A 222497-nucleotide genomic window follows, 5' to 3' on the forward strand; every position below is an offset into this window, starting at 1 on the left:
GCGCAGCCCCAGGGGTGCGAGCCACGAACCGGCGTGATCGAGGTTCAGGTGCAGGCCGTTCAGGGCTTTCGAGAAAGAGGCGTACATGGTTGATCTCCTCGGCTCAGGCCGCACGTTGCAGGGATTGACGCTTGTTGGCCTGGGCCAGCTTGCCCACCAGGCGGACCGCCGTGGCGGCGCATATCAGGCCGAAGGGCAGCACGTACCAGGCGCTCATCGGAATGCGCTTGAAATTGGAATAGGCAAAGATCGCCGCCAGTACCCACATGCCGGTGGTATGCAGGCGCTTCCAGGCGGTGGCGCCGATCAGCCGCGTGGTGCTTTTGAACGAAGTCAGGGCCAGCAGCAGGATAAACACGTAGCCCACGGTGCCGGGCACGTTGCCAAGGGTGGTCCGGCCGGGCCAGAACTCGGTGTTGAGCTGGCCGTACCAGTAGATCAATGCGGCGTGGACCAAATGGGAAAAGGCAAAGGCCAGCCCGATGAAGCGCCGTTCGCGCACCAGGGATTTGCTCAGGGGCGAGGGCACCAGCACGGCGAACGCCGACGCTGTAAAGGCCAGCAGGAACAGGACGAAGGACGAACGGGCGGTCGCGCGAATGGCACTGCGCACGCCTTCTGTGAGGTCTGGATTGATGATCAGGACCAGCACGGTCATCAGCAATACCAGGGCGGCAAGCAGGCTGAACAGCGACCAGCCCTGGTAACGGAAAGCAGGCGGCGTTGCGGTGGCGGTAGGCATGGGGAAGCTCCTTGGATGGCCCGGCATCGTGGTGGCCGGGAATAGAAGGAGTCTTTCAAGTGGGGGTAAGCGGGGTGTGTCGGGAAGGGGGCCGGTGTGCAAGTTTGTGTATGCGGCGTGGTGGTTGACACACTGATATACAAACCCCGATACCGAACCTTGCACATGACCTTGTGGGAGCGAGCCTGCTCGCGAAAGCGGTGTGTCGGCTACATCAGCGTTGGATGTGCCGCCGTCTTCGCGAGCAGGCTCGCTCCCACAAGGGATATCCACAAGGGATTCAGTAGTCTTCAGACCTGGGTATCGCAACCCAACCGCAGCTCAGCGCACAGCCCACCGCCCTCGCGGTTGCTCAAGGTCAGCGAACCGCCCATGGCATTCGCCAGTTGCTGGGCTATGGCCAAACCCAGGCCGGTGCCGCCGGTTTCCCGGTTGCGCGAGCTTTCCACCCGGTAGAACGGCTTGAGCACTTCGGCCAGTTCCTGCTCGCTGATGCCGGGGCCACGGTCCAAAACCCGGATCGCCAGCTGCCCGTTGGCGGCGGGCTGGACCTGGATCTGGGCCGCGCCGCCGAACTTCAACGCATTATCCACGAGGTTGACCAGCACCCGGCGCAATGCGTGGGGACGGGTATCGATGATCGCGGCGTTCTTGCCGGACAGCTGCACGTCCTGCCCGGTGTCCTGGTAGTCGAACACCAGGCTGTCGAGAAACGCGTCCAGGCTGATCCGGCAACTGGCCTCGGTGGCGCCATGGATGCTGCGGGCGTAGGCCACGCCTTCACGCACCAGGTGCTCCATTTCCCCCAGGTCGCTGTAAAGTTTGTCTTTTTCGATGCCGTCATCCATGAATTCGGCCCGCAGCTTCATGCGGGTGATGGGTGTCTGCAGATCATGGGAGATCGCAGCCAACAGATGCATGCGCTCCTTCAGATAGGCGGCGATGCGGTCCTGCATGGCATTGAAGGCCTTGGCCGCATGTACCACCTCGGTCGGGCCTTTTTCGTCCAGGCGCACGCCGTGGGCGTTGGGGTCCAGGGTTTCGACGGCCTGGGCCAGCCGGGTGAGGGGGCTGATGGCGATGCGCACGGCAAGCCACGTGCAGCCGATCAGCAGCGCCAGTTGCCCCAGCAAGACCACCGGCAGCCAGGGCGAAAGCGGTGCCATCGCCGGACGTACGTCGATGGTCAGCGGATTGCCGTCCTTGAGGCGCAGGTGCGCCTGATAGTGCATCTTCGGTCCCGGGATCTGGTTGTAGGTCAGGGCATAGGCTTCGCCCAAGGCTTCCTGGATCGAGCTGACCGATATCGGCGCGTTGTCCGGGAGCATTGGCATGCCAGGCTGGCCCTCATCAAGCACATAGCCGTAGTTGCGTCGCGCAAGCTTTGGCAGCCACGCGGGGCGTTCGGCGGCAGGCAGGCGATCGAGGATCGCCACGGACGTCGAGACGTCAGTCTCCAGGTTGCCGAGCATGGTGTTCTTGGCGCTCTCGTAGCGTTCGTAGTATTGGACGCCGAACGACAAACCCTGGGCCAGGACCAGACCGATCAGGAAAATCAACGACAAGCGCGAGGCGAGGGTACGCGGCCACCGCAGAGACAGGGTCATACCGAGACCTCGAGGATCTCCACCGGCAGCGAGAACACGTAACCTTCACTGCGTACCGTCTTGATGTACGCCGGCTCGCGGGCGTCGTCCAACAGGCGTTGGCGCAGGCGACTGACCAACAAATCGATGGAGCGGTCGAACAGGTCCGCGTCACGGCCCTGGGTCAGGTTCAACAACTGGTCGCGGTTGAGTACCCGCTGTGGATGGTCGAGGAATACCCGGAGCAAGCGGTATTCGGCGCCGCTCAGGGCCACCATGGTGCCGTCGCTGTCCAGCAGGTGGCGAGCGGTGGTATCCAGCCGCCAACGGCCAAACGCCAGCAGGCGCCCGCTCTCGGTGACCACCAGGTTAGGCGGCAACATGCGCGTGCGGCGCAGCACGGCGTTGATCCGCGCCAACAGCTCCCGGGCGGCGAAAGGCTTGACCAGGTAATCGTCCGCGCCCATTTCCAGGCCGATGATGCGGTCGGTCTCGTCGTTGCGAGCGGTGAGCATCAGGACAGGCGTGGCCTTGTGCTTGCCGGCCCGCAGCTCCCGGCACAACACCAGGCCATCGTCGCCGGGCATCATGATATCCAGCACGATCAGGTCCACCGGAGTGGTCTCCAGAAAGGCGCGCATTTGCCGGCCATCCGCGACCACGGTGGTGCGCAAACCGTTCTTTTTCAGGTAGTTGCCTACCAGCTCCCTGATCTCGCGATCGTCATCCACGATCAGCACATGATCGACATGATCCATGGTGTTCTGCCCCTTGGCGTTTTGGTGTGGGTCAGTCTACAGCCAGCAGCCGGCCTGGCTCGCGACGGTTTGTATTGCAGTGTATCTGGCGCGTGGCGGATACACAGCGATGCAAAAAGCCATCTGCTCGATACAGGCTCGATACGTGGGGGGCATTCAATGGCATCCATCGAGGCGACACAACCGGCCTCTGCGACAAACACCCATTGAATCGAGGACCGCACCATGAACACCAAAGCCATCTGCGCCGCCTGCCTGTTCGCCGCGCTGAACATCTGCACCCTGTCGGCCCGGGCCGAAAGCACCGCGCCGGCGCACACCTACACCTACGGCACACACCTGGATGTTCGCAAAGTGCTGTCCCTGAGCGAAGACCCGCAGCCAGCCTGTGGCGTGGTCAACGCCCACATGACCTACCTGGACTCGGCGGGCCGTGAGCAGGCGCTGGATTACCGCAAGCTCTCCGATAACTGCACCAACCAGAACTGACCTTCGCCAGCCTTTATATTGAGGTGTTGCCATGCTTCTGATCGCATTTCTCGGCGGGATCCTGACGATCCTCAGCCCTTGTATCCTCCCGGTGGTGCCGTTCCTGTTCGCCCGGGCCAATCAATCGCGCCGTTCGGTGTTGCTGACGCTCGCCGGCATGGTGCTGACCTTTGCCTTGGTGTCCAGCCTGGCGGTGGCCAGCAGCGAATGGGTGATACGCGCCAGTAGCGTCGGCCGGCAGGTCGCCTTGGTGGTGATGGTGCTGTTTGCGCTGTCGCTGATGTTCAGCCGGGTGGGCACTTGGTTGGCGCGGCCGCTGGTCAGCCTGGGCAACCGTCTTGACTCCGGTGCCGGGCGGATGGGCGGGCCTCTGGCGTCAGTGTCGGTCGGTGTCGCCACCGGGTTGCTCTGGGCGCCGTGTGCCGGGCCGATCCTCGGCGTGATCCTGACCGGGGCCATGCTGCAAGGCGCCAGCGCCCAGACCAGCCTGTTGCTGCTCGCCTACGGCCTGGGCAGCGCCTTGTCGCTGGGTACCCTGATCCTCACCGGTCGAGGCCTGATCGGTCGGTTGAAACTCTCGCTGCCGATCACCGCCTGGCTGCGCCGCGCCACTGGGGCACTGGTGTTGCTGGCCGCCGTGGCGATCGGCACTGGGGCGGATGACCGGTTATTGGCTGCGACGTCGTCGCAACAGTCGGCCAGCCTGGAAAAAAGCCTGTTGGAGAGCGTGCCCAAAGCCATCGACTATGTGGTGAGCAAGGCCAGCGCGAGCGCCATGCCGGACCTCGAAGCCCAAGGCACCATGCCTTCGTTGGACGGCGCGGTGCAATGGCTCAACTCGCCGCCGCTGAGCAGCGAGTCGTTGCGGGGCAAAGTGGTGCTGGTGGATTTCTGGACCTACGACTGCATCAACTGCCAGCACACGCTGCCGTATGTGAACGAGTGGGCGAAGAAATACGAAAAGGACGGGCTGGTGGTCATCGGCGTTCATACCCCGGAATACGGCTACGAAAAGATCATCGACAACGTACGCGCACAGGTGCGCAAGCTGGACATCCAGTACCCCGTGGCCATCGATAACCGCTATGCGATCTGGCGTGCCTTCAACAACCAGTACTGGCCGGCCCATTACTTCATCGATGCCAAGGGGCAGGTGCGCTATAGCCACTTCGGCGAAGGGCGGTATGGCGAGCAGGAACAGGTGATCCAGCGATTGCTACAAGAGGCGAAGGCTGAATAAAGATACTATTTATCAAGAGGTTATAGTGTCTATATAAAGTTGTTTGTACGAATAGACATAGGCTTGAGAGCGGCGCGCCAATGCTGGCCCCTTGCTCCATAAGTTGAGGTCAAACTCCTTTTATTTCAGAAAGTTGGACGACAAACCTATGCGTGTTTCTATCTGGATCGCGGCGGCCATGCTCATGGCCGCCGTTTCGCATGAAGCCCAAGCCAGGGCGCTGACGGCAAACCAGCAATCGGTGTGTCGCTGGGGTTCGGACATTGCCGCCGGAGCGCAGGCGTCCAAGCTGTCCGGAGTGAGCCTGTATGGGGCGCGCAAGAAGCTGCAGGTGCGCAAGTTTCCCCGGCCCTGGATGCGCATGACCGCCCTGGGCATCACCGAACAGACCTACAACAGCACCTCGCGGCTCAAACCTGCCGCGGTCAAGCAGACCTACTACGAACAATGCGTGCGCCATGAGCTGGCGCGACGATAAGCCATCAGCCCGGGTTCCTGCCGTAATACCGTTCACTTGAGAAAAAAACGATCCCGTGGCGAGGGAGCTTGCTCCCGCTGGGCCGCTAAGCGGCCCCATACCTGCCGAATTCAGAGCTTCAGATACATCGCATTCTTCGGTTTTACGACTGCTTCGCAGCCGAGCGGGAGCAAGCTCCCTCGCCACAGCTGTTTGGCGACCTTTAGTGAACAGCGTCAGGACGCCTGCCGGGCATCTCGATACCGTGCTGATGCACCCGTCGATACAGGGTCGCTCGGGAAATGCCCAGCGCCCGGGCCGTCGGGGTGGGTTTCCAGCGATGACGCACCAGGGCGTCCAGCAACGCCTGGCGTTCAGGGCTGGCGCTGGGCTCCGGCCCATGATCGGCGGCGTCCGTGGTGTGCAATGACTCGGGCAAGTGGCTAAGCTGAATCACGCTCGCCTCGCAGACCGCGCAGGCATAGCGCAGCACATGCCGCAACTGGCGGACATTGCCCGGCCAGTGATAACCCAGCAGGCATTCCAGCGCGGCGCCGCTCAGTTGCACCGCACCGCCGCACAGCGCCGACTCTTCTTCAAGGATTCGATTGATCAACGCCAGCCGGTCGGTGCGTTCGCGCAGCGGCGGCAGCTGGAAGCGGGCGCCGCCGAGACGGAAATACAGATCCTCGCGAAACTCGCCGGCCGCCACTAGCGCCTCCAGGTCGCGGTGGGTGGCGCAGATCACCTGGATGTCCACGGCCTTGCGCCTTGAAGCCCCCAGTGGCGCTACTTCGCCTTCGGCCAGCACCCGCAACAGGCGGGTTTGCAAGGCGAGCGGCATGTCCCCGATCTCATCGAGGAACAGCGTGCCGCCATCGGCCTGCTGCAACAGGCCCTGCATGCCCTTGGCCGAGGCCCCGGTGAAGGCGCCGGCGACGTAGCCGAACAGCTCACTCTCGATCAGGCTTTCCGGTATGGCCGCGCAGTTCAAGGCCACGAAGGGCCGATCGCGGCGCTGGCTGGCCTGGTGCAACTGGCGGGCGAAGACCTCCTTGCCGGAACCGGTTTCGCCCTGGATCAGCACCGGCAGGTTGCGATCCTTGACCCGCACCGCCAGGTTCAGGCTGTCGGCCAGGCGTGGGTCGAGTTCGGTGGGAGTCATCGCGACGCGCTGGCGAGGCTTGGCCCGGCGCCGTGGCGCGCTCAGGCGGCCATGCAAATCGACATCGAGTGGGTAGAGGCTTTCATCCCGGGCCCGGTGCAGCAATTGCGGGTCGAAAACCTGGCTGATGTGGCGAGGCAACTGGCCGTAGCGTTGCATCAAGTATTGGCGCGCCGCCGGGTTCAGGGCTTGCAGGCAGCCATCGTCGTCCCAGGCAAGCAGCAGATCCGGCTGGCTGTCGACGTACCCCGCGTTGCGATGGGCCCGCAACACCCAGTAACCCTGGGCGCTGCTCATGAAAAACGCCTGTTCGATCTCCCGGGCGCTCTGCACCACCATTTGCCGGATCAGGTGCTGGGAACGTCGATCATCCGGCGAGCGCACCGCCGAGACGTCCAGCACGCCGAGCAGCTCGCCCTGCGGATCGAAGACCGGCGCGGCGGAGCAGGTCAGGCCAATGAATGCCGCGCGAAAGTGATCACGCTTGTGCACCGTCACCGCAGTCTTGGCCGTGAGCACCGCCGCCACGCCACATGTGCCTTCTTCGCCTTCCGACCAGCACGTACCCAGGTAGAGCCCGGCCTTGCGGCAGTCGTTGCGAAGGGTGGTTTCCACCCGGTAATCGATGGTCTGGCCCTGGGCATCGGTTAGCAGCACGCAATAGTCGGCATCGCGCACCCGGCCGTGCAGGCGCGCCACTTCGTCGCTGGCGATATTAAGGAACAGCTCCGAGCGCTCGCGGCATTGCTTGAGCACGTCGTGGGACAGGATCCGTGGGCCCTGCAGCGAGCCGGGGTCCAGGTGATGTTGCTCCATGGAGCGGCGCCAGGAGTCGAGGATCAGGTCCGGCACGGGCAGTTGCGGCAGTTGGGCGGCGTTCTTCAGCACGCGGCTGATGCAATCCACGTGCGCCCTGGAGTGAGCGGAAAGCATAGGGGCCTCCGGTTCAGCTTCTTGTCATTGTCGGCACATTAAGCGCTGATCGCCGGGCGCAGACAAGCCCGACGGAGCGCAGGCAACCCGGTGAGACGCCACGTCTCAACGTCTCGCGGTTAGGTCGTGCAGGCTGGCATGTGGCGTCTCACCGGGCCTATGGCCAATGCTTGCAGCGGAGCGCCGCAAGCGCTCTGGCTCGGGCGTTAGCGTCCAGTTTCCGGCTATTGGCACCGCCCTTGCTCTAGGCCTTGGACCCACCCGTTGGGCTTCCAATAATAAAAAGAGGTGCCTATGACTTGCACGCCAAGCCCGTTGACTGTTCCCGCCACGGTGGCGCCATGAGCCGCCGTCCGCTCACCGTCGGCATCATCGCCAACCCCGCGTCGGGCCGTGACGTGCGGCGGTTGACCGCCAATGCCGGATTGTTCTCCAGCACCGACAAGGTCTCGGTGATCCAGCGCTTGCTGGCGGCGTTTGGCGCCACCGGCATCGAGCAGGTGTTGATGCCCACCGACATGATCGGCATGGCCGCCGCCGTGCTGAAGAACAGCCACAGCCGCCAGGCCCGCAGTAGCCATTGGCCGGCCCTGGAGTTTCTCGACCTGACCCTGCGCCAGACCGTCGAAGACACCCGCCGCGCCGCGCGCCTGATGGCCGAGCGCGAGGTGGCGCTAATCGCCGTGCTCGGCGGCGACGGCACCCACAAGGCTGTCGCCGCCGAAGTGGGCGACATTCCTCTGTTGACCCTGTCCACCGGCACCAACAATGCCTTCCCCGAATTGCGCGAGGCCACCAGCGCCGGGCTGGCCGGCGGGTTGTACGCCAGCGGGCGAATTCCAGACGAGGTCGGTCTGCGTCGCAACAAGCGCCTGCTGGTTTGCGACGCCGGGCGTGGTTTGCGGGAAGTCGCTCTGGTGGACGTTGCCGTGTCGCCGCTGCGCTTTGTCGGCGCGAGGGCGATCAGCCGCGCGCAAGACCTGGCCGAAGTGTTCGTGACCTTCGCCGAACCGCAATCCATCGGCCTGTCGGCGCTGTGCGGGTTGTGGTTTCCGGTGTCTCGCCAGGCGCCGGGCGGTGCCTGGATGCGCCTGGACCCGCAATCCCCCGAGGCGCTGCTGGTGCCGCTCGCGCCGGGCTTGCTGCAAGGTTGCGGCGTGCTGGCCGCCGGGCCTCTGGAGCCCGGCGTCGCCCATGGCTTGTCGCTGTCCGCCGGCACCTTGGCCCTGGATGGCGAGCGGGAAATCGAATTCAACGTCCATGACCGGCCCACGGTCACCCTCGATGCCGGCGGCCCGCTGAGCATCGACGTTAACGCGGTGCTCACCTACGCCGCGCAACAGCGCTTGTTGGCCATTGGTCGCGAGCACCCGCAACACCCCTCGAACCTTCAAGAAGACACGCCTGGAGAATAAAAATGTCGACATCGCTCAACCATGATCAATTGCTGCACGCCTATCAGGTCATGCGCACCATCCGCGCCTTCGAAGAGCGCCTGCACGTGGAATTCGCCACGGGGGAGATCCCCGGGTTCGTCCACTTGTATGCCGGCGAAGAAGCCTCGGCCGCGGGCGTCATGGCCCATCTCGGGGACGACGATTGTATTGCCTCGAACCACCGTGGCCACGGCCATTGCATCGCCAAGGGCGTGGATGTGTACGGGATGATGGCCGAGATCTACGGCAAGAAAACCGGCGTCTGCCAAGGCAAGGGCGGCTCGATGCACATCGCCGATTTCGAAAAAGGCATGCTCGGCGCCAACGGCATCGTCGGCGCCGGTGCGCCACTGGTCGTCGGCGCTGCCCTGGCGGCTCGGCTCAAGGGCACCGACAGCGTCGCCGTGGTGTTTTTCGGCGACGGCGGTTCCAACGAAGGCGCAGTGTTCGAAGCCATGAACATGGCCTCGGTGTGGAACCTGCCATGCCTGTTCATCGCGGAAAACAATGGCTACGCCGAAGCCACCGCCTCCAATTGGTCGGTGGCCTGCGACCACATCGCCGACCGCGCCGCCGGCTTCGGCATGCCCGGCGTGACCGTCGATGGCTTCGACTTCTTCGCCGTCCATGAAGCCGCCGGGGCCGCCGTCGAGCGCGCCCGTGCCGGGGAAGGGCCGTCGCTGATCGAGGTCAAGCTGACCCGCTACTACGGCCACTTCGAAGGCGACGCCCAGACCTATCGCGCACCCGACGAGGTCAAGCATTTCCGCGAAAACCAGGACTGCCTGATGCAGTTCCGCGAGCGCACCACACGGGCCGGGCTGCTCACCGTCGAGCAGTTGGAGCAGATCGACAAAGAGGTGCAAATGCTGATCGAAAATGCCGTGTACAAGGCCAAGTCCGATCCCAAGCCGGCGGCGTCCGACCTGCTGACCGACGTCTACGTCAGCTACCCCTGAACGCCCCTGAAAACAACAAGAGAGAATCCCATCATGGCGAGAAAAATCAGCTATCAGCAGGCAATCAACGAAGCCCTGGCCCAGGAAATGCGTCGCGACTCCAGCGTGTTCATCATGGGTGAAGACGTGGCCGGCGGCGCTGGCGCACCCGGTGAAAACGATGCCTGGGGCGGCGTGCTCGGCGTCACCAAGGGGCTTTACGACCAATTCCCCGGGCGGGTGCTGGACACGCCGCTGTCGGAAATCGGCTATGTCGGCGCGGCGGTCGGCGCCGCCACCTGCGGCGTGCGCCCGGTGTGCGAACTGATGTTCGTCGATTTTGCCGGGTGCTGCCTGGACCAGATCCTCAACCAGGCGGCGAAATTCCGCTACATGTTCGGCGGCAAGGCGTCCACGCCCCTGGTCATTCGCACCATGGTCGGCGCCGGCCTGCGCGCCGCGGCCCAGCACTCGCAGATGCTCACTTCGTTGTGGACACACATTCCGGGACTGAAAGTGGTGTGTCCGTCATCGCCCTATGACGCCAAGGGTCTGCTGATCCAGGCCATTCGCGATAACGACCCGGTGATCTTCTGCGAGCACAAGTTGCTTTACAGCATGCAGGGCGAGGTGCCGGAAGAGCTCTACACCGTGCCGTTCGGCGAGGCCAACTTCCTGCGCGACGGCAAGGACGTGACTCTGGTGTCCTACGGGCGGTTGGTCAACACCGCGATGGATGCGGCACGCAACCTGGCCGGACGTGGCATCGACTGCGAAGTCATCGACCCGCGCACCACCAGCCCGCTGGACGAGGACAGCATCCTTGAAAGCGTCGAGAAAACCGGACGCCTGGTGGTGATCGACGAGGCCAACCCGCGCTGCTCCATGGCCACCGACATCTCGGCGCTGGTGGCGCAAAAGGCCTTTGGCGCGCTCAAGGCACCGATCGAGATGGTCACCGCGCCGCACACGCCGGTGCCGTTTTCCGACTCCCTGGAAGACCTGTACATCCCCGACGCGGCAAAAATCGAGCAAGCCGTGCTCAACGTGATCGAGTGGAGCAAGCACTGATGAGCCAGATTTTTACCCTGACCATGCCCAAGTGGGGCCTGTCGATGACCGAGGGCCGGGTCGATGCCTGGCTCAAGGAAGAAGGCCAGGCCATCACCAAAGGCGATGAAGTGATGGACGTCGAGACCGACAAGATCTCCAGCAGCGTCGAGGCGCCATTTTCCGGCGTATTGCGCCGCCAGGTGGCGCGCCAGGATGAAACCCTGCCGGTCGGCGCCTTGCTCGGCATCGTCGTCGAAGGCGAAGCCAGCGACGCCGACATCGACGCGGTCATCGAGCAGTTCCAATCCAATTTCGTGCCTGGCGACGCGGCTGACGAGGACAGCGGCCCGAAACCGCAGAAAGTCGAGGTGGACGGTCGGCTGATCCGCTATTTCGAGCGCGGCGAGGGCGGTACGCCGCTGGTGCTGGTGCACGGTTTTGGTGGTGACCTCAACAACTGGCTGTTCAACCATGAAGCCTTGGCCGCTGGGCGCCGGGTGATTGCCCTGGACCTGCCAGGGCATGGCGAATCGGCGAAAACCCTGGAGCGCGGTGACCTCGACGAGCTGAGCGGTGTGGTGCTGGCCTTGCTCGATCATCTGGACATCAACGCGGCCCATCTGGTCGGGCATTCCATGGGCGGGGCCGTTTCGCTGAATGCCGCGCGCTTGATGCCGCAGCGCTTGCGCTCACTGACCCTGATCGGCAGCGCCGGCCTCGGCGCCCAGATCAACGGCAGTTACTTGCAAGGCTTCGTCGACGCCGCCAACCGCAACGCCCTCAAGCCACAGCTGGTGCAACTGTTCTCCAATGCCGAGCTGGTCAACCGGCAGATGCTCGACGACATGCTCAAGTACAAGCGCCTGGAAGGTGTGGACGTGGCCCTGCGCCAATTGGCAGAGAACTTGTTCAAGGACGGCCGCCAGCAAGTGGAGCTACGCGAGGTGGTGCAGGCCGGCCATGTCCCGACCCTGGTGATCTGGGGCAGTGATGACGCCATCATCCCGGCGGTCCACGCCGAAGGGTTGGGTGCCCAGGTCGAAGTGCTGCCGGGCCAGGGCCACATGGTGCAGATGGAGGCGGCCGAGCAGGTCAATCGATTGATTATCGAGTTCATCGGACAGCACTGAACCAGCGGGCGGCGGTTGAGTCGTCGCCCTATGAAAAATCCTGGAGGTAACGCTATGAACGTTTCAATCAAGCCGACCCGCAGCATGCGCGCCGCCGTTTGGCATGGCCGTAATGACATCCGCGTCGAAGACGTGCCGCTGCCGGTTTCACCGCCCGCCGGTTGGGTGCAGATCCGCGTGCAGTGGTGCGGCATCTGCGGTTCGGACCTGCACGAGTACGTGGCGGGGCCGGTGTTCATCCCGGTGGACGCGCCACACCCCCTGACCGGGATCAAGGGCCAGTGCATCCTCGGCCATGAGTTCTGCGGCGAGATCGTCGAGCTGGGCGAGGGCGTCGAAGGTTTCAACGTCGGCGAACCAGTGGCCGCCGATGCCTGCCAGCATTGCGGCACTTGCTATTACTGCACCCATGGGCTCTACAACATCTGCGAGAACCTGGCTTTTACCGGGCTGATGAATAACGGTGCGTTTGCGGAGTTGGTCAATGTCCCGGCCAACCTGCTGTACAAACTGCCGGCCAACTTTCCTGCCGAGGCTGGCGCGTTGATCGAACCGCTGGCGGTGGGCATGCACGCGGTGAAGAAGGCTGGCAGTTTGCTTGGCCAGAACGTCGTGGTGGTCGGCGCCGGGACCATCGGCCTGTGCACGATCATGTGCGCCAAGGCGGCCGGCGCGGCCCAGGTCATCGCCCTGGAAATGTCCGGCGCGCGCAAGGCCAAGGCCCTGGAAGTCGGGGCCAGCCATGTGATCGATCCCAATGACTGCGACGCCCTGGCCGAAGTACGGCGCCTGACCGGCGGCCTGGGCGCCGATGTCAGCTTCGAGTGCATCGGCAACAAGCACACCGCCAAGTTCGCCATCGACCTGATCCGCAAGGCGGGCAAATGCGTGTTGGTGGGGATTTTCGAAGAACCGAGCGAGTTCAACTTCTTCGAACTGGTTTCAACCGAGAAGCAGGTGCTGGGCGCATTGGCCTACAACGGTGAGTTCGCCGACGTGATTGCCTTCATCGCCGACGGACGCCTGGACATCTCGCCGCTGGTGACCGGGCGCATCCAGTTGGAAGAAATCGTCGGCCAGGGCTTCGAGGAGTTGGTAAACAACAAGGAACACAACGTGAAAATCATCGTGTCACCCGCACGGATCTGACGGCGTCTGAAGTGGGCGATTTGGCGATGGCCGGAAGCGGCCATCGCCTTTTTTTCAATGCTCGTTCAGGTGTAGGCCAGCAAGCGCCCGCAGCCGATCACCGCGATCCACAACGCCACGGACAGCAACGCCTGGAGCTTGGCCAGGCTCGGCGCCGTGACGTGGGTATTCCATTGCTGGACGGAGCGGTAGGGCACCAGATGGAACAGCAGGGCATTGACGCCTGCCGCCGCGATCAGGCACAGCTTGAGAATGAACACGTTGTTGCTGGCGAAATCATGAGGGTGCGCACTGAACATCATCAAGCCGGCAGGCACGATCAACAGCAGGGCCCCGACGGCCCATCGCAGCAGATGGCGAGCCAGTGCGGTCACGGCGATGTCCCTGGACAGCCCGAGGACGCGCAGGTCGAACATCACCACCGCGCCCACCAGTATCGAGAACCCGATGATGTGTAGCACTTCCACCAGCGGATAGAGCCATAGCTCGCTGCGCATGGCCGAGGCCAGGGGCGAGTCGCCCAATCGGTCCATCCAGCCTTGCGCGACCGGGCCAGTGACCTGCATCAGCGCAGCTCGGTGGTTCTATCGTCGATGGTGATGCGTTCGGCGCGAAGCTCGTCAGGCTTGTTTTTATTGGCGTAGCCGACCACGGTGGCCCGGTTACCGGCTTTGAGCATGTCTTTGGTCAGCCCCCGATTTTCCATGCGAGAAGGCGGCGCGAGCACGACGAACCACGTCTTTTCCGTGGTTTGCAGGCGTACGGTCCCGTGGGGGTGGGAGTAACCGGACTCCTTGATCGTACCTTCGAGCGTCAGTGGCTTGCTGGCGTCGTATTCGCTCCAGCCATGGTGGGCAAGGGCGGCGGTGGCGACCAGCATCGTGGACAAGCCGATGCAACGAAAGATCAGGTTCATGGCAAGGTCTCCTGGGTTATCGATTCAATCGGGCTGGTACTCTCGCCAGACCCGCTGCTCGTCGAGTTGCAGCAACTGTTCCTCCTCTTCGCGGAAGCGGCGGTCGCAGTCGAGGAAAAACTCGTCGAGCTGCGGCGGTTCGACGTGGGTGGCGCTGAGCATGGTGTGGACCTGGCCGCGGTGATGGATCTGGTGCTCGAACAGGTGCAGCAGCAAGCGGTCGATCCGTTCGAAAGCGTTGCCGTCGGAACGCACCAGGTCGACGGTGCGAGACAGGTCTGTGTGTTTCAGGTTGCTGCACAATGCCGCCAGTTGCCGGTCGCTCCGGTCCTGGCTTTCCCTGAGCTGGTTGAACGCCAGCATCTCGGAAAAATCCCGCTCCTGGCCCATGACATCGCCTTTGAGGGCGGTGAGGTAATAGCGATCTACTTCCAGTATGTGGCACAGCGTGGCTTGGATGGAGGGGAAGAAACTGGTGCGGTAGGCCTCGTATTCCACGGTGTTCAGCTGTGCGCAGGCGTCCAGCAGCCTGTGATTGGCCCATTGGTTGTTCAGGGCCTGGGCCAGGAAATAATTCATGGGACGCCTCCCGTGCGTCATTGCGCCGGGGAGAAAGCGTAGCAAAGACTGGCGATAACGCCGTGTTGCTGGTCGGTTGGTCCCGTGTTTGCACCACGACGGCCTGTGGGAGCGAGCTTGCTCGCGATAGCGTCGGCACATCCAATAGAGATGCAAGCTGGACAACCGCTATCGCGAGCAAGCTCGCTCCCACAGGTTTCTCACATGCCTGAGCCTGCGCCCCGGCTTAAAGCCCCACCTCCGGCAACACCGGCCGATTGGCCAGGGCCGTGGCCATGATCTGCTCCACGTACACCCGGTCTGCTTCCGGCAGCGCCAGGCGCGGTGGGCGGGTGAGAGCGCTGCCTCGGCCGGCAATGGCTTCGCAGAGCTTGATGCACTGGACCAGGTCGGCGCGGGCGTCGAGGTGCAGGATCGGCATCAGCCATTCGTAGATCGGCATGGCTTCGGCGAACCGTCCGGCGCGCGCCAGCCGGAAGATCGTTTCACCTTCCTTGGGGAACACGTTGGACATGCCCGAGACCCAACCTTCCGCGCCTACGGCGAGGCTTTCGAGCACCACATCATCGAGACCGGCGAACAGCACGAAGCGATCGCCCACTTCATTGCGCACGTCGATGAAACGCCGGGTGTCGCCGGAGGAGTCCTTGAAACACACCACGTTGTCGCAATCGGCCAGGGAAATCAGGATATCCGGGGTGACGTCGTTCTTGTAGATAGGCGGGTTGTTGTAGACCATCAGCGGCACGTCGGCATGCCGGGCGACATAGCGGAAATGTTCGGCGGTTTCGAACGGCTTGGAGCCGTAGACCAACGCGGGCATCAGCATCACCCCGTCGACACCGACCTTGCGCACCGCATTGGCGACTTTGGCGGCCTGCACGCTGGTGAACTCGGCCACGCCGCAGATCACCGGCACTCGGCCCCCGGAAGCGTCCACCGCCACTTCGGTCACGGCAATCTTTTCCTCCGCGCTCAGGGAAGTGTTTTCCCCCACCGACCCGCAGACCACGAGGCCGGATACGCCATCGCGAATGACGTTGGAAATGACCTGATGGGTTTTTTCCAGGTTGATGGAAAAGTCATCGTTGAATTGGGTGGTAACGGCGGGGAATACGCCGCTCCAGTTGATGCGTTGGCTCATGGGTGTCTCCTTTTGGTGTGTCTCTGTGGCGAGGGAGCTTGCTCCCTTGCCACAAGGGTTATGGGTGGGTATGAAAGTCATGCGCCGGGCCAGGTGTCTGAGAGCCGGTAGCCCTGCGGCCACGGATCGGCCGGGTCCAGCAGCAATTGGTGGGTTCCGGTGATCCACGCCCGCCCGGCGATGCACGGGTAGATCGCCGGGCGACCGGCAACGTCGGTCAGAGAGTCGATGCGGCAATGGAATTCGGAGCCGATGATCGAGCGGCCGATAAACCGTTCACCCACCTGCATCAGGCCTTTGGCGTGCAGCACCGCCATGCGGGCCGAGCAACCGGTGCCGGTGGGCGAGCGGTCGATCTTGCCGGGCTGGATGACGACGGCGTTGGCGCCGGTGGCGATGCCGTTTTCCATGACGACGGGCGCGGCGACCTGGCAGAACGAAATGTGCGACCAATCGGGATTCAAGGGGTGTACGAAGCCCAACTGCTCGTTGGCGGCCCGGGTGATCTTCAGCCCCACGGTCACGAGATCGGCGGCCTCGTCGGGGCGAATGGCGAAGCCTAGGCGCTGGGCGTCGACGATGACGAAGCTGTCGCCGCCATAGGCGGTGTCCACCTGCAATGTTCCCAGGCCCTCGACTTCGATCCAGGCATCGAGGCGGTCAGCGAAGGAGGGCACGTTCTTGATCTCGACCCGTTGCACCTTGCCGTCGCGGCAGTCGGCCACGGCCTCGATCAAGCCGCCCGGTGCCTCCAGGACCAAGCGCGTCTGGGGTTCGGTCATCGGCAGGATGCCGCTGTCCAGCAGCACGGTGGCGACGCACAACGAATTGGAGCCGGACATGGGTGGGGTGTCGGCCGGTTCCATGATGATCCAGGCCATCTGCGCCCGCGGGTCCTTGGCCGGCACCAGCAGGTTGACGTGGCGGAACACCCCGCCACGAGGCTCGTTGAGGACGAAGTTGCGCAGGGTCTGGTCCTGGGCGATCCAGCGTGATTGTTCCCAGACCGTGGCGCCGGGTGGCGGCGCGACACCGCCGACGATCACATCGCCGACTTCGCCTTCGGCGTGGCAGCTGACTATGTGGATGATTCTGGATGAGCGCATGGGTCAGATCCTTGTGTTGTCTGGTCGGGCCTCATCGTCGGATCGCCGCCCGGCGCAAGCTCGCTCCCACAGTGTTCTGTGGTGGTTAGCAGGTCATTGCGGCCTACACAAAACCCGTGTGGGAGCGAGCCTGCTTGCGATAGGCCATCCGCTATTTCACCGACTTGAGGAATGCCGCCGTCTCCGGCTGCACCGGATTGCCGATCACCTGCTCCGGCGGGCCGATCTCATGGACTCGCCCATTGCAGAAGAACGCCACGCGGTCGGATACGTCCCGGGCGAAGCGGATCTCGTGGGTCACCAGCACCATGGTCATGCCGTCTTCGGCCAGCATGCGCATGGTGTCCAGCACCTCACCGACCAGTTGCGGGTCGAGGGCCGAGGTGGCTTCGTCGAACAGCATGTAGTCCGGCGACATCGCCAAGGCACGGGCGATTGCCATGCGCTGCTGCTGGCCGCCGGAGAGCTTTCCGGGAAAGGCCTTGAGCTTGTCCCCCAGGCCCACGTGCTCAAGCTGTTTGACCGCCAGCGCCTCGGCGTCCTGCTTGGTCTTGCCCAGCACCTTGCGCGGCGCGAGCATCACGTTTTCCAGCACGGTCAGGTGGGGAAAGGCGTTCCACTGCTGGAAAACGATGCCGATCTTCTGCCGGAGGCGGTTGAGGTCGGTGGCGCTGTCGTGTACCGAGACGCCGTCCACGCGGATGCTGCCTTTCTGGATCGGCTCCAGGCCGTTGATGCACATCAGCAGGGTCGATTTACCGGAACCGGAGCCACCGATGATCGACACGACTTCGCCCTTGTCTACCGTCAGGCTGACACCCTTGACGACTTCCAGGTTGCCGAAGGATTTATGCACGTTTTCGATCTCAATCATTTTCTTGCCACCTTCTTTCCAGGCGAGCGCCGAGGCGGGCGACCACCAGGCTCATGAGGTAATAAATGAGGCCCGCGATGCACAGCACCAGCAGGGGTTCCTGAATACGCGTGACGATGGTTTGCGAAGCCCGCAGCAGTTCGACGATGCCGATCCACATCACCAGCGCGGTGTCTTTCATCACCCCCAGCACCAGGTTCAACCAGCCGGGAAACGCAACCCGCGTGGCAATCGGCAGGACGATGAAGCGCAGGTCCTGCCAGTACGTGAGCCCCAGGGATCGGCTGGCCCGCCGGGTGCTCGTCGGTACCGCCAGCACGCCACCGCGGACAATCTCGGTGAAGTACGCGGCGGCATAGACCCCCAGCACGATGCAACCGACGGCGAAGGCGCTGAGGTCCAGGCCGACGATGCTCTTGAGGGAATTGAACAGCACGAACTGGATCAGCAGTGGCACGCTGCGAAACGCATCGAGTACCCAGGCCAATGGCAGGCTGACCCTGGGCAACAGCGCCCGCAACAGGCCGAACAACAACCCGGCCACGGTGCCCAGCAGGATCGACCAGACGGTCAATTGCACCGTGACCCAGGCACCTTCGAGCAGATACAACACGTCGTTGACGGTAAGGCTTGTAGAGAACATGTCCCGCCCTCAATAACGAAACAGGCGCCAGGACAACAGCCGGGCCACCCCGACGATCAACTTGGCGATCAGGTAATAGAGCACCGCCGCGAGGGCGAAATATTCGAAGGTGCGGAACGTCTTGACGTTGTATTCCTGGGTCACCCCCGTGAGGTCGTTATTCAAACCGACCACCACACCCAGGGACGTCATCAACACCGCCCAGACCATCTGATTGGTCAGCGGGTAGAAAACGATGCGCAACAGTTGCGGGACGATGATCATCCGGTAGGCCTGGAACGCGCTCATGCCCAGGGAACGGGCGGCGCGCATCTGCGTGCCCGGTACGGCCTTGAGGCCGCCGCGAAAATTTTCCGCCAGGTAGCCGGCGTTGTTGAAGGTGATACCCGCCAGCAACGCAAACCACGAACTGACGTGCAGCCCGAGGGAGCCGAGGCCAAAGTAGAGGATGTATATCTGGAACAAGGAGGGTGTGTTGCGGGCGATCGACACCCAACCATTGCCGACACCGCGCAACAGCGGATGGCGTGCCTGGCGCATCACCGTCAGGACGAGGGCGATCAGTACGCCGAAAATCATCGACAACGCGGCGGTCTCGAAGGTCACCCAGGCGCCGGCAAGCATATCGGGCAGGGCGCGCAAGGCGGGGCGCCACTGGAAGCTGTAGTCAAACATGGCTCGGAGTCCCCTTGGGTGCGGAAGGTTGCAACCACTGTGGCGGCTGATCGCTGGCGGTGGCGGTGCAGGCCGCCTCGATGCAATCGGCCAGACCGGCAAAATGCACGCCGCGCCCCACCAGGCCCGGCGCGTAGTGCGCGTATTTTCCGGAATTGGTCATCAGGGTGGTGGCGGTCGGCGGGATCACCGGCTCGCCCAACATGCACCAACAGGTGTCAGTGACCAGCGTCGCCCCGAAGGCCCGGATCGCGTCCAGGTAACCTGCCTGGCGGGCCTGTTCCAGTACGGCACGGCCACAGGTGATTGCCAGCACCACGCCGGGGTGTTTGTTCCGGCCCGAACACAGGTGTGCCAGGGCGGCGAATTCGCTGAGGGAGAAATGTGGATTGCCCAGGGAAATCACATCCACGTGGCGATGCCGGGCACTGTTGAGCTCGCGCCAACTGACAAGCAGCCCGGCAGCGTTGACGGTTTCCACCGGTAACACAGCGTCGCAGTCCAGCACATTGGTTGCGTCCATGGCCTCGGGCGTTATCCCGGCGATGTGGAACAGTGGCGCGGCGCTGGTGGTCGCGAACGCGGCGCCAAACGCCTTCAAATCATCCCGGGTGGGCGCGGCGTCTTCCAGGCCCCGTATCAGCGGGACACGTCGTCCCGTCAGGCCGCCGATGTGATAGCCCAGCAGCGGATAAAAACTGTCGTCCATCGGGTCGGGCCTTGTCACTTCGACGATCAGCCCGGCCTTTCGCGGCCCATCGAGATGACATCCGGCCAGCGGCGCGCGACCGCACAGCGCGATGCAGATGTCGAGAAAGTCCGGGTACTTCTGCGTGCGGGCGCCGAGCACGCTGTTGGCGTAGACCACCGCGTTGGACTCGGCCCAGACAATCTGTTCGCCGGCCACGGGCGCGGTATCCAGCAAGTAGGGCGCACAGGTGAAGCTCAATTGCGCGCCCATGACCATGTAAGCATCACCCAAGGCGCTGGCCGGTTCGCCCAGCGCAGGGTCGACGCCCAGTTCCCGCCAGCGGCGCTGGTCCACGGATATCGAATTGAGGGTCGTGGGCACACTCACTTTCGCCCCCCACCGCACCAGTTGTTCGGCAAAGCGCAGGCTGGCCGGGCCGGTATAGATACAGCCGTCGATGTGCGCCTGGGTGATGTCCAGCAGTTGGTCGGAGCCCTGGATCTCGGCCATCCGCAGGACGATTTGCATCGCTACTTGGGCTGCCTTGCCGTGCGCGCCGTCGAGCATTGCCCGATCCCGCTCGTTCAACCGGACGGTGAACGGCATGGACGGCTGCGGGGCCATATCCGTCCCATGCCATTGATCGTTGGGCCGTCTGCCGGACAACGTCAGGCGGTTGCCCTCGACGCGCACGAATCCTTGGCCGCGCAAGCCAGCGAACGCCTCGTGGCCGATGCACAACACCGGCAGCGAGCGCTGGAAAATCACCTCGGCCACGAGTACTCCAAGGGCCAGGATCTCGTCGACTTCGGCCAGTACCAGTGCGGCCGGTGCGTGGCGGTTGCTGATGAGCTCCATCAACACGCTGCTGCCGGTGCAGGAACCCCGCCCGCTGGGAATCGCCAGCACGCGGCCGCCCAGGCGTTCGCCACTCAGAGGATGATGCCGGTCGATGATTTCGCCCGTAATGGGATCGACCCCGCCCCAGAAGCTCAGGCCAACGTCGGCGAACAACAGGGTGCCCTGGGCGGCACCCTCCACCAGGCTGCGGCCGTGCAAGCGGATAGGCGTGCTTGGCATGCCGCGATCCTCAGTAATACACCTGGGGCACGGTCAGGTTGGCCGGCGGGATCTCGGTGCCGACCCATTTGACGAACAGTTCCTTGTAGCGGCCCGTGCGCACTTGCTGGTTGACGAACAGGTTGAGGTAGTTGAGCAAGCCGTACTCGCTGCGCTTGGCGCCGAGGGACACGTAGTCGATGACATAGGGAGCATCGCCAGCGATCTTCAGGCCCTTGTACTTGCCCGACTTGATGGTCGCGGCGGCCACGGTGTTGGTCACGACGGTGGCGTCGATGTGCCCCTGGGCGACGGCCAGCAATGTGTCGTTCTGCGACTGGTAGGCGCGGAAACTGCCGCTGCCCCAACTCTTCTGGTCTTTCTCCAGGGCGATGGCTTCGTAAGTGCTGCTGGTGTTTCCGAGTTTCTTGCCCTTGAGGTCGGCGTAGCTGTTGATACCGGTGTCGTCGCGGGTCAGCACCACCATCTGGAAGGCAAAGTAGGGCACGGTCAGGCCAACGGTCTTGGCCCGCTCCAGGGTGTCGGAAGTAGAAGCAACAATGACATCGGCGCGGCCCGAAAGCAGCGCGGGGATGCGGTCGGAGAACGGCGTTTCCACCACTTCGGCGTCGACGCCGAGGACCTTCGCCAGGTCGTGGCAGTAATCCACGTCGAAGCCCGCCGGTTTGTTACTTTCATCGCGAAAACCCATGGGTGGGAAGTCCAGTGTCACCGCGCAACGCAGCTTGCCCGAGCCGATGATGTCGTCGAGCTTGTCGGCATGGGCGGGTAGGGCAAGCAGGGGAAAGAGGACAACGCCAAGGGCTACGGCCAATGCAGGGTTTTTCATAAATGCCTCGCTGTCGAATAAATGCGGTGAAATATCGTATTGAGGATTTCGTATACGATATTAGATAAGCAATCGACGTGCCTGATCGGGTCTTATTCCTGTGTTTTTAGTAATGCTTTGATAACCAACAGATTATGGTGGTCCGGCTGGCCAGGCACCGGGCGCGCAGGTGAAAGTGAAGTGTTACAGATGGGAGCAGTGGGGTGGGTTTACGCCCCCTAAAGGAACAGGCTCAACGCTGGTTGTCCCGGTACTGGCTGGGTGAAAGGCTCGTCAGCGCGCGGAACTGGCGGCTGAAGGCACTGTGATCGGTGTAACCACAGCGCAGGGCGATCTCGGTAATGGGCAGATCGTGCTCCATTAACAATCGCGAGGCCTCTCCCAGGCGCGCCTTGTGGATCATCTGCCGAGGCGTGAGCTGGAAGATGCGCTTGCAGTGTCGTTCCAGCTGCGCCACCGACAACCCGGCGATGGCAGTGAGTTCCGCCAGGCTGATGGGGCGGGCGAAGTGCTGCTTGATGTGCGCGTCCACGGCCGCCAGTTGCTGGTACGCCGGATGGCTCGATTGCGGCGACTGCAAGTCACGGGAAATCCCGGCCAGGCCGACGATCCCGCCCTCAGGTTCGCGCAAGGCAAGCTTGTGGGTCAGGCACCACACCGGTTGGTTGCCGTAATAGAGGTGCAATTCGAGCTGGTCGGCCAGCTCCCGTCCGCTGGCCAGCACCCGTCGATCCTGTTCGGTGTACAGCGGGCCGAAGCGCTCCGGGAACACTTGCTCGGCAGTCAGACCGAGCAGGTCGTTGCATTGCTTGAAGCCGCAACGCCGGGCCAGGGTCTGGTTGACGAATGCGTAGCGGGCTTGGGTGTCCTTGATGAAAAACACCGTGTCCGAGAGGGTATCGAGCAACGGCGCGATGGGCAGCAGACTGCGCAGCAGGGTGTCGAAGTCGCAGGGAGTGAAGGTCGTCAGCGAGGGGTACATGGGGCGGCTTCGTCGTTTTGTCAGACGTGGAGTTTTGATCGAAATGAGGTGCTTGTCACGCCGTACGCGTGGCTCACTCATCTGCCAGATTAAGCAACGTCTCAACCCGTGCCGGACTGAACGGTGGACGAGGAGCCGGCGGCGCCCAGCCAAACAGATGCTCCAGCGCCGCGCCGCAAACCCTACCCTGGCAGGCGCCCATCCCGCAGCGGCTGGCAAGTTTTGCTTCGCGCCAGTCGGCATGGCTGCTCAGTTCCGCATAGGCCACGTCTTCGCAGCGACACACCAAGGTGTCGCCCCGGGCCAGGCCTTTCAAACGAGCATCTAGGGCGAAAGCCTTGTTCAACGCGAGGGCAAAGCCCTGCCACCGCGCCCGGCGAGGCCAGAGGCGTTCGGCTGCCGAGGTGTCGTCGGCGGCGACGTGACCGGCGATGGCGCCTTCCACCAGGGCCAGTTCGCTGCCACCGAAACCGGTGCACTCACCAGCGGCGTAATGATCACGGCGCGTGGTGGCCTGCCAGGCGTCGACCGCCAGGGCTTGTCCAGCCAGCTCGCAGCCCAACGCCTGACCCAGCTGGGTATTGGGAATCAGGCCGAATCCGCAGGCCAACCGGTCGCACGTCAATTCCACAGTCTTGCCCCGCTGTTGCAGGCGCACGCCTTCGAGCTTGTCCCGTCCCAGGGCTTCGAGCACATGCGTGCCGACGCGGTAGTGGGAATCGAACAGGCTGAACGCCTGCGTCAACTTGCCCGGCCAGCGCGGCAACTGCATGGCAAAACCTGTAACGGCGGCACCGCTGGCTTGTTCGGCGATGCGCAATATTTGCGCCCCGTGGTGCCTGGCCGTCGCCGCGCTGGCCAACAACAACGGGCCGCTGCCGGCAATCACCAGGCGTTCGCCGCGCACCGGCAGGCCGCCCTTGATCAGTGCCTGCAAGCCACCGGCACCGGTGACGCCGGGCAGTGTCCAGCCAGGGAAGGGCAGCAGCAGTTCCCGCGCGCCCGTGCAAAGAATCAGCCGCTCGTAGCGGATCAGCCATCCCTGCTCGGCGTTTTCCACCAACAGCGTCTTCTCGCCCGCGCAGGCAATGACCCGGGTGCCGGCGTGGCAGTACACATTAGTGCAGGCGTTCAGACGATCACGCATCCGACCCGCCTGGGCAGGCAGGCTGGCCTGGGGACCGTCGCGCCAGATCTGTCCGCCAGGGCTCGGGTTGTCGTCCAGCAGCACGATGCGCGCCCCGCTGCGGGCCGCGGCCAGCGCAGCGGCCATGCCGGCGGGGCCGGCGCCGATGATGAGGATGTCGGCGAGTTCGGTCATGGTCGGGTGTCCACGCGCATGCCGTCGCGGCACAGCGTCTGGCACGCCAGGCGCCGGCGGCCGTCGATCATCACCCGGCATTCCTGGCAGATGCCCATGCCACACAAGGGGGCCCGGCGTTGGCCGCTGACCGAAGTGCGACTGCAACCGTCAGCACCCAACGCCAATGCCGCCGCGACGCTGGTGCCATCGGCCACCGAGAGCGGGCGGCCATCGAGGAATAACTCAGGCATGGACCGCTTCTCCCAGGAAACGTTGCGGCAGGTAAGGTTGCGCGGCCAGCGGCGCGGTTTCGTTGAATAGCTGGGCGACCAGCAAGTCAGCCGTCGCCGGTGCGGTCGTAACGCCGAGCCCTTCATGACCCACCGCCAGCCATAGGTCCTTGCGCTGCGGATGTTGGCCCACCAGTGGCAAGCCGTCGGGGGTCGCCGCGCGAAAGCCCGTCCAGGCGCGGATACCGTTGAGGTGCGCCAGGCCAGGCATGTAGTCCACGGCACGCTTGAGCATTTTCGCCAGCATCCAGCCTTCCACCTCTGGGTCGACATTGCCGAACTGCCGCGAAGCGCCGATGAACAGTTGTCCCGTCGGGCGCGGTTGGATGTTGCACGCCACCGACGGTCCGCTGGCGTTGTGAGCGCTGGTGACGTAACCCAGCTCAACCAAGGTGTGGCTGACAGTGGCGGGGTAGCGGTCGGTGATCAACAGGTGCCCCTTCTTGGGTTCGATCGGCAGCTCCGGGCACAGCTCGGTGGCCTGGATGCCGTTGGCGAGGACGACTGCGTCGGCGCTGAGCCAACCGCCCCCTGCGAGGCGCACGCGGTGACCGTCCACTTCGCTGACTTGCGCCCGTTGACGGCGAATGTTGGCGTGATCGAGCATCCAGCGGGCGGCCGCGGGTGCGTAGAGAATGCCGTCGCCCTTGATCAGCAGCCCACCTTCCAGGCCGGGCCGCAGTTCCGGTTCGCGCTGGAGCAGTGCGGCTCGGCCGATCAGTTCACAGGCTTCGTCATGGGCCATCAGGTTCATGTATTTGCTGTGGGCCACGGCCATCTCTTCGGCGTTGGCCGCCAGCCACAACGTGCCGTTGTTGCGCCAGGCGCAGCGTTCTGGAAGATCGGGGGCCATCTGGCGCCAGCGTCGCAGGGAGTATTGGCTCAGGGCCAGCTCCGCCGGGTTGTCATCGAGTACCAGCAAGTGGCCCATGCCGGCCGCCGTGGCGCCGTGCCAACCGGCGTCCAGCACCAGCACCTTCAAACCACGCTGGGCCAAGGCTTGCGCGCAGGCGGCGCCAATGATGCCCGCGCCGACGATGATCACGTCTGCGACATGGCCTTGGCTCACGGACGAATGCCCCAAGCGAACGGATCGTCCGGCTCGAGGAACAAGGTGCTTTCAGCACTGATATAGGCCCGGCCGCGAATGGTCGGCACGATGCGCTCGCCTGAACGTTCATACGACCCTGCGAATTCACTGCCGATGACGCTGGCCTGGCGCCAGATCTGCCCGGGTTGCAGTTTGCCGTCGGCCGCCAGGCACGCCAGTTTGGCGCTGGTGCCGGTGCCGCAGGGAGAGCGGTCATAGGCTTTGCCGGGGCACAGCACGAAATTGCGACTGTCGGCCTGGGGATCGTCGGCGAACAGCTCGATATGATCGATCAGCCCGCCGTCCTCGCCGCGAAACCCCTGTTGCTCCAGGGCTTGTTGCACGGCGAAGGTGTAGGCGGTCAGTGCTTCCAGGTTGTCGCCCGCCACGCGTTGCCCGTGGTCGGCGATCAGGAAAAACCAATTCCCGCCCCACGCCACATCGCCAGACACCGGCCCGATGCCCGGCACCTCCAGGCGCAGCCCTTGGCGGTAACGGTAGGCCGGCACGTTGCGCACGCTGACCGAGCGATCCTCGTGCAACGTCGCCTGCACTGTGCCCACCGGTGTCTCGATGCTGTGCACGCCCGGGCCGATCCGGCCCAGATGAGCCAATGACGCCACCAGGCCGATGGTGCCGTGGCCGCACATGCCCAGGTAGCCGCTGTTATTGAAAAAGATCACCCCGGCACAGGCGGTCGGGTCCACCGGTTCGCACAGCAACGCGCCCACCAGCACATCGCTGCCGCGCGGTTCCAGGACGCACGCGGTGCGCCAGGCGTCGTGCTGCTCGGCCAGGCGCTGCCTGCGTTCGGCCATGCTGCCCTGGCCCAGGTCGGGGAAGCCATCGGTCACCAGTCGGGTCGGTTCGCCGCCGGTGTGGGAGTCGATCACGGTGATGCGTTTCATGGCGCCACGTCCGTTCAGATGAGTGGACACAAGCGTGGCGCGCGCCGGGGGGTGGCGGCTTGATGGTTTTAGTTGTCGGTGATGACGAAATCGGCATAGTGTGCCAGACGAGGCCGAACCGTCATCAACTGCGTGCGTTTGTCCATCGCCATTCGGTATGGCTTGTATCGATATTGATAGACTCGAACTTCTCCGCCACATAGCGCAAGCAGGCTCCTCCGTCGGGTTTGTAGTGTCCGGAGGCATCGTTGACCATCGCTAGGACATTTTGCATACGGTGTTCCTTGACCCTGAACTCTCCCGCGCAAATGACCGGTCTGCCGCTTCCAAGTTGACTGTGTCTTAAATACTCCGATGGTTTGGCATGTTCCCAGCGCTTATAAATTATCGATCCCTCAGGCGTATATACCCATGTATAGCTGTTGGATTCGCTGTTTGGGGCAAGAAGTTCGCTTGTTTGACCTTTCAGTTGATTACCGATCAACTTGCCGTTCCAGACGCCGAGCAGTTGACCCACCCCTTCTAGTTGTGCCGGGTTGTAACAGCGCCAGCGGGTCAAGTCACTGATATACGGCATCCAGCGTATTGGATACGTCTGAGCGCTCAGATCTAAGGGGCGACGATCCGAGTTCGTCCAGTTGGAGAAATCCACGATGCCTGACCATACCGGGCGAAGATGCGGTGAATTGTTAAAAATCCACGTATCTATTTTATTCATTGCGTTGGTGTAGATATCGTTGGCGGTAATCAGTAGCGACTCGAGTTCCCAGGCATCCGAGATGATCGGGTGCGGCACAGGTGCTTGATAGAACGTCAGGCCGCGAATGTCCGATAGCGAAATGTTCGACCTGCCAAACATCCTTTGGATATCAATCGAAATGTGAATCGTCTGACCGACTCTCGGGGCTTCGATGTAAGTCTGTAACTCGTTGTACGGTCCCATTGATATCAATAGTGTGTCGTCGGTTCCCGCGTAGTAAGTATTCTTTATCTGCGCCGTGACAGTCAGCGTGTCGATGATGGGCTGATTGAACGCTGAGACGATTGTATCTGGGGTGATGTTTGACGCTGCGACGGACGAAGCTGCGTCGCTTTGATTGAATGAGCTCATGCTCATCCGGTGCTGATTAGACATATGCCGTCCCTGGCAAAAGTAGGTGCGCGAGAGCCTAACAAATCAGGCGCAAGTTGCAACGGGCGCTTTGTTTCTATGTTTTTGGAATAGGCAATGCGGGAAATAAGGCAATCGTGATCAATGACCGGAAGGCAAGAACTCGAACAGCGTCCTGCAGACCCCGGCGATATGTTCGTCCAGCAGTTTCACCGCGCGCTCCACGTCACCGGCGCGGCAGGCGTCGAGGATTTCGCGGTGCTCATGGTCGGCGCGATCCTTGCCGGCCGACAGGCTCATCTGCATGCGCAGGTAACGTTCGAGTTTGTCGTGGACCGAGCGGATCAGGCTCACCATAAAGGGCCGTTGCGCCGGTTCATAGAGGCAGGCGTGCAACTGCCAGTTCAGCTCGGCCCAGCGGCCGACGTCGTCCTCGCCGATGAACTCCCGGCAGATGCTTTCGGCACGGGCGAAAGTCGCGTCGGTCATGTTGGGGATCGCCAGGCGCAGCACCTTGTCCTCCAGCAACATCCGCACCTCGAACATCTGCGCCAGTTCCGCCTCGGAGATCCGCGTGACCATCGCCCCGCGATTGCGCTGGAACATCACCAGGCCCTCGGCCTCCAGGCGCTTGAGCGCTTCGCGCACGGGGATCTTGCTGACGTTGAATTGCCGGGCGATGTCGTCCTGGCGAATCGGCTCGTCCTCGGCGAAAAGCCCGGCCACGATAGCGTCGCGCAAGTGGCGGGTAATGATTTCCGAAGTGGACGGGGCGTTGCCCAGGTCGGGCAGGTTGAATTTGGATAAAGTCACGGCGAGGGTCGTTTGGCTGAGGTGGGGATATGGTATACGACCTGCCTGCCGTGATGTCGAGCGACGTCGGTCATTGTGGCGAGGGGGTTGTTCAGCCGTGGGAGGGTTGGGTGATGAAAGCCTGCGTCCGGACGATGCGCAACCCGGTGATCGTTGCGCCTGCCAGCAACGCCAGGCCAAACACCGTCAACGCGACATCAGCGCCGAAATGGTCAGCCATCCAACCGGTCACCACGACCGGAATGCTGAACCCGACATAGGCGAAGAGGAAGAAACCGGCGCTGACTCGGGCTTTTTGCGTACCGGCCATGGCCGTGATCGCCGACAATCCGCCGAGGTAAAGAAAGCCATAGCACGCACTGCTGGCCCCCAGCGCGCCGAGCAGCACGGCGGCCAGCGAACCCTGGCTCGCGCCCCAGGCGAGCAGCGCATAGCTCAAAGGCAAGACGAGCAGCCCCAATCCCGTGGCCCTGGCCGGCTGCATGCGTTTCACCCAAGGCTGGAAGATCAGCCCGCAACTGATCACGGTGAAGGTCGACAGGCCGGACCAGCGCTGCAAGTCATGGGCCGCGAGCACCGAAGGCAGGATGGCGATCACCAGCCCGGAAGTCGCCCAGGCCAGCAGCATGGAGAAGCTGTAGGGCAGGCTGCCAGCAGGGAACAACGGCAGGCGCAACAGCGGCGCGTGCCTGATTTTCGGGGCTGGGTCTGGCAGTCGCGCGACCACGACGATCGCCAGGGCGGCCAACGCCAACTGCACCCAGAAACTGCCTGGCGTAACGCTGTGATGGACGAACAGGAAAAGGCTGGTCAACGCCGCGCCCAATCCAAAACCCAGGGAGGTGCTGGCGGTGACCCGGTTGGCCGGCGACCGGGCATCGCCGGTCGGCATCAATTCCACCATATAGGCCGTGGAAGTCGCCGAGGCCAACCCGGTGCCGACGCCCATCATCAGGCGCGCCACGCCCAGCGCCGTCAGGTTGGGCCAGATCGAGGTGATGACCGTTGCCAGCATCGACAGGCCAAGCGCCACCAGGATCAACGGTTTGCGGCCCATCCGGTCGGCCAGTCCGCCGAACGCCAGCAGCACGGGCAACACGCCGAGCACATAACCGGAAAACGCCACCGCCGTGGCGCCTGCGCCATAACCCGAAAGCTGCGCATAGGTGGTGTACAGCGGCGCCTGCAGGTTGACCGCCAGGGTGATCAGGCACAGACCAAAGGCCAGGCCCCATGAATGTCGTTGCTGTGCGTCCAAGAGAGTTCCTGCAAAAGTGTGAGCCTGGGCGGACTATCACCGCCGGACAGCAGGCAAACAAGGAACAGACGGGGGGCTTTTATGTTTAACTGTTTGCTCGAAATTCAAGAACACTTAGCCGAGACGCCGCGCCATGGACCTGAACATCGATCGCAACGCCAGGGGAAGCGTGGTCCGGCAACTGGTTGCCAGCCTAACCGCGTGGATCGATACCCATGGCATCCGCCCCGGTGCGCGAATGCCTTCGATCCGCCAGTTGGCGACGGAAAACGGCTTGAGCCTGTCGAGCGTGATCAAGGCATATGACCAACTGGTCGCCAGCGGCGTATTGGAATCGCGGCATGGTTCGGGTTTTTTCGTGGCCCAGCAGTTACCCCAGGCGCTGGCGGCGCAGATCGAGGATGAGGCGATATCCTGGCCGCTGTTCGACAACGAATCGACCCAGCTCAAGCTGGGTTGCGGCTGGCTGCCGGACGCGTGGCGCGATGACACCGACCTGGGCCAGGCGATCCGGCAGGTGGTGCGCGGTGACAATAAGGCGCTGTTCAATTACAGCACGCCGTTGGGCTCGGCTGATCTGCGCCTGCAAATCCAGAAGCGCCTGGGCCTGATCGACATTCACGTCGATCCTCGCCAGATCATCACCACCCAAGGCGCCAGCCATGGCTTGGACCTGTTGGTGCGCACGCTGCTCAAGCCCGGTGACCTGGTGTTGGTGGAGAGCCCTGGCTATTACAACCTGTTCAACCTGCTGAAGCTGCATGGAGTCAGGACCCTGGCGGTGCCGAGAACCGCCCATGGTCCGGATATCGCCCGGCTGGAGCAGTTGCTCAAAGCGCACAAGCCCACGTATTTCTTCATCAACAGCATGTACCAGAACCCCACCGGCACCAGCCTTGCGCCGAGCGTGGCCTATCGCCTGTTGCAACTGGCGACGCTGCACGACTTTCGGCTCATCGAGGATGATATCTACGCCGATTTCCAGAACGGCCCGACGTCGCGCCTGGCCTCCCTCGATGCCCTGGACCGGGTGATCTACCTGGCGAGTTTTTCCAAGACCTTGTCCAGCTCGTTGCGCATCGGCTACGTCGTCGCCCAGCCTGAAATCATCCAGCGCCTGGCGCAGGTCAAGATGGTGACCGGTATTGGTTGTTCATTGCTGACGGAAAACGTCGTGGCGACGCTGTTGGCGAACGGGGCGTATCGCAAGCTGATCCAGCGCCTTCGCGGGCGCCTGAACAAGCAGATGGCGAGCACGTTGCGTCAGCTTGACCCGACGCATTGGGAAGTGTTTGCCGAGCCCAGTGGCGGGCTGTTCGTGTGGGCGCGGCCTCGTCTTGTGCCGGCCGAGCGGGTGCGACAGATCGCCAAGCAGCTGCAGGTCCAGTTGTCCCAAGGGTCGTCGTTCCTGCCAGAGGGGGGTGCCTGCGACTGGTTGCGGCTGAACGTTGCGTTCACCCAGGATGCCCGGGCCCAGGCGTTTCTCAGGCAAATTCGACAAGTTTCTACAGCTGGAACGGGGGTACTAATGGGAATAGATGTCAAATAGGAATGAGTTGCTGTATCTTTCGCGACACATTCTTGTCGCCCTTGCGGCGGCGTCTTTCATTAGGATTGTGTGTCGATGCGTCGGATACTCGTTTCACTGTGTGTGCTCCAAGCTTATTCCATCTCCTCCTGGGCAGAAGAGCCCGTTTCCACGGACAAGGCGCCGCTGGAGTTGCAAGCCACCGACATTGTCGGCACCTCGGACTTCGAGACTGCACAAGGCCCGGTAAAGGGCTACCACGCCACCCGTTCCGCCAGCGCCACGCGTACCGACACCGCCATCCACGAAACCCCGCAGTCGATTTCTGTCGTGTCCCGCGATGTGGTCGAAGACCTCAGCGCCACGCGCCTGCAAGATGCCCTCGATTACGCTGGCGGCGTCGGCAGGGGGAACAATTTCGGCGGCCAGGGCCTGACCACGTTTACCGTGCGTGGCTTTACCACGGGCGAGTTCTACCGCAACGGCTTCCCGATCAATCGGGGTTACCCGAACATGCCCGATGCCAACACCATCGAGCGTCTGGAAGTGCTGCGTGGCCCGGCGTCCATGCTATATGGGCGTGGCGATCCCGGCGGCACCTTCAACGTAGTGTCCAAGCAACCATTGGCCGAGCGCACGGTGACCCTGGGCAGTCAGATCAGCGATCAGGGAATGCGTCGCGGCACCTTGGATGCGTCCGGCCCGTTGGATGACGAAGGCCGCCTGGCTTATCGCTTGAATGTGGTGGGCGAGGGCGGCGATACGTTCCGCGATCATGTCGAGACCGAACGTTATGGCATCGCCCCTGTGGTCACTTGGCAGGTCAACGACACCACGCGCCTGACCTTCGAAGGCGACTTCATGCGCAACAATGCGCCGCTGGACCGTGGCCTGACGCACTACGCAGGCCAGCGTGGCACCGCGTCCCGCGATACTTTCTTCGGCGAAAAAGACGTCGGCAAGTTGCACAACGACAACAACATGCTGCAGGTGCGTTTCGAGCACATGCTCAACGACGACTGGACCCTGGCCGGTGGCACCCAGTGGCTCGACGGCACGTTGCAGGGCAACGCTGTCGAAGGCAACGGCATCGCCGCCGATGGGCGCACCCTGGGGCGCAACTTCAACTACCGCAAGCTGGAATGGACCGACCGCGATACCCAGCTCAACCTCACCGGGCACTTCTCCACGGGAGGGTTCGAACATACGCTGCTGACGGGTGTTGAATACGAAGACTACAGCTACGAATCCATCATCCAGCGTTCCGCCGGCGGTTCTGGCGCGTACCCGATCGACATCTTCGATCCGGTCTATGGCCAGCCGCGCCCGGCCTTGACCCGCACCCCAACCGACGATCAGGAAAATCTCAAGACCTTCGGCGTGTTTGTCCAGGACCAGGTGGCGCTGACCGAGCGGCTGAAGGTGCTGGCGGGGGCGCGTTTCGAGCGGTTTGAGCATGAGTATGAAAGCTTTGTGCCCCAAGCACGCCCCGGCAGCCGCAACTGGGAGGTTACCGACAATGCAGTCACCCCACGCCTAGGCGTGATCTATGACCTGACCGACACGGTGGCGGTTTATGCCAACACCGCGCGCTCGTTCAAACCCAACAACGGCGCGAGCCGCGAGGGTGGCGGGTTCAAGCCGGAAGAGGGTAAGTCCTATGAAATGGGCGTTAAGTGGGAAGCGCTGGATCGCCAGTTGAGCGTCGATGCGGCGGTCTATCAGATCGAAAAACGCAACGTGCAGACGCCCGATCCGCTGGATTCGACCTTCAACGTCGCCGCTGGCGAAGTGCGCAGCCGTGGTTTCGACTTGAACGTGGCGGGCAACCTGACACCGGAGTGGCGCGTCATCGGCGGCTACGCCTATGTGGACGCCGAAGTGACCAAGGACGAGAACATCCCCACCGGTACTCGCCTGCTCAACGTACCGAAAAACACCGTCAGCCTGTTGAACGTCTATGAATTCCAGGACGGTGGCTTGAAGGGGCTAGGCCTGGGCCTGGGCGCCAGGTATGTGGATGAGCGGGCCGGCAATACCGCCGCCACCACCTTCACCATGGACGACTACACGGTGGTCGACCTGCTCGGCTACTACAAGGTCAACGAGCGCATTCGCCTCAACCTGGACCTGAAGAACCTGTTCGACGCCGATTACGAAGAGGGCGCGTTTGGTGGCGTCTACGCCTATCCGGGCGCACCGCGGACGGTGCAGGCGGGCATCTCCTACACGCTGTAGGTTCGAGCTAAAGAAAAACCCCGAAGGTTTCTGCCTTCGGGGTTTTTGTGTTTCACCATTTGCCGGTGCTCATGCCGCCGTCCACCGGCAGGACCGCGCCAGTCGTGAAGTCGGCACCCGCCAGGTACAACACGGCTTCGGCGATCTCTTCGATGGTGCCCACCCGACCGGCCGGCGCCAGGTTGTTGAGGAAGTCGCGGTGCGCCGGGTCATGCATCGGCGTGTCGATGATACCGGGCGCCACGGCGTTGACCTTGATGTTGAAAGGCGACAACTCCAGGGCCAGGGCGCGGGTCATCTGGTTGACGCCGCCCTTGATCAACACTGGCAGTGCTGCCGGCACCTGGATGTTCGGTTGCAAGGCCACCGAGGCGGAAATATTGATGATGAAACCCTGCTGGCGACCGATCATGTGCGCGGCTGCGGCCTGGCTGGCGTAGACGAGCCCTTTGAGATTGGTGTCCAGCAGCGATTCCAGGTCCTGCGGGCTGTATTCGACAAAGGGTTTGGGCAGGAAAAAACCGGCGTTGTTGACCAGCCCATCAACCGCGCCAAACGCCGCGATGGCTTTGCCGACCAGGGCGGTAGAGGTCGCCGGATCGGCAATGTCTCCGGCCACGCCGATGAAGCTCGCTGGATGGCCCAACTGGCCGGCCGCATCGTCCAGGCCCGACTGGGAACGGGCATTGCCCACTACGTTATAGCCGCGAGCCAGGAACGCCTTGACCAAGCCAAGGCCAATGCCGCTGGACGCGCCGGTGATGATGACGGTTTTCTGATTGCTCATGATGTTGACTCCTGATCACGTTGAGTAGGAACCGCTGCGCCTGTCTGGGCGTTGGTTGTGATCAGGGTATTGATGCGCTTGGGTTTGATAAATGGGGGTTCTGGTACTTGAGTTGATACTTGGTGTAATCAATCAATCGAACCTACGCTCCCACAGGGTTATCAAGGGCAGAAAAAAGCCCGGTCATTCGGACCGGGCTCGGTAGGGCGAAGCCTTACTCCTTGGGTTTACTTCGATACTCCGTCGTCGTCATGCCGGCATAACCCCAGTTATCGGTGTCGACTTCCTCGATCACGATATGGGTCAGGTGCGGGTCCTTGCCCAACACACGCTGCAGGGTTTCGGTGATTTCGCTAATCACCTGGGCTTTCTGTTCGCGGGTAACGCCGTCGCGGGTGATACGTACATTGACGAAAGGCATGCTGCACTCCAGTAGACGAGAATAGGCGCGGGAAGATCCAGCGCAATCGAGGGACCACTGTATTTATACGCCACGGCCTGATAAACAGGCATCGGGAATCTTCAGTTGATACGCGGTGTAATGAATCATGAAGCGGCACTTCGAAGACTTGCAGTTGGGCAGCATCGAGCTTTTCTGCCTGGCGGCGGAGGCGGGCAGTTTCACGGCGGCGGCGCAGGTGGCGGGCGTGACCCCAGCGGCGGTGAGCCGCTCGATTTTTCGGTTGGAAGAGCGTCTGGGTTCGCGCCTGTTTGTGCGCACCACCCGCAGCATCCGCCTGACCGACGCCGGCAGGACTTTTTTCGAGCAATGCCGTCAGGCATTGACGCAATTGGTCGAGGCGCAACAGGAAGTCATGGGGGCGCAATCCGTGCCATCCGGGCAACTGCGCATCAGCGTGCCGACGACTTACGGCCATCACCGCATCCTGCCACTGCTGCCGGCGTTTCGCGCGCAATACCCGCAAGTCACCGTTGATGTCCACTTGAGCAACCGCAACATCGATTTTGTCGCCGAAGGTTATGACCTCGCCATCCGTGTTCGGGCCCAGCCGGACTCCTCGATGATCGCCCGGTTGCTGGAAGACGCGAAACTGGCGGTGGTCGCGTCCCCGGATTACTTGCGCAGGGTAGGCACGCCGCAAACGCTGGAAGACCTGGAATTGCACGAGTGCATCCAATTCGAGCTGCCCAGCAGTGGTCGTCGTATCTCTTGGTTGTTCAACGTCGAGGGCAAGGAGAAGGAAGTGTTCGGGCAGGGTGGGTATTGCTGTTCCGACGACGTGTTGGGCGGGGTGACGCTGGCCAAGCATGGCGCCGGGCTGTTCCAGACCTATCGATTCATCGTTGAAACAGAGTTGGCGGACGGGCAATTGGTGGAAGTGCTGACACCGTTCGCGGGGCGTTCGCGCCCGTTCACGTTGCTGTATCCCCATGGCCGGTACGTGCCGCAGCGGGTACAGGCGTTTGTGGATTTTCTGTTGCAGTACCGGGAGCAGTGGGCCGCGACTTGAGGTGATTGTGATCTGTGGCGAGGGGATTTATCCCCGCTGGTCTGCGCAGCAGTCCTCGCTCAGACTGCTCGGTGTGCCAGATTGAACACCCGCCGCTGTTGGGGCTGCCGCGCAGCCCAGCGGGGATAAATCCCCTCGCCACAATGGATCACCATAAGCTCAAATGATGCGTTTGCCGCAGAGATTCCCGGCCCAGCCTTTTATCAGAACCGGAATGCCTGACGACCAATCAGCAGCCATTTGCCGTTCTGTTTTTGCCAAATCTGGAAGTTTTCGATTTCGGTCGGGACCACTTCGGTGCCCTTGAGCGCCTGGGCGGAGAAGTGGTTGCGTACCAGGGCCACGTCGCCAGAAAGGGTGATTTTCTGATTTTTCATTTCCAGGGTCTTGAATGCGCTCTTGCCGGTTTCGATGTCGGCGATGAAGGCTTTTTTGTCCTGGATATTGCCGCTGGAGTGACCGTAGGTCAGGTTCTCGGCGGCAAGGGCCTGGAGTTGGGGAATGTCTTTGTGAAGCATGGCCTGGGTCAGGTGGTCGACAGCTTCGGCCACCTCTTTTTCGGCCGGTGCGGCGGCTGCGACATAGCCGCTGAAGAGGCAAACGAAACCGATCAGCAATGATGCTTTTTTCATGGGTTTTTTCCTTGTTTTTGTAAGTATCGGGAATTCGAGCGTCTAGTGCTCGTCGGTCATCGTACAACTTGTCACGGTAGACTGGAATAGGGCACGGTCAACGTGGGGAGGGAGCAAGCGTCCTCGCCACAAGGGCAAACGGTATTGATCCGCGATTTGCCTACAGTCCCTCCCGAACCGCCCCCCGAATCCCCTCCAGCAACATCGTAAACGCCGGATTGTCGTTATCCTCCCGCCACACCAGATGCAGCTCACTCTGCACCCCTTCACCCAGATCGATCTCGCGAAACACCACTTGCCTGAACGCCACGCTGGTCGCGCAACGCGGCACCAGTGCCAGGCCCATGCCGGCGTTGACCAGCGCCAGGATGGTCAGCGAAGACCCCAGCCATTGCACGAACTGCGGGGCGACACGGGCCGAGCGCAGCATGCCGGTGAGCAGTTCGTTGAAGGGCGGGTAGGCGGAGTGGGCGTACATCAGGAACGGCTGTCCATCCAGGTCCTGCACGCTGACAGACTCGGCGTTGGCCAGCGGGTGGCCCGCAGGCACGGCCAGGACAAACGGCTCGCGCACCAGGCACTCAGTGGCGTAGCCGGTTTCCAGCAGCGGCGAGCGGACGATGCCCAGGTCGATGCGCCGGGCGCGCAGGGCTTCGTGTTGTTGGTAGGTGTTCATCTCCGACAGGACGATCTTCACCTGCGGTTGCTTGAGCCGCGCTTCGGCGATCACCTTTGGCAGGAATTCATACACCGCGCTGCCGACGAAGCTGATGGTGACCGAACCGATATGGCCCTGGGCAAAGCGCTTGGCGGCCACTGCGGCCTGCTGCGCCTGTTGCAACAGGTTCTGCGCCTCGATGAAGAACGCCCGGCCGGCGGCGGTGAGGGCGACGCTGCGGGTGCTGCGGGTGAACAGTTCGACGCCCAGGTGATGCTCCAGCAATTGGATCTGCCGGCTCAAGGGTGGTTGGGTCATGTTCAGGCGTTCGGCGGCGCGACGGAAGTTGAGTTCGGTCGCCACGGTGGTGAAGCAGCGCAGTTGGGCCAGCTCAAACATTGATTCAATCCCGGTATCAATCAAGTGCCAGGTTAGATTAGACGGGAACAATCAGCGGCGTCCATCATCGACGCGCACACCTTCCGGAGCCGCTGCATGAAAATCAAACGCGTCACCGTCACCCCCATCGCTTTCCGCGACCCACCGCTGCTTAACGCCAGCGGCATCCATGAGCCCTTCGCGCTGCGCTCGATCATCGAGATCGAAAGCGACAACGGCTACATCGGCCTCGGCGAGAGCTACGGCGATGCGCCGGCCCTGGCGATCCAGCAACAGGTCCAGGACCAACTGGTCGGCATGGACCCGTTCAATCTCAACCAGTTGCGGGCCATCGTTCAGGCCACCGTGGCGGCCCACAAGCCGGCCAGCGTTGCCGGGGCGGAACTGGCGCCGGGCTCCCATGCGAGCAAAGCGGTGAGCAATGCCTATTCGGCCTTCGAGGTGGCCTGCCTGGACTTGCAGGCGCATTACCTGAACGTGCCGCTGGTGGACCTGTTGGGCGGTGCGATTCGCGATGAAGTGCCGTTCAGCGCATACCTGTTTTTCAAATATGCCGAGCACATCGACTCGCCATATCCTGCGGACAACTGGGGCGAAGCGCTGAACGAGCAGCAGATCGTCGCCCAGGCACGGCGGATGATCGAGGAATACGGGTTCAAAAGCATCAAGCTCAAGGCCGGCGCCCTGGAGCCGGAGCATGAAGTGGCCTGCATCAAGGCGTTGAAAAAAGCGTTTCCCGGCTTGCCGCTGCGCATCGATCCCAACGGCAACTGGTCGCTGGAAACCTCGATCCGCATGGCTGAGCTGCTAGGGGACGACCTTCAGTATTACGAAGACCCGACGCCTGGCCTGGAGGGCATGGCCGAGCTGCACAAGCGCACTGGCCTGCCGCTGGCGACCAACATGGTGGTCACCGATTTTGACGAGTTCCGCCGAAGCGTGGCCCAGGACAGCGTGCAGATCGTCCTGGCCGACCACCATTATTGGGGCGGGCTGCGGGACACCCAGGTACTGGCGAAAATGTGCGACACCTTTGGCCTGGGGGTTTCCATGCATTCCAATTCGCACTTGGGCATCAGCCTCATGGCCATGGCCCACGTGGCGGCTTCGGTGCCGAACCTGGATTACGCCTGCGACACGCATTACCCATGGCAGGAACCGGATGAAGAAGTGATCAAGGGTGGCAAGCTTCCGTTTGTCGACGGCTGCGTGAAGATCACCCGGGCGCCGGGCCTGGGGTTGGAGCTTGACCGCGATCAACTGGGCAAGCTGCACGAGCAGTTCCTGAGCTGCGGCATTCGCCAGCGCGATGACGTGCGGCAGATGCGCCGTTATCGGCCGGATTGGAAGACGGTCAAGCCGAGGTTCTGAGCTGAAGGCGAGGGGGCCGTTGTGGCGAGGGGATTTATCCCCGCTGGGCTGCGCAGCAGCCCCTTGGATTGTCCTGATGTACCGAGTTGTCAGGTTTTAGGGCCGCTTCGCACCCCAGCGGGGCGGTGCGACGTTTCGCTAAATCCCCTCGCCACAAGTTGATCATACTCAGCACCATCCCCAACCCACCCACCGGCCCACACCCAAAGTACCGCGCCCGGCGGCATCCGGGTCTTACACACAAACTGCCGCGCCGGGCCTGCGCTGCCAAAGCAGCCGCCAATCACTTCCAAGGCAGCGTATGACGCGCCCGGGTGCCTTTCGATAATCGCCTCCGACATCCCGTCCCCTGTTGCGGAGCGCGCCATGCACAACAATAAAAATACCTGCCTGCGTTTTTTGCCTGCGGTCATCGCAGGCCTCTCGACCCTCGCCCCGATGCCTTGGGCCCACGCTGAAATCATGCTGTACGACAAGGACCAGACGACCTTTTCCACCGACGGCTACATCAACGCTTTCTACGTCAACAGCGACGTGGACCGTGCCGGCGAACAGTTCGACCGCCGCCAGTCGCGGGTCAAGATGGGCTTCTTGCCCAACTACCTGGGCTTCAACATGGGCAAGCAGGTCGATGACCTCAAGCTCGGCGCCCGGGCGTCGTTCTGGGTGACCATCAACGACAGCGAAACCAACGGCACCGACACTGCCATCGACGTGCGCCAGTTCTACGGCACCGTCGCCAACCCGGAGTGGGGCGAAGTGCTGATCGGCAAGGACTTCGGCCTGTTCGCCCGTTCCAACATCCTGCTCGATGAGCTGCTGGCCGGTTATGGCCAGGTCAGCGACACCTTGGGGCTGGTGGACGGCGGCGGCGTCTCGTTCGGCAATATCGGCAGCGGTTATCCGTACCCGTTCCCGACGTCGCAAATCACCTATCGCACCCCCGTGATGGACGGGTTGCGCGTGGCGGTGGGCATCATGGACCCGGTGGACACCAACGACAACAGCGCCACCGGCAAGGCCTACCAGGAGAACCCTCGCACAGAGAGCGAGGTTACTTATCAGTTCGACCTGGGCGCAGCGAAGATCTACAGCTGGCTGAACGGCAGCTACCAGACCTCCGACAACACCGATTCCAGCGTCGAGTCGGTCACGTCCAAAGGTTTGGGTTATGGGGTGCAGGCGAAGATGGGTGGGCTGTCGCTCACCGGCTCGGGGTTTCAGGCCAAGGGTATCAACCCGTTCTTCACAAACAATGCCGGCGAGGCCACGTTGCGCAATGTCGACAGCAAGGGCTACCTCTTGCAGGGCTCCTACAAGCTGGGCAAGAACCGCCTGGCGCTGTCCTATGGCAAGACCGAGGACGACGGAAATGGCGTGGTCGGCAGCGGCGCCGACTATGAGACTCGCGGTGTCGCGCTGTTCCACGACATCAACGATAACCTCAAGCTCGTCGCCGAATACAACCAGTTCGAAATCAACGGCCATGACACCAGCGCGCAGAACGAAGACACCGATACCTTCGCGGTGGGGGCGGTGTTGACCTGGTAAGGACTACTCAACCCCGGGCGAGGGGGCAAGCTCCCTCGCCACAGAAGCGATCCACGTGAACAAGGTTTTCTTGGCGGCCCCAACCGTGCGCATCGCGGCTGGGGCCGCCACGGTTCTCATCCCATGGAAGCGTCCATCCGCTACCCAAGTAGCATTCGTGGGCCGGGCGTCGATTCGTACACTCAAGGCTCTATCACGCACCGTCGGAGGCGCAGATGCAGCAGGCCCAGAGCGAGGGCGTGGTCAGCGCCATGTCCCAGGCAACGGACGTCGAGCAAGTGGCCCAGGAGCTGGCGCGACAGTTGTTGCACCCGTACCTGGGGTTCGTGCTGTTTTTCTGTTCCGCCGAATACAATCTGCCGGCCTTGGGCCACGCGCTTTCGCGCAGCTTTGGCGGGATCCGGCTGGTGGGATGCACCAGCGCGGGGGAAATCACGCCACAAGGTTACGGGCGCAACTGCGTGACGGCGGTGGGTTTCGACCACCGGCATTTTTCCATCGCTGCCGAACTGATCGGCGAAATGGAGCACTTCAGCCTGATCGATGCCCAGCAGATGGTCGAGCGCCTTGCCAGTGGTTGCCGCAGCAACGCCTTGGCGCCGATCAAGGGCCACAGCTTCGCCTTGACCTTGCTCGACGGTTTGTCCAGCCGCGAGGAGATGGTGCTGGCAGCCTTGAGCGCCGCCCTGGGGGACATCCCGCATTTCGGCGGCTCGGCCGGGGATGACAATTACCTGACCCACACCCACGTCTACTTTGAAGGTCAATTCCACAGCGGCGCGGCCGTGGTGGTGTTGATCAATACTTGGCTGGAGTTCGAAGTGTTTACCACCCACCACATCCTGCCCCGGCAGGAAAAACTGGTGGTGACCGGCGCCGACAGCGCCACGCGCAGGGTCTACGAGCTAAACGCCGAGCCTGCGGCCGAAGAATACGCACGGCACATTGGCGTGCCGGTAAACGCGCTGGATTACCGGGTCTTCGCTGCCCATCCATTGGCCGTGCGCATCAACGACCAGTACTACGTGCGAGCGATCCAGCAGGTCCATTCGGACCTGAGCCTGAGTTTCTATTGCGCGGTGGAGAACGGCATCGTCCTCACCGCCATGAGCCCGGGGCCGTTGCTGCACAACCTGCAAGATCTGTTCGATGGTTTGCAGGCGCGCCTCGGGGACTTGCTGCTGACCCTGGGCTGCGACTGTTTCCTTCGACGCCTGGAGCTGGAAGATCGCGACGGCCTGGAACAGATCGGCCAGTTCCTGCGTGAACATCGGGTGATGGGGTTCAACACCTATGGAGAGCAATTCAATGGCATGCACATCAACCAGACGTTCACCGGAGTTGCCATTGCCCGCCATCGCGTCCCCGACCATCGCTGAACTGCAGGCGCAGCTCGCCGCTCTGGAGCATGAGAACCGCAAGCTGCGGCGCATCAATGAAGCGCTGATCGAGCGGGTGGAATCCGGCGTGACGCGCGGCAGCGACCCATACGCAGCCTTCCAGCATTCGGTGGTGCTGGCCGAACAGGTGCGTGAGCGTACCGACGCCTTGAACCAAGCCATGGCCGAGTTGAAGGCCGGCAACCATTTGCTCGGCGAAGCGCGGTTGCGGGCGGAAACGGCCCATCGGCATTTGATCGACGCGATAGAGAGTATTTCCGATGCCTTCGTGCTGTTCGACGCGCAACAGCGCATCGTCCTGTTCAACAGCCGTTTCAAGGCGTTCTGGGCCCACAGCCGGGTGAGGATCATCGCGGGGATGCGCCTTGCCGAGGTCAAGCGTTTGATGACCGCCAACGGCTTGTTCAGCGAAGAAACCCGCGGCCAGCCCGACGAACCGGTGCTGTACCGATTGCAGAACGGGCGCTGGCTGCAAGTCAGTGAACGGCCGACCCAGGAAGGCGGCCGGGTGATTCTCTTCACCGATATCACCGACGTCAAACTCAGTGAAACCGTGCGCCGGGAACAGGCCATCGCGCAGAAATCCCATCTGTTGCAGCGCGCCGTGGACAACCTGTCCCAGGGCGTGGCGATGGTCAACGCTCAAGGCGTGCTGGAACTGTGGAACCGGCGCTTCCTGGAGCTCAGTGGCCTGGCACCGGTAGCGGCCCATCGGCTATTCAACGAGGTCATCGCCGACAGCGAGCTGCAACTGCTCACACCGACCAGTCGCGATGGCAATGGCCGGCTGATCCAGGAGTGTGAGCAACGGCTGTCCGATGGCCGAGTCCTGGAGATCCGCACCCATCCACTGCCCACCGGTGGCTACGTCAACACCTTCACCGACATCACCGAGCGCTACCAGCACGCCGAGGCGTTGAGCGAGAGCGAGCGCTGGATCCGCCTGATCACCGACCACGTTCCGGCGCTGATCGCCTATCTCAACGCCGATCTGGTCTATGAGTTCACCAACAAGGTCTACGAGCAATGGTATTGCTGGCCCCGTGGCGTGATGCTCGGCCAGAGCCTGCGAGAAGCCCACAGCGAGCAGCACTATCAGCGCTTGGAAGCCTACGTGGCCCGGGCGCTGGCGGGCGAGAGCGTGACGTTCGAATTCGCCGAGACCAACATCAACAACCAGGAGCGCTACATGCTGCGCTCCTATGTGCCCAATGTGCTGGCCAACGGCGAGGTGGTGGGGATCTTCGTGCTGATCCGCGACATCACCGAGCGCCGTCGCACCGCCGAGGCGTTGCACCAGGCCTATCAAAACCTGGAGCAGCGCGTGCAGGAGCGCACCGCTGAACTGACCAGCCTCAACGACCAGTTGCTGCGCGAGATCGATGAGCGCAGCCGGGTGGAACTGCGCTTGCGTGAAGCCAAGCGCGAGGCCGAGCGGGCCAACCTGTCAAAAACCAAATTCCTCGCGGCGGTCAGCCATGACCTGCTGCAACCGTTGAACGCCGCGCGGCTGTTCACCAGCGCCTTGCTGGAGCGCCGCGAGCCGGTGGCGAACGCGCACCTCGTGCGCAACGTGAGCAATTCGCTGCAGGACGTGGAAAACCTGTTGGGCACCCTGGTGGATATCTCCAAGCTCGATGCCGGCGTGATCAAGGCCGACGTGGCGCCGTTCGCCTTGAGTGAGTTACTCGACAACCTGGCGGCCGAATATCGCCAAGTGGCGCGCAGCGAGGGTCTTGAATTGTGTTTCGTACCTTGTTCGGTGCTGGTGCGCAGTGACATCCAACTGTTGGCGCGGATCCTGCGGAACCTGCTGAGCAATGCGCTGCGCTACACCCCGAACGGGCGGGTTCTGCTGGGATGCCGACGCCTTGGCAATCGTGTTTCGATCGAGGTCTGGGATTCTGGCATCGGCATCGCCCAGGATCGCCTGGAGGAGATTTTCCAGGAGTTCAAGCGCGGTGATGTCCAGCGTCCGGACCAGGATCGAGGCTTGGGCCTGGGGCTGGCGATTGTCGAGAAGATCGCCAGGATACTTGGGCACCGGATCCGGGTGCGCTCATGGCCGGGCAAAGGCTCGGTATTCGCCATTGAGGTGCCCCTCAGCGCCACCGCGCCCAAGCCGCTGCCGTGCCTGGACATGAGCGAGCCCATGCTTGAACGCCTGCGCGGGGCGCGGGTCTGGGTGCTGGACAATGATGGAGCGATCTGCGCCGGCATGCGTACCTTGCTCGAAGGTTGGGGCTGCCTCGTGGTGACTGCGCTGTCGGAACAGGACCTGGCGCGGCAAGTGGACGGCTACCGTGCCGAAGCCGACCTGCTGATCGCCGATTACCACCTGGATCACGACCAGAACGGCGTGGACGCCGTGGCCCGGATCAACGCCTGCCGTGCCTCACCGATCCCGGCCATGATGATCACCGCCAATTACAGCAATGAACTCAAACAGCAGATCCGCGAGCTTGGGCACACACTGATGCACAAGCCGGTGCGGCCGATGAAACTGAAGATTGCGATGAGTCACTTGTTGGGCCAGGCCCCGGTCTCTTGAGCCGAACGCTGTTGTGGCGAGGGGATTCATCCCCGTTGGGGCGCGAAGCGGCCCCGTGACTCTTCCTGATGTACCGAGTTGTCAGGTTTTGGGGCCGCTTCGCAGCCCAGCGGGGATGAATCCCCTCGCCACAGTAATCTCACGCCACTGACCTAGCGGCGTAGGTACGCCCCGAAATCAATATCCCCCGCGCTGAGAATCGCCTGCACCCGGTTATGCACGTTGAGCTTGCGCAGGATCGCCGAGACGTGGGCCTTGACCGTGGTTTCGGCGATGTCCAGCGTGTAGGCGATCTGCTTGTTCGACTCGCCCTTGGTCATGCGTTCGAGTACCAGCAGTTGCTTGCGCGTCAGGGCCTGGAGCAGTTCGGGCGGGAACGCCGGGGTTTCGTTCAACCGTCGGCCCGTGGGGCTCTTCTGGGTGCGGATGATGTCCGGCGGCAAGTACACGTTGCCATTGAGGATCTGCTCGATGGCGTCGGTCATTTGCGAGCGAGGTGAAGACTTGGTGATGAAACCCACCGCGCCATAGGTGATGGCCTGCAGAACGATTTGCTTGTCCTGTTCGGCGGACACGATCACCACGGGGATGGTCGGCGCTTCGTTGCGCAGGTTGATCAGGCCGTTGAGGCCGTGCATGCCGGGCATGTTCAGGTCCAGCAGGATCAGGTCCAGGTCGTCGTGTTCGCGGGTCAGCGCCAGGGCGCTGTCCAGGTCGGCGGTTTCCATCACCTCGCTACCGGCGAACCCGTCGCTGATGACGTTGTGGATGGCTTCGCGAAACAGTGGGTGATCGTCGGCTATCAGGATTTTATACATGGCCATTCACCTCGTTATTGTCGTGTTGGGGCAATTGCACGCAGGGCGCTGCGTCAGGGAAAAGGTTCGGGGCGGGCCGCTTGCAAGGGCAGGTTGGCCGCCTCCCAGGCGTCGACGCCGTCGCGGTACCAATACAAATGTTTATAGCCCATGGACGCGGCGCGTTTTACCGCGTTCCAGCTCAACCAGCAATCGGAGCGACAGTAAAAGACCAAGGGTTGGTCCAGGCGCCCGTCGGTGGCCTTGCGCAGGTGGGATGTGAAGTAATCCTGCCAGTTCGCCTCCAGCTCACCATCGCCCGTATTGGCCAGCCATAGGCTGCCGGGGAGGTTGGCGTGGGGCTCGGTGTCGATGAAGCGCCCCTGGACCCATGGACGACGGTACACGTCGATCAACACCGGGGCGGGCGTTTGCCCAAGCAGGCGCTGCAAGCCTTCGGTGTCGACGGTTTGCGCGCCCTGGGCGGAGGCGGGCGTGGGGCTGCGGTATTGGGTAATGCGATAGCCCTGCGCCGAAAACAACGCAGTGTCGGCCTGGGCGACATTCAGCGACAGGCCCAGCAAGACGATGGCCAGCAAACGGGGCATGGGATTTATCCTTTTTGTTATGCGCCCATTACATGCCAGGGTCGAGGTCTTGTGAATGCGACCATAGACAGGAAAACCGGTACTAAAGTAGTAAATTCCTATTTCTGTGGGTATTTAAGGGTCAGCTGGCCCTGCGCAACGCCGCATGCTGCGGATTGAATGTCCACACCGCCAGCGCTGCGAACACCAGCGTCAACGCCACGCACACCGCCATCGCCACCAGGTTGAATTGCCCATACAACGCGAACCGCACCAGCTCCACGCCATGGGTGAAGGGGTTCACCGCGCACAGCCAGTACAACCAGGGGCTGGCTTCGAGCATTTTCCACAACGGGTACAGCGCCGAAGACAGGAAAAACATCGGGAAGATGACGAAGTTCATCACCCCGGCGAAGTTCTCCAGCTGGCGGATCGCGTTGGACAACAACAGGCCCAGGGCACTGAGCATCAGCGCCACCAAAAGCAAGGCCGGCAATGCCAGCAGCACGCCCATGGCTGGCGGCTGGACACCGTAGAGCCAGGCGATGGCGAGGAAGGCGTAGACCTGCAAGAGCGAGATCAGCGAGGTTGCGAGCAATTTGCTCGCCAGCAAAAAGGCCCGGGGCAGGGGGCTGGTCAGCAGGACGCGCATGCTGCCCATTTCGCGGTCATAGACCATCGACAGCGAGCCTTGCATGCCATTGAACAACAGGATCATGCAGGCCAGCCCCGGCACGATGTACACCTCATAGGGGATGTAAGTGTCGTAGGGCGCGATGATGGCGATGCCCAGCGCCGCCCGGAAGCCGGCGGCGAACACCAGCAGCCACAACAACGGTCGCACCAGTGCGCTGAGCAATCGCGTGCGTTGCAAGACGAAGCGCAGCCATTCGCGCATCACGACGCCAAGGAAACATTGCCAATACGCGTTCATGCGGCAACTCCCGAGGCGGTCAATCGATGAAAGGCCGAGCCGAGACTGCCGCCGTGTTCCTCGCTCACGTCCTCGGCCCGTCCGCTGGCGACCAGCCGGCCCTGATGCACGATCAGCAGGTCATCACTGGGCTGCACTTCGTCCAGCAGGTGCGTGGCCCAGAGCACACTGATGTCCTGTTCGCGACACAGTTGGCGAATGTGTTGCCCCAAAGCCTGGCGGCTGGCCGGATCGAGCCCGACGCTCGGCTCGTCCAGCAGCAGCAAGCGCGGTTCGTGGAGCAGGGCCCGGGCGATTTCCACCCGGCGCCGGTGTCCGCCATTGAGGTGGCGCACCCGCTCGTGACGTCGTTCGGTCAACTGCTGGCGGGCCAGTTCGGCTTCAATCCGGGCATCGGCCTGGCGCCGGCAAAAGCCATGCAGCGCGAGGTGATAACGCAGGTTCTGCTCGACGCTCAGGTCCAGGTCGAGCGTGCTTTGCTGGAACACCACGCCCAACTGGCGCAACGCCTGGTGCGGTGACGTGCGCAATGAATGACCGCCGACGCGGATCTCGCCGCGCTGAACATCGTACAGGCGCGTCAGCAGCGCAATCAGCGTCGACTTCCCAGCGCCGTTCGGTCCGAGGAGGGCGGCGAAGCGTCCGGCCGGTACGCTGAAGCTGATCTGGCGCAGGGCTTGCCGCGCACCATAGGCGAAACTCAGGTCGCTGACCTCCAAGGCGTTCATGGCGTCACCACCACGCCCCAGGGATAGCGGCCGACTTTCACCGACTTGAGCACCTTGCGGCTCTGCACGTCGATCACCGAGACGTCGCCGCTGACTCCATTGGTTGCCAGCAGTTGCTTCTGGTCCGGGGTGAACGCCAGCTGCCAGACGCGTCGGCCCACCAGCAGGTAATCCAGCACTTCGAAAGTCTTGGCATCGATCACTGCCACATGGTTAGCCGGGCCCAGGGCGACGAATGCCAGCTTGCCGTCGGCGCTGAGCTTGATGCCCACTGGCTGCACCTTGTCCGGGTGCACGCCCTTGATCTGGAAGGTCAGAGTCTTGAGCACCTGGCGCGAGGCAACGTCGAGGATGGTCAGCGTCCCGCCGATCTCCGCCGAGGCCCAGAGTTGCGTGCCGTCGCGATTGAATTCGACGAAACGCGGCCGTTGGTCCACCAAGGTGTTGTCGGCCAGGGTCTGGGTGCTGGTGTCGATCCAGTGCAGCATGTTGGTGGTTTCGCTGGTGTTGACCGCCCACTTGCCGTCGGGGCTGACGGCCATGCCTTCGGGCTCGACGCCGACGCCGATCTGGCCCAGCACTTCGGAGGTCTGGGTGTCGATCACTGTGACCAGCGCATCGTCCTCGTTGGAAACGTAGAGCCAGCGGTCGTTGGGGTGCAGGGCGAATTGCTCCGGGTCCTTGCCGGAAGGCAGCTCCTTGATGATCTTGCGAGTGGCGACGTCCATCACCTGGACGCGGTCCGAATCGCTGGCGCAGATGTACAGCAGGCGGTTGTCATGGGACAACAACAAGCCTCGCGGGCGCTGGCCTACCGGCAAGGTATCGACGACTTCCAGGCTCTGCAGGTCGATCAGGCTGAGGCTGTTGTCTTTTTCGTTGGAGACCCAGGCGATACTGGCGGCAGCGGGACCGGCAAGGAGCAGCGAGGCGCCCAGGGCGAGGGCTTGGCAAAGCAGAGCCGGGTTGAGCAGGGGGCGGCGCATGGCGTTTTCCTTATTGTTGTGATCGATCAGGGGTAGCGACAGCTCACTTCGGGCCGGTCGAAGCCCAGGCTGTCCATTTCGTTGGACGGGTGGAGAAAACCGTCCTGGGGCGACGTGCTGACCAAGGCGCGAGGCTGAACCAGGGGAATCGGTTGGCGCAGTTGACCATTCCAGGGCCGGTAGCTGAGCTTGCGGCCCTTGAATCCATCCAGCGGCAGCGCGTCGCCGAGGGCCAGTTGGCGAATGGCGAATGGCTCGTCCTGGCGCAGCTTGCTCACGGCGGCGGCGATACTGCGCACGGCGATCCAGGCGGCGAAGTCGCGGTCGTTCATCCAGCGGCCGGCCAAGGCTTCGAAGCGCTTTTGCAACTGCGCCGCGCCGTATGTCTCGACGGTCTTGTGCCAACCGGTGGGCGTCAGTCCCTGGGTCCCTGCGACCGGGCGCGGGAGCCAGGTCTGATAGGGCACGTATTCGCCGAAGTCGCCGCGCTCATCGGCTACCAGCACCACGTCGTACTCGGCGGCCTGGGTGAACAGCGGCATATCGGCCTGGGCGCTGCGGCGCTGGTCGTTATCGAACTGCCAAGGTTTCTCGGCGACGATCTTCATGCCGAAGCGTTTCATGGCCCGGCGCAATGCAGCGGCGTAGGCCTGGTCTTCGGGTGTCTGGCCGACGATCAGCAAGGCCCGCTGCCATTTGCGCACGACGCTGAACTGGATCAAGGCGTCGGCCAGTGTTGCGCGGTCGGGCAGGGTGTGCAGCACGTTGCTCAGGCAGCCGCTGGTGCGCAGGCTGTCGTCGGGGCTGCCGGCGTTGAAGAGCAGGCTGTCGGGCAGGGCGGCGCTGAGCTGGCGTAGGCTTTCGCCTGGCGCATTCACCACGAACAAACGCAGGCCCTGTTCATGCTGGGCACGGGCGGCCTCCAGCAGTGCTTGGGAATTGTCGACGTTAGCGCTTTCTAGACGGTAGTCGTGCTTGAGAAATCGCCCGGTGCTGTTGCTGTCGATGATCGCCAGTTCGGCGCCGCGCAATCCGGCATCGGTGGGTTCAGCGATGACGTTGGACAGCAGCGGCCCGGGGTCGGGACGGTAACCCAGGTAGCCGATGCGCACCTGCAACGGCGCGGCATCGCTGGCCTGAGCGGTCGATGCGGCCAACAGGTAGATCAGGGCGTAACTGACAAGCCAGCGCATGACGTCCTCCATTGCAGGTAGCGCCAGCATAGGAAGGCCGTGATGCCGGGGAAATATGCAGAAAGTACCGCTGGGCCAGTACCAAGGTAGTAGCTCGGTCCGCGCGCCGGGGTCTTAGGATGCTTCCAATTGTCATTCATCAGGGGAGCGGACAGGTCATGCGGGTACTCAAGACGCTGCTGTTGCCGTTGTTACTGATCCTGAGCTTGATCGGCGTGGATCGACGCGCCACGGCCCCTGTGGGAGCGAGCCTGCTCGCGATGGCGGCGGCACGTCCAATCTTGAGGCTGGCTGAACCACCGCTATCGCGAGCAGGCGCGCTCCCACCGGGGATCGGTGCGAGACAGGGGGCGGAGCACTGACCATGTCTGCCCTCTGGCGCATCAACCTCTGGGTCACGGCGTTCTTCGCCCTGGTCACCCTGGCCTGCGCAACGCTGCTGTTACACCAGGCCACGGTGGATGTGCGACGCGAACTGCAATCGGCCGAGTCGGTGGTGCATTACCTGCGCGAGACTGCCCAGCGCGACCCGGCCAGCCTCCAGTTGCGGCTCACCGGCAGCCTGCGTCACGTTCGGGTGCGCTGGTTGGCGCCCGGCGAAAACGTGCCGGCACAGGAGCCTGGCTTGAACGCCTGGTTGGGGCGTCGACTCCTGGCCCAAGGGCCTGCCGCCCAAATCGTCGAGTTGCAGGACGGTCGTCGGGCCTGGATTGCCGTCGACCCCGGTGACGAAGTCGATGAAATCTTTGACTCCCTGGTGCAGTTGCTTGGCGTTTGCGCGACGGCGTTGCTGCTCAGCCTGCTGGCGATCCGCTGGGCGGTGCGCCGGGGCATGCGCCTGCTGGACGAATTGCTACAGGCGTTGCACCAGGTGTCCAGCGGCGACCTGCAAGTGCATCTGCGGCCCGAGGGCCTATCGGAAGCCCAGCAATTGGCGGCGCATTTCAACCGCATGACCGCCGCCCTGGGCCAGACTCGGGCCGACAATGCGCGGCTGACCCAGGCGTTGCTGGCCGTCCAGGAGCAGGAGCGCAGGTCCCTCGCGCAAACCTTGCACGACGATTTGGGCCAGTACGTGGCAGGTATTCGCGCGAGGGCCTGTTTGTTGCGCCTGGTGATTCATCAGCCGCCCGTGCTGGAGCAGACCGCCAACGAATTGGAAGAACACTGCGATCATTTGCAGCAAGGCTTTCGCGCCTTGGTCAACGACTTGTATCCGGTCGTGCTCCAGCATCTGCCGCTGGGTGAGGCCATTGAATTGTTGGCCCGGCAATGGCAGGACAGTCACGGCATCGCCTGTCAGTTACGGGTCGATGGAGCACCGCCGCCATTGGCCGCATCGGACAAGGCTCAGTTGTACCGCCTGTTGCAGGAAGCGCTGACCAACATCGCACGGCATGCCGACGCCAGCCAGGTGCGGATCCGCATGCAGCACCGCGCCGGTCGCCTGCGGCTATGGGTGCGCGATAACGGACGCGGTGCCCAGCAGCCCTCCCGGGCCGGCGTGGGCCTGCATTCCATGGCGGAACGGGCGCGCAGCCTTGGTGGTGAGCTGCGCATCATCAGCCGGCCCGGGGCGGGTTGGGCGCTGGCCTTGAATATTCCCTTGGAGGCCTCATGAACATTTTGTTGGTGGACGACCATGCCGTGGTTCGGCAGGGCTACGCCAGCTTGTTGCGGGCTTTGATGCCACAGCTGCAGGTGCGCGAAGCGGCCTGCGGCGAAGAGGCGTTGAGCCAGGTGCAGGAACAAGTGCCGAACCTGGTGATCATGGACTTCGGCCTGCCGGGGATCAGCGGGCTGGAAACCACCCGGCGCCTGCGTCAACGCTTGCCGCAACTGCGGGTGCTGTTCTTCAGCATGCACGACGAGTTGCCGTTGGTTCGCCAGGCGTTGGACGCGGGCGCTGCGGGCTACCTGACCAAGAATTCGGCGCCGCAGGTATTGATCGAGGCGGTACGGCGAGTGCTGGCCGGCCATGCCTACATCGAGCAGGCCCTGGCCACTCAGTTGGCCTGCGCCACCACCCGCCACGACAGCGATCCACGCCTGCAATCGATGACCCAGCGCGAGCTGGAGATCTTCGTCATGCTCGCCAATGGCACTCCCGCGCGCACCATTGCCGAACAGCTATGCATCAGCGCCAAGACCGTGTCCAACCACCTGACGTTGCTCAAGAGTAAGTTGCAGGTCAGTTCCCATGCCGAGTTGGTGCATTTGGGGATCGATATGGGGGTGGTGCGGGTGGCTGGGTGAGTCCCTGACTTGAAATGCCGGCCAATTGTGGCGAGGGAGCTTGCTCCCGCTGGGGTGCGAAGCGCCCCCAAGGCCGGCGCCTCGGTGTGTCAGGTTAATTGAGTCGTACAAATTGGGGCTGCTTCGCACCCCAGCGGGAGCAAGCTCCCTCGCCACGGGAGCTTCATTGTTCCCAAGACGTTGGGCATCCGACACACCCCTGCATATTCGCATCCTGGAAATTCCCATAGTGCTGCCGCGAGCCCGTCAGGTTGGCCTGTTCCAGGTTGCTTTCGCCCAGTTTGACCTCTTGCAGGTTGGCATCGCGCAAGTCGGCGCCCTTGAGGTCGGCTTTGCTCAGCCAGGCCATTTCCAGGTCGGCGGCTTGCAGGTTGGCGTCGTGCAGGCGGGCGCCGGACAAGCGGGCGAACTGGAGATAGGCGGCCGTCAGGTCGGCTCGCTGAAACTGCGCGCCCTGGGCAAACAGCCCCCAGCCCTGGATCGCCTTGAGCGTGGCATCGCTGAAGTCCGCCAGGCGAAGGTTGCTTTGTTGCAGGCTCGCGCGACTCAGGTTGGCGCCCTGTAGCTGGGCCTTCTCTAGATTCGCCAGGTCCAGCCGGGCATGGCGCAGGTCGGCGTCGCGCAGATCCGCGCCGGCGAGGTTCATCTTGCGCAGGTCCTGGTTGGCCAGGTGGGCGCCCCGCAGGTTAGCGCCGGGGCATTGGCTGGATTCGGCAATGAGGCAGCCGTTTAGGGTCAGTGGGGTGTCGGGGTCATCGGCATGGGCAACGGCGCCGATGAATAGAAGCAGTAATGGCAAAAATTTCATGGCAGGAACTCGATGTTGACTGTGGGAGCGAGCTTGCTCGCGATGGCGGTGGTTCAGCCGGCATTGATGTTGACTGATACTGCGCTATCGCGAGCAAGCTCGCTCCCACAGGGGGTGGTGTGGGTCAGGACCCAGTTGGGTTCAGGTTATTTCTGCGCCGTCGCCTTATCCCAACTCGGAATCTTGAACACCCAGAACGAACCGCCCTGGGCCACCGGCTTGGTCAGTTCGGCCATGTCTCCGCCCCACAACGGTACGGCGCCGCCGTAGCCAACGGTCACGCCGATGTATTGCTCGCCGTCCTGCTCCCAAGTGACGGGCGGGGACACGATGCCGCTGCCGGTCTGGAACTTCCACAGCTCTTTGCCGGTTGTCGCGTCGAAGGCCTTGAAGAAGCCATCGCCAGTACCGGTGAACACCAGGTTGCCCTTGGTCGCCAGCACACCGGCCCACAGTGGCAGAGGCTCCTTGTGCTCCCACACCACCTTGCCGGTGGTGGGGTTCATGGCTCGCAGGCTGCCGACGTGGTCGTCATACATGCGCTTGATTCGAAAGCCCATGCCCAGGTAAGCCGAGCCTTTCTTGTAGCTGACTTCCTCGGTCCAGTACTCCTCTTTCCACTGGTTGCCCGGTACGTAGAACAGCCCGGTGTCCTGGCTGTAGGCCATGGGATTCCAGTTCTTGCCACCGAGGAATGGCGGTGAGACTTCCACCGGCTTGCCCTTGGTTTCACCGGGCAATGGCTTGGCCGGACGCTGGCCAGGGTTTTCCACCGGGCGGCCAGTCTTCAGGTCGATGTGGCTGGCCCAGGTAATGTTGTCGACAAAGGGAAAGGCGTTCTGCAGTTTGCCGTTGTTGCGGTCCACCACGTAGAAGAAGCCGTTGCGGTCGGCGTGGGCGGTGGCCTTGACCATTTTGCCGTCCTTGTCCTTGTAGTCGAACAGCACCAGTTCGTTGTTGCCGGAAAAGTCCCAGGCATCGTTGGGCGTGTGCTGGTAGAACCATTTCACTTCACCGGTGCTGGGGTCGACGCCTACCTGCCCGGAGGTGTAGAGGCTGTCGTAATCGTGGGGATTGCCGTCCTTCGCCGTGCGCGCCCAGGTGTTCCACGGGCCGGGGTTGCCCGCGCCGACGATGATGGTGTTCGTCTCGGGATCGAAACTGGCGCTTTGCCAAGGCGCGCCGCCGCCGTGGCTCCAGGCCTCGACCTTGCCGGTCTCGGTGGTCTTGTCGTCGGGCCAGGACGGCGCCTTGACGTCGCCGGTCGGGGTGCTGTCCTTGCCGTTTAGCCGCCCCATGTGGCCTTCGACGAAGGGGCGCATCCAGACTTCTTCACCGGTGTCCGGATCGCGGGCGAACAATTGCCCGACCACGCCGAACTCGTCGCCGGAGCTGCCATGGATCAGCAAAACCTTGCCGCTGGTCTTGTCCTTGATCAGCACCGGGGCGCCGGTCATGGTGTAGCCGCCGGCGTGATCGCCGAACTTCTTGTTCCACACCACCTTGCCAGTGTTTTTGTCCAAGGCGACGACCCGGGCGTCCAGCGTGCCGAAGTAGATCTTGTCGCCATAGATGGCCGCGCCCCGGTTAACCACGTCGCAGCATGGGCGGATGTTGTCCGGCAGGCGGTGGTTGTAGGTCCACAGGCGCTTGCCGGTCCTGGCGTCGAGGGCGAACACCCGTGAGTACGAGCCGGTGACGTAGACCACGCCGTCGCTGACGATGGCCTGGGATTCCTGGCCGCGTTGCTTCTCGTCGCCGAAGGAATAGGACCAGGCCGGGGTCAGCTTGAAGACGTTCTTGTCGTTGACCTGGGCCAGCGGGCTCCAGCGCTGGGCGTTGGTGCCCATGCCGTATTGCAACACGTCCTGGGTGGTCAGGTGATCGTTGGCGATGTCTTCCCAGGTAACGGCGGCGTTGGCCTGTGGGCCCAGGGACAGGCTGCCGGCCAGCAGCAAGGCAACGGTCAGGGACGAGAGGGCAGGGAGCGTTTTTATTGTCATGGTGGGATTCCCAGTGAGGTTTTGGCCTGACTAGGGTCGGGTCTCGCCCCCCTGGTCCGATACGGAAAAAGTCCCGCCCTCGCCGGGAAAACTTCCCAGGGCGCCTGTCTTTGCGACTAGCGTCGGATGGCCTGCTACCAAGGAACTAGACCGCGACCACCAAAGCAGCATTCGGTTGGCGGCAGACGGTTCCTAAGATGACGGCACGGCCTCTGCGAAGAGGTCTTGCGTGCAATTTCGAGGGCATAACAATGACAACAAAACGCAACGCCATCATCGCTACCGCATTGCTGATGGGGCTGACCGGCGCAGGCTCCGCATGGGCCCATGGCAACGTAGTGCCCCAGGCAGTGGAAACCCAGGGACTGACCCCGATCAAAGACACCAACCTGCCGTTGGATGCCGATGGCTGGGCCTCGCAAAACCCCTATCGCAATGCTCCCGAACGGGACAAAGCCGTCGAAATCGGCGCATCGGCGTACAACCAGAACTGCGCGGCCTGCCATGGCCTGGAAGCCAAGTCCGGCGGGATCGCCCCGGACTTGCGCATGCTCGATGCCGCCGAAGCCGGTGACGAATGGTTCGTCGAACGGGTGCGCCATGGCGCGGTGCGCGACGGCCGGGTCTATATGCCGAAGATGGCCGACTACCTGAGCCAGGAAGCGCTGTGGGCGGTGCGGACCTATCTGGACAGCGTACACGTCGAGGAGTGACCGCCATGCGCCTGTTCGCCTGGGTGATGTGCAGCCTGTTGCTGTGGGGCTCGGCGGTGCAGGCGCAGGTCCGCGGTTATGACCAGATGATCGCCGACGGCGAATTGAAGGTCGCGGTCTACAAGGACTTTGCCCCCTACAGTTTCGAAGACCAGGGCCAGCCCAGGGGCGTCGACGTTGAATTGGCCCAGGCCTTGGCCAAGGCCATGGGCGTGCGGCTGAAACTGATGTGGGCGCCGCCTGGCGAAAAGCTTGACGATGACCTGCGCGACTACATCTGGCGCAGCAGTCCGCTGCACGACCGGCGACTGGCCGACCTGATGATGCGAGTGCCGTACGATCACGACTATGTGCAGCGGCGCAACGACATTGGCGAACGGGAAAACGCCCAGGTCGTGATGTTCGGGCCATATCAGCAGGAGTGCTGGCAGGTGGCGTATGACCGCCGTCGATTGGCGTCGGTGGGCAGTGTCGCGGTGTTCCAGCGGCACCCCATCGGCGTCGAAGTCGACAGCGTGCCATCGTTCTACCTGACCTCGGTGTTCAACGGCATGCTCAGTGCCAAGACCCGCCATTACCCCAGCGTTGCCAAAGCCTTCGGGGCCATGCAGGCCGGCGAAGTCGATGCGGTCATGGCGATGCGCGGCGAGATCGACTGGCAAGTACATCAGGCTGCCGACTCGCAGTTGGCCCTCGCTGAAAACGCTTATCCGAACATGGGTAAGCAGCGCTGGGAGATCGGCATGGCGGTGCATGAAAGCAACCGTCAGCTGGCCTATGCGGTGGAGGAGGCGCTGGAAGGGTTGATTCGCGACGGCAGCCTCAAGGCGGTGTATGCCCGCTATGGCCTGCGCTACGAAGTACCGCAAATGTACCAATAGGAGCGCAGGATGAACTGGCGTGTGTTGGGGCTGCTGTTGGGCTGGCTGCCATTGATGGTGAGCGCAATCGAGCCGGGAAAGGACCCGGTGCCATCGGTGATGTGGGCCTTCTATCACAAGCAATTGCTGTCTGACGCACCGTTCGTTTTCGACGACCGGGTGCGGCTGCTGGCGCCACCTTTTGCCGAAGATGCGCGGCAGGTGCCGCTGGAAATCGATGCCAGGGCGTTCACCGGCGATGTCGTACGAGTGCTGGCGTGGGCCGAGCTCAACCCACTGCCGAAAATCGTCGACTTCCAACCTTCGGAGCGGGTGCTGCCGTGGCTGTCGATCCGCATTCGTATCGAGCAGGCCACGCCGTTACGTGCCGCCGTACAGACTCGCGACGGCCTGTGGCACGTTGGCTCGGCCTTGATCGACGCGGCCGGTGGTGGTTGCACGGCGCCCAGCGTGGTGCGCACCCAACCGGGTTGGGAAGAACACCTGGGCGAAGTGCTGGGCGGGCGCTACCCGCGTGGGGACTCGAATCGCCTGCGCTTGCAGATAGCCCATCCCATGGACAACGGCCTGGTGAGCGGCATCCCTGAGTTTTTCCTCAACCAGGCGCAACTGTTGGACGCTGACGGCAAGCTGCTGGCGCGCCTGGAGCTGTTCCCGGCGGTCAGTGAAAACCCCAACCTGGGCTTCGACATCCAAGGCCCGGGACAGACCCGCCTGGTGCTGCGAGACAACAGCGGCAACGAATTCGAGGCGGCCATTCCCTGACCACAAGGAGCGCGCCATGCGCTGGTTGTTGCTGATCTGTCTTGGACTGTGCTTGCCGGCGTGGTCCTCCGATTATTCCCTCAAGCCCCGGCAGATCGCCGAGGGCACCTGGCTGCTGGAAGGCAGCACGGATAATTTCGCCAAGGCCAACGGTGGCAACATCGTCAACACGGCGTTCATCGTCACCGACGTCGGGGTGGTGGTCATCGACACCGGCCCGTCCAAGCGTTACGGCGAGGCGCTGCGCCAGGCCATCGCGGCGGCGACGGACAAACCGGTGATCCAGGTGCTGCTGACCCACCATCACCCCGATCATGTGCTGGGCAACCAGGCCTTCAACGGCGTGCCTATTGGTGCGCTGGCGGGCACCGCCGACCTGCTGCGACAGCAGGGCGATGCGATGGCGGAAAACATGTACCGGCTGGTGGGCGACTGGATGCGCGGCACCGAAGTGGTTTTGCCGACCCAGGCGCTGAGCCCCGGTACGCTGAAGGTCGGCGATCACTCGCTGCGCCTGCTTGCGTTGGCCGGGCACACCGGGGCGGACCTGGCGATCCTCGATGAAACCACCGGCGTGCTGTTTGCCGGTGATTTGGTGTTTTATGAACGGGCCCTGACCACCCCGAACAGCCCCGGCCTGGATATCTGGCTCAACGATCTGAATACGCTGCAGGCGCTGCCCTGGAAGCAGATCGTCCCCGGCCACGGCCCGGTGGCCATCGACGCCCGGCCTTTCGCACAGATGCACGATTACCTGGGCTGGCTCGATCAACTGATGCGCGAGGGCGCCGCCCGGGGCGACGACATGGCCGAAATGATCCGCAGCCCCATCCCCGAGCGCTTCGCCGGGATCAGCTTGAGCCGGTATGAGTTGATCCGCAGCGTCAGTCATCTTTACCCGCGTTATGAGCGGGCGGGGATGACGCGGGTGGATACCCAAAACCCTGACTGATCTCATACCCTGTGGCGAGGGGATTTATCCCCGCTGGGCTGCGTAGCGGCCCCTTGGATCTATCTGGCATATCGAGTTATCAAGCTTAAGGGCCGCTTCGCGCCCCAGCGGGGATAAATCCCCTCGCCACAGTTTGCTGGCCTGTACCAAGGAACTAGAAAACTCAACACAGCGGGCAATTGTTGGCGGCGGCCCCCGGCCCAAGAATCTGCGACAGACCGGGAAATTTTCCCGGGTATAACAATAACCGCAGAGGTAGCCGCCATGATTCATCCCGCACGTCGCCAGCCCTTCGCCATAAGCCTGCTGCTCAGTGCCATGCTGCTGTCCGGCTCGGCCTTGGCCGCCGTGACCGACCAGGAAATTCTCCAGGACCCGAAGAATCCGCAGCAGGTCGTGACCAACGGCCTGGGCGTGCAGGGCCAGCGCTACAGCCCGCTCGATGCCCTCAATGTCGATAACATCAAGGACCTGCGTCCGGTCTGGGCGTTCTCTTTCGGCGGTGAAAAGCAGCGCGGGCAACAGGCCCAGCCCATGATCAAGGACGGGGTGATGTACCTCACCGGCTCCTACTCTCGGGTGTTTGCGGTGGATGCGCGCACCGGCAGGAAGCTCTGGCAATACGACGCGCGCTTGCCCGATGACATCCGCCCTTGCTGCGACGTGATCAACCGGGGCGTGGCGTTGTATGGCGACCTGGTGTTCTTCGGCACGCTGGACGCCAAGCTGGTGGCCCTGAACAAGGACACCGGCAAAGTGGTGTGGAGCAAGAAGGTCGCCGACCACAAGGAAGGCTATTCCATCAGCGCCGCGCCCATGGTTGTGAATGGCAAGCTCATCACCGGGGTGGCGGGGGGCGAATTCGGCGTGGTCGGCCAGATCACCGCATTCGATCCGAAAAATGGTGCGTTGCTGTGGACCCGGCCGACCGTTGAAGGCCACATGGGCTACGTCTACAAGGACGGCAAGGCCGTGGAGAACGGTATTTCCGGCGGCGAGGCGGGCAAGACCTGGCCGGGCGATCTCTGGAAAACCGGCGGCGCCGCGCCTTGGCTGGGCGGCTACTACGACCCGGAGACCAACCTGCTGCTGTTCGGCACCGGCAACCCGGCACCGTGGAACTCCCACCTGCGCCCTGGCGACAACCTTTATTCGTCGTCGCGCCTGGCCCTGAACCCGGACGATGGCACCATCAAATGGCACTTCCAGAGCACGCCCCATGACGGTTGGGACTATGACGGCGTCAACGAGCTGATCTCGTTCAACTACAAGGACGGCGGCAAGGACATCAAGGCGGCGGCGACCGCCGACCGTAACGGCTTCTTCTACGTGCTCGACCGCACCAACGGCAAGTTCATCCGCGGCTTCCCATTCGTCGACAAGATCACCTGGGCCACTGGCCTGGACAAGGATGGCCGTCCGATTTACAACGAGGCCAGCCGTCCGGGTGCGCCGGGCAGCGAGGCCAAGGGCAGCTCAGTCTTCGTCGCTCCGGCATTCCTCGGCGCGAAGAACTGGATGCCGATGGCCTACAACCAGGACACCGGCCTGTTCTACGTGCCATCCAACGAGTGGGGCATGGACATCTGGAACGAAGGCATCGCCTACAAGAAAGGCGCGGCGTTTCTCGGCGCCGGGTTCACCATCAAGCCGCTGAACGAGGATTACATCGGCGTGCTGCGGGCCATAGACCCGAAAACCGGCAAGGAAGTGTGGCGCCACAAGAACTTCGCGCCGCTGTGGGGCGGGGTGCTGACCACCAGGGGCAATCTGGTGTTCACCGGTACGCCTGAAGGGTTCTTGCAGGCGTTCAACGCCAAGACTGGGGAAAAGGTCTGGGAATTCCAGACCGGCTCCGGCGTGCTGGGCTCGCCGATCACCTGGGAAATGGACGGCGAACAGTACGTCTCCGTGGTCTCGGGTTGGGGCGGTGCGGTGCCGCTGTGGGGCGGTGAAGTGGCCAAGCGCGTGAAGGACTTCAACCAGGGCGGCATGCTCTGGACCTTCAAGTTGCCGAAGGAACTTGTCGCCAAGCGCTAAAACCTTGCCGAGAACCGTGGCGAGGGAGCTTGCTCCCGCTCGGCTGCGCAGCAGCCGCCAAAAGCGGGGAGTGCTGCGCACTCCAGCGGGAGCAAGCTCCCTCGCCACAAGGGCCTGCGCCGGCCTTGAACTTGCGCTTATTGCTTGAAACCTACGACCAAATAACGAGAGAGCCCCCTGCCAATGACGCATTCGTCCACCGCGCGGGGCTCTCTACCATCGGCCTATCGCCTGTCCCGCGACAGGCATCGACCAGGCAGAGGCCCATCATGATCTACGCACAACCCGGAACCCCAGGCGCCGTCGTTTCCTTCAAACCGCGCTATGGCAATTTCATCGGCGGCGAGTTCGTCGCGCCGGTCCACGGCGAGTATTTCACCAACACTTCCCCGGTCAATGGCGAAGTCATCGGCGAGTTTCCGCGCTCCAGCGCCGCTGACATTGACAAGGCCCTGGACGCGGCCCATGCCGCCGCCGATGCCTGGGGCAAGACGTCAGTCCAGGACCGCTCCCTGATACTGCTGAAAATCGCTGACCGCATCGAACAGCACCTGGAAATCCTGGCGGTCAGCGAGACCTGGGACAACGGCAAGGCCGTGCGCGAAACCCTCAACGCCGACGTACCGTTGTCAGCCGACCATTTTCGCTACTTTGCCGGCTGCATTCGCGCGCAAGAGGGCGGGGCCGCCGAGATCAACGAGTTGACCACCGCTTACCATTTCCACGAGCCGCTGGGCGTGGTCGGGCAGATTATCCCGTGGAATTTCCCGCTGCTGATGGCCGCCTGGAAACTCGCCCCGGCCCTGGCCGCCGGTAACTGCATCGTGCTCAAGCCGGCGGAGCAGACGCCGCTGTCGATCACGGTGTTCGTCGAGCTGATCGCCGATCTGCTGCCGGCCGGCGTGTTGAACATCGTCCATGGTTTTGGCCGCGAGGCCGGTGAGGCCCTGGCCACCAGCAAGCGCATCGCCAAGATTGCCTTCACCGGCTCCACACCGGTGGGTTCGCACATCATGAAGTGCGCGGCCGAGAACATCATCCCGTCCACCGTGGAACTGGGCGGCAAGTCGCCGAATATCTTCTTCGAAGACATCATGCAAGCCGAGCCGGCGTTCATTGAGAAAGCGGCGGAAGGCCTGGTGCTGGCATTCTTCAACCAGGGAGAAGTCTGCACCTGCCCATCCCGTGCCTTGGTGCAGGAATCGATCTATGCGCCGTTCATGGCCGAGGTCATGAAGAAAATCGCCAAGATCAAGCGCGGCAACCCGCTGGACACCGAGACCATGGTCGGTGCCCAAGCGTCCCAGCAGCAATACGACAAAATCCTTTCGTACCTGGACATCGCCCGGCAAGAGGGCGCCGAACTGCTTACCGGCGGCGCGGCCGAATGCCTTGAAGGAGACTTGTCGAGCGGCTATTACATCCAGCCGACCTTGCTCAAGGGCCACAACAAGATGCGCGTGTTCCAGGAAGAGATCTTCGGGCCGGTGGTGGGCGTGACCACTTTCAAGGACGAAGCCGAAGCCCTGGCGATCGCCAACGACACCGAGTTTGGCCTCGGTGCCGGCCTCTGGACCCGCGACATCAACCGCGCCTACCGCATGGGCCGGGCGATCAAGGCCGGTCGCGTCTGGACCAACTGCTACCACCTGTACCCGGCGCATGCGGCGTTCGGTGGCTACAAGAAATCCGGCGTCGGGCGTGAAACCCACAAGATGATGCTCGACCATTACCAGCAGACCAAGAATCTGTTGGTGAGCTATGACGTGAATCCGCTGGGGTTTTTCTGACCCCCGAAGTACTGACCGAGTGACTCCTGTGGCGAGGGAGCTTGCTCCCGCTGGGCCGCGTAGCGGCCCTTTTTTTCAGGCCCATATTGATGGTGTGGCTGCTCAAGTGGGGCTGCTGTGCAGCCCAGCGGGAGCAAGCTCCCTCGCCACGGAGTCTCGCTGTTCCTGTAATACCAACGCACCCCACCCACTGCTTCGAAAGTAGCATTCGAGCCCTGGTCGCCCCGTGCATTAATGAACCTGCCGGAATCGCCCGGTACAAGAAGAGGAAAGACCCATGTGGACTAAACCCGCGTACACCGACCTGCGTATCGGCTTTGAAGTGACGATGTACTTCGCCAACCGATGAGGCGCCGGCCCGGCCTGATGCGTTCGGGCCGGGCTCCCCATTGGTCGGATTGCATTCATGGCGGGATGCTTTAGGCTCAACGTATCCCATGACAATAACAACAGGCTTACCGATGAGCCCCCCTGAAAAAATGAGCCTCAGCCCGCTGCGCAAGTTCGTTTCCCCTGAAATCATGTTCGGCGCAGGATGTCGGCACAACGTCGGCAACTACGCCAAGACCTTCGGCGCGCGCAAGGTGTTGGTGGTGACTGATCCCGGGGTCATCGCCGCCGGTTGGGTCGGCGATGTCGAAGCCAGCCTGCAAGCCCAGGGCATCGATTACTGCCTCTACAGCGACGTCTCGCCCAACCCACGGGTCGAGGAAGTGATGCTCGGTGCCGAGACGTACCGCGAGAACCATTGCGACGTCATCGTCGCGGTCGGTGGCGGCAGCCCCATGGACTGTGGCAAGGCGATCGGGATCGTGGTTGCCCATGGCCGCAGCATCCTTGAATTCGAAGGCGTGGATACGCTGCACGTGCCCAGCCCGCCGCTGATCCTGATTCCCACCACCGCCGGCACCTCGGCCGACGTCTCGCAGTTCGTCATCATTTCCAACCAGCAGGAACGCATGAAGTTTTCCATCGTCAGCAAGGCGGCGGTGCCGGACGTGTCGCTGATCGACCCGGAAACCACCCTGAGCATGGACCCGTTCCTGTCCGCCTGTACCGGTATCGACGCCCTGGTGCACGCCATCGAGGCGTTCGTCTCCACGGGCCACGGGCCGCTGACCGATCCCCATGCCCTGGAGGCAATGCGGCTGATCAACAACAACCTGGTGCAGATGATCGCCAACCCGGCGGACGTCGCCCTGCGGGAAAAGATCATGCTCGGCAGCATGCAGGCCGGGTTGGCATTTTCCAATGCGATCCTCGGCGCCGTGCATGCGATGTCCCACAGCCTGGGTGGCTTCCTCGATCTGCCCCATGGGTTGTGCAACGCAGTGTTGGTGGAACATGTGGTGGCGTTCAACTACACCTCGGCACCGGAGCGTTTCAAAGTGATTGCCGAGACCCTGGGCATCGATTGCCGGGGCCTCAACCATCGGCAGATCCGCACCCGGTTGGTGGAGCACCTGATCGCCCTCAAGCACACCATCGGCTTCCATGAAACCCTCGGACTGCATGGCGTCAGCACGTCGGACATTCCATTCTTGTCGCAACATGCGATGGACGATCCGTGCATCCTCACCAACCCTCGAGAGTCGAGCCAGCGGGATGTCGAGGTCGTCTATGGCGAAGCCCTCTGAGGAGCAGCAAAAAGCCCTGGCAGGCTTGCTGGGGCTGGGCAACCACTCGACACGCAAAAGCCACTACCCTGAACTGGCGGCGCGCCTCGATGAGCTGGAGCAGGCCCGACGGCACCTGCAACAGCTCAATGATCAGCTGGAACAACGGGTGGCCGAACGCACCGATGCGTTGCTGGAGGCCAATCACAACCTGCAGCAGCAAATTGCCCAGCGCGAACTGGTCGAGCAACAGCTGCGAGATGCCCGGGACGCCGCCCAGGCGGCCAACCGCAGCAAGGACAAATACCTGGCCGCCGCCAGCCATGACCTGCTGCAACCACTCAACGCCGCGCGCTTGCTGATTGCGACGTTGCGCGAGCGGCAACTGCCCGCCCCGGAACACGTACTGGTGGAGCGGACCCACCAGGCGCTCGAAGGCGCCGAGGATTTGCTCACTGACCTGCTGGACATCTCCCGCCTGGATCAAGCTGCTGTCCGGCCGGACCTGGCGCCTTATCGAGTGGATGAGCTACTCGCGCCGCTGGTGTCCGAGTTCCAATCGGTGGCCGGTGCCGCGGGCCTGGAATTGCGCGTGCGGTTTGCCGATGACGCGGTACTGACGGATCTGCGATTGATCACTCGCATCCTGCGCAACCTGCTCAGCAACGCCTGCCGATACACCGACCAGGGCGGCATCCTGCTGGCGGCTCGGCGTCGGGGAGGGCGGTTGCGTCTGGAAGTCTGGGACACGGGGCGAGGCATTGCCGCCGATTGCCTGGAGTCGATCTTCCTGGAGTTCAACCAACTGGACGTCGGTCGTGCGGCGGATCGCAAGGGCGTGGGCCTGGGACTGGCGATCGTCGAACGCATTGCCCATATCCTCGGTTATCGGGTGCAGGTGCGTTCGCGGCCGGGACGCGGCTCGGTGTTCAGCATCGACGTGCCGCTGTCGGCCGAGCGGCCACTGCCTATTTCCCAGGTCCCGGTCCAGCCAGTGGCGGGCAATCCGCTGCCGGGGCGAAGGCTGTTGGTCATCGATAACGAAGTGAGCATCCTGCAAAGCATGGCGGCGCTGCTGGAACAGTGGGGTTGTGAAGTGCTGACCGCCACTGATCAAGCGGCTGCCCTCGACGTTCTGCGAGGTCGTGCCCCGGAACTGATCCTGGCGGATTTCCACCTTGATCACGGTGTGGTCGGCTGCGAGGTGGTCAGGCATCTGCGTGAGCATTTCCAGCGGGCGATTCCCGCTGTGATCATCACTGCCGACCGCAGCGACCAATGCCGCCGCGCCTTGCGCAAACTGAACGCGCCGCTGCTGAACAAACCGGTCAAGCCTGGAAAGTTGCGGGCGGTGCTAAGCCAGCTGCTCGCATAGCCCGCCCGTACACAGACCCTTGTGGGAGCGAGCTTGCTCGCGAAGCCGCTGGGTCAACGGAAACGATGGGGCTGACACGCCGCTTTCGCGAGCGGGCTCGCTCCCACAAGAACGAGGCATCTGCCGGTATTCGTGTTATGTTATCCGCTTTCATTTGGCAGGTGTTCTCATCTGCCTTGTCCGGACCACGACCGCCCGAGTACCGCCATGAGTCTATCTTCAAGCGCGACAAACCCAGCCGCCGCTGCCATCGCGCCGACCCTTGCATCCATCACCGCAACAGCTGCCACACGCTTGCTCGCCATCGACGCCCTGAGGGGATTCGTCATGTTGTTGATGCTGGTGGACCATGTGCGCGAAACGTTTCTTCTGCATCGTCAGGTCACTGATCCGATCGATGCCCTGAGCGTGACCCCGGACCTGTTTTTTACCCGTTTGCTCAGCACGCTGTGCGCGCCGGTGTTCATCTTCCTTACCGGTCTGTCGGCATGGCTCTACAGCCAGAAACACACCGCCGGCCAGACCTCGGTGTTCCTGCTCAAGCGCGGTCTGTTCCTGGTGTTCCTGGAACTGACGTTCGTGTGTTTCGCGTGGAACGCCGAGTTCCCGCCGAAGACGCTGTGGTTGCAGGTGATCTGGTGCATCGGGATCTGCATGATCGTCCTGGCGGCGCTGCTGCATTTCAAGCGCAGCTGGCTGATTGTGCTTGGGGTCGCCATCGTCGCCGGGCACAACCTGCTGGACGGTATCGTGCTCGGGCCGGATTCACCGTTTTTCGTGCCGTGGTCGATTCTTCACCAGCGGGCGTTCATCGATATCACCGAGTTCACCCGGGCCCGCACCACCTATCCGGTGCTGCCATGGATCGGCGTGATCTTGCTGGGTTGGGGTATCGGGCCATGGTTCGCCAAGGACGTGGAGCCGGCCGTGCGCCTGCGGCGGTTGTTCATGGTCGGCCTTGGCTTATTGATCGCCTTCGCGTTGATCCGCTATGTCAATGTCTACGGTGATAAACCCTGGGTCCAGACCGGTGATGGGTTGCGCACATTCATGAGTTTCATGAGTGCGACGAAATATCCGCCGTCGTTGATGTTTCTCATGCCGACGCTGGGGCTGGGCTTGATCCTGCTGGCCCTGTTCGAAAAAGCCCAGGAGCGGGGGAGCATCGCGAAACTGGCGATCTACGGCGGCGCGCCGATGTTTTTCTACTTGCTGCACCTCTACGTGCTGAAGGCCATGTACCTGGTTGCGGTCGCCTTGTGGGGAACCAACCAGGGCGCGTATTTCGGCTTCGATCACTTGCCAATGGTCTGGTTGTGGAGCGTTATGCTGGCCGTCGTGCTGTTTTTTCCAACACGTTGGTTCGCCGCCTTGAAACAACGCCGTCGCGATATCTCGCTCCTCAAGTACCTCTGATTTGGCGAAACCGCGATATTTGCGGGACGCAACCGAGCCATTAAAACGCCGCCATTTGGTCGGCGTTTTTGCCTGGAATGTAAAAATACGCTTCGGTCTGTTTGGTTCATTCTGTAAACTCCCCCCGCTGCGACAATCGGGCACGGCCACGCCGGGCCCGATCCAGACCGTTTTGCAGTGTCCCTCACCCAGCTGAAGCCAAGACCTACAAGAAGTCAGCGCCGGAGAGACATAAATGTGAGGCCGATATGCTCGGCCCCTGTAGGTCCATCCTCCAGTCCACTCGATACCCGCCCGCCGGCCTTGCCGCAATGGGGTGTGGTTGATGCTTGAACGAAATCGGAGGACGGAATGGCGTTCCATCCTAGGGATACACACATGTTGAAGAAAACACACACGGCGCTATTGGGCCTGGCGATGGCGATGGGTCTTGCGACCACGCACGCCGCCGAGCCGAAAAAAGTGGATGTCTTGCTCATTGGTGGCGGCATCATGAGTTCGACCCTCGGCGTCTGGCTCAATGAGCTGGAGCCGGGCTGGACCATGGAAATGATCGAGCGCCTGGACGGTGTTGCCGAAGAAAGCTCCAACGGCTGGAACAACGCCGGTACCGGTCACTCCGCGCTGGCCGAGCTGAACTACACGCCGGAAGACAAGAACGGTAAGGTCGAGATCGTCAAGGCCATCGAGATCAACGAAGCGTTCCAGATCTCCCGTCAGTTCTGGTCCTGGCAGGTCAAGAACGGTGTGCTGAAGAACCCGCGCTCGTTCATCAACTCCACGCCGCACATGAGCTTCGTCTGGGGTGATGACAACATCGCGTTCCTGAAGAAGCGCTACGACGCGCTCCAGGCCAGCCCGCTGTTCGCCGGCATGCAGTACTCCGAGGATCCGGCGCAGATCAGCAAATGGGTTCCGCTGATGATGCAAGGGCGTGACCCGAGCCAGAAAGTCGCGGCCACCTGGAGTCCGCTGGGTACCGACGTGAACTTCGGCGAAATCACCCGTCAGTTCGCAGCTCACCTGGAATCCAAGCCGAACTTCTCCCTCAAGCTTTCCAGCGAAGTGGAAGACATCACCCGCAACGAAGACGGCACCTGGCGCGTTTCGTACAAGAACCTCAAAGACGGGACCGAAACCGAAACCGACGCCAAGTTCGTGTTCATCGGTGCCGGTGGCGGCGCGCTGCACCTGCTGCAGAAGGCTGACATTCCAGAAGCCCGTGAATACGCCGGTTTCCCGGTGGGTGGTTCGTTCCTTGTGACCGAAAACCCGACCATCGCTCAGCTGCACCTGGCCAAGGCCTACGGCAAGGCTTCGGTTGGCGCGCCGCCGATGTCGGTGCCGCACCTGGACACCCGCGTGCTTGATGGCAAGCGCGTGATCCTGTTTGGCCCGTTCGCGACGTTCTCCACCAAGTTCCTGAAGAACGGTTCGTACTTTGACCTGCTGACCAGCACCACGACCCACAACGTGTGGCCGATGACCAAGGTCGGTATCGAACAGTACCCGCTGGTGGAATACCTCGCCGGTCAGCTGATGCTGTCGGACGAAGACCGCTTCAATGCTCTGAAAGAGTATTTCCCGGACGCCAAGCAGGAAGACTGGCGCCTGTGGCAAGCCGGCCAGCGCGTGCAGATCATCAAGCGTGACGAAGAGAAGGGCGGCGTGCTGAAACTCGGCACTGAAGTCGTCGCTTCCCAGGACAGCAGCATCGCCGGCCTGCTGGGCGCCTCGCCAGGTGCCTCGACCGCTGCGCCGATCATGCTGACCGTGCTTGAAAAAGTCTTCAAGGACAAAGTCGCCACCCCGGCCTGGCAGGAAAAACTGCGCCAGATCGTACCGAGCTACGGCACCAAGCTGAACGAAAGCCCTGAGCGTGTTGCGCAGGAATGGGCCTACACCAGCGAAGTGCTGCAACTGGACCCGCCACCGGCTATCGGCAAGGCTGGCACCGTTGTAGCTCCGGCCCAGCCGGCTGCTGCTCGGCAATCCAATCCAGCGGCTGACATGGCGCTGTAAACCGGACGCTGTCTGGTCAGGTAAAAAAACGCCGCTCATTGAGCGGCGCTTTTTTATGTGCGTGCGCCAGGAATCAGAGGTGACGCTCGACCTTGGGCCTCGACCTTGGGCTCGTCCCGAAACCGCGTATCAAAATCCTCCGCCAACTGGGCCAACGTGATACTGCCCAGACGCTCAAGCAACAACGCCTGGGCCTCATCGAACGCATCCGTCAGCGCCGCATTCACCGCTTGTTCGACCAGGCATTGCGGATGATCAGTGGACAGGCCGATGGCGAAAATCGACGTGCTGCCCAACGCCTGATGAATGTCCAGCAGCGTCATCTCCGCCAACGGTTTAGCCAGGCTCCATCCACCGCGATGGCCTTTCTCCGAAGTGACGTAACCCCGTTCCTTGAGCAACGCCATGGTTCGGCGCACCACGACCGGGTTGGTACCCAGCATCTGGGCGAGGGTGTCGGAGGTCGCCGATTGCTGGTGGCGATCCATATGAATCAAGACGTGCAGCATGCGTGATAGGCGGGTGTCGTTTCTCATGGGCGGGTCCGAAGGTAAATCTGCGCGGAGTATCGCCTGTAATGGCAAAAGTTACGAGACCATTGACAGGCGCTTTTCAAGAAACATACGATGTTTCGAGAAAATCCCACGCCTTCGAAAAACGGAGATCGCCCCATGGAACACGACATCATCATCGCTGGCGGCAGCTACGCCGGCCTGTCCGCTGGCCTCCAATTGGCCCGCGCCCGTCAAAAGGTGCTGGTAATCGACGCCGACCAGCGTCGCAACCGGTTTGCAGCGACTTCCCATGGTTTCCTAGGACAGGACGGCCGCGCCCCGGATGACATTGCCAGTGACGCCCGTGCCCAACTCATGGCTTACCCGACCGTGGAATGGCTGTCGGATAGCGCGATCCACGCCACCCGCGACGCGGACGGCTTCGTCGTCGAGACGGCCCGTGGACAACGCTACAGTGCCAAACGCCTGTTGCTCGCCACCGGCGTGATCGATGAGTTGCCCGATGTGCCAGGATTGAGGGAGCGTTGGGGAAAAAACGTTTTCCATTGCCCGTACTGTCATGGCTATGAATTGGAGCAGAGGCCGATTGGTGTGCTGGCGACGTCGCCGATGTCGCTGCACCATGCCTTGATGCTGCCCGACTGGGGCCCGACGACGTTTTTCACCAATGGTGTGTTCGAGCCTGACCGTGAGCAACACGACAGCCTGGCGCAACGCGGTGTGACCTTGGTGCCGGAACGTGTCGAACGTATTGAAGGCGATCGGGCCAATGTGGTGTTGGCGGACGGGCGAGTGATCGCCATTGAAGGCCTGTTTGTCTTGCCGCATACCCGCGTTGCCAGTTCCCTTGCCAGATCCCTGGGTTGCAATTTTGAAGAAGGCCCGCTCGGGGCGTTCATCCAGGCCGACCCGATGACCCGAGAAACCAGCATTCCCGGGGTGTTTGCTTGTGGCGACGCGGCGATGCCGTTCGGCTCGGTCGCGCTGGCCGTTGGTGATGGGGTGAGGGCGGGCTCCGGGGTGCATCGGTCGTTGATCTTCCAGACCCACCCTTGAAACTCAGACCTGTACCGCGCCGGTTGCCACGGCGAAAGCGAGCATCACCAGGCTGACGCCCCAGGCCCAGAAAAACGTATAGGCCATGTGCTTGCGCAGTTCGACGCCGGACAACGCAAGCGCCAGGTAGACGCTGGGCACCACCGGGCTGATGGAGAACCCGGTGTTCTCGCCGATCAACATGGCCCGGGCGACCGCTTCGAGGGGAACGCCGGCCGCGGCGGCCACGTCCCTGATCACCGGTAGCAGGGCGAAATAATAGGCGTCCGGCGAAAAAATCATGCCCAGGGGCACGCCGAAGAAGCCGACGATCACGTGCAGGTATTGGGCAGAACCCGCGGGCAGGATATCGATCAGCGCCAAGGCCATGCCGTCGGACATCTTCGCGCCGGAGAGCACGCCCAGCAGGACGGCGGCAGCCATCATCACCAGGACCATCTGCAGTGCATCGGATGCATGAGCCTTGAGGCGTTCGGCCTGGGCGTCCAGGGATGGGAAATTCAGCGGCAGGGCGATGCCCAGTCCCACCATGAAACACGCATACAAAGGGAAAATACCGGTGAACAGGCACACCAGGATGCCACCGGTCAGGGCCACGTTCAGCCAGTAGCGCGGCTCCCGGGGAGAAAGACTGAATTCGCGATCCTGGGTTTGCAGACCGTCTACATCACACGTTGCGGCCGCCCCCAGCGACATCGGTTGGCGACGATGCGCGCGCATACCCAATATCGTCGCCACCCCAAGCATGCACACCAGGCCCACCATCTGCACCGGCAGCAAGCCCAGCCACAGCTCGGTGGCGTCCAGGCCCGACACCGCGGCGGCGCGGGCGGTCGTGCCGCCCCAAGGCACCATATTGATGACGCCCGCCGTGGTGCCCACCAGACACAGCAACATCGCCGGGCTCATGTTCAAGCGTTTGTACAAGGGCAGCAGCGCCGGGATAGTCAGCAGGAACGTGGCGGCGCCAACGCCATCCAGGTGCACCACCGACGTCACCAATACGGTCACTAACGCCACAGCCAGGGGTTTGCCGCCCGTGCTGCGGATCAGCAGGTTGACCAGAGGATCGAACAATCCCCGGTCACGCATGATGCCAAAGAACAGGATGGCAAACAGGAAGAGCGCGGCAGTCGGCGCAACCGTGATCAGGCCCGCCTTGATGAATTCGCCGATCTGCCCGAGATTGAACCCCGCGAGCAGACAAACGATCACGGGGAGGGTGGTGAACGCCACCACCGGGCTGATCCTGCGCAGCAATATCAGTCCGATGATGGCAAGCATCATCAAAAAACCCAGGGTTGTAATCATGTTGCAGCCTCTCTTTTTATTCTTGTCGGATGGTTCGGGCGGGCGAAGGATCGATCAGTCTCCCGGGCCTGGCAGGTGCAGGGCCAACAGCAGATAGCTCAAGCTCTTGCCGTGGCGGTCCAGGCCGCAACTGCGGTTCACGCCGCCCTCCAGGGCGTCTTCAAGGACAAAATTCAGTGCATTGAGGTTCGGCAGTTCATAGCGATGCACCATGGAAGGCCGCCGCGTGGCGAATTGCTCGGCCACCCGTTCGCAGGTCAGCTCCCGCAGCAACCAGGCGTAGTGGGCCGCGTCATGGGGAAACACCGCGATGCTGAGAATGTTGCCTTTGTCGCCGGCACGGGCGTGGGCAAAATCGGCGAGCGTGACGAGGTTCATCAGTACCACTCCAGGGTTGTATGGATTTCACCGCGCGGCAGCAGGAAACTGCGAGTGGTGACGGCCTCGACGAGGTGTCGCCGAACGCCACCGCCGCCGGCTGGCCCGTTGGTGTAGAGCGATTCCACCTCGGCCAACAGCACTTCGAGCAACGACCGGTCGGTGTGGGTCAGGCCGATGCGCACGCGCACATCTTCGAGGGCTGGTGCCTGGGCGAGTTGCTTTTGCAGATAGCGACCGCCCTGGTCGTTGAACAGGCTGGCGACGCCGGAAAGATCGATCCAGGGCTGTACGCCTGGCGCCAACCGGTCGAAACGCTCCAGCAGGATTTCTCGCGCCAATGCCGCACGCGCCACGGCGCCGGGGCCGGCATAGGATATTTCCGCCTCGCCGAACCAGAGGCCACGCACGCCCGCCAATCCTTTGAGCGTGTCAGGACGCGGATGGCCGAGCAGGCCGCTGATCTCCACACGGTCGTCGCCCAGGTCCTGCACGCGTGCTTCGCCCAGATCCAGTACAACATCCGGCGTCAGGTAGCGGCGAGGGTCGTGGACTTCGTAAAGAAGCTGCTCCTTCACGGTCTGCTCGCTGACCCGGCCGCCGCTGTGGCGGGTCTTGCCCAGGATCAAGCGGCCGTCCTCGTGGATTTCGGCGATCGGACAACCGAGATTGACCGGGTCTGGAATGTCTTTCATCCCGGGATGAGCAAAATAACCGCCGGTGACCTGGGTACAGCACTCCAACAGATGGCCGGCCGCCGTGGCGACGGCGATTTTCTGCCAATCGTCGGCGCTCCAACCCAACCCATGACGAATCGCGCCTACCGCCAGCGAAGGGTCGGCGACACGGCCACAAAGAACGATGCCGGCACCGTCGGTCAACGCCTGGACGATACCGTCGGCGCCGGTGTAGACGTTCACGGAGACAGGCTGTTGAGTATCGGACGAAAGCCATCGCTCATAGCGCGGCGGTGTTTCTTCAAGCAGGTCGTCGCCGAGCACGCAGGCAATTTTCAGCCCAGGGAAACGACCGGCCAATGCTCCGCGCAGTCGCTGGGCGGCCGCCCTCGGGTTGGCGGCGCCGCCGTTGGTGATGATCGGAATCCCGGCTTCGATGCAAAGGTCCAGCATGGGCTCGAGAAAATCGAACAACCGGGCGGAATAACCGGCCTGTGGATCGAGGCGCTTGCGCAGTTGCGCTTCGGCCAGGGTCCGCTCCGCCAGCAGCTCGAGCATGATGTACCGCTGGCCGCTGCGTTGTGCCAGGTCCTGGGCCAGTCGCAGGGCCGCGTCAGGCCGGTCATTGGCGAAACCGGCGCCACACCCGACGAGAATTGTTTTTGTCATGTCCGTTTTCCACTGAAGGGTGGCCCTATAGTGGAGAGGCTGGATTGTTCTGTGAATTTTAAAGGTAGAATCAATTGATCCAATAATTTTATGAGCGGGCCATGAACGTATCCTTCCGCCAGTTGCGTGCGTTTATCCTGATCGCTGAAACGTCCAGCTTTACCCGCACCGCCGAACAGCTGCACCTGTCCCAGCCGGCGCTGAGCTACAGCATCCGCAAACTCGAAGAAAGCATGGGCCTGCAATTGCTCGCGCGAAACACCCGCAGCGTCGAGCTGACCCCGGCCGGCGAGCATTTCCTGCCCCAGGCCCGGCGCATGCTTCGGGACATGGACGATGCCGTGCGCGACGCCCGCGACACCCTCAGCTTGAGCCGGGGCACGCTCAGGCTCGCAGCGTTGCCGACCGCTGCCGCGTCGTTCCTGCCGGTGGTCATCGCTTCTTTCCAGCGTGAGCATCCGGGCGTGAACGTGCATCTGCTGGATGGCCGAGCGGGGGAAATCATGGGCTGGGTGCAGCGTGGCGAGGTGGATGCCGGCATCAGTTCACTGCCGGACGACCTGTCTGGCTTGAGCTTCGAGCGCCTGTTGGATGACAACCTTGTGCTGCTGAGCCACAAGGATCATCAACGCGATTGGACGCAGCAGCCTTATATCGCCCTGACGCCGGACACCAGTATCCGGCCGCTGGCTGACGCTGCGTTGCGTTACCTGAATATCGATCCGTTGCCCGCCTGGGAAGTGGCGCATATGAGCACCGCCACGGCCTTGGTGCGGGAAGGGCTGGGATTTTCGCTGTTGCCGGCCAGTTGCACGGCGGTGTTCAACATCGGCGAGCAATGCGCCGTCACCGCCATCGATCAACCGGCAAAACGTTCGATTGGCCTGCTGCAGCGCAAGCCAGTAGCCCCGTCACCGTCGTTGAGCCAGTTCATGGGGCATGTGCGGCAGGTATTGCGACTGCAATGAGGGCCGATGCGCGGCCTTCGCGAGCAGGCTCGCTTGCACAGGGGAAAACCGCAATCCATGTGGGAGCGAGCCTGCTCGCGAAGGCGCAAGGTCGATCAATACAATTACTGAGTGCCAAACATCGCCGTCCAATAGATGCCCGCATCGCTCTTCGGGTCCACCGCATACCCGGCGCCCAGTTCGCGATATTGCGGATTCATCAGGTTGGCGCAGTGCCCCGGACTTGCCAGCCAGCCGTCCACTACCTTCAGCGCGGTGTCCTGGCCGGCGGCGATGTTTTCGCCGATGGCCTGGCCCAGGTAACCCGCCAATTCAGCGCGATCGCCCGGCATGCGTCCGTCACGGTCCTTGTGATCGAAGAAATTGTTGTTGGCCATGGCCCGGGTGTGATTGACAGCGGCCAGGGCCAGCGTGGCGTTCCAGGCCAGCGGCGTCGTGGCGCTGAACGCATCGGTGCCGCAGCGGCGCGGCTGTGCGCGGGCGCTGTTGATCAGTTTGAGCAATTTCTGCCCTTCGGCCTGCCAATCACCCAGGCGCGCCGATAACAGCGGGCGGGCGAGCACGATGCGCCACTCACGGTCCAGGCGACTGACGCCGATATCGACAAATTGTGGGTCCAACACAACTTGGCAGAAGCTTTCCTGTACAGCCTTCATTGCCGCTTGGGCGTCGCGCGGCCCGGACAGGCTGATGGCCTGCACGTTGACCATCGGGTAGGCTGCTCGCGCCAACGCCTGTTGCAGATCGCCAATGCCATTGGCCGACAGGATCAACCGCGAATCCATCGCCAGCGGTGGCAATTCCAGGGACGCCTGGCCCGCGCAGCTTTGGGACTGGCTGCGGTAGAGGTTGATGGACTCGACCAGTTGCGTCTCCTCGGTGGCTGCGGCGCTGGTGGCAAACGCCAGTCCCAGCGACAGCGCGGCAAGACGCATGACGGAAAAAATGGCACGCATGTAAATCTCCCTTGAGCGGACGGCGCCTATGATGCGCAATTTTTGCCCCGCTGGGGCAACGGTATTCACGCTCTCTTGAAATCCCTTGCAACGGCACCGTTTGGTACCGTTTGGGACGATCCTCAAGTAGTCGGATCAATTTTCAGGCGATTAGGTCCATTTTCGTCGTCTCAAGGCCATAAAACTTCCAGCGCGTCAGCTCATCCAGTTGCCTCCGTCGACGTTGTAGGTCTGTGCCACCACGTATTCGCTTTCCGCCGACGCCAGGAAAATCGCCATGCCGACCAGGTCCTGGGCCGTGCCCATCCGGCCATACGGGACCTGTTGCCCGACCAGCCGCTTCTTTTCTCCCAACGGCAGGTTCTCATGGCGCGCGAACAGCGCGTCGACGCCGTCCCAATGTTCGCCATCCACCACGCCAGGGGCGATGGCGTTGACGTTGATCCGGTGCTTGATCAAGTCCAGCCCGGCGGACTGGGTCAGGCTGATCACGGCAGCCTTGGAGGCACAATAGACCGCCACCAGGGCCTCGCCGCGCCGGCCGGCCTGGCTTGCCATGTTGATGATCTTGCCGCCGTGGCCCTGGCTGATCATCTGCCGAGCGGCGGCCTGCAAGGTGAACAAGGTGCCGGCGACATTGATGGAAAACAGCCGTTCGTAGCTCTGGCGCGTGATTTCGACGACGGGCGCGAGGTCGAACAGGGCCGCGTTGTTGATCAGGATATCCAGCTTGCCCGCACGGGCCACGACTGCGTCGATGGCGCCATCGATTGACGCCTGGTCAGTCACGTCCATTTTGACCGCAAAGGCGCTGTCGCCCAGTTCATTGGCGGTGGCTTGGGCACGTTCGAGGTCGATATCGGCAATCGCCACCGTCGCGCCTTCGTTGATATAGGCCTGGGCAAACGTGCGTCCGATGCCGCGGGCGGCGCCGGTCACCAGGGCGCTTTTTCCTTCCAGTCGTTTCATGGGGAAGTCCTGTCATTGTTAGGGGCAGACCGATTACAGCAGCGCGGGCGGAAGCCGACAAACGCCAGTGGGGCTGAAAACTGATACTTTTTTAACGCGATCGACTACCCCAGCGCCCGTGTTAAAAAAGTATCGGTGCGCGGTCGCGACGACGCTGGCGAGGCCCTAGGCACTCGGCGTAAGGTGCCCGCAATAACGAGAAAGAGGCGCGACATGCCTGACCACCGAACGCTGCTGTACGATCACCGGCCTGCCGAGCTGGAAGTCATCCTGACCGAGCCCGAGCACAGTTTTCGCTGGTACGAACACGATTATCCCTATCCGCTGGCACGCTGGAACCATCATCCGGAGTTTGAAATCCACCTGATCCGCCAGGGCAGCGGCAGGTTGCTGGTCGGTGACTACATGGGCCCTTTCGGGCCAGGCCATGTGGCGATGATCGGGCCGGATTTGCCTCACGACTGGATCGGCGATGTCGCACCCGGGGAGCAGTTGGTCGGGCGCGACGTGGTGTTGCAGTTCGACGGTGCCACGCTGTTGTCGTTGCGCCGGACCTTACCTGAACTGGGGGATCTGCAGCGATTGTTCGAGCGGGCCAGACGTGGCCTGGCCTTTAGCGGCGGCACTGCGCGCCGTGCCGCGCAACTGCTCGAAGCGATCGGCCCGGCCAGGGGGCTGGCGCGACTGGCGCTGTTTCTCGAACTGCTCGACACCCTTGGCCATGCCGGCGACGGCGAGGCCTCATGCCTGGCCAGTCCTTGCTATGCGCCGGTCCTTGACGCACGCAGCTCGGAGCGCATCCAAAAAGCGTTCGAATACCTGCAAGCCGAACTCACGGGCGACCTGAGAGTGTCAGAGATCGCCCAGCAACTGGGCATGAGCGAGCCCGGGTTCTCTCGGTTCTTCAAACGCATCACCGGGCACGGGTTCATCGACCTGACGCGCAAGCTCCGGGTCCAGCGCGCCTGCCGGTTGCTGTCGCAGAGCGAAATGGCGGTGACCGACATCTGTTTTGAAGTCGGTTACAACAACCTGTCCAACTTCAATCGGCACTTTCGCGTCGAGATGAACCAGACGCCCAGCGAGTATCGCCACAGCCTCGAGGCAGGCTCGCCACATCCCGTCACGCAATCGCATTCGACAGACCGCACCTGAATCTGCGTTCATGGCCGGTGTCGAAAATCATGAACCGGCAATCAAGCCGGTTCGCCTACAGACAGTGCTCCGGTCATGCAAGAAAACACCTACGATCTGCTGGAAGTCGCCAACGGCAAGCCCATCAAGCTCTGGACCCAGGGCGTCCCGGTGGAGCCCGAGGCCCGACAGCAATTGATGAACACCGCGAAGATGCCGTTTATCTTTAAGCACTTGGCGGTGATGCCCGATGTCCACCTCGGCAAGGGCTCGACCATAGGCAGCGTGATCCCGACCGTGGGGGCAATCATTCCCGCTGCGGTGGGGGTGGACATCGGTTGCGGCATGATTGCGGCCCGTACTTCACTGGATGCCGCCGATCTGCCCGACAATCTCCAGGCCCTGCGTAGCGCCATTGAAAAAGCCGTGCCCCATGGCCGCAGCCTCAGCCATGGCGGGCGCGACAAAGGCGCCTGGAGCAACGTCCCACGGCACGCGGACCAGGCGTGGTCCGTGCTGGCAGCGCGGTTCAAGGCGATTACCGACAAATACCCGAAGCTGGCCCGCACCAACAATCGCCAGCACCTCGGGACCCTGGGCAGCGGTAATCATTTCATCGAGGTGTGCCTGGATGAGGCCAATCGGGTCTGGTTCATGTTGCACAGTGGCTCCCGGGGCGTGGGCAACGCCATCGGCAACCTGTTCATCCAGCTGGCCCAGGCCGATATGCGCCAACACCTCGCCAATCTGCCGGATCGAGACCTGGCCTATTTTGAAGAAGGCAGCCGACATTTCGATGACTACGTCGAAGCGGTGGGCTGGGCCCAGGATTTCGCCCGGCAGAACCGGGCGTTGATGATGGACGCCGTGATACAGGCCACGCGACAGGTGATCAGCAAACCGTTCGATGTGGCTTTGGAAGCGGTGAACTGCCATCACAACTATGTGCAGAGGGAGCGACACTTCGGACGCGAGGTGCTGGTGACCCGCAAAGGCGCGGTATCGGCGCAAAAAGGCGAACTGGGCATTATTCCCGGCTCGATGGGCGCCAAAAGTTTCATCGTGCGGGGCCTGGGCAACGAGCAATCGTTCTGTTCGTGCAGCCACGGGGCCGGTCGGGTCATGAGTCGCACCGAAGCAAAAAAGCGTTTCACCGTCGACGACCAAGTGCGCGCCACCGCCCATGTCGAGTGCCGCAAGGACGTCGCCGTGATAGATGAAATCCCCATGGCCTACAAAGACATAGAAAAGGTAATGCATGCACAACGTGAACTTGTCGAAGTGCTGCATACACTGCGTCAAGTGGTGTGCGTCAAGGGTTAGCGGAGCTCGTCATGTTGAGGATCGTTGAACAGTCGACCAGTGATGCGTTGCGCCAGCGGATGGAGAAAGCCGGTTGCGCGTTTGATTTCCTGGTCTTCGCGCCCGAGGCGGTTGATACCGTCGACCAAGCGCTGCATGGCCAGGCGGTAGACCGGCTGTTCCAGCACATCAAGGCTCAATGGTTCGAACAGCACCGTCAGTTGGTCGTGGATCCGTCCGTTGCCGACGTCCCGCCTCCAAACATGAACTGGGACTTGGCCAAAGCCCGGCCCAGAGCGCTAGGGCGCGATGAGATCCTTCAACTGGTGCGTGTTGAAAAGACCGGGCGAAACCCGGAATCCTTCGCTTTGTACGACGCGTTCTGCGAGCCACCCTATGGCACTCGCTTCGTTGACGACACGCCCCAGGCGCTGTTCAAGGAATGGCTTGACCTGTTGGGGCTTGCACCGGATGCCCGCGTGGTGGTGGTGGACTGGGTCGATAATTTCAACTTCAACGGGTTGGCCAGCGACGAGCCCGACCCGGCCCGGGACCCCTGGAGTGATTATTTCGACGATGGCATGGAATGGTGGGGCGTTTGGTGCCTGAGTATCTGGAACCCCGAGCGTCGCACGCTGGGGGTGCTGGCGGCGAGCACGACGGATTGAGGCCCCCACGGTTTTTGCGGCAGTTCAGTTTTGGTGTCTAGTGATCCATCAAGTCTTCACTGATTTGCCCAATGGATCCATTGAGCCAGCTAAAACCGATACGCCGCCGGCACCTGCGCCTCGATGAATCGCTGCATGTGTTCCAGAAAGCACGCCTGCAATTTCGACAAGGGTCCCTGAATCGGCAGCAACATGCTGAAGTCCATTTCAATCGCCGGCTCGAAGGCGCGGAAGACGATGCCGTTGCCCCGGTATTCGACCGCGCTGATGGCGTCCACCAACGCAACGCCCAGGCCTTGCTCGACGAAGGTGCACATGGGCTGGGAAAGCTGCGTCTCCAGGCGCAATTCACGTTCCACGCCGTGTGCGGCGAAGATCGCGTCGATGTGCTGGCGAGAACCAATGGACTGCGGATAGGAGATGAACCGCTCACCGTGCAGGTCTTGCGGCACGATCATCCGGCGATCCGTCAGACGATGGCCAGCGGGAAGGGCGCAGAGCATCCGTGTCGCCAGCAGTTTTTCAGCGCGGGGACTCGGGTAGGTGTTGGGCAGGACGATCAAGCCCAGGTCGCAACGCTGGCCCACCACCAGGTCCACGACTTCCCGCGAGGATTGCACCACCAGGGAAACCTGCACCTGGTCATGCTCGGCCATGAACGCTGCGATGGCCCGTGGCAGGAACGACAAGCCCATGGCCGGCGCGCAGGCGATGTGCAGCGATCCGCGCTTGAGGTTGCGGATGTCCTGTGCGGTCCGCGCGATGCGTTCCACGCCCAGCAGCGACCGCTGCACCTCCTGATAAAGCGTCATGGCTTCGGCGGTGGGTTGCAGCCGCCCCTTGATCCGGTCGAACAGGCTGAAGCCGATGTCTTCTTCCAGGCTGGCGATCAGCCGGGTCGCGGCGGGCTGGGAAATGTGCAGCATCTCGGCGGCGCGGGTCACCGTCTGCCCCAGGATCACTGCGCGAAAGGCTTCGAGCTGACGAAGGTTCATGGGCTTACCTATCCATAACAAAAAGACATGAACTGGACAAAATAAAGCATTTTTCACGAGCGCGGCAGCGCCCTAGCATCTTGTCCATCAAAGCATGTGTCCGAAATAAAGGCCTGTGCCCCCTGCGAGAAGCACCTCCACGGTAAAGAGCTGCCATGCAAAAAACTGATGTCATCATCGTCGGCGGTGGGTTGGTAGGTATGTCCATCGCTTATGGCCTGGCCCTGCTCGGACGCCAGGTGAGTGTGCTCGACGAGGGCGACGATGCCATACGCGCCGCCCGGGGCAACTTCGGTTTGCTCTGGGTCCAGGGCAAGGGTTTTGGGATGAGTCCTTATGCGCAATGGACCCGTGAGTCCGTGGCGCTGTGGCCACGCTTCGCCGCTGCGTTGCAGGCCGATACCGGCATCGATATCCACCTGCGCCAGCAGGGCGGTTTCCAACTGTGCCTGAGCGACGCGGAAATGGCCGAGGAGGCCGCGCGCCTTGGCTGGCTGCGCGAAGCCCTTGACGGCGATTACCCCTACGAACTGCTGGCACCGGCACAACTGCGCAGCCGTCTGCCCGGCATCGGGCCAGACGTGGTGGGCGGTTGCTTCTCGCCCATGGACGGTCATGTGAATCCGTTGAAACTGTTGCGTTCGCTCTACGCCGCATGCCAGGCCCGGGGCGTAACGTTGATCAATGGTCATCACGTCGATGCAATCGAACCCGATGCCAGTGGTTTTCGGCTACGTGCCGGCGACCAGCACTGGTCGGCCCGGCAGGTTGTCCTGGCCGCTGGCCTGGGCAATCGGAGCTTGGGTGAAATGGTTGGTCTGGATGTGCCCGTGCAACCGAACCGAGGGCAGATCCTGGTGACCGAGCGCCTCAAGCCCTTTCTCGATTACCCCACCACTTACGTGCGTCAGACCGACGAGGGCACCGTGCAATTGGGCGATTCCCATGAATCGGCAGGTTTCGACGATGGCACCGGTAGCCAAGTCATGGCTGCTATCGCGAGGCGCGCGGTGCAATGTTTCCCGCTGTTGGGTGACGTGCGGCTGGTGCGTGCCTGGGGCGCGTTGCGGGTGATGAGCGCGGACGGGTTCCCCATCTACGAAATGTACCAGGGCTGCCCCGGGCTGTCGGTCGTCAGTTGCCACAGTGGTGTGACGTTGGCCGCCGCTCATGCCCTGCGCCTGGCCCCGTGGATTGCCGGTGAATTCGATGACCCGGCCGTGAAGCCATTCGGCTTGCACCGCTTTAGCTCATCCGTGGAGGTACGCCATGCTGGCTGACAGCCTTTTCAGACCTTTGGCCGCTGCGCAGCACAATGTGTTGATCGAATTCGAAGGCCAACCGTTGAGCGTGCCGGGGAATGTCTCGCTGGCGGCCGCCTTGCTCGCCAGCGGCGTCCGCCATACCCGCGAAAGCGCCATCAACGGCAGGCCCGGGGCGCCGTATTGCATGATGGGCGTGTGCTTCGAATGCCTGGTGCAGGTGGATGACCAGGCCAACGTCCAATCCTGCCTGGTGGCCGTGCGCGCCGGCATGCGCGTGCGCCGTCAATGTGGCGCCGCCAGCCTGGTAACGGGCCGGGAGCAAAGCGATGAGTAACGTCGCGATCGATCTGGTCATCATCGGCGCCGGACCTGCCGGCATGAGCGCGGCGCTCGAAGCCCGGTCCCGTGGATTGTCAGTGGTGGTACTGGACGAACAGGCCAGCCCCGGCGGGCAGATCTATCGCCAGGTCCTTCACGCCGATGCCCGCAGCCGCGCGGTCCTGGGTGAGGATTACCGCGTGGGCGCTGGATTGGCGGCGGAATTCATGCAGTGTGGAGCCCGCTATTTGCCCAACGCGGCAATCTGGCAAGTCACACCGCAGCGCGCGGTTCATTACCTGATCGACGGCCGTGCGCGAGTCTTGCAGGGGCGCCATCTGCTGATTGCCACCGGCGCCCTCGAACGGCCGATGCCGATTCCCGGCTGGACCTTGCCCGGGGTGATGACCGCCGGCGCGGGGCAGATCTTGCTCAAGAGCGCGGCGATGGTTCCGGCCGGGCCCGTGGTTCTGGCAGGTTGTGGTCCGCTGTTGTACCTGCTGGCAGTGCAGTACCTGCGGGCCGGGATCGTCATCGACGCGCTGGTCGATACCAGCCATCGGCGCGATCTCATCAAGGCCTGGCGTGAGATACCCGGGGCGCTCCGTGGTTGGCGTGACTTGCTCAAGGGGGCGGGGTTACTGGCTGAATTGAAGCGTGCCGGTATCCGCCATTTTCGCGGTGCCGCTCATTTGCGCATCGAGGGCGAGGATCGTGCCAGGGCGTTGAGTTTCGACAGTGGCGGGCGGCATCACCAGGTAGGTGCCGAGCTGATTTTGTTGCACCAGGGCGTGGTCCCTCATACGCAGGTCAGCCGGTCGCTGCGCCTGGAACATGACTGGAGCGAGTCGCAGCTGTGCTGGGTCCCGCGCCGCAATGGCTTTGGCGAAACCAGTGCTCCTGGCATCTTCATTGCCGGTGACGGCGGTGGCATCGGCGGCGCCCAGGTGGCGCGACTCGAAGGGCGGTTGGCGGCGCTGGCCGTGGCCGGATGTCAGGAGCCCGCGCGTCGCGTCCAGAAGGCATTACGCCGCGCCCGTGCGGCGCGGCCATTGATCGATGCCCTTTATCGCCCATCGACGCAGAGCTGCGTTCCCGCCGATGACGTCACGGTGTGCCGCTGCGAAGAAGTCAGCGCCGGTGATATCCGCCGTCATGTCGACCTCGGCTGCCTGGGGCCCAACCAGACCAAGGCCTTCGGCCGCTGCGGCATGGGCCCGTGCCAGGGCCGCCAGTGTGGCTTGACTGTCACGCAGATCATCGCCGCCCATCGCCGGGTTTCACCCGCCGAGGTCGGCGACTACCGCATCCGTGCGCCCCTCAAACCCATCACGCTGGCCCAACTGGCCGGCGAAAGCCACTCATTGGAGCAACTGTCATGACCATCCAACGTATCGAAAGCAACCCGCGCCTGAGCCGTAGCGTCGTGCACAACGGCGTGGCCTGGCTCAGCGGCATCGTCGCCGCCGATTGTTGCCAGGACATCGAGGGCCAGACCCGCCAGGTGCTGCAACGGGTCGATGAACTGCTCGCCGCGTCGGGTAGCGATAAACGTCGGCTGCTCAGCGTGCAAATCTGGATGAAAGACATGGGGCGCGATTTCGCCGCGATGAATGCGCTGTGGAGTGATTGGGTCGAGGCCGCGCATACCCCGGCGCGGGCCACCGCACAGGTGGCGTTCGATGACCCGCAGATCCTGCTGGAACTGATCGTCACCGCGGCGGTGTAACACCGCCGGACCGCTGTGCTGCCGTTCCCGGGCAAGACGACCACCAGAGCCGTCGCCCGCGCTTGTTCACGTTGCTGCTGCCATAACGGACGGCTTCCCCCGGAGCGTCCGAAATCAATAACATCGCATCCGGAGCTAATGAATGAACATCAAACGCATTGCACTTAACCTGGGCATCGTCTCGTTGCTGGCGTTCGGCGCCAACCTGCAGGCCGCGCAGACTTCGTTGCGCATCGGCATCGAAGCGGCCTATCCACCGTTCGCCTCTAAAACCCCGGACAACGCCATCGTGGGTTTCGACTACGATATCGGCCAGGCCTTGTGCGCCGAGATGAAGGTCCGTTGTGAATGGAAAGAGCAGGAGTTCGATGGCTTGATCCCGGCGCTCAAAGTGAAGAAAGTCGACGCGGTGATTTCCTCCATGTCGATCACGCCGGAGCGGATGAAATCGGTCGACTTTACCGACCGTTACTACCGAATCCCGGCTCGCCTGGTGTTTCGCAAGGGCAGCGGCATCAACGCGATTCCCGCGCAGCTCAAGGGCAAACGAATCGGCGTGCAACGGGCGACCAACTTCGATCGCTACGTCACCGACAAGCTTGCCCCGGCCGGCGCCGAAGTCATCCGCTACGGTTCGCAGAACGAGATCTTCCTCGACCTGCTGGGCGGCCGTCTGGACGCGACGATGGCCAGTTCGGTCGTCATCGACGAAAGCTTGCTCAAGCGGCCGGAAGGCAAGGATTTTGAATTTGTCGGACCCAATTTCGTCGAAGAACAATACTTCGGCACGGGCATCGGTATCGCGGTGCGCAAAAACGATCCGCTGGCGAGCCGCTTCAACCGGGCCCTGGCAACCATTCGCGCCAATGGCACGTACGATCGGATTCGCCAAAAATATTTCGATTTCGATATCTACGGTGAATAATCAGCGCATTGTCCATGGCCTGTAGGCGCTGGCCGGCAGGCCTCATGTTCCATAACTCGGGGTGATTCATGAAAACCAAAGCGGTACTCACGGAACAGGACGTTGCACAACTACTGGTGGCGGCCAAGGAGCTTGCTCACCAGCGCCAATGGGCGGTGTCGGTGTGTGTGGTGGACGATGGCGGGCATCCCCTCGGGCTGCTGCGTCTGGACGGCGCGTCGCCCTTGTCGACCTACATCGCCACCGAAAAAGCCCGCACCGCCGCCATGGGACGGCGTGACAGCAAGGCCTTCGAGGACATGATCAACGGCGGCCGCCTGGCCTTCCTGAGCGCGCCGCACTTGCAGGGCATGCTCGAGGGCGGCGTGACGATCCGCCATGACGGCCAATGCATCGGCGCCATCGGGGTTTCCGGTGTGAAGGCTGAGGAAGATGCGGAGCTGGCGCGGTTGGCGGTGGAGACGGTGCTGCCGGTAATCACGCCCGATGCATGATGCTATTTCCCCTCGGTCTGCACAAATCTTCCAGACAGAGGCCCGAGCAGCCGTTAATCTGCCGGAGCACATCGACTAGACGGAAAGAAACATGACAGCGCGCAACTGGATCGATCTCAAGCAGGACGCCACGTCCGGCATCGAGACCGTGCGCGCGCATTTCGAGGGGCATGCCTACGATCCGCATTGGCACGACGCCTACCTGGTGGGCGTGACGGAGCAGGGCGTGCAGCAGTTCCATTGTCGCCGACAACAACACACCAGCACGCCTGGCAAAGTGTTCCTGCTCGAGCCCGGCGAACTGCATGACGGTAACGCCCCTCACGAACACGGTTTCACCTACCGCACGTTGTATCTCGAACCGCAATGGCTGGAGCGCGAACTGCGCTCGCTGTTCGAAGAAGCGCCGGACAACGCCCGCCTGGGCTTCGCCGCAACCCTCAACGACGACGCACAACTGGCGCGCGCCACCGCCACGGCTTTCCAGAGCTTGCATGAACAGGACATCTTGATCGTGCGCCAAACCGCCCTCGACATGCTGCTGTCCAACCTCACCCAACACCTGCACTGGCGCGCGCGGATCAATCCCGACCCGCGCTTGCCGCTGGTGGCGCAGCAGGCCCGCGACTACCTGCACAGCCATTTGAGCGAGGACATCGGCCTCGACGACCTCGCGCGGGCCACCGGTGTGGATCGCTTTCGCCTGAGCCGCGCGTTCAAAACCGCTTTCGGCCTGGCGCCCCATGCTTACCTGATCCAGCTGCGCCTGGCTCGGGCGCGACGTCTGCTGGCCCGTGGCGAAAGCGCCGTGGCGGTGGCTGCGATGCTCGGTTTTGCCGACCAGAGCCACCTCGGCCGTTGGTTCCAGCGTGCCTATCGCATGAGCCCGGCGGACTATCGCAAGCGAGCACTCCGGAACCAATGAACCGGTTCATTCGCTTTGTTGCGGTACAAGGGCGCTCCAACGGGCGAGCGCCATGACGCTTTCATTGTGGTTGCGATCAAGTGCTGTCACGGCATACATCATCCCCTCGGAACTCGACGGTGACGTATCCACCCAACACTGTTGTGTTCCCGCGCTGCGCACCGTAGCGATCAGATTTTCAGGATTGTCGATCATGACTGACTGATTGCACGCGAATCTGTAAATCGCGTAATACACGGTCCCCTCGTCATTTCCATCCACCCATCGAAGTTCAACCCCTTGCGACGCCGTGCGGCATTCCGGCTCTATGGGTGGGGCGGGGGACTTTGTGCCTTTCCACGGCATGGAAGGAACGAGCGCCAGGGTTGGCCATATACTTTGCTTGATCACACCTGTCGCGGGCAGCACCGCCGGGGCATGGAAGAATGACGCTCGAAAAAGAACGCTTCCGTGAACGCCCTCCGATGTGAGGTTCCACAGGAGTTGGCTACCGATTTCAGTCGTGCCATTTTCCACGAGCCACTGTGGTTCCGCACTGCTGGCGACTCCTACTTTATAGAGTGCCATGCCGATATATAGATGCACACTTTTGCCGCGAACGACACTTGCCCACCAGTTCGAAATAATGTCGTACTGCACTATTCTGCGCGTCAGCGGCCAATACACTTGAGGCGCGATATAGTCGAGCAGTTCATCCAATACCCACTGTCTCGTATCGGCGAACTGCTTATCGTAGGTGGGACTGCCGGCCGTGGTATCCGACCCCTCTATATCGTCTCTTTGGTTGCGCCATACTCCTGCGGGACTGACACCGAACTTGACATGTGATTTCGAGGCTCGTATTCGCCTGGAAAGCAGGGCTATCATCTCGGTGATATTATTTCGGCGCCAATCGCCCTTGTCTTGAAAGGCATTACCATACTTCGCAAAAGTGTCCGCATCATCAAGTGGCGAGTCTGGCGTTTCGTAATAGAAATAATCATCGAGGTGAACGCCATCGATGTCGTAGTTGTCGACCACTTCCATGATGCCTTGAATAACCCAATCCCTTGCCTCTGGAACCCCTGGGTCCAGCACGAATCGCTGCGCGGCGATGCGGACCCAGTCAGGATTCGACGAGTAAACACTGACGGGCGAGGCGGGGGGCACGTTACTCAACGCCTCGACAGTGCTTTGTCTTGTATTCATGGAGACTCTGTATGGGTTGAACCATGCGTGCAGCTCCAAATTGCGCAGGTGTGCCTGCTCGATAGCGAACTGCAATGGATCGTAACCGGGATCCTGGCCAAAAGTGCCAGTAAGATAGGCCGACCAAGGCAGTACTTGCGAACGGTAGAATGCATCGCAAGCCGGTTTGACCTGAAAGAACACCGCATTGAGCCGCAGCTTGACTGCCTCGTCCAGCAGGTTTTTGAGTTCGTTCTTTTGTTGGTTGATGCGTGCCTGAGGATCAACAAGCGAGAGGGAGTTTTTTGATGGCCAGTCGAGATTGATTACTGTCGAGATCCACGTGCCTCGAAGATGGCGCTTGATGTTAGTCAAAGTATTACTCCCCGCAGAAAATATGATGTGTGCGGACAGGAATATAAATGAAGTAGTCAGGGTTGGTTGTTCAGCGTGCTGTCAATTTTGCGGCGAGATATTGCACGATCAAAGTGTGTAACTTGGCATTGCCATATGCGTCCGGTAACAGGGTTCCTCGAGTAGCTTCGCGGGTCGGTTTTTACAGTAATGCGCTGAGCCCGGTGGACTAGCGCAAGCGCTGCTCAATTGTTCCAGACTCAATACGGCGGCATCGGGATGATCAGCTCTACGATCACCAATGAGAAGTCGCTCCATGGACCAATTACTGCCGTTTGCCTTGTTTGCCTTCGTCGCCTCCATCACGCCGGGCCCGACCAATATCCTCGTACTGAGCCACAGCTCACGCTACGGCCTGGCGACCACTTGGCCGATAATCCTCGGCGCTTGCGCAGCCGCCGCCATGTTGGTGCTATTGGTGGGCACCGGGCTGGGGGACGTGCTGGCCCGGCATGGCACGGTTCAAACGGCGCTGTCATGGGCCGGCATCGCCTGGCTCAGCTGGATGGCTTGGCAGATCTACAGCGCACCGGCTGAAGCCATCGACCCGGACCGACCTGTGGACGGGCCCCGACTCGGCCTGGCGGGCGCCGCCGGGTTGCAGTTGGTGAATCCCAAAACCTGGATGATGGCGTTGGCGGTGGTCAGCGTGTTCGCCGGGTCCGAGGCCGACCGTACGGCGCGGGTGCTGTGGCTGTCCCTCGCATTCTTCGCGATTTCGATCCCCTGCATGACTGCCTGGGCCTGCTTGGGGCGTGGCGCGGCGAGGTTTTGCCGTTCCGCCGTTGCGATGGGCCGCTTCAATCGGGCCATGGCGGTGTTGCTGCTGGTCTCGGCGTGGTTGACGTTGGTTGTCTAGTCGAGAGCCGCTTAGATGGCGGCCTGACGCGAAGGGGCAACGGGTTCGCTGCACGCACCCAGGCGCCGGATGCGATTACCCGCGAGCCCGCGCCCCAGTCTCGCAACCCCTTGCAACGCTTCGCCGGTTTCAAAAAGCGTCCGATTTCGACAGCATCGCCCAACCCTGAGCTGAGCGTGCTCACCACTTCGAACGCTCGAACGACCCCAAGGAAGGAGGTCCATCATGTCCATTCAAACTCATGTCGCCATCATCGAGGCCAAGCTGCCCGGCTGGTTGAAGCGAGCCGCGCGCCCTCATCAGACGCGCTTGAAAGCCCTCATGAAGCAGTTACAGAGCGACAGCGACGCACTCAACGCGTTGGTTGCCGACCTGCCGAAACCAGCGGTTTTCGCAACCAACCTGCTGCAAGCCGAGCCACAGATACAACGCTGGATTGCGGTAAACGGCTTTGGCACGGCTGTTGATGCGGTGCGCAGGGCAAGGGTGAGTCGCACCCACTACATCCGTGACCCCGCCCTGACGGTGGTGAAAGCCGCGATGCAAAATTTCCCGCCCGCCGATGCTGTGACAGGCAGCGACTTCGATAAGGACGGCGTGCTCTACATTCAAGGTCGCAGCCTGGAGTTCCTGGGCGCCGAAGAACGATCGGATACCGCGGCATTGCCCATGTCACCCGCCGAATTTGCGCGTCTTTGTCGCCGGATCAACGCAGGCGGGGCTTACCGCCAGGTGCTCGAAAGCAGGTTGCCGCACCTCGGCGCCGAAGTCCCCGCCATTGCGCATGTCTACATGAGCTATGCACGCAGCCGTCTCGCCTACGATGCCTATGAAGCGAAGCTGGACGGGCGCCTGGATGAAACCGGCGAGCGGATGCTGGCCCACGTCGGTGTGCACCTGGAAGAGCGACCTGCCGTGCCGCTGGCTTGCGAGGTCAAGTCCCTTGAGCTGCTGTCGGTGCCGTTGTTCGGTGCACGGGTTTACTGGGGCGTGCAAGGCAACGCCGAAGGCGTTCGGCCAGTCGTCCTGCACATGCCCCATGATGCGGTGGCGCCCCTCAAGCAATTCAAAAGCCTGCAAGCCATGTCTGCCGAGCTGATCGAACGGGTACGTAAACGCAGTTATCGCCAGAGCCTGATGCATTACTTCCCGTTGCGCTTGCAGGCCTCGTTGGGGACCGCGTTGCACGATCAGGTGGAATGGCGGGTGGATGCCCACCCTAACGTGATGCAGGAGATCTACGGCCGCATCACCGGCTGGCGCGAGGGTGAGCGGGGCGAGGACGGGACGCGGGAACGCATCCGGGTGCCGATGCCAAAGGTTGCCTGGGGCCTGGGTGATCTGCGCGAGCAGCCTTGGCCCGCTTGCTATCGCGAGTGGCGCGGCCATGTATTGGCCAACGCGGCTACGCTGATGGTGCCCACCGAGGAGAAGGACTGGCAGGCGCGGATGGCGCGGTTTGCCTACTGGGAAAGCCTTGCCGAGCGTGCGTTGATGGTCACGGCCATGCTGTTCCCGTTCTACGCACCGGTTGGCATGACCGCGGCGGCGGTCGGGGGCGCGCAGATGGTGTATGAGATCTTTGAAGGCATCCAGGCGTTCAACGAAGGCCAGGCCCAGGAGGGCATCGACCATATCTTCAATGTCTTGTTCGGGATCGCCCAAGGTGCCTATCTGGGATTCGTGGGCGGGACCCTCGAGCCGATGTCCGCCCATGACGGTAGCACGCGCTTGTGGAACGGCGATGTGCGTAGTTTCCGGGCGCAAGGCGTGCCGCCGGCAGAAGCCGAACAGGACGCGTGGGGCGTCTGGCGCACACCGGAGCAGGCCTGGGTTCGAATCGACGATGACTACTTCGAAGTCCAGGGAGCCGGCGACGCGCTCGACCTGCGCTTGCCTGCCGACCATCGTGGTATCCGACCGCCCCTGAAGTGGAACCGTGCCCGTGGTTGGCAGTGGGCCCATCGCGATCCGATGCGGCAGGGCAACCTGGAACTGCTGCGATCCTTCGCCGAAACACCCTCCGAGCTGGATGACCAGACAATCCTCTCATTGCAGCGCCAGACAGGTATCAACGAGGCACATCTACGCTATTTGCAGGTCGAGGGCCAGCCGTTGCCGGCAATACTCGCCGACAGTCTGGATGACGCGAGGAACTGGCAGGACCTGAAACAGGCCGTCGCGCGACTGCGCCGCAATGAGTCGATGGGGGGCGCGCACTTTCGGATCGTCCAGACCCTTGTCGATCTTCCAGGCTGGCCGAGAGGCGCCACGCTGCGCTACGACGATGGCGTCAGGGTCTACCCCATTGGGCGTGCGGGCGACGTGCGGTTTATCCGATTGACCAGCACAGATTTGCAGAGCGATGCCTGGGCCAACTATGTGCTCTCGAATTTGGGCAGGGAAGAACAGACCGAGATACTCGGGCAACGCAGCATCGGCCTGCGCCCAGCAGAGCGTAGTCGGCTGTTGGCGGACCGCTGGGCCGACCTGTTGGAGCGCAACGCGGCACGGGTGACCGATGGCATGCGTCGCGGTGTAGAGCTGGATCCGTTGGCCGCGCCGATCAAGCGTGCTTTTCCCGGTATGCCGGAGTCCATCGCCAACGAGCTTGCCCGTCAAACGACGGGGGTCGAACGGTTGCGCTTGGTCCAAGGGCGTGTGGCCGGGGACTTGGGTGACCAATGCGCCGAAGCGTTGCGTGAGTTGCGCCTGACCCGCGCGCTGGGCGCGTTGGAACGCGGTGAAAGCACCGGCGACCGGGATCGCCTGGTCATGGGCCTGCTCGACCAGTCGCCGCTGGCCAAGGGGCGTTTGCACCTTCGCCTGTGGTCGCGGGAACTCCGGACTCCGCTTGAGCTGGAAGGAGACGGGCCGATGAAGACCATCCGCCAGGAAGGTGAGCGATACCAGCCTTTCGATGAACAAGGTGAAGAACTGGCGGGCCCTCTCCCGTTGGAGGAAGCGCTGCTCAGGGCCATGCCCGATGACGCGCGCAAGGCGCTCGGCCTGGATATATGGGAAGCGACGAAGCTGCGCACCCGTTTGCTCGACCAGGCCTTGGATGATCGGCAGGCACTACGTGGTTTCCTGCAGATGAAGCGCATCGGTGATGACGGGCCCGGCCTGCAATCGCTCAACGGCCGCATGGGTTACCCGCTCAGCGGGCGTGGACGCCTTCCTCTATCGGCGTGGCGCAACGGCCTGGACCATCGGATCGAACAGCTTTATCCCGGTCATGCCGGTGATGCCATGGCTCAGCTTCGGCTGGATCTGAGCCAGCAGGCGAGGCGGGCGGGCACGACGCTGGAGGCGTTGGTCGACCGGCTGCAAGCCCAGTGGACAGCACTTGACCAAGAGCTGCATCACTGGGAATCCCATGGAGACGTGCATCACCCCGCCGAAAACCCGCTCGACCCGCAGGCGCGGGCCGAGCAGCGCAGGATCGTCGGCGGGGAAATCCGCCGTGCCTGGCGACGCACCCCGGTTCCGGGTCAGGAGGGGAGCGAGGTGCGGTTGAAGCTGTCGGGGCACTACCTCGGCCGATTACCGACCATCAGCGCAAATTTCGAGCACATCGAAGAGTTGATGTTGACGAATCTGAGCCTGGATGAGGACCCATCTGATTTCCTCCGGTTGTTTCCCAACATCGATACCTTGCACCTGCGGGGCAACCAGCTGAATACGATACCCGTGGCTGCCGGCGAGTTGCGCGGGCTGCTGGAGTTGTCGATGAAAGACAATCCCTTGTTGATGACCGCCGATGTCTTCGTACCTCTGCTTGGCGGCGATTCGGCGAGCAACCTGCATATCCTGAACCTGTCGGGAGTCAGCAGTGGGGTAGGGCCGTCGATGAGTGCCGCCACGGTCGAGGCCATCGGTCGCCTCGCCGAGCTGCCTTCGCTGCAGGACCTGGTATGGGCTGATAATCTGCATTTCACTCCCGAGCAGCTGCGAGCCATCGCCGCCTTGCCGGAGCTGCGCATCTTGAACCTGTCGCGCTGTGGCCTGAGGCTCGATGAGGAAGGCAGCGCATTCCTGCGCACGGCGACCGGGCTGGAGGAGCTCGCCTTGAACGGCAACAATTGCACCCATCTGCCAAGCCTGCCCGAGCTCAGACTGTTGCGGGACCTGGGACTGGCCAATACCGGGCTCGATACGGTGCCCCCGGCGGCCCTGGCGATGCTGTCCAATCCATCCGCCGCGCATATCACCCTCGATCTAATGAATAATCGGATCAGCAATATCCAGGATGACCTGCTGCCTCTATTGGGCGGTGAGCCAACACCTGATGTGCTGGCAATACTCCTTCAGAACAATCCGTTGCCGAGCGCCCAGATCCAAGCGCTTCGCGTCTTGCGACCGGAGGCCTTTCGCTACACGGCCGATGATTGGTTGGAGGGCTTTGACTCTTTTCGAGGCTCCCTGGAGGCGGCGCGCGATGAGCCCGGGAACAGGCGTTTCATTGACTGGTTTTCAGTCCGGATGACCAGCGATATCAACAGTGCCGACCCGGGGCTGCCGTCCAATGCTCGTTCCAGGGGAGCCGCCGTGCTCCAGCATTACACGAATTTCGAGGACATCTATGCCGAGCTTCCGAGCCGACTGACAGACTTTGATCCACAACTGGCAGCGCTGCGCAGCCGGTTGCAGGCGCGCATCCTGGACAGGGTATCGCCTGATTTGTCAGAGCTTGAAGTACACATATCCATGTTCATTACGGTACAGCGCGCCCGCCTTTTGAATGAACCAGTGCCTTTTGCCAGTTTCATGAGAATTCAATACGACTTCTGGAATTACTCGCTATCGCTCAGGCCACTCACTGTTGCCGAGCGTGCCGCACTGATGAGCCGGGAGGCGTTCATCGACTGGCTTTGCACGGCCCAGGACATTTTCAACGATGCTGATCAAGTCGCTCGCGTAGGGGAAACCACTTGGCGGCCGTACCTTGGCCTGATGTCCCGGGACTGGACTGAAGGAGCGGCCATCTGGGAAACCGTGGACGAAAACCTGTCGGACGCCTTCAGTGAACCGGTGAACCCATCCGGCTGGCCAAAAGCGCTGCTCGACAACCTCAGGCATCCGGCCGCCGATCTACCGAGTGCCTGGGAGCACGCTCCGGTGGATGGCCAGATGGTTTGGCGCCGAGCGACCCTGGAGGCCGTGAACGATGTGGACTGGACTGCTGGCCAGCCGGTGGCACTCAATGATGATCAGTTCCGGCGCACCATGGCGATCTACCGCTCGGTGAGGACTCGGGAGATCGACGCCCTGGTTCGTCGCGTGACTACCGATCTGATCGATCCATGGTGGCCGTTGCGGCCTCAATAGCGTCCATACCCTTGCCTGAGGCCTGTTGCCTGAACACCAGGGCCTTGAGGCCACAGGCCGGGTCAGCGTCTGGAAACTCCGGGGGATTGGCCAGCCGCTCTGCAAATAACAGCCCCGGCGCTTCGCGCATGACACCGTCGATGAGGAAGTCCGGGCCGGTGGCCGGATCGTTGCTGCAAGCCAGGACGGTTCCGGCAGGCGTCAACAGTTCCGGCAGGCGGCGCAGTACACGCTGATAGTCCTTGGTCAGCAGAAAGCTGCCTTTCTGGAAAGTGGGTGGATCGATGATGACAAGGTCGTACGGCCCGTTGTTGATGACCTTGCCCCAGGACTTGAACAAGTCGTGGCCGAGGAAACTGACCTGGCCCAGGTCATGGCCATTCAACCGGTGATTGTCGCGTCCACGGCTCAAGGCCGCGCGGGACATGTCCAGGTTGACCACGTGGTGCGCACCGCCGGCAATGGCCGCTACCGAAAAACCGCAGGTGTAGGCGAAGAGGTTCAGCACCCGCTTGCCAGAGGCATTGGCCCGCACCCAGTCGCGCCCGTAGCGCATGTCGAGGAACAGGCCGTTGTTCTGCTTCCTTCCCAGATCGATTCGGTAGCGCAGGCCGCCTTCGGTCAGGGTCCATTCATCGATCGGTTCGCCTACCAGCCACTGGGTGAGACTGTCGGGCAGGTATCGATACTGCACGGCGAGGGTATGGGCGCCGCTGTGTTGCCAGGCGGGCGAGGCGGCGAGGGCGCGCAGCATGGTGAACAAGTCATCCAGTTGCGTTGGATCGGGCTCCTTGAACAGCGAAACCAGCACCACGCCTTGCAGCCAGTCGACAGTGATTTGCTCCAGCCCTGGCCAGCAGCGCCCGCGACCGTGGAATAGGCGACGGGTTTCGTCGGGCACCGATCCCAGCGCCGTCGACAAGTGGCTCTGCAATGTTTGAAGGGCTTGAGGATTCATCAGGAAAAACGCCAGCGACTCGAAAGGCCGGCATTTTAACCACCGGCGAACCGGGTGCAATCCCTGTGGCGAGCAAGCTTGCTCGCGCTTGAGTGCGAAACGCTCACACGATTGGGCCTGCTGCTAGCCGCCGCTGGTCGCCAGGATGCTCGCCACCTGTTGCGGCTGGCAATTGAGATAGGCCGAACGCTTGAGCCACGCCGGGTCGGGGTACCAGGAAAACATGAATTGCCCACCCTTGAGCTTGTCGATCACCTGACGCGCCACTTGCGGGCGTACGGCGGGGCAGCCGAGGCTGCGGCCGATGCGACCCTGGCGCGCGCTCCACAGCGGATTCACATAATCGGCGGCGTGGATCACGATCGCCCGGTCCCGGGCCATGTCGTTGAAACCGGGTTCGAGGCCGTCCATGCGCAGTGAATAGCCATGGGCGCCCTGGTAGCTTTCCTGGGTACGGAACAACCCGAGGCTGGACTGATAACTGCCCAGGCGATTGGAGAACTGCGTGGCGAAGTTTTCCCCGGATTTCTGCCCGTGGGCCACCAGGTCGCGCAGCACCAGCTTTTTCTGGCGCAGGTCGAAAATCCATAGCCGGCGGGCCGTGGACGGTTGCGAATAATCGATCACCGCCAGGTGGCGGGCCTGTCCAGCGCCGTTGGCAACTGCGCACTGCATCGCACTCAGGGCACTTTTCAGCGCCTGGGGATTGAGTTCCGGCGCGGCGTGGGCGAGGCTGTTGTAAAGAGGCTGGGTCTTGGGCTTTTCGGCCAGCGCGGGGCTGCACACGACGCCCAGGCTGGTCATGACCAGGCAAAGTCGGCGCAAGTAGGCCGATACAGGCGAAAACAGCTTATGGTGGCGTTCGTTTGCGGCATCCCGTCCGGTTTCGTTTGTCTGCATGATGGCGGGTCGTACCTGTCGCAAAATTCACCGTCAACGAGACGGCCATGGATTGGAGTAAAGCAGTTGTTTAAAAAGCCCGCATGTTACCTGAGCCTTTTATTGCTCGTTGCGCCATTGGTCGCTACGGCCGATGACGGCGATCCGGGGCAGGCGCAAACCACGCTGGCGCAGCTGTCGGTCAACTGCCCTGAGTTGGCTGCAAGCGTTGATTTTCCGACAGTCATGAGCTTGCAGTCCCTGTACCAGCAAAACGCAGGCCAGCCGATCTGGATGGACGATGAGCGGTTACAGGCGCTACAAATCCAATTGCAACAACTGGCGGATGATGGAATGGATCCGGCCCGCTACAGCCTACCGGGCCAGGGCGCCTATTCGAATGCTGCGTGTACCGACATCGCCATCAGCCAACGCTACCTGCAAGCCCTGCATGATCTGCGCTTCGGTTATCTGCCACAGAACCGCCTGGAGCCGATCTGGAAAGCCAATCCGCAAGCGCCGGATCGTCGATCCATGGTGCTGCACTTCGCCATCGCGGGCCTGCACAATCCGGTAGAGGCTTTCGAACTGGCTCGGCCGAGCCTGATGCTCTATCGCAACCTGCGCGAGCTTTACGCCCGGCAGCGGCAGCAACCCCTGGCGGACTGGCAATCGGTGCCCGGTGGTCCGCTTTTGCAGCCAGACAAGCGCGACGCCCGCGTCCCGGCACTCGCCCGGCGCTTGTTCAACGAAGGCTACCTGAGCGTGCCGCCACTCGATGCCGATGAGCATTACAGCCCGAGCCTCGTGGACGCGATGAAGAATTTCCAACTTGACCATTCGCTACAAGCGGATGGGGTAGTGGGCCCCTGGACCGTCTCCGAGCTCAACATCAGCCCGGCCATGCGTCGCGAGCAGTTGCGCATCAACCTGGAGCGCATGCGTTGGTTGGCCCAGGACCTGGAGCCGGACAGCGTGCTGGTCAACGTGGCGGCGGCGCAACTGACGGTTTACCAGGGCGGCGCTCCAGTGTGGCAAACCCGCACCCAGGTGGGGCGTGCCGAACGCCAGACGCCGCTGATCAAATCGCGTATCACCCGCCTGACGCTGAACCCCACCTGGACGATCCCGCCGACCATCATGCGCGAGGACAAACTGCCCGAAATCCGTCGCGACCCGGAATTTCTCACTCGGCACAATCTCCGTGTGCTCGATCGGGACGGCTTGCCGGTGGCAGCGGAGAGTATCGACTGGGAGCACCCCGGCGATCTCATGCTGCGCCAGGATGCCGGCTCGAAGAATCCCTTGGGCAAACTGGTCGTGCGCTTTCCCAATCCGTTTTCCGTGTACCTGCACGACACGCCCAGCCAGGCTTTGTTCAGCAAAGGCCCGCGGGCCTTCAGCTCTGGCTGTGTGCGCATCGAGCAGGTCATGCACATGCGGGACTTGCTCGTAACCCCGGCTGAACGCAAGCGGACCGACACGCTGCTGGCAAGCGAGCTGACCCATGAATTCAGGCTGGCCAAGCCCGTGCCGATCCTGCTGGGCTATTGGACAGTGCAAGCGGACAGCCAGGGCCGGGCGGTGTATATCCCGGATATCTACCAACGTGATATCGCCCTGTCTGCCGCTGACCGCCGTGCGCTCTGAGCACAGGGGGCTCAGGCGCAGGCCGCTTCGCCCGTTACATGGGCTGTCTCGTCAGTTGTCGAAAAGAGCCGTTGGCCAAGGGCCTCTGCCGTTTGCAGATGTAGCTTCGGATCGAGGCTTTCCGATTCGAGCAATCTGTCGGAGCTCACGACGTGGGCGCCGCAGTAGTCGAAGATCCCGTGTTCGATTTGCGTGACCATCGCCTTGTCGTAGCCGTGGCGTTCGAAACTGCCGGCATCTGCGCCGCCGACGCCCACCAAATGAACCCGCAGCCGCTGGAGTTTCCGGACAAATGGTTGACCGGGGATGTAATCGAACGCCCAGCCGTTGGAAAATACCCGGTCGATCCATCCCTTGAGCAATGCCGGCATCGACCACCAGTAGATCGGGTACACCACGACCAATGCGTCGGCACGGTCGATCCGGGCCTGCTCGGCCAGAACATCGGCGGGCGGTGCTGCAACGCGGCGATGAACCGCACCGTCGGCGTAATCAAAGCGTGGGTCGAATCCTTCGGCCGCCAAATCGGCTATCTCGAACGTATCCGTCGGATTGGCTTGATTGATCCCGTTGCCAATGGCTTGGGCGAGGGCATGGGTCAAAGAACCCGGGTTATGGTGAGCAACAACGATAACGGCATGCATATGGATTTCCTCTGGTATCGCGCATTAACAAGCGCGTATGATCAGCTAAGTTACTGAACGTAAGTTACCGTTGGTATAGTTAACATGTCAACCCACGAAGAAAATGGGCGCCCCGGCGCTGCACCCCGGCGGCGGCTATCGCGCGCCGACAGGCAACGGCAGCTGTTGGAAGTCGCCTGGCGCATGGTGCGCGAAGAAGGCAGCGAGGCGCTGACCCTGGGCCGCCTGGCGGAACAGGCTGGCGTGACCAAACCCATCGTCTACAACCACTTCATCACGCGATCAGGGCTACTGGCCGCGCTTTATCAGGATTTCGATGTCCGTCAGACCGCGTTGATAGGTGCCGCGATCGACGCCAGCGAACCGGATCTGGAAAGCCGCGCGCGGGTGATTGCTGGCTCCTTTGTGGATTGCGTGCTGCTTCAGGGAAGGGACATACCGGGCGTCAGCGCGGCGCTGAGCGGCACGCCTGAACTTGAGTCCATAAAAAGGGAATGTGAACGAAGCTTTCTGGAAAAATGCCGATCGGTCCTCGAACCCTTCGCCGGAACCGGACGCCTTTCCCAAGCGAGCCTGCGGGCGATGCTGGGGGCGGCGGAGGCGTTGTCCGATGCGGCGGCCAATGCAGAGGTCAGCGCGCAGGAGGCCAAGCGGGAGTTGTTCCTGACCATCGTTGCGATGGTCGAGCGGGCTGCCGGAAATGCCTCAAACTGATCAACCGTTATCGCGAGCAGGCTCGCTTTCACAAGTCTTGTGAACGGAACAACCCCATGTGGGAGCGAGCCCGCTCGCGATGGCGGCAGCACATTCAACCTCTCTCCAAGGATTCTCCACCAAGAAAAAACGAACCCCAGGCTCGTTTTTCGGTTCTTAACTGATGTCCCTTGATAACAAGGACATCAGGCGGGGCCGCGGTCTTGCCCACCAAACACTGCGATCAAAGGAGGCGACATGCCCAACTCCTTCCATTCGCCCTGGTGGAAGAACGCTGTGATCTACCAGGTTTATCCTCGCTCTTTTGCCGATGCCAACGGCGATGGCATCGGCGATCTTCCCGGTTTGACGGCACGTCTGGACCATCTGCAACGTCTGGGCGTCGATGCGTTGTGGCTGTCGCCGGTGTACCGCTCGCCGATGTGTGACGCAGGCTACGACATCTGCGACTACACCGATGTCGATCCGCTCTTCGGCAACCTGGCCGACCTCGACGCATTGATTGCCCAGGCCCACGAACGAGGCTTGAAGGTCCTACTCGACTTCGTGCCCAACCATACGTCCGACCAGCATCCCTGGTTCCTCGAATCACGTTCCAGCCGCGACAACCCCAAGCGCGACTGGTACATCTGGCGCGACCAGCCCAACAACTGGCGGGCCTCGATCGATGGCGGCAGCGCATGGACCTGGGACGAGACCAGCCAGCAGTACTACTTGCACTTCTTTTTGCCGCAACAACCGGATCTCAATTGGCACAATCCCGAAGTCGTGGCCGCCATGCACCAAGTCCTGCACTTCTGGCTCGAGCGCGGCGTGGACGGGTTTCGCGTCGACGTGGTGCATTGCGTCGGCAAGGACCCGAGTTTCGCCGACGACCCGCGCTGCATGGCCGGTGAAACGATGGTCAAGATCAACGACCAGCCCTATAGCCATGAAGTGTTGCGAGGGTTGCGACGCCTCGTTGACAGCTACCCCGGCGAGCGAGTGCTGATCGGTGAGGTGAACATTCGCTCCACGGCGCAGGTGGCGGCCTACTACGGCGCCAGTGACGAATTGCACATGTCATTCAATTTTCCACCCCTGGACGCCCCCTGGGACCCGGTGGTGTTTCGCATGTGCATCCGCGAGGTGGAAAACGACCTCGGCCCCTTGCAGGCCTGGCCCACGTGGGTGCTGTCCAATCACGACAACAGCCGTCACCGCAGTCGCTATGGTGGCTCGTTGCGCCGGGCGAGGGCCGCGGCAGTGATGCTGCTGACGCTGCGGGGCACACCCTTCATCTACCAGGGCGAGGAATTGGGGCTGGAAGACACCCAGGTAACCGCCCAGACCCGCGTCGATCCTGGCGGGCGGGACGGCAGCCGGGCACCGTTGCCGTGGACGTCCCAGGCGCCGCACGGTTGGTCGGGGCAGGCGCCGTGGTTGCCATTTGCAGCAGACGCCGACGTGTTGTCGGTGGAGTCGCAGGAACGTGCCACCGATTCGGTGTTGGCCCTTTATCGCCGTTTGCTCGCCTGCCGTCGCAATAGCCTGGCGCTGCGCCTGGGCGGCTGGGAAGAACTGCCGTCCCATCCACAAGTGCTGGCCTATCGTCGCCATTGCGAAGGCGACGAGCGCCTGGTCTGCATCAACTTTGCCGACAACGAACACACCTTTCCTTTGGCCGATCCCTGGCGGGTGGAAGTCGCCAGTGATGGGGCGGACGAAGGCCAGCCGTTCAGCGGTCTTCTGGCTGCCGAGCAGGCCGTGATCCTGTGTCGATAAGGAGTGATCAATGAAAGCCAATTGGCACCGAAACACTTTGATCTATCAGATCGATCCATCCTTGTTCTACGACAGCAACGGCGATGGCCGGGGCGACCTCAAGGGCATCATTCGCCAGCTCGACTACCTTCAGGCGTTGGGCGTCGGTGCGCTCTGGCTGATGCCGCTGTATCGGTCACCGTTCAAGGACGCCGGTTATGACGTCAGCGATTTCATGGCACTGGACCCGCGCTTTGGCAGCGAAGAAGACTTGCGCCAGTTGATCGTCCAGGCCGGTGAGCGCGGCATTCGAGTGATCCTTGAATTGGTGGTGCAGCACACCAGCGATCAGCACCCCTGGTTCCTTCGCGCGCGGCGGGACAAGGACAGCGTCTATCGAGATTATTATCTGTGGTCCGACACGCCGGTGGACGATGGCAACCAGCCAATCTTCCCATCGGTGGAGGACAGTATCTGGCGCTGGGACGAACAGGCCGGACAGTATTATCGACACCTGTTCTACCGCCATGAGCCGGACCTCAACCTGGCGAACCCTCGCGTGGTCGAGGAGATCGAGCGCATCATGGTCCATTGGCTCGAGCTGGGCATCGCCGGCTTTCGCCTCGATGCCGCTTCACACCTGGTGGAACAGGCTGGCGGCGGCAATGAAGAGCAGGGCGTCTGGGTGCTCGACCGATTCTACAAATGCATGACCCGCATCAACCCCGAAGGCGTGCTGATGGGCGAAGTGGATGTCGAGCCGGAGCGCTTCAGCCACTATTTCGGTACCGGGGAACGCTTGGGCCTGGTCCTGGATTTCTGGGTCAACAATCATCTGTTCCTGGCACTGGCCCGTGGCGAGGCCGAGCCTTTGCAGCGGGCCATCATCCGGCGTCCGGCGCCGCCGGATGGTGCGAATTACGCGGTCTGGCTGCGCAACCATGACGAACTCGATCTGGAGCGCTTGAGTGAGCAGGAACGCGAGGAAGTGATGCAGGCGTTCGCCCCGGAACCGGACATGCGCCTGTACGGCCGAGGCATCCGCCGGCGCCTGGCGCCGATGCTCGGCGGCGATGTCCGGCGCCAGGCCTTGGCCCAGGCATTGTTGTTGTCACTGCCCGGGACGCCGATCGTGCGCTACGGCGAAGAAATCGGCATGGGCGAGGACTTGTCCCGTCCCGAGCGCCTTTCGGTGCGCACGCCCATGCAATGGAGCGACGAGGCCAATGCCGGGTTCTCATCGGCCCAGCGCCTGGCCGCGCCGCTGATCGACGAAGGGCCGTTCGCCTATACGCGATTGAACGTGGAAGCGCAGCAGGATGACCCCGATTCGCTGCTGGCTCGCGCCCGTCGATTGCTGTTGGCGCGCAGGCGGTTGGGTGAAGTGGGCGACGGCAAGGCGCGCCTGTTGACGGTCGATCATCCAGCGGTGTTCGCCATCGCGCATGAATGCAGAGCCACCTCGGTGATGCTGGCGAATCTGGGCACCGACGCGGTCACCGTGCAGTTGCGCGAGCTGGACCTGGAGGGTTTCGAGGAAGTGCTCTCGGACAGCCCGTACCCGGCCCCGGCGCAATCGAAGCTGGCGCTGAACGGATACGGGTATCGCTGGTTCCGGCGCGGTGGCTCAGAACAGTAGCAGCACGAGCGCCAACAACCCGCCACAGGCCAACAGCAGGGCCGACACCTGTGTCGAGCTCAGGGCCAGCGCAGAGTCCCGGGAGCGGCCGTTGAAGCGCCCGCGGGTACGATGCATGGACTCCTGTGGCTCGAACAGATTGTCCGGGCGCTGATTGTCGTCATCCTCGTTGGTCATTTGCCCCGACCAGGCGTTGCGGGCCAACAGGCGATCGAGCAGCCCAGGCATCAGACACGTGCCGACAATGGCTTTGAGCGACGCCGCACCCAGCCACAATTCCCTGGGCGTGCGCTTGACCACGCTCAATATCGCCCGGGCGGCCACGTCCGGATCATGAATCGGTGGCACCGGTTGCGGGCGCTTGCCCAGCTTGTTCCGGGCCCAATCGAACTGCGGCGTGTTGATCGCCGGCAGTTGCACCATGCAGACCTTGATTTTGCTGTGCTCATGAAGCAGTTCGCAGCGCAATGAATCGGTAAAGCCACGCACCGCGAACTTGGCCCCGCAATAAGCGGCTTGCAGGGGAATCGCGCGGTAGGACAGCGCCGAGCCGACCTGGATGATCACCCCGCGATTACGTCGTCCCATCAGGTCCAGCGCTGCGAGGGTGCCGTGGACGGTGCCCAGGTAAGTCACCTTCGTGACTCGGTGGATTTCTTCGGCGCTCAACTGACGGATCGGCGAAAACACCGTGACCATTGCGCAGTTGATCCACACATCGACAGGTCCCAGTTCGCGCTCCATCCGCTGGGCCGCTTCGAAGACTGCATCGGCGTCGGCGACATCGACGCTGAGCGCCAGGCACGTCGTACCCAATTGGTTCAGTTCTTCTGCGGTAGCCGCCAAGGCTTGTTCGCCCCGGGCCAGCAACCCGACGCGGTAGCCCGCCGCGGCAAACCGGTGGGCGGTCGCACGACCGACGCCGGCGGTGGATCCACTGATGACAACGACAGGTGGGTTTCGCTCATCCATTGCGTTCACATCCGATCAATAGCCTGCGCCCTCTGGCGCTGTTGGTTTCCAATTATTGTGAAAATCCCGGCTGGCGTAGGTTCAGGATTTTTTGCGGTCGGGCTCTCAGGGTTGCACTTATATGAAGCCGTCGGTGCCCGATCGCACCATCGCAAGGCAAAGGAACAGGCGGATGTCGCCCACGGGTTTCGGGTAGCCGAGCTGACCCCTTCGCGAGCAAACCCGCTCCCACAGGGGGCTGGCGGCGAATATGCGATTGCTGATGAGGTTTGGCACGCTCGCTGCAAGACCTTGTCCAGGCCCACCGTGAACACAATCGAGTGGGCAGCCCCGTCGGTCAACGAAGATCGAGCGCCAGCAGGCCGGGGGATAACGGTAGATCAGGGCGCAGCCGCCGGGTCGATACCGCACAGAACAGGCAAAGACGCCTGGAACCGCAAGGTTTCAGGCGTCTTTTTTTTGCTTTCAAAAAACCGTGATGGGCTTTTGTCGGGTGCTTTTATGAATTCCAACGTTGCTTCCCTGAACAAACTGCAAACGCTGATCGTGATCGGCAATGGCATGGTCGGCCATCACTGCGTCGAGCAACTGATCGAGCGCGGTGCCCTCAACCATTACCGCGTGCATGTCTTCAGCGAAGAGCCGATGCGGGCCTACGACCGCGTGCATCTGTCCGAATATTTTTCTGGGCGAGACGCCGAATCCCTGGCCCTTGGCGAAGCGACGTTGTACCAGACGCCGGGTGTGACGTTGCACCTGGGCGTGCCGGTATTGGAAATCGACCGCCAGGCGCGTGAGGTGGTCACCGCCACTGAACGCCTCGGCTATGACAAGCTGGTGCTCGCCACCGGTTCCTATCCGTTCGTGCCGCCGATCCAGGGCGCCGAGGGTGATTCTTGCCTGGTCTACCGCACCCTCGAAGACCTCGATGCGATCCGCGCCGCCGCCAGCAACGCCCGTCGTGGCGTGGTGGTCGGTGGCGGATTGTTGGGGCTGGAAGCGGCCAATGCCTTGAAAAGCCTCGGCCTGGAAGCTCACGTCGTGGAATTCGCCCCCCGGTTGATGCCCGTGCAATTGGACGAGCAAGGCGGCCTGGCACTCAAGGCGCGCATCGAGAAACTGGGCGTTGGCGTGCATTTGTCCAAGGGCACCCAATCGATCGGCGCGGGCGAGCAGTACCGTTATCGGATGAACTTCGGCAACGACGATTTCCTCGAAACCGACTTGATCGTGTTTTCCGCCGGTATTCGCGCCCAGGATGCGTTGGCCCGTCAATGCCAATTGCCGATCGGCCCCCGCGGTGGTGTGGTAATCGACGACCATTGCCAGAGCAGCGACCCGGACATTTACGCCATCGGCGAATGTGCGGCGTGGAACGGCAGCATTTTTGGCCTGGTCGCGCCGGGCTACCAGATGGCCCGCAACGTCGCGTCGCGCCTGTGCGGCGAAGCCGGCGAGGCGTTTACCGGCGCGGACATGTCCACCAAGCTCAAACTGCTGGGCGTGGACGTCGGCTCCATCGGCGACGCACACGGCAACACGCCGGGTTCGCGCAGCTTCCAGTTCATCGACGAAACCAGCGCCAGCTACCGTCGCCTGGTAATCGACGCTGACGGCAAGCGCGTGATCGGCGCGGTTTTGGTAGGCGACAACAGCTACTACGACACCTTGCTGCAGTACATGCAGAACGGCATCGCGTTGCCCAAGGACGCCGCCAGCCTGATCCTGCCGTCGTCCGAAGGCGCCCCGACACTGGGCCCGGCGGCTTTACCCGAAACCGCCACCCTCTGCTCGTGCCACAACGTCACCAAGGGGGCGGTCTGCTCGGCCATCGACGGCGGCTGCACCGATCTCGGCCAGCTCAAGTGCGACACTAAGGCCGGCACCGGTTGTGGCGGCTGCGCGGCGCTGGTCAAGCAAGTCTTCGAGCACGAACTGATCGCCCGCGGCGTCAGCGTCGACAAGAGCCTGTGCGAGCACTTCGCCTATACCCGCCAGGAACTGTATGCCCTGGTGCGCGTGGAAGGCATCATCAGTTTCGAAGAATTGCTCGCCAAACACGGTCGTGGCCACACCGGTTGCGACCTGTGCAAACCGGCCGTGGGCTCGATCCTGGCGTCGTGCTGGAACCAGCCGATCATGGACCCGCACCTGGTGCCGTTGCAGGACACCAACGACACCTTCATGGCGAACATGCAGAAGAACGGCACCTATTCGGTGGTGCCGCGCATCGCCGGTGGAGAAATCACCGCCGACAAACTGATCGCCATCGGCGTGGTTGCCAAGAAATACGACCTTTACACCAAGATCACTGGCGGCCAGCGCATCGACCTGTTCGGCGCGCAGCTGCACCAGTTGCCGGACATCTGGGCCGAATTGATCGAAGCCGGGTTCGAAACCGGCCACGCCTACGGCAAATCCACGCGCACGGTAAAATCCTGCGTGGGCAGCACCTGGTGCCGCTACGGCGTGCAGGACAGCGTGCAAATGGCCCTGACCATCGAGGATCGCTACAAAGGCCTGCGCTCGCCCCACAAGCTCAAGTTCGCGGTGTCTGGTTGCACCCGTGAGTGCGCCGAAGCCCAGAGCAAGGACGTCGGCGTGATCGCCACTGAAAAGGGCTGGAACCTCTATGTGGCCGGCAACGGCGGTATGCGTCCGCGTCACGCCGAACTGTTCGCCACCGACCTGGACGATGCGACGCTGATCCGTTACATCGACCGCTTCCTGATGTTCTACATCCGCACCGCCGACAAGCTGCAACGCACCTCGGTGTGGCGCGAGAGCCTGGAAGGTGGCCTGGACTATCTCAAGGACGTGATCATTCACGACAGCCTGGGCCTGGGCGCCGAGCTCGAAGCGCAGATGCAACTGGTGGTCGACCGCTACGAATGCGAATGGGCCAACGCCCTGAAGGACCCGGAAAAGCTCAAGCGCTTCCGCACCTTCGTCAACGACAAGCGCGGCGATCCGGACGTTCATTTCGTCCGCGAACGCGGCCAGCGCCGGCCGGTGCATGCCGGCGAACTTCACTTGATTCCCGTCACCGAGGAGGTGCTCTGATGAGCCAGCCAAACGTCGTTCGTATCGCCCAAGAATCCGTGCAATGGCGTGCCCTGTGCAGCCGCGAGGACCTGGTGCCCAACTCCGGCGTGGTCGCCTGGCACGACGGCAGCCAAGTGGCGCTGCTCTATCTCCCAGAGCATGCGGACAAGCCACTGTACGCCGTCGATAATCGCGATCCGAAGTCCGGCGCCAACGTCATCGGCCGCGGCCTGTTGGGCAATATCAAGGGCGAACTGGTCATTGCCTCGCCGATGTACAAACAGCATTTCCGCCTGGAAGACGGCCTTTGCCTGGAGTACCCGGAGCAGCGCTTGCGCGTCTGGCCGGTGCGCTTGAATGGCGATGTGGTGGAGATTGGCGAGGGCTGATTAGCTTGCCTGATTGTGGCGAGGGGATTTATCCCCGCTCGGTTGCGTAGCGACCGTAAGATTTTTTGGGCCGCTGCGCAGCCCAGCGGGAGCAAGCTCCCTCGCCACGACAGCGGCCACTTTTGTTTGAGATTGGGGATTAGTAATGAAGACCGCCGCGCAACTGGTAAGGCTCAAGAGCGTACAGAACCAGCGGGTCCACAGCATCGCACCGGATCAGACCGTGCTCGAAGCGTTGCAGATCATGGCCGAGAAAAATGTCGGTGCGCTGCCGGTGATCGAAGGCGGGCAGGTGGTGGGGGTGTTCAGCGAGCGGGACTACGCGCGCAAGATGGTCCTCAAGGGCCGTTCATCCGTGGGCACTGCGGTTCGCACCATCATGAGCACGCCGGTGATCACCGCCGACAGCCAGCAGAGCATCGACCGCTGCATGGCGGTCATGACCGACAGCCACCTGCGGCATTTGCCGGTGCTGGAAAACGGCGAGCTGATCGGGCTGTTGTCCATTGGCGACCTGGTCAAGGAAGCGATCGTCGAACAAGCGGACCTGATCCGGCAGTTGGAGCATTACATTCGCGGGCATTGAGCACCTGCTGTGCCCTTGTGGCAAGAGAGCCTGAAAGCCATTCAATCGCTTCCGTGCTGGGCCGCATCAGCGCTTGGCCGGTGCTGGCGCAACAATTCGATTTGTTGGGCGGGAATCAAGGTGCGCAAGGATTTATAGAGGGCGCGGGTTTCCAACAGGTTCCACACGCGCAACATGGTTTCCAGCGCATCGAGGGGTTTGCTGATGAAGTCGCGCGCGCCCAGCGCCAGGGCACGCAGGCGGGTGTCGCGGGTCGCGTCGGCCGTCAGGACCAGGATCGGCAGGTAATCATTGGCCGGGATCCGCCGGTTGAGCTGCTCCAGCACCGCGAAGCCATCGAACGCAGGCATGTGCAGGTCCAGGATGACCAGGTCCGGCTCGAAACTGTTGAACAGGTCAAGGGTGCGCAGCGGTTCGGTGCTGCTCAGTACATTGTGCAGCCCTTCGCGGGCGAGCAATTGCTCCATCAGATCCAGGTTGGGGCGCTGATCGTCGATGATCAGGATGCGCAGGTCGCGATTCATGCGGACTCCGGTAGATAACGCTCAAGGTGGCCAAGAAAGGCCTGGATATGAATGGGTTTGGTGAGGATCGCCGTGGCGCCGGCGTCAAGCAGGGCGCGGTGGGACAGGTCGCTGGCATCGGCGGTGATCATCAACACCGGCGTGTAGGCCGTGGTCGGGGATTGGCGCAGGCGGCGAAGAACTTCCAGGCCATCCAGATCGGGCAATGTCACGTCCAGCAGGATCAATTGCGGCGCGTGCTGGCGAGCCAGGTCGAGGCCCATCTGGCCTTGCATGCTGGACAGCAACTGAATGCCTGGACGGCGTTGCATCAGGGTCTCGATCAGGGCGAGGCTAGACAGGTTGTCCTCGATGCACAGCACCTTGCCGTCGAATTCGGTGCGTGGGCGTGCCACTTCCAGCGCAACCATGGGCGGCAGGTGAGCGCCGGATACCCGGGCGCCGGGCAGTCGCAAGGTGAAGCAACAGCCTTGTCCCGGATCGCTGCGTACTTGCAGGCTGCCTTGCATCATCTCCAGCAGGCTCTTGCTCAGCGAAAGGCCGAGCCCGGTGCCTTCGATCTGGGGATCCGCGCCGAGGCGCTCGAATGGCTTGAACAGCTGATCCAACAGCTCGGGGGCGATGCCACGCCCGGTGTCGCTGATGGCGATACTGACATGGGGAGCTTCAGCCGTGACCTCAATGCGTACTTCGCCACCCGGCTGGTTGTATTTGATGGCATTGGACAGCAAGTTCAGCAATACCTGCACCAGGCGCTGGCGATCGGCAAGCACGCCGCTGCCCTCGGGCAGCGATGCAAGCTCGGCCAGATGGATCCCGGCGTCGGCCGCCATCGGCGACACCAGCGTCAACGCTTCGTGCAGCACCGCCGGCAATCCGATCGGTTCGATGTTCAGGGGCAGGCGGCCAGCTTCGATCCGGGCGATGTCGAGTACCTCGTTGATCAACGCCAACAAGTGCTGACCGGCTCGCAGGATGTGGCTGACTTGCGGGCGCTGGCCGGCAATGGAATCCATGTCCAGCAGTTGCGCGAAGCCCAGGATTGAATTCAACGGCGTGCGCAGTTCATGACTCATGCGCGACAAGAACTCACTCTTGGCGCGACTGGCGCTTTCGGCTTCTTCACGGGCGGTGCGCAGGGCTATCTCGGCGGCACGTCGGTCGGTGATGTCCCGAGTGATCTTGGAGAAGCCTCGCAGGGCGCCGGTGCTGTCGTATTGGGCGGTAATCACCACGCTGGCCCAGAAACGACTGCCGTCCTTGCGGCATCGCCAGCCTTCTTCCATGTAATGACCTTCGCGGGTGGCCGCGAGCAAGGCCATGTTTGGATGCGCCGGGCATTCTTCGGCCAGGTAGAACAACGAGAAATGCCGGCCGAGCACTTCCTGTTCGGTATAGCCCTTGATCCGTTCGGCGCCGACGTTCCAAGTGATCACGTGGCCTTGGGCGTCCAGGGCGAAGATCCCGTAGTCCTTCACCCCATCGATGATCAGCCGCAGGCGTTCTTCGTTGTCGCGCAAGGCTCGTTCGCGCTCGGCCAATAATTGCCCAGCCTCCACCAGGCGCGTGCCCAACTGGCCGATCTCATCGCGCTCCGGTGGTTGTGGCAACAGCGGTTGGCCCAGCGCCAGACGCTGGGCGTTGCCTTGCACCTTCTGGACCCGGGCGACGATGCCCTTGGACAGGAACAGCACTGCAACGATGGCGCCGAACAGTCCGCACAGCGCCGCCAGCAGAGTCGCGAACAACAGGCGCATGCGCGTAGCGGAAGCGGCGGCGCTGCGGTCGGTGAGCAGGGCGTCCTCACGGATACGCATGGCGCTGATCTGCTCGCGCAGCACGTCCAGCACTTGTTTGTTTTCGATCAGGATGGCGGTGATGGTCGCGGTGTCGTCGCCTTTGCCGGTGCGCAGGGAGACCAGTCCGTTGAGCTTTTCAGTGATCAGCGGTGTGATGGTCTTGAGGTGCTCGCGCATTCTGGCGTCGCGGATATTATGATCCAGGCGTTGCAGTGCGGCCTGGATCTTTGGGGTGGCCTGTTCGTAGCCGGGCAGGAAATCTTCGCGGCGGGTCAGCAGGTAACCGCGCACGCTGGCGGCTGCTTCGGCCAGTAGGGTGTGCACCGCCTGGATGTCGCCCTGTACCAGCAGCACCCGGCGCACATCCTCTTCGGCGCGTGCGGTCTGGCGCTCGGTGATGTAGATCAGCACCAGTGACAGCAACAGGACAACCAGCGGCAGGGAAATCACCACCAATGCCTTGCCCCGCAAGGGCAGGTCGGCCCAGCGACGGGCCGCGAGGATCTTCATGGCCATTGCCCCGTCGGTTGCGCGACCAACCCCAGGGCGACACCGCGCACCGCGGCCTGGGTGCGGTCGGCGGCGCCAAGCTTGCCGATGACCCGCTCGACATGGGCCTTTGCGGTGCCGGGGGCGATGCCGAGTTTTTCGCCGATTTCACGATTGCTGAAACCACTGGCGACCAGGCCGAGCACCTGCCGCTCACGGGCGGTCAGGGCCTGGACCTGAGTTGTTCCTCCGGCGCCGCGCTCGGCCATGCGCCGCAAGAGGCGGGCACTGACCGAGCTGTTCAAGGCTTCCTCTCCCTGGGCGACCCTTCTGAGCGCATCGATCAACTCGGCGCGACTGGCATCCTTGAGCAGATAACCGACGGCGCCCGCGCCGATGGCCGCTTCCAGGTGGTCGGGGCTGTCGTCCATGGTGAAAATCATGACCTTGAGCTGCGGCTGGCGTTGTTTCAGGATGCGCGCCGCGCCGAGGCCATTGAGCACCGGCATGCGAATATCCAGGATCGCGATGTCCGGTTGCAGCTGCTGGCACAAATCGAGCGCCTCCTGGCCGTCTCTGGCCTGGCCGACCACCTCGAAGCCCTCGATACCGCAAAGCATTGAAATGAAACCGGTGCGGGTCACTTCGTGATCATCGGCCAACAGCACGCGCAGAGGACGGTTCATGATTGGACTCCATGGGTTGGCAGGGGCACGCTGGCCAACAGCCGAGTACCACCGTTGCGTTCGCTGCGACAGTCCAGATGGCCTCCCAGGAGGCTGGCACGTTCCTGCATGGCCGCCAGGCCCAGGTGGCTGGAGCCATTGCTTTCGATGGGCGGTTCGAGGGCAAACCCGCGGCCATCGTCCTCGACCCGCAACGTTGCCCGTCCGTCACGCACCACCAAGCCAAGGCAAACATGCCTGGCCTGGGCATGCTTGAGGATATTGTTGATGCCTTCCTGGGCGATGCGGAACAGGGCAATCTCGGCGTTTCCCGACAGCCGCGCAGCGCTGTGCTCGACCCAATCCACCGTCAGCCCGGCGTCACGCAGGCGATCGGCTTCCTTGTCGATGGCGGTGTACAAGCCAAAATCGTCCAGTACATGGGGGCGAAGGCCGCCGATCAACTGCCGGCTCTCGCCGACGCAACGCTGGGCCAGGTCGAGGATGGCCTGGTGTTCGCTGTCCAGCGTCGACGACAGCGGCGGGCAGCGGCCGGCGAAACCTTGCAGGCGCTGATGCAGCCCCGCGAGGTTCTGCGCAAGGCCATCGTGAAGGTCATAGGCCACGCGCTTGCGTTCGTCTTCCTGGGCGCTGAATAGCCGATGGACCAGCTCGGACATGGTCCGCTCACGGGCTTGCAGCGCCTGGAGCAGCCGGCTGTTTTCCAGGTGCGCCGCCAGCAGCGTCGCGAGCAATTGCAGCGACTCGATGTCCTCGTTGTCGGGGGCCCCGAGGGGCACGCTGTTACCCAGCAGCAGGGCACCGAACACGATGCCGTCCGCGCCTCGCAGCGGCACGCGCAGAACCTGCGCCAGGGTTTTCCCCGGACAGTCCAACCACTGCGGTTCGGGCGCCGACGGCTGCGCGAGCTGGGCAAGCAAATCGAGCCCATCGCCGCTGCCGTGACTGGCAACGGTTTGCAACGTGGCTTGCGGCGTCCACTCCAGCAACAAGCCATGGTCCATGGCGACGAATGCGCACGCTCGCTGCACCGCGCGCTCGCGCATTTGCGCCAAGGGCAGGCGGGTCAATTCGTGCCCGGTGCCCAACAGAAGGCCCAAACGTGCCGCGCGGCTTTGCGACTGGCGGTATTGGCTGCGGATCGCCAGGGCGCTGCCAGGGTCGTGGGGTGGGCTTTGCATGGGGGAACTCCAGCGTGGACGTGAACCGGCCTGGTTCGCGATGGCGACATTAGACCTTGGGATCGGCACCTGGCCTATCTGCCGAATGGCATAGGCGATCAGCACCGGTTGGCCGATGGCGAGCGCTACGGGGATCGGCAAAGTGGGGCCATTGAAACCCAAAGGACCACAACGATGAAAATGAAAACCTGTGCCATCGCCGCTTTTTTCGTGCTGGCTGCTCCCTTTGTCCAGGCTGCGGAGACCGCGCCGTTCGTCTATCGCACCGTCGTCGAGCAACCGCAAAAGCAAACCGACCGGGAAATAGCGGGGCTTTTCGACCGCTGGAACGCAGCACTGCAAACCGGCAGCGCCAGCGCGGTGACCGCCCTCTACGCGCCGGATGCGGTATTGCAACCGACTGTTTCCAACAAGGTGCGCAGCACACCGGACCAGATCCAGGATTACTTCGTGCACTTCCTGGCGGCCAAGCCGGTCGGGGTAATCAACTACCGGGAGATCCGTCACCTAGGCGCCGACGCTGCGATGGACAGCGGGGTCTACACGTTCACGCTGACCCAGGCCGACGGTTCCAAGCGAGAGGTCCAGGCGCGGTACACCTTCCTCTATGAACGACTCGACGGGCAGTGGAAAATCATCAACCATCACTCATCGGCCATGCCTGAAGTGCCCAAGACCCTCCACGCCAGCCATTGAGACCGCCGGTGCCTTTGTGGTCGAAGGCGCCGAAGTGGAGGTATATCCGTTACCAGGATGACGGATATACAAACCGGCCAAGAGCAGCCTCAACCACCCCGAAACAGATCCCGCGAGTCCAGCAACCGCCAGGCAATCTCAGGCCGCTTCTCCAGCCCCCGGCGAATCGCAGCCGGGATCGACTGGCGAATCTTGCGGCACAGCCCCGGCTGCTCCTGGAATTCGATGGCAATACCGCGCATCGTCCGAACCTCGTTATAGCCGGGCTCGATGGTTACCCGCACACCCAGGTTCTCGAACAACCGCTGCTGCAACCGTTCAAGCTCGTCCAGGCTCTGGATATTTTCCAGTCGCTCAAGCAGGCGTTTCTCTTCCTGGCGATTCAGGCAAAGGATGCGCAGATCGCTGCCCGGCGTTTGCAGCAACGCATCACGCCCGCAATCACAGACACCAGGCGGGCAGGGGGGACGGATGGGCATCGACGCGGTCATGGGCTCCACAAGCTCTGCAACACGACAAACCGCCTTCGGCGTAGGGACGATCCAGGCAATGTGATGCCTGACGGCGTGTCGGTCAACCCTTCGGGAAGGCCGCCTGTCCGCGCTTCATGGGGGCCGCTCGTCAGTTTCGCCAGGGCGGCGAAACCTGGGGCGACCCGGCGGGCAATGTCATCGGGCTGATCAAGGGCGCCAGGCCGGGCACGAAGACGAATCAGTCGATCCGGATCATGGCGCACCTGGACGAGATCGCCATGCTGGTCAAGCGCATCGAGTCCGACGGCACGTTGCGAGTGGTGGCCCTGGGCGGTGTCAATCCGATCAATTTCGGGGTCTGCCCCGTGGATATTCTCGGCGACCGGGATTCATTCCTGACGTGTTGGAATTCTTGTTGAATCGACGTAGTGCCTGACGCCACGGGGATCAATGTGGGAACGAACCTGCTCGCGAAGGCGGCGGCCCATCCAATATTGCATTGGCTGATACACCGCATTCACGAGCAGGCTCGCCCCCACAAGGGTTTGGTTACAGCCCCAGCTCAGAAAGGCCTGGGTGATCGTCCGGCCGACGTCCCAGCGGCCAATGAAATTTACGTTCGCTTTCCTTGATCGGCATGTCATTGATGCAGGCGTAGCGGTTGGCCATCAGGCCGTTCTCATCGAATTCCCAATTTTCATTGCCGTAGGAGCGGAACCAGTTGCCCGAGTCGTCGTGCCATTCATAGGCGTAGCGCACGGCAATACGGTTGCCAGTAAAGGCCCAGAGCTCCTTGATAAGCCGGTAGTCGAGTTCCTTGGCCCACTTGCGGGTCAAAAAGGCCTTCGCTTCTTCCCGGTTATGGGCGAATTCAGCGCGGTTACGCCATTGAGTATCGAGAGTGTAGGCCAGCGATACTTTCTGCGGGTCACGACCGTTCCAGCCGTCTTCGGCCAGGCGAACTTTTTCGATAGCTGTTTCACGGGTGAAAGGTGGCAGCGGTGGGCGAACTACGGCAGAGGACGACATGGCCAATCTCCAGATAATGAACGTGGGTTGCACGATTGCTTTACAGCGAGGGTCTTTACGAGCGGTCCTGCGGTTTACACGTGTTGCTTATTCAATCGCCAACAACATCTTCAGGACGTCTTGGGCCTGATCGGCAGCATCGTGATCGCCCATGACGAGCGCGAGGGTAATGGCGCCGTCAATCAGGATGAGCAGCTGTCGGGCAAGCACGTGCGGCTGCTCAATACCCTGTTCGGTACACAAGCGGGTCACATACTCGAGCAATGCCTGTTTGTGCATTTTCGCAACCTGGCGGACCGGGTCCTGAGGGTCGCCGGTTTCGCCGCTGGTGTTGATGAATGCACAACCACGGAAGCCTTCGCTCTGGAACCAGCCCTTGAGCACGGGAAACAGGCTGAGCAAACGTGCGAGGGGTGTCGGCGCCTTGCCCACTTCGCTGCTGAACCACTGCATCCAGCGTTCATCACGGCGCTTGAGCGCCGCGACGACGAGCTCCTCCTTGTTGGCGAAGTAGCGGTAGATACTCTTCCTGGAGACGCCGGCGGTTTTTACCAGAAGATCCATGCCGGTGGCCGCGATGCCACTTCTGTAGATCAACTTTTCGGCGACATCAAGGATGATGTCTCGTGTTTCAGTGCCAGTGATTTCGTTCATGCGACCTAAAGTAGAACGGTCATTCTCCTTGGTCAAATATTTTTTCATCTCGACGGGGAGACCCCAAGCCACGCGTCATGGTGTAAGCTCATCGGTTCTTCGGAATCGACTTTTTGCGAGCCCTATGCCGTCGCTTTTCAAACGTTCCTTGCTGCCCAAGCTGCGCAGCTTTCCACTCACCGCCGACGCCGTGACGATCCTCGACGGTGCCGCCGAGTTTCGCCGTTGCCTGCTTGAGAAAATCGCCCAGGCCACCCAGCGCATCTACATCGTCGCCCTCTACCTGCAAGAGGACGAGGCCGGCCAGGAAATCCTCGATGCCTTGCATGCCGCCAAAACCGCACGTCCCGAACTGGACATTGCGGTGGTGGTGGACTGGTTGCGGGCGCAACGTGGGCTGATCGGGGCCAAAAAACAGCCGGGCAACTCGGCGTGGTATCAAAAACAGACCCGCGCCCATGCCAGCGAAGTGCCGATCTACGGCGTGCCGGTGCAGACCCGCGAGCTGTTCGGGGTACTGCACCTCAAAGGCTTCGTGATCGACGACTGTGTGCTCTACAGCGGTGCGAGCCTCAACAACGTCTACCTGCACAAGTTCGACAAGTACCGCTACGACCGTTATCACCTGCTGCAGAACGCCCCGCTAGCCGATTCGATGCATCATCTGGTGCAACATGGCCTGATCGCCTCCAGGGCCGTGCATCGCCTCGACCTGCCGGACCTGCCCAGCACCCGCAGTTTGCGCAAGGACATCGGCGACCTGCGCAGCCGCCTCAAGTACGCGGCCTACGACACCACGGCGGGCAGCCTCGACAAGAATGGCCTGTCGGTGAGCCCGTTGCTGGGCGTCGGCAAGAACAACCCGCTGAGCAGGGTGATCGGTGAACTGATCGCCGGCAGCCGCAAGCAACTGACCATCTGCACGCCGTATTTCAACCTGCCATTGGCTGTGACGCGGGAAATCAACCGTGCCCTGGCTCGCGGCGTGCGAATCGACATCATCGTTGGCGACAAGACCGCCAACGATTTTTATATTCCTGCGAGCGAGCCGTTCAAGATCATCGCCGCGTTGCCCTACCTGTACGAAATCAGCCTGCGTCGCTTCGCCAAGCGGCACCAGCGCTACATCGACAGCGGCCAGTTGAACCTGCACCTGTGGCGAGACGGCGACAATACCTACCACCTCAAGGGCATGTGGGTGGACGAGCGCTATACCTTGCTCACCGGCAACAACCTCAACCCACGGGCGTTTCGCCTGGACCTGGAAAATGCCCTGTTGCTGGACGATCCCAAGGGCGAGTTGTCGGGACCGCGCCAGGCCGAGCTCGAGCGGATCTATCGGCACACCCAGCGAATCGAACGCTACCTGGACCTGGAAACCCTGCCGGATTACCCCGCAGCGGTGGGCAAGTTCCTCAAGCGCGTCAGCCGGGTGCGAATAGAGCGTCTGCTTTACCGGATCCTGTGAAAACCCAGGCCATGTCGGAAAAAGACACCATCTCGGTCCAGTTGGTGCGCGAAGCACTGCTGCAAAGCTGTGCCCCTGGCGCTGCGACCGACGAGGTGCTGCGCAAAGTCGGCATCGACCCGGCGTTGCTCGGCGATGCCCAGGCGCGGGTCCCGGCCCATGCCTATGCGCAGCTTTGGCGCCTGCTGGCGAGGCGCCTGGATGATGAATTTTTCGGTATGGACCCGCGTAAGCTCAAGTCCGGCAGCCTGGCCTTTCTGTGCCGCTGCGCCATGGCCCAGCCGACATTGGCGTCCGGGCTGACGGCGGGGCTGGGGTTCCTTTCGCTGATGCTCGAACACCTGCCGGCGCAATGGGCTCGCCAACAAAGCCTGGCGGAAATTGTCCTGCTCGAAGAAGACCAGACACCGCGCCGGGCCTTCACGTATTTCACCTATTGGATGATCGTCCATGGCGTGGCCTGCTGGCTGGCCGGGCGACGCATTCCGATCCTGTCCGTCGAGTTGCGGTGCCCGCAGCCCGACTTCTGTGATGATTACCGCGTCATGTTCTCCCAGAACCTGCGCTTCGACCGGCCCCGTACGCGGATGATCTTTTCCGCCGACTGCCTGGACCTGCCCATCCGCCGCAGTCCCGAGGAGCTCAAGCGCTTCCTGGCCCAGGCACCGGCGAATATCCTGGTCAAGTACCGCGACCCGCAAAGCCTCTCCAGCCGCATTCGCCATGACCTGCGCCAGCTGCCCGCCGAGCAGTGGCCGGAAACCGAGGCCCTGGCCCAGCGGTTATGCGTTTCCGCCTCGACCCTGCGCCGACGCCTGGCAGAGGAGGGGCAAACCTACCAGGGCCTCAAGGACGGCGTCCGCAAGGAGCTGGCCATTGCCTGGCTGGCCGAACCTTCCATCAGTTTCGTGGAAATCGCCTCGCGCCTGGGGTTCGCCGACGCCAGTTCGTTCTACAAGGCGTTTCGCAAGTGGTCCGGGTCCAATCCTGGGCACTATCGCAGCTTGATTCTCAACGAGGCGGGCTGACGGCCCGCACAGCCAACGCCTACTTTGGTCCATGGCCAAACCAGTCAAGCAACTTGAAGGCTTTGACCATTGCCGCGCCGCCTCTTCGGCGCGAGTATTTCCCTGCTATTCACGGTTCCCCCCACCAATAAAAAGTACAGAGGGATTCTGGTCATGCGCGATTATTCGTCCGCCACGTCGCAGTTCGATTACCTGAACACCGTCAATGCCTCGTTGCACGGCTCGCTCGAAGCGCTCAATGCCTGCGTCGAATGCTGCGACAGGCACACCTTGCCGGGGCGCATCGCCTTGTTTTGGGAGGGCCGTGACGGCAGTGACGCGACCTGGACTTACCGTGACCTGCAGGACAACGCGGCGCGCTTCGCCAATTTCCTGCGCGCCCAGGGCGTCGGCAAGGGTGACAGGGTGGCCGGCCTGTTGCCGCGCACTGCCGAATTACTGATCGTGGTGCTCGCCACCTGGCGCATCGGCGCGGTGTACCAGCCGCTGTTCACCGCGTTCGGCCCGAAAGCCATCGAACACCGCCTCGGCAGCTCCGGGGCACGGGTTGTGGTCACTGACGCCGTCAACCGTCCAAAACTCACTGAGGTTGCCGATTGCCCCATCGTCGTCACGGTCGGCGGGAAAAAGGGCGAGGGAATCGTTCGTGGCGATTTCAGCTTCTGGGCCGAAGTCGCCAATCAGCCCAACCAGTGCGAACCCCTGATGCTGACTGGCGAAGACCCGTTCCTGCTGATGTTCACCTCCGGCACCACCGGCCCGGCCAAGGCGTTGTCGGTGCCGCTCAAGGCGATCGTGGCGTTCCAGAGCTACATGCGCGACGCCGTGGACCTGCGCCCCGAAGACGCGTTCTGGAACGTTGCCGATCCCGGCTGGGCCTACGGCATCTATTTTGGCGTGACCGGGCCTTTGGCGATGGGGCATCCGATCACGTTCTACGACGGCCCGTTCACCCTGGACAGCACCTGCCGGGTCATCAATAAATACGGGATCACCAACCTCGCGGGCTCGCCAACGGCCTATCGCCTGCTGATCGCTGGCGGCGAGCAGTTCGCCCGCTCAATCAAAGGCAAGCTGCGCATCGTCAGCAGCGCCGGCGAGCCGCTGAATCCGGAAGTGATCCGCTGGTTCGCCGACAACCTGGACGTGGTGATCCACGACCATTACGGCCAGACTGAACTGGGCATGGTGCTGTGCAATCACCACGGCCTCAAGCATCCGGTGCACCAGGGCGCCGCGGGTTTTGCCTCGCCGGGCCATCGCATCGTGGTGCTGGATGAAAGCAATCAGGAGTTGGGGGTCGGCCAACCGGGCATTCTTGCGGTCGACCGTAGTCAGTCACCCATGTGTTGGTTCGCCGGCTACCAGGGCGGGCCGACCAAGGCCTTCGTCGGCGATTATTACCTGAGTGGCGACACCGTCGAGTTCAATCCGGACGGCAGCATCAGCTTCGTCGGGCGCAGCGATGACGTGATCACCACGTCCGGCTATCGCGTTGGCCCGTTCGATGTGGAAAGCGCGTTGATCGAGCATCCGGCGGTGGTCGAAGCTGCCGTGGTCGGCAAGCCCGATCCGGAACGTACCGAGCTGGTCAAAGCCTTTGTGGTGCTCAGCGCCCAGTACCGCGCCGCGCCAGAGCTGGCCGAAGAACTGCGGCTGCACGTGCGCAAGCGCCTCGCTGCCCATGCGTATCCGCGAGAAATCGAATTTGTCAGCGACTTGCCGAAAACCCCAAGCGGCAAATTGCAGCGCTTTATCTTGCGCAACCAAGAAATCGCCAAAGCTCAAGAGGCTGCGGCGAAGAACGTTTCAGCTTGAATCCAAGGAAACCATGATGCAGATCGACAACAAGATATTCCTCGTCAGCGGTGGCGCTTCCGGCCTCGGCGCGGCCACCGGTGAAATGCTGGTCAAGGCCGGCGCCAAGGTGATGCTGCTGGACCTCAACGCCGACGCCGTGGCCGCCCAGGCGCAAAGGCTTGGCTGCCAGAGCGTGGTCGCGGACATCAGCAACGAAGCAGCCGCCGAAGCGGCGGTCAAGGCCACGGTCGATGCGTTTGGTGGCCTCAACGGCTTGGTCAACTGTGCAGGGATCGTGCGCGGCGAGAAGATCCTCGGCAAGAACGGTCCTCACGCCCTCGCCAGTTTCAGCCAGGTGATCAACGTCAACCTGATCGGCAGTTTCAACCTGTTGCGCCTGGCCGCTGCGGCCATTGCCGAAACCGAAGCCAACGCCGACGGCGAGCGCGGTGTGATCATCAATACCGCGTCGGTGGCGGCCTTCGACGGCCAGATCGGCCAGGCAGCCTATGCCGCATCCAAGGGTGCGATCGCCAGCCTGACCCTGCCGGCCGCCCGTGAGCTGGCACGCTTCGGCATCCGTGTGATGACCATCGCGCCGGGCATTTTCGAAACCCCGATGATGGCCGGCATGACCCCGCAAGTGCGCGACTCCCTGGCCGCCGGCGTGCCGTTCCCGCCGCGCCTGGGCAAACCCGCCGAGTACGCGGCGCTGGTCCGGCATATCATTGAAAACAGCATGCTCAACGGCGAGGTAATCCGTCTCGACGGCGCCTTGCGCATGGCCGCCAAATAGGAGGATTTGTCATGTCCCATGATCCGATTGTCATCGTCAGCGCTGTCCGCACCCCGATGGGCGGCTTCCAGGGCGAACTCAAAAGTCTGACCGCGCCGCAGCTGGGTTCCGCCGCCATCAAGGCTGCCGTGGAGCGTGCCGGCATCGCACCGGACACGGTTGAAGAAGTGTTGTTCGGGTGTGTGCTCGCCGCAGGCCAAGGCCAGGCGCCGGCACGGCAGGCAGCCCTCGGCGCCGGGCTCGACAAATCGACCCGTTGCACCACACTCAACAAGATGTGCGGTTCGGGCATGGAAGCAGCGATCCTCGCCCATGACATGCTCGTCGCCGGCAGCGCCGACGTCGTGGTGGCGGGCGGCATGGAAAGCATGTCCAACGCCCCGTATCTGCTGGACCGTGCTCGCGCCGGCTTGCGCATGGGCCACGGCAAGGTGCTGGACCACATGTTCCTCGACGGCCTCGAAGACGCCTACGACAAGGGGCGCCTGATGGGCACCTTTGCCGAAGACTGCGCCGAGGCCAACGGCTACAGCCGTGAGGCCCAGGATGCCTTCGCCATCGCGTCCACCACCCGCGCGCAACAGGCAATCGAGGATGGCAGTTTCGATGCCGAAATCGTGCCGTTGCAGGTCATGGTCGGCAAGGAACAGGTCACCGTGCGCCACGACGAGCAACCGCCCAAGGCACGCATCGACAAGATCCCCACGCTCAAACCGGCGTTCCGCGAAGGCGGTAGCGTGACGGCGGCCAACTCCAGCTCGATTTCCGATGGCGCGGCAGCCCTGGTGATGATGCGCCAGAGCCAGGCGCAACAGCGCGGCTTGAAACCTTTGGCGGTCATCCATGGCCATGCGGCCTTTGCCGACGCCCCGGGCCTGTTTCCCACGGCGCCGATTGGCGCGGTCAAGAAGCTGATGGGCAAGACTGGCTGGTCGCTGGACGAGGTTGATCTGTTCGAAGTCAACGAAGCTTTTGCCGTGGTGGGCGTGGTAACGATGGACAAGCTGGAAATCCCCCATGACAAGGTCAACGTCCATGGGGGCGCCTGCGCCTTGGGCCATCCGATCGGTGCATCCGGCGCACGGATCCTGGTGACCTTGTTGTCGGCCCTGCGCCAGAAGGGCCTCAAGCGCGGCGTCGCGGCCATCTGCATCGGCGGCGGCGAAGCCACGGCCATGGCCGTTGAATGCCTGTATTAAGGAACTGCCATGCTCCCGACTGAAGAACAGACACAAATCCGCGACATGGCTCGGCAATTCGCCCAGGAGCGTTTGAAACCGTTCTCGGCTGAATGGGACCGCGAGCATCGTTTTCCCAAGGAGGCCATTGGTGAAATGGCCGAGCTGGGCTTTTTCGGCATGTTGGTGCCGGAACAGTGGGGCGGCTGCGACACCGGTTACCTGGCCTACGCGATGACGCTGGAAGAAATCGCCGCCGGCGACGGCGCGTGCTCGACCATCATGAGTGTGCACAACTCGGTGGGTTGCGTGCCGATCCTGAAATTCGGCACTGACGAGCAGAAAGCCAGGTTCCTCACACCCCTGGCCAGCGGCACGATGCTCGGCGCCTTTGCCCTGACCGAGCCTCAGGCCGGCTCCGACGCCAGCAGCTTGAAGACCAGGGCGCGGTTGGAGGGCGACCATTACGTGCTCAACGGCAGCAAGCAGTTCATCACGTCCGGGCAGAACGCTGGGGTGGTCATCGTGTTTGCGGTCACCGATCCGAGCGCCGGCAAGCGCGGTATCAGTGCTTTCATCGTGCCCACCGACTCGCCGGGCTACAGCGTGGCGCGGGTCGAAGACAAACTCGGCCAGCACGCCTCCGACACTTGCCAGATCCTCTTCGAGGACCTGAAGGTGCCCGTCGCCAATCGGCTGGGAGAAGAGGGCGAGGGCTACAAGATCGCCCTGGCGAACCTGGAAGGCGGGCGGGTCGGCATTGCCGCGCAGTCGGTGGGCATGGCCCGCGCGGCATTCGAAGCGGCGCGCGACTATGCCCGTGAGCGCCAGAGTTTCGGCAAACCGATTATCGAACATCAGGCCGTGGCGTTCCGTCTGGCCGACATGGCGACTCAGATCGCCGTGGCACGGCAGATGGTTCATCATGCCGCAGCCCTGCGCGATGGCGGCCAGCCGGCGCTGGTGGAAGCATCCATGGCCAAACTGTTCGCCTCGGAAATGGCCGAGAAGGTCTGCTCCATGGCGCTGCAAACCCTGGGCGGCTACGGTTACCTCAACGATTTCCCGCTGGAGCGCATCTACCGCGACGTGCGGGTCTGCCAGATTTACGAAGGCACCAGCGATATCCAGCGCATGGTCATTTCGCGCAATCTTTGAACAAGGAATCCTGCATGAATTACGAAACGATTTTGTTGGAGATCAAGGACCGCGTCGGCCTGATCACGCTAAACCGTCCTCAGGCGCTGAATGCGCTCAACGCGCAGATTGTCAGCGAGCTGAACCAGGCGCTGGACAGCCTGGAGGCGGACCCGCAGATCGGTTGCATCGTGCTGACCGGCTCGAAAAAAGCCTTCGCCGCCGGCGCCGACATCAAAGAAATGGCCGAGCTGACCTACCCGCAAATCTATTTGGACGATCTGTTCAGCGACAGCGACCGCGTTGCCAATCGCCGAAAGCCGATCATTGCGGCGGTGAACGGTTTTGCCTTGGGCGGCGGGTGTGAATTGGCGTTGATGTGCGACTTCATCCTGGCGGGTGACAACGCCAAGTTCGGCCAGCCGGAAATCAACCTCGGCGTGCTGCCGGGCATGGGCGGCACCCAGCGTCTGACCCGCGCCGTGGGCAAGGCCAAGGCTATGGAAATGTGCCTCACCGGGCGTTTTATCGATGCGGTCGAGGCCGAGCGTTGCGGCATCGTTGCGCGGATCGTGCCGGCTGATGAGCTGCTGGACGATGCAATGAAGACGGCGGCACTGATCGCCTCCAAGTCCGTGCCTATCAGCATGATGATCAAGGAAAGCGTCAATCGCGCTTTTGAAGTCAGCCTGTCCGAAGGCGTGCGTTTCGAGCGGCGGGTATTCCACGCCGCGTTTGCGACACAGGACCAAAAGGAAGGCATGGCGGCGTTCGTGGCCAAGCGTGCGGCGGCGTTCCAGGACAAGTAAGGCGGCGTTCCGACTGACCCCATCGCGAGCTAGCTCGCCCCCACAGTAGATCTGAGGTGTACGCGCCATTGCGTACGCCTCCAAACCCTGTGGGAGCGAGCTAGCTCGCGATGTTTTTCCCGCCGTTACGCCAGGTAGTGCTTGAGTTCGCGGGCAATGACCATGCGTTGTATTTCGCTAGATCCTTCGTAGATCTGGGTAATCCGCGCATCCCGGTAGTAGCGCTCCACCGGATAATCCTCCAGATACCCGTACCCCCCGTGGATCTGTATCGCCGACGAGCAGACTTTCTCGGCCATTTCCGAAGCAAACAGCTTGGCTTGCGACGCTTCCGACAAGCACGGTTTGCCAGCGCTGCGCAGGCGCGCGGCATGGAGGATCAGCAGGCGGGCGGCGTTCAGGCGGGTGTGCATGTCGGCCAGCAGGTTGGCGATGCTTTGGTGCTCGATGATCGGCTTGTCGAACTGAACACGATCGCGGGAGTAGGCCAATGCCGCTTCGAACGCTGCGCGGGCGATGCCTAGTGCCTGGGCGGCAATGCCGATGCGACCGCCTTCGAGATTGGAGAGCGCAATGGCCAGGCCTTTGCCTCGAGCACCCAGCAGATTGGCCTCGGGCACGGTGCAGTTGCTCAATGTCACCGCGCAGGTGTCGGAAGCGCGAATGCCCATTTTGTGTTCGGAGCGATCGACGTTGAAGCCCGGGGTATCGGTCGGCACCAGGAACGCCGAGATGCCTTTCTTGCCCAGGTCCGGGTCGGTCACAGCGAAGACGATCGCCAGCTTCGCCCGTTTGCCATTGCTGACGAACTGCTTCGCGCCGTTGATCACCCATTGGCCGTCCCGCAGCTCGGCGCGGGTGCGCAGGTTGTGGGCTTCGGAGCCGGCCTGGGGTTCGGTCAGGCAAAAGCAGCCAATCGCCTGGCCGCTGGCAAGATCCGCCAGCCACGTCTGCTTCTGCTCTTCGGTGCCGAAATTGAGGACCGGCCCGCAACCCACCGAGTTATGAATGCTCATCAATGCGCCCGTCGCACCGTCGCCAGCGGAGATTTCTTCCACGGCGAGGGCGTAGGCCACGTAATCGACATAGGTGCCGCCCCATTCCTCCGGCACGACCATGCCCAGCAGGCCCAACTCGCCCATCTTCGCCACCAGGCTGTCGTCGATCCACCCGGCTTTCTCCCAGGCCTGAGCGTGGGGCGCGATTTCACCGCGGGCGAAGTCACGGGCCATGTCGCGGATCATCACTTGTTCTTCGGTCAGCTCGAGGTCTTGCATGATCAATTCCCGTGGTAGTCGAGGCCGTCGAAGAAACTCGCCACGACCGAGGCGTCCAGCGCCTCCAGGGTCGGCGGGTTCCAGCGCGGGCGCTTGTCTTTATCGATCAGCAAGGCGCGTACGCCTTCGATCAGGTCACCGCGCTCGAACCATTGGCGGTCCAGGTGCAGCTCGAGGGCGAAACAGTCTTCCAGGCTCAAATGACGGCCGCGACGCAACATTTCCAGGGTCACCGCCATGGCCAACGGCGAGCGGGTTTCCAGCAGATTGGCGGTTTCCATCGCCCAATCATGGCTGTTGGCAACCGTGACCTGACGCAACTGCTCGACCATGCTCGGCACATCGGGCAGAGCGAAGAAATGGTCGATGACGGACCGCAAATCGGCGAGGGGCGGGGCAGGTAGCTGTTGAACCGCCATTTTTGCCAGCAGGCTTTGCAAGTCCTTGAGTGGGGTATCGCGCCACTCCAGTCGATCGAGACGCTCATCGAGCTGGGCAAGCTTGCGGCTATCGAGGTACCAGTCGGCGAGCCCACAGTACAACGCGTCGGCGGCGCGGATGTGCACACCACTGACGCCCAGGTAGATCCCCAGCTCACCGGGAATGCGCGGCAGGAAATAACTGCCGCCCACGTCCGGGAAATAACCGATGGACACTTCAGGCATGCCCAGGCGAGTGCGCTCGGTCACTACCCGCAGGTCGGCGCCTTGCGCCAGGCCCATGCCGCCGCCCAGCACGAAACCGTCCAACAGGGCCAGAATGGGCTTGCGATAGTGGTGGATGGTCAAGTCGAGGGCGTATTCCTCGACGAAGAAGTCTTCATGCAGGGTATCGCCCTGCTTGTGGCTGTCGTACAGCGAGCGGATATCACCGCCGGCACAGAACGCCTTGTCGCCGGCACCGCGAAGGACCACCGCGCGAATCTGCGCATCCTGCGCCCAGGCATCGAGTTGCTGTTGCATGCTGCGCACCATGCCCAAGGTAAGGGCATTGAGGCCGGCGGGGCGGTTCAGGGTCAAGTGGCCAATGTGGTTGCGGACGTCGAACAGCACCTCGTATGGCGCGGTCTCGACGCCGTCCGCAGCTTGGGATGAAACCTGAGCTGTCATCGCTAACTCCCTGCTTTTATTGTCTTTATAAATAATGTCGCGCGTACCCGATCGGGATCGTAACAGTGCAAATTTGCATTGCACAACCGGGATACGTGCAGGTCCTGTCTGCATATTTATAGCAGCCACAGGCTCAACCGCGACCCGACAGCACCTGCGTGATGCTGCGGCGCTTGGCATGGCGCTCGCTGGCGTGGATCAATTGTTCGAGATCCTCGGGAGTTACGTCGAAGAATGCTTCCATTTCCTCGAGCGCAAGCTTCAAGTCTTCGGCGGTGATGGCCTGGCGATCCACGGGCGGGTGGTCGGCCGGAATGGCGGCGACCGGCTCGCTGGCGCGCTTGGGGTAGCGTACGCGCGTCAGGTTGTTGTAGGCCAATGCGAAGGCGAGCAGACCGGAGCCGGCCAGCATCGAAGCGCCAAGCGCCTGCCAATCCAGGGCAATGATCGAATGATCCGCCAGCACCAGCGTGGCCGCCAAGGCCCCCGCCGGCGGGTGCAGGCAACGCAGCCAGCACATCAGAACCAGCGCCATGCCCGCTGCGAGGCAAGCGCTGCCCAGTGTTCGGCCGAGCACATGGGCGACCAGCAACGCCACGACTGAAGCACAGAGGTAACCGCCAAAAATCGACCAAGGCTGGGCCAGGGCGCCCGACGACACGGCGAACAGCAATACCGCCGAGGCCCCGAGAGGGCCGATCAGGTGTTGCGCCACTTCGAGGCCAAACACCTGGCCGCAGAGCCAGACACTGAACATTGTTCCTAAAGCCATGCCGATCGCGGCACGGCTCCATTCGGTGGGACGGGTATTGATAGCAGCGGGGAACCAGCGAGAAAACATTAAGCGGAGATCCAAAAAGCCAACAAAAAAAGGGGCTTACGGGAGAATCCCAGAAAGCCCTTTAAGCGTTCCAACATTTGGGGGAGGAACGGAGCACAGTGTGCCGTTCGGCTCTCTTGCTTACAAATTCATATTAATGCTGGTTGAGTTCATTTATTTTGCAGTTTGATCAAGCGCTTCTGGCTTGTAACCAAGGCTGGTGGGCAATGGGCAAGCTGCATGACTGTCCGCGGCCCATCGGGAAATAGACGAAACCTCTGTCCGCCATGCGTTCCGGTTCATAGAGGTTTCGCCCATCAAAAATCACCGGTGCGTTCAGGCGCTGCCGGATCAGCTGGAAATCGGGGGCCTTGAACGACTGCCATTCGGTGCAGATGATCAACGCATCGGCGCCGGCCAGGACTGACTCTGGCGTTCCCATCAGCATCAGTTTCGGCTCGTTGGGGTAGAGCAGCTGGGTCTGTTGCATTGCTTCGGGGTCAAACGCGCGGACGTTGGCCCCAGCCGCCCACAACGCTTCCAGGAGCATGCGACTGGGGGCGTCGCGCATGTCGTCGGTGTTGGGCTTGAAGGCCAGGCCCCACAGGGCAAAGGTCTTGCCGTGCAAGTCGCCCTGGTAGTAAGCATTGATGCGTTCGAACAGTTTGTGTTTCTGCCGCAGATTGATGGACTCCACCGCCTGCAGCAGGTCACTGGCGCAATGGGCTTGCTGCGCTGTATGGATCAAGGCCCGCATGTCTTTGGGGAAGCACGAACCGCCGTAGCCGCAACCGGGATAAATGAAGTGATAGCCGATGCGCGAGTCGGCCCCTATGCCCTGGCGCACCGACTCGATGTCGGCACCGAGGTGTTCGGCCAGTTCGGCGATCTGGTTGATGAAGCTGATTTTGGTCGCCAGCATGCCGTTGGCCGCGTATTTGGTCAGCTCGGCGCTGCGCACGTCCATGAACAGGATCCGGTCGTGGTTGCGGTTGAATGGCGCATACAGCTCGCGCATGGTTTCCCGAACTTCCTCACGCTCACAGCCGATCACGATGCGATCGGGACGCCGGCAATCGGAGACCGCGGAGCCCTCCTTGAGGAATTCGGGATTGGACACGACATCGAATTGCAGCAGGCGCCCGGCCTTGAGCAGGCACTTATCGATGTGGGCGCGCAGGATATCGCCAGTGCCCACCGGCACGGTGGACTTTTCCACCACCACCAGCGGCTGTTCGCCGTAGCGGGCAACGGCTTCAGCGACGGCGAGGACTTGGCGTAAGTCCGCCGAGCCGTCTTCCCTGGACGGCGTGCCGACGGCGATGAACACGACCTGCCCATGCCGGACGGCCATTTGTTCGTCGCTGGTAAAACGTAAGCGCCCGGCATCGAGCCCCTCGCGTACCAGCGTCGCCAGGCCGGGTTCGAAAATACTCACCTGGCCCTGGCGCAGGTTCTCGATCTTTTGCTCGTCGATGTCCATGCACACCACGTCATGACCGACCTCGGCCAACACGACGGCTTGCACCAATCCAACGTAACCACTGCCGAACACGCTGATCTTCATGGCGAACTCCCTGGACCATCCCGAGCGGCCGCACCCAGCGGTACACCGCGGTGCGCTCGTTTCAGGATAGGGCGGGGATGTTGCAGTTCACTGACAGCCTGCCGGGGCAGGGTCCGCCGCCAGCCGGTATTGGGCAGGCAGTTGCGCGCTGAATTCTTCAACCACCTCCCGGGTCTGGGTGACGATGTCTTCGACCCGCTCCATGCCCGCGCCGGTGCGCCAGCTGGCGACCACGTCCATCACCGAGGGCAGCGGCACGCCATCCACCAGCCTCAACGTGCCCTGGGCCAGTTCGCCTTGAACCAGCGCCGCGGGCATGGCGCCGATGCCAAAGCCGTCGCGCACCAGCCGCGTGATGGCCGACGCCGAATTCACGCAATTGATGCGCGGCGAGACGATATTGGCCGAGTGCAGCAAGTTGAGGATGTCCTGGTGCGGACGCGAGTTGCGCGAAAAGGTCACGATGCGCTCCTGGGATAATTCTTCCAGCGAAGCATAATGGCGGTCATAGGCGGAGCCGGTGCGCACCACCCAATGCATCGGATAACGGGTCAAAAGCGTATTGCGCACGCTGTCCAGGCGCAGGATGTCGGTTTGGAAGATGATGTCCTGATAGCCTTTTTCCAGCTGCGAGCACAGGTTGCTCGCGGTATCGGCCGACAACTCGATTTCCAGGGCCGGGTAGCATTCCATCAGCCGTGTCACCAACGGGCTGAGCCAGGTATGGATCACCGTGTCCATCGCGCCGATGCGGATCCGACCGCGCACCTGACGGGGATCCTTGATCACCGCCTTCATGCTTTGCATGGTTTCCATGATGCGCTCGGCATATTCGAGTACCCGCAGGCCTTCGGATGTCAGCGATACGCCCTTGGGATCGCGGACGAACAAGCGCACGCCCATTTCATCTTCAAGGGCCGCGATACGGCTGGAAATCGACGCCTGGGTGGTGAAGAGCTTTTCCGCCGTCAGCCGGAAGCTTTTCAAGCGGGCGACCCAGACGAAGGTTTCTAGGAACTTGATATTCATGTCGGGCAGCTCCTTGAAACGAAAAGGCTGGGAGATCGCAGTGCAGGTAGCCGTCCTTGGCGCGGATGTACTGCTCGATCGATCGTCGCGGGCTGTTCATCAAATCTCCGTCTCCGGGTGGATACATCACAATGCGCTGTTCCATAGATCGGTGACCAGCATGCAACCCGGCGCGTGAGTGATACACAGCGGCGGACGCGACGCCTGGACCACCGATTGCGGCGTCACGCCACAGGCCCAGAATACCGGTATTTCATCGCTTTCGACCGGTACCGCATCGCCGTAGTCCGGCGTCTCCAGGGACTGAATGCCGATCAGCGATGGATCGCCAATGTGTACCGGAGCGCCATGGACGCCGGGCATGCGCCCGGTGATCTGGATCGCCTGGATCGCCGCCGCCGCTTTCATCGGGCGCATGCTCACGACCATTTTGCCAGACAGTCGCACGGTGGGACGTGTGTCGATGTTGGTGCGGAACATGGCGACGTTGCGACCCAGGTCGATGTGCCTCATCCGAATGCCGGCCTCAAGCAACGGTTGCTCGAAAGAAAACGAACAGCCGAGGGCGAAAGTCACCAGGTCATCGCGCCAAAGGTGTTCGATGTCCGAAGGTTGCTCACTTATCTCTCCGTGGTGAAAGACCCGGTAGCTTGGGACCTCGTGGCGGATGTCGATGGGAGCGCCCAGGTTGCGCAGGAAGGGGTCACCCGGTTCCGTCACGTCCAGCACCGGACAAGCCTGACGGTTGAGCGTGCAGTAGCGCAGGAACTCGTCGGCCCAGTCTCCCGGCAGGATCACGATATTGGCTTGGACCCGGCCCTGGCCCAGGCCGCTGGTATGGCCGTGGTATTGCCCGGCGGCGATTTTCTGGCGCAAGGCTTGGGGTGAACACTGCTGCAGTTGCTCGAAGGACAGGGCTGATGGGCTCATCGCAAGGGGCTCCGTTGGGTTCTTTTTCTGAGTGAGTCCTTTTTAGAAAATCCCGGCGATGGCGTCCAACAAGGAAAATTGCTACCCCCTGACAAGTAAAAGTTATTCGACCGTCGACAGCCCCGGTACCGCGACCATGCGTTGCGGTCCGACGTCCGTGGCGTACTGGCAGACCACTTGGCGGCTCATGTGCACGATGCTTTCGATCAGTTCGAGCCCCACGCCGGCCCGCCACGATGCGACGACATCGAGCTGGGGAAGGGGCGCGCCCGGTTCCAGCTGGATCAACTCGCCACGGGCCAGCGGCTTGGTCACCAGCGCCGCGGGCAGCGCACCAATGCCGAAACCGTCGCGTATCAGTCGCGTCATCGCCGATACCGAATTGACGCAACTGACCCTCGGCGTACCGACGCCATGGGCATACAGCAGGTTGAGCACATCCTGGTGAGGCCGTGAATGCTTGACGAAAGTGATGATGCGCTCGCTCGCCATTTCCGCCAGCGAGGCGTAGGGCCGGGCGTAAATCGATTGGCTGGCGGCGATCCAGTGCATCGGGTAATGCCCCAGCTCGAGATTGCGCACGCTTTCGTGGCGGACCAGGTCGGTCTGGAAGGCGATATCCAGGTAACCTTTTTGCAGCTGCTCACAAAGATTTCGCGCCGCGTCGGCGGTGATTTCGATCTCCACGGCGGGAAACGCCTGCATCAGCATCGACATCAACGGGCTCAGCCAGGTGTGAATCACCGTGTCCATCACACCGATGCGCACCAGGCCTTGCTGTGGGGTGCTGTTGTCCAGGGACTGCTTCAACTCGCGCTGGACGTCGAGCATTCGCTCGGCATATTCAAGGACCTTGGTGCCTTCCGGGGTCAATGACACGCCCCGTGAATCACGCACGAACAGGCGCAGGCCCAGCTCGTCTTCCAACGAGGCGATCCGACTGGAAATCGCGGCCTGGGTGCTGAACATCTTTTCGGCGGTCAGGCTGAAGCTTTGCAGGCGAGCGACCCAGACGAAGGTTTCGAGGAACTTGAGGTTCATGGTGGCTCTCTTGGCGTTTATCGTTCTTATCGTTGCAATTGTTACTCCAGATAGGGCTTCGGCGCGCATCAAATTTTCTTATGTGCGCGCCTGGGTTTTTCCCGTTTGACGCTGTATCGCGCCACTGCGAAGAATCCGCCCCGTGGCGAGGGAGCTTGCTCGCTTAAGCGCGCAGCGCTCACCGTGAATGGGGCCGCTGCGCCCGAGGCGTCGGACCGGCGCAGCGGGAGCAAGCTCACTCGCCACAGTATCCGCACTGCCCCAAATAATAAGCGAGGCGCGTACGCCGTCCCCGAAGGGATCGTTCGCGCCCACAAAAAGGAGCACGCCATGCCCTGTTTCATCGATACCCACTGGAGCCGTTCGCCCATTGGTCCCTTGCTCGGCCTGGGCCTGATCGGCGCGCCGGTGGCCCACGCCGATTTCATTGGCGACAGCAAGGCCAGCCTGGAAGCTCGCAATTTTTACTTCAACCGCGATTTCAGGCAGGAGAGCGCTCGGGACAAGGCCGAGGAATGGGCGCAAGGGTTCTTGCTGCGCCTGGAGTCGGGGTACACGGCCGGCACCGTGGGTTTTGGTCTCGACGCCTTGGCCATGGCCGGCATCAAGCTGGACTCGGGCGGCGGCACGGCGGGTACCAATCTTTTGCCGGCGGACCTGTCCGGCGGCTCCCAGGATCGCTACGGCGAAGTCGGCCTCACCGCGAAAATGCGCTTGTCCAACAGCACGCTGAAAGCCGGGACGCTGCAGATCAAGGACCCGGTGGTGAATTCCAACGACACGCGCCTATTGCCGAGCACCTTCAAGGGCGGGCTGTTGAACGTGCAGGAAATCGACCGCCTCAAGCTCACCGCCGGGCAGCTCTCCCAGATCAATTTCGTCGATTCCACCGACTATCATGACATGACCGCCAATCGCATCGGCGGCACCAGCGACAGGTTCCAGTTCGCCGGGGCGGACTACCAGCTTCTGCCCAATCTCACGGCGCAGTACCGCTACGGCAAGCTCGAGGATATCTACCAGCAGAACTACCTCGGCTTCGTCCACACCCTGGACCTGGGCGATGGCCAGTCACTGAAAAGCGACGTGCGTTACTCGCGCAGCACCGAGGACGGCAGTTTCCGCAGGATCGATAACCAAGCGTTCGGCGCACTGTTCACCTACAGCCTCGCTGGCCACGGGTTCGGGCTGGGCTATCAGCGCATGAGCGGCGACGATCCGTTCCCCTACATCTCCCGCAGCGATCCCTATCTGGTCAACTTCGTGCAGATCGGCGACTTCGCCAACACCGACGAACGCTCCTGGCAAGCCCGCTACGACTACAACTTCGCCGTCCTCGGTGTGCCGGGCCTGACATTCATGACCCGCTACATCAGTGGCGACAACGTGCAACGCAGCGCGCCAGGGGAGGGCCAGGAATGGGAGCGCAACACCGACATTGCCTATGTGATCCAAGACGGCACATTGAAAGGGCTGGGTTTCAAATGGCGCAATGCAACGGTGCGTTCGAACTTCGGCAATGACCTGGATGAGAACCGTTTGATCGTCAGCTATACGATGGCGTTGTGGTGAGTCCCCAGGCCGTCAAGCCTTGACCCAACGCTGACGGCTCCAACTGCTCAACGTATCGACGGTGAAGACCAGCAGCAACATCGCCAGGATCACCGTGCTGCCTTGCGCCTCCTGGAACAGGCTGAGGCTGACGTAGAGCATCTGGCCCAGGCCGCCGGCGCCGACGAACCCTAGAACGCTGGCCATGCGGATGTTGTTTTCCCAGCGGTACAAGGTGTAGGCCAACAGTTGCGGCATCAGGTTGGGCAGCGTGCCGTAGCAGAACGCCCAGAGGGCGCTGGCACCTTGCAGGCGGAGGGCATCGGCGGGTTGCGACGGAGTGTTTTCCAAGGCTTCGGCAAACAATCGACCGAGCACGCCGACGGTGTGCAGGGCGAGCGCCAGCGTACCGGCGTTAGGGCCAAGCCCGGCGGCAAGCACCATCAGCGCCGCCCATACCAGCTCCGGCACCGCGCGCAAGGCGTTCAACAACAGGCGCGACACGCTCTGCAACGGCCAGCCAAGGCGCCCGGCGGCGGGCAGCGCCAAGGCCAAACCCAGCACTGCCGCGAGCAGTGTGCCAAGGGCGGACATGGCGATGGTTTCCAGCGCGCCATGGCCGATCGCCTTGAGGTAGGTCGGGCTCAGGTCAGGGGTCAGGAAACGCTGGGCATAAGCGGCCATTTGCTTGAGATTCGAGTGATCGCCAAGGGCGTCCAGGTCGATACCCAGATAGACGAACGAGGCAACCACGGCCGCGCCGATGCACAGCAGCAACAGCGCGTTGAGCAGGCGACTCATGCCAACCTCCAGCGCAGCACGCGACTGAGCTGGTCGGCGAGCAGCACCAATATCAGGAAAGTCAGCAGCAGGCTGGCGACTTCACCGCCGGCGAACATGCGCAACGACAGGTCCATCTGTTGGCCCAGTCCACCAGCGCCGACGAAGCCCATCACCACCGAGGCGCGGATGGCGCATTCCCAGCGGTACACGGTGTACGACAGCAGCTCGGCGGCGACGTTGGGCAAGATGCCGTAGCAGAAGGCGGCGAGCCGACCGCTTCCGGCTTGCATCAGCGCGTGTGCGGGACGTTGGTCAACCGACTCGAAGATTTCCGCGTAGACCTTGCCCAGCATGCCGCTGTAGGTGATGGCGATGGCCAATACCCCGGCGGTGGGGCCAAGACCGACGGCCCGGACGAAGAGCAACGCCCAGACAATCTCCGGCACGCTGCGCAGGAAGATGAGCAGGCCACGGACCGGCCAACGCAGCCACTGACCCCAAAGGCCAGGCCTGCCTGCGCGGTACGCGGCGGACAACGACAGCGCCCGGCTGGCGACCAGGCTTGCGGGCACCGCCAACAGCAGTGCCAAGGTCATGCCGGCGGTAGCGATGGCGAGCGTCTGCACCGTGGCTTGCAGCAGCAATTCGACAAACGTTTCGTCATGGGCCGGCGGCCAGAACGCGGCGGCGAACCGGCCCATCTCGCTTTGGCTATCGCTGGCCAGCAGCACACCCAGGTCCAATTCGCTGAAATGGATACCCGGCCACAGCAGGGCAATGGCCAGCAGGCCAACAAACAGGCGAGGGAGGGAGGCGGGGTCCCGAGCGTCACGCATCAGCATCGGGGAATCTGCACGCTCGACGGCGGCGGTGGGCTCGACAGCGACTCCAGTTGCTCATTGGCATAAAGTGCATCGAGCTGCTTGCGATCAACCGCTTCGGTCGGCAAGTCGAAGAGAATCTGGCCGTCACGCAAACCAATGATTCGCGAAAAATGCGCAAGCGCCAGGTCCACCGCATGCAGACTGGTCACCAGGGTGACCTGTTGCTCCCGGGCATGCTGGCAGAGCACCGAGAGCGTGTGCTCGGCGAGCACCGGGTCCATCGCCGATACCGGTTCATCCGCCAGCAACACCTCCGGCGCCTGGTAAAGCACGCGGGCGATGCCGACGCGTTGCAGTTGCCCGCCGGACAATTGCTGGCATTGCACGAACAGTTTTTCCCCCAGGTCCAGACGGGCCAAGGCTGCCCGAGCCCCGGGGATATCCAGCGGATGGAACAGGTTCAGCAAGCTTTTGCCGATACCCCATTGCCCCAGCTTGCCAGCCAGTACTGCGGTGACCACACGTTGGCGCGGGGGCAGGGGAGGCGCTTGATGAATCAAGCCAATGCGCGCACGCAGGCGTTGGCGCTGGCGCGCCGACAGCTGCCAGGCCCGCTCGCCCAGCACTTCTACTTCACCGTGGCCTGGCCGCAGCGCGGTGGCAAGGACGTTGAGCAGGCTCGACTTGCCAGCGCCGGACGGGCCGATGATCGCGACCTGTTCCCCTGCGCGCAGGTGCAGGTCCACGCCGCGCAACGCCTGGGCGCCGTTGGCGTGGATGACGCTGGCCTGGGTCAAACGCAATGTCATCTGAGCAGGTCAGCGGCGCGTGCGGCGTCTTCGATGCCCTTGTAGTTCTCGGGCTTGGTTTCGATGAAGCGGCTGGCGGCTTGCAAATCAAGGATCTCCTTGTCCTTTGGGTTCGCCGGATCGAGCGCCAGGAACGCGGCCTTGATCTTGGCGGCCACCGCCGGGTCGAGGGTCCCGCGCACCGTCCAGTTGTAGTCGAAATACGCTGGGGTGGTGGCGAAGACCTTGACCTTGCTGGTGTCGACCTTGCCGGCGGCCACCAGTTTTTCCCAGACGCTGGCGTTGAGCACGCCGGCGTCGACCTTGCCGGCCTGGACCCACGCGGCCGTCGCGTCATGGGCACCGGAGTAGCCCACGCGGCTGAAGTAGGTTTCCGGCTTGATGCCATCCTGGAGCATGAAGTAACGCGGCATCAGGCTGCCGGAGGTAGACGAAACAGAGCCAAAGGCAAAGCTCTTGCCCTTCAGGTCGGCCAGGGATTTGACGGCCGGGTCGGCACTGATGAATTTACTGGTGAACTGCGCGTCCTGCTCACGTTGCACCAATGGAATGGCGTTACCGGTCTTCAGGCGAGCCTGGACGAAAGTAAAACCGCCCAGCCAGGCCATGTCGATGCGGTCGGTGGCCAATGCCTCGACCACCGCGGGATAGTCGCTCACCGATACGAACTCGACCTTCATGCCGATCTGCTGCTCCAGGTAAGCCCCCAGCGGCTTGAACTTGCGCAGCAATTCGGTCGGCGCTTCGTCGGGAATCGCGCTGACTTTCAGGGTGTCGGCGGCCTGCGCCAGGACAGAACTCAGGGTCAGGGTGAAACCGACGGCCAAAGCCAGGGAACGCTTGAGCATGGAAATCTCCGGTGCGTGAAAGCAAAAAGGTTCAATCACCTGGCATTCTTGCCGGGCGCGTTGTGAGGGTAGACGAATGGGGGCGATTTTGATCGTTTCCGGTGATCAGGTAAATGGCTATAGTCGCTTGCTACATCCTGTTGCGTCAGAGGGAATAACGCAGGCCGAGCATGACCGATGGGGCTTCGTACTGTGGACCGAGCAGATCCATGTGCCGACCAGTGCGTGTCATGTGTCGTCGAAAATCCTGACTGTTCAAGTCCGCAGTCCTTGCAATGCTGCTCATTACAGTTGCTGTCCGGTTGCATGACGCTGTGACCGTTCATGCTCAGTGTGAACGTGCTGAGGTGGCGATCGTGGCTTCAAATCTGTCTGCCCACGCCCCAGGTAGCTCCATACGAAGGTTCACATAATGTATATTATGTTAAACACGATGTTTACGTATCCGCTCCCTTCCTGTCCACTTCCAGTAACCCCGCTTCTCGAAAATCAGAAGATTGCATCGACGCTCACTAACGGCTTGGACTGTTTCCGGCTCACACGCTCGCTACCAGAATTTTCCTAACGTCCAAGCGAGGGAGATGCCGGGCCGGAGCTTTGCAGCTGCGGCCCGGCTGATATCGACGGACACGTCGCCCAGGTTAAAGCACATTCTCCGTTGCAACCCGCTTGATCGCGGGGGCCGACCCGACATCTCTGACAGGGTTGCCGCCCGGCGCCTTCAGGTCCTTGGCAAACGTCCCGTCCACCTCCCCCTTGAAAAAGTTCTTGCCGTAGATCAGCAAGCACAACACAACGCCAATTCCAAATGCCCAGCTCGCGCCTTTGATCGCCAGCACCGCGCCAATCACGCCCGCGATTCCCAGGTCACGCTGGCTTCGGGCTTCGAGAATGCCCAGGCGTACGCTAACGTACCCTTGGATCAGCAGCGTCAGTGACAAGGCGACACCGAGAATCGGCTGTACCAGCGTGACGACCGGCAACAACAGCAGACCGCTGTTGGTACCCCAGCGGAACGACCCGACGCCGCCGATGATCGACTTCATTGCCTTCGGTCCACCTTTGAAACGCTCGATCACAACCACCAGCATCGCGGCCCATTTTGGCCCGCACATGGCGACATCGGGACCAAAGATGCTCATGAACGCGTTGCGCGCGCCGAAGATCAGGTGAGCGCGATCGGCGTTGTAGTCGACGACTTCGTCGGTGCGCACGGTTTCTGCCTCATCAAGGAGCGATTTGGCGCTGAGCACGTCGCCGAACACGATGATGTAGGCCGCCAGCATGGTTGGCAACGCTGAGATGAACATGGAGACTGGCGGCATGCCCAGACCGAAGACGGTGTAGTCATTCCACAATCCGGCAAAGTCCGGTTGGCTGATTCCCCACTGAATCGTCGGCCATGGCGCCTCACCAAACAACGGTGCAATCACCACCGCCAGCAGGATGATCGGCAGGATGCCGAGCTTGGCGAAGTTCCACCAGAAGCGGTTGCGTTGCTTGAGCTCGTTGAAGTGCTGGGAAAAGATCAGGTAGAAGGCTATGCCCACCGCAATGGAGATGGTCCAGGGCAGTACATTGAATTTCCCGCCCACCTGGAACACCGCGATCACGGCACTCAAGCCAGCCCCGACGATGATGCCGGACTTGATTGCCGAGGGCACGAATTCCACAACCTTTTTCGCCATTCCAGTCGCCCCCAGGGCAATTGAAAATACGCCAAGCATCAGTTGGAAGGCTATCAAGGCATGGACACGCTCCGGGCCCATTGGGAACTGCGCGCAGTAAGCCATCAACAGAGGAACCGCCGGCGTGATCCAGCCAGGAACGGTCGGGTCACCGAGCAAATGGTGCGCCAGGTAAAGCAAGCCGTTGAGCATCACCACGGCAAGCGCGACTTCGAAAGGCATGCCCAGCAGTTCGGTCATCAGCGGGATCGCGGCCAGGTCCACGGCACACATCAACAAGCCTTGGAGGTAGTCTGGAAGTTCGATTTTGTAATGGAGAAACGGCAACCGGACCTTGAAAGGACCGAGCGGGATGTATGGACTTTCGCCCCGCTGCGCAGGAGTGTCAGACATTGGGTTCACCTGTGTTATTGGTCTTGTAGTGGCGGGCGCACGCTCCGGGAAACCGGAGCCATGGCTTTATGGATCAGTAGGCGGCGCGATAGATCTTCTCGATATCGGCGGCCGTCAGCTTGCGCGGGTTGTTGCGCATCAAACGGTCGATCTTGCTGGCCTCCTCCGCCATCGCTGGGATGGCCTCCTCGGGCACGTTGAAACTGCGCAGCCCGGAGGGAATATCAACGCCAGCACACAGATCCGCCATGGCTTTCACAGCCTGGTCCGCAGCGTCCCTGTCGCTCAGGTTCGCGACGCGCACGTCCATGGCTTCGGCGATGTCACGGAAACGCTCGACGCAAGCCGTCTTGTTCCACTCCATTACGTACGGCAGCAGCAAGGCGTTGCTGACGCCATGGGCGATGTTGAACCGTCCGCCGAGCGGGTACGCCAGCGCATGCACCGCCCCTACCCCCGCGTTGCCAAACGCCATACCGGCCATCAGACTCGCGGTGGCCATGTCTTCCCGGGCTTGCAGGTTGGTTGGGTTGGCATAAGCCTTCGGCAGCGCCCTGCTGATCAACTTGATCGCACCGAGCGCGATGGCATCGGTGATTGGCGAAGCGTTGACTGAAAGATAGGACTCGACCGCATGCACCAGCGCATCGACGCCACTGGCCGCCGTCACACTGCGTGGGCAGGTCAACGTCATGGTCGGACTGACCAGCGCCACGTCCGGTAGCAGGTAGTCACTGACGATGCCTTTTTTCAGCTGTGCTTGCTTGTCGGAGAAAATCGCGACGTTGGTCACTTCCGAACCTGTGCCGGCGGTTGTCGGGATAGCAATCAAGGGCGGGCCCTTGCGTTTCACCAGATCGACTCCGAACAGTTCCGTCAGCGGACCTGCATGACCGGCATACGCCGCGACGCCCTTGGCAATATCGATGGCACTGCCGCCACCCACCGCAATCAATCCGTCGTGTCCACCCTCGCGATAGGCGCGAGTGCACTCCTCCACGATGGCCACCTCAGGCTCCGGTTTGACCTGGTCGAAAACGCCGTAGTGGCGATCACCGAGTTGCGCCAGCGCCAGGTCCACAGTGCCGGAGTTCACCAGGACGGTGTCCGTGACGATCAGTGGGTTCTTGATCTCAAGGCGCGTCAGCTCAGCGCAAAGCTGCTCGATTGCGCCGGGTCCGGTGATTAATTTATTGGCGATTTTGAAAGAAGAAATGTTCATCGGGCTCGTCCAGTTGATGTTGTTTTATGGAAGACGTGCCAAATGGGATAGCGAAAGCCGTGCCAATGCCCTGGAAGCCCCGCCCTACGGGACTTTGCGTGAATTATGGGCTTTTTTACCGGTGAGCTCCGATTAGTTTTCTGATCGTTTTACCCTACATTGATCAGAATCCTAATCAGACTGTTCCCAGCGTTTCATTTTCTGCACCACAGTCGCCTGGCTCACCCCTAACGCCTTGGCCGCAAGGCGCGTGGTCTTGTGCGCAAGCAGCGCGGCGCGAATCGCGCTGCGCTCGGCATTTTCCAATACCTTGCGCAGTGGCAGCCCCGCGTCATTGGTTTTCGACGGATTAAGGTTGAGGATCTCTTCCGGCATATCAAGCGCCTCGACAGTCCCGGTCTGATTGGTCACCACCAGCCGTTCGACGACATTGATCAACTCGCGAATATTGCCGGGCCAGGCGTATTCGCACATCAAGTCGAGGGCATCCAGACTCCACTGGACCTGGCGTTCATAACGAACGTTGAATCGGTCGAGGTAGTAACGCAGGAGTGGCGCAATCTCCTCCCGACGTTCGCGCAGTGCCGGTATGTGAATCGGCACCACGTTGAGCCGGTAATACAAATCAGCCCGAAAATGCCCCTCCGCCACCCGCTGCTTGAGGTCATGGTGGGTGGCGCTGATGATGCGTACATCCACCTCCTTCAATTCCAGGCCGCCGACAGGAATGAAGCGGTTCTCTTCGATGACCTTGAGCAGCTTGACCTGCACCGGCAGCGGAAGATCACCAATCTCATCTAGAAACAACGTGCCGTGATGCGCCAGTTCCAGCAGGCCACGCTTGCCTTTGGGACCTGCGCCAGTGAACGCCCCAGGTGCATAGCCAAACAGCTCGGCTTCGATCAGATTCTCGGGCAGCGCGCCGCAGTTGAGCGCGAGGAAGGGTTCGCTGGCACGGGGGCTGGCGTTATGGATGAATTGCGCGACGAGGGTCTTCCCGACGCCGGTTTCGCCTTGAAGCAACACCTTCACCGAGCTGCTCGCAACCTGCCGGGCCAGCGAAAGGACGCGGCCGGAAACTTCCTGATCGGCCATGAGCGGAGAACGCAGCAGATTGTCCCGTTGCCCGGCATGAAGCTTGGCGGTGCTGTTGCGCAGTTGTTTGAGCTGTTGCAACTCATCGCGCTCGTGTTTCATGCGCAGCAGTTCAGTCATGTCGCGCACGGTGCTGACCACATATGAAATTCGCTTTCCAGCGTCGAGAATTGGCGTGGCACTGACGAGCAGCTTCTTGCCATGGCTCAGGCTCTGCATCACCGATACCGGCCGACCGCCCTGTAACACGCGCAATGTGGCCGATTGCGAGATGACGCCCTCCTTCACCAGCTCCTGCATGGATCGACCGACGAGATCCGCACCACTGAGCCCGGTCAGGCGCTCATAGGCTTGATTTACTTTTAGCGTCTTGCCGTCGCCATCCGTGATGTAGACGCCGTCATGGAGAGCGTTGAGCAGTTCTTCGAAGCTGGCGTCATTGACGTTCACCGGGGAGGTTCCTTCAGGGGGAGCAGTCATATGCAGAGGGTACATTCTTGCAAAACCCCGCCTGCGAGAAAATCGCTTCCCTGGAACAAGCCCTGAAATGCGCGGGTCCTTCGGATTGCACGATTACACGGAACCGGAATCGTGTGTTGTTCCGATACTGAGCCAGCCTACTCCACCGCCTCAACCACCCCCTGATCCTCCCCCAGGAAACCGCCACTCTGGTGATGCCACAATCGCGCATAGGTCCCGTTCTTCCCGAGCAGCTCGGCGTGGGTGCCCTGCTCGATGATGCGGCCTTCATCCATGACGATGAGCCGGTCCATGGCCGCGATCGTCGACAGCCGATGGGCAATGGCGATCACGGTCTTGCCCTTCATCATTTCATCGAGGCTTTCCTGGATGGCGACCTCGACTTCTGAATCCAGTGCGCTGGTGGCTTCGTCAAGCAGCAGGATCGGGGCGTTCTTGAGCATCACCCGGGCAATGGCGATGCGTTGTCGCTGGCCTCCCGAAAGCTTGATCCCACGCTCCCCAACCAGGGTGTCGTAGCCGCAATGACCTTGCTTGTCACTCAGTTGGCTGATGAATCCATCGGCTTGAGCGCTGATCGCGGCGCTGCGGATCTGCGCGTCGGTTGCATCGGGGCGGCCATAGGCGATGTTGTCGCGGATGGAGCGGTGCAACAGCGACGTGTCCTGGGTGACCATGCCGATGGCACTGCGCAAGCTGTCCTGGGTGACGTGGGCGATATTCTGCCCATCGATCCGAATCTCGCCGCTGTCCACGTCGTAGAAACGCAGCAGCAGGTTGATCAGCGTGGATTTCCCGGCGCCGGAACGGCCTACCAGGCCGATCTTTTCGCCCGGGCGGATGCTCAGGCTCAGACCATCGAGCACCTGGCGTTCGCCGTTATAGTTGAAGCGCACCTTGTCGAAGGTCACCGCGCCGCCCGTGGTGACCAGCACGCCGGCGTCTGGCGCATCCTGCACCTTGGGGCCGCGGGTCAGGGTCGCCATGCCATCCTGCACCGTGCCGATGTTCTCGAACAGCGAGGTCATCTGCCACATGATCCAGTGCGACATGCCATTGATGCGCAACGCCATGGCGGTAATCGCCGCGACGGCACCGGTGCCGACTTCGCCTTGATGCCATAGCCAGAGGGCATAACCGCCCGAGCCCATGATCAACCCGACCACCAAAGCCTGGTTGACGATCTCGAACTGGCTGACCAAGCGCATCTGGCGAAAGCCGGTTTGCTTGAAATCCTCCATGGCGGCGCGCGCAAAATGCGCTTCGCGCTTGGAGTGGGAGAACAGCTTTACCGTGGTGATGTTGGTGTAGGCGTCTGAAACTCGCCCGGTCATCGACGACCGCGCATTGGCCTGTTCCTGCCCTACTTTCTCCAGGCGCGGCACGAAGTAGCGCATGGCGACACCGAACAAGACCATCCAGGCAATGAAAGGCAGCATCAGTTTCAGGTCAAAACCGCCTGCCAGGGCGATGATCGCGATGAAGTACACGCCGATCCCGGGAACGATCTCGATGATGGTGAACAGCACCTCACGCACCGACAGCGCCGTCTGCATCACTTTGGTGGTGACCCGGCCGGAAAACTCATCCGAAAAGAACGACAGGCTTTGCCTCAGCATCAGCCGGTGAAAATCCCAGCGGAGGCGCAACGGCAAAATGATCGCTAGAATCTGGTGCTGCACCATCGTGCGCAACGCGACCAGCCCAACGCTGGCCACCAGGATGATGCCGATGCCCCACAGCACCCGACTCTCTTGCGCTGCCGCATCGCCGCCTGCCTGCCAGGTCGAGAGCAAGTCCACGACCTGACCGAGGAAAGAAAACAGCCAGGCTTCGTAGATCGACACACCGGCACTGAGCAGCGCGAATGCGAGAATGTAACCGCGTGCTCCTCGCGTGCAAGCCCACAGGAACCGCGCCAGACCGTCGGGTGGCGGGGGGACTTCATCGGGTGGGAAAGGGTCTAGCCGTTGTTCAAATAGGCGAAGCATGGTGATTTCCAAAACGATCTGACGAATAGATAGTCGCATTTAAAGGATGCGTTGAGGGTTTTGGACGCGCAGACAGTGCCGTTTGCTCAGAATTTTTACCCGCAGAGGGCCGGAATTTCTCCGACTCCCGCTGAAATACGAAAAATGAAGAAAAACGCCATGCCCTTGGACGAGTTCCTGCATGACGTTCTTGAATTGCTCGAAATCGACTCCACAGGCACTTGTCGTCGAGCGCGCCAAGCCATTACGGTTTGCCGAATCCAACGGCTCACATGACGAGATTCTAAGTTTGCTGGCCGGATACAGGCCGGCGCAGGAATGATGAAACTTGCAGACTGTCCACAAGCGAGGTGACTGAAATGAAAATCGGGATTATCGGCGCAGGCAACATTGGGGCGACCCTTGCCCGCAAACTCGCGGCGTGCGGCCATGACGTCAAACTGGCGAACTCAAAAGACCCTCAAAGCATCCAGAAACTTGCCAGCGAAATCGGCGTGCGTGCCGTGACCAAGGACGATGCGGTGTCTGGCGTGGACGCTGTAATCCTGTCGATTCCATTTGCTAGATACCCTGACCTCAAGCAGACGTTGAGCAATGCTTCCCCGAAGACCGTCGTCATCGATACTTCCAATTACTATCCGGGTCGCGACGGGGCAATCAAGGAAGTTGAGGACGGCAAGCCCGAGAGCGTCTGGGTGAGCGAACAGCTTGGTCGCCCGGTGGTCAAGGCATGGAATGCCCTGCTCGCCGCCACGCTTGCCGACAAAGGCCAGCCGGCGGAAGCTTCAACGCGCATCGCGATACCCGTGGCTGGGAACGATGCCGCCGCTGTGGCGCTAGCGCAGGATCTTGTCGAGCAGACAGGCTTTACCGCTTTTGCCGCCGGTAGCCTCGAAGCCTCATGGCGTCAGCAGCCAGGCACACCGGCTTACTGCACTGAATTGACGCTGCCGGAGCTGGAAACGGCGCTGGACGCGGCTGAAAAGGCACGGGCACCGGAGAACCGCGACGCACTGATCGCCAGGTTCATGGATCCCGGCAGTCAGCTTACCCATGAGCAGATTGTGGCCCTGAATCGCACGATGACAGCCTGACTTGCTAGCCGGTCGTAACCCGGCGCAACGGAGCCCGCTGGACCGGCCTCTGCTGCCAATCAAGCTGCGCCTGGACCATGGCCACCGCATCCAGCACCTTCTGCGCCCAGCCTTCATCCTCCGGATGCACCACGACAACGCGAAACCCGTGGTCATCCCCTTCAATCTGCACACCCTCGGAATCATCGACGTGCAAGTCGATATCGAACGCTGGCGGGTACTTGGAGGGTGAGTTGGACAGCCCATGCACCGTCAAGGCGCGGTTGTGCAGCACGCTGTTGACGACACCGTCGACGCGGATGCCGTACAGCAGCAGCCAACGCCTGATGTAGGACGGCGTGCGCCCAGACGATGTGTAGACCCAGATACTGCAACCCTGGCGACGCAGCTCCCGGATCAGCGAGCGCGTACCCATGCGCAGCGGCTCTCCCAGCCAGCGGTGAACACAGGCCGGCAACCGGCTTCGCTCGACATCGCAGTGGTGCAGTTGACAGGCGAGCGTGTCGTCGATGTCGAACGAAATGCGTATGCGCTGGCGTTGGAGCAGCCGCGTCGGATTGACGCTGCGGATAGCCTGCCCTACCCGGCCACCTAAGGTTTTGCATCCAGCGAGCACCAGAGCCCTGCTCATCAGTGGCGGCCCTGTGAGACGGGCAAGGATTTGCCCTCGAGGAAAAATTTCATTGGGTCCGGTGCCTGTTCTTCGAGGAACGCTGCGTATTTCTTCTTGATCTTGGGCAATTCATACAAAGCCTTGACGCCATGCTTGGCGGAGTTGCGTATGACCGAGGACGGATTGAAGTAGCCCTCGGCATTTTCCAGTGACAGCACAAAAGGAGGAAGCCCCGCGCGCATGAGCAGATAGCTGACGATGAGCGACCCACTGCGGTTGTTGCCCTCGATGAACAACTGCGGCTTGCTGAGAATGCGTACATAGACGCCGGCCGCACGCTTCCACACCGACTCACTGCGATAGGCGCAATACCAGTTGTACAAATCCTTGATGCCGCCCTCAACGTTGTTGAAGAAATGCGCCTCGGTCGCCGCCAGGTGCTGGGCGTATTCCAGCCGGCGTACGGGGTCTCGGCCACACAGCACCGTGGCGTTGATCTCGAGCATCAGGTTCAGTTGCTGGAGATCGAACAGGTCGACGCCGCGGGCCACATAGTCGTCAATCAGCCCATAGCCTTCAAGCACATTTTGCAGCACTTCATCCGTCAGGGGGTCCCGCGGCTCCGTGAAGTGCCGGCTCAGCGCGGCGAAGCTCTTTTGCACTTCGCGCAGTGCGCGCTCAATCGCTGGCAAATCAAGGCGATGCGTAGCAGGCATTGGTGCTCCTTGGAAACGCTTGGTAAATGTCTACCGGATGCCCGCCAAATCCATTTGGCTTCTGCAGGGATGCGGCCTCGACCGGGGATGTGGCTTAGCTGAACTTGCCGCTGATGTAATCGCCGGTCATCTGTTCACGGGGGTTATCGAAAATCTGCGTCGTCGGGCCCATCTCCACCAGATAGCCGGTGCGTGTGCCCTGGGAAATGTCCACAGAGAAAAACGCTGTGGTGTCAGCAACGCGGATGGCTTGCTGCATGTTGTGAGTCACCAGCGCGATGGTGTAGTCCTTTTTCAACTCGACCATCAGTTCCTCGACCCGCCGGGTAGCGATCGGGTCGAGCGCCGAACAGGGTTCATCCAGCAGCAACACTTCCGGCTCGGTGGCGATGGCGCGGGCAATGCACAGCCGTTGTTGCTGGCCACCGGAGAGCGACAGGCCGCTGACCTTGAGCTTGTCCTTGACCTCGTCCCACAGCGCCGCGCCTTGCAGCGCATGCTTGACCCGGTCGCCAATGTCACCTTTATAGCGATTGAGGCGCAGGCCGAACGCGACGTTGTCGAAGATGCTCATCGAGAACGGGTTCGGCTGTTGGAACACCATGCCGATATAACGGCGCACCACCACCGGGTCGACACCCTTGCCGTAGACGTCCTGGCCAAGAAAATGCACGTGGCCCTCGAAGCGGAACCCCTTCACCAGATCGTTCATCCGGTTGAGGCTGCGCAGTACGGTGCTCTTGCCGCAGCCGGATGGGCCGATGAAGCCGGTGATCTTGTTTTTCTCGATCGGTACGTGGCTGTCACGCACCGCCATGAAGTTGCCATAGAAAATCTTGTCCAGTTTGCAGTCCATGACTACAGGCGCCTGGGTGACAAACGGAGCGGCTATTTGCGCAGTGGATACGTTCAAGATCAGATGCTCCCGTTCTCAATACTTGGGCTTGCCGAAAATACGGCTGATGATGTTCACGACCAGCACGATCATCACCAGCACCAACGAGGCCGCCCAGGCGAGCTCCAGTTGGTTGTCGAAAGGCATGCCGGAAAAGTTGTAGATCAGCACGGCAAGCGATGCCGTCGGATTCATGACCTCCAGGTTGCCTTGGTGGTAGATCCAGTAGTTGCTGAACAACGCGGTAAACAGCAACGGCGCGGTTTCGCCGGCGGCGCGCGCTACCGCCAGCATCACGCCGGTGAGGATCGCGGGCATGCCGGTGGGCAAGATGATTTTCCAGATCACCTGCGAGCGGGTGCAGCCCATGCCATAGGCGGCGTCTTTCATGATCTTGGGCACCATCCGCATCGACTCTTCCGCTGTCAGCACGACGATAGGCAGCATCAGCACCGCCAGCGCCACGCCACCGGCCGGTGCCGAATACGTGCCGGTGGTCATCACCACCAGGGCATAAGCGAAGACACCGGCAAGAATCGATGGCAGACCCGTGAGCATCTTGGCCGCAAAACGCGCGGCGTTTGCCAGTTTGCTGTCCGGCCCCAGCTCTGCGAGGAAGATCGCTGCCATGATGCCGACGGGCACCGCGATGGCCGCCGCGATACCCACCATTACGAAGGTGCCTGCCATGGCATTGCCGAAGCCGCCGCCCATCTCGAAGCCAGTCGGTGGCAGCTCGGTGAACACTTCCAGGTTCAAGCGCGCACCGCCGCGGGTGATCAGCATGTACAGCACCGAAATCAGCGGTACGCTTGCCAGCAGCGCCCCCGCCCAGACCAGGGTGGTCAAGATCAGGCTGCGCAGGGCCCGGCCCTCGAACCTGCGTTGCAGGCTGGGCATCGCGCCCGCTGGAGCCGTCAAATCTGTTGCAGCAGTGAGATCAGTCATCACTTGTTACCCCGTTGGGCGTACATCATGATCATCGAACCGATGATGTTCACCAGCAGCGTGATGAACATCAGCACCAGCGCGGCATACATCAACACCTCGATCTCGTTCGGCCCGGCCTCGGGGAAGTTCAGCGCCAACAGCGCCGCGAGGGTATTGGCCGGTGCGAACAACGAGAGCGATAGCGTGTTGGCGTTGCCGACCAGCATGGCCAGCGCCATCGTTTCACCCAGCGCCCGGCCCAAGCCAAGGACCAGCGAGCCGAAGATGCCGGTGGCGGCAGACGGCACCATCACCTTGAGAATCGCTTCCCAGTGGGTGGTGCCCATGCCGTAGGCGGCCTGCTTGGTTTTCATCGGTACGGCCGTGAGCGCATCCTGGGAAACGGCGGCAATGGTTGGCAGGATCATGATGGCCAGCACCAGCGCCGCAGGGAGCAGCCCCGGCCCGCTCAAGGAAGTGCCGAAGAACGGGATCCAGCCCAGTTCGCTGTTCAACCAAGTCGTCAGCGGACGGATCGCAGGGATGACCACGTAGATGCCCCATAGGCCGTAGACGACGCTGGGGATAGCCGCGAGCAGTTCGACGATGGTGCGAAAAATGGCGGCGAGCTTGGGGGGCAGAAAGTCCTGGGTCAGGAAAATCGCCATGCTGACGCCGAAGAAACCTGCAATGAGCAATGCGATCAAGGCGCTGTAGAGCGTGCCCCAGATCGCCGGGAGGATGCCGTATTTACCTTGGTTAACGTCCCAGACAGTGCCGAAAAGCACATCCGTGCCATGCTTCTCCATGCCCGGAAGCGCCTTGCGCCCCACCTCGAACACCAGCGCAAATACCAGCGCCAGGATCAGAACCACCCCTATGCGTGCAAGCGCACGGAAGGTGCGATCAACCAGGAAGTCCTTCGCCGATGGTGGTTGGCAGGCAGAGTCCGGATTAACCGGTACGACAAAAGGTTTGTTCATTGGCTAAGTCCGAACAAGGGAAAAGCTCTCCCGGCGCGGCTGATCGCGCACGCACCGGGAGAGGTCTCATGCATCACTGAATGTTGGCGGACGCTTTGCGAACCTGCTCGACGACGGAGGCCGGCAGTGGGATGTAACCCATCGAGTCGGCAATCTTCTGGCCTTCGGTCAGGCTGTATTCGACCATTTCACGCATGGCCTTGGCCTTGGCCGGATTGCCGTTGTCCTTGCGGAAGATCATCCAGGTGTAGGACGTGATCGGGTAGGACTTGGCGCCGTCCGGATCAGGCAACCACGACACCAGGCTTTGCGGCATCTTCACCGCAGCCAAGGCCTCGGCACCGCTTTCGGCGTTCGGCACGACGTACTGGCCGGCCTTGTTCTGCAACTGGGCAAAGTCGACCTTGGCGAGTTTGGCGAAGCCGTATTCGATGTAGCCAATTGCACCCGGGGTCTGGCGCACGGTAGCCGTCACGCCATCGTTCTTCGGCGATTTGATGAACTTGTCGCTGGCCGGCCAGTTGACGGTATTGCCCTCGCCCAGCGCCTGCTTGAACTCAGGGTTGATGGTCGCCAAATGCTTGGTGAATACCGCGGTCGTACCGCTGGAATCCGCACGCACAACGACGGTGATCGGCGTATCGGACAGTTTCAGGTCCGGGTTGGCGGCGACGATCTGAGGATCGTTCCAACGGGTGATCTTGCCCAGGAAAATGTTGGAGTAAACGTCCCGTGGCAGCTTCAGCCCCTTGGGATTGCCCGGCAGGTTATAGGCCAGGACGATTTCACCGGCCGTCATCGGCAACAACTGCACGCCTTCGGCGACCTTGGCGATGTCTTCGTCTTTCATGGCCGAATCGCTGGCGGCGAAATCGACGGTCTTGTTCAGGAAATCCTGAACCCCGGCGCCACTGCCCTTGGATTGGTAATCCACGGTGACACCGTCGGACTTCTTGCTGAAATCCTTGAACCAGGTGAGGTAGATCGGCGCGGGGAAACTGGCGCCAGAGCCCGTCAGGCGGACGCTCTCTGCGGCGAAGGATGCCGAGCTGGCACAAAGAGAAACCGTAACGGCAAGCGCAGCAGACTTCATCAAACTTTTCATTAAAGGAAACTCCTTGTGATGACGGGCTGAGGAACTCTGCAACAGAGTTGTTACGTTTTTATGAAGATCGAATGGCAACGTCGCTTTTTTCGACCTGACATGTTCCTGTCAGCGGCCCGTCACCCTGACGTCAGTTCCCTGCGCCTAAGGTAGGCCTCGATCTCTCTGAGTGGTTGCGCGAGCAACAGGCCCGGTGGGACGTCGTTTTTTGCTGGCCTCATGCATCAGCGGAAGGAGAAACGCTAATGAGCCATCCCGATGGGCACGACAGCACGCTCAATCAATTGACCTGGCGGGCGCCCCTTGACCGCAATCTGGACAAGAAAGACCTGTTGCTTCACATGCTCGCCGAACAGCAGTTCGTGGCCGCGCAGCTGCGAGCCCGCAATATGGATCATCGGGACTATCTGCTCGCGGTGATTGATTCGGCATCGGCCGTGAGCGAAGGCGCAGGCCAACCCTCCCCCTTCGATGCCCATCGAATGCGTCGCGTCATTACCGAGGCGGCCGCGAGGGGCCATTGGGGCAAGGCAGGCGAACGTGGCCGGACTCAGGGGATCGCCGCTCATTACGATGCCCAGGGCTGCGCCGCGATCGTCGTCGATATCGAGATGAGCGATGAGCGCCGCTTGATTGTTCATCACGCGGTCGTAGTGGCGGACCTGGGTCATGTAGAGAGCCCAGGCCGTGTGCGCTCGCAGCTTGAAGGCGCCTGGCTGATGGGCGTGGCTCTGGTGACCTCTTGTGATATCGGGCCCGCGATGGGCAATCGTTGCGCGATACTGGCCAACCGTGCGAGTTGGCCACTGGTTCCATGGTTGCCAGGCGAAATCGCCGTGCACCTGATCAACCCAACGGGTGCTGTCAATGTCGGGCAGCCCAGTCAGGTGAGCTACGTACCGGTCGTCCGGGCCCTTTGCAGCGCAATTTGCCAGGGCCCGGACAACCGAGCCAGCGACGCGCGGCTCAGCAGCCAGGTGCTCGAAAAGGCCGGCGAACGTTGAGCCGTTGCCTGGGGCAAGAATCTGCCCTGCGGCGAGGTTTTGCCAGGCGCCAGCTTAGGGAGCGCTGATTCGCAGCATCATTGCACCTGCAACCGGCGCAACTCGCCGCCCTCTTGTTTCAAGCGTTCCAGGTACGCCGCAGCGTCCAACAACTGATAGGGAAAATAAAGCCCTGCCGACGTCACCGGCTGACCATCCAACCCAAGCAGGCGTTCAAGAAGCATGGCGACGCTAAGGCCGGTCAGCGGTGCCGTGCCCGCCGGGTGAACGACGGCGTGACGGGTGCGCAGCGGTTCGCCTTTCAGGTCCGCGCCGGCAAGCTCGATGATGATCTCGGTGGACATCGGTTGTCCTTGTCGCCGACTGGAGCTCACCCCGATGCCGATGTTGAACTGGACATTGGCCGCGCCCGTCGCAGCCGCCAGGCCGGCGACATCAATGGATGAGAAGCCGCCGGCGTCGATTGACGTACCGTCCACGGCTTGGAACTGCGTATTGGAATGTTCGCCTTCACGCCATACGAACACCCCGTCGCGCCTTGTCAGCGCTGCGGGGAGCATCTTGTTGAGGTGTTCGAAATCGCTGGCGACGGTCGGCCCGCCAGTGTCCTGCTCATCGACCAGCGCATCGATGCGGATATCATCGATCCGGCCAAATTCCCGGGCCACGCTCAACGTCGCCGCCGTCGTTGCGCCGGCCATCCATTCGTAACCCAGAACAATGGGCGAGGCGCCTGGCGCATGCATGTACATTGCGATTTCGGGGGCGATCTCGAAGACCCCGGAAGATATGCTCAGGTGCGGCACCCCGCGCTTTTGCGCATAGCGCAATCCGGCGAGGGCGTGGTCCATGTAGAAAACCACCACGGCGCTGACCGGACGATCGCCGAGGCCCAGGTCGTCTGCGCTGGAATCGATCACCACGGCCTGCGCCCCGCCCATCTGCGCTGCGACCCGTTGGGCCTTCGCAAGGTCCCGCCCACCAATCAGCAGCGGCACGTCAGGATAAGCGGCGCGTAGCGCTCGGGCTGTGTGGTGGCCGATTGCGCCGGAACCGCCCATGAACAAGATAGGATTGAGTGACATTGTTTGTTCTCCTTGTTTCCGGGTTAACCTACTATTAGTAGGTAACCTAGCACACCCTCACCGACAGTTACCTACCATTGGTAGGTTTTTTTGAATTGGAAGCGACAACGTGCAAAAAGAAATCGAGCCGACCCCTGTCGGCGCTCCGCCCCGCAGGCTTTCCAAAGCCGAACGGCGACGCCAGCTACTGGACACTGCCTTGTTGATCGTGCGCGAGGAAAACGCCGACCGACTGACCCTGGGCCACCTGGCCGTCCGCGCCGGTGTGTCCAAGCCCGTCGTCTATGATCATTTCGGGACACGCTCGGGGCTGTTGATCGAGCTCTACAAGTGGATCGATACCGAGCGGGTCAACGCGTTCCGGGACGCGATGTCCAGCACCACCCTGAGCCTTGAGCAAACCGCCCAGGCCCTGGCCAGCGCCTACATCCAGTGCGCGGCGGACCATACCGACGAGTTTCACGCGGTGGGCGCGGCCTTGGCCGGCAGTGACGAAAAGGCGGCGTTCCAGGAATTGCTCGACAATTGCGTAAAGATGTTCATGGCCGTTCTCAAGCCCCACGCCCGTCTGGCAGAAGCCGAACTTGAGCGGTGCTGCATCGGCCTGGTCGGCGCGGGAGAAGCGCTCTCCGGCGCCTTGGTTAGGGGGCGACATGGCGAGGAGGAAGTGATCGAAGCGTTCACGGCATTGATACAGGGCGTTCTGAAGCCGATGTCCTCGCAGCCTCAGGGGCCTGCTGATTAGGTCGGTGTGACGCGTCCGCCGTTCATACCTGTTGCTCAAGCAGGGCGAGGGTTTTGCGATCCGGCTCGCCGGAATAGAACTGGTCGAGCGCCTGTTGATACAAAGGAGAGCCCGACTGGGCGCTGACGAACAGCGTAAGACAAGAACGAAACTTCATATCATCGGGCGAGCCGAATATGCGCTCGGCGCTGACGTCGCTGTGTTGCAACACCGCTTCAACAGAGCTCTCCAGTCGCGGACCGAGCACATCGTGTTGCAGATACGCGCGGGCCTCGGCAAGGCCGGAAATGGCGAAGCGACTGGCCATTTCGGAACGGCCAAGCCCGCGCAATTGCGGGAATATGAACCACATCCAGTGGCTCGTCTTACGGCCCGCACGCAACTCATCCATGACGCGACTGAATACCGGGTGTTGCGCGTCAACGAAACGGGCCAGATTGTATGGGTCGTGCATGTTTGATGCTCCTCCAACGGGAGCGACTTGATCTGTCGCCCCCACAAAGCCGGATTCAAGCGCTCTGCTCTTGCTTCAGCCGCTTGAGCAACGCATGGGCGGCCGCTTGCGATGAGGCCGGATTCTGGCCGGTGATCAGGTGCCCATCCTCCACCACATGACTCGCCCAGTCCGCGCCCTTGGAGTATTGCGCGCCTTTGGCCTTGAGCATGTCCTCCACCAAAAACGGCACCACTTGCGTCAGGCCCACCGCCTCTTCTTCGGAGTTGGTGAATCCGGTGACTTTTTTACCTTTCACCACAGGCTCGCCATCCGGTGCGTTGACATCCTTGAACACCCCAGGCGCATGGCAGACCGCGGCGATGGGTTTGTTCGATGCATAAAAGGCTTCGATGAGGGTCTTGGAGTCGGTGTCTTCGGCGAGATCCCACAGGGGGCCGTGGCCGCCAGGATAGAACACCGCATCGAAATCATAGGGGTCGACCTCGCCCAGGGGCACGGTATCGGCCAGTGCCGCTTGGGCGCTGGTATCCATGGCGAAGCGCCGCGTGGCGTCGGTCTGGGCTTGTTCCTCATCGCTCTTGGGGTCCAGAGGGGGCTGCCCGCCCTTCGGGGACGCCAGCGTCACCGCGGCGTTGGCGTCGATGAACACGTAATAAGGGGCCGCGAATTCTTCCAGCCAGAAACCGGTCTTCTTGCCGGTGTCGCCCAACTGATCATGAGATGTAAGCACCATCAAAATTTTCATGTACACCTTTCCTCCGATCGGTAATGGGCGAAATGCATCCGCCCTGCATTATTGTCAGAGGCTGCATCGTGGTAGACGTTCAAGTCGTTAGCGCCACGCCGCGATGCAAATGCACAGGCGTCATGCCCTGGCCGAAATGGCCGCCAGGCGCAGTTCCCTTGATGCGGCGTGATCCGCCTGTCGCCCCAGTTGCCAGCCCAGGTAACCCCACAGTAACGCGCAACACGCACCCACCATTGCCGCCACCCCTGCCCCTTGGCCCAGCTGGTCGAGCAGGCTCTTGGCCCAGCCGCTCATGGCGTCGCCGGCGCGATAGACCACGGTGTCGATGAAGTTCTTGGCCGTGTATTTACTTTCAGCATCCAGCGGTGCGAAGAGCATCTCCCGGCCCGGCCGCACGAATGCGTATTCGCCGATGCGTCGCACAATCATCAGGGTCGCCAGCAGCGCAAACCCAGGCGCCAGGGCCAGGCCCAGGAAGCCGATGCACATCAGCAACGGGACGATAGCCAGCAACGCGCGCACGCCAAGCCTCGGTGCGATTCTGCCGGTGATGAATAGCTGGGACAGCAACGCACCGGCCTGCACGATGATGTCGATGGTGCTGAAGATGCGAACTTGCGAGGCGCGGTCCGGATAGTGTTCGGCCACCAGACGCGCTTGCTCGAAATAGAGAAACGTACTGACCGTCGCCAACAACACCACGAAACCGGCGATGCCCAACAAGTAAGGCGAGCGAAGCACGGCAACCATCCCACTCAACGGATTGCCGGCCAACGGCTGTCGAGGGCTTTGCGTGGGCGCAGCACCGGGCCGCCCCGCCCCACCTTCTTCACGCCAGTTCATCAAGGTCCTTTTCAACACCAGCGTCGCACCGAGCAACACCGCCGCCAACAGCATCAAGCCTGACGCACCCACGATGTCGATAAGCAAAGCGCTCAGGGCCGGCCCCAACAGGCCGCCGACACTGGCGCCGGCGGCGATGAACGCGAACAAGCGCTTGGCCTGCTCGCTGTCGAACACATCCGCCATCAAACTCCAGGCCACCGACACGACGAACAGGTTGTAAACCGATATCCAGACATAAAACACCCGGGCCAGCCAGACGCTGTCCGGTTGGAATTGAAAGAACTCGACGAACATCAACAGGTTAATGCCGAAAAAGCCGTAGACCCAGTCGATCAGACGCAATCGCGGCACCCGGGAACTGAGCCAGGCGAACAGCGGAACGGCCGCGAGCATGACCAGGAAGGTCGCGGTAAACAGCCATTGCAAGTTCTCGACGCCTGCTGCAATGCCCATCGATTCGCGGATCGGACGCAGCATGAAGTAACCGGTAAACAGGCAAAGAAACAGCAGGAACCCGCACAGCGCCGGACGCAGCTCGCCGTCGCGGGCGTTGAGGGCGAGACTCAGCCGATGCAAGTAGGAAGTCGTACTCATGAAAACTCCAGAGGGAGGCGGCAGCAGGCTAGAGAGCAGGCGCGGGACGGACACTCGCGCCATGACCGGTTCAGCGATAGGTAACGCCGGTCAGACGTTCGGAGGCGGCCCAGAGCCGTTCGGCGTCCGCTTCGTTGGTCGCGGCTGGCGGTGTCTTGGCGAACCCCAGCGGGCCGCGTTTTTCCTCATCGCCCGTCGGGCCGTAGTAGGCACCGCCAACGGCCTGCTCGGCGGTGGCCCCGTAGAGCGTGGGCAGCGCACCTTGTGCCGCGGAATGGTACGCATCGCGGTCCTTCGCCCAGCGCTGGCCGAACACGCTATTGACGCCCGGGCCGCGGGCGATCAGTTCGGTGACGGCCACGCCGGGATGGGCGGCAATGCTGCGGATACCCCATTTTTGCGCGTCACTACGCCGTTGTAATTCGAACGACCACTGGAGCACAGCCAGTTTCGACTGGGCATAGGCTGCATAAGGGTCGTATTTCTCCTCGGACTGCAAGTCATCGAGATTCACCGCGCCGCGCGTGGCCGCGATGCTGGAAAGGCTTACCACTCGCGCGTCGTCGCTTTGGCGCAGAAGCGGAACCAGCAGGCCAGTCAGCGCGAAGTGCCCCAGGTAATTGGTCGCCAGCTGAAGCTCAAAGCCATCGGCGGAGGTGCCCCGCTCCGGCGGCGCCATGATGGCGGCGTTGTTGATCAGCACGTCGAGGCGCGGCAATCGCTGGTTGAGCCGCTCGGCCAGGCCGCGCACCGATGACAGGTTGGCCAGGTCGACGGGCTCGAACTGCAACTTGGCGTCGGGTACGGCCTGGCGGATACGCTTGATGGTCTCCGCGCCCCGCTCCGGGTTACGCGCCGCGATAATCACTTCGGCGCCGGCGCGCGCCAACGCCAGCGCATCTTCGTAGCCCATGCCGCTGGTGCCGCCGGTCACCAGCACGATCCGGCCCTTCTGGGAGGGCATGTCACGGGCCGACCAGTCGGGTTTCGGCGCGGCACGATCCGACGCTTCGAGACTCATCGCACTGAGGAGCGCGACGCCGGCCGTCAACGTACGGGCCAGCCTCATGAGCTTGCTGATGTTGTATGAAAAGCCAACGGCGGGGGTGATCGTTCTATTCCACATGATTGAGTTCCTTGATTGGGTGGCAACCGGCGCGACCGGGCTTACTGAATGGCGCAGGCGTCAGTCTGCTGAAGGAAACTGACGTGCCGGATCTGTCCTTGGGTGTCTACGTAGGTCATCTTTGCCCGCGCGACCTCGCATACGGCTGATTTCGGCTCCTCGATACGCAAGGCCTGGGCAACGTCCAACGGCATGCCGTACTCATAAGCCGGAATAGGGGTTTGCTCTTTGGCAAACAGAGGCGAACCGCTCAACGTGATCACTGCCAGCAGACTGGCGACCGACAAGGTTTGAATGTTCATGGTGGACTCCACTGTCCTGACCGGGATGGTGGTTGAACTTTAAGAGCGGGACGCTGACGTCAAGGTGACCGGTGCCTGTCAGGAACATGTCAAACGCCAATGCGATGGCGGTGCTTCAGTTGATGAAGATGCTGAATGTGCCGGCATCTTCGCGAGCAGGCTCGCTCCCACAGGGAGTTGTGTTGCCCTTGGGATTCAAGTCACCCGCAGATCCAATGTGGGAGCGAGCCTGCTCGCGATGGCGGTGCTTCAGTTGAGGAAGATGCTGAATGTGCCGGCATCTTCGCGAGCAGGCTCGCTCCCACAGGGGGGGTTGTATTGCCCTTGGGATTCAAGTCAGCCGCAAATCCAATGTGGGAGCGAGCCTGCTCGCGATGGCGGTGCTTCAGTTGATGAAGATGCTGAATGTGCCGGCGTCTTCGCGAGCAAGCTCGCACACAGGGGGTTGTATTGCCCTTGGGATTCAAGTCACCCGCAGATCCAATGTGGGAGCGAGCCTGCTCGCGATGGCGGTGCTTCAGTTGATGAAGATGCTGAATGTGCCGGCATCTTCGCGAGCAGGCTCGCTCCCACGGGGTTTGTGTCGCCCTTGGGATTCAAGTCACCCGCAGATCCAATGTGGGAGCGAGCTTGCTCGCGATGGCTGTATCACAGGCAACGGGGACTGAAGGCGGACTAACGCGCTGCCTGGCTTGTCAACGAGAACCCGAAGGTATTGAGCCCGTCCTTGCTGTGGGCGAACACGCGACCGCCGTGCATGGAGGCCACCGCCCGTACGATGGAAAGCCCCAAGCCATGATGCGCGTCACTGCGGGCCCGGGCGGCGTCGGCCCGGTAGAAGCGCTCGAACAAGCGTTGCAGATGAACGTTATCAATCGGCTCGCCAGCATTGGACACGCTCACCTCGGCCTGCATGCCATGGCTGACCAGGCTTACCGTGATCGTGCTGGTCGGTACCGCGTATCGCGCAGCATTCTGGATCAGGTTGGCCAGGGAACGGTGGAACAGACGTCGGTCGATGCACACCCGCATGTCGCCTTGAATCACCACGCTCAACTGCTTGTCGTGCAAGACCGGCTCCAGGTAGTCCACTGTCTTGGACGCCTCTTCATAGAGCGAGACATCGCTCAGCTCCGTGGCTCGCTGCCCGCTTTCGGCACCCGCCAGGAACAGCATGTCATTGACGATGGTGCCCATCCGCTCCAGCTCTTCGAGGTTCGATTGCAGCAGGTCTTGAAGCTCATTCACGTCCCGGCCGTGGGCCAGGGCGACCTGGGTCTGGCCGATCAAGTTGGTCAAGGGCGTGCGCAATTCGTGGGCGACATTGGCATTGAACCCTTCGAGCTGGCACCAGGCGGCCTCCTGGCGAGCCAGGGCGCCGTTGAACGACACCGCCAGCTCCTGCAATTCCCCAGGCAACGCCTCGGTGTCCAGCCGTTGCTTGGAATCCCCCGGCGGCAGGCTGTTGGCCTGGCGGCTCAGGCGCCGGACCGGTCCCAGGCCAAAACGCGCGATCCAATACCCCAGCAGCGCGACCAGCACGACACCCAACGCGGACGTTACGATCAACGTCTTGGTGAAATTATTCAGGGTCTTCATGAACGGCGTCGAATCGAGCCCCACGATAAAACGCACCTCCGGCCGGCTGCCCATGGCCGCGATGGTTTCGATCATCAGCACCATGGGGCGATCCCGGTCAGGGATGGCGACCGTGGAAAACCCATCCGGACGCTTTGACCAATCCTGGCCATCCGGCATCGCCCCGCCGTAGCTGTAGGCCGGGTTATCGACCAGGACCCAGTAACGCACGCGCTCATCGGTGGGTGTCAGGCCGTCGAGCTTCTGCCGCAGCCCCACCCAGAATTCCGGTGAGTCATATTTCGCGAGCACCGGATCGAGAACCGAATGCCGCAGGATCAGCTCGTTCTGCATCTGGTCTTCGAGCGATTGCTTCAAGGAACAGCGCAGCAGCGTTGCGCTGACCGCGGTGATAAGCATGACCGCGAGGGCAAACATCAGGGCGAGCCGCTTGGAGATCGATCCTTTCATCACACCATCCCAACGTGCCTGTCGTCCGCTTCACGACTTTCCAATACATAGCCCATTCCGCGCACGGTATGCAGCAATTTGCGTGGATATGGCGCATCCACCTTGGCGCGCACACGCTTGATCGCGACCTCCACCACGTTGGCATCGCTGTCGAAATTCATGTCCCAGACCTGCTCGGCAATCATCAATTTGGAAAGAATCTCCCCCTGGTGTCGCGCCAGCAGGCTCAACAGGCAGAACTCCTTTGCCGTGAGGTCCAGCCGCAAACCGGCCCGGGTGACCTTGCGGGCTTGCAGGTCGACCTCCAGGTCGTCGATGCGCAGATGCGTGGGATCGGCCGCGTCATCGGCGCGACGGCGGATCAACGCCTGGACGCGCGCCACCAGCTCGGCAAACGAAAAGGGCTTGCCCAAGTAGTCATCAGCGCCCTCGCGCAATCCCCGGACGCGATCATCCACCGTGCCCCTGGCCGACAACATGATCACCGGGGTTTTCTTGTGCAGGCGCAGGCCCTGCAACACGGCATAGCCGTCCTTGCCCGGCAACATGACATCGAGGATGACCACGTCGTACTCAAGCTCCAGGGCGTAGTGCAAGCCATCGATGCCGTTCGTCGCGACATCGACAATGTAGCCGAGCTCGCTCAAGCCGCGGTGGACATAGGAGGAGGTTTTTTCTTCGTCCTCGACGATCAGCAAGCGCATCTGGTGACTCCTCTACGAAAGCGGGGCAACCAGAAGAGTCTAGACGCAGAAGGTGTCCGGAGGCTGACGGCTTGCTGACATTCTTGTCAGAAAGCCCCCCCGCGAACCCAGACCCTACCAAAGCGCGACGTCATAAGTGACGTAGACACGGTTACTATCGCGTCCCCGTGAAAAGTCGGAGCGATAGACATAGTTACGCAATTTGACACCCAACCCCTTCAACTTACCTTGCTGCACGATGTAAGCGACTTCGGCGTCGCGCTCCCACTCGTTCACGACGCTATTGGATTTGCCATCGGCGCCACTGAGGTAGCGGCTGGAAAACGTCAGGCCGGGCACGCCTAGGCGAGCGAAATCGTAGCCGTAGCCGAGCATCCAGGTCTTTTCATCTTCCTCGATGAACTTGCCGATCCCAACGTTGCTGAAGGAATAGACCGTGGCGCCGCTGATGTATGGCAAGCCCCCTTCCCCGCTGAGCTTCTGGTAACCGGCACTGAACGTGTGGCCGAGGGCAACGTACGACAGCGAGCCGCTGAACATGTCATTGTCGACTTTACCGCCATGGGCCAAGCCCGAATCGGCACTGTTGAAGTAGCGCAGGTCGCTGGTGAGCACGCCGGGACCGAGCTGTAGGTCATGTTGGACACCGGCGAAGTTCTGCCGGTAGAAGTTTTCCAGTTCGCCATAGAAATAGCTCAAGCGAATGTTCTTTCCCAGCTTGTAGTCGGCGCCGGCATAAATGAAGTCGCCTGACTCGTTGCCACTGTAGCCGTCGGGCACGATCGGCATGCTGTCGCTTGAATCGCGCAGTTTGAATCGTTCCAGCCGCCCCCCCCGTCAGGGTGAGGTTGTCGATGTCGTTGCTGCTGACCTGCCCCCCCTGATAGGTCTGGGGCAGCAGCCTCGCGTCGTTGTAGATCAATACTGGGTTCTTGGGCAGCAGCGTGCCGTATTTGAACGTGGTTTTTGCCAGTCGGGCCTTGGCGGTCATCCCCGCGCTGGCGAACTCTTCTGCGGCACGACCGTCGTCATGGACCGGTAGCAAGCCAGTGCCGCTACGACCGCGCCCCGAATCAAGCCTGAATCCGAGCAGGCCCAGGGCATCGACGCCGAAACCGACCGTGCCTGACGTGTAGCCTGACTGATAATCCAACAGCAAGCCCTGAGCCCATTCGGTGCGCTCGCTTTTGGCGGTCCGCGCCGCTCGCGCACTCATGCCATGTTCATCGCGAAAGTTCTCGTTGAAGTAAACATTGCGCAACTGCAATTTGAGCTTGCTGTCGTCGACGATTCCCTCTGCACTGGCGTTGGCCAGCGGCAGCAGACCAAGAATCGGAAACAGAACCCCGCGAATCAGGTAAATACTCATGTCGAGTGTCTCGTTGTTGTTATTTGGCGCGCAGGCCGGCGCACTCCCCATGCGGGGAGCGTCAGGCAAGGACTAAAGGGTGTCGGGTGAATCAGGAGAACAGCGTCAGCGCCCCGGTCAGAAGCGCCAGCGCCGTTATTACGATTGAGGTGAGCACCGCCCATTTGATGGTGGCTTTCTGGAAATCGCCCAGGTCGCGATCGACCATGCCCACCAGCAACAAGGTCGAGGCCACCAATGGGCTCATCAGGTGCACCGGCTGACCGAGGATGGACGCCCGAGCTATTTCGACCGGGTGAATCCCGTAGGCGGCAGCGGCGTTAGCCAGGATAGGAACGACCCCAAAGTAATAGGCATCGTTGGACAATACGAACGTCAGCGGCATGCTGGTAATTGCCACCACCAGGGGGAACAAATGGCCCCAGGAAGGCGGAATCCAGTCGACCAGCGTTTGCGCCAGGGCATCGACCATTTTCGTTCCGGAGAAAATTCCGGCGAAGATACCCGCCGCGAACACCAGCAGGACCACAGTCATGGCGTTACCCGAGTGGGCGAGAATGCGCTCTTTCTGGATGTCCAGCTGCGGATAGTTGATCACCAGCGCCAGGACGAAACCGATCAGGAACAGGATCGCCGAGTGCATGAGGCCCATCACCAGCGCGACCATGACTGCGACGACCAACAGCAAATTGACATAGGCCAGTTTCGGACGCTTGTGCGGCGTGTCCTCCAGGATGGCCTTGATATAGCAATCGCCGCCTCCGCTCTGTAGTTGAATGTTGCCGATACGCTTGCGCTCGGCACGACCCAGCAGGAACGCGGTGAACACCACCCACATCGCGCCACCGATCATAGTCGGCAACAAAGGCACGAAGTACTCGCCGGCATCCAGGCCGAGTGCCGCGATGGCCCGGGTCGCCGGCCCGCCCCAAGGCGTCATGCCGCTCATGATGCTCAGCGAAAGCATCGCGACGGTCGCCAGGATCATCGGATTCATGCCGATGCGCTTGTACAGTGGCAGCATCGCGGCGCAGGTAATCATGTAGGTCGTCGTGCCGTCACCGTCCAGTGCAACGAGAAGCGACAGCAGTGCGGTGCCCACGGCGATTTTCATCGGGTCGCCATTGACCCGCTTGAGGATCTTGCGGATCAGCGGGTCGAACAGGCCCGCGTCGATCATCAGACCGAAAAAAAGAATCGCGAACAACAGCAGTGCCGCCGACGGTGCAACCATCTTCAGCCCATCCAGCATCATCTTGCCAGTGGTCCCACCGAAGCCGCCGATCACCGCGAAGACTATCGGCACGATCGTCAGGGCGACGATCGGCGACAGCCGTTTGGTCATTATCAGAAAGGTGAAGACCACCACCATGGCCAAGCCAAGTAAAGCGAGCATAAGTCAGTTCTCTTGTTGTTATGAGTCGCTGATGCAATGACAAAGTCTGCCCGGGTCATCCGGCCAGGCGCTGGGGAACCGTGGCGTAGACAAAACCTGAAAAAAGCCTGCGGGCGGTACGGACCACCGAGGCGCGGATGGTCTCACCCTTTTCGCCGGTGTAGGACAACACGACATCGATACCGCCACTGGGGTGCTCGATGCGCACCCGCTGAAGGCGTGGTTCGCTGACGCCGCCAAGCAGGTTGGCCGCGACACTGCCGTCGGTCACGCAGGCCGTCGCCAGCCCGATGGAACCGGTAATCGCCAAGGCGCGATGACAGCTATGCGGCATGAAGTAGCGCACCTGGATCGTCCCGCCGCACGTGGCCGTCGAGACCAGCACTGGCTTGGGAATCACTTTGTCGCTGACGTCGCCCAGGCCCATCGCCAGGCCGGCCTTCAAGCGCAAGGACTCCAAGCGCTGCAAGAACGCCGTATCGCCATCAAGCTCGGCGGGGCTTTCGTCGCCACGCTTGCCGAGCTGGCCGGCCTCGACAATCAGCATCGGCATGGCCATGTCGATGCAAGTCACCGGGATGCCATCGATCAAGTCGACGGATTGCCCCGTGGGGAAGAGTTTTCCGGTCTTGCTGCCGGCTGCGTCGAGAAAAGTCAGTTGCACTGGAGCGGCCGTGCCCGGCACACCGTCGATGGCAGTGTCGCCTTCGTAGCTGACCTTGCCCTGAGGTGTCTGGACCTCGGCATTGACGAAGGTTCCGGTATTGAGGTTGCGGATCCGCACGCGGGTCAGGTCGCCTGTGGGCTTGACCAGCCCTTGCTCAATTGCGAACGGGCCGACGGCACAGAGCATGTTGCCGCAGTTGGGTGCAGTGTCGACCCGGCGCTGGGAAACCATGACCTGGACAAACAGGTAATCCACGTCGGCTTCAGGGTGCAGCGATGGGCTGACGATCGCCACCTTGCTGGTTTGTGGACTACCACCCCCGATGCCGTCGATCTCCAGCTCATGGCCAGAACCCATCAGGTTGAGCAGCAACTCGTCACGTTCAGGAATCGTTGCCGGCAAATCCCAGGCGAGAAAAACCGGACCTTTGGAAGTGCCGCCGCGCATGAGTACACAAGGAATTCGTTGCATGACCACTAACTCTTGTTGATCAATCTGGATAATTGATGCTCTGTGCACAAGAGTGGCAGGGTTTAAAAAGTGTTTCCAATGCAAAGATCGGAGTTATTATTGCGTTTCACAAAAGAATTATTTTGGAGTTCTTTGGAACCTGGTAGCGAGAAAAATTGATGGAATATGAACTTCAGGACATTCGATCTTTCGTTAAGATCGCCGAACTTGGCAGTTTCCATGAAGCCGCCGATGCACTGCACCTATCCCAGCCCGCCCTTAGCCGACGGATGAAAAAGCTTGAGGAAGGATTAGGCACCGCCTTGCTCGACCGCACGACGCGAAAGGTCAGCCTGACCAGCGTTGGGCGCGATTTCCTGCCTAAGGCGCGGCGTTTGTTGGATGATTTTGACGATTCCATTCTCAATATCCGCGAGTTGGCCGAGCGGCAGATCGGCCGAGTCACCTTGGCCTGCATCCCGACGGCGGCGTTCTATTTTTTGCCCTCGGTGATCCGGCTTTATAACGAACGCTACCCGAAGATCCGCATACGCCTGCTCGATCTCAGTGCCAACGAAGGATTGGAGGCTGTACTGCGTGGCGAAGCTGACTTCGGCATCAACATGATGAGTGGCCAGCACCCGGACATCGAGTTCGTGCCCCTGGTCAACGAACCCTTTGTGCTGGCCTGCCGACGAGACCATGAGCTCGCTGGCCGCAGTGCGGTCACCTGGTCGGAGCTCAGCGACTATCGGCTGATCGGTGTCGGTCGCTTGAGTGGCAACCGCATGCTGCTTGACCACGCCTTGTCAGGCCTGAGCTGGCGTCCGCAGTGGTTCTACGAAGTGCAGCACCTGTCCACATCCTTGGGCTTGGTCGAGGCTGGCCTCGGCGTGTCGGCGATGCCCAGCCTGGCGATGCCGGCGGTCGATCATCCGACGCTGGTCAGCGTACCGCTGATCGAGCCGGTGGTGAATCGGTCGCTGGGCCTGGTTTATCGACGCGGTGCCTCCCTTTCCCCCGCTGCGGAAAAATTCGTCTCGATCCTGCTGGAGCAGTGGCCACAGTAGAGGCCAACCCTATGCACCGGCCAATCGATGCCATACTCGCTCACCACAACGCTTGGTCGAGAACAAGACGCCAGGACGCTGACCCATTGTTTCTCAGAGCGCCTTGTCCCTGTCGCGCGACAGGGGCTTGGGTCGGCTTCATGAGTGCTCGGAGTGACCCCACACCGCTTCATTACCCGTGATGTTACGCATACACGCATATATTCCCTGCGCGCCGTCGTCCACCAAGGAAAACACCACGGGAATGACCAGCAGGCTCAGCACTGTCGAAGTGATAAGCCCGCCAATCAACACGATGGCCATCGGCGCGCGGAAGCTCGGGTCAGCCCCCCAACCGAGTGCGATGGGCATCATGCCGGCGCCCGTGGCGATTGTCGTCATGACAATGGGCCGCGCACGCTTGCCGCAGGCATCGATGATCGCTTCAGAGCGCGTCAATCCGTGGTCTCGGCGCGCGAGGATGATGTAGTCGATCAGCAGGATCGAATTCTTCGTGGCAATCCCCATTAGCATGATGAGCCCAATCATCGACGGCATCGACAATGTCGAGCCGGTGACGAACAGCGCAAGGAAGGCGCCTGGCACCGAGAGCACCAAGGCGGCGAGGATGGTCAGCGGTTGCAGGAAGTCCTTTAGTAACAGGACCAGGACCATATAGATGCACAACACCCCGGTCAGCATCGCCACGCCGAATCCCGTGGCAAGCTCCCCCATGGCTTCGGCATCTCCCACCGAAGTGCGCACCAGGCCGGGCGGCAGTGCTTGCAGGCTCGGCAAGGCAAGCACTGCCTGTTCAATGTCGCCCAATGGCTGGCCGTTTGCCTCGATTTCGATGTTGACGTTGCGCATGCGGTCGAAACGTTCGATCTGCGCCGGGCCGCTGGCGATCTCCAGCGACGCGACATTTTCCAGCGGCACCGGACCACGGGCGCCGGGCACCGGTAGGCGCTTGAGCGTCTCGAAATCCTGACGAGCGGCGTCGGTCAAGCGCAAGACAACAGGCACTTGCCGTTCACTGAAATTGAGTTTGGCGAGCGCCTGGTCGTAGTCACCCAAGGTGGCGACGCGCAGGGTGTCGGCGATAGCTGCGGAGGTCACGCCAAGGTCGGCCGCCCTGGCGAAATCGGGTCGCACCAGCAGTTCGGGGCGTTTCAGGCTCGCGGTCGAAATCACCGCGCCCACGCCAGGCACGCCGCGCAGTTCGCGCTCCACCAGCTGCGCATGCCGGGTGAGCAAGGCGCCGTCTTCGCCGGCGAGCACCAGCACGTAGTTCTCCGACTCGCCCATGCCCACCTTCACCCGCGTTGCGGGCAGTATCGCGAGGGCTTCGCGCAATTGTTTCTCGATCTGTTGCTTACTCAGTCCAGGTCGATCGTTACGGTGCGTCAGGTTAAGTGTCAGCACCGCCGTGCGGACATTTTTGACGTTGCCGCCCGCTCCTATAGGGTCGGTGCCGGCATTGCCGTCCCCGACGGCGGTGTAGACCTTTTTCACCTGGGGGTTGTGCCGGACTATCCCCCGGGCCTGCTCGGCCAGCACCAGGGTGTCGCCCAGTCTGCTACCGGGCGCAAGCGTGAGGGTGACCTGGGTTTGCCAGTCGTCATCGGGCGGCATGAAGGTGCCCGGCAACGCTGCCGCGAGCATCAACCCGCCGACAAAAAAAATCGCTGCGCCAACAGCGGTCACGGCTCGATGACGCAGGCACCAGCGGGCCCAGGACAAGTAGTGCGTCACCCATCCGGCCACCCTGGGCTCGGGTTTTTTCGGGGCGCGCATCAGGTAGGCCGCCATCATGGGCGTCAGCAGGCGCGCGACAACGAGAGAGAAAAATACCGCCGTGGCCGCCGTCCAGCCGAACTGGACGAAAAACTTGCCGACCGTGCCGCTCATGAACGCGGTGGGCAGAAACACCGCAATCAACGTAAACGCCGTGGCGACCACCGCGAGGCCGATCTCCTCAGAGGCATCCATGGCCGCCTGGTAGGGTTTCTTGCCCATCTGCAAGTGACGCCCGATGTTTTCCACTTCGACGATGGCGTCGTCCACCAGCACACCGACCACCAGCGACAGCGACAGCAGCGTAACGGTGTTGATCGTGAACCCCATCCAGTGCATCACCGCGAATGTCGGTATCGCCGACAGCGGCAGCGCGACAGCCGAGACGAAGGTCGCTCGCCAATCCGGCAAGAACAGGAACACCACCAGCACCGCCAGTGCCGCGCCCTCGTAGAGCAGGTGCAGGGAACCCTGGTAATTTTCGATCACCGGCTCGACGAAACTGAACGCCTGGTTGAACGTGACTCCAGGATGTCGGTTCTTGAGCCGCTCAAGGGCGGCGCGTACACCTTCATCGACCTCGATTTCCCCGGCCCCTTTTGCCCGTACGATTTCGAACGCGACCACCGGCTCGCCGTCCAGCAGCGCCGCCGAACGTCGCTCGCCAACGGTATCGGATACCGTCGCGACCTGGACGAGCCGCACTCGCCTGCCGTCACTCAAGGTCACGTCCAGCATCGCGACTTCATTGGCCGACCGTACCGTGGCAAGCGTACGCACCGTTTGCTCGATGCCACCCAGATCCACGCGCCCGCCGGAGGCCTCTTGCTGGATCTGGCGAAGTTGACGGGAAATATCCAGCGCCGTGGTATTCAAGGCCAACAGGCGTGCCGGGTCCAGATCGATGCGGATTTCCCTCGTCACCCCACCGACACGCTCGACTGCGCCCACGCCAGGGACAGCCAGCAAGGCCTTGCTGAGGGTGTTGTCGACGAACCATGACAGCGCCTCTTCGTCCAGGCCCGTGGCCGACACCGTGTAGGTCAGGATCGGCGTGCCAGCAACCTCGATCTTGCTGATCACCGGGTCGCGCAGGTCGGCGGGCAGGTCTGCCCGAACCCTGGAAACCGCATCACGAACGTCATCGAGCGCTTCCTGGGTGGGTTTGCCGAGGCGGAACTCAACCGTGATATCGGCGTTGCCGTCGGTCAAGGTGCTCTGGATATGCTTGACGCCCTGCACGGTGGCGAGAGAATCCTCGATCTTGCGGGCCACATCGTTTTCCAGCTGGACCGGCGAAGCACCCGGCAGCTCGGCTGAGATAGCGACCATGGGCAGGTCGATGTCGGGAAAGTTCTGCACCTTCATCTTCCAGAAGGCCATCGCGCCGGCAAATGTCAGCAGGATGAACAACAGCACCGAAGGCGTCGGGTTGCGGATCGACCAGGACGACACGTTAAGGCTCATTGCGCGCTCCCGCTGGTGAGATTGTGTATCGGTTGGGTGCGCCCCTGGACGACGCGGACAAGGTCACCTTCAGCGAGAAAACCGCCTCCGGCTTCGATCACGGCGGCGGTGCTGTCGATGCCAGCGGTGATCTCGATTCGATCGCCGACGCGGCGCCCTACTGTCACCTTGGCCTGGGCCACTTGGAACGCCGCGCCGACCTGCAAGACGTAACTGAAGCCGTCGTGCTGCAGCACGGCAGTTTGCGGCAGCGTCGCCATCCGCTCGGCCCCGACGTGGAACTCGCCACGGGCAAACATCCCGGCACGCGCCGCCGTGTCGGCGGGCAGGTCGACATACACCAGGCCATTGCGGGTCTGCATGTCCACTGTGGGCGCAACCCTGCGCACCCTGCCCTCGATCGCCGCGCCGTTAACCGGCACCACACGCGCAAGCTGGCCGGGATGGAATTTCGCGAGATCCGCTGCCGCGACCTCGGCGCGCCATTCGAGCCGGCTCTCGCGGATCAGGCGAAACAGCTCCTGGCCGGCGGGTAATACGGCGCCCACCGTGGCACTGCGCGCCGATATCACTCCGTTGTCGGGCGCCAGGACGCGGGTCTGGGCCAGGCGCAGGTGCTGCAATCGTTCGGCGGCCTCGCCCGCCTCAAGCCTTGCCTGCGCCGTGCGTTCGGCTGTCACATGTTGATGGACCTGCTGCTGCGAGAGCGCCCCGCTCGACTGCAACTGCCGGGCACGCCGCGCGATGGCCCGGGCTTCGGCCAGGGCCGAGTGTGCTTCGGCGGTGGCCGCGCGACGTTGCGCGAGTTCGGCGGCCACCGTATCGGAGCTGAACGTTGCGAGCACCTGGCCACGCCGCACCACATCGCCAACGTTCACCATGACCTCGGCCAACCGCAAGCCATCGGCCTCGGTGCCGACGCTCGCTTCCTGCCACGCCATGATGTTGCCATTGGCCTGGATGCGCACCGGTAGCATGGCCGATTCAAGCCGGGTGACGGCCACGGTCAGTGCCGGTTTGGGGTGATGTTCAGAACCGGGCGGTCCCGGGTCCGGCGACAGGCCCATCATCACCAATGCAACGGTGCAGGCGATGGTCGCGACAAACAGAACGACGTGGCGGGTTTTTCTTTTCATGGGGATCGGATTCCTGCGCAGGGTTCGCATCGCTCGCGGGTGCCGATACATCCACATGGCGCGATTGCTCGAGACGGCCACTATCCGACAGGCAGTCTTTCGCAACACTTACCGGCAAAAGGCGGTTAGCCATGCCGAACCGTAGGTGTTCAGTAAGAAGAAGTTCTCAACGATAGGCATGCATTCATCCCACCGATCCGGAGACTTCCATGCGCGCCTTGACCTTATCGAAACCTTACCTTGCGATCCGGCTGACCATTGCCAGCTCCGCGCTTGTGCTGGGCGTGTGCTCACCGATCGCGGCCAGTGCCGACGAGTCTGAAGGCTCCGCTTGGGGCCTCGGCGTGGGTGCAGCCAGCAGCCAACAGCCCTACAAAGGCATCGACCGTGACAGCGAGGTCCTGCCGCTGATCTATTTTGAAAACGAATATGTGCGCGTCTTTGGCCCAACCGCCGAGATCAAATTGCCGAGCCTGGACATCAGCGACACCCAGCAACTCGAATTCAGCCTCGTCGGTGAGTACGATTTCAGTGGCTATGATGACGATGACGCCCGCATCCTGGACGGGATGAGCGACCGCAAGGGCGGCTTTTGGGCGGGGGCCAAGGTGCAGTGGCGCAACGACCTGGCCGATGTCAGCGCCGAGTGGTTGGGCGACGTTTCGAGCAACAGCAAGGGCCAGCGCTTCACCCTGGGCCTGGAACGGTCGTGGAATTTCGGCGAGCACATCAGGCTCACGCCACGGCTGGCCGCCATCTGGCAGGACGACAACTACGTCGACTACTACTTCGGCGTCCGGGAAAATGAAGCTCGCGCCGATCGGGCAGCCTATGATGGCAAGTCCGGCATGAACACCGAAATCGGCTTACGTGGAAACTATATGTTCGATGATCATCACTCCGTGTTTCTGGACCTCAAGGCCACGAGCCTGTCCGATGAAATCAAGGACAGCCCGCTGGTAGATCGATCTACCGAAAACAGCGCGCTGTTCGGCTACCTGTACCGTTTCTGATGAGCCGCATACTGCTGGTCGAAGACCATGAGCGTCTGGCGCAACTGGTGTGCAAGGGTTTGTCGAGCGCAGGCATCGCCGTCGACGTCATCAGCCGCATCGATGCGGCATGGGCGGCCATCCAACAGGTGCCCTACCAGGCGTTGATTCTCGACCGGGGTTTGCCGGATGGCGATGGGCTGCTACTGCTCGAACGCTTGCGCAACGCCGGGTTGGGCGTGCCCTGCCTGGTGCTGACGGCCCGCGACGCGCTGCATGACCGGATCGAAGGCCTGGACGCCGGGGCCGATGACTACCTGCCCAAGCCATTCGCCATGGACGAAATGGTCGCACGAGTGCGGTCCTTGTTGCGCCGCCCCGTGGAGCGCCGCCCGTTGGCGCCGTCACACGGCGACCTCAGCGTGCAACCCGACGCAGGGGTCATGTGCAGCGTCAAAGGCAGCGTTCCACTGGCACCGGCGGAAATGCAGATCATGTTGTTGTTACTGCGCAAGCCCGGTGAAATCGTCCGTCGCAGCGCCATCGAGGCGGCTGCGTGGGGCTTGAGCGAAGCCGTGACGCCAAACGCCCTCGACGTGGCCTTGCATCGCATTCGCCGCAAGCTTTTGGCGATCGGCTCCCACCAACGGATAGTCAACTTGAGAGGCCTGGGCTATGCCCTTCGTCAAGACGACCTGGCGCAATAGCATCAGTTTTAAGGTCCTGCTCGCCTACGTCGCCGGCGTGGGCTTGAGTATCTTGCTGATTGCGCTGGGCGCTGTCGCGCTCATTACGTCCAGGAGCGATATCCTCCTGACCACCGACGTCGCCGAACGCACCCATGAACTCGCCGGCAAGCTGATGTTCGACGTTGCGGGCCATCCTACTGGCTTCGATGACAGCGAAGGTGATCGCGTCTGGACCTTCAAGAGCCTGGGGGTGGAAATCGGCTATCGCGTGCTGGACTCGCAGGCAAACGTCGTCCTGGCCTCCACCGACGAGGCATTCTGGTCGCCGGTCGCCAAATCACCGCCTTCGGACCAAGGGCGCTTCAAGTTCGAGCGTGAGGGCATGCTGATGTACGCCGCCACCGCCCCGGTGGAGCGCGACGGCACGATCTGGTATCTGCAATTCGCCGTCAGCGAACGACTGATGGAACTGCTTCATCAGGGTTTCGCCTGGCCTTTCATGGGGGCCGGTATCGTCCTGTTCAGCCTGGTGCTGCTTTTTGTCTTCGGCGCTTGCGCCTATTTCACGCTGGGGTATGCGCTCAAGCCACTGCGCGAAGTCTCGGAATCGGCGGCGGCCATTTCCCCTCGATCCTTGCATTCACGCCTGGACAGCAAAACCGTGCCGTCGGAAGTCGCGCCACTGGTCAGCAGCTTCAACAGCGCCCTTGAACGCCTGGAACAGGGATACCGTGTGCAGCAGGAATTCCTCGCGACCGCGGCCCATGAACTGAAGACGCCACTGGCGCTGATCCGCGCGCAAATCGAATTGATGGCTCCAGACAAGACCCGCGACTCGCTGCTCAATGACGTCGAGCACATGACACGCCAGGTTCAACAATTACTGCTGCTGGCCGAGACCAGCGAGGCCCACAACTACAGCTTTGCCGCCGTGAACGTCGGGGAAGTGGTGCAGCAAGCCGCAGACTACCTGCAACGCATGGCCGACGCCGCGCGGGTCGGCATCGTCCTGACAGGGCATACGGCCACGCAAACGCCTTGGCAGGCCGACCGCAGCGCCCTGTTCACGCTGCTGAAAAACCTGCTGGAAAACGCCATCCAGCACGCGCCTGAAGGCACGCAGGTGCGGGTGCAATGTACCGCCGACAAGCTGACCGTGCGCGACTGGGGCTCCGGCGTGGAGCAAGCGCAACTGCCCCACATATTCACTCGTTTCTGGCGCGGCGCCCATCGGCGCGATCACGGCGCGGGACTGGGGCTGACCATCTGCCAGGAGATCGCTCGCGCACACGGGTGGACACTGGTTGCGCACAGGGCGGAACCGGGATTGGCGTTTTGTTTGTCCCCGCCTGTCACCGATTCACCGAGTATGAATAGCAGTCAGGAGAGTTCATGAAAATCCATCGCCTGTTTTTCGCATGCGCGTTAGTACCGGGTCTCTTTGCTGGTGGCTGGGCATCGGCGCAAAGCTTCCCTTCCACGGCCGTGGTCCGTATCGCGCAACTTGAGATCGACATTTCAAGCTTTACGTCGAGCAAACGAAGTCGATGATCCGCTCGCGACGGCTGATCGAGACGACGCCGGTGCAACTGAGTTCGAAGTGACAACGTCGCGACTTGGTTCGTTACGCTGGGCCCGAACTGACATCCAAGCCCAGCCAGCACTCAATAATTCCAGGGCCCCCCACCCAACGAAACGCGTCGCCATCCACCGCCACACGGCCCACGGAAGGAAACGAAAGGTGGGTCGCCACGAACAGCTCCTCGCTTGCCGCGGCCTCTTGCATCAACCGTACGCGAACGCGCACCGCTTCTTCAGGGTCATGCTCGAAGCCGTTTTGCCAGTCGGGATGGTCGAAAGCCACCGGGAACAGAACAACGGATCACCTGGAGGACGAGTGTGCATCGCGGTATGGGGCGCCCGATATCATACGCGGGTATGCCGTGGCCACATCTTGGCGTGGTCGTTTCAAACGAACGGCTGGGTGATTTGCAAGATTGGGCAATCATCGGACCGGATCGTGCAAGCTATCGCGCCGAATGCTTTCTATAGTAATCGGTGCCCAACCATCTGGAGCTGGTCCGACTATGAGCGCCCTCAATATCAATGGCCGTGAGCACACGGTTGACGTAGACCCTGGCACCCCTATTCTTTGGGCCCTGCGCGACACGCTGGGCATGACCGGCACCAAGTTCGGCTGCGGTGCGGCCTTGTGCGGCGCCTGCACCGTTCATCTGGATGGCCAGGCCATTCGCTCCTGCGTGACGCCGATAGCCGCGGCGGTTGGCAGGAAGATCACGACCATCGAGGCGGCCACCGACGGCAGCGACCCGGTAGGCACCGCGGTGCACGAAGCCTGGGTCAAGCATGACGTGGCGCAGTGCGGCTACTGCCAGAGCGGGCAGATCATGAGCGCGACCGCGTTTCTCAAGGCCCAGCCCAAGGGCAAGCAGCCGACACCGGCCGAGATCGACTCGGCCATGGCCGGCAATATCTGCCGCTGCGGCACCTACGCACGAATCCGCGCCGCGGTGGCTGACGCCGCCAAAGCCCTCGCCTGACAGGGAGTTGCGCCATGCTGAACGAGATTTTTCCAACCGAACTTCCGCGAGCCTTGCAGCACCTGCTCGAACGCCATGACGCGGACGGTCCCGCGACCCTGCCCCGCCGCAGCTTCCTCAAGATCGTCGGCATCGGCGGTCTGGCCTTGGGGGCTTTTCCTCACTTGGCCCTGGCCGAACAGGCCAACGGCGCGGGCGAAGGCCCACTCAAGCCGACCCAGCAACCCTCTGCCTTCGTCCAGATCGCGCCTAACGGCGAGGTGACGGTGACCATCAATCGCCTTGAGTTCGGCCAGGGCGTGCAGACCGGCCTGCCGATGATCCTCGCCGAAGAGCTCGACGCCGACTGGAGCCTGGTGCGCACGCGCAACGGCAGCAACGACGCGGCGTACATGGATCCGGCCTTTGGCATTCACCTTACCGGCGGCTCCAATTCGATCAAGAACAGCTACACCCAATACCGCGAACTGGGCGCCCGGGCCCGTTCGATGCTGCTGGCCGCCGCAGCGGCGCGCTGGAATGTCGACGCCTCCAGCCTGACCACGCAAAACGGCGCGGTGCTTGGCCCTGGCGGTCGCAAGGCCACCTACGGTGAGTTGGCCGAAGCCGCCATGGCGATGCCCGTGCCGGAGAAGGTCACGCTCAAGGACCCCAAGGACTTCCGCCTCATCGGCCAGGCCACCACCCGCCTCGACGCCAAGGCCAAGAGCAGCGGCCAACAGGATTTCGGCATCGACGTGCATCTGCCGGGGCAACTGACCGCCGTGGTCGCCCATCCACCGGTATTCGGCGCCCGCATCGCCTCCCTGGACGACAGCGCCGCACGCGCGACCAAAGGTGTAAAAGCCGTGCTGCGCGTGCCGTTGGACGGCGGTGCCGAAGGCGTCGCGGTGATCGCCGACGGCTACTGGCAGGCCAAGCTGGCGCGTGATGCGCTGAAGGTCGAATGGGACGTAGCCAAGGTCGAAAAAGTCGACACGGAAAAACAACTGGCCCAGTACCGCGAACTCGCCGGCCAATCCGGACCGCTCCACTTCGATGCCGACATGAAGCCCCTGGCGTCGGCGCCCCATCAACTGGAAGCCGAGTTCGTATTTCCTTATCTGGCCCATGCGCCCATGGAGCCGCTGAACTGCACCGTCCAGCTGTCCGAGGGCCGTGCGCAGTTGTGGGTGGGTACGCAGTTTCCCGGCGGCGACGGCGCGGCAGCGGCCAAGGTGCTCAATCTCAAGCCCGAGCAGGTCCAGGTGAATGTGCAGACGGCGGGTGGTGGCTTCGGCCGGCGCGGCGTGCCCACCAATGATTTCGTCGTACAGGCTTGCGAAGTGGCCAAGGCGGCCCGCGCCGCCGGGCTCGATGCCCCCATCCGCACCCTTTGGAGCCGTGAAGACGACATCAAGGGCGGCTACTACCGCCCCATGCACCTTCACCGCGCGCGGATCGGCTTTGACGACAGCGGCAACGTGTTGGCCTGGGACCACGCGCTGGTGGGGCAATCCATCTTGACCGGCACCTTGTTCGCCGGGCAGATGAAAAACGGCATCGACCCCACCGCCACCGAAGGCCTGCGCGATCCGTATCCGCTGCCGATGCGATTGACGGTGCATCATCCCAAGCTCAACGTGCCCGTACTGTGGTGGCGCAGCGTCGGCTCGACCCACACCGCCTTCGTGATGGAGACGCTGCTCGACGACATCGCCCGCACGACCAAGCAGGACCCGGTGGCGTACCGCATGAAGCTGTTTGGCGACCAGAACCCGCGTCATCGCGACGCGCTACAGTTGGCGGTGGACAAGAGCGGCTACGGCAAGCGCCAGTTACCCGCCGGTCAAGCCTGGGGCGTGGCGGTGCACGAGTCGTTCAGCTCGGTGGTGGCCTACGTGGTTGAAGCCTCGGTGCAGGATGGCCGTCCCGTGCTCCATAACGTCACGGCGGGCGTGCACTGCAATCTGGCGGTCAACCCACGCAGCATTGAAGCCCAGGTCCAAGGCGCTGCGCTGATGGGCCTGTCGATGTGCCTGCCTGGTGGCGCCGTGACGTTGAAGGACGGTGTCGTGCAACAAAGCAACTTTGCCGACTTCAGCGTGCCGCGTATCACCGACATGCCGCAAATTGCCGTCCACATCGTCCCGAGCGCTGAGCCACCGACCGGCATGGGCGAACCCGGCCTGCCCGCCTTGGCCCCGGCGTTTGCCAATGCCATTGCCAGCCTGACGGGCAAACCCCTGCGGCAGTTGCCGTTCAGCCTGGCTTGATTGGGAGCGAACGCCAAACCTTGGCGAGGGGTTTTATCCCCTCGCCACAACCACATGGGACACCCGTTTCTTCAATTGCCCTGACCGCAATCCTGCTCGATCGCGCTGTAGTCCAGCGCCTGGATCGCCCCGGTGGAATCCAGGTAGGTCATTCGCGACTCGACGACGCCGCAGCCTGAGCCCATCCCTTGCTTGACCGACAGCACCTTGGCGATGTCCAGGTGATCACCGTACATGTAGGTATGCGGCTTGACGGCGTCCTGGGCGTTGGCTGCCAGAGCGCCGAGGCTGAGGACGGCGAACAGTGAAGCAATGCTGAGATTCTTGACGTTCATGGCGATGTCTCCGACGTTTGAGTGAGTAGCTGAGACGGCTTGTGCTGTCTCGATGGGCTCATTTGACGCCGGCGAGGTATCTGGGATGTTTCATCGACAGGCTCAAAGGAATCAGTGCGTATCGGCAAAGGGTCTGGATACACAGCGATACAATCATGCCGTTCACGCTTTATCATGGCGCCATCCCCATTCCCTGACCTGATGGAACGACCATGACTTTCGATTTCGACCTGGTGTTCGAGCGCCACGGCACCGGTAGTACCAAGTGGAGCCGCTACCCGGCGGATGTATTACCAATGTGGGTGGCCGATATGGATTTCGCCGCGCCACCGGTCGTCGTCGATGCGCTGCGCAAACGCCTGGAGCACCCGATGCTCGGCTACAGCGTTGCCCAGGACAATCTGCGCGCGGCCATCGTCGCCGATCTCTGGAGCAAATACGCCTGGCGCGTCGAGCCCCAGCAAATCCTATTCCTGCCTGGGGTCGAGCCGGGTTTCAACATGGCACTGCATGCGCTGGTGGAACCGCAGCAGAACGTCGTGGTGCAGGTGCCCAACTATCCACCGCTACGCAACGCGCCTGGGAACTGGAACCTGAACAAGGTGGAATTGGCATTCGACACGGTCGATGGCGAGTTCCGCACACCGCAGGCCGAACTACGGGATGCCCTTCAAGGCGGCGGTGCACTGTTGCTGAGCAACCCTCATAACCCACTGGGCAAGGTATTCGGTCGCGACGAACTCAAGGCGGTGGCGGAAATTTGTGTCGAGCAGGACGCCTGGATCATCTCCGACGAAATCCATGCCGAGCTATGCTTCGATGGCCGCGTGCACATCCCCACCGCCAGCCTGGGCGCGGACATTGCCGAACGCACCATCACCCTGATGTCCGCCAGCAAGGCCTATAACATCGCGGGGCTGAAAACCTCCTTCGCCATTATCCAGAACGCCAAGCTGCGCGAGCGGGTCAACGGCGCCAGGGCCGGCATGGTCGACAGTGTGAACGCCCTTGGCCTGGAGGCCACCCGCGCCGCGTACAGCGAAGCGGGACCGTGGCTGGAGGCCTTGAAGCAGTATTTGCAGGCCAATCGTGATTACCTGGTCGAGGCGGTGAAGACCCGCTTGCCGGGCATCACCATGACCGTGCCGCAGGGAACGTACCTGGCGTGGCTGGATTGCTCCGGATTGGGGTTGGACGACCCACAGGGCTTTTTCCTGAAGCAAGCCAAGGTCGGCCTGAGCGCCGGGCTGGATTTCGGCGACGACGCGGGGCAGTTCGTGCGGCTGAACTTCGGCTGCCCACGGGCGTTGCTGGAGGAAGGGATTGCGCGGATGGAGCGTAGCCTGAAATCCCGAACCTGACCGGATCCCCTGTGGCGAGGGAGCTTGCTCCCGCTGGGCTGCGAAGCGGCCCCAAAATCTTGCGGTCGCTGCGCCCGAAGCGTCGGACCGACCGAGCGGGAGCAAGCTCCCTCGCCACAAAAGCCTCCACCACCGGCCATGCCGAAGTCAGTCATGCATATCCGGCGTATGCACAAAACACAGCTTGTTCCCCTCCGGATCCCGGCAATAGGCGCCGAAGTAATCCTTCGAATATTGGGGCCTCGGGCCCGGCTCGCCTTCGTCGAAACCTCCCATGTCCATCGCCATCTTCCAGGCCTCGCGCACGGCTTGCTGTGATTCAGCGGCAAAGCTGACCTGCATCCCATTGCCCCAGGTCGCCGGCAGCCCGTTGATGGGCACCTGGACGAACACCTGCGGCCAATGCCTGCCGGGCTGATGCCAGCCCTCGCCGGGTGGGCCAGAGTCGTCCTCACTGTCCATGCGCACCAGGCCAAGGCAGCCCAGGACCGCATCATAAAACGCGACCATCTTCTGTAGGTCGCGCGCGCCGATCTGTATATGACTGAACATGCGCTTCTCCTTCTGAACCTTATTGCCATTGGAGAAGGCGATTTCGCCCACGTTCACTTTAATCGGTGATCGGTCGATGAAACGCTCGTGGTCACGCTTATCGACCGGCAGGAAAATCCGACCGAACTCCGGCCAAAACCCCAGGGTCCACCCTCCATCGCAACCACTGGAAATGGAGAACGAAAATGGCCGATTACCCAACCCCACCCTTCCCTAAGCAAAACCAACCCGTACCTGGCAGCCAGCAGAAAATGGACCCTTATCCAGACTGCGGCGAACAGAGTTACAAAGGTTCAGGACGCCTGGCGAACAAGATCGCCCTGATCACCGGCGCCGACAGCGGCATCGGGCGCGCCGTGGCGATTGCCTTCGCCCGTGAAGGCGCGGACGTGGCCATTTCCTACCTGAACGAACACGAAGATGCCAAGGAAACCGCGCGCTGGGTTGAACAGGCCGGTCGCCAGTGCCTGTTGCTGCCGGGCGATCTTGCCGACAAGGCCCAGTGTCGCAAGGTTGTCGATGAAACCGTGGCGCGCTTCGGGCGTATCGATGTCCTGGTCAACAACGCCGCGTTCCAGATGACCCATGAAACCCTCGAAGAAATTCCCGATGAAGAATGGGTGCGCACGTTCGATATCAACATCACGGCGATGTTCAGGATCTGCCAGGCCGCGGTGCCGCACATGAAGGCCGGAGGCTCGATCATCAACACCACATCGGTCAACTCCGACATGCCCAAGCCGACGCTGCTGGCCTATGCTACGACCAAGGGCGCCATTGCCAACTTTACCGGCGGTCTGGCCCAGATGCTCGGGCCCAAGGGTATTCGCGTGAACAGTGTTGCGCCGGGGCCGATCTGGACGCCGCTGATCGTCGCCACCATGCCCGAGGAAGAAGTGCAGAATTTCGGTTCCCAGACGCCGCTGGGCCGCCCCGGCCAACCGGTGGAAGTGGCGCCGATCTTCGTGCTGCTGGCGTCGGATGAGTCCAGCTACATCTCCGGCTCGCGGTATGCGGTGACGGGGGGCAAGCCGATCCTGTAAGCGCAGGCACATATTCCGTGGCGAGGGAGCTTGCTCCCTCGCCACGGAAAGCGCCCTTCGGCTCACTCCTTGGCAATCACCGAAATCTTCCCATTGCGCTCGATGATCGCGAATTTGATCTGGTCCAGGGTCTCGATGCCCTGGCTCGAGCGTGCCGCTTCCATGATGTCCGCCTCAACCAGCCGTGCGTGGCGCATGCGGCCCTGGAGGATGCGCCCGTCCTCGACGATGATGGTCGGGCCGCCGTCGATGAGCCGGGACACCCAGTCGGAGCGCAGCTTGAGCAACGAAAATCCGACATCAATGGCGATCAGCGTGACGATGACCATGAACGAGTTGGTCATCGAAAAGTCATCCCCCAGCAGCGCTTGCTGGGTCGCCTCGCCAATGATCATCAAGAGCACGAAATCGAACGTGGTGATTTCCGCCAACGAACGACGCCCGGCGATCTTGAACAACACCATCAGCACCGCATACATCGCGGCGGCTCGCAGTACCGAATCCATATGTCACCTAAGGAAAGATGAATTGACTGAACGTGACCACGGCGCCGTTGGGCGTTGCGATGCGGCTCTGGTACGTGCCGAGGCCTTCGCTGAGCAATGACAGGTGCAGGTTCGCCTGCCCCTGACCATCCGCCTGGAGCCAGAGCTTCATGCCCGGACCCGCGGCGGCCGAGCGCATGGGCGTAGGTTGCACGCTTTGCACGTCGAATCCCTCCAGCCAGTCGCCCCCGAGCTCGATTTCCAGCACTGCATTGGGTGCTCCCTTCAAGCGCACGATCACGGGATTGGTCGAGCCGTTGCGATGGAACCTCTCGTATTCGACCCCGATGCTGCCGTCAGCACTGTGAATCTCGCTATTGCTCAGTGGCCCATGGGAAAACAGCCCGAGCAACGTCAACAAGACCAGCAGCACCAACGCATACCAACCCACCCGTTCGAAACGCCAGACCTTGTGCTGGAACGCCATGTCCTCGCATACCGGGTACTGGCGACTGCGATGATCGTCCTGTTCGCATTGGTCGGTCATGGGGTCCTCCTATCGACGTTCACCCGCCATGGCGCGCCGGTGATAGCTGGGCAATTGCTGCAAGGCGTATTCACTGGATAACCGTTGCACCTGGCGCCGATCGCCGAAAAAACGCTCTCGGCGGCTGAACAGCGCGCGCTGCCCGTTCAATTCGAACGCCCAGGCAAAACACACCGTGCCGGCGGGAATGCCGTCCTTGTCGTCGGGCCCGAGCAGGCCGGTGGTGGCCACCGCCACGTTGGCGTTGGCGTCGCGCAATGCGCCAAAAGCCATTTCCTCGGCGACTTCGCGGCTGGTCAGGTTGAAGGTATCGATGGTCCGCGGCTTGACACCCAGCAGCCGCTGCTTGGCTTCGGGGGAATACACCACGTAACCGCTTTCGATCAGCGAACCGCTGCCCGGCACTTCGGCCAACAGCGTGACGATAAGCCCTGCGGTGCAGGACTCGGCAGTGGTCAGGCGCAACTCATGTTCACGCATGTACTCGATCAGGGAATGGGCAACAGTCATGGCATACAGTCCTTCATGGATGCTGATGGGTTGACCCCCGCCGCCTCGAATCATTCCCTTTATCGCGCCGTCGCGCCAAGCGGTCAAATAAATGAAACCCCTGGTCATTCCTGTACCTCATAACGGTATGAGCCTCATGCAGAGGCTGTCTTGATCAGGAGGTCGTTATGTCCGTGCTTTTCGTCAAACTGTTCACCCATCCGGAATTCGCCTGGGGGGACATTCGCGAGCAGGAACAGGCCCATCCCCACCATTACCTGGCGCATCTTCTGTTGCTCGCACTGATTCCGGCGGTATGCCTGTTCGTCGGTACCACTTGGACCGGTTGGAGTCTGGCCGAAAACGAAACCGTGCGACTCAGCCACGCCAGTGCGCTGCAGCTGTGCGTCTTGCTGTATGTGACCATCGTTGTCGGCGTGACGTTGATGGGGCTGTTCATCCGCTGGATGTCGCGCACCTTCGAGGCCCGGCCAACCGTCAACCAATGCATCGGTTTCGCTGCCTACACCGCGACCCCCTACTTCCTGGCCGGAATATTCGGCGTGTACCCCAGCCGATGGCTGGCAGTGGCGGTCCTGCTGGCGGCTTCGGTGTACTCGACTTTCCTGCTGTTCGTCGGCCTGCCTAAGTTCATGGGTTTGAAGAAGGAACAGGGCCTACTGTATTCGGCCAGTGTCTGGGGCGTCGGCCTGCTGGTGCTGGTCACGATTCTGGTGGAGATGATCCTGCTGTGGTTCAACTATTTGCAGCCGGAGTATTTGCGGGTTCCGGTAGGCTGAACGGGTTTTGAGGTACACAATGACGGTGGCGGCGGTGTTGCGAAGCGTCAATTTCGCAATGTTCGTGTAACACGACTATCCTGCGGCTTTGCATCCTGAAATCGAGTCGGCAGCGCTGGACCGCCCCGCCGCCCTTTAAGGCCTAACCTAATATGTCATCTCCAAGCAAACGCTCTCCCAACGTTCCACAACGAAAGGAGCTGAGCCCCAGTCACCTGGATTTCGCCGTCGTGGGCATCGGCGCCTCGGCGGGTGGGTTGCAAGCCATCAAGCAGTTTTTCGAGCACATGCCCAAGGACAACGGCATGGCGTTCGTGATCGTACTTCACTTGGCGCCGGATTATCAGAGCATCGCCGACAAGATCATCCAGGAATCCACCAAGATGCCTGTATTGCAGGTGACCGAGGCGGTGCCGATCGAGAAGAACCATGTCTATGTGATTTCCCCGGCCCATCATTTATCGATGAACGACGGGTATCTGAAGGTTACCCCGGCCGAACCGCGCCAGGGTGGGCACGTGGCGATCGACCTGTTTTTCCGTGACCTGGCCGATGTGCACAAGGACCGCGCGTTTTGCCTGGTGCTGTCGGGCACCGGTTCCGACGGTGCCGTGGGTCTGTCGAGAATCAAGGAACAAGGGGGGGTGACCCTCGCTCAGTCGCCCCAGGACGCCGAATTCGATGGCATGCCACAGGCGGCCATCGGCACCCAGATGGTCGATCTGGTGCTGCCGGTGGCGGAAATGCCGCAAAAACTCCTGGAGCTGTGGCAAAACTCCCAGGCCATCCGCCTGCCGACCGCCAACGACCCTGAGATACATACCCAGCCGCCGACATCCGAGCGAGAAGCCGTTGCCGCCGAGCAATCGCTGCACGACATCCTGGTGCAGCTGCGGGCAGGCACCGGCCATGACTTCAAGCATTACAAACGGGCCACCGTGCTGCGGCGTATCGAACGACGCATGCAAGTCACCGCCCAACCGGACCTCAACGCCTACTACAGCTATCTGCAGAGTCATCCGGAGGAAACCAAGGCCCTGCTCGGTGACCTGCTGATCGGTGTGACCAACTTCTTCCGGGACCGTGAGGCCTTCGAAGCCCTGGAGCGCGACGTACTGCCCAACCTGCTCAAGCCGGTGGAACCGGGCAGCGTCCCGCCGGAGGAAATCAGGGTCTGGTCGGCCGGCTGCTCGACCGGCGAGGAAGCCTACACCCTGGCCATGTTGATCAGCGATCAACTGCAACACGACGCCAGCAACGCCAAGCTGCAGATATTCGCCACCGACATCGATGAGCGGGCAATTACCGTGGGCCGCGGCGGGGCCTACCCCGAAGCGATCATCACCGACGTGCCGCCCACCCGCCTGCGCCAGTACTTCGTCAAGGAAAGCTCGACTTTCCGTGTGCGCAAGGAAGTCCGCGAACGGGTGCTGTTCGCCAAGCACAGCCTACTCTCGGACCCGCCGTTCTCGCAGATCGACCTGATCGTGTGCCGCAACCTGCTGATCTACCTCGACCGCGAGGTGCAGCGTGAAATCCTGCAAATGTTCCACTTTGCCCTGCGGCCGGGCGGCTATCTGTTTCTCGGCTCTTCGGAATCGGCCGACGCCTGCAGCGAGTTGTTCAGCCCGGTGGACAAGCGCAACCGGATCTTCCGCGCCAAGTACGGCACCGCCAGCAGCCGCCGCACACCGACCATGCCCCGTGGCGGTTATGTGCGCAGTACCTCGGCGTTGGTCCCGCCCCAGGTCGCGGTGCCACGCAAAGTCTCGTTCGCCGACATCCACCTGCGCGCCATCGAGCGGGCCGCGCCGCCCAGCATGATTGTCGACAACAATGGCGACATCCTGCACATGATCGAAAGTGCCGGCCGCTACCTGCGCCATGTCGGCGGCGAAATGTCGCGCAACCTGCTGACGCTGATCAATCCGCACCTGCGCCTGGAAATCCGCACGGCGTTGTTTCAGGTCAACCAGAACGGCCAACCGGTCAAGTCACGCCAGGTCAACATGGAACGCGACGGACGGCGTTTCCTGGTGGACCTGCTGGTCCAGCCCTATCGCGACGAACAGTCCGATGGCGACTTTGTGCTCGTCGTCTTCGAAGAGGAAGAAGTCGACCCCGGCCAGCAGGTTGCCGCCATTACCAGCCAGACCGAAAACCAGGTGCTTGCCAACCTGGAACGCGAACTCCAGCGCACCAAGTCGCACCTGCAGGACACCATCGAGCAGGCAGAAGTCTCCAGCGAAGAGCTCAAGGCTTCCAATGAAGAAATGCAGGCCATCAACGAGGAGTTGCGATCGGCCACCGAGGAGCTGGAGACCAGCAAGGAAGAGCTGCAATCGATCAATGAGGAACTGCTGACGGTCAACTACGAGCTCAAGACCAAGGTGGAGGAAACCGACAAGATCAACGACTACCTCACCAACCTGATCGCCTCCACCGATATTGCCACGGTATTCGTCGACCGCAGCATGCGCATCAAGTGGTTCACGCCTCGGGCCACGGAGATCTTCAGCATGCTGCCGGTGGACACCGGTCGTTCGTTGCTGGACATCACCCATCGGCTGGACTACCCGGACATGGCGGCGGACGCCACCCAGGTATTCGAATCCCTGAACATGATCGAGCGCGAAGTCAGCAGCAGCGACGCTCGCTGGTACATTGCCCGGCTGCTGCCATACCGCTCCAGCGAAGATCATATCGACGGCACGGTGCTGACCTTCATCGATATCACCAAGCGTCGCGCGGCCGAAGAAGAGCTGCGCTTGGGCGAGGAACGCATGCGCCTTGTGGCTGAAAGCACCCGCGACTACGCGATTATCCTGTTGGACGAGCACGGCGTGATCACCAGCTGGAACACCGGGGCGGAGCTGATCTTCGGGCATACCAAGAGCGAAGCCGAAGGCAGTTACTACGACTTCGTGTTCACGCCCGAGGACCGCGCCATTGGCGTACCCGAAACAGAATTAAGCACCGCTCGAGCCAAAGGCCGTTGCGAAGACGAGCGCTGGCACCAGCGCAAGGATGGCAGCCGCTTCTTCTGCAGCGGCGAAGTCACACTGCTCAGCGGCGAATATCTGCAGGGTTACGTGAAGATTGCCCGTGACCTCACCGGCCACAAGCGCCTGCACGAGGAACAGACCCAGCGGCTCATGGAAACCCAGAACTCCAGCCATTTGAAGGATGAGTTCTTCGCCGTCATGTCCCACGAGCTCAAGCACCCGCTGAACCTGATCCAGCTAAACGCCGAATTGCTCCGCCGCCTGCCGGTGACCAAGGCCGCCACCACCGCGGCCCGGGCCGTCAATACCATTTGCGATGCGGTCAACAGCCAGGCACGCATTATTGACGATCTGCTGGACGTGGCCCGTGTCCGCACCGGCAAGCTCAAGCTCAAGCGCCAAGCCGTCGATCTGGCGCGGGTGCTGCAAGACATCTACACCGTGGTGATCAACGACAATCATCCCAACAAGGTCACTCTGGACCTGCCCGAGGGTTCCAATGGAGAACTGATCGTCAATGCCGACCCGACCCGGCTGGAACAGATCATCTGGAACCTGGTGAACAATGCGCTGAAATTCACCCCTAGCGGCGGCCGCGTGCAACTGGTCGCCAGCCACGACGACCATATGGCGCGCCTGGACGTAAAGGACTCCGGCGTGGGTATCGCGGCGGAGCACCTGAGCGAAGTGTTCGACCTGTTTGGCCAGGCCGAGACCCAACACGCCACACACCAGCGCGAAGGCCTGGGGATCGGCCTGTCACTGGTCCGGCAATTGACCGAAGCCCACGGCGGCAGCGTCGAGGTCAAGTCCGAGGGGCTGGGCAAAGGTTGCACCTTCACGATTCGCCTGCCCCTGAGCAATGCCGTGATCGTGCCCAAACCGCAGGCTTGCGAGGAACAGTCGGGACGCCTGAGCGGCCTGACGGTGTTGCTGGTGGACGATTCCCCGGACGTGCTCGATACCCTCAAGTTGCTGCTGGAAATGGAAGACGCCAACGTGGTCGCTTTCGACCAGCCGCTGCAAGCCTTGCAGGCCGCCAAGGACGCCCGTTTCGACGTGGTGATCTCCGATCTGGGCATGCCGGTGATGAATGGCCATGAATTGATGCAGGCGCTGCGCGAGCTGCCTCACATCAAACACATCCCGGCCATCGCCCTGACGGGCTACGGTGCGTCCACCGACCTGCATAAATCACAACAATCGGGCTTCGACCAGCACATCGGCAAGCCGGTGTCCTATGACGAGTTGATTGAAACGATCGAGCAGTTGCGGCGTTCGCGGGTTTACTAGCTGGGGCTGGCTAGAACAGCCTCTGTAGCGGGGGAGCTTGCTCCCTCACCACAGAGGCGGGTTATTTTTAGCTACTCATTGCCTCGCCAAAAAAGCGAGGCCGATCAAGCTACTTCCCAGTCTTCTTCATCCCAATCCGCCGCCGCATGTCGGCGGTGATGCTCTGGCGGGTCTTGGGCAAGTCAGCCCAAGGCTCATGCCCCACCTCCGCCAGCCGCTCGTGGACGTTGTTCACGTTCCAAAGGTTGGCGCCCTTGAGCTCGGCCACTTCTTCCCGGTAGATGGGCACCGACACCGGCAGCCCTTCCCTGGTACGCACTGCGTAGGCACAAATGGTGGTTGCGCCCAAACCGTTGCGCAGGTAATCGATGAAGATCCGCCCTACCCGATTCTTGGGACCCGACACTGCCGAGAAGCGATCGGGCAACAGCTTGGCCATGTGGCTGACGATGGCATGGCTGAAGCCCTTCACCTCATCCCAGCCCAACTTGCGAGTAATCGGCACGACAATGTGGATGCCCTTGCCGCCGCTGGTCTTTAGAAACGCCTTCAGGCCCAGCTCATCCAGCACTGACAAAGTCAATTGCGTGGCTTCCACCATGCTTTTCCACGGCAGCGCCGGGTCCGGGTCAAGGTCGAGGACGAAGCGGTCAGGCTTGTCCAGATCGGCAGAAGTCCCGTTCCAGGTGTGCAGCTCCACGGTACTCATCTGTACCGCGCCGATCAGCGCTTCGGCATTGTTGATGATCATCACTGGTTGCCCGGTCAGGTCCTTGTCCAGGCTGGTGATGCCGGGAATTGCCAGGCGCTCGGGGTTCTTCTGGAAGAACAACTCGCCGGCGATGCCATCCGGCGCCCGTACCAGCGCCACCGGGCGATCGGCCAGCTCCGGCAGGATAAAATCAGCAACGCTGGCGTAGTACTCGGCGAGTTGCATCTTCGTGGTGCCGCTGCTCGCGTCGATAATCCGATCCGGATGGGTAATGCGGACCTTGCCTTCCAAGGTTGGCGACTGCGTGGTCTTGGCCTTGGCCGTGGCCTTGGATTTGGATTTGGATTTGGCTTTCGGCTCGGCCGGCGCCGGTTCAGCATTGTCCTTGGCCGCCGCTTTTTTCACGGTTTTGGGCAATTCCTGGGTAATCGCCTTTGCCGGTTTGTCATTGCGCAGGCCATGGAACACGGCATGGCGTACCGAGCCTTCCTTGGTCATTTCGGCAAACGCCACTTCCGCCAGCAACTCCGGTTTTAGCCAGTGCACACCCTTGGCGTCATACCCTGTGGGCGGATTGACCACGGCGGCCTTTTTGGTTTCCAGGGGCAACAGCTGCTGATGGATGCTTTTGAGCGTGGTTTCGTTGAAACCGGTGCCAACCTTGCCGGCATAGCGCAGCTCGCCGCTGTCGACGTCATGCAGGCCCAGTAACAAGGCGCCAAACGCGCTGCGGGCGCCCTTCGGCTCGCTGAAGCCGACCACGACGAATTCCTGGCGGTTCTTGCACTTGAGCTTGATCCAGTCGCTGCTGCGCCGGGACACATAGGCGCTGCCCTGGCGCTTGCCGATCAGCCCTTCCATGCGCATCTGGCAGGCACTGTTGAGCAATGCTTGCGGGGTTTCTTCGAAGGAGTCGGAGTAACGCAGCAAGGGGTCTTCGTTGGGTTCCAGGACCGCAGCCAACGCCGCCCGGCGCTCCTCCACCGGCACTTTGCGCAAGTCCATGCCGTTGAGGTACGGCAGGTCGAACAGGTAATAAGCGATCTTGCCACTGCTGCCAGCGTCGAAGGCGTTTTGCAGGGCTTGGAAGTCCGGCACGCCTTGCTCGTCGGCGACGACCATTTCACCGTCCAGCCAGGCCGATTCCAACCCCAGCCCCGCCAGAGCCTCGGCCTGTTTCGGCAGTTTGTGGGTCCAGTCATGGCCGTTGCGGGTAATCAAGCGCACGTCGCCATTATCGATGCGCGCCATGACGCGGTAGCCGTCGAACTTGATTTCGTAGAGCCATTCGCCGTCGGGTGCGCTTTCCACCAGGGTCGCCAGTTCCGGCTTGAGGGTCTCGGGGATGGGCCCGGCCACGGCGCCGCTGAGGGTGGTCTTGCCGCTCTTTTTGGATGGCTTCGCCTTGGCGGGTTTTTCCGGCTGCTTCACAGCCTTGGCGGCGGCCGCCTTGCCCCGCCGCTTGGGCACGATGGTGCGGTCACTGAGCACGCTGTCGGGCTCGGCCTGCACCACGTCGTACTCGCTTTCCGGCCGGGCGGCGTCATCTTGATGCTTGATCAGAAACCATTGTTCCTGCTTGCCCGGCATATGGGTGCGCACCAGGTTCCACAGCCCCGCGAGCTTTTCCCCTCGCAGCTCGAACTTGAGCCGGCCTTTTTCGTAGGCTTCGTGCACGTCACCCTGTGGAATCCACACGCCCCGGTCCCAGACGATGACGTCGCCCGCGCCGTAGTGCCCCTCCGGGATACTGCCCTCGAACGTCGCGTAATCGATGGGATGGTCTTCAACGTGAACCGCCAGGCGCTTGACCTTCGGGTCCAGGGACGGCCCCTTGGGCACCGCCCAGCTCTTGAGCGCGCCATCCAGCTCCAGGCGAAAGTCGTAATGCAGCCGCGTTGCATCGTGCTTCTGTATGCAGTACTGCAACGCGTGGGTGGTTTTTGCCGATTTGCGAGAGCGCTTCGCCGACGGCTCCGAGGTGGCGCCGAAATCGCGCATGCGGTTGTAGTCGTCGAGGGTTTTGCTGGTCATTGGCCACCTGCAACTTGCGCGAGGGTGGGATCGGCCACCGGCAAACCGGCGGTTTCCGACAACAGCTGATCGACCACCCGGCCCAGGGCCTCTTCGGTCGTATCGCCCAGCAGCAGGCCTTGCTCGTAGAGGACCACTTGTCGATCAGCGCTGGTGCCCTCCTGGATGATCCGGCGCGCTTGCTTGAACACGTCCTGCACGCCCAGCGCCGTCGCGGTGTCGCCGAAGGTCTGCTCGGCCAGGTTCAGCCACTCGCCAATCAGCATCGGTTGCTCCTGGCCTTCGACAATAAATTCCGCGAGGATGCCGTGGCGCTTGGCCCGATAGCGGTTTTCCTTGAGGATCCAGTGGGACATCAAGCTGTAGTGGGCGCCTGGCTTGGGCTGGGCGACGGCGTGGGCAATCATCAGCCGAAACAGCGAGACGAGGCACAGCACATCTTCGGTCCGTGGGCAGGCATCGCAGATACGCAGCTCCAGGGTCGGATAGTGCGAGGAAGGCCTGATCACCCACCAGCAATCGCTGGGCTGGCGGATGGAGCTGGTGCGGGTGAGCATGTCCACGTAGCCATTGAAGGCTGATTCGTCCTCGAAGAATTCCGGCACGCCCATGCGCGGCCATTCGTCGCAGGCCACTTGCCTATAACTGCTGAAGCCACTGTAGGCGCCGTTCCAGAACGGCGATGACGCGCTGAGCGCCAACAGCATCGGCAGCCAGGGCAGCACCTCATTCATCACCTTGACCCGGTCATGATCGCCCGGCACTTCCACATGTATGTGCAGGCCCGACAGGACGCTGCGGCGCGCCACGCGCTGGTAGTCGTCGAACAACTGCTGGAAGTGCAGCTCGTCGGTGGGTTGCAAGCCAACGGTCGCCATTGGATGGGATCCTGCGCTCAGCAATCCCAGGCCATGGGGCGCCAAGCGCTGGGTCAGGCCGTTACGCACCTGGGCCAGGTAATCGGCCGCTTCGGCCAGGCTGCGGAAGATGGGCGAAGCCATTTCCACCTGGCTCTGGAACATTTCATGGGCGAAGTGCTTGCCCAGCTCTTCCCGGCACGCCGTCACCGCCGCCGCCGACGGTTGATCGGGCATGCGGCGGGTTTGCAGGTCGGTGATGAAATATTCCTCTTCAATGCCGAACTTCAGACGCCTGTTCATCGATATTCCCTCCGATACCCGCACCCGTGCGGGTGACAACCAACGCCACCACGGCGATCCGTTCCACGTCCTGATAACCGGGTGTCAGCAGTTCCTCGCCAAACACATCCGGGTCCAATTCCCTGTAGGTCCAGGCGAACTGCGGTGAATCGCGCCAAGGGCCCAGAGCCTCCAGAAACGGATCACGACCGTCGACCATCGCCACGCCGGTGTAGAGCACCAGCGAACCGCCGGGTGTCAGCCGTGGCAATGCCTGTTCGACGATACGCAGCGACAATCCCGCGCCCAGCGTTCCTCCGCCATGGCGATAAGCACGCTCGGCGGGGTCGGCCATATACGGGGGGTTGGCGACGATCAGGTCGAAGTCGCCCTCGACGTCCTTGAGCACGTCGCTGCGGGCGATCTCGACATTTGCCACCTCGGCCAGCGCCGCGTTGACGGCGCACAGCCGCAAGGCCATCGGGTTGATGTCGATGGCCAGTACCTGGGCTTCGCGACGGGCGCGGGCAATCACCATCGCCCCGACACCGGCGCCGCAGCCAATGTCCACCGCGCGATGCACGGCCGTGAAGTTCTGTTGCAGATGGGTATGGATCAGGTGGGCGAAACGGTAGCTGTCGGGGCCGAAGAACACTGCGTCGTTGGCCTGGGTCGGAAATTGCGAATGGGCGAACAGCATGCCGTCCAGGCTTGACCAGCGCACGCGGCTGCGCAGCAGGCCGTCGTGTTCTTCCAACACTTCTGCTTCTTGCAATTGACGCTGCTCGTCGGCGGAAATAAGCCCCGGCGCGAAGGGCCTGGACCAGCCGAAAACATCCCGCAAGGTCTTGGAGCGCTCGTTGCCTGGCCGCTGGTTGACGCGCTCGTGAGTAAGTGGCGTTGGGGTGATGAAACGGTAGCCGTCAGCGTGCAGGCGACGACCTAGCTGCAGCAGCGCCAGGTCGGGTTCGGACAGGCGGTCTTCCTGATTCATGCAGGGCTCCTAGCGAAGGGCGGATTTGAGTTCGATGAACCGGCGGGTCGCCAACAACCCGGCCGGGTGGCTGTGGCAGCGGGCCGAGAGCCAGGGCATCAGAATTTGCATCTGCTCATCGGGGGCCTTGCCCCGCAGCGTTTGCTGCAGGTTCTGCACATCCGGGTCTTGGGCCGGTGCCGGCGATTCATGGGCCGCGCCATGGTTGCGGCGGGCGCCGGGACGACCGCGCTGGTCCAGCCAGTCGCCGGCAATCCAGTCATGCAGCAGCTGTTTTTCGTAAGGGCTGAAAACCCCGAACATCGCCGCGCCCGGGCCTTCGATCAGGGTCCAGAAACGGCTGTTCTGGGGATCTTCATGGCGTCGGATCCAGCCTTTGCCTTGCATGGCCTTGAGGAAACCCTCCAACTGCCCCGGTTCCGCCAGCCATTGGTTGACAGTCTTGCCTTCGAACTTGCAGTAATCGGAATGCATGTGCTGGCCGAACGGGCGCTTGCGCTCAAGCATGTCCAGGACTTCGCGCTCAAGGTCGAACGACTCGATGACCGCCCGGCTGCCCTGCCCCAGGTCGTTGAGGCGATAGCCCAGTGTGACCCGGCGCCAGAACGACTCGCGGTCAGCTTCCATCGGCATCAGTTGTTGCAACGCTTGCACGGCTTTGTGGGCGTGCCCGGTGCTGGCGTTGTCGATGGTCACGTGAAGCGTGAAGTAATACGGGTCGATGTCCAGCTCGCTCAGCTCATAGGCGCTGATCAGCAAATGCAGGGGCAGTTGCTCATAACCCAGGTTGTAACCGATGACCTCGGGCAGGTATTCGTCGCCGGCATAGCCCAGGGCCAATTGAACAGCACCTTGCAGGTAGCGCTCGTCATCGATGTCGGGCATGTCCTGTAAGCCGTGTTCGGCCAACAGCTTGCGGTAGAGCACGACATGGTTCTGGGCCGGAACGCCATCCCCAAGCTCTTCCAGATAGGTGCATAGCAGCCCTTCGAAGCGATGGTCATGCCAGTGTTTGAGCACACCGTACAGCCATGCGCCGTCCACGAGCTTAGTCGGCGCCACGGCCTGGATAAAATACAGGGCATGGGCCTTGGTCTGGAAAAACTCCCGACCGCCGCCGCTTTTGCGCCGTTCCAGGTAGTCGGCATATTGCCGGGCCACGCCGGCGCTGTGCTGTTCTACCCAGGCAAGCAACGCGCCAGGGTCGTCAGGCATTTCTTGAGGCAATGCGCTCGCTTGTTCGAGACACGGTTGCAGGAAGGCCTGGGCAACCGCTTGTTTGTCAGCATCGTCGGTGCCTTGCAACAGCCGCTCGTAACACTGGCGAACGTTACCAGCACTTGTGAATGGCTGCGCGGTGGCAGGCCTGGATTGGAGGGGTGTCAGCGCAGTCATATAGGCCTCTTGGGTTCTTGGCTGGACGCTCGAATCGGCACGTCTCTTCCTTTGCAGAGCCTCGCGCAGGGCAAAAAATTCCCCTGGATCGAAAAGCGCCCGGATAAACGGAATCGCCCTGATATGCGGCGGAACCCTCGCTTCGCTATCGCCCTCGAACGTTGGACAGGCGCCTTTTCATTACCCAAGGAGCAATCATGATCTTTACCGTGTGGGTAGCCGTACTCGGCGCTGTCTTGCTGACCTTGGCCCTGACCTCCTCCTACCTGCGCTGGATGCCCGTCACCACCTCCGCCGTGTGCCTGGCGCTGGGCGTCGCCATCGGGCCGGCTGGGCTGGGGCTGCTAAGGCTCGATGTCAATGACTCGTCCGGGTGGATGGAGCACCTGACCGAAGTCGCCGTCGTGTTTTCGCTGTTCGTCAGCGGTCTCAAGCTGCGCCTGCCCCTCAAGAACCGCAGCTGGCGCGTGGCTTACGGGCTCGCCGGGCCGGTGATGATCCTGACGATCGTCGGGCTTTGCCTGGCGCTGCATTACCTGTTTGGCCTCGGTTGGGGCATGTCGATGCTGATCGGCGCGATACTGGCGCCGACCGACCCGGTGCTCGCGGCCCTGGTGCAGGTCAACGATGCCCGCGACGACGACCGGGTGCGGTTCGGGCTGTCCGGTGAAGCCGGGCTGAACGATGGCACGGCTTTTCCCTTCGTCATCCTTGGCTTGCTCATGCTGAGCGAGGAAGGCAGCGGATTCCTCGGCGAATGGGCGTTGCGGGACGTCCTGTGGGCGGTGCCGGCGGGTTTGTTGGTGGGCTACTGGCTGGGGCGCGGCATCGGCGGGCTGACGTTGTCGATGCGTATCAAGAATGCCGACAGCACCTTGTCACCCAACGACTATCTGGCCCTGGCCCTCATCGCCCTCGCCTACGTGGCGGCAGAAGCGATCCACGGCTACGGTTTCCTATCGGTGTTCGCCGCTGGCCTGGGGCTGCGCCAGGCCGAGGTCGAGTCCACCGACGAACACTCGCCACCGGCAGAACACCTGGTACAGCCGGTGGTGGGACACGAAACGGTCGAGCCTCAGCAGGCGGTGGTCGGCGACACCCAGGCCTTGGACGACGGCCAAGTGGCGGCTGGCGTGATGATGAGCGACATGCTGGCGTTCGGCAGCCTGGTGGAGCGTTCCATGGAGGTTTTCCTGGTGACACTGCTGGGCGTCGTCCTTGCCACTCATTGGGATTGGCGGGCCCTCGCCGTCGGCGCCCTGTTATTCGCGGTCATTCGCCCGTTGAGTGTGTGGGTGATGCCCTGGGGGCGGTTGCTGGACCATCCGCAACGGCTGTTGATCGGCTGGTTCGGTATCCGCGGGATCGGCAGCCTGTTCTATCTGTTCTACGCCTTGAATCACGACGTGCAATCGGAAGTGGCGCAGCAGTGCATCAACCTCACGCTGTCGGTGGTGGCGCTGAGCATCCTTGTCCACGGTGTCACCACCCAACCCGCCCTGGCGTGGTATGAGCGCCGCAAAGACGGTCGCGTGGGCTAGCCGCCCGGATCGGTCACTTGGATAAACACCGAGTAAATGCCCAACAGCACCCAGAACGCTGCGAATATCCACGGCGTGCGCACCGAAAACAGCAGCGATTTACGGTAGCCCTTATGGGTCGACTCTCGCTCGCTGAACAGCGGCGATTCGTCGTAGGCCAGCCCCATCAGCGGCTCGCTGCGCAGCAATTCGCTTTGTTTGAAATGCCAGTGGTCGATGATGTCGTAGGCGGCCCGAATGCCCGGCCATGCATTGAGGGAACTCAAGACGCCGAGCAACGCCAAAAATGGCGGCACGATCAGTGTGAAGAGCTTGCCCCACTCCGGGTTCAGATTGGCCATGCAGGATGCAAACGCGATCACCAGGAATGACTGGGCGGTCAGGTAGGCGTCGGTGCGATTGGCCAGAATGCTGGTTTCGTACTGGATTTCCCGACGATAAAAGTCCAGCCGCTCCTTGGGCGAGCCGAACATTTTGGCGTTGTGTTCGGTCAGTTCTTCTTCAGGGGTCAAGCGGGTGAGGATTCTGGGCATTGCTCAGGTTTTCCCTCGGTTTGATTGGGGTACATCTAGAAGGATGAGGGCCGGGCAAGTTCAAGCCGATGGACCAAAGGTCAACGAAACGCTGCTGCACCGCCGGGGTCTTTAAAGGATTGAAGGCAAGAGGAAAAAAGCGTGGATTATCTTGGATGGGTGCAATGGCCAGCAATGGCGATCACGGTACTGGCGGCATGGTTGATCGGATCGCGCCAGCCCCGTCGGCGAGTGGCGGGCTTCAGTTGTTTTATTCTCAGCAACATCCTGTGGGTCATCTGGGGCATGCACACGGATGCCTACGCGCTGATTGTCTTGCAGTTCTGCCTGTGCGCGATGAACCTGCGGGGCTTCAAGAAAAATACCCAATGACACACCATCTGATCGTGGCAAGGGGTTTGATCCCCTCGCCACAGCGGTCGCACATGACGACTTGGCGGTTTAACCCATCGTCTGCCCGATGATCTGCACCAGGTCGATCTGCTTGAATGGCTTGGTCAAACGCGGCAATTGCGTTGCAAACCCTTCCAGGCGCTCGGCGTAACCAGTGGCGAGGATAACCGGCAGGGTCGGTTGGCGCTCGCGCAGCAATCTGGCCAGCTGCGCGCCATCCATCTGGGGCATGGCCATGTCAGTGATCACCAGGTCGATCCCTTCATTGCGCTCGAACAGCTCCAGCGCTTGGGCGCCAGACAACGCGCAGAGGACCCGATGCCCCAAGTCTTCGATCAGCAAACGGGTGCTGGTCAGCACCAGGCTGTCATCGTCCACCACCAGCACCGTCAGTTTCTGGACGTGTTGCGTTGGTATCTCGGTGGCGGGTGGCTTGTCCCTGACCGAATCGTCGGCCACTGGCAACCACAGCTCGGCACTGGTGCCGACGCCTTTCTCGCTCTTGAGAATCAGCCGGCCGCCCAGCTGCTCGGCCAGGCCATGCACCATGGACAGACCCAGGCCAGTGCCTTTGCCGACGCCCTTGGTGGTGAAAAAAGGATCCACCGCCGAAGCCAGCGTCTCCTCGTCCATGCCCTCGCCTTCATCGCTGATGGTCAGGCAGATGTAGCGTCCGGTCGCCAGCGGCTTGCCTGCCGTCGAAGCATCGCTCCCCTGTCGCTCCTGTGCCTGGATCAAGATCCGGCCGCCCTGGGGCATCGCGTCCCGGGCATTCGTCGCCAGGTTGAGGATCGCCAGTTCCAGTTGGTTGACGTCGGCCAGCACCGGCGACAACGCCTCGTCAAACTGGGTCTGTATGTGTATCGAAGGGCCCATGGAGCTTTGCAGCAAACCGCTGATGCCGTCCACCAGCGCCGACAATTCGACCGGTTCGGCGCTGAGTTTCTGCCGCCGGGCAAACGCGAGCATGCGCTGGGTCAGCGACACGCCGCGCAGAGCGCCCTGGGTGGCGTTGTCCAGCAGTTGGGTCAGCTTCGGCTCGCTGGGCATACGCTTGCGCACGATCTCCAGGTTGCCAAGGATCACCGTCAGCAGATTGTTGAAATCATGGGCGATGCCGCCGGTGAGCTGGCCGATGGCTTGCAATTTCTGGGATTGGAACAACGCCTCGCGAGCCTGTTCAAGGGCCTGCTGCGCTTGGGTGGCATCGGTGATGTCCCGGGTGATCTTGGCAAACCCCAGCAACGTACCGGTATCGCTGCGAATCGCATCGATAACCACGTGGGCCATGAATCGCGTGCCATCCCTGCGCACGCGCCAGCCCTTCTTTTCGAAACGCCCCTCCGTGGCGGCGATGCTCAGAGCGCGCTGCGGCTCCCCGGCTTCGCGGTCTTCAGGGGTGTAGAACATGGAAAAATGCTGGCCGATGGCTTGAGCCGGCAGATAGCCCTTGATGCGCTGGGCACCCTGGTTCCAGTTGGTGACTTGTCCATCCGGATCGAGCATGTAGATGGCATAGTCGGTGACGCTTTGCACCAGCAGGCGAAATTGCTGTTCGCTTTGCTTGAGGGTCTCCTCGGCCATCTTGCGATCGGTCAGGTCACGGGTGATCTTGGCGAAACCGAGCAGCTCGCCGCTCTGGGCGTCAATGATCGGGTCGATCACCACGTGGGACCAGAACAGCGTGCCATCCTTTCGCACTCGCCAGCCTTCGCCTTCGAAGCGTCCTTCGCGCACGGCGGTGTCCAGCGCCCGCTGCGGCAGGCCGGCGGCGCGGTCCTGGTCGGTGTAGAAACGGGAAAAATGCTGGCCCAGGATTTCCGATTCTTCATAACCTTTGAAGCGCCGGGCGCCGGAGTTCCAACTGATGATAATGCCCGACGGATCGGTCATGTAGATGGCATAGTCCACCACCGCATCGATCAACAGTCTAAAGCGCTGATCTTCATCGATACGGGCGGTCTTTGGGTTGTTCTCAAGCATGTGGCCGAGGCATCCAAGGGAATTTGGGTGGAGTATGGAACAACTGACGCGCCGGGAAAAACCTGATTTTCGTGGGGCTATAGGCTGTTGGGCTTGTGACAGCGGTGCATCCGCCTAAGAAGAGGCAGGATATGCAGGCGCCATCGCGATCAAGCTCGCTCCCGCAGGTGCCTTGGGCTGCTCAGGATTGATTGACCACCACCGTGGCAGCAACTGCTGCACCTTGGCCTCGCCGAAGCGATCGTCGATCAGCATCACCACTCCGCGATCCAGCTGGGTACGGATGACGCGCCCAGCCGCTTGCACGACCTTCTGCAGGCCGGGGTACAAATAAGTGTAGTCGTATCCATCGCCAAAGATCGCCGCCATTCGCTGCTTGATCTGTTCATTGACCGGGTTGAACTGCGCCAGTCCCAGGGTGGCGACGAAGGCGCCGATCAGGCGCGAGCCCGGCAGGTCGATGCCTTCCCCGAACGCCCCGCCCAGCACGGCGAAGCCGATGCCCTGGCCCTGCTCCGTGAATCGCTCGATAAACGCCTGTCGTGGGGCCTCGCCCATGCCGCGCGATTGCGCCCAGGTCTCGACGTGCGGATATCGCTCGGCGAACAGCCCTGCCACCTGCTGTAAATAATCGAAACTGCTGAAGAACGCCAGGTAGTTGCCAGGGCGCTCGTCGAACTGGCGGCCCATCAACTCGACGATCGGCTCAAGGGAAGCCTGGCGACGGGCGAACCGGGTGGAAATGCGACTGACCACCTGTACGTCCAATTGTTGGGCCTGGAACGGTGACTCAACGTCGATCGATACCGTGTCCGCCGGCGTACCCAGCAAGTCAGCGTAGTAGCGCCGTGGACTCAGGGTCGCGGAGAACAGCACGCTGCTGCGTGACGCCGTGAACCGGGGCCGCAGGAAACCGGCCGGGACCACGTTGCGCAGGCACAGCGTGGACAGGCTGCGCTGGCGACCGGTTTCGCGCTTATGGATATCGAACAGAAAGTGCTCGTCGAACGACTCCGCCACGCGCCCGAACTGCAAAATGTCGAAATAGAAGGCCTGCAGGCCGCTGTCCAGGCCTTGGGGGTGGTCGTTGAGGTAATCGCCCATGGCCGTGGCGCAGGACCCCAGCGCAAGGAGCAGCTTTTCCGGGGGGTGGCCATAAGCCTGGTAAGCCGCTACCTGTGGTGCGTGCAAGGCATTCCACTGGCGATTGAGCTTTTGCAGGGGTTTCTTCAGGGGCTCGGGCGCGGTTTTGAGCACCGCCGACAAGGTGGCCTGATCCAGGGTCGCGCTGTACATCTGCCGCCCTCGCTCCACCAGGTTGTGGGCTTCGTCCACCAGGGTCGCGACCGCCCAGCCATTGGCCTGGGCAAGGCCGAAAAGCAAGGCGCTGAAATCGAAATAATAGTTGTAGTCTGCCACCACCACGTCGGCCCAGCGGGCCATTTCCTGGCTCAGGTAATACGGGCAGACCTCGTGTTGCAGGGCGATGTCACGCAACGCGGCTTGATCGAGGAGCGTTACCTGGCTCGCCGCTGCCCGGGCCTGGGGCAGGCGGTCATAGAATCCACGGGCCAGCGGGCAGGATTCGCCATGGCAGGCTTTATCCGGATGTTCACAAGCCTTGTCCCGGGCGATCATTTCCAGCACCCGCAGCGGCATCGCGGTCGTGCTGTTGGTGAGCAGCCGGGCGGCGTCCAATGCCAGTTTGCGTCCTGGGGTTTTCGCCGTGAGAAAAAACACCTTGTCCAGGCGCTGCGGCGCCAAGGCCTTGAGCATGGGGAACAAGGTGCCAACCGTCTTGCCGATGCCAGTGGGCGCCTGGGCCATCAGGCAACGACCGGTGCTGACGGCCTTGAAAACCGACTCGGCCAGGTGGCGCTGCCCCGGCCTGAAGGTCGCGTGGGGAAAAGGCAGGGCCTGTGCGCCCTGGTTGCGTGCCTGGCGATGACGCATTTCCTGCTCTGCCCAGGCCAGGAACCGTGCGCATTGCTGCTCGAAAAACGTCTGGAGTTGCGACGCTTCGAAACGCTGGTCCAGGCAGGTTTCCTTCTCGCTGACGATATCGAAATACACCAAGGCAACGTCAATGCGCGGCAGCTCCAATTTCTGGCACATCAGCCAGGCGTAGATCTTCGCCTGGGCCCAGTGCAGCTGCCGATGGTTGTCCGGTTGCTTGCTGAGGTCGCCGCGGTAGGTCTTCACTTCTTCGAGCCGGTTGGTCGCAGGATCGTAGCCATCGGCCCGCCCCTTGACCTTCAGGCTCTGGTAGGTGCCTTCCAGGCTGACCTCGGCCTGGTAGCCCTCGCTGCGCCGTGATGCCACCGTCCGGTGGCCGACAATCCCTTCCAGCGCGGTGGGTGACGGAGTAAAGCGCAAATCGAGGTCGCCGACCTTGGCGGTGAATTCACACAATGCCCGCACGGCGATGCTGTAGCCCGGTGCCTCGGTCATGCGCCCTGCTCCGCCCATTGCACGTAACAGACAGCCACCGGCATACGGTGCTCATGGCAGAAGTCCAGCCATCGCAGCTGGTTGTCCTGCAGGCGATCGCCAGGGCCTTTGACTTCGATCATGCGGTAGGTCTTGTGCTGCGGCCAGAACTGGATCAGGTCCGGCATGCCCGCACGGTTGGCCTTGATGTCCAACAGCAAACGACTGAACCAGTGCTTGAGGTGCTCTGCCGGCAGACAGTCGAGCGCCTGGTCCAACAGCGCTTCGGACAGCGCCCCCCAGAACACGAAAGGTGATTGCACGCCACATTTTTCTGAATAACGACGGCGGATGGTTTCACGGTAGCGCCCGTCATCCAGCTCGGCGAAGCACGCCGCGAACAGCTCGGCGCGACGGTCGTGAAAGTCCTCGTTGAGCAGGTCCACCGGGCCGCGCTGGAACGGGTGGAAGAACGACCCTGGCAACGGCGCGAAAATCGCCGGCCAGCACAGCAGGCCGAACAGGGAATTGACCAAGCTGTTCTCGACGTAGTGCACCGGCGCGACGTCGTCATGCAAATGGGCCTGGACGCAATATTCCACCGACAATGCCGGATCGACCCGGGGCAAGTGCAAATCCAGCCGCTCGACGCTCCGGGCCATCGGGCGCGGCACGGGTGGCCCGCCCAGTTTGCGCCGCAGCCGCGGCACGATCCGCAACAGGGCTTGTTGTTCGGCGGCGCTTTGCGGTGACTGCGCCGCGGCTTCGCCCAGGTCAAGCGCCAAGGCATATTCACCGACACGTTCAAGCACCCGGATCATGCGCAACCGCGCGCCGGGATAGGTGCAATCGCGATAGATGCACAGGGCCGTGGCAAAGTCGCCGATACGTTCAGCGTGCTGGCCGATCTGGAACAACAGCTTGCCCCGACGCCGCTCCAGCCAAGGATTATCCAATTCCAGGGTATTGATCCGGGCGACGATCGCCTCAAGCGCTTCGCCGGCTTCGAAGCACTGCTGGCATTCATGCAGGAAAAGACAAGCATCGATGTCCTGCCGGCTGCGCAGCCCCCGGGACTCGACACTGAACTCAACGGCCTCGTAGGTAAAAATACCCAGATCCGCCAGCACGAACTCCGACCAATCCTGGTAAAGATTGCCGAAGAACATCAAACGCAAGCGGTCGCACAGCGCCATGACGGTCAGACTGAACAACCGATCCTCGAGCTGAGGGCACCAGGCGCGAAATGGCTGGGGTTGGCTGAACCCCTCGCTCAACGCCAATAGCCAGTCAGCCTTCTTTGCCTTGGGCTGCTCGATCCCATGGCCCAGGCAGAGCAGGATTTCAGGCTTGAGCAACACTTCGAACAATTCTTCCAGGCTCAGCTCAGCCTCTTCCACCACCCAGCCCAAGGCGATCAGGGGTTGCACCGCCGTGCCGATGTCGCCGATCTCGGGATAATGCAATTTGCCGTGGCGAAAGTGCCGCCCCTTGCGCATCACCATCCGCACCAGCAGGCCTTGGGCGGCACGCGGCAGTGCAGCGAAATCCTCGATGAAACGTTGCTCCTCGACGCTGAGTACATCGGCGTAGCGTTGCGCCAGCCAGGCGAGCACCCGCTGGAAATTGTTCAGGTAGTAAAAGGGATCGTCGAGGGGGTTGGCTGTCACGGAAAATAGCGCCACGGTGCTTGAAGTACTGGTTATGCGTACAGATAACAGCTAGTCGCAGCCCAGGCAACTGCAAAAGATGAGCGGTCTCCTATATTTAAAGGGGAAAACCTTCAAGCGGCGATGAACTTTCCTACAACAAGCGGGACCAATGGCGGTTAACTCAGTGATGGCCCGGTCGAATCAGCTGGGCTTCACCCCTATGCATAGAGGTTATGGATATGAACATCAGGTTTCTGGGCCTGCCCTGGGTCGCCGTGGCATTCCTGGCGCTGGCCGGCTGTGCATCACCAACCGTGGTGACGTTGCAGAACGGTACCCAATACTTGACCGAGGACACCCCCAATACCCGCACGGCGGATGGCTTCTACGAATTCGAAGACATTTCAGGCAAGAAAGTCCGCGTTCGTGCCGATGAAGTCGCCACGATTCGCAAGGAAGACTGAACGGATCCCGGGCCCTCCCCTGTGTCCACCTGTACCGGACCGACCCTCGCCAGTCCAAGGCCCTAGCCTCGCTGGCTTCGCTATATCGGCGTTTTCCCCGAACATATTTCCCGCAGACAGCCCCTCAACCAACGGTGCACGGGGTCAGCATCCATTCGCGGATGCCAGAGCATTGCGACAGTGAATTCAGGAATCGGGACTGGCAGCGCGAAGCTGTGCATGCCGTGGCGCAGGCGCGTGGTGTAGCGCTCCGGCACGCTGGCAATCAAATCGCTGGACCGCGCGAGCCCCAGGGCAGTGGAAAAACCCGGTACGCAAGTCGCGATGTCGCGGGATAGATTCAACGCCCCCAAGGCCTCATCGATCGGGCCATGCTCGATTCCGCGCAGGGAAACGCCGACATGCCTGCCGGCCGCGTAACCAGCTACATCCACCTCGGCCCGACTCAGCGGATGCCCCGCACGCACCACGCCTATGATGCGGTCGACGAACAACGCCTGGGTGCGCAGTTCCGGGCGCGTGTCCTCATCGACGACGGCGGTCTCCAGGTCCACGCTGCCCTCGCGCAGCGCCGTGCCGTCCCGGTCGGTCTTCTCGACAAAACGCAACCGTATTCCTGGGGCGTGCTCGCTTAGGTATGCGATCAGGTCGATCGCGAAGTTCTCCACGAATCCTTGGCGGGTGCGCAACGTAAATGTCCGGTTGATACGGCGCAAGTCCGGAGCCTGCACCGGACGCAAGGCGGCCTGGGCGCCCTGCACCAACTGGCTGACTTGCTCGCGTAGTTCCATGGCCCGGGGCGTTGGAACCAGGCCGCGCCCCGCCCGGACCAGCAACGGGTCCCCCGTCGCCTGCCGCAACCGCGCCAACGCTCGGCTCATGGCCGAGGCACTTAGCCCCAGCCGCCGGGCCGCACCGGCCACGCTGCCTTCGGACAACAACGCATCCAGGGTGACGAGTAGATTCAGGTCGATTGCAGACATTGGCGGGCCTTTGGCTGGGTTGGATGGCGTCACATGCAGCTATAACCTGCAACTCATGCGTCTTCCGCCATGTTAAGCCTCGACGTACCGTTGTAACAGCAGGTTGCAAACAACGGAGACATGATGAAGCCAGCCAATGCAGAACAAAGCTTGCCAACGACAGCGGCTCACTCGCCGAGTACCCCGGTGCGCTGGGCCCTGACCAGCCTCGCACTCTCGACACTGCTGGCATCATTGGGCGCCAGCGTAGCCACCGTCGGCTTGCCGGTGCTCGCCGAGGCGTTCGAGGCCTCGTTCGCGCAAGTTCAATGGGTCGTGCTGGCCTACCTGCTCGCGATTACCACCCTGATCGTGAGCGTGGGCAGGCTCGGCGACTTGCTGGGCCGACGCAAGCTGCTGCTGGCAGGCATTGCGCTGTTTACCCTTGCGTCGGCGCTGTGCGCCCTGGCGCCGTCGCTCTGGTGGTTGGTCGCGGCCCGGGCCCTGCAAGGCCTGGGGGCGGCGATCATGATGACCCTGACGCTGGCCCTGGTCGGCGAAACGGTGGAAAAGAGCAGGACTGGCAGCGCCATGGGGCTGCTTGCCACGCTGTCGGCGGTGGGCACCGCCTTGGGCCCGTCCCTGGGCGGCCTGCTGATCACAGGGTTTGGCTGGCACGCACTGTTCTTGATCAACGTGCCCCTGGGCCTGCTGACGCTGCTGTTGGCTTGGCGATTCCTGCCTGTCGTGCCCAGGCCGATTGCCATCGGGCGCTTGCGCTTCGACGGCCTGGGCACGCTGTTGCTCGCCACCGGGCTGGGCGCCTATACCTTGGCGATGACCGTCGGACGCACAAGCTTCGGCTGGCTGAACAGCGGGCTGTTACTGGTAGCGGTTATCAGCGGCGGGCTGTTCGTCCAGGTGCAACGTAGGCTCGACTCGCCACTGATTCCCCTGGCGATGTTCCGCGACCGCCCTTTGGTGTCAGGCCTGGCGGCCAGTGCATTGGTCGCGGCGGTCATGATGGCGACTTTGCTGGTCGGTCCGTTCTACTTGTCCATCACCCTCGGTCTGCCTCCGGCAATCGTCGGCCTGGTACTGGCGGTGGGCCCCTGCGTGGCCGCGCTCGCCGGTGTGCCCGCCGGACGCCTGGCTGATCGGTTCGGGGTACGTCCAATGCGGCTAGCCGGGCTGGCGACGATGGTCCTCGGCACCCTGCTCTTGTCGCGGATTCCCCCCACGCAGGGCATTGCGGGCTATGTTCTTGCCATTGCGGTGACAACCCTTGGCTACGCGCTGTTTCAACCCGCGAACAACGCGGCGGTGATGGCGCCGGTCTCCGATGACAAGCGTGGCGTGGTTGCCGGCCTGCTCAATTTATCGCGCAATCTTGGCTTCCTTTCTGGCGCGTCAGTGCTCGGTGCGGTTTTTGCCGCGGTTTTGCCGACCAACGGTATCTCTGTCGCAAGTCCGGAAGACGTAACGAACGGCATGCATCTCACGTTTGCCGCCGGCCTGGCCCTGACCGCCCTGGCGTGGTTGATAAGCGCCGCAACCCGCGTGCCAGAGCGGTTGAAGCAAAGCGCGGAGCGCACCAGCAAACGGTGATGGCGTTCTGAACATTTAGTGTTAGGTCATGACGCGGATCAAAAAAACTGAACCAATCGCCAAACGGACTGAAAAAATCCACGTGCCGTTCATTTTCAAATGCTATTTTTAGTTCTCATTGGTAGAGCCAAGATGGCTCTTCCTTCCTGACATGAGCAAAAGGAAGCGCTTGATGAAGAAGGCGGGCTACAGATGAATAAAGGATCTTTCAGCAAGGTAACGTTCCCCAACGCCTGCCAGTTGATGCGCTGGCACTTCCATCCCATGGGCTTCGAAGCCAGCATGGACGCGCCGGGCAGTATGGTTGCCCGGTTATTTGATCGCGCGAGCGGCGAAACCATGATCGCGATTGCAGGCATTCCCTGCGCAACCGTGATGAACGCCCCCGACGTCGAGCGAATTATCGAAGCGGTGGAAGCCGAGCTAGAAGCCTTCGTTCCCCCGGTTGGTTTGCGACGATTCGCCTCGTGACGAAAAAAGCCCACATTTTCATGTGGGCTTTTTTGTCGTTCAGGGTTTCGCCAAGGCAGCTCAGCCGCGCGCACGGCGGTGATCAGCGAAAAACGGTTTGCCTACCCCGACCCGGTCCGAGGCCTTCGGTGCGTTAGCCGCCTGGCTGTCCTGACCATCGACATACCAGTAGCAATGCTGCACCGCCCGTGTAATACCCACGTACGCCAAGCGCAGGATCTCATCGCGCTGCGCCGAGTCGTAAGGTTCGGCGTCGCCTTCCTGGCCCAACCCAGCCATTCGATACACCTGGTTTTTGTAGGGCGAACGGGTCAAATGTTGGCAATCGCCTATCAAGAACACCGCATCCGCCTGGAGACCCTTGGCGCTATGGTAGGTCATCTGCCTGAGGCGCCTTTGAGAATACGGCAAGCTAGAATCCACATTAACTATTGACTCAATATACTTTTGTATCAATAGCTTATCGCTGCTTTTTCGATACAGCATCAAGATCGAATCGCCGTTGCGGTAGTGCTCGCCGAGCCGCCTCGCCAAGCCTTCGTCGTCCCGCTCCAGCACATTGACCGGGCTCGGCGAACGAGGCTCTCCACAGGCCTTGGCTTTTTTGCCGGGAATGGAAGGCGTCGTACCCACGATATGTTCGGCCGCGTCGATGATGTATTGGTGGCTGCGGTAATTCTCGGTGAGCATGACCCGCGTATTCGCCGGTGACGGAAATTGCTTGTTGAATCCCACGAAAAAACTCGGCGAACTGCCACGCCACCCGTAGATCGACTGCCAGTCGTCACCCACGCACAGCAACGATGACCGTTGGGCGCCCCGCCCCACATGCATGGCGGGCCCGCGCTTGCGCACCTCACTTAGGGTCGCTCGCAGCCAGGAGACGATCTGTGGCGAAACGTCCTGGAACTCATCGATCATCAAATGTGACATCGACCTCAGCAGCGCGTCATCGAGCAGCTTGAAGTTCTCCGGCGAATGCTCGCTGAACAGCGAGAACATCCGGTTGTAGGTCATGACCGGAGGGGACTGGTCAAGCAAATGGTCCTCGAAAGCCCGCCAGAAACGGCTCAGCGCCTCGAAAAAATACCGATCCGGGTCGTCCTTGGAGAAACACAGCCTGCCCACGGCGTCCGGGACATCCAGGCCGAGGTTTTCGATGAAGCCCGCCGCCGAAACGAAACAATCCAGCAACGGTGCCGAAGCCAACTCGCCCTTTATCTTGTAATCAAAGCCGGGGCCCGCCGTGGCGTTCCCCGCCAGCGAGGCGAGGACCCGCCTGGCCTCTTCATAGCTTTCGAGCCAAATCAACGGCTTACGGCAGAAAGCTTGAAACAGGGTTCGCTTAACTGCCCATTCGGCGCGCAGGCTGAGCTTGGCGCCGGGCCGACTCAGTTGAGTATTTTCTCGCGGATCGAACCCTAGCATCACCCAGGCATCGAGGGTCGGTATGTAGCCGTGGCAATGAAACCTCGCCCCATTGATCTCAAACGTTTCGCGCTTGGGCTCAACCCCTTTGATCGGCCAGGCGCCCGCACGAAACCAGAGGTCCTCGATCGCATCGCACAACGCTTCGTCGCGCTGGGCCGCCAACTCGGTCACAGCGATGCGCTTTTGCACATCCGGGTGGTCGCGCTCCAGTTCCTTGAGCTGCAAGGCGTGACGGGAAAGTGCCATCATCAGCTCACGGAACCGCTCGTCACGCTGGTAAAGCCCGTGGTAGCAGGCGTTGAGCTGCTGGCGCTGGGCATCGTTGATGCGCAGATCGAACGGATTGCCTTGGCCATCCTCATCATCACGCCCGGTTCGATGGCTCAGGGTCTCGAACGCCTGGAGCCGCTCGAACCCCGGCAAACTGCGGACCATGGGCAGGATACGAGAATGGAAGGTGCGCACCAGTTCGCGCGCCTCCTTCAACCCGATCGCCCGCCCCCAAAGCGCAAAGACCGAGATGAGCTTCTCGATGAAATCCTTGCGCGACTCCCGGGTAAATGTCACCACGGTCATCGAGCCCAGCTCGAAGCCCAGGTACTGTGAGAGCAGCACGATGCGCAGCACCAAGGTGGTGGACTTGCCCGCGCCCGCGCCCGCAACGACCGACGTCGCCGGCGTATCGCTGAAGATCATTTTCCATTGGGCGCTGCTGGGTTGCGCCTGCGCCGGCAACAGCCGGGCAACGTCAGCCTTCATGCGTTTTTTCAGCTCGGCCGTCAGGGGGAAGCGCCAGTCATCGAACAGCAGGTCATCGACTTGGGGAGCGGGATGTTCAGTGCTTCGCGAATCCCGGATCAACAGGACCTGGCGACCCTCTTCCAACCCCTCGGCCTTGCCTTCGCTGAAACCATAGTCAAACCCGGCGGTGTGGCCGCTCCGAAAGCCATCGGCCTGACCGTGCAGCCAGGACGCCCGGTGTTGGGCGCGCAAGCGTGTCAGGCCGTGGCCGAATAAACGCGCGGCCAGGCGCTTGAACCAGGGCATCTGGGCCAGGGGCAAGAGGTCGGAGGGAAGATCGGGACGGTGTTGCGGCACGCTTGGAGTCTCCGGAGTTCAGAACCATGGCGACTATGGTGTCTGGATTTACCGGCGGATTCCAGCCAAAAGCTTTTAAGTCATGGATTTAGGCGATGAAATGAAAGTGCCATGGCAGGTTGGTATCGCAAGGTTTGCTGGCATGGCAATGCTTCGCGAGCAGGGTCACCCGCCCCTGTATTGGCATCGCTGCCAATACAGGGGCGGAGCGTTACGTTCGGTTACTGCCCGGAAATGGCCCCGTCCACCAGCGCCTGGGCTTCGACCACCAGTTGTTTAAGGTGCTCGTCGCTCACGAAGCTCTCCGCATAGATCTTGTAGATGTCTTCAGTGCCCGACGGACGCGCTGCGAACCAGCCGTTCTCGGTCATCACTTTCAGGCCGCCGATGGCCTGGTCGTTGCCTGGCGCATGGCTGAGGATGTTCTGGATCGCCTCCCCGGCCAGTTCGGTGGACTGGACCTGGTCCGGCGACAACTTGCTCAGCAGTGCTTTTTGCTGCGGGCTGGCCTTGGCGTCGACCCGCACCGAGAACGGTTCACCCAACTCGTCCGTCAGGGCGCGATAGGCCTGGCTTGGATCACGACCCGTGCGAGCGGTCATTTCCGCAGCCAGTAACGCCGGAATCAGACCGTCCTTGTCGGTACTCCAGACGCCACCGTCCTTGCGCAGGAACGAGGCGCCGGCGCTTTCTTCGCCGCCGAAACCGAGGGAACCGTCGAACAGCCCATCGGCAAACCACTTGAAGCCCACCGGGACTTCATAGAGGCGTCGTCCCAGACGGTTGGCCACTCGATCGATCAGGCCACTGCTGACGACAGTCTTGCCGACAGCGGCATCGGCACGCCATTGCGGGCGGTTCTGGAACAGGTAGTCGATCGACACTGCCAGGTAGTTGTTCGGCGCCAGCAGGCCGCCGCTCGGAGTCACGATACCGTGGCGGTCATGATCCGGGTCACAGGCGAACGCCACGTCAAAACGTTCTTTCAGGCCGATCAGGCCTTGCATGGCGTGACTGGAGGATGGGTCCATGCGGATTTGCCCATCCCAGTCGACCGTCATGAAGCGGAAGGTCGAATCGACGTGAGTATTGACCACGTCCAGATCCAGTCGATAGTGCTCGGCGATGGCTGGCCAGTAGCGCACGCCCGCGCCACCCAGCGGGTCGACGCCCAAGCGCAACCCGGCATTGCGAATGGCATCAAAATCGATGACGTTGACCAGATCTGCCACGTAGGTATTGAGGAAATCATGGCGGTGGGTGGTGTCGGCCTTGAGCGCCTGTTCGTAGCTGATGCGCTTGACGCCGGCCAGCTGGTTGGCGAGCAGCTCATTGGCCTTGGCTTCGATCCATTTGGTGATATGGGTATCCGCCGGGCCACCGTTGGTGGGGTTGTACTTGTAGCCACCGCTTTGCGGCGGATTATGGGACGGCGTGATGACGATGCCATCGGCCAGGCCAGTGGTGCGGCCTCGGTTGTAGCAGAGGATGGCGTGGGAAACGGCCGGCGTAGGGGTGTATTCATCGCCTTCGGCAATCATCACGGTGACACCGTTGGCGGCCAGCACTTCCAGGGCGCTGGCTGCCGCGGGGGTCGACAACGCATGGGTGTCGATGCCGACGAACAGCGGCCCATCGATACCTTGGGCTTCGCGGTAAAGGCAAATCGCCTGGCTGATGGCCAGCACATGCCATTCATTGAAGCCCAGGTCGAAAGAACTGCCGCGGTGCCCCGAGGTGCCGAAAGCGACGCGCTGGGTCGCAACCGAGGCATCGGGTCGGCCCGTGTAATAGGCCGTAACCAGTCGCGGGATATCGATCAACAACTCTGCCGGTGCCGGCTTGCCCGCAAATGGACTGACTGTCATGCAAAACCTCGGAATGGAGTGGCTCGAAAATGGATGCAGTTTACTGACAGTTCGACCATCACGCGATGGGTTCGATCCCTGGCCCAGCGATCAAGATTGCTCGAGCTTCAAAGCGTCGGCCAATGCAGATAGGGCGGCCTGCCGATCGTCCACTGAGCTGAATGCGTGGGTCAGACGCAGATGCTGGCCGTACATCCCCTGGATGCTGAACAATTCTCCCGGCGCGATGACGATTCGACGGGCCAGCAGGCGCTGAAAGACCCGGCGCATGTCAGCTGGGCGCGAAGTTCGCGCCCAGACCGTCGCCCCTCCTTCGGGCTCCACCCATTGCAGGCAATCACTCACCCGCTCGCGCAACAAATGCGAGGTCGACGCGGCGCTTTCCCGCAGCAAGCGGCGCAAGACCAGGAGGTGCTGGTCGATCCTTCCATTGCTGTACAGGCGTGCAATGGCCTTCTGGCGAATCGGCGACAGGCGAAATGCGCGCAGCAGGAAGTGCCGTTGCAAGGTCAACGTCAGTTGCCTGGACAGCACGTAACCGTAGGGCGCCTCGGCACCGATGGTTTTCTCGAACGTGGAGTAGACAATCAGGCGATCCGGGTCCAGCAGATCCCGAAATGGCGTGCTCCCTGGCTCGAATACCAAGTCGGTGTAGCTATCGTTCTCCAGCACCCAGGTACCGTATCGTTCGAGCAACCGCGCCACGGCGCGGCGATTACCCTCGCTCGCGCGCGTCCCCCTGGGCATGCTCAAGACCGAGGACAGCACCACCAGGCTCACCGTTTCGCTCGCAAGCAATCGCTCCAGTTGCTCGACGTCCATGTCCCCGCCCGCCGGTGATGGCAGCTCGATCACTTGCACATCGGCCGCTTGCAGCAGGCGCAGGACAGTCCAGTCGCCGGGCGACTCCATCAGCACCGTCGCCCCCTTGAGGGCCAATACCGCGATGAGGATCTCCAGGACACCTCGCAGGTCGGCACCGATATAAACGTCGTCGGCATTCCAGCATCGGGCCGGTGAAGACGTATAGCGAGCCGCAAGGGCCGTTCGCAGCTCCTGTTCGCCCCAGGGTTGCGAGGGCAATTGTGAAGCGCGCGGGTATTGGCGGAGCAACTCACGCTCGAGCAAAAGCAGCGGGCTGTCCAGCGGCTGCAGGGAAGCCGGCTCATCATCGCTGAGCACCAGCATGCCAGGCCTGCGGGCGTTGACATACAAGGTTTCGAGCAAATCCTCACCGTCGCCCAGGTCGGCAACGCAGGGCACCGGCGACGCGTAGTAACCGGACTTGGCGATCGAATACACGCGCCCTTCCTTCTCCAGTAGGGAGTAGGCGTACTGGATCGTCGAGATGGATACGCTCAGGCGCTCGGACAACTGCCGCAACGATGGCAATCGCACCTTGGCGTCTGCGCCAAGCTCATTGATGAGGTTCGTCAGGTATCGGTAGACCGCCTGGTAGGCGAAATCTGTTTCCCGGCCTACCTTCATGAGCCCGCGCCAACGATACGAGCCATGGCCAGCCGTGCCGGGACGAGAAAAGCCAACCCCTTCAAACCCCGTTCCTCAGCGTCGCGCCGAGCGTTCGCGCAATCCATCGGTACCCTGCTCATCTTCATCCGTATCGAAGCCTTGCTCGACTGATTGCGGGCCGACCACCGAAACCGCCCCCCGTTCCGCGGGGACGAGTCGGACGCGGTACAACTTGCCAAGCATCGGGATAGACAGGCCGCTGACATCCACCATCCATTGCGCAACCTGATCGGCGACGGTCCCTCCCTGCAAGGCTTTGTGCAGGTCCGGCATCGCCACCAGCATGCCCGGATGGCTACAGCGCAGGAAATGCTCCAGCCCCGCTCCATTGTCCACGAAGGGCGCAAACAGCATGCACACCAGTTGGGTTTCATTGAGCCTCAGGGTGTTTTGCACCTCGTTGGCTGCCTGGGCGCGACGCTCGGGGATGGCCGCCGGCGAGCCGAACAGTTCCTGGACCTGTTGGCAGACATGGAGGGGTAATTGCTTGCGATGCATGAGCATGACAGTGCGCTGCACATAGTCGCCATAGCCGGTTTCATAGCTGCGGCCTTGCAGATAGCAGGCCTGCAAGCCGTACAGGTGAGCGGACAGGAACGGACTGAGGAACTCATGCTCGATCGTTGGCGCAACCAGCCCATCGGGACGTACCCGCAGAAATTCACTGAACAGAGGCCAGTTGTTTTCCTCCAGGCGATCGACGATCAGGTCGTCGATGCTGATATGCCCTATCCGCCGACAGGCCTCGAACTGACCTTCGGGCCGCCACGGCCCCAGGCGGGCCCGGCCATAGAACTGTTGGAAGAAATCGCCGCCTATCGTGTCGAGCTGCATGAAGAGGCCGTCGAAGCCACAACTCGGATCGACCGGCTGGCCAACCTTGCGGGTCGCACGATGAAGGCCCGCCATGAATTGCTTCTGCTGGCGTGGCGTGTCGCTGCTGACCCATGAATCGACGCCCGACTCCCAGCGCGCCACATGCCTGTAGAATTCCGCCATTGCCAGGTAGCCCTCATCCCCCAGGCCCAAGAGGCTGTCGGACGGACGCAGGTGGCCCAGCATCAGCATGTGGGTCCGATTGGACTCATACCACGCCTCCGAAGGTGCCTTGCGATGGTCGAATGGCACCACCTCACGGTTGTCGGCCATGAGCAGCTCCACCCTGGGGTCGTCGTAGAGGAACAGCGCGCTGTAGCAGCGATGAATATTCTCCAGGCTGGCCTGGGTCGTCTCCCCCAGGCGAGGCGTGGCGACGCGAAGATCAAACGTCGCCGGGTGCCGACCGGCGATGCTCAATTGCGCCGCTCGCAAGGCTGTCAGGACGTAGAACCCCTCCCGGCTCCCATTCTGCACCGACAGCACCCGGTAATCGCCGATTCGCTCGATGCCCCCAGCGGCGACGATCAAGCGTTGGATCAGGAGCTGCAGTGCAGTCCGTTCCGCTCGGGAATAAAAATCCAGCAAGCGTTGCAATACTTGCTGGTAAACGTAAGTCATTGCCTGTTCATGAATTGCACTCATAACCATTTACCTGGAAATTCGATTATCGGCGTCGCGCCCGCACCAATCCGATTGCGCGACGCAGTTCTGAATATTGCTTTGTTATTGCCAACAGTATTGGCAATACGCTCCATGTTTGCCTTGGGCAATCATTTGACACTTACGAGGCACCTTGACCCCGCCGCCTCATCAGAACCCAGGAAAACCCCGCAATCATTGCCCCTCGCTGAACAATCGTTACGTCCTAGGAGATTTCTTACAACTTCCCACAGACTAGAGAGACAACAGATAAAGAACATGCCGAAAAGCAACTCTCCTGTTGACCAACTCGATTTTCCCCATGATCGACGGGCAGGACCAAAGCAACTACCATCCGGGCCATTTTGAATATTCGCTGAAGGGTCGAAACCTGAGTAAAGTCTGTATTGCGCCACGACTTCTTCCTTGAGTTGGAAACAAGCGTTCAATTATCAGCACTTAAATAATGATTAGAAGATACAGATTGGCGCCAAAAACCAGTTCAGTTGCGCGACTTCGGTTTTCAACGCGGGGAAAAGCGGCACAGGTAACGCGCACAAGCAGGCGCAGGGCCGCCTAGGATAAGGCAAGACGCAATGAAAAGGCGCGTGGCCAGGCAGGCCAGGGCCGCGCAAGAGCCGAAACCGCTGGCTCTTGCGCAAGGAGGGGAATCAGGCGGGGTCGACCACCTGAAGGGCAACACGTTCGCGGCAAGGGCATTCGCCCATGTAGCGGTGGGCCTCGACGAACTCGGAGAAGGGAAAGACCCGAGTCTTGAGTGGCAACACGACACGATCGGCGGTGAGCTGGTTGATATCACGCAATGCGCGCTGCAAGGCCACCTGGTCCTGGACAATCCCCAGTTCCGGCTTGCCGGTGAAATTGCCGATGCAGTGCACGAAGAACTGGATGTTCTTCTGGAAGGCCGCGCAAGCCGGAAATGGCGTCTGGTTGCCACCCTGCAAGCCATACAGCACCAGGCTGCCACGAGGTGCCAGCACGTCACCCAGGAGCGACATCTGCGGACCGCCAAGGCCGTCGAACACGACGTCGACGCCACGATTGTCCGTCAGCTTGTTGATTTGCATCAGCAAGTCCTGCTCTTCGGTAACGATCACCTTTTCGGCGCCCAGCGACAGCAGATATTCGCGCTCGTCGGCAGTCTTGGTCGCTGCGATCACCCGCACACCCAAGGCCTTGCCCAGCTGCACGAACGACGGACCGGCGCAATGGCTGGCATCGGTGACCAGGGCAAACTGCCCAGGCTTGACCCGTGCCAGGTCCATGTAGGCGAAGTAGGCGATCAACAGCGGCGTGTAATGCACCGCGGCCTCGATTGGGCTGAGCACATCGGGATAGCGAGTCAGCGCGGTGCGTGGCAGCACGATGACCTCGCCATACACCGGATAATCGTTCGGACTCTCTGCGGGGAAGCTGGCGACCTTGTCGCCGACGGCCAGATCGTCGACACCGTCGCCGATGGCGGTGACCACGCCAGCCATTTCATGGCCAAGCCCCGAAGGCAGGCGCGCCTGGGACGACGCCAGGTTCTGGCGCCACAGGGTGTCATACCAGCTGATGCCGATCGCTTCGACGCGGACCTGCACTTCTCCCGGCGCAGGAAGAGCCGCCGCATGCTCTTCGCATTTGAGCACCTCGGCACCACCAAACTTGTGAAAACGGATCGTGCGGGACATCGCAAACCTCGTCAAAGTAACCTCTAATGCCATGAACTCTATCCGGGCTTTGTAGCCAAGACCATCAGTGGCTATTAATAGTCGACATGCCTGTCATTGATTCCGCAGCAAGAAAACCGAACCAGTCCTGTAGGACTTATCCCTAAGAAAATGCATTTACCCGATGCAGAGTACCAGCCTTTCCCCGTAAGATTCATGCCGGTCATTGTTCCCATATGGCCGCCCACGTCAAGCTTGCCGAATCTGCCAGGACCCCAGATGAATCGTAATGACCTGCGTCGTGTCGACCTGAACCTGTTGATCGTGTTCGAAACATTGATGCATGAACGCAGTGTGACCCGCGCCGCCGAGAAGCTGTTCCTCGGCCAGCCGGCCATCAGCGCCGCGCTGTCGCGCCTGCGCAGCCTGTTCGATGACCCCTTGTTCGTGCGCACCGGGCGCAGCATGGAACCCACCGCCCGAGCGGTGGAAATCTTCGCCTTGCTCTCTCCGGCCCTGGATTCAATCTCCACCGCGGTCAGCCGGGCGGCGGAATTCGACCCGGCCACCAGCACTTCGGTGTTTCGCATCGGCCTGTCGGACGATGCCGAATTCGCCCTCCTGCCCATGCTGCTCAAGCGCCTGCGAGCCGAAGCACCGGGCATTGTGCTGGTGGTGCGCCGGGTCAATTACATCCTGATGCCGGGCTTGCTGGCCTCGGGGGAAATCTCCATCGGCGTCAGCTATACCGACGACTTGCCGGCCAATGCCAAACGCAAGGTATTGCGTCGCAGTTCGCCGAAAGTGCTACGGGCCGACACCGCGCCGGGACGGCTGACCCTGGACGAATTCTGCGCCCGGCCCCACGCCCTGGTGTCATTCGCCGGGGATTTGAGCGGCTTTATCGATGAAGAACTGGAAAAACTCGACCGCAAGCGCCATGTGGTACTGGCGGTTCCGCAATTCAACGGCCTGAGCACACTGTTATCGGGCACCGACATCATCGCCACCGTACCCGATTACACCGCCGACGCATTGACCGCCGCCGGCGGCGTGCGCGCCGAAGACCCACCCATCCCGGTGCGAAGCTTCGAATTGCACATGGCTTGGCGGGGATCACAGGATAATGACCCGGGAGAACGCTGGTTGCGGTCGCGGATCCAGATGTTTTTTGGCGATCCTGAGAGTCTTTAGATTTCGTCCGGCAGGCTGTTTAGCTGATCATTTGTGACTCTTCACCGGTCGTGGCGATCCATTCACTTCCCAGCCTGCCAGTCGAGGTCAAACAATCGATGCCCGGCGATGAAACAGCTTGGCAGCAGCGCCCAATGACCCACTGCGGGCAATCGCGAGAAAGACCCGCACATCACTCCAATCCATGCTCCGCCCCGATGCAAAAATGAAGAGTGAGAGTGCAGCAATGGCAATGCCGTAGCAATCCCGCGCTCGACAGGCATGTCTACAAATTAGTCGACACACCATTCGGGGACGGGAAATGAAGACAGGCTTTATCGGTCTGGGAAGTACTGCGCTTTGACCTTACCGCGAAACACCCAGAACCCCCACGTGTTGTAGGCCAGCGTGACCGGCACCAGCACCGCGAATCCCACGAGCATGAACCCTTGGCTCGAAGCGGGAGCAGACGCTTGGCTGATCGCCAGCGACGGCGGCAGGATCAACGGATAGAGGGTAATGATCGCGGCAGCGAACGCCGTGCCAAACCATCCCAGTACCGCAAACAACGGAAGGAAATGGTATCGGCTGGAAAAAGCCCGGTAGAACCCGACCAGCAACGCGCACTGAACAAGCAGAAGCGCCGGGCTCAGGTTCGATTCAAGAAGATGGTCTCGATAGGACGGCGCCAACTCGCTGGTCCACACCACAATGATTGCAATGCCTGCCAGTGTCAGCCACCCCAGCCATCGCGCCTGCCTTCTGGCCGCCGCTTGCAGCGCGCCTTCGGTTCGCCAGAACAGCCAGCAACTGCCAAGCAATGCGTAGCCAATCACCAGCACCACGCCACACGCCAGCGCAAATGCACTCAACCACTCCCAACCGTTTCCGGCGAACCGGCCCTCGTGGTGATCGATGCCCTGTACCACGCTGCCCATGATGACACCCTGGCAAAGCGTTGCGATCAACGAGCCGGTCACGAGGCTGACATCGAGCCAGCGCTTCATTCGTGCCGGCGCGTCGGCCCGGAACTCCAACGCGACGGCCCGGACAATCAATGCCAGCAGCATCGCAATCACGGGGATATACAGGGCGGAAAACAAGACGCTGTAAGCCACGGGAAAAAGCGCGAGCAAACCGCCGCCACCGAGCACCAGCCAGGTTTCGTTCCCGTCCCAGATCGGCAGGATGGAATTGACCATGATCTGCTTATCATCGGGGTTGTGGCGGGTCGCGAAGAGGATGCCGACGCCCAGGTCGGTGCCGTCCAGAATCACGTAGGTGATGATGGTAAAGGCAATTGCGGCGGCCGACAGATTGGGCAACAGCGCTTCAGAGATGAACATCACGATTTCCCCCGCGTTGCGCTGGCTTGATCGTCGGCATCCGCTGAAGTTGCCGGCAGTCGGTTGATGGCGCGTATCAGGTAAAACAGCCCCAGGCCGAAAACCAGCAGGTACAGGATCACCAGGGCGAGTGTGCTGCCCAGGACGAATGAGAGCGGTTGCTGCGAGCTGCTGTGAACGGTGCGCATCAAGCCATAGACCGTGAATGGCTGGCGCCCGACTTCGGTAACCACCCATCCGCAAACCATCGCTACGAACCCGGCCGGGGCCATGAGCACCGCGCAGCGCATCAGCCATCGACACTCGAACAGGCCACCGCGCCAACGCAAGAAGAGACTGGCGATCCCCATGGCCACGATCAGCAAGCCGATGCCCACCATGATACGAAACGCGAAAAAGACCACGGCCACGGGCGGGATGTCTTCGGGCGCGAACTCATCAAGGCTCTGTATGGTGCCGGTCCAGTCGTGGCGCAGATAAAGCGAGCCGAGATGGGGTATCGCCAGTTCGAAATCATTTCTGCGGTTGGCCTGATCCGGTATCGCAAACAACCTGAGCGGCTCGCCCTGGCCGGCTTCCGGGCGTCGCCAGGAACCTTCCATCGCGGCCAGCTTCTGCGGCTGGTGATCTCGGGTATTTTCGCCGTGCAGGTCCCCCGCGACGAGCTGGATAGGCCCGACCACGGCCGCCATCCACAGTGCCATTGAGAACATCACTCGCGCAGGCGCGTGGGTATTGTCGCGCAACAAGTGCCACGCGCCCGCGCCGCCCACGAGGGTGGCCGTGCCGAGAAAGGCGGCGATGCTCATGTGCACCATACGGTAGGGAAACGAGGGGTTGAATATGATCTGCAGCCAGTCTTCGGGCACGAACCGGCCATCGCCGGCAATGCTGAAGCCCGCCGGTGTGTGCATCCAGGAATTGGCTGACAGTATCCAGAATGCACTGAACAACGAGCCGACGGCGACCGCGCACGTGGACAGAAAATGCAGGCGCGGCCCGACTTTGTTCATGCCAAACAGCATCACCCCGATGAAGCCTGCTTCCAGGAAAAACGCGACCATGACTTCATAGAACATCAGAGGCCCGAGGATGCCCCCCGCACGACTGGCCAGCGCGCTCCAGTTGGTCCCGAACTCGAACTCCATGACCAGCCCCGATGCCGTGCCCACGGCGACCGTCAAGGCGAATATCTTCAGCCAGAATCGGTAGACGTCCATATAGACCTGACGCTTTCGCCACAGCCAGAGGGCTTCCAGCACCATCAGGTAATTGGCCAGGCCGATGGAAAATGCGGCAACCACGATGTGGAAGCTAATGGTGAACGCAAACTGGTAGCGCGCCAGCATCAACGCCGAATCCATCGATTCCATGGGCAGGCCCCGCTCAAGCGCCGCTGGGTTTGCCGCAGAATTGACTGATCGGTTTATCGATCGGCCTCTTCATGCCCTCACCCATCGCTTTCAAGCCCTCCAGGAGCGGCAAGATCGCGCGCCAAAGCGATTCGTCATGCAGCAAACGGTATGAGCCCCGCACGCCTGGCGCGACGTCGTCGTTGTTGGGCGCGGTCCATTGACTGACCGCAGCGCCGGCATCCTTCAGCGCGAAGACCAGCCGGTAGAATTCATCGGGCGGCACGCGGGACAGTGCCATCGCCAGGATCGACAGGTTCTGAATGACGTTGAGCGTGCCTTCCTTGTTCAGGCCATCAACCAGCACTTTGGCAATCGCCGTGTTGGCACAGACCAGGTCATTGGCCATGCGCAGCACGCCGTGTTCATGGAGGCTCTGGACCAGACGATTGAGTTCATCCTGCGCGTCAGGTTCGGTCTTGCTTGGTTTTACGTTGTAATCAATAGGTTCGGCCATCAAAACCTCTCCGGATGGGGCGCCGGTGCGTCGATCGGCGCGTAGTCGTCTCTGGCCCACTTCACCTCAACAGCCACGCCATTGTTCGGTGTCCTGTGGCCGTTTCGGAAATTGCCGCGCGGCAATGCCGATTGCGGAGGGGGATCCCTCAGGATCGTCATCTTCACAGCGGTTTCCTTGTAGGCCGGCGTGTTGACGTCTGGATCATGATGTTCCCCGGTGAGTTCATTAATGCCGGGCTTGCCCTGGTGAATCGGCATGAACAGCACCTTGCCGCGCACTCGATCGGTGATCAGAACCGGCACCGTGACCGAACCACGGCGAGAAGTGATCCGCACCTGGGTCCCATCCTGGATACCCCGCTCGGCTGCAAGCTCGGGACTGATTTCGACGTACCAATGCGGTGACAACGAATCGACACGGTCGCCACGTCCCGTCTGGTTGTTGCCCTGGAAATGCTCCAGCATGCGTCCGTTGTCCAGCATCAAGTCGAATTCGCTGTCGGGCGCTTCCGCCGGAGGTTTCCACTCCAGCGGGTACAACACGGCTTTGCCGTCGTCGGTGTGGAACCGGTCGGTATAGAGCAATGGGGTATCGGTGCCATCCGGCTTTACTGGCCAGAGGAGAGATTTCCAACCGTCCAGGCGCTCATAGCTGGCGCCGGCGAACAGGGTGGCGATACCGGCCACCTCCGCGAAGATCTGCGAGGGATGCTCGTATCCCCAGTCATGGCCCATTCGCTTGGCCAGATCGGTCAGGATGCGCCAGTCTGGAAGGCTGTTGCCCAGCGGCGGAAAAACCTCATGAAAACGTTGGATCCGCCGCTCGGTGTTGACGAAGGTGCCCTCCTTCTCAACGCTTGGGCAACCTGGCAGCACGACGTCGGCGAACTGCGCGGTGCGGCTGAAGAAAATGTCCTGCACGACCATGAAATCGAGTTTTCTGAAAGCCTCATGCACGTTTTCAGTGTCGGCGTCGGAAAACGCCGTCTCTTCACCGATCACATACATGGCTTTTATCTTCTGCTCGGCGGCATGCTGAACCATCAGGAAGTTGTCTTCACCGACCTTGTTGGACAGTCGTTCCGGCGCCACACCCCAGGCCTTCGCCCACTTGGCTCGAACCGCTTCGTCAGTGACTTTTTCATAACCGGGATAGACGTTCTTCAAACACCCGAAGTCGCTGGCCCCCTGGACGTTGTTGTGGCCGCGCATCGGATAACCGCCGGTTCCGGGGCGGCCGTAGTTGCCGGTAACCAACAAGAGATTGGACAGTGCGGTGCTCGTGTCGGCCCCGTGGCTATGCTGGGTAATGCCCATTGCCCAGAGCAGGCAGACCCGTTTGGCGTTGCCGATCATGTTCGCGGCGCTAACCAGATCCGCCTCCGACAACCCGGTGACCTGCGACGCGAATGGTAGGGTAAAGGGTTCCAGGGAGCGTCGGTACTCGTCCACCTGATTCACCCGCGCTTCCAGGAATGCCGCGTCCGCCATGCCATGATCGAACAGGTAACGCGACATGGCGCTGGCCCAGGCTATGTCGGTGCTCGACCTGATCTGCAGGAACAGGTCGGCGCGCTCCGCCATTTCATGCTTGCGTGGATCGACCACCAGCAGTTTTTGCCCTCGATGCTTGCGCGCGGCCTTGATTTTCGAAGCGATAACCGGATGGTTCTCCGCCAGGTTGCTGCCCACCAGGACGATGAGGTCCGCCTGCTCAAGATCGGCGATCGTGCCGGCGTCGCCGCCGTAACCGACCGTGCGGAACAACCCCTGTGTCGCGGGGTTCTGGCAGTAGCGCGAAGAGTTGTCGACGCTATTGGTGCCGATGATCAGGCGAGCGATTTTCTGCGTCAGGTAAGCTTCTTCATTGCTGGCCTTGCTGGACCCAATGAAGCCGATGGCATCGGCGCCGTGCTCACGTTTTAAGGCCAGAAGACGGCCTGCGACCAAGGTCAGCGCCTCGTCCCAGCTTGCTTCACGAAACCGGCCGTTTTCCCGGATCAGCGGCGTCGTCAGGCGTTTTTCGCTGTTCACGAAATCCCAGGCGAACTTGCCCTTGATACACGTGGAAATGCCGTTCGCCGGTGCGTTCACCACTGGCTGCACCTTGAGCAGCGTGCGGTCGCGAGTCCACATTTCGAACGAGCAGCCCACGCCACAATAGGTGCACACGGTCTTGGTGCGTTTGATTTCAGGCTGGCGCCAGTGCATGTCCATGACGGAAATAGCGGTAATGGGCGGCGCACCGATCGTATTCTCGATCGTCTTCACCGCGTCGATGAGCGGCCGCTTGATGTCCTCGGGCATCGACGTCAACGGTCCGGCATCCGGCTGCATGGTTTTTTCGAGCAACGCGTTGCAGGGGCAAACCGTGACGCAATGACCGCAGCTCACACAACTGGAACCCTCTATCTTGGTTCCGCCATCCCACAACACCCTTGGATGGTCCTGGGTGAAATCGATGCTCAGCGTTTCATTGACCTCGACGTTCTGGCACGCTTCCACGCAACGCCCGCACAGGATGCATTGATCGGGATCGTAGGTATAAAACGGGTTCGAGTGGTCCTTGCTGTAGGGCTTGCGCTGGTATTTGTAGCGCTGGATCACGGGGTTCATGTCAGCGACGGTATTGTGCAGCGTGCAGTCACCGGTGTTGTGCTCGCAGACCGTGCAATAAAGCTCGTGCTTGGCAAGGATCCGGTCCATGCCTTCTTCCTGCGCCGCCTTCACGCGAGGCGTTTCGCTCACCAGCTTCATGCCGTCGGCGGAACGCAGCGCGCACCCGCGGACCAACTCGCCATCATGCTCGATCCAACAGACATCGCAGGTCTGGATCGGCCCGAGGGCGCGGTGATAGCAGACGTGAGGCAGGTCGATGCCCTGCTCTGCCAAAAAATCGATCAGCGGCTGGTCAGCGTTACCCCTGAGGGTGCGACCGTTGTACTCGATGCTGCACTGGTATCTGCCATTCATGGAAACTCGCCCCGTTGGCCGACTGATCGCCCGGACAGTGGCCCAACGAAGCTAGAGACCGAATGCCCACACGGAAATGTTCAGTTACAGAATCGATATCCCAGTGCTGCAAATGTTCATTAATTTTTGCGCGAAGCCGCTACAGCGTGTGGCATCCGAATGCTTGTAACGCTCCGCTAATAAATGCTGGCTTGTCCTTTCGCTCAAGCATTCACATCCACGACCGTGCGCCCGCGAACCTGCCCTTGCAGCACCCGAGCCGCGACTTCCGGCACTTGCGCCAGGCCGACAAGCTGCGTGGTGCGAGCAAGCTTGTCCACATCCAGATCCCGGGCCAGACGCGACCATGCCTGCAAACGGACAGCCTGGGGCGCATTCACGGAGTCGATACCGGCCAGGGTCACGTTGCGCAGGATGAAAGGCAGCACCGACCCCGGCAGATCCGCGCCCTGGGCGAGGCCGAAAGCGGCGACGACCCCGCGGTATCGGGTCTGGGCCAGGGCATTGGCCAAGGTATGGCTACCGACCGAGTCGATGACGCCCGCCCAACGCTCCTTGGCAATCGGTGCGCCCGGCTCCGACAGGGTGCGCCGATCAATCACCTCTGCAGCGCCCAGGTCACGCAGATAGTCGGCTTCTTCCAGGCGTCCAGTCGACGCGATCACCCGATAGCCCAGCCCCGACAACAGCGCTATCGCCACCGAGCCCGCGCCGCCGTTGGCGCCGGTCACCAGGATATCGCCCCCGTCGGGCGCCAGGCCGCCGTGTTCCAGCGCCAGCACGCTGAGCATCGCGGTGTAGCCCGCCGTGCCAATGGCCATGGCTTGGCGGGTCGAGAATACGTCCGGAACCTTCACGAGCCAGTCACCACTCACCCGGGCCTTCTGGGCGAAACCGCCGTGGTGCGTCTGGCTCAGCCCCCAACCGTTCAGCAGTACCCGGTCGCCAGCCTGGAAACCTGCGTGGCTGGAGCTTTCAACGATTCCGGCGAAGTCGATGCCGGGAATCAACGGGAACTGGCGGATCACCGGCGAGCGGCCACTGAGGGCCATGGCATCTTTGTAGTTCACCGTGGAATATTCGATAGCGACGGTGACATCACCGGGCATCAGGTCCTCTTCGGTGAAGTCGACCAGGCCGGTCGATATGGCTTCATCGGTTTTGGTGGCAAGCAGCGCTTTGAAGGTCATGGTTGTTTTCCTGTGCATTTGAGCGGCGAATGTCGTGGGCCCGGTTGAGCAGATTCACGCCAGTTGCATCGCCTTGCGGATACCGGTATCCAGCATGCCCGCCGGCGCGAAGCGGCGCATGAACTGCAATTGGGCTGCCGCCTTGCCGGCGGTGTAACGCAACTTCGGACGCTCGGCGCGAGCGGCCTTGAGCACCACGTCAGCGACCACATCGGGCCCCTCGGCCGTGGCCATTGCGTGATTGACGACCTTGGTTACCTTACCCCGGATATCCTCGTACAGGTCCAGCTTAGCGTCAGCCTGCAGGCTGTTGCTCTCGAATGATGTCTTGGTATAACCGGGCTCGATGACGACGACCCGGATGCCATGGGTCCGTAATTCATGATCAAGGGCTTGGGAATAGCCATCCACCGCGTGCTTGCTCGCCACGTACAGCGCCACATAGGGCACGGATACCACGCCGAGTATGGAACCGATGTTGATGATGCGACCGACACCCTGGCGACGCATATGCGGCACAACGGCGCGCGTCATTCGCACAACACCGAGGAAATTGGTATCGAAGATCGCCTTGGCCTGGTCGATCGAGCTTTCTTCGGCCGCGGCCGGGGCGAGCCCGAAACCGGCGTTGTTGACCAGCAGGTCGATACGCCCTTCCAACCGCATCAACTGCGCAACCGCGGCCTCGACGCAGGCATCGTCGGTCACGTCGAGTGCCAGCATCTCATACGCCTGATGATCGGCCCGGGCTCCGCGCCGGCTGGTGCCGTATACCTGATAGCCGGCCGCTACGAGGGAGTTGGCAATGGCTTCGCCGATACCGGAAGAAGCGCCGGTCACCAAGGCTACGGGTTTGTGGATCGTCATGGAGTGTTCCTCGGCAACTGGGTCGGGCCCGACATCGATACATGTCAGGGTAGCTCTATGATGATGAGCATAATCATAGCCGTCAACAGTTTTGATTTTGATCGACATCTAATCTAGGCGAGCCCGACAAACACACGGACAGCCGTCATCCTGCCGTCACGCAGCCTCGCCTGAACATTCCGTTAAGGTGGCTCCAAGCAGGGAGAGCGGTTCGGGACCCGCGACTGCCGTGAGTCCTAAACCGCTTTCTTATCAAGCGACCAGATCGCCGCTATTGAAGGTATTCACGCCGACCAGCTGGATTTCGAAATCGGCGTTGAGGTCGCCGTTTACGTTGCCATACAACACATGATCAACGAAGCGTAACTGCCCTGCGCCGGTGAACTCACTCGCGTCGATGAAGCTGAACTTGTTGAACACCGGCGTCAGGGCATTCGCGTCCAGTTTCGACAGGTCGATCTTGTCTCCTTGCAGGCGGCTGAAATCGAGGATGACGTCGCCAGCACCGTCCTTGCCCAGGTCGCTCAACGAACTGAATACAAAACGATCGGCTCCGGTGCCGCCGGTGAGGGCGTCTGTCCCCGCTCCGCCCATCAGCGTGTCGTTGCCTGCGCCGCCGTCGATCCGATCATTGCCAGCCGCGCCGTTCAAGACATTGCCGGCCGCGTTGCCAATCAGTACGTTTTCCAAGGCGTTGCCGCTTCCGTTGATCGCGGCAGCACCGGTAAGCGTTAGGTTTTCCAGATTGGCACCCAGGCTCCAGCTCACCGAGGAACGCACGGTGTCGATCTCGCTGGCGAGGCTGCTGGTTTCGCTGATGACGTCCCTGAGGTTGTCCACCACGTAGGTGTCGTTGCCGGTTCCCCCGATCAGGGTGTCGATGCCGGCGCCGCCATCGAGGATGTCCGCACCGTCCAGGCCGTTGAGGGTGTTGGCGGCGGCGTTGCCGGTCAGGCTGTTGCCCAGCGCGTTGCCGGTGAGACTGAGCGCGGCGGCGCCGAGCAACTGACCGTCCTCGACGTTGGCCGCCAAGGTGTGGCTGACTGTCGTACGCACGACGTCGCGCCCCTCGTCGGCGAGTTCAACGACGCTGTCGCCTGTGTTATCGAGCATATAGATGTCGTTGCCATCACCGCCGACCAACGTGTCGCGTCCGGCGAGGCCGTTCAGCACGTTGGCGCCGGCGTTGCCGGTCAGTACGTTGTTAAGCGCATTGCCGCTGCCGTTGATGGCGGCGATACCGGTCAGGGTGAGGTTTTCCAGATTCGCGCCAAGCACCCAGTTGACCGAAGCACGTACGCTGTCGATTTCGCTGGCCAGGGTGCTGGTTTCGCTGACGACATCCTTGAGGTTGTCGACCACGTAGGTGTCGCTGCCGGTGCCGCCAACGAGCGTGTCGATACCGAGGCCACCGTCCAGGATGTTGGCGCCGGCATTGCCCGTGATGCGGTTGTTCAGTGCATTGCCGCTGCCATTGATGCTGCCGGCACCGCTCAACGTCAGGTTTTCAACGTTGGTGCCCAAGGCGAAGTTGACGGTCGAAATAACGCTGTCGATCTCGGTCAGGGAGGCGCCTCGCTCGATGACCGTATCGCCGGCGTTGTCGACGTGGTAGGTATCGTTGCCGGCACCGCCGTCGAGTTGGTCCGCGCCTGCCCCGCCGTTCAAGACATTGCCGGCCGCGTTGCCAATCAGTACGTTTTCCAAGGCGTTGCCGCTTCCGTTGATCGCGGCAGCACCGGTAAGCGTTAGGTTTTCCAGATTGGCACCCAGGCTCCAGCTCACCGAGGAACGCACGGTGTCGATCTCGCTGGCGAGGCTGCTGGTTTCGCTGATGACGTCCCTGAGGTTGTCCACCACGTAGGTGTCGTTGCCGGTTCCCCCGATCAGGGTGTCGATGCCGGCGCCGCCATCGAGGATGTCCGCACCGTCCAGGCCGTTGAGGGTGTTGGCGGCGGCGTTGCCGGTCAGGCTGTTGCCCAGCGCGTTGCCGGTGAGACTGAGCGCGGCGGCGCCGAGCAACTGACCGTCCTCGACGTTGGCCGCCAAGGTGTGGCTGACTGTCGTACGCACGACGTCGCGCCCCTCGTCGGCGAGTTCAACGACGCTGTCGCCTGTGTTATCGAGCATATAGATGTCGTTGCCATCACCGCCGACCAACGTGTCGCGTCCGGCGAGGCCGTTCAGCACGTTGGCGCCGGCGTTGCCGGTCAGTACGTTGTTAAGCGCATTGCCGCTGCCGTTGATGGCGGCGATACCGGTCAGGGTGAGGTTTTCCAGATTCGCGCCAAGCACCCAGTTGACCGAAGCACGTACGCTGTCGATTTCGCTGGCCAGGGTGCTGGTTTCGCTGACGACATCCTTGAGGTTGTCGACCACGTAGGTGTCGCTGCCGGTGCCGCCAACGAGCGTGTCGATACCGAGGCCACCGTCCAGGATGTTGGCGCCGGCATTGCCCGTGATGCGGTTGTTCAGTGCATTGCCGCTGCCATTGATGCTGCCGGCACCGCTCAACGTCAGGTTTTCAACGTTGGTGCCCAAGGCGAAGTTGACGGTCGAAATAACGCTGTCGATCTCGGTCAGGGAGGCGCCTCGCTCGATGACCGTATCGCCGGCGTTGTCGACGTGGTAGGTATCGTTGCCGGC

191 protein-coding genes and 3 pseudogenes (1 of these 194 only partly in view) are annotated in these 222497 nt (G+C 62.0%); 79 read left to right on the forward strand and 115 right to left on the reverse strand.

Annotation, left to right across the window (positions count from 1 at the left end; all coding sequences use genetic code 11):
• The 4 genes from ACLK1G_RS01820 to ACLK1G_RS01835 form a co-directional block, all read right to left on the reverse strand.
• A protein-coding gene (locus ACLK1G_RS01820; RefSeq protein WP_420763842.1) for an HvfX family Cu-binding RiPP maturation protein crosses the window boundary here: on the reverse strand, nucleotides 1-87 show its 5' portion. Its footprint begins 432 nt before the window's first position; the window shows 87 of its 519 coding nt (coding positions 1-87); the start codon lies at nucleotides 85-87; the stop codon falls past the left edge of the window.
• Nucleotides 88-103: 16 nt separating this feature from the next.
• A complete protein-coding gene (locus ACLK1G_RS01825; RefSeq protein WP_420763843.1) occupies nucleotides 104-742 on the reverse strand; it encodes a ferric reductase-like transmembrane domain-containing protein in 639 nt (212 codons plus the stop codon).
• A 290-nt stretch (nucleotides 743-1032) separates the two neighbouring features.
• On the reverse strand, nucleotides 1033-2349 hold the full coding sequence (locus tag ACLK1G_RS01830) for an ATP-binding protein (RefSeq protein WP_420763844.1): 1317 nt from the start codon (nucleotides 2347-2349) through the stop codon (nucleotides 1033-1035).
• Nucleotides 2346-3086, reverse strand: a complete 741-nt coding sequence (locus ACLK1G_RS01835) for a response regulator (protein ID WP_420763845.1) — start codon at nucleotides 3084-3086, stop codon at nucleotides 2346-2348. The genes ACLK1G_RS01830 and ACLK1G_RS01835 overlap by 4 nt, the downstream gene beginning before the upstream one ends.
• A 225-nt stretch (nucleotides 3087-3311) precedes the next feature.
• Here ACLK1G_RS01835 and ACLK1G_RS01840 point away from each other — a divergent pair, with 225 nt between their 5' ends.
• The 3 genes from ACLK1G_RS01840 (at nucleotide 3312) to ACLK1G_RS01850 (ending at nucleotide 5293) form a co-directional block, all read left to right on the forward strand.
• Nucleotides 3312-3575 carry a DUF2790 domain-containing protein gene (locus tag ACLK1G_RS01840; protein ID WP_420763846.1) on the forward strand — a complete coding sequence of 88 codons (264 nt, stop codon included), beginning with the start codon at nucleotides 3312-3314 and terminating at the stop codon, nucleotides 3573-3575.
• A gap of 31 nt (nucleotides 3576-3606) precedes the next feature.
• The gene (locus tag ACLK1G_RS01845; RefSeq protein WP_420763847.1) at nucleotides 3607-4815 is read left to right on the forward strand and encodes a cytochrome c biogenesis protein DipZ; all 1209 of its coding nucleotides are present in this window, start codon (nucleotides 3607-3609) and stop codon (nucleotides 4813-4815) included.
• Nucleotides 4816-4999: 184 nt separating this feature from the next.
• On the forward strand, nucleotides 5000-5293 hold the full coding sequence (locus ACLK1G_RS01850) for a hypothetical protein (RefSeq protein WP_420764035.1): 294 nt from the start codon (nucleotides 5000-5002) through the stop codon (nucleotides 5291-5293).
• 202 nt (nucleotides 5294-5495) lie between these two features.
• Here ACLK1G_RS01850 and ACLK1G_RS01855 read toward each other — a convergent pair whose 3' ends face one another.
• Nucleotides 5496-7370, reverse strand: coding sequence for a sigma-54-dependent Fis family transcriptional regulator (locus ACLK1G_RS01855; protein WP_420763848.1), 1875 nt, complete (start codon nucleotides 7368-7370; stop codon nucleotides 5496-5498).
• Nucleotides 7371-7711: 341 nt separating this feature from the next.
• Between ACLK1G_RS01855 and ACLK1G_RS01860 the strand changes: the two genes are divergently transcribed.
• The 5 genes from ACLK1G_RS01860 to ACLK1G_RS01880 all read left to right on the forward strand — a co-directional run bounded on the left by ACLK1G_RS01860 (nucleotide 7712) and on the right by ACLK1G_RS01880 (nucleotide 13076).
• Nucleotides 7712-8785 (forward strand): ATP-NAD kinase family protein, encoded by a 1074-nt coding sequence (locus ACLK1G_RS01860; RefSeq protein WP_420763849.1) that lies wholly within the window; start codon nucleotides 7712-7714, stop codon nucleotides 8783-8785.
• Between the two features lie 2 nt (nucleotides 8786-8787).
• Nucleotides 8788-9765, forward strand: coding sequence for a thiamine pyrophosphate-dependent dehydrogenase E1 component subunit alpha (locus tag ACLK1G_RS01865; protein WP_420763850.1), 978 nt, complete (start codon nucleotides 8788-8790; stop codon nucleotides 9763-9765).
• Nucleotides 9766-9798: 33 nt separating this feature from the next.
• Nucleotides 9799-10815, forward strand: a complete 1017-nt coding sequence (locus tag ACLK1G_RS01870) for an alpha-ketoacid dehydrogenase subunit beta (RefSeq protein ID WP_420763851.1) — start codon at nucleotides 9799-9801, stop codon at nucleotides 10813-10815.
• Nucleotides 10815-11927 carry an acetoin dehydrogenase dihydrolipoyllysine-residue acetyltransferase subunit gene (locus ACLK1G_RS01875; protein ID WP_420763852.1) on the forward strand — a complete coding sequence of 371 codons (1113 nt, stop codon included), beginning with the start codon at nucleotides 10815-10817 and terminating at the stop codon, nucleotides 11925-11927. Before ACLK1G_RS01870 ends, ACLK1G_RS01875 begins: the two co-directional genes overlap by 1 nt.
• Before the next feature lie 84 nt (nucleotides 11928-12011).
• Complete coding sequence (locus tag ACLK1G_RS01880) at nucleotides 12012-13076, forward strand: 2,3-butanediol dehydrogenase (RefSeq protein ID WP_420764036.1); 1065 nt, start codon at nucleotides 12012-12014, stop codon at nucleotides 13074-13076.
• A 65-nt stretch (nucleotides 13077-13141) separates the two neighbouring features.
• Here the strand turns inward: ACLK1G_RS01880 and ACLK1G_RS01885 are convergent, their stop codons facing one another.
• The 18 genes from ACLK1G_RS01885 to ACLK1G_RS01970 all read right to left on the reverse strand — a co-directional run bounded on the left by ACLK1G_RS01885 (nucleotide 13142) and on the right by ACLK1G_RS01970 (nucleotide 29368).
• Entirely contained in the window at nucleotides 13142-13642 is a 501-nt protein-coding gene (locus ACLK1G_RS01885; RefSeq protein WP_420763853.1) for a DUF6644 family protein, read from the reverse strand.
• The gene (locus tag ACLK1G_RS01890; protein WP_420763854.1) at nucleotides 13642-13992 is read right to left on the reverse strand and encodes a DUF6152 family protein; all 351 of its coding nucleotides are present in this window, start codon (nucleotides 13990-13992) and stop codon (nucleotides 13642-13644) included. Before ACLK1G_RS01890 ends, ACLK1G_RS01885 begins: the two co-directional genes overlap by 1 nt.
• A gap of 24 nt (nucleotides 13993-14016) precedes the next feature.
• On the reverse strand, nucleotides 14017-14571 hold the full coding sequence (locus ACLK1G_RS01895) for a DinB family protein (RefSeq protein ID WP_420763855.1): 555 nt from the start codon (nucleotides 14569-14571) through the stop codon (nucleotides 14017-14019).
• A gap of 226 nt (nucleotides 14572-14797) precedes the next feature.
• The gene (locus tag ACLK1G_RS01900; RefSeq protein ID WP_420763856.1) at nucleotides 14798-15715 is read right to left on the reverse strand and encodes a dihydrodipicolinate synthase family protein; all 918 of its coding nucleotides are present in this window, start codon (nucleotides 15713-15715) and stop codon (nucleotides 14798-14800) included.
• 77 nt (nucleotides 15716-15792) lie between these two features.
• The gene (locus ACLK1G_RS01905; protein ID WP_420763857.1) at nucleotides 15793-16821 is read right to left on the reverse strand and encodes a trans-3-hydroxy-L-proline dehydratase; all 1029 of its coding nucleotides are present in this window, start codon (nucleotides 16819-16821) and stop codon (nucleotides 15793-15795) included.
• Nucleotides 16822-16972: 151 nt separating this feature from the next.
• The gene (locus ACLK1G_RS01910) at nucleotides 16973-17695 is read right to left on the reverse strand and encodes an amino acid ABC transporter ATP-binding protein (RefSeq protein ID WP_420763858.1); all 723 of its coding nucleotides are present in this window, start codon (nucleotides 17693-17695) and stop codon (nucleotides 16973-16975) included.
• A complete protein-coding gene (locus ACLK1G_RS01915; protein ID WP_420763859.1) occupies nucleotides 17688-18338 on the reverse strand; it encodes an amino acid ABC transporter permease in 651 nt (216 codons plus the stop codon). The genes ACLK1G_RS01910 and ACLK1G_RS01915 overlap by 8 nt, the downstream gene beginning before the upstream one ends.
• 9 nt (nucleotides 18339-18347) lie before the next feature.
• Nucleotides 18348-19013 carry an amino acid ABC transporter permease gene (locus tag ACLK1G_RS01920; RefSeq protein ID WP_420763860.1) on the reverse strand — a complete coding sequence of 222 codons (666 nt, stop codon included), beginning with the start codon at nucleotides 19011-19013 and terminating at the stop codon, nucleotides 18348-18350.
• Nucleotides 19006-20784, reverse strand: a complete 1779-nt coding sequence (gene lhpI / locus ACLK1G_RS01925; protein ID WP_420763861.1) for a cis-3-hydroxy-L-proline dehydratase — start codon at nucleotides 20782-20784, stop codon at nucleotides 19006-19008. Before lhpI ends, ACLK1G_RS01920 begins: the two co-directional genes overlap by 8 nt.
• Before the next feature lie 10 nt (nucleotides 20785-20794).
• Nucleotides 20795-21613: an ABC transporter substrate-binding protein gene (locus ACLK1G_RS01930; RefSeq protein WP_420763862.1), complete on the reverse strand. Its 819-nt coding sequence runs from the start codon at nucleotides 21611-21613 to the stop codon at nucleotides 20795-20797.
• 232 nt (nucleotides 21614-21845) lie between these two features.
• A complete protein-coding gene (locus ACLK1G_RS01935) occupies nucleotides 21846-22595 on the reverse strand; it encodes an AraC family transcriptional regulator (RefSeq protein WP_420763863.1) in 750 nt (249 codons plus the stop codon).
• A gap of 73 nt (nucleotides 22596-22668) precedes the next feature.
• Nucleotides 22669-23916, reverse strand: coding sequence for an FAD-dependent oxidoreductase (locus ACLK1G_RS01940; protein WP_420763864.1), 1248 nt, complete (start codon nucleotides 23914-23916; stop codon nucleotides 22669-22671).
• Nucleotides 23913-24149, reverse strand: a complete 237-nt coding sequence (locus ACLK1G_RS01945; RefSeq protein ID WP_420763865.1) for a 2Fe-2S iron-sulfur cluster-binding protein — start codon at nucleotides 24147-24149, stop codon at nucleotides 23913-23915. Before ACLK1G_RS01945 ends, ACLK1G_RS01940 begins: the two co-directional genes overlap by 4 nt.
• Entirely contained in the window at nucleotides 24142-25257 is a 1116-nt protein-coding gene (locus tag ACLK1G_RS01950) for an NAD(P)/FAD-dependent oxidoreductase (RefSeq protein WP_420763866.1), read from the reverse strand. The genes ACLK1G_RS01945 and ACLK1G_RS01950 overlap by 8 nt, the downstream gene beginning before the upstream one ends.
• On the reverse strand, nucleotides 25254-26186 hold the full coding sequence (locus ACLK1G_RS01955; RefSeq protein ID WP_420763867.1) for a 4-hydroxyproline epimerase: 933 nt from the start codon (nucleotides 26184-26186) through the stop codon (nucleotides 25254-25256). Before ACLK1G_RS01955 ends, ACLK1G_RS01950 begins: the two co-directional genes overlap by 4 nt.
• Before the next feature lie 124 nt (nucleotides 26187-26310).
• Nucleotides 26311-27297, reverse strand: a complete 987-nt coding sequence (locus ACLK1G_RS01960) for a hypothetical protein (RefSeq protein WP_420763868.1) — start codon at nucleotides 27295-27297, stop codon at nucleotides 26311-26313.
• A gap of 141 nt (nucleotides 27298-27438) precedes the next feature.
• The gene (locus ACLK1G_RS01965) at nucleotides 27439-28110 is read right to left on the reverse strand and encodes a GntR family transcriptional regulator (protein ID WP_420763869.1); all 672 of its coding nucleotides are present in this window, start codon (nucleotides 28108-28110) and stop codon (nucleotides 27439-27441) included.
• A 91-nt stretch (nucleotides 28111-28201) separates the two neighbouring features.
• Nucleotides 28202-29368, reverse strand: a complete 1167-nt coding sequence (locus tag ACLK1G_RS01970) for an MFS transporter (RefSeq protein ID WP_420763870.1) — start codon at nucleotides 29366-29368, stop codon at nucleotides 28202-28204.
• A 133-nt stretch (nucleotides 29369-29501) separates the two neighbouring features.
• Here ACLK1G_RS01970 and ACLK1G_RS01975 point away from each other — a divergent pair, with 133 nt between their 5' ends.
• Nucleotides 29502-30917 (forward strand): aminotransferase-like domain-containing protein, encoded by a 1416-nt coding sequence (locus ACLK1G_RS01975; protein WP_420763871.1) that lies wholly within the window; start codon nucleotides 29502-29504, stop codon nucleotides 30915-30917.
• A gap of 75 nt (nucleotides 30918-30992) precedes the next feature.
• A complete protein-coding gene (locus ACLK1G_RS01980; RefSeq protein WP_420763872.1) occupies nucleotides 30993-33134 on the forward strand; it encodes a TonB-dependent siderophore receptor in 2142 nt (713 codons plus the stop codon).
• A gap of 52 nt (nucleotides 33135-33186) precedes the next feature.
• Here the strand turns inward: ACLK1G_RS01980 and ACLK1G_RS01985 are convergent, their stop codons facing one another.
• On the reverse strand, nucleotides 33187-33921 hold the full coding sequence (locus tag ACLK1G_RS01985; protein ID WP_420763873.1) for an SDR family NAD(P)-dependent oxidoreductase: 735 nt from the start codon (nucleotides 33919-33921) through the stop codon (nucleotides 33187-33189).
• Between the two features lie 214 nt (nucleotides 33922-34135).
• Nucleotides 34136-34342, reverse strand: coding sequence for a tautomerase family protein (locus tag ACLK1G_RS01990; protein WP_030140737.1), 207 nt, complete (start codon nucleotides 34340-34342; stop codon nucleotides 34136-34138).
• Between the two features lie 127 nt (nucleotides 34343-34469).
• On the opposite strand from ACLK1G_RS01990, the gene ACLK1G_RS01995 reads away from it, so the two are divergent.
• Nucleotides 34470-35393, forward strand: coding sequence for a LysR family transcriptional regulator (locus ACLK1G_RS01995; protein ID WP_420763874.1), 924 nt, complete (start codon nucleotides 34470-34472; stop codon nucleotides 35391-35393).
• A 203-nt stretch (nucleotides 35394-35596) separates the two neighbouring features.
• On the opposite strand, the gene ACLK1G_RS02000 is transcribed toward ACLK1G_RS01995, so the two are convergent.
• Together ACLK1G_RS02000 and ACLK1G_RS02005 are read right to left on the reverse strand one after the other, a co-directional pair.
• Entirely contained in the window at nucleotides 35597-36025 is a 429-nt protein-coding gene (locus tag ACLK1G_RS02000) for a nuclear transport factor 2 family protein (RefSeq protein WP_420763875.1), read from the reverse strand.
• Nucleotides 36026-36185: 160 nt separating this feature from the next.
• Complete coding sequence (locus ACLK1G_RS02005; protein WP_420763876.1) at nucleotides 36186-37082, reverse strand: LysR family transcriptional regulator; 897 nt, start codon at nucleotides 37080-37082, stop codon at nucleotides 36186-36188.
• Between the two features lie 96 nt (nucleotides 37083-37178).
• On the opposite strand from ACLK1G_RS02005, the gene ACLK1G_RS02010 reads away from it, so the two are divergent.
• The 4 genes from ACLK1G_RS02010 (at nucleotide 37179) to nahK (ending at nucleotide 43955) form a co-directional block, all read left to right on the forward strand.
• Nucleotides 37179-38453, forward strand: coding sequence for a glucarate dehydratase family protein (locus ACLK1G_RS02010; RefSeq protein WP_420763877.1), 1275 nt, complete (start codon nucleotides 37179-37181; stop codon nucleotides 38451-38453).
• Between the two features lie 366 nt (nucleotides 38454-38819).
• Nucleotides 38820-40004: a porin gene (locus ACLK1G_RS02015; protein ID WP_420763878.1), complete on the forward strand. Its 1185-nt coding sequence runs from the start codon at nucleotides 38820-38822 to the stop codon at nucleotides 40002-40004.
• 215 nt (nucleotides 40005-40219) lie between these two features.
• Nucleotides 40220-41383 (forward strand): nitric oxide-sensing protein NosP, encoded by a 1164-nt coding sequence (nosP, locus tag ACLK1G_RS02020; RefSeq protein ID WP_420763879.1) that lies wholly within the window; start codon nucleotides 40220-40222, stop codon nucleotides 41381-41383.
• Entirely contained in the window at nucleotides 41313-43955 is a 2643-nt protein-coding gene (gene nahK / locus ACLK1G_RS02025; RefSeq protein WP_420763880.1) for a hybrid sensor histidine kinase/response regulator NahK/ErcS', read from the forward strand. Before nosP ends, nahK begins: the two co-directional genes overlap by 71 nt.
• Nucleotides 43956-44107: 152 nt before the next feature.
• On the opposite strand, the gene ACLK1G_RS02030 is transcribed toward nahK, so the two are convergent.
• The 6 genes from ACLK1G_RS02030 to ACLK1G_RS02055 form a co-directional block, all read right to left on the reverse strand.
• Nucleotides 44108-44773: a response regulator transcription factor gene (locus tag ACLK1G_RS02030; protein ID WP_039588789.1), complete on the reverse strand. Its 666-nt coding sequence runs from the start codon at nucleotides 44771-44773 to the stop codon at nucleotides 44108-44110.
• 53 nt (nucleotides 44774-44826) lie between these two features.
• A complete protein-coding gene (locus ACLK1G_RS02035; protein ID WP_420763881.1) occupies nucleotides 44827-45360 on the reverse strand; it encodes a PQQ-dependent catabolism-associated CXXCW motif protein in 534 nt (177 codons plus the stop codon).
• A gap of 121 nt (nucleotides 45361-45481) precedes the next feature.
• Complete coding sequence (locus ACLK1G_RS02040; protein ID WP_420763882.1) at nucleotides 45482-46273, reverse strand: ABC transporter permease; 792 nt, start codon at nucleotides 46271-46273, stop codon at nucleotides 45482-45484.
• Nucleotides 46270-47001, reverse strand: coding sequence for an ABC transporter ATP-binding protein (locus tag ACLK1G_RS02045; RefSeq protein ID WP_420763883.1), 732 nt, complete (start codon nucleotides 46999-47001; stop codon nucleotides 46270-46272). Before ACLK1G_RS02045 ends, ACLK1G_RS02040 begins: the two co-directional genes overlap by 4 nt.
• Nucleotides 46998-47987 (reverse strand): YVTN family beta-propeller repeat protein, encoded by a 990-nt coding sequence (locus tag ACLK1G_RS02050; RefSeq protein WP_420763884.1) that lies wholly within the window; start codon nucleotides 47985-47987, stop codon nucleotides 46998-47000. The genes ACLK1G_RS02045 and ACLK1G_RS02050 overlap by 4 nt, the downstream gene beginning before the upstream one ends.
• 26 nt (nucleotides 47988-48013) lie before the next feature.
• On the reverse strand, nucleotides 48014-49180 hold the full coding sequence (locus tag ACLK1G_RS02055; protein WP_420763885.1) for an ABC transporter substrate-binding protein: 1167 nt from the start codon (nucleotides 49178-49180) through the stop codon (nucleotides 48014-48016).
• 364 nt (nucleotides 49181-49544) lie between these two features.
• Here ACLK1G_RS02055 and ACLK1G_RS02060 point away from each other — a divergent pair, with 364 nt between their 5' ends.
• Nucleotides 49545-50801 (forward strand): HAMP domain-containing sensor histidine kinase, encoded by a 1257-nt coding sequence (locus ACLK1G_RS02060; RefSeq protein WP_420763886.1) that lies wholly within the window; start codon nucleotides 49545-49547, stop codon nucleotides 50799-50801.
• A complete protein-coding gene (locus ACLK1G_RS02065; protein WP_420763887.1) occupies nucleotides 50798-51436 on the forward strand; it encodes a response regulator in 639 nt (212 codons plus the stop codon). The genes ACLK1G_RS02060 and ACLK1G_RS02065 overlap by 4 nt, the downstream gene beginning before the upstream one ends.
• Before the next feature lie 163 nt (nucleotides 51437-51599).
• On the opposite strand, the gene ACLK1G_RS02070 is transcribed toward ACLK1G_RS02065, so the two are convergent.
• Together ACLK1G_RS02070 and exaA are read right to left on the reverse strand one after the other, a co-directional pair.
• A complete protein-coding gene (locus tag ACLK1G_RS02070) occupies nucleotides 51600-52244 on the reverse strand; it encodes a pentapeptide repeat-containing protein (RefSeq protein WP_420763888.1) in 645 nt (214 codons plus the stop codon).
• A gap of 146 nt (nucleotides 52245-52390) precedes the next feature.
• Nucleotides 52391-54247: a quinoprotein ethanol dehydrogenase gene (exaA, locus tag ACLK1G_RS02075; protein WP_420763889.1), complete on the reverse strand. Its 1857-nt coding sequence runs from the start codon at nucleotides 54245-54247 to the stop codon at nucleotides 52391-52393.
• Between the two features lie 251 nt (nucleotides 54248-54498).
• On the opposite strand from exaA, the gene pedF reads away from it, so the two are divergent.
• The 11 genes from pedF to mqo all read left to right on the forward strand — a co-directional run bounded on the left by pedF (nucleotide 54499) and on the right by mqo (nucleotide 67817).
• Nucleotides 54499-54960 carry a cytochrome c-550 PedF gene (gene pedF / locus ACLK1G_RS02080; RefSeq protein ID WP_420763890.1) on the forward strand — a complete coding sequence of 154 codons (462 nt, stop codon included), beginning with the start codon at nucleotides 54499-54501 and terminating at the stop codon, nucleotides 54958-54960.
• A gap of 5 nt (nucleotides 54961-54965) precedes the next feature.
• On the forward strand, nucleotides 54966-55841 hold the full coding sequence (locus tag ACLK1G_RS02085; protein ID WP_420763891.1) for a substrate-binding periplasmic protein: 876 nt from the start codon (nucleotides 54966-54968) through the stop codon (nucleotides 55839-55841).
• Nucleotides 55842-55850: 9 nt separating this feature from the next.
• Nucleotides 55851-56606, forward strand: coding sequence for a quinoprotein dehydrogenase-associated SoxYZ-like carrier (locus tag ACLK1G_RS02090; RefSeq protein ID WP_420763892.1), 756 nt, complete (start codon nucleotides 55851-55853; stop codon nucleotides 56604-56606).
• 16 nt (nucleotides 56607-56622) lie between these two features.
• Nucleotides 56623-57558 (forward strand): quinoprotein relay system zinc metallohydrolase 1, encoded by a 936-nt coding sequence (locus tag ACLK1G_RS02095; RefSeq protein ID WP_420763893.1) that lies wholly within the window; start codon nucleotides 56623-56625, stop codon nucleotides 57556-57558.
• A 264-nt stretch (nucleotides 57559-57822) separates the two neighbouring features.
• A complete protein-coding gene (locus ACLK1G_RS02100; protein ID WP_420763894.1) occupies nucleotides 57823-59598 on the forward strand; it encodes a PQQ-dependent methanol/ethanol family dehydrogenase in 1776 nt (591 codons plus the stop codon).
• A 269-nt stretch (nucleotides 59599-59867) separates the two neighbouring features.
• Nucleotides 59868-61388 (forward strand): acetaldehyde dehydrogenase ExaC, encoded by a 1521-nt coding sequence (exaC, locus tag ACLK1G_RS02105; protein ID WP_420763895.1) that lies wholly within the window; start codon nucleotides 59868-59870, stop codon nucleotides 61386-61388.
• 277 nt (nucleotides 61389-61665) lie between these two features.
• Nucleotides 61666-61737: a pyrroloquinoline quinone precursor peptide PqqA gene (gene pqqA, locus ACLK1G_RS02110; RefSeq protein WP_003243383.1), complete on the forward strand. Its 72-nt coding sequence runs from the start codon at nucleotides 61666-61668 to the stop codon at nucleotides 61735-61737.
• 130 nt (nucleotides 61738-61867) lie between these two features.
• Nucleotides 61868-63025 carry an alcohol dehydrogenase-like regulatory protein ErcA gene (gene ercA, locus ACLK1G_RS02115; RefSeq protein ID WP_420764037.1) on the forward strand — a complete coding sequence of 386 codons (1158 nt, stop codon included), beginning with the start codon at nucleotides 61868-61870 and terminating at the stop codon, nucleotides 63023-63025.
• On the forward strand, nucleotides 63009-64379 hold the full coding sequence (locus tag ACLK1G_RS02120; protein ID WP_420763896.1) for an ATP-binding response regulator: 1371 nt from the start codon (nucleotides 63009-63011) through the stop codon (nucleotides 64377-64379). Before ercA ends, ACLK1G_RS02120 begins: the two co-directional genes overlap by 17 nt.
• A 207-nt stretch (nucleotides 64380-64586) precedes the next feature.
• The gene (locus ACLK1G_RS02125) at nucleotides 64587-65795 is read left to right on the forward strand and encodes an acetyltransferase domain-containing protein (protein WP_420763897.1); all 1209 of its coding nucleotides are present in this window, start codon (nucleotides 64587-64589) and stop codon (nucleotides 65793-65795) included.
• Nucleotides 65796-66173: 378 nt separating this feature from the next.
• On the forward strand, nucleotides 66174-67817 hold the full coding sequence (gene mqo, locus ACLK1G_RS02130) for a malate dehydrogenase (quinone) (protein ID WP_420763898.1): 1644 nt from the start codon (nucleotides 66174-66176) through the stop codon (nucleotides 67815-67817).
• 53 nt (nucleotides 67818-67870) lie between these two features.
• Here mqo and ACLK1G_RS02135 read toward each other — a convergent pair whose 3' ends face one another.
• Nucleotides 67871-68353, reverse strand: coding sequence for an Rrf2 family transcriptional regulator (locus ACLK1G_RS02135; RefSeq protein WP_420763899.1), 483 nt, complete (start codon nucleotides 68351-68353; stop codon nucleotides 67871-67873).
• Between the two features lie 135 nt (nucleotides 68354-68488).
• Here ACLK1G_RS02135 and ACLK1G_RS02140 point away from each other — a divergent pair, with 135 nt between their 5' ends.
• A complete protein-coding gene (locus tag ACLK1G_RS02140; protein ID WP_420763900.1) occupies nucleotides 68489-69388 on the forward strand; it encodes an NAD(P)/FAD-dependent oxidoreductase in 900 nt (299 codons plus the stop codon).
• A gap of 3 nt (nucleotides 69389-69391) precedes the next feature.
• On the opposite strand, the gene ACLK1G_RS02145 is transcribed toward ACLK1G_RS02140, so the two are convergent.
• From ACLK1G_RS02145 to ACLK1G_RS02155, 3 genes are read right to left on the reverse strand one after another with little or no spacing between them, the layout of a single operon-like run.
• Entirely contained in the window at nucleotides 69392-70699 is a 1308-nt protein-coding gene (locus tag ACLK1G_RS02145) for a CitMHS family transporter (protein ID WP_420763901.1), read from the reverse strand.
• Between the two features lie 54 nt (nucleotides 70700-70753).
• Entirely contained in the window at nucleotides 70754-71077 is a 324-nt protein-coding gene (locus ACLK1G_RS02150; RefSeq protein WP_420763902.1) for an AtuA-related protein, read from the reverse strand.
• Complete coding sequence (locus ACLK1G_RS02155; RefSeq protein ID WP_420763903.1) at nucleotides 71077-72423, reverse strand: acyclic terpene utilization AtuA family protein; 1347 nt, start codon at nucleotides 72421-72423, stop codon at nucleotides 71077-71079. The genes ACLK1G_RS02150 and ACLK1G_RS02155 overlap by 1 nt, the downstream gene beginning before the upstream one ends.
• 101 nt (nucleotides 72424-72524) lie before the next feature.
• Between ACLK1G_RS02155 and ACLK1G_RS02160 the strand changes: the two genes are divergently transcribed.
• Nucleotides 72525-73391 carry a LysR family transcriptional regulator gene (locus tag ACLK1G_RS02160; protein ID WP_420763904.1) on the forward strand — a complete coding sequence of 289 codons (867 nt, stop codon included), beginning with the start codon at nucleotides 72525-72527 and terminating at the stop codon, nucleotides 73389-73391.
• A 104-nt stretch (nucleotides 73392-73495) separates the two neighbouring features.
• On the opposite strand, the gene ACLK1G_RS02165 is transcribed toward ACLK1G_RS02160, so the two are convergent.
• Nucleotides 73496-74347: a CAP domain-containing protein gene (locus ACLK1G_RS02165; protein ID WP_420763905.1), complete on the reverse strand. Its 852-nt coding sequence runs from the start codon at nucleotides 74345-74347 to the stop codon at nucleotides 73496-73498.
• A 195-nt stretch (nucleotides 74348-74542) separates the two neighbouring features.
• The gene (locus ACLK1G_RS02170) at nucleotides 74543-75316 is read right to left on the reverse strand and encodes an L-iditol 2-dehydrogenase (protein ID WP_420763906.1); all 774 of its coding nucleotides are present in this window, start codon (nucleotides 75314-75316) and stop codon (nucleotides 74543-74545) included.
• A 213-nt stretch (nucleotides 75317-75529) separates the two neighbouring features.
• On the opposite strand from ACLK1G_RS02170, the gene ACLK1G_RS02175 reads away from it, so the two are divergent.
• The 3 genes from ACLK1G_RS02175 (at nucleotide 75530) to ACLK1G_RS02185 (ending at nucleotide 78420) form a co-directional block, all read left to right on the forward strand.
• On the forward strand, nucleotides 75530-76471 hold the full coding sequence (locus tag ACLK1G_RS02175; RefSeq protein ID WP_420763907.1) for an AraC family transcriptional regulator: 942 nt from the start codon (nucleotides 75530-75532) through the stop codon (nucleotides 76469-76471).
• 75 nt (nucleotides 76472-76546) lie between these two features.
• Entirely contained in the window at nucleotides 76547-77773 is a 1227-nt protein-coding gene (locus tag ACLK1G_RS02180; RefSeq protein WP_420763908.1) for an RtcB family protein, read from the forward strand.
• A gap of 11 nt (nucleotides 77774-77784) precedes the next feature.
• Nucleotides 77785-78420 carry a hypothetical protein gene (locus tag ACLK1G_RS02185; RefSeq protein WP_420763909.1) on the forward strand — a complete coding sequence of 212 codons (636 nt, stop codon included), beginning with the start codon at nucleotides 77785-77787 and terminating at the stop codon, nucleotides 78418-78420.
• 89 nt (nucleotides 78421-78509) lie between these two features.
• Here ACLK1G_RS02185 and ACLK1G_RS02190 read toward each other — a convergent pair whose 3' ends face one another.
• Entirely contained in the window at nucleotides 78510-79415 is a 906-nt protein-coding gene (locus ACLK1G_RS02190; protein WP_420763910.1) for a LysR substrate-binding domain-containing protein, read from the reverse strand.
• Between the two features lie 155 nt (nucleotides 79416-79570).
• Here ACLK1G_RS02190 and ACLK1G_RS02195 point away from each other — a divergent pair, with 155 nt between their 5' ends.
• The 7 genes from ACLK1G_RS02195 to ACLK1G_RS02225 all read left to right on the forward strand — a co-directional run bounded on the left by ACLK1G_RS02195 (nucleotide 79571) and on the right by ACLK1G_RS02225 (nucleotide 85071).
• Nucleotides 79571-80695: an NAD(P)/FAD-dependent oxidoreductase gene (locus ACLK1G_RS02195; RefSeq protein WP_420763911.1), complete on the forward strand. Its 1125-nt coding sequence runs from the start codon at nucleotides 79571-79573 to the stop codon at nucleotides 80693-80695.
• Nucleotides 80685-81014 (forward strand): (2Fe-2S)-binding protein, encoded by a 330-nt coding sequence (locus ACLK1G_RS02200; RefSeq protein WP_420763912.1) that lies wholly within the window; start codon nucleotides 80685-80687, stop codon nucleotides 81012-81014. Before ACLK1G_RS02195 ends, ACLK1G_RS02200 begins: the two co-directional genes overlap by 11 nt.
• Entirely contained in the window at nucleotides 81007-82380 is a 1374-nt protein-coding gene (locus ACLK1G_RS02205; protein ID WP_420763913.1) for an FAD/NAD(P)-dependent oxidoreductase, read from the forward strand. The genes ACLK1G_RS02200 and ACLK1G_RS02205 overlap by 8 nt, the downstream gene beginning before the upstream one ends.
• Nucleotides 82377-82727 (forward strand): RidA family protein, encoded by a 351-nt coding sequence (locus ACLK1G_RS02210; protein ID WP_420763914.1) that lies wholly within the window; start codon nucleotides 82377-82379, stop codon nucleotides 82725-82727. The genes ACLK1G_RS02205 and ACLK1G_RS02210 overlap by 4 nt, the downstream gene beginning before the upstream one ends.
• 142 nt (nucleotides 82728-82869) lie before the next feature.
• Nucleotides 82870-83652, forward strand: coding sequence for an ABC transporter substrate-binding protein (locus tag ACLK1G_RS02215; RefSeq protein WP_420763915.1), 783 nt, complete (start codon nucleotides 82870-82872; stop codon nucleotides 83650-83652).
• Between the two features lie 68 nt (nucleotides 83653-83720).
• Nucleotides 83721-84146 carry a GlcG/HbpS family heme-binding protein gene (locus ACLK1G_RS02220; protein WP_420763916.1) on the forward strand — a complete coding sequence of 142 codons (426 nt, stop codon included), beginning with the start codon at nucleotides 83721-83723 and terminating at the stop codon, nucleotides 84144-84146.
• Nucleotides 84147-84237: 91 nt separating this feature from the next.
• The gene (locus tag ACLK1G_RS02225; protein WP_420763917.1) at nucleotides 84238-85071 is read left to right on the forward strand and encodes an AraC family transcriptional regulator; all 834 of its coding nucleotides are present in this window, start codon (nucleotides 84238-84240) and stop codon (nucleotides 85069-85071) included.
• Between the two features lie 6 nt (nucleotides 85072-85077).
• On the opposite strand, the gene ACLK1G_RS02230 is transcribed toward ACLK1G_RS02225, so the two are convergent.
• A complete protein-coding gene (locus ACLK1G_RS02230; protein WP_420763918.1) occupies nucleotides 85078-86613 on the reverse strand; it encodes a glycoside hydrolase family 10-like protein in 1536 nt (511 codons plus the stop codon).
• A 295-nt stretch (nucleotides 86614-86908) separates the two neighbouring features.
• Here ACLK1G_RS02230 and ACLK1G_RS02235 point away from each other — a divergent pair, with 295 nt between their 5' ends.
• Both ACLK1G_RS02235 and ACLK1G_RS02240 read left to right on the forward strand, forming a co-directional pair.
• The gene (locus tag ACLK1G_RS02235; protein ID WP_420763919.1) at nucleotides 86909-87511 is read left to right on the forward strand and encodes a LysE family translocator; all 603 of its coding nucleotides are present in this window, start codon (nucleotides 86909-86911) and stop codon (nucleotides 87509-87511) included.
• 225 nt (nucleotides 87512-87736) lie between these two features.
• Complete coding sequence (locus ACLK1G_RS02240; protein ID WP_420763920.1) at nucleotides 87737-92842, forward strand: dermonecrotic toxin domain-containing protein; 5106 nt, start codon at nucleotides 87737-87739, stop codon at nucleotides 92840-92842.
• On the opposite strand, the gene ACLK1G_RS02245 is transcribed toward ACLK1G_RS02240, so the two are convergent.
• Nucleotides 92799-93800 carry a class I SAM-dependent methyltransferase gene (locus tag ACLK1G_RS02245; RefSeq protein WP_420763921.1) on the reverse strand — a complete coding sequence of 334 codons (1002 nt, stop codon included), beginning with the start codon at nucleotides 93798-93800 and terminating at the stop codon, nucleotides 92799-92801. The two genes, ACLK1G_RS02240 and ACLK1G_RS02245, sit on opposite strands and share 44 nt — an antisense overlap.
• Before the next feature lie 123 nt (nucleotides 93801-93923).
• Nucleotides 93924-94604, reverse strand: a complete 681-nt coding sequence (locus tag ACLK1G_RS02250) for a murein L,D-transpeptidase catalytic domain family protein (RefSeq protein ID WP_420764038.1) — start codon at nucleotides 94602-94604, stop codon at nucleotides 93924-93926.
• Between the two features lie 162 nt (nucleotides 94605-94766).
• On the opposite strand from ACLK1G_RS02250, the gene ACLK1G_RS02255 reads away from it, so the two are divergent.
• A complete protein-coding gene (locus tag ACLK1G_RS02255; protein ID WP_420763922.1) occupies nucleotides 94767-96329 on the forward strand; it encodes a L,D-transpeptidase family protein in 1563 nt (520 codons plus the stop codon).
• Between the two features lie 11 nt (nucleotides 96330-96340).
• Here ACLK1G_RS02255 and ACLK1G_RS02260 read toward each other — a convergent pair whose 3' ends face one another.
• Nucleotides 96341-96973 carry an NAD(P)H-dependent oxidoreductase gene (locus ACLK1G_RS02260; RefSeq protein ID WP_420763923.1) on the reverse strand — a complete coding sequence of 211 codons (633 nt, stop codon included), beginning with the start codon at nucleotides 96971-96973 and terminating at the stop codon, nucleotides 96341-96343.
• 84 nt (nucleotides 96974-97057) lie between these two features.
• Between ACLK1G_RS02260 and ACLK1G_RS02265 the strand changes: the two genes are divergently transcribed.
• The 3 genes from ACLK1G_RS02265 to ACLK1G_RS02275 all read left to right on the forward strand — a co-directional run bounded on the left by ACLK1G_RS02265 (nucleotide 97058) and on the right by ACLK1G_RS02275 (nucleotide 101069).
• Nucleotides 97058-97687: a TetR/AcrR family transcriptional regulator gene (locus ACLK1G_RS02265; protein WP_420763924.1), complete on the forward strand. Its 630-nt coding sequence runs from the start codon at nucleotides 97058-97060 to the stop codon at nucleotides 97685-97687.
• A gap of 237 nt (nucleotides 97688-97924) precedes the next feature.
• Nucleotides 97925-99451, forward strand: a complete 1527-nt coding sequence (locus tag ACLK1G_RS02270) for an alpha-amylase family glycosyl hydrolase (protein WP_420763925.1) — start codon at nucleotides 97925-97927, stop codon at nucleotides 99449-99451.
• Between the two features lie 10 nt (nucleotides 99452-99461).
• Nucleotides 99462-101069 carry an alpha-amylase family protein gene (locus tag ACLK1G_RS02275; RefSeq protein ID WP_420763926.1) on the forward strand — a complete coding sequence of 536 codons (1608 nt, stop codon included), beginning with the start codon at nucleotides 99462-99464 and terminating at the stop codon, nucleotides 101067-101069.
• On the opposite strand, the gene ACLK1G_RS02280 is transcribed toward ACLK1G_RS02275, so the two are convergent.
• On the reverse strand, nucleotides 101058-102041 hold the full coding sequence (locus tag ACLK1G_RS02280; protein ID WP_420763927.1) for an SDR family oxidoreductase: 984 nt from the start codon (nucleotides 102039-102041) through the stop codon (nucleotides 101058-101060). The genes ACLK1G_RS02275 and ACLK1G_RS02280 overlap by 12 nt on opposite strands.
• A gap of 501 nt (nucleotides 102042-102542) precedes the next feature.
• Here ACLK1G_RS02280 and nirB point away from each other — a divergent pair.
• The 3 genes from nirB (at nucleotide 102543) to ACLK1G_RS02295 (ending at nucleotide 106061) form a co-directional block, all read left to right on the forward strand.
• On the forward strand, nucleotides 102543-105104 hold the full coding sequence (nirB, locus tag ACLK1G_RS02285; RefSeq protein ID WP_420763928.1) for a nitrite reductase large subunit NirB: 2562 nt from the start codon (nucleotides 102543-102545) through the stop codon (nucleotides 105102-105104).
• Nucleotides 105104-105475, forward strand: a complete 372-nt coding sequence (gene nirD / locus ACLK1G_RS02290; protein ID WP_420763929.1) for a nitrite reductase small subunit NirD — start codon at nucleotides 105104-105106, stop codon at nucleotides 105473-105475. The genes nirB and nirD overlap by 1 nt, the downstream gene beginning before the upstream one ends.
• 145 nt (nucleotides 105476-105620) lie before the next feature.
• Nucleotides 105621-106061, forward strand: coding sequence for a CBS domain-containing protein (locus tag ACLK1G_RS02295; protein ID WP_420763930.1), 441 nt, complete (start codon nucleotides 105621-105623; stop codon nucleotides 106059-106061).
• A gap of 41 nt (nucleotides 106062-106102) precedes the next feature.
• Here ACLK1G_RS02295 and ACLK1G_RS02300 read toward each other — a convergent pair whose 3' ends face one another.
• The 4 genes from ACLK1G_RS02300 to ACLK1G_RS02315 are packed head-to-tail and all read right to left on the reverse strand — an operon-like array spanning nucleotide 106103 to nucleotide 110740.
• Nucleotides 106103-106585, reverse strand: a complete 483-nt coding sequence (locus ACLK1G_RS02300) for a response regulator (protein ID WP_420763931.1) — start codon at nucleotides 106583-106585, stop codon at nucleotides 106103-106105.
• Nucleotides 106582-108894 carry an ATP-binding protein gene (locus ACLK1G_RS02305; RefSeq protein ID WP_420763932.1) on the reverse strand — a complete coding sequence of 771 codons (2313 nt, stop codon included), beginning with the start codon at nucleotides 108892-108894 and terminating at the stop codon, nucleotides 106582-106584. The genes ACLK1G_RS02300 and ACLK1G_RS02305 overlap by 4 nt, the downstream gene beginning before the upstream one ends.
• Nucleotides 108891-109559: a response regulator gene (locus ACLK1G_RS02310; RefSeq protein ID WP_420763933.1), complete on the reverse strand. Its 669-nt coding sequence runs from the start codon at nucleotides 109557-109559 to the stop codon at nucleotides 108891-108893. The genes ACLK1G_RS02305 and ACLK1G_RS02310 overlap by 4 nt, the downstream gene beginning before the upstream one ends.
• Nucleotides 109556-110740 (reverse strand): sensor histidine kinase, encoded by a 1185-nt coding sequence (locus tag ACLK1G_RS02315; RefSeq protein ID WP_420763934.1) that lies wholly within the window; start codon nucleotides 110738-110740, stop codon nucleotides 109556-109558. Before ACLK1G_RS02315 ends, ACLK1G_RS02310 begins: the two co-directional genes overlap by 4 nt.
• 174 nt (nucleotides 110741-110914) lie before the next feature.
• Between ACLK1G_RS02315 and ACLK1G_RS02320 the strand changes: the two genes are divergently transcribed.
• A complete protein-coding gene (locus ACLK1G_RS02320) occupies nucleotides 110915-111436 on the forward strand; it encodes an SgcJ/EcaC family oxidoreductase (RefSeq protein WP_420763935.1) in 522 nt (173 codons plus the stop codon).
• Between the two features lie 89 nt (nucleotides 111437-111525).
• On the opposite strand, the gene ACLK1G_RS02325 is transcribed toward ACLK1G_RS02320, so the two are convergent.
• On the reverse strand, nucleotides 111526-111927 hold the full coding sequence (locus tag ACLK1G_RS02325) for a hypothetical protein (protein ID WP_420763936.1): 402 nt from the start codon (nucleotides 111925-111927) through the stop codon (nucleotides 111526-111528).
• A gap of 149 nt (nucleotides 111928-112076) precedes the next feature.
• Between ACLK1G_RS02325 and ACLK1G_RS02330 the strand changes: the two are divergent.
• Nucleotides 112077-112292, forward strand: a pseudogene (locus ACLK1G_RS02330) (M42 family peptidase); the annotation flags it as partial.
• A 166-nt stretch (nucleotides 112293-112458) separates the two neighbouring features.
• Here the strand turns inward: ACLK1G_RS02330 and ACLK1G_RS02335 are convergent.
• Both ACLK1G_RS02335 and ACLK1G_RS02340 read right to left on the reverse strand, forming a co-directional pair.
• Nucleotides 112459-112938, reverse strand: a complete 480-nt coding sequence (locus tag ACLK1G_RS02335; RefSeq protein ID WP_420763937.1) for a nuclear transport factor 2 family protein — start codon at nucleotides 112936-112938, stop codon at nucleotides 112459-112461.
• Nucleotides 112939-113025: 87 nt separating this feature from the next.
• A complete protein-coding gene (locus ACLK1G_RS02340) occupies nucleotides 113026-113592 on the reverse strand; it encodes a TetR/AcrR family transcriptional regulator (protein ID WP_420763938.1) in 567 nt (188 codons plus the stop codon).
• A 124-nt stretch (nucleotides 113593-113716) separates the two neighbouring features.
• Between ACLK1G_RS02340 and pssA the strand changes: the two genes are divergently transcribed.
• The 7 genes from pssA to ACLK1G_RS02375 all read left to right on the forward strand — a co-directional run bounded on the left by pssA (nucleotide 113717) and on the right by ACLK1G_RS02375 (nucleotide 121808).
• Complete coding sequence (gene pssA / locus ACLK1G_RS02345) at nucleotides 113717-115060, forward strand: CDP-diacylglycerol--serine O-phosphatidyltransferase (protein WP_420763939.1); 1344 nt, start codon at nucleotides 113717-113719, stop codon at nucleotides 115058-115060.
• A gap of 11 nt (nucleotides 115061-115071) precedes the next feature.
• Entirely contained in the window at nucleotides 115072-116088 is a 1017-nt protein-coding gene (locus ACLK1G_RS02350) for an AraC family transcriptional regulator (protein ID WP_420763940.1), read from the forward strand.
• Between the two features lie 153 nt (nucleotides 116089-116241).
• The gene (locus ACLK1G_RS02355; RefSeq protein WP_420763941.1) at nucleotides 116242-117906 is read left to right on the forward strand and encodes an AMP-binding protein; all 1665 of its coding nucleotides are present in this window, start codon (nucleotides 116242-116244) and stop codon (nucleotides 117904-117906) included.
• 16 nt (nucleotides 117907-117922) lie between these two features.
• Nucleotides 117923-118684: an SDR family NAD(P)-dependent oxidoreductase gene (locus ACLK1G_RS02360; RefSeq protein WP_420763942.1), complete on the forward strand. Its 762-nt coding sequence runs from the start codon at nucleotides 117923-117925 to the stop codon at nucleotides 118682-118684.
• Nucleotides 118685-118695: 11 nt separating this feature from the next.
• Nucleotides 118696-119883: an acetyl-CoA C-acyltransferase gene (locus tag ACLK1G_RS02365; protein WP_420763943.1), complete on the forward strand. Its 1188-nt coding sequence runs from the start codon at nucleotides 118696-118698 to the stop codon at nucleotides 119881-119883.
• Nucleotides 119884-119892: 9 nt separating this feature from the next.
• The gene (locus ACLK1G_RS02370) at nucleotides 119893-121020 is read left to right on the forward strand and encodes an acyl-CoA dehydrogenase (RefSeq protein WP_420763944.1); all 1128 of its coding nucleotides are present in this window, start codon (nucleotides 119893-119895) and stop codon (nucleotides 121018-121020) included.
• A 14-nt stretch (nucleotides 121021-121034) separates the two neighbouring features.
• Nucleotides 121035-121808, forward strand: a complete 774-nt coding sequence (locus ACLK1G_RS02375; protein WP_420763945.1) for an enoyl-CoA hydratase — start codon at nucleotides 121035-121037, stop codon at nucleotides 121806-121808.
• A gap of 125 nt (nucleotides 121809-121933) precedes the next feature.
• Here ACLK1G_RS02375 and ACLK1G_RS02380 read toward each other — a convergent pair whose 3' ends face one another.
• The 7 genes from ACLK1G_RS02380 to ACLK1G_RS02410 form a co-directional block, all read right to left on the reverse strand.
• A complete protein-coding gene (locus ACLK1G_RS02380) occupies nucleotides 121934-123085 on the reverse strand; it encodes an acyl-CoA dehydrogenase family protein (protein WP_420763946.1) in 1152 nt (383 codons plus the stop codon).
• A 2-nt stretch (nucleotides 123086-123087) separates the two neighbouring features.
• Nucleotides 123088-124194 (reverse strand): enoyl-CoA hydratase/isomerase family protein, encoded by a 1107-nt coding sequence (locus ACLK1G_RS02385; protein ID WP_420763947.1) that lies wholly within the window; start codon nucleotides 124192-124194, stop codon nucleotides 123088-123090.
• A 133-nt stretch (nucleotides 124195-124327) separates the two neighbouring features.
• Nucleotides 124328-125035 carry an HPP family protein gene (locus ACLK1G_RS02390; protein WP_420763948.1) on the reverse strand — a complete coding sequence of 236 codons (708 nt, stop codon included), beginning with the start codon at nucleotides 125033-125035 and terminating at the stop codon, nucleotides 124328-124330.
• A gap of 169 nt (nucleotides 125036-125204) precedes the next feature.
• Nucleotides 125205-126581 (reverse strand): UDP-glucose dehydrogenase family protein, encoded by a 1377-nt coding sequence (locus ACLK1G_RS02395; RefSeq protein WP_420763949.1) that lies wholly within the window; start codon nucleotides 126579-126581, stop codon nucleotides 125205-125207.
• Between the two features lie 87 nt (nucleotides 126582-126668).
• Nucleotides 126669-127610, reverse strand: a complete 942-nt coding sequence (locus ACLK1G_RS02400) for a LysR family transcriptional regulator (protein WP_420763950.1) — start codon at nucleotides 127608-127610, stop codon at nucleotides 126669-126671.
• A gap of 126 nt (nucleotides 127611-127736) precedes the next feature.
• The gene (locus ACLK1G_RS02405; RefSeq protein WP_420763951.1) at nucleotides 127737-128540 is read right to left on the reverse strand and encodes a putative hydro-lyase; all 804 of its coding nucleotides are present in this window, start codon (nucleotides 128538-128540) and stop codon (nucleotides 127737-127739) included.
• 102 nt (nucleotides 128541-128642) lie between these two features.
• Nucleotides 128643-129581, reverse strand: coding sequence for a LysR family transcriptional regulator (locus tag ACLK1G_RS02410; protein WP_420763952.1), 939 nt, complete (start codon nucleotides 129579-129581; stop codon nucleotides 128643-128645).
• Between the two features lie 330 nt (nucleotides 129582-129911).
• Between ACLK1G_RS02410 and ACLK1G_RS02415 the strand changes: the two genes are divergently transcribed.
• Complete coding sequence (locus tag ACLK1G_RS02415) at nucleotides 129912-131153, forward strand: OprD family porin (protein WP_420763953.1); 1242 nt, start codon at nucleotides 129912-129914, stop codon at nucleotides 131151-131153.
• A 12-nt stretch (nucleotides 131154-131165) separates the two neighbouring features.
• Here ACLK1G_RS02415 and phnE read toward each other — a convergent pair whose 3' ends face one another.
• From phnE to ACLK1G_RS02455, 8 genes are all read right to left on the reverse strand, one after another.
• A complete protein-coding gene (phnE, locus tag ACLK1G_RS02420) occupies nucleotides 131166-131933 on the reverse strand; it encodes a phosphonate ABC transporter, permease protein PhnE (RefSeq protein WP_420763954.1) in 768 nt (255 codons plus the stop codon).
• Nucleotides 131930-132757, reverse strand: coding sequence for a PhnE/PtxC family ABC transporter permease (locus ACLK1G_RS02425; RefSeq protein ID WP_420763955.1), 828 nt, complete (start codon nucleotides 132755-132757; stop codon nucleotides 131930-131932). Before ACLK1G_RS02425 ends, phnE begins: the two co-directional genes overlap by 4 nt.
• Nucleotides 132751-133548: a phosphonate ABC transporter ATP-binding protein gene (locus ACLK1G_RS02430; protein ID WP_420763956.1), complete on the reverse strand. Its 798-nt coding sequence runs from the start codon at nucleotides 133546-133548 to the stop codon at nucleotides 132751-132753. Before ACLK1G_RS02430 ends, ACLK1G_RS02425 begins: the two co-directional genes overlap by 7 nt.
• The gene (locus ACLK1G_RS02435; RefSeq protein ID WP_420763957.1) at nucleotides 133545-134396 is read right to left on the reverse strand and encodes a putative selenate ABC transporter substrate-binding protein; all 852 of its coding nucleotides are present in this window, start codon (nucleotides 134394-134396) and stop codon (nucleotides 133545-133547) included. The genes ACLK1G_RS02430 and ACLK1G_RS02435 overlap by 4 nt, the downstream gene beginning before the upstream one ends.
• 641 nt (nucleotides 134397-135037) lie before the next feature.
• Nucleotides 135038-136477 carry a hypothetical protein gene (locus ACLK1G_RS02440; RefSeq protein ID WP_420763958.1) on the reverse strand — a complete coding sequence of 480 codons (1440 nt, stop codon included), beginning with the start codon at nucleotides 136475-136477 and terminating at the stop codon, nucleotides 135038-135040.
• Nucleotides 136478-136550: 73 nt separating this feature from the next.
• Nucleotides 136551-137699 carry an iron-containing alcohol dehydrogenase gene (locus tag ACLK1G_RS02445; RefSeq protein ID WP_420763959.1) on the reverse strand — a complete coding sequence of 383 codons (1149 nt, stop codon included), beginning with the start codon at nucleotides 137697-137699 and terminating at the stop codon, nucleotides 136551-136553.
• A gap of 171 nt (nucleotides 137700-137870) precedes the next feature.
• Nucleotides 137871-139244 carry a sigma-54 interaction domain-containing protein gene (locus tag ACLK1G_RS02450; RefSeq protein ID WP_420763960.1) on the reverse strand — a complete coding sequence of 458 codons (1374 nt, stop codon included), beginning with the start codon at nucleotides 139242-139244 and terminating at the stop codon, nucleotides 137871-137873.
• A gap of 167 nt (nucleotides 139245-139411) precedes the next feature.
• On the reverse strand, nucleotides 139412-141265 hold the full coding sequence (locus ACLK1G_RS02455) for an ABC transporter ATP-binding protein (protein WP_420763961.1): 1854 nt from the start codon (nucleotides 141263-141265) through the stop codon (nucleotides 139412-139414).
• 335 nt (nucleotides 141266-141600) lie between these two features.
• Here ACLK1G_RS02455 and ACLK1G_RS02460 point away from each other — a divergent pair, with 335 nt between their 5' ends.
• Entirely contained in the window at nucleotides 141601-142359 is a 759-nt protein-coding gene (locus ACLK1G_RS02460; RefSeq protein WP_420764039.1) for an NADPH-dependent F420 reductase, read from the forward strand.
• 4 nt (nucleotides 142360-142363) lie between these two features.
• Here ACLK1G_RS02460 and ACLK1G_RS02465 read toward each other — a convergent pair whose 3' ends face one another.
• The 6 genes from ACLK1G_RS02465 to pstS all read right to left on the reverse strand — a co-directional run bounded on the left by ACLK1G_RS02465 (nucleotide 142364) and on the right by pstS (nucleotide 147601).
• The gene (locus ACLK1G_RS02465) at nucleotides 142364-142990 is read right to left on the reverse strand and encodes a hypothetical protein (RefSeq protein ID WP_420763962.1); all 627 of its coding nucleotides are present in this window, start codon (nucleotides 142988-142990) and stop codon (nucleotides 142364-142366) included.
• Entirely contained in the window at nucleotides 142990-143688 is a 699-nt protein-coding gene (locus ACLK1G_RS02470) for a hypothetical protein (protein ID WP_420763963.1), read from the reverse strand. The genes ACLK1G_RS02465 and ACLK1G_RS02470 overlap by 1 nt, the downstream gene beginning before the upstream one ends.
• 94 nt (nucleotides 143689-143782) lie before the next feature.
• Complete coding sequence (gene pstB, locus ACLK1G_RS02475; RefSeq protein WP_025214260.1) at nucleotides 143783-144544, reverse strand: phosphate ABC transporter ATP-binding protein PstB; 762 nt, start codon at nucleotides 144542-144544, stop codon at nucleotides 143783-143785.
• A gap of 75 nt (nucleotides 144545-144619) precedes the next feature.
• Nucleotides 144620-145531: a phosphate ABC transporter permease PstA gene (gene pstA, locus ACLK1G_RS02480; RefSeq protein WP_039588462.1), complete on the reverse strand. Its 912-nt coding sequence runs from the start codon at nucleotides 145529-145531 to the stop codon at nucleotides 144620-144622.
• Nucleotides 145531-146496: a phosphate ABC transporter permease subunit PstC gene (gene pstC / locus ACLK1G_RS02485; RefSeq protein ID WP_420763964.1), complete on the reverse strand. Its 966-nt coding sequence runs from the start codon at nucleotides 146494-146496 to the stop codon at nucleotides 145531-145533. The genes pstA and pstC overlap by 1 nt, the downstream gene beginning before the upstream one ends.
• Before the next feature lie 73 nt (nucleotides 146497-146569).
• A complete protein-coding gene (gene pstS, locus ACLK1G_RS02490; RefSeq protein ID WP_420763965.1) occupies nucleotides 146570-147601 on the reverse strand; it encodes a phosphate ABC transporter substrate-binding protein PstS in 1032 nt (343 codons plus the stop codon).
• A gap of 245 nt (nucleotides 147602-147846) precedes the next feature.
• Between pstS and ACLK1G_RS02495 the strand changes: the two genes are divergently transcribed.
• Nucleotides 147847-148605 carry a hypothetical protein gene (locus ACLK1G_RS02495; protein WP_420763966.1) on the forward strand — a complete coding sequence of 253 codons (759 nt, stop codon included), beginning with the start codon at nucleotides 147847-147849 and terminating at the stop codon, nucleotides 148603-148605.
• Nucleotides 148606-148682: 77 nt separating this feature from the next.
• Here the strand turns inward: ACLK1G_RS02495 and ACLK1G_RS02500 are convergent, their stop codons facing one another.
• Nucleotides 148683-149690, reverse strand: coding sequence for an NAD(P)-dependent oxidoreductase (locus ACLK1G_RS02500; protein WP_420763967.1), 1008 nt, complete (start codon nucleotides 149688-149690; stop codon nucleotides 148683-148685).
• A 109-nt stretch (nucleotides 149691-149799) separates the two neighbouring features.
• Here ACLK1G_RS02500 and ACLK1G_RS02505 point away from each other — a divergent pair, with 109 nt between their 5' ends.
• The gene (locus ACLK1G_RS02505; protein WP_420763968.1) at nucleotides 149800-150435 is read left to right on the forward strand and encodes a TetR/AcrR family transcriptional regulator; all 636 of its coding nucleotides are present in this window, start codon (nucleotides 149800-149802) and stop codon (nucleotides 150433-150435) included.
• Nucleotides 150436-150457: 22 nt separating this feature from the next.
• Here the strand turns inward: ACLK1G_RS02505 and ACLK1G_RS02510 are convergent, their stop codons facing one another.
• The 10 genes and pseudogenes from ACLK1G_RS02510 to ACLK1G_RS02555 all read right to left on the reverse strand — a co-directional run bounded on the left by ACLK1G_RS02510 (nucleotide 150458) and on the right by ACLK1G_RS02555 (nucleotide 161164).
• Entirely contained in the window at nucleotides 150458-150889 is a 432-nt protein-coding gene (locus tag ACLK1G_RS02510) for a DUF1810 domain-containing protein (protein WP_420763969.1), read from the reverse strand.
• Nucleotides 150890-150944: 55 nt separating this feature from the next.
• Nucleotides 150945-151637 (reverse strand): type 1 glutamine amidotransferase domain-containing protein, encoded by a 693-nt coding sequence (locus tag ACLK1G_RS02515; protein WP_420763970.1) that lies wholly within the window; start codon nucleotides 151635-151637, stop codon nucleotides 150945-150947.
• A 120-nt stretch (nucleotides 151638-151757) separates the two neighbouring features.
• Nucleotides 151758-153080, reverse strand: a complete 1323-nt coding sequence (locus ACLK1G_RS02520) for an NTP/NDP exchange transporter (protein ID WP_420763971.1) — start codon at nucleotides 153078-153080, stop codon at nucleotides 151758-151760.
• Nucleotides 153081-153150: 70 nt separating this feature from the next.
• Nucleotides 153151-154206 (reverse strand): SDR family oxidoreductase, encoded by a 1056-nt coding sequence (locus tag ACLK1G_RS02525; RefSeq protein ID WP_420763972.1) that lies wholly within the window; start codon nucleotides 154204-154206, stop codon nucleotides 153151-153153.
• A 41-nt stretch (nucleotides 154207-154247) separates the two neighbouring features.
• Complete coding sequence (locus ACLK1G_RS02530) at nucleotides 154248-154508, reverse strand: DUF2790 domain-containing protein (protein ID WP_420763973.1); 261 nt, start codon at nucleotides 154506-154508, stop codon at nucleotides 154248-154250.
• 675 nt (nucleotides 154509-155183) lie between these two features.
• Entirely contained in the window at nucleotides 155184-156557 is a 1374-nt protein-coding gene (locus ACLK1G_RS02535; RefSeq protein WP_420763974.1) for a heavy metal sensor histidine kinase, read from the reverse strand.
• A complete protein-coding gene (locus ACLK1G_RS02540) occupies nucleotides 156557-157261 on the reverse strand; it encodes a heavy metal response regulator transcription factor (RefSeq protein ID WP_420763975.1) in 705 nt (234 codons plus the stop codon). Before ACLK1G_RS02540 ends, ACLK1G_RS02535 begins: the two co-directional genes overlap by 1 nt.
• A gap of 114 nt (nucleotides 157262-157375) precedes the next feature.
• Nucleotides 157376-158630, reverse strand: a pseudogene (locus ACLK1G_RS02545) (OprD family porin).
• 91 nt (nucleotides 158631-158721) lie between these two features.
• Entirely contained in the window at nucleotides 158722-160026 is a 1305-nt protein-coding gene (locus ACLK1G_RS02550) for a CitMHS family transporter (RefSeq protein ID WP_420763976.1), read from the reverse strand.
• Between the two features lie 55 nt (nucleotides 160027-160081).
• A complete protein-coding gene (locus ACLK1G_RS02555) occupies nucleotides 160082-161164 on the reverse strand; it encodes a 4-oxalomesaconate tautomerase (protein ID WP_420763977.1) in 1083 nt (360 codons plus the stop codon).
• Nucleotides 161165-161322: 158 nt separating this feature from the next.
• On the opposite strand from ACLK1G_RS02555, the gene ACLK1G_RS02560 reads away from it, so the two are divergent.
• Nucleotides 161323-162213, forward strand: coding sequence for a LysR family transcriptional regulator (locus ACLK1G_RS02560; protein ID WP_039588554.1), 891 nt, complete (start codon nucleotides 161323-161325; stop codon nucleotides 162211-162213).
• A 138-nt stretch (nucleotides 162214-162351) separates the two neighbouring features.
• Here ACLK1G_RS02560 and ACLK1G_RS02565 read toward each other — a convergent pair whose 3' ends face one another.
• Both ACLK1G_RS02565 and ACLK1G_RS02570 read right to left on the reverse strand, forming a co-directional pair.
• Complete coding sequence (locus ACLK1G_RS02565; protein ID WP_420763978.1) at nucleotides 162352-165456, reverse strand: efflux RND transporter permease subunit; 3105 nt, start codon at nucleotides 165454-165456, stop codon at nucleotides 162352-162354.
• A complete protein-coding gene (locus ACLK1G_RS02570) occupies nucleotides 165453-166592 on the reverse strand; it encodes an efflux RND transporter periplasmic adaptor subunit (protein ID WP_420763979.1) in 1140 nt (379 codons plus the stop codon). Before ACLK1G_RS02570 ends, ACLK1G_RS02565 begins: the two co-directional genes overlap by 4 nt.
• A 209-nt stretch (nucleotides 166593-166801) precedes the next feature.
• On the opposite strand from ACLK1G_RS02570, the gene ACLK1G_RS02575 reads away from it, so the two are divergent.
• The 4 genes from ACLK1G_RS02575 to ACLK1G_RS02590 are packed head-to-tail and all read left to right on the forward strand — an operon-like array spanning nucleotide 166802 to nucleotide 169824.
• Entirely contained in the window at nucleotides 166802-167605 is an 804-nt protein-coding gene (locus ACLK1G_RS02575; RefSeq protein WP_420763980.1) for a MipA/OmpV family protein, read from the forward strand.
• Nucleotides 167605-168291 carry a response regulator transcription factor gene (locus ACLK1G_RS02580; RefSeq protein ID WP_420763981.1) on the forward strand — a complete coding sequence of 229 codons (687 nt, stop codon included), beginning with the start codon at nucleotides 167605-167607 and terminating at the stop codon, nucleotides 168289-168291. The genes ACLK1G_RS02575 and ACLK1G_RS02580 overlap by 1 nt, the downstream gene beginning before the upstream one ends.
• Nucleotides 168260-169669 carry a sensor histidine kinase gene (locus ACLK1G_RS02585; protein WP_420763982.1) on the forward strand — a complete coding sequence of 470 codons (1410 nt, stop codon included), beginning with the start codon at nucleotides 168260-168262 and terminating at the stop codon, nucleotides 169667-169669. Before ACLK1G_RS02580 ends, ACLK1G_RS02585 begins: the two co-directional genes overlap by 32 nt.
• Nucleotides 169666-169824 carry a hypothetical protein gene (locus tag ACLK1G_RS02590; protein WP_420763983.1) on the forward strand — a complete coding sequence of 53 codons (159 nt, stop codon included), beginning with the start codon at nucleotides 169666-169668 and terminating at the stop codon, nucleotides 169822-169824. The genes ACLK1G_RS02585 and ACLK1G_RS02590 overlap by 4 nt, the downstream gene beginning before the upstream one ends.
• Before the next feature lie 113 nt (nucleotides 169825-169937).
• Here ACLK1G_RS02590 and ACLK1G_RS02595 read toward each other — a convergent pair.
• Nucleotides 169938-170146 (reverse strand): annotated as a pseudogene (locus ACLK1G_RS02595) (MBL fold metallo-hydrolase); the annotation flags it as partial.
• 214 nt (nucleotides 170147-170360) lie between these two features.
• Here ACLK1G_RS02595 and ACLK1G_RS02600 point away from each other — a divergent pair.
• Nucleotides 170361-170834, forward strand: a complete 474-nt coding sequence (locus ACLK1G_RS02600) for a (2Fe-2S)-binding protein (RefSeq protein WP_420763984.1) — start codon at nucleotides 170361-170363, stop codon at nucleotides 170832-170834.
• Nucleotides 170835-170848: 14 nt separating this feature from the next.
• Nucleotides 170849-173089 carry a xanthine dehydrogenase family protein molybdopterin-binding subunit gene (locus ACLK1G_RS02605; protein WP_420763985.1) on the forward strand — a complete coding sequence of 747 codons (2241 nt, stop codon included), beginning with the start codon at nucleotides 170849-170851 and terminating at the stop codon, nucleotides 173087-173089.
• A gap of 71 nt (nucleotides 173090-173160) precedes the next feature.
• Here ACLK1G_RS02605 and ACLK1G_RS02610 read toward each other — a convergent pair whose 3' ends face one another.
• Nucleotides 173161-173424: a DUF2790 domain-containing protein gene (locus ACLK1G_RS02610; RefSeq protein WP_420763986.1), complete on the reverse strand. Its 264-nt coding sequence runs from the start codon at nucleotides 173422-173424 to the stop codon at nucleotides 173161-173163.
• A 212-nt stretch (nucleotides 173425-173636) separates the two neighbouring features.
• On the opposite strand from ACLK1G_RS02610, the gene ACLK1G_RS02615 reads away from it, so the two are divergent.
• Nucleotides 173637-174785: a MalY/PatB family protein gene (locus tag ACLK1G_RS02615; protein WP_420763987.1), complete on the forward strand. Its 1149-nt coding sequence runs from the start codon at nucleotides 173637-173639 to the stop codon at nucleotides 174783-174785.
• Nucleotides 174786-174932: 147 nt separating this feature from the next.
• Here the strand turns inward: ACLK1G_RS02615 and ACLK1G_RS02620 are convergent, their stop codons facing one another.
• Nucleotides 174933-175337 carry a VOC family protein gene (locus tag ACLK1G_RS02620; RefSeq protein ID WP_420763988.1) on the reverse strand — a complete coding sequence of 135 codons (405 nt, stop codon included), beginning with the start codon at nucleotides 175335-175337 and terminating at the stop codon, nucleotides 174933-174935.
• A gap of 185 nt (nucleotides 175338-175522) precedes the next feature.
• On the opposite strand from ACLK1G_RS02620, the gene ACLK1G_RS02625 reads away from it, so the two are divergent.
• Nucleotides 175523-176380 (forward strand): SDR family oxidoreductase, encoded by an 858-nt coding sequence (locus ACLK1G_RS02625; protein WP_420763989.1) that lies wholly within the window; start codon nucleotides 175523-175525, stop codon nucleotides 176378-176380.
• Between the two features lie 62 nt (nucleotides 176381-176442).
• Here the strand turns inward: ACLK1G_RS02625 and ACLK1G_RS02630 are convergent, their stop codons facing one another.
• From ACLK1G_RS02630 to ACLK1G_RS02640, 3 genes are read right to left on the reverse strand one after another with little or no spacing between them, the layout of a single operon-like run.
• Entirely contained in the window at nucleotides 176443-176886 is a 444-nt protein-coding gene (locus ACLK1G_RS02630; protein WP_420763990.1) for a DUF421 domain-containing protein, read from the reverse strand.
• Between the two features lie 7 nt (nucleotides 176887-176893).
• Complete coding sequence (locus tag ACLK1G_RS02635; protein ID WP_420763991.1) at nucleotides 176894-177412, reverse strand: hypothetical protein; 519 nt, start codon at nucleotides 177410-177412, stop codon at nucleotides 176894-176896.
• Nucleotides 177413-177421: 9 nt separating this feature from the next.
• On the reverse strand, nucleotides 177422-177922 hold the full coding sequence (locus ACLK1G_RS02640; RefSeq protein ID WP_420763992.1) for a CinA family protein: 501 nt from the start codon (nucleotides 177920-177922) through the stop codon (nucleotides 177422-177424).
• A 167-nt stretch (nucleotides 177923-178089) separates the two neighbouring features.
• On the opposite strand from ACLK1G_RS02640, the gene ACLK1G_RS02645 reads away from it, so the two are divergent.
• Nucleotides 178090-178701 carry a Yip1 family protein gene (locus tag ACLK1G_RS02645; RefSeq protein ID WP_420763993.1) on the forward strand — a complete coding sequence of 204 codons (612 nt, stop codon included), beginning with the start codon at nucleotides 178090-178092 and terminating at the stop codon, nucleotides 178699-178701.
• Between the two features lie 152 nt (nucleotides 178702-178853).
• Entirely contained in the window at nucleotides 178854-182999 is a 4146-nt protein-coding gene (locus ACLK1G_RS02650) for a CheR family methyltransferase (RefSeq protein WP_420763994.1), read from the forward strand.
• Nucleotides 183000-183108: 109 nt separating this feature from the next.
• Here ACLK1G_RS02650 and ligD read toward each other — a convergent pair whose 3' ends face one another.
• From ligD to ACLK1G_RS02670, 4 genes are read right to left on the reverse strand one after another with little or no spacing between them, the layout of a single operon-like run.
• Nucleotides 183109-185745 (reverse strand): DNA ligase D, encoded by a 2637-nt coding sequence (gene ligD / locus ACLK1G_RS02655; protein ID WP_420763995.1) that lies wholly within the window; start codon nucleotides 185743-185745, stop codon nucleotides 183109-183111.
• Entirely contained in the window at nucleotides 185742-186905 is a 1164-nt protein-coding gene (locus tag ACLK1G_RS02660) for a carboxylate-amine ligase (RefSeq protein ID WP_420763996.1), read from the reverse strand. Before ACLK1G_RS02660 ends, ligD begins: the two co-directional genes overlap by 4 nt.
• On the reverse strand, nucleotides 186877-187878 hold the full coding sequence (locus tag ACLK1G_RS02665; protein WP_420763997.1) for a methyltransferase: 1002 nt from the start codon (nucleotides 187876-187878) through the stop codon (nucleotides 186877-186879). Before ACLK1G_RS02665 ends, ACLK1G_RS02660 begins: the two co-directional genes overlap by 29 nt.
• 9 nt (nucleotides 187879-187887) lie before the next feature.
• Nucleotides 187888-189273 (reverse strand): iron-containing redox enzyme family protein, encoded by a 1386-nt coding sequence (locus ACLK1G_RS02670; protein WP_420763998.1) that lies wholly within the window; start codon nucleotides 189271-189273, stop codon nucleotides 187888-187890.
• A gap of 197 nt (nucleotides 189274-189470) precedes the next feature.
• Here ACLK1G_RS02670 and ACLK1G_RS02675 point away from each other — a divergent pair, with 197 nt between their 5' ends.
• Nucleotides 189471-190814, forward strand: coding sequence for a cation:proton antiporter (locus tag ACLK1G_RS02675; protein WP_420763999.1), 1344 nt, complete (start codon nucleotides 189471-189473; stop codon nucleotides 190812-190814).
• Here ACLK1G_RS02675 and ACLK1G_RS02680 read toward each other — a convergent pair.
• Complete coding sequence (locus ACLK1G_RS02680) at nucleotides 190811-191347, reverse strand: hypothetical protein (RefSeq protein ID WP_420764000.1); 537 nt, start codon at nucleotides 191345-191347, stop codon at nucleotides 190811-190813. The two genes, ACLK1G_RS02675 and ACLK1G_RS02680, sit on opposite strands and share 4 nt — an antisense overlap.
• A gap of 141 nt (nucleotides 191348-191488) precedes the next feature.
• Between ACLK1G_RS02680 and ACLK1G_RS02685 the strand changes: the two genes are divergently transcribed.
• The gene (locus ACLK1G_RS02685; protein ID WP_420764001.1) at nucleotides 191489-191719 is read left to right on the forward strand and encodes a hypothetical protein; all 231 of its coding nucleotides are present in this window, start codon (nucleotides 191489-191491) and stop codon (nucleotides 191717-191719) included.
• A 69-nt stretch (nucleotides 191720-191788) separates the two neighbouring features.
• On the opposite strand, the gene ACLK1G_RS02690 is transcribed toward ACLK1G_RS02685, so the two are convergent.
• From ACLK1G_RS02690 to ACLK1G_RS02700, 3 genes are all read right to left on the reverse strand, one after another.
• Nucleotides 191789-193723, reverse strand: a complete 1935-nt coding sequence (locus ACLK1G_RS02690) for a hybrid sensor histidine kinase/response regulator (RefSeq protein WP_420764002.1) — start codon at nucleotides 193721-193723, stop codon at nucleotides 191789-191791.
• A gap of 114 nt (nucleotides 193724-193837) precedes the next feature.
• Nucleotides 193838-196174 carry an ATP-dependent DNA helicase gene (locus tag ACLK1G_RS02695; RefSeq protein WP_420764003.1) on the reverse strand — a complete coding sequence of 779 codons (2337 nt, stop codon included), beginning with the start codon at nucleotides 196172-196174 and terminating at the stop codon, nucleotides 193838-193840.
• Nucleotides 196171-197823: a VRR-NUC domain-containing protein gene (locus ACLK1G_RS02700; protein WP_420764004.1), complete on the reverse strand. Its 1653-nt coding sequence runs from the start codon at nucleotides 197821-197823 to the stop codon at nucleotides 196171-196173. Before ACLK1G_RS02700 ends, ACLK1G_RS02695 begins: the two co-directional genes overlap by 4 nt.
• A gap of 221 nt (nucleotides 197824-198044) precedes the next feature.
• Here ACLK1G_RS02700 and ACLK1G_RS02705 point away from each other — a divergent pair, with 221 nt between their 5' ends.
• Nucleotides 198045-198269 carry a YgdI/YgdR family lipoprotein gene (locus ACLK1G_RS02705; RefSeq protein ID WP_420764005.1) on the forward strand — a complete coding sequence of 75 codons (225 nt, stop codon included), beginning with the start codon at nucleotides 198045-198047 and terminating at the stop codon, nucleotides 198267-198269.
• An 80-nt stretch (nucleotides 198270-198349) separates the two neighbouring features.
• Here the strand turns inward: ACLK1G_RS02705 and ACLK1G_RS02710 are convergent, their stop codons facing one another.
• Entirely contained in the window at nucleotides 198350-199252 is a 903-nt protein-coding gene (locus tag ACLK1G_RS02710) for a LysR family transcriptional regulator (RefSeq protein ID WP_420764006.1), read from the reverse strand.
• A 123-nt stretch (nucleotides 199253-199375) separates the two neighbouring features.
• Between ACLK1G_RS02710 and ACLK1G_RS02715 the strand changes: the two genes are divergently transcribed.
• Nucleotides 199376-200839, forward strand: coding sequence for an MFS transporter (locus ACLK1G_RS02715; protein ID WP_420764007.1), 1464 nt, complete (start codon nucleotides 199376-199378; stop codon nucleotides 200837-200839).
• A gap of 192 nt (nucleotides 200840-201031) precedes the next feature.
• A complete protein-coding gene (locus ACLK1G_RS02720) occupies nucleotides 201032-201310 on the forward strand; it encodes a DUF1652 domain-containing protein (protein ID WP_003201764.1) in 279 nt (92 codons plus the stop codon).
• A gap of 60 nt (nucleotides 201311-201370) precedes the next feature.
• Here the strand turns inward: ACLK1G_RS02720 and ACLK1G_RS02725 are convergent, their stop codons facing one another.
• From ACLK1G_RS02725 to ACLK1G_RS02745, 5 genes are all read right to left on the reverse strand, one after another.
• Nucleotides 201371-203839 carry a UvrD-helicase domain-containing protein gene (locus tag ACLK1G_RS02725; RefSeq protein WP_420764008.1) on the reverse strand — a complete coding sequence of 823 codons (2469 nt, stop codon included), beginning with the start codon at nucleotides 203837-203839 and terminating at the stop codon, nucleotides 201371-201373.
• Between the two features lie 221 nt (nucleotides 203840-204060).
• The gene (gene pgm, locus ACLK1G_RS02730) at nucleotides 204061-205707 is read right to left on the reverse strand and encodes a phosphoglucomutase (alpha-D-glucose-1,6-bisphosphate-dependent) (RefSeq protein ID WP_420764009.1); all 1647 of its coding nucleotides are present in this window, start codon (nucleotides 205705-205707) and stop codon (nucleotides 204061-204063) included.
• 90 nt (nucleotides 205708-205797) lie between these two features.
• Nucleotides 205798-207195: an aminotransferase class I/II-fold pyridoxal phosphate-dependent enzyme gene (locus ACLK1G_RS02735; RefSeq protein ID WP_420764010.1), complete on the reverse strand. Its 1398-nt coding sequence runs from the start codon at nucleotides 207193-207195 to the stop codon at nucleotides 205798-205800.
• Nucleotides 207196-207270: 75 nt separating this feature from the next.
• The gene (locus tag ACLK1G_RS02740; RefSeq protein WP_420764011.1) at nucleotides 207271-208758 is read right to left on the reverse strand and encodes a hypothetical protein; all 1488 of its coding nucleotides are present in this window, start codon (nucleotides 208756-208758) and stop codon (nucleotides 207271-207273) included.
• Nucleotides 208759-209426: 668 nt separating this feature from the next.
• Entirely contained in the window at nucleotides 209427-210452 is a 1026-nt protein-coding gene (locus tag ACLK1G_RS02745; RefSeq protein ID WP_420764012.1) for a zinc-dependent alcohol dehydrogenase family protein, read from the reverse strand.
• Nucleotides 210453-210710: 258 nt separating this feature from the next.
• Here ACLK1G_RS02745 and ACLK1G_RS02750 point away from each other — a divergent pair, with 258 nt between their 5' ends.
• Complete coding sequence (locus tag ACLK1G_RS02750) at nucleotides 210711-211625, forward strand: LysR family transcriptional regulator (protein WP_420764013.1); 915 nt, start codon at nucleotides 210711-210713, stop codon at nucleotides 211623-211625.
• 314 nt (nucleotides 211626-211939) lie between these two features.
• Here ACLK1G_RS02750 and cydB read toward each other — a convergent pair whose 3' ends face one another.
• From cydB to ACLK1G_RS02785, 7 genes are all read right to left on the reverse strand, one after another.
• Nucleotides 211940-212950, reverse strand: a complete 1011-nt coding sequence (gene cydB, locus ACLK1G_RS02755) for a cytochrome d ubiquinol oxidase subunit II (RefSeq protein ID WP_420764014.1) — start codon at nucleotides 212948-212950, stop codon at nucleotides 211940-211942.
• Nucleotides 212950-214299, reverse strand: coding sequence for a cytochrome ubiquinol oxidase subunit I (locus ACLK1G_RS02760; RefSeq protein ID WP_420764015.1), 1350 nt, complete (start codon nucleotides 214297-214299; stop codon nucleotides 212950-212952). The genes cydB and ACLK1G_RS02760 overlap by 1 nt, the downstream gene beginning before the upstream one ends.
• Before the next feature lie 37 nt (nucleotides 214300-214336).
• Nucleotides 214337-214819: a helical membrane plugin domain-containing protein gene (locus ACLK1G_RS02765; protein ID WP_420764016.1), complete on the reverse strand. Its 483-nt coding sequence runs from the start codon at nucleotides 214817-214819 to the stop codon at nucleotides 214337-214339.
• Nucleotides 214819-217794: a formate dehydrogenase subunit alpha gene (gene fdhF / locus ACLK1G_RS02770; protein ID WP_420764017.1), complete on the reverse strand. Its 2976-nt coding sequence runs from the start codon at nucleotides 217792-217794 to the stop codon at nucleotides 214819-214821. Before fdhF ends, ACLK1G_RS02765 begins: the two co-directional genes overlap by 1 nt.
• A gap of 203 nt (nucleotides 217795-217997) precedes the next feature.
• Entirely contained in the window at nucleotides 217998-218984 is a 987-nt protein-coding gene (gene acuI / locus ACLK1G_RS02775; RefSeq protein WP_420764018.1) for an acrylyl-CoA reductase (NADPH), read from the reverse strand.
• A gap of 54 nt (nucleotides 218985-219038) precedes the next feature.
• Complete coding sequence (locus tag ACLK1G_RS02780; protein WP_420764019.1) at nucleotides 219039-219851, reverse strand: oxidoreductase; 813 nt, start codon at nucleotides 219849-219851, stop codon at nucleotides 219039-219041.
• 252 nt (nucleotides 219852-220103) lie between these two features.
• The coding region (locus ACLK1G_RS02785; RefSeq protein ID WP_420764020.1) for a beta strand repeat-containing protein at nucleotides 220104-222497 on the reverse strand (2394 nt) is incomplete at its 5' end.

The sequence above is a fragment of the Pseudomonas algeriensis genome (genome assembly GCF_048847255.1).
GTDB lineage: Bacteria > Pseudomonadota > Gammaproteobacteria > Pseudomonadales > Pseudomonadaceae > Aquipseudomonas.

What these genes read in the sequence shown, in the direction of transcription:
- pstB (WP_025214260.1), bottom strand. Translation starts at nt 144,544, where the DNA reads ATGGACTGCAAACTGGACAAGATTTTCTATGGCAACTTCATGGCGGTG.
- ACLK1G_RS02435 (WP_420763957.1), bottom strand. Translation starts at nt 134,396, where the DNA reads ATGCTCAAGCGTTCCCTGGCTTTGGCCGTCGGTTTCACCCTGACCCTG.
- ACLK1G_RS01855 (WP_420763848.1), bottom strand. Translation starts at nt 7,370, where the DNA reads ATGCTTTCCGCTCACTCCAGGGCGCACGTGGATTGCATCAGCCGCGTG.
- ACLK1G_RS02570 (WP_420763979.1), bottom strand. Translation starts at nt 166,592, where the DNA reads ATGAAAAGAAAAACCCGCCACGTCGTTCTGTTTGTCGCGACCATCGCC.
- ACLK1G_RS02675 (WP_420763999.1), top strand. Translation starts at nt 189,471, where the DNA reads ATGATCTTTACCGTGTGGGTAGCCGTACTCGGCGCTGTCTTGCTGACC.
- ACLK1G_RS01835 (WP_420763845.1), bottom strand. Translation starts at nt 3,086, where the DNA reads ATGGATCATGTCGATCATGTGCTGATCGTGGATGACGATCGCGAGATC.
- ACLK1G_RS02220 (WP_420763916.1), top strand. Translation starts at nt 83,721, where the DNA reads ATGAAAACCAAAGCGGTACTCACGGAACAGGACGTTGCACAACTACTG.
- ACLK1G_RS02635 (WP_420763991.1), bottom strand. Translation starts at nt 177,412, where the DNA reads ATGACCGACCAATGCGAACAGGACGATCATCGCAGTCGCCAGTACCCG.
- ACLK1G_RS02530 (WP_420763973.1), bottom strand. Translation starts at nt 154,508, where the DNA reads ATGAACATTCAAACCTTGTCGGTCGCCAGTCTGCTGGCAGTGATCACG.
- ACLK1G_RS01930 (WP_420763862.1), bottom strand. Translation starts at nt 21,613, where the DNA reads ATGAAAAACCCTGCATTGGCCGTAGCCCTTGGCGTTGTCCTCTTTCCC.
- ACLK1G_RS02705 (WP_420764005.1), top strand. Translation starts at nt 198,045, where the DNA reads ATGAACATCAGGTTTCTGGGCCTGCCCTGGGTCGCCGTGGCATTCCTG.
- pgm (WP_420764009.1), bottom strand. Translation starts at nt 205,707, where the DNA reads ATGACAGTCAGTCCATTTGCGGGCAAGCCGGCACCGGCAGAGTTGTTG.
- ACLK1G_RS01870 (WP_420763851.1), top strand. Translation starts at nt 9,799, where the DNA reads ATGGCGAGAAAAATCAGCTATCAGCAGGCAATCAACGAAGCCCTGGCC.
- ACLK1G_RS02175 (WP_420763907.1), top strand. Translation starts at nt 75,530, where the DNA reads ATGCCTGACCACCGAACGCTGCTGTACGATCACCGGCCTGCCGAGCTG.
- ACLK1G_RS02430 (WP_420763956.1), bottom strand. Translation starts at nt 133,548, where the DNA reads ATGACATTGCGTTTGACCCAGGCCAGCGTCATCCACGCCAACGGCGCC.
- ACLK1G_RS02440 (WP_420763958.1), bottom strand. Translation starts at nt 136,477, where the DNA reads ATGTCTGACACTCCTGCGCAGCGGGGCGAAAGTCCATACATCCCGCTC.
- ACLK1G_RS01875 (WP_420763852.1), top strand. Translation starts at nt 10,815, where the DNA reads ATGAGCCAGATTTTTACCCTGACCATGCCCAAGTGGGGCCTGTCGATG.
- ACLK1G_RS02215 (WP_420763915.1), top strand. Translation starts at nt 82,870, where the DNA reads ATGAACATCAAACGCATTGCACTTAACCTGGGCATCGTCTCGTTGCTG.
- ACLK1G_RS02610 (WP_420763986.1), bottom strand. Translation starts at nt 173,424, where the DNA reads ATGAACGTCAAGAATCTCAGCATTGCTTCACTGTTCGCCGTCCTCAGC.
- ACLK1G_RS02620 (WP_420763988.1), bottom strand. Translation starts at nt 175,337, where the DNA reads ATGTTCAGTCATATACAGATCGGCGCGCGCGACCTACAGAAGATGGTC.
- ACLK1G_RS01955 (WP_420763867.1), bottom strand. Translation starts at nt 26,186, where the DNA reads ATGAAACGCATCACCGTGATCGACTCCCACACCGGCGGCGAACCGACC.
- ACLK1G_RS02585 (WP_420763982.1), top strand. Translation starts at nt 168,260, where the DNA reads ATGCCCTTCGTCAAGACGACCTGGCGCAATAGCATCAGTTTTAAGGTC.
- ACLK1G_RS02495 (WP_420763966.1), top strand. Translation starts at nt 147,847, where the DNA reads ATGAGCCATCCCGATGGGCACGACAGCACGCTCAATCAATTGACCTGG.
- ACLK1G_RS02260 (WP_420763923.1), bottom strand. Translation starts at nt 96,973, where the DNA reads ATGCATGCCGTTATCGTTGTTGCTCACCATAACCCGGGTTCTTTGACC.
- ACLK1G_RS01940 (WP_420763864.1), bottom strand. Translation starts at nt 23,916, where the DNA reads ATGACCGAACTCGCCGACATCCTCATCATCGGCGCCGGCCCCGCCGGC.
- ACLK1G_RS02335 (WP_420763937.1), bottom strand. Translation starts at nt 112,938, where the DNA reads ATGTCGTCCTCTGCCGTAGTTCGCCCACCGCTGCCACCTTTCACCCGT.
- ACLK1G_RS02270 (WP_420763925.1), top strand. Translation starts at nt 97,925, where the DNA reads ATGCCCAACTCCTTCCATTCGCCCTGGTGGAAGAACGCTGTGATCTAC.
- ACLK1G_RS02360 (WP_420763942.1), top strand. Translation starts at nt 117,923, where the DNA reads ATGCAGATCGACAACAAGATATTCCTCGTCAGCGGTGGCGCTTCCGGC.
- ACLK1G_RS01980 (WP_420763872.1), top strand. Translation starts at nt 30,993, where the DNA reads ATGCGTCGGATACTCGTTTCACTGTGTGTGCTCCAAGCTTATTCCATC.
- ACLK1G_RS02750 (WP_420764013.1), top strand. Translation starts at nt 210,711, where the DNA reads ATGAATCGTAATGACCTGCGTCGTGTCGACCTGAACCTGTTGATCGTG.
- ACLK1G_RS02390 (WP_420763948.1), bottom strand. Translation starts at nt 125,035, where the DNA reads ATGTTTTCTCGCTGGTTCCCCGCTGCTATCAATACCCGTCCCACCGAA.
- ACLK1G_RS01945 (WP_420763865.1), bottom strand. Translation starts at nt 24,149, where the DNA reads ATGCCTGAGTTATTCCTCGATGGCCGCCCGCTCTCGGTGGCCGATGGC.
- ACLK1G_RS02200 (WP_420763912.1), top strand. Translation starts at nt 80,685, where the DNA reads ATGCTGGCTGACAGCCTTTTCAGACCTTTGGCCGCTGCGCAGCACAAT.
- ACLK1G_RS01995 (WP_420763874.1), top strand. Translation starts at nt 34,470, where the DNA reads ATGAAGCGGCACTTCGAAGACTTGCAGTTGGGCAGCATCGAGCTTTTC.
- ACLK1G_RS02515 (WP_420763970.1), bottom strand. Translation starts at nt 151,637, where the DNA reads ATGAAAATTTTGATGGTGCTTACATCTCATGATCAGTTGGGCGACACC.
- pstA (WP_039588462.1), bottom strand. Translation starts at nt 145,531, where the DNA reads ATGACTGATCTCACTGCTGCAACAGATTTGACGGCTCCAGCGGGCGCG.
- ACLK1G_RS02040 (WP_420763882.1), bottom strand. Translation starts at nt 46,273, where the DNA reads ATGAACGCGTATTGGCAATGTTTCCTTGGCGTCGTGATGCGCGAATGG.
- ACLK1G_RS02410 (WP_420763952.1), bottom strand. Translation starts at nt 129,581, where the DNA reads ATGAACCTCAAGTTCCTCGAAACCTTCGTCTGGGTCGCTCGCCTGCAA.
- ACLK1G_RS02590 (WP_420763983.1), top strand. Translation starts at nt 169,666, where the DNA reads ATGAAAATCCATCGCCTGTTTTTCGCATGCGCGTTAGTACCGGGTCTC.
- ACLK1G_RS02295 (WP_420763930.1), top strand. Translation starts at nt 105,621, where the DNA reads ATGAAGACCGCCGCGCAACTGGTAAGGCTCAAGAGCGTACAGAACCAG.
- ACLK1G_RS02510 (WP_420763969.1), bottom strand. Translation starts at nt 150,889, where the DNA reads ATGCACGACCCATACAATCTGGCCCGTTTCGTTGACGCGCAACACCCG.
- ACLK1G_RS02355 (WP_420763941.1), top strand. Translation starts at nt 116,242, where the DNA reads ATGCGCGATTATTCGTCCGCCACGTCGCAGTTCGATTACCTGAACACC.
- ACLK1G_RS01905 (WP_420763857.1), bottom strand. Translation starts at nt 16,821, where the DNA reads ATGCGCTCATCCAGAATCATCCACATAGTCAGCTGCCACGCCGAAGGC.
- ligD (WP_420763995.1), bottom strand. Translation starts at nt 185,745, where the DNA reads ATGACCAGCAAAACCCTCGACGACTACAACCGCATGCGCGATTTCGGC.
- ACLK1G_RS02395 (WP_420763949.1), bottom strand. Translation starts at nt 126,581, where the DNA reads ATGAAGATCAGCGTGTTCGGCAGTGGTTACGTTGGATTGGTGCAAGCC.
- ACLK1G_RS02575 (WP_420763980.1), top strand. Translation starts at nt 166,802, where the DNA reads ATGCGCGCCTTGACCTTATCGAAACCTTACCTTGCGATCCGGCTGACC.
- ACLK1G_RS02650 (WP_420763994.1), top strand. Translation starts at nt 178,854, where the DNA reads ATGTCATCTCCAAGCAAACGCTCTCCCAACGTTCCACAACGAAAGGAG.
- ercA (WP_420764037.1), top strand. Translation starts at nt 61,868, where the DNA reads ATGAGCCTCAGCCCGCTGCGCAAGTTCGTTTCCCCTGAAATCATGTTC.
- ACLK1G_RS02165 (WP_420763905.1), bottom strand. Translation starts at nt 74,347, where the DNA reads ATGCGTGCCATTTTTTCCGTCATGCGTCTTGCCGCGCTGTCGCTGGGA.
- ACLK1G_RS02425 (WP_420763955.1), bottom strand. Translation starts at nt 132,757, where the DNA reads ATGCTGATGCGTGACGCTCGGGACCCCGCCTCCCTCCCTCGCCTGTTT.
- ACLK1G_RS01975 (WP_420763871.1), top strand. Translation starts at nt 29,502, where the DNA reads ATGGACCTGAACATCGATCGCAACGCCAGGGGAAGCGTGGTCCGGCAA.
- lhpI (WP_420763861.1), bottom strand. Translation starts at nt 20,784, where the DNA reads ATGCCAAGCACGCCTATCCGCTTGCACGGCCGCAGCCTGGTGGAGGGT.
- ACLK1G_RS02125 (WP_420763897.1), top strand. Translation starts at nt 64,587, where the DNA reads ATGAGTCTATCTTCAAGCGCGACAAACCCAGCCGCCGCTGCCATCGCG.
- ACLK1G_RS02645 (WP_420763993.1), top strand. Translation starts at nt 178,090, where the DNA reads ATGTCCGTGCTTTTCGTCAAACTGTTCACCCATCCGGAATTCGCCTGG.
- ACLK1G_RS02380 (WP_420763946.1), bottom strand. Translation starts at nt 123,085, where the DNA reads ATGCAAGACCTCGAGCTGACCGAAGAACAAGTGATGATCCGCGACATG.
- ACLK1G_RS02275 (WP_420763926.1), top strand. Translation starts at nt 99,462, where the DNA reads ATGAAAGCCAATTGGCACCGAAACACTTTGATCTATCAGATCGATCCA.
- ACLK1G_RS02455 (WP_420763961.1), bottom strand. Translation starts at nt 141,265, where the DNA reads ATGCTTCGCCTATTTGAACAACGGCTAGACCCTTTCCCACCCGATGAA.
- ACLK1G_RS02225 (WP_420763917.1), top strand. Translation starts at nt 84,238, where the DNA reads ATGACAGCGCGCAACTGGATCGATCTCAAGCAGGACGCCACGTCCGGC.
- ACLK1G_RS02155 (WP_420763903.1), bottom strand. Translation starts at nt 72,423, where the DNA reads ATGACAAAAACAATTCTCGTCGGGTGTGGCGCCGGTTTCGCCAATGAC.
- ACLK1G_RS01990 (WP_030140737.1), bottom strand. Translation starts at nt 34,342, where the DNA reads ATGCCTTTCGTCAATGTACGTATCACCCGCGACGGCGTTACCCGCGAA.
- ACLK1G_RS02245 (WP_420763921.1), bottom strand. Translation starts at nt 93,800, where the DNA reads ATGAATCCTCAAGCCCTTCAAACATTGCAGAGCCACTTGTCGACGGCG.
- ACLK1G_RS02740 (WP_420764011.1), bottom strand. Translation starts at nt 208,758, where the DNA reads ATGAGTGCAATTCATGAACAGGCAATGACTTACGTTTACCAGCAAGTA.
- ACLK1G_RS01900 (WP_420763856.1), bottom strand. Translation starts at nt 15,715, where the DNA reads ATGAGCCAACGCATCAACTGGAGCGGCGTATTCCCCGCCGTTACCACC.
- ACLK1G_RS02170 (WP_420763906.1), bottom strand. Translation starts at nt 75,316, where the DNA reads ATGAAACGACTGGAAGGAAAAAGCGCCCTGGTGACCGGCGCCGCCCGC.
- ACLK1G_RS02365 (WP_420763943.1), top strand. Translation starts at nt 118,696, where the DNA reads ATGTCCCATGATCCGATTGTCATCGTCAGCGCTGTCCGCACCCCGATG.
- ACLK1G_RS02670 (WP_420763998.1), bottom strand. Translation starts at nt 189,273, where the DNA reads ATGACTGCGCTGACACCCCTCCAATCCAGGCCTGCCACCGCGCAGCCA.
- ACLK1G_RS02470 (WP_420763963.1), bottom strand. Translation starts at nt 143,688, where the DNA reads ATGCCTGCTACGCATCGCCTTGATTTGCCAGCGATTGAGCGCGCACTG.
- ACLK1G_RS01865 (WP_420763850.1), top strand. Translation starts at nt 8,788, where the DNA reads ATGTCGACATCGCTCAACCATGATCAATTGCTGCACGCCTATCAGGTC.
- ACLK1G_RS02060 (WP_420763886.1), top strand. Translation starts at nt 49,545, where the DNA reads ATGTCTGCCCTCTGGCGCATCAACCTCTGGGTCACGGCGTTCTTCGCC.
- ACLK1G_RS02550 (WP_420763976.1), bottom strand. Translation starts at nt 160,026, where the DNA reads ATGCTCGCTTTACTTGGCTTGGCCATGGTGGTGGTCTTCACCTTTCTG.
- phnE (WP_420763954.1), bottom strand. Translation starts at nt 131,933, where the DNA reads ATGAGTCGCCTGCTCAACGCGCTGTTGCTGCTGTGCATCGGCGCGGCC.
- ACLK1G_RS01895 (WP_420763855.1), bottom strand. Translation starts at nt 14,571, where the DNA reads ATGAATTATTTCCTGGCCCAGGCCCTGAACAACCAATGGGCCAATCAC.
- ACLK1G_RS01880 (WP_420764036.1), top strand. Translation starts at nt 12,012, where the DNA reads ATGCGCGCCGCCGTTTGGCATGGCCGTAATGACATCCGCGTCGAAGAC.
- exaC (WP_420763895.1), top strand. Translation starts at nt 59,868, where the DNA reads ATGATCTACGCACAACCCGGAACCCCAGGCGCCGTCGTTTCCTTCAAA.
- ACLK1G_RS02615 (WP_420763987.1), top strand. Translation starts at nt 173,637, where the DNA reads ATGACTTTCGATTTCGACCTGGTGTTCGAGCGCCACGGCACCGGTAGT.
- ACLK1G_RS02325 (WP_420763936.1), bottom strand. Translation starts at nt 111,927, where the DNA reads ATGACCGCGTCGATGCCCATCCGTCCCCCCTGCCCGCCTGGTGTCTGT.
- ACLK1G_RS02195 (WP_420763911.1), top strand. Translation starts at nt 79,571, where the DNA reads ATGCAAAAAACTGATGTCATCATCGTCGGCGGTGGGTTGGTAGGTATG.
- ACLK1G_RS02265 (WP_420763924.1), top strand. Translation starts at nt 97,058, where the DNA reads ATGTCAACCCACGAAGAAAATGGGCGCCCCGGCGCTGCACCCCGGCGG.
- ACLK1G_RS02185 (WP_420763909.1), top strand. Translation starts at nt 77,785, where the DNA reads ATGTTGAGGATCGTTGAACAGTCGACCAGTGATGCGTTGCGCCAGCGG.
- ACLK1G_RS01915 (WP_420763859.1), bottom strand. Translation starts at nt 18,338, where the DNA reads ATGTTCTCTACAAGCCTTACCGTCAACGACGTGTTGTATCTGCTCGAA.
- ACLK1G_RS02250 (WP_420764038.1), bottom strand. Translation starts at nt 94,604, where the DNA reads ATGACCAGCCTGGGCGTCGTGTGCAGCCCCGCGCTGGCCGAAAAGCCC.
- ACLK1G_RS02765 (WP_420764016.1), bottom strand. Translation starts at nt 214,819, where the DNA reads ATGGCCGAACCTATTGATTACAACGTAAAACCAAGCAAGACCGAACCT.
- ACLK1G_RS01845 (WP_420763847.1), top strand. Translation starts at nt 3,607, where the DNA reads ATGCTTCTGATCGCATTTCTCGGCGGGATCCTGACGATCCTCAGCCCT.
- ACLK1G_RS02045 (WP_420763883.1), bottom strand. Translation starts at nt 47,001, where the DNA reads ATGAACGCCTTGGAGGTCAGCGACCTGAGTTTCGCCTATGGTGCGCGG.
- ACLK1G_RS02280 (WP_420763927.1), bottom strand. Translation starts at nt 102,041, where the DNA reads ATGGATGAGCGAAACCCACCTGTCGTTGTCATCAGTGGATCCACCGCC.
- ACLK1G_RS02690 (WP_420764002.1), bottom strand. Translation starts at nt 193,723, where the DNA reads ATGCTTGAGAACAACCCAAAGACCGCCCGTATCGATGAAGATCAGCGC.
- ACLK1G_RS02010 (WP_420763877.1), top strand. Translation starts at nt 37,179, where the DNA reads ATGAAAATCAAACGCGTCACCGTCACCCCCATCGCTTTCCGCGACCCA.
- ACLK1G_RS02240 (WP_420763920.1), top strand. Translation starts at nt 87,737, where the DNA reads ATGTCCATTCAAACTCATGTCGCCATCATCGAGGCCAAGCTGCCCGGC.
- ACLK1G_RS02210 (WP_420763914.1), top strand. Translation starts at nt 82,377, where the DNA reads ATGACCATCCAACGTATCGAAAGCAACCCGCGCCTGAGCCGTAGCGTC.
- ACLK1G_RS02120 (WP_420763896.1), top strand. Translation starts at nt 63,009, where the DNA reads ATGGCGAAGCCCTCTGAGGAGCAGCAAAAAGCCCTGGCAGGCTTGCTG.
- ACLK1G_RS02370 (WP_420763944.1), top strand. Translation starts at nt 119,893, where the DNA reads ATGCTCCCGACTGAAGAACAGACACAAATCCGCGACATGGCTCGGCAA.
- ACLK1G_RS02090 (WP_420763892.1), top strand. Translation starts at nt 55,851, where the DNA reads ATGAACTGGCGTGTGTTGGGGCTGCTGTTGGGCTGGCTGCCATTGATG.
- ACLK1G_RS02720 (WP_003201764.1), top strand. Translation starts at nt 201,032, where the DNA reads ATGAATAAAGGATCTTTCAGCAAGGTAACGTTCCCCAACGCCTGCCAG.
- ACLK1G_RS01985 (WP_420763873.1), bottom strand. Translation starts at nt 33,921, where the DNA reads ATGAGCAATCAGAAAACCGTCATCATCACCGGCGCGTCCAGCGGCATT.
- exaA (WP_420763889.1), bottom strand. Translation starts at nt 54,247, where the DNA reads ATGACAATAAAAACGCTCCCTGCCCTCTCGTCCCTGACCGTTGCCTTG.
- ACLK1G_RS02445 (WP_420763959.1), bottom strand. Translation starts at nt 137,699, where the DNA reads ATGAACATTTCTTCTTTCAAAATCGCCAATAAATTAATCACCGGACCC.
- ACLK1G_RS02070 (WP_420763888.1), bottom strand. Translation starts at nt 52,244, where the DNA reads ATGAAATTTTTGCCATTACTGCTTCTATTCATCGGCGCCGTTGCCCAT.
- ACLK1G_RS02760 (WP_420764015.1), bottom strand. Translation starts at nt 214,299, where the DNA reads ATGCTGGCGCGCTACCAGTTTGCGTTCACCATTAGCTTCCACATCGTG.
- ACLK1G_RS02415 (WP_420763953.1), top strand. Translation starts at nt 129,912, where the DNA reads ATGCCCTGTTTCATCGATACCCACTGGAGCCGTTCGCCCATTGGTCCC.
- ACLK1G_RS02205 (WP_420763913.1), top strand. Translation starts at nt 81,007, where the DNA reads ATGAGTAACGTCGCGATCGATCTGGTCATCATCGGCGCCGGACCTGCC.
- ACLK1G_RS02605 (WP_420763985.1), top strand. Translation starts at nt 170,849, where the DNA reads ATGCTGAACGAGATTTTTCCAACCGAACTTCCGCGAGCCTTGCAGCAC.
- ACLK1G_RS02350 (WP_420763940.1), top strand. Translation starts at nt 115,072, where the DNA reads ATGTCGGAAAAAGACACCATCTCGGTCCAGTTGGTGCGCGAAGCACTG.
- ACLK1G_RS02600 (WP_420763984.1), top strand. Translation starts at nt 170,361, where the DNA reads ATGAGCGCCCTCAATATCAATGGCCGTGAGCACACGGTTGACGTAGAC.
- ACLK1G_RS02565 (WP_420763978.1), bottom strand. Translation starts at nt 165,456, where the DNA reads ATGAGCCTTAACGTGTCGTCCTGGTCGATCCGCAACCCGACGCCTTCG.
- ACLK1G_RS01885 (WP_420763853.1), bottom strand. Translation starts at nt 13,642, where the DNA reads ATGCAGGTCACTGGCCCGGTCGCGCAAGGCTGGATGGACCGATTGGGC.
- ACLK1G_RS01935 (WP_420763863.1), bottom strand. Translation starts at nt 22,595, where the DNA reads ATGTACCCCTCGCTGACGACCTTCACTCCCTGCGACTTCGACACCCTG.
- ACLK1G_RS02005 (WP_420763876.1), bottom strand. Translation starts at nt 37,082, where the DNA reads ATGTTTGAGCTGGCCCAACTGCGCTGCTTCACCACCGTGGCGACCGAA.
- ACLK1G_RS02000 (WP_420763875.1), bottom strand. Translation starts at nt 36,025, where the DNA reads ATGAAAAAAGCATCATTGCTGATCGGTTTCGTTTGCCTCTTCAGCGGC.
- ACLK1G_RS02050 (WP_420763884.1), bottom strand. Translation starts at nt 47,987, where the DNA reads ATGCGCCGCCCCCTGCTCAACCCGGCTCTGCTTTGCCAAGCCCTCGCC.
- ACLK1G_RS02465 (WP_420763962.1), bottom strand. Translation starts at nt 142,990, where the DNA reads ATGAGCAGGGCTCTGGTGCTCGCTGGATGCAAAACCTTAGGTGGCCGG.
- ACLK1G_RS01960 (WP_420763868.1), bottom strand. Translation starts at nt 27,297, where the DNA reads ATGAGCTCATTCAATCAAAGCGACGCAGCTTCGTCCGTCGCAGCGTCA.
- ACLK1G_RS02305 (WP_420763932.1), bottom strand. Translation starts at nt 108,894, where the DNA reads ATGAAGATCCTCGCGGCCCGTCGCTGGGCCGACCTGCCCTTGCGGGGC.
- ACLK1G_RS02400 (WP_420763950.1), bottom strand. Translation starts at nt 127,610, where the DNA reads ATGAATATCAAGTTCCTAGAAACCTTCGTCTGGGTCGCCCGCTTGAAA.
- ACLK1G_RS02035 (WP_420763881.1), bottom strand. Translation starts at nt 45,360, where the DNA reads ATGCCCCGTTTGCTGGCCATCGTCTTGCTGGGCCTGTCGCTGAATGTC.
- ACLK1G_RS02660 (WP_420763996.1), bottom strand. Translation starts at nt 186,905, where the DNA reads ATGAACAGGCGTCTGAAGTTCGGCATTGAAGAGGAATATTTCATCACC.
- ACLK1G_RS02300 (WP_420763931.1), bottom strand. Translation starts at nt 106,585, where the DNA reads ATGAATCGCGACCTGCGCATCCTGATCATCGACGATCAGCGCCCCAAC.
- ACLK1G_RS02745 (WP_420764012.1), bottom strand. Translation starts at nt 210,452, where the DNA reads ATGTCCCGCACGATCCGTTTTCACAAGTTTGGTGGTGCCGAGGTGCTC.
- ACLK1G_RS02190 (WP_420763910.1), bottom strand. Translation starts at nt 79,415, where the DNA reads ATGAACCTTCGTCAGCTCGAAGCCTTTCGCGCAGTGATCCTGGGGCAG.
- ACLK1G_RS02320 (WP_420763935.1), top strand. Translation starts at nt 110,915, where the DNA reads ATGAAAATGAAAACCTGTGCCATCGCCGCTTTTTTCGTGCTGGCTGCT.
- ACLK1G_RS02715 (WP_420764007.1), top strand. Translation starts at nt 199,376, where the DNA reads ATGAAGCCAGCCAATGCAGAACAAAGCTTGCCAACGACAGCGGCTCAC.
- ACLK1G_RS01910 (WP_420763858.1), bottom strand. Translation starts at nt 17,695, where the DNA reads ATGATTGAGATCGAAAACGTGCATAAATCCTTCGGCAACCTGGAAGTC.
- ACLK1G_RS02015 (WP_420763878.1), top strand. Translation starts at nt 38,820, where the DNA reads ATGCACAACAATAAAAATACCTGCCTGCGTTTTTTGCCTGCGGTCATC.
- ACLK1G_RS02695 (WP_420764003.1), bottom strand. Translation starts at nt 196,174, where the DNA reads ATGACCGAGGCACCGGGCTACAGCATCGCCGTGCGGGCATTGTGTGAA.
- ACLK1G_RS02520 (WP_420763971.1), bottom strand. Translation starts at nt 153,080, where the DNA reads ATGAGTACGACTTCCTACTTGCATCGGCTGAGTCTCGCCCTCAACGCC.
- ACLK1G_RS02055 (WP_420763885.1), bottom strand. Translation starts at nt 49,180, where the DNA reads ATGCGCTGGCTTGTCAGTTACGCCCTGATCTACCTGTTGGCCGCATCG.
- pstC (WP_420763964.1), bottom strand. Translation starts at nt 146,496, where the DNA reads ATGAACAAACCTTTTGTCGTACCGGTTAATCCGGACTCTGCCTGCCAA.
- ACLK1G_RS01920 (WP_420763860.1), bottom strand. Translation starts at nt 19,013, where the DNA reads ATGTTTGACTACAGCTTCCAGTGGCGCCCCGCCTTGCGCGCCCTGCCC.
- ACLK1G_RS02500 (WP_420763967.1), bottom strand. Translation starts at nt 149,690, where the DNA reads ATGTCACTCAATCCTATCTTGTTCATGGGCGGTTCCGGCGCAATCGGC.
- ACLK1G_RS02315 (WP_420763934.1), bottom strand. Translation starts at nt 110,740, where the DNA reads ATGCAAAGCCCACCCCACGACCCTGGCAGCGCCCTGGCGATCCGCAGC.
- ACLK1G_RS02780 (WP_420764019.1), bottom strand. Translation starts at nt 219,851, where the DNA reads ATGACGATCCACAAACCCGTAGCCTTGGTGACCGGCGCTTCTTCCGGT.
- ACLK1G_RS02735 (WP_420764010.1), bottom strand. Translation starts at nt 207,195, where the DNA reads ATGAAGGTAGGCCGGGAAACAGATTTCGCCTACCAGGCGGTCTACCGA.
- cydB (WP_420764014.1), bottom strand. Translation starts at nt 212,950, where the DNA reads ATGTTCATCTCTGAAGCGCTGTTGCCCAATCTGTCGGCCGCCGCAATT.
- pssA (WP_420763939.1), top strand. Translation starts at nt 113,717, where the DNA reads ATGCCGTCGCTTTTCAAACGTTCCTTGCTGCCCAAGCTGCGCAGCTTT.
- ACLK1G_RS02340 (WP_420763938.1), bottom strand. Translation starts at nt 113,592, where the DNA reads ATGAACGAAATCACTGGCACTGAAACACGAGACATCATCCTTGATGTC.
- mqo (WP_420763898.1), top strand. Translation starts at nt 66,174, where the DNA reads ATGTTGAAGAAAACACACACGGCGCTATTGGGCCTGGCGATGGCGATG.
- pstS (WP_420763965.1), bottom strand. Translation starts at nt 147,601, where the DNA reads ATGAAAAGTTTGATGAAGTCTGCTGCGCTTGCCGTTACGGTTTCTCTT.
- ACLK1G_RS02665 (WP_420763997.1), bottom strand. Translation starts at nt 187,878, where the DNA reads ATGAATCAGGAAGACCGCCTGTCCGAACCCGACCTGGCGCTGCTGCAG.
- ACLK1G_RS02525 (WP_420763972.1), bottom strand. Translation starts at nt 154,206, where the DNA reads ATGTGGAATAGAACGATCACCCCCGCCGTTGGCTTTTCATACAACATC.
- ACLK1G_RS02095 (WP_420763893.1), top strand. Translation starts at nt 56,623, where the DNA reads ATGCGCTGGTTGTTGCTGATCTGTCTTGGACTGTGCTTGCCGGCGTGG.
- ACLK1G_RS02640 (WP_420763992.1), bottom strand. Translation starts at nt 177,922, where the DNA reads ATGACTGTTGCCCATTCCCTGATCGAGTACATGCGTGAACATGAGTTG.
- ACLK1G_RS02405 (WP_420763951.1), bottom strand. Translation starts at nt 128,540, where the DNA reads ATGAGCCCATCAGCCCTGTCCTTCGAGCAACTGCAGCAGTGTTCACCC.
- ACLK1G_RS02580 (WP_420763981.1), top strand. Translation starts at nt 167,605, where the DNA reads ATGAGCCGCATACTGCTGGTCGAAGACCATGAGCGTCTGGCGCAACTG.
- pedF (WP_420763890.1), top strand. Translation starts at nt 54,499, where the DNA reads ATGACAACAAAACGCAACGCCATCATCGCTACCGCATTGCTGATGGGG.
- nirD (WP_420763929.1), top strand. Translation starts at nt 105,104, where the DNA reads ATGAGCCAGCCAAACGTCGTTCGTATCGCCCAAGAATCCGTGCAATGG.
- ACLK1G_RS01840 (WP_420763846.1), top strand. Translation starts at nt 3,312, where the DNA reads ATGAACACCAAAGCCATCTGCGCCGCCTGCCTGTTCGCCGCGCTGAAC.
- ACLK1G_RS02310 (WP_420763933.1), bottom strand. Translation starts at nt 109,559, where the DNA reads ATGAACCGTCCTCTGCGCGTGCTGTTGGCCGATGATCACGAAGTGACC.
- ACLK1G_RS01850 (WP_420764035.1), top strand. Translation starts at nt 5,000, where the DNA reads ATGGCCGCCGTTTCGCATGAAGCCCAAGCCAGGGCGCTGACGGCAAAC.
- ACLK1G_RS01825 (WP_420763843.1), bottom strand. Translation starts at nt 742, where the DNA reads ATGCCTACCGCCACCGCAACGCCGCCTGCTTTCCGTTACCAGGGCTGG.
- ACLK1G_RS02180 (WP_420763908.1), top strand. Translation starts at nt 76,547, where the DNA reads ATGCAAGAAAACACCTACGATCTGCTGGAAGTCGCCAACGGCAAGCCC.
- nosP (WP_420763879.1), top strand. Translation starts at nt 40,220, where the DNA reads ATGCAGCAGGCCCAGAGCGAGGGCGTGGTCAGCGCCATGTCCCAGGCA.
- ACLK1G_RS01860 (WP_420763849.1), top strand. Translation starts at nt 7,712, where the DNA reads ATGAGCCGCCGTCCGCTCACCGTCGGCATCATCGCCAACCCCGCGTCG.
- ACLK1G_RS02560 (WP_039588554.1), top strand. Translation starts at nt 161,323, where the DNA reads ATGGAATATGAACTTCAGGACATTCGATCTTTCGTTAAGATCGCCGAA.
- ACLK1G_RS01890 (WP_420763854.1), bottom strand. Translation starts at nt 13,992, where the DNA reads ATGAACCTGATCTTTCGTTGCATCGGCTTGTCCACGATGCTGGTCGCC.
- ACLK1G_RS02680 (WP_420764000.1), bottom strand. Translation starts at nt 191,347, where the DNA reads ATGCCCAGAATCCTCACCCGCTTGACCCCTGAAGAAGAACTGACCGAA.
- ACLK1G_RS02710 (WP_420764006.1), bottom strand. Translation starts at nt 199,252, where the DNA reads ATGTCTGCAATCGACCTGAATCTACTCGTCACCCTGGATGCGTTGTTG.
- ACLK1G_RS01830 (WP_420763844.1), bottom strand. Translation starts at nt 2,349, where the DNA reads ATGACCCTGTCTCTGCGGTGGCCGCGTACCCTCGCCTCGCGCTTGTCG.
- ACLK1G_RS02385 (WP_420763947.1), bottom strand. Translation starts at nt 124,194, where the DNA reads ATGACAGCTCAGGTTTCATCCCAAGCTGCGGACGGCGTCGAGACCGCG.
- ACLK1G_RS02630 (WP_420763990.1), bottom strand. Translation starts at nt 176,886, where the DNA reads ATGGATTCGGTACTGCGAGCCGCCGCGATGTATGCGGTGCTGATGGTG.
- ACLK1G_RS02150 (WP_420763902.1), bottom strand. Translation starts at nt 71,077, where the DNA reads ATGAACCTCGTCACGCTCGCCGATTTTGCCCACGCCCGTGCCGGCGAC.
- ACLK1G_RS02065 (WP_420763887.1), top strand. Translation starts at nt 50,798, where the DNA reads ATGAACATTTTGTTGGTGGACGACCATGCCGTGGTTCGGCAGGGCTAC.
- nahK (WP_420763880.1), top strand. Translation starts at nt 41,313, where the DNA reads ATGGCATGCACATCAACCAGACGTTCACCGGAGTTGCCATTGCCCGCC.
- ACLK1G_RS02535 (WP_420763974.1), bottom strand. Translation starts at nt 156,557, where the DNA reads ATGAAAGGATCGATCTCCAAGCGGCTCGCCCTGATGTTTGCCCTCGCG.
- ACLK1G_RS02375 (WP_420763945.1), top strand. Translation starts at nt 121,035, where the DNA reads ATGAATTACGAAACGATTTTGTTGGAGATCAAGGACCGCGTCGGCCTG.
- ACLK1G_RS02160 (WP_420763904.1), top strand. Translation starts at nt 72,525, where the DNA reads ATGAACGTATCCTTCCGCCAGTTGCGTGCGTTTATCCTGATCGCTGAA.
- ACLK1G_RS02140 (WP_420763900.1), top strand. Translation starts at nt 68,489, where the DNA reads ATGGAACACGACATCATCATCGCTGGCGGCAGCTACGCCGGCCTGTCC.
- ACLK1G_RS02555 (WP_420763977.1), bottom strand. Translation starts at nt 161,164, where the DNA reads ATGCAACGAATTCCTTGTGTACTCATGCGCGGCGGCACTTCCAAAGGT.
- ACLK1G_RS02625 (WP_420763989.1), top strand. Translation starts at nt 175,523, where the DNA reads ATGGCCGATTACCCAACCCCACCCTTCCCTAAGCAAAACCAACCCGTA.
- ACLK1G_RS02100 (WP_420763894.1), top strand. Translation starts at nt 57,823, where the DNA reads ATGATTCATCCCGCACGTCGCCAGCCCTTCGCCATAAGCCTGCTGCTC.
- acuI (WP_420764018.1), bottom strand. Translation starts at nt 218,984, where the DNA reads ATGACCTTCAAAGCGCTGCTTGCCACCAAAACCGATGAAGCCATATCG.
- ACLK1G_RS02540 (WP_420763975.1), bottom strand. Translation starts at nt 157,261, where the DNA reads ATGCGCTTGCTGATCGTCGAGGACGAAGAAAAAACCTCCTCCTATGTC.
- fdhF (WP_420764017.1), bottom strand. Translation starts at nt 217,794, where the DNA reads ATGAATGGCAGATACCAGTGCAGCATCGAGTACAACGGTCGCACCCTC.
- ACLK1G_RS02085 (WP_420763891.1), top strand. Translation starts at nt 54,966, where the DNA reads ATGCGCCTGTTCGCCTGGGTGATGTGCAGCCTGTTGCTGTGGGGCTCG.
- ACLK1G_RS02235 (WP_420763919.1), top strand. Translation starts at nt 86,909, where the DNA reads ATGGACCAATTACTGCCGTTTGCCTTGTTTGCCTTCGTCGCCTCCATC.
- ACLK1G_RS02145 (WP_420763901.1), bottom strand. Translation starts at nt 70,699, where the DNA reads ATGATTACAACCCTGGGTTTTTTGATGATGCTTGCCATCATCGGACTG.
- ACLK1G_RS02030 (WP_039588789.1), bottom strand. Translation starts at nt 44,773, where the DNA reads ATGTATAAAATCCTGATAGCCGACGATCACCCACTGTTTCGCGAAGCC.
- nirB (WP_420763928.1), top strand. Translation starts at nt 102,543, where the DNA reads ATGAATTCCAACGTTGCTTCCCTGAACAAACTGCAAACGCTGATCGTG.
- ACLK1G_RS02135 (WP_420763899.1), bottom strand. Translation starts at nt 68,353, where the DNA reads ATGAGAAACGACACCCGCCTATCACGCATGCTGCACGTCTTGATTCAT.